Source organism: Litorivita sp. NS0012-18 (assembly GCF_040371945.1).
In the GTDB taxonomy this organism is placed as follows: domain Bacteria; phylum Pseudomonadota; class Alphaproteobacteria; order Rhodobacterales; family Rhodobacteraceae; genus Litorivita.
The window spans coordinates 276,699-501,693 of the sequence record NZ_BAABWS010000002.1 but is presented as its reverse complement, the minus strand read 5'-3'; the positions used below and the strand labels follow the sequence as shown (position 1 = coordinate 501,693).

The following is a 224,995-nucleotide window of genomic DNA, read 5'->3' as shown; positions in this document are numbered from 1 at the left end:
CGCCGTTTCAAAAGGCGATTGCGGCGGGCGGGGCGCAATGCGCCGCCTCGCAATATATCAACTACCTGCGCCGCCCCGATGCCGAGGCGCGGCTCTCGAAGGATGATTTCAAAGGGCTGGCGGGGCTGTTTGCCGAACATATGGATATGTCGTGGATGACGCCCGAGCGCGCCGCGCTATACCGGCGCGAATGGGCGCGCGAGGGTCGCTTGACGGGGATGCTGAACTGGTATCGCGCCTCGAAAATCCATGTGGGACCGGTGGGCGAGGTTTGGGCCGATCTGCCCGATATGCCGCCCGACCGTTTGCGCGTGCGCATGGCGCATTTGCTCATCTGGGGCGCGGGGGATACGGCGCTCTTGCCCGAGGCGACCGAGGGTCTGGAGGCCTATTGCGATGATCTGACCCGCGTCGAGATCGCGGGGGCGGATCATTGGATCGCCCATCAAAAGCCCGATGAAGTGGCGGGCGCCATCCGCGACTGGTTGGCCTGAGCGCGCAGGGAGCAAATAGATATGACGAGACGGTATATTGACCTTTCGGTGCCTTTGGAGACGGGCATCGCCTCGGACCCGCCGCAGATGTTGCCCAAGATCGACTATGTCGATCACGCGGCGAGCGTTGATCTGATCTGCGCCTATTTTCCGGGGCTGACGGGGGATGATTTACCCGGCGGCGAAGGATGGGCGGTCGAGAAGCTGGAACTGTCGAGCCATAACGGCACCCATGTGGATGCGCCCTATCACTACCATTCGACGATGGATGGCGGGCAGCGCGCGATCACCATCGACGAGGTGCCTTTGGAGTGGTGTTTCGGGCGCGGCGTGCGGCTTGATTTTCGCGCCCTGCCCGACGGGCATGTGGTGAGCGCCGCGGAGATCGAGGCGGAATTGGCGCGGATCGGGCATCAACTCGCGCCGCTTGATATCGTCGTGGTCAATACGGCGGCGGGCGGGCATTACGGGCGCGAGGATTACCTGCTCAAAGGCTGCGGCATGGGGCGCGAGGCGACCAATTACCTCACCGCGCGCGGTGTGCGCATGGTGGGCACCGATGCGTGGAGTTGGGACGCGCCCTTTGCCTATACCGCCCAGACCTATGCGCGCGAGAGAGATGCCAGCATCATATGGGAAGGCCACCGCGCGGGGATGGAGCGCGGCTATTGCCAGATCGAGAAAATGGCCAATCTGGACCTGCTGCCAAGCAGCGGCTTTATGGTGTCGGCCTTTCCGTTCAAGATCAAAGGCGGCTCGGCGGGGTTCACGCGGGCGGTGGCGATATTGGAGGAGTAAGGCGCCTCGGGCGCGTCCCCGCCCGCGGGATCGCAGGTTGAAACATGCGCCTCCGGCGGGGATATTTGTCGAACCTGCAAAGCGGCGAACATGCAAACGCCCCGCGCGGCATGGACCGTGCGGGGCGCGTTTTTTATGCGGGCGCAATCAGACCAGTGACGGCAGATAGAGCACGATTTGCGGGAAGGCGATCAGCAGGCCGATGGTAGCGGCATCGGCGAAGAAGAAGGGCATCACGCCGCGGAACACGTCTTGGACCGTGAGATCGTCGCGCACGCCCGCCACCACAAAGCAATTGAGCCCGATGGGCGGCGTGATCAAACAGAACTCGGCCATTTTGACCACCAAGATGCCGAACCAGATGGCGCACATCGGGCCGGACATGCCAAAGGCGCTGTCGGCGGCAGAGACCATTTCGCCGCCGTTGAGCGCCATGACCGCTGGATAGACCACCGGAAGCGTCAAGAGCAACATGCCGATGGCATCCATGAACATGCCCAGCACCGCATAGGCCAGCAGGATGAAGATCAGCGTCAGCATCGGCGATTGTTCTAGCCCCGAAATCCAGTCGGCGAAAGCCGAGGGCAATTCGGCAAAGCCCAAGAAGCGCACATAGATCAGCACGCCCCAGATGATTGTGAAGATCATCGCCGAGAGTTTTGCGGTCTCAAGCAGCGCGTCTTTGAGCTGGCTCCAGCGCATGCCTTGGAACACCGCCATAAGGAAGACCACAAAGGCGCCAAGCGCTCCGCCTTCGGTGGGCGTGCCCCAAGGATCGCCGCCGAAGGGGTTGTAGATAAAGAAGATGATGATGCCGACCACGAAGAAAATCGGGAAGGCCGGCGGCAGGGAGGCGAATTTCTCGCGCCATGTGTAGCCGGTGATTTTCGGGCCGTAAGAGGGCCAGATCATCGCCATGCCGACGATCAAGCTTACATAGACGATGGCCGAAAAGGCACCGGGGATGAAGCCTGCGAGCAGCAGTTTTCCAACGTCTTGCTCGACGATGATCGCATAGATCACGAGGATCGCCGAGGGCGGGATCAAGGAGGCCAACGTGCCTGCGGCGGCGACGACCCCTGCGGCAAAGCGTTTGTTATACCCCATCGCCTGCATTTCGGGGATGGCGATACGGGCAAAGACCGCCGAGGTGGCGACCGATGCGCCCGAAACCGCCGAGAAGCCCGCCGTGGCGAAAACCGTGGCGACCGCCATGCCGCCCGGCAGCCAGCCGGCCCAGCGTTTGGCCGCCTCGAACAGCGCTTTGGTCAGCCCCGCATAATAGGCCAGATAGCCGATCAAGATGAAGGTCGGGATCAAGGAGAGCGCTTGCGATGAGACTTTGGCATGGGGCACCTGCCCCGCCGTTTTCACCGAAATGGTGAGCGCTTTCATGAACTTATCGGGGTTGTATCCGAATTTGGCCCAAAAAATCCAGGTCAGGCCGATAAAGCCTGCCAAGGCGGCGGCAAAGGCCACGCGCATGCCGAGGATGACAAAGAGCAGCAAGCCGCCCGAGACGATAATGCCGATATCGATGGGTTCCATTTAGGCGGTCCCTCCGTTGTCGAGGGCGCTGACGTGGCTGGCTTCTTCCGCGGCCTGTTCGGCGGCGGTGAGCGGCAAGGGCACGGCAATCGGGTTTTGCGCGCCGCTCACAAAGGCGCGCCCGTAGGCCCAGATTTGCAAGGCAAGGCGCAGGGCCAGAATGGAGAAGGCAAAGGGCACCAAGAGCTTGGCGGGCCAGACCGGCAGGCGGATATCGATGGTGCTGTCACGGCTCCACAGGGGGGCGGCGAAATCGAAGCTGCGATCAAAATGCGCCCATGAGCCCCAGATCAGGAACAGAACGAGGATCAACATGATCAGGACCGAAAACAATTCGACCGCCCACATGGCGCGGCCTTTGAGTTTGCCGATCAGGATGTCCATGCGGATATGGCCGCCGTTGCGCTGGGTATAGCTGATGCCCATGAAGGCGATGAGCGGCATGGTGATCTCGATCCAGTCCACATAACCGGGCACCGGAAAGTTCAACAGGTTGCGCCCCGTGACGGAGACCACCGCCAAAAGCATCAAGCCAAAGACCGCGAGGCCGCTGACCAGAGCCAGCCTGATTTCTATGGCCTCAAGGGCCTGATCTATCCGGCTGAGCCGTGATCCGTCCCTGAGCACCGATGCGTTGCCTGCCATTTGGCCTGTCCCCCTGTGGATGTCATTGGCTGTTTTGGATGCTGCGCAACATCCGTGCCCCCGATGTCTTTGCACGGGTTTGGCGCGGCGGCGGGCAAAACCGCCCGCCCCTTGGCACATGCAAAGGGCGGGCGGCAAAGGTCTTAAGCGGCTTAGCGCGTGCCGGCCAGCGTGGTGTCGACCAGATCAACCAATTCTTGCGCCGGAATGCCCTGCGCTGTCATTTTCTCGATCCAAGCTGCGCGCGCGGGGCCTGCGGCGGCCTCACGGAATTTGCCAAGCTCTTCGTCCGACAGCATGACTTTAGTCACGTTCTTTTCAGCCAGAACGCCGTCCCATTTCTTCAAGATCTCGCCATATTGCGCCAGATAGGTGGTCAAGGCTTCCTCGACCGAGCTGTCCAATGCGGCGCGCTCGTCGTCCGACAGGGCATCATAGGCGTCGGTGTTGACCACAACGGGGCAATTCACCGTGCCGGGGTTGAGGTTGGCGGTCCACCAATCGGCCTGATCAATGGTGCGATAGGCGAAATGCGCGTGCTGGGCAAAGGCAACCGTGTCGACCACGCCGCTTTCCATTGCATTATAGGCCTCGGTCGCGGTCACCGATGTCGGCACGGCGCCGACGGTTTTGAACGCCTCGCCCAAACCGCCCGTCGCGCGCACGCGCAGACCGTTCATTTTCGCAACCGTATCGCGCGGCTCGCCGGTGCCGACGAGGTTATACTGCGGCATCGGCGAAGGCATCAACAGACGCGCATTCCAACGGCCAAGGTCCTTGGCCACGGCGGGGTGCGCATAGACCGCCATCGACACGGCGACCTCTTCGGCCAATGTGTTCACGCCGATGAAGGGCAATTCGAGAACCGTCAGCGTCGGGTTCTTGTCCTCGTGGTAACCGGCACAGAATTGCGCCATCTCGAAGGCACCGATGGAAATGCCATCAAGGTTTTCCTTGTTCGAGGACAGACCGCCATAGCTGATGTTGAGTTTGAACTCGCCATTGGTTTTCGCTTGGATCAGCTCGTTGAGCTTTTCGATATGCGAGGTAAAGACCCGCGGCTTGCCCCAGACCGAGACATTCCATTCGGTCGCCATTGCGCCCGATGCCATAGCGGTAACCAGAGCCGCCACAGCGGCTGTATTTGCGAATTTTTTCATGTGTATCTCCCTATTGGCCACCCTCTCCCAAAGGCGGCATGCGGGGGAAGGCTACTCTGCGAGGCGGCGGCTTGCCAAGGACCAAACCGCGCCGGAATGCGTTTTTGCACTGCAGAAATAGCGCTATCAGCGCCAGATATACCCAGTCCTACGGAGCCGCTTCGCCGCAAATCTCGACATGGGTGCCCCATTCGGCGCAGCGCTGCGCCAGATCGCCGGGCAGAGGGCGGTCGGTGAAGAAACTGTCGATTTCCGACAGCGACGCGATTCGCGCCGGTGCGCTGCGTTGGAACTTTGACGCGTCGGACACCAGACAGGTTTTGCGCGCTTGGCGGATGATCGTCTGGCTCACCCCGACCTCTTGGATATCGAAATCGAGCAGGTCGCCCTCGCCGTCCAAAGCCGAACAGCCGATCACCGCGAAATCAAATTTGAACTGTTCGATGGCGCGGGTGGTCAAGGCCCCCACAAGCCCCCCGTCCGAGCGGCGAAGCGCGCCCCCCGCGACGATGATCTCGCAATCACGATTGGCGACCAAGATATTGGCGACATTCATATTATTGGTGATCACCAACAGGTTGCGGTGGTGCAAAAGCGCGCGGGCGACGGCCTCGGTCGAGGTGCCGATATTGAGGAAGACCGAGGCGCTTTCGGGGATGTGGCGCGCGCAGGCCCGCGCCATCGCCGCCTTGGCCGCCTCATTGAGGCCGCGCCGGTCCTCATAGCCGATGTTGGAGACGCCCGAGGGCAAGACCGCCCCGCCGTGCACCCGTTCCAACCGGCCCGCATCGGCCAGTTCGGCCAGATCGCGGCGGATGGTTTGCACCGTGACGCCAAAGCGTTCGGCCAAGCCGTCCACGGTGACCTTGCCCTCGCTGCGCGCGATCTCAAGGATATCCGGCAAGCGGAAATTCTGCGACATGCCCTCTCCTCACGGCCCGTTTTCGAATTTGTTCGCGTGACAGTGCTGCGCTTTCGCTTTTAATTCAAGTCTGCGCTGCGGCTCTGCGTCAAAACAGCCGTTTTGGGGGCGAATCCCCCGCGCATGGGGCCTTGCGAGCGGGTATCGATTCGACCAAACCGTGAAAAAACGAAAATGATTCGCCGCCGATTCGCCAAAACCGCGCCGATACCGTGCGTGACGCAAGGTCCAATTGCCTGTTTTTCAACGGTATTCCGCATAAGCGAACAGAAACGAAAATATCCGCGTTGACGGACCGCCGCAAATCGTGTGTGTTTGCGCAATCATCAACGCTTTGGGAGGGGCGCGTGGACCAATCCGCATCACAGCCACAGACCTATGATCTGCTCGTCATCGGCGGCGGGATCAACGGCTGCGGCATCGCGCGCGATGCGGCGGGGCGCGGGCTTTCGGTCGCCTTGGCGGAAATGAACGATCTGGCCTCGGCCACCTCCTCGGCTTCGACAAAACTCTTCCACGGCGGGCTGCGCTATCTGGAGTATTTCGAGGTGCGGCTGGTGCGCGAGGCGCTGATCGAGCGCGAAATCCTGCTCTCGGCGATGCCGCATATCTCTTGGCCGATGCGCTTTGTACTGCCCTATCACCGCGACATGCGCTTTGAAGGCGGCACGCCGACCTCGACGCTTTTGTCGGCGGTGATGCCATGGATGAAGGGGCGGCGTCCGGCATGGTTGATCCGGCTTGGGCTGTTTCTTTACGACCATCTGGGCGGGCGCAAGATCCTGCCCGCGACGGCGACGCTGGACTTGAAGAACGCCCCCGAAGGCGCGCCGCTCAAAGAGAAATTCGTCAAAGCCTATGAATATTCCGACTGCTGGATCGAAGATTCGCGGCTGGTGGTTCTCAATGCCCGCGACGCCGAAGCGCGCGGTGCGCAAATCTGGACCAATCACAAGGTCACCTCCGCCGCGCGGGTCGGCGATATCTGGGAGGTGCAGATCGAGGACCGCGCCAATGGCACCGAGCGCAGCGTCAAGGCGCGGATGTTGATCAATGCGGCGGGGCCATGGGTCGGCGATGTGATCCAAAGCAAGGTGCGGATCAATTCGACCGAAGGCGTGCGATTGGTGCGCGGCAGCCATATCGTCACCAAAAAGCTTTATGATCACGACAAATGCTATTTCTTCCAAGGCACCGACGGGCGGATCATTTTCGCCATTCCCTATGAGAATGATTTCACCTTGATCGGCACCACGGACGCCGAACACGACAAGCCCGACCAACGCCCGATCTGCACCGACGCCGAGCGCGATTACCTGTGCGCCTTTGCCTCGGAGTATTTCAAAACGCCGGTGACCCAAGAGGATATCGTTTGGACCTATTCCGGCGTGCGTCCGCTTTACGATGACAGGGCAAGCTCGGCCACCGCCGCCACGCGCGACTATACGCTCAAGGTCGATGATACGGGCGGCGCTCCGGTGCTCAATGTCTTTGGCGGCAAGATCACCACCTACCGCCGCCTTGCAGAAAGCGCGATGGAGATGATCGCGCCTTATTTTCAATCGGTTGGCGGCAAATGGACGGCTGGCGTGCCCCTGCCTGGCGGGGATTTTGCGGTGCGCGATTTCGACCGGATTTGCACCGATCTGGCGCGTGACTACGGGTTTTTGCCCCCTGCCCTCGCGCGCCGTTTGTGCCGCGCTTACGGGCTTGAGGCGCGCGAGATTCTAGGCACGGCGACGCGGATCGAGGATTTGGGCCACAGCTTTGGCGCGGGGCTTTACAGCGCCGAGGTGCGCTGGCTGATGGAACACGAATATGCGCGCACCGCCGAGGATGTGATCTGGCGCCGCTCCAAGCTTGGCCTGCGCCTGAGCGCCGCGGAAATCGCCGGATTGGACGTCTGGATGGAAGCGCGGCGCGCCGAAATGCCTCAGGCCGCAGAATGACACAAGGATCACCCCACCGCATGAAGACAGGAACCGCGCAATGACGTTGAAACTCGAAGGCGTCTCAAAGACCGTTCAAGGGCAGATGCATATCCAGCCCACGGATTTGACGCTCGAAAATGGCACGATGAATGTGCTGCTGGGGCCGACCTCGGCGGGCAAGACCTCCTTGATGCGTTTGATGGCGGGATTGGACGCGCCGAGCAGCGGGCGCATCTATTGGAACGGCGCCGATGTGACCGGAATGCGCGTGCAGGACCGCAAGGTGGCGATGGTCTATCAACAATTCATAAATTACCCCTCCATGTCGGTTTATGACAATATTGCCTCGCCGATGCGGCTTTTGGGGAAATCCAAGGTTGAGATAGATCAATCGGTGCAAAAGGCCGCCGCGCTGATGAAGCTCGATGGAATGCTCGATCGCAAGCCTTTGGAACTGTCGGGCGGGCAACAACAGCGCTGCGCGCTGGCGCGGGCGTTGGTCAAGGATGCGGGGCTGGTGTTGCTCGACGAGCCGCTGGCCAATCTGGACTATAAGCTGCGCGAGGAATTGCGCATCGAGATCCCGAAAATCTTTGAAGAGGCGGGCAGCATTTTCGTCTATGCCACCACCGAGCCGGAGGAGGCGCTTTTGCTGGGCGGCAATACGGCGACGCTATGGGAAGGGCGCGTGACGCAATTCGGCCCCACGCCCGAGGTCTACCGTCGCCCGATTGATGCGACCACGGCGCGGGTGTTTTCCGACCCGCCGATGAACTTCTTGGAGATATCCAAAACCGGCAAAAAGCTGATGTTCGGCGAGGGGCAAACCGCCCCTGCGCGCGGCACATTGGCCGATTTGCCCGACGGGCGATATACCGCAGGGTTTCGCCCTAACCATCTGGAAATAAATGAACATGTCAGCAATGCCATGCGTTTCGAGGCGCGGCTTCGGGTGACCGAACTGACCGGATCGGAGACCTTTGTGCATCTCGATCACGCGGGCGCGCGCTGGGTCGGGTTGATCCACGGGGTGCACCGTTTGGCGATTGGCGAGACGCTCTCGGTCTATCTTGACCCTGCGCATGTTTACATCTTTGGCCCCGATGGCGCGATGGTCGCGCCTGCGGGCTATGCGGCGGCGGCTTGAGGGAGGCGGATCATGGCGAAAATTACTCTGGATAATCTGGCGCATAGCTATCTTGCCAACCCGCAAAGCGAGGCGGATTTCGCGCTCAAGGAACTCAACCACGATTGGGTGGATGGCGAGGCCTATGCCCTTTTGGGCGCCTCGGGCTGCGGGAAATCCACGCTTCTCAACATCATTTCCGGCCTGCTCCAGCCCAGCCAGGGGCGGATTTTGTTCAACGATGTGGATGTCACCCACGCCCCCACCGCCGAGCGCAACATCGCACAGGTGTTCCAGTTTCCAGTCGTTTACGACACGATGACGGTGCGCGACAACCTTGCCTTTCCGCTGAAAAACCGTGGCGCGGACGCCTCTTACGTGGCCAGCCGCGTGCAGCAGATCGCGCAGATGATCGGCATGGAGGACGTGTTGAACCGCAAGGCGCGCGGGCTGACGGCGGATGCAAAGCAGAAAATCTCGCTCGGGCGCGGCATGGTGCGCGAGGACGTCAATGCCTTGCTCTTTGACGAGCCTTTGACGGTGATCGACCCGCATATGAAATGGGAATTGCGCACGCAGCTCAAGAGCCTGCACCACGAGTTCGGCCATACGATGATCTATGTCACCCATGACCAGACCGAGGCGCTGACCTTCGCCGATAAGGTGGTGGTGATGTATGACGGGCGGGTGGTGCAGATCGGCACGCCCGAAGAGCTTTTCGCACGGCCCGAGCATACATTTGTGGGCTATTTCATCGGCTCGCCGGGGATGAACCTGTTGCCCGCGCAGGTCAGCGGCACAGTGGCCAATGTCGGCGGCGCCGAGGTGGCTTTGGGCGGGTCCTACGGGGCGGCGGATGGCAAGATCGAAATCGGCGTGCGCCCCGAATTTGTCCGCCTGTCAGCCGATGAGGGCCTGCCCGTCAACATCCGCCGCGTCGAGGATGTGGGCCGCCACAAGATCGTGCGCGCCGATCTTTTTGGAAATGAAATCAATATTATCGCGGGCGAAGGTGATGCGATTGGCGCGGATATGACCCGCGTCACATTCGACCCCGCCGCGATCAATGTCTACCGCAACGATTGGCGCGTCGCGCCGCAAGGAGAGGCCGCCTGATGGAAAAGACAGTCAATCAAAAGGCGTGGTTTCTGGTTCTGCCGGTCCTGATCCTTGTGGCGTTTTCGGCGGTCATCCCGCTGATGACCGTGGTCAATTACGCCTTTCAGGACACTTTCGGGAACAATCAGTTCTTCTGGGCCGGTCTGGAATGGTTCGACGAATTGCTCCACAGCGAACGCATGTGGGGCGCTTTGGGGCGGCAGTTGACCTTCTCGGCGATCATTCTGGCCATCGAGGTGCCGCTTGGCATTTTCGTCGCGCTCCACATGCCGAAAAAGGGATTTTGGGCCAGCTTTTGCCTCGTGCTGATGTCTTTGCCGCTGCTGATCCCGTGGAATGTGGTCGGCACGATTTGGCAGATTTTCGGCCGTGTCGATATTGGTCTTTTGGGATATGTGCTTGATAAAATTGGCATATCCTACAATTACACCCAAGATTTCTATGCCGCTTGGGCGACGGTGATCGTGATGGATGTGTGGCATTGGACCTCGCTTGTGGCGCTTTTGGCCTATGCCGGTTTGCAATCCATTCCCGACGCTTATTACCAAGCCGCCAAGATCGACCAAGCCAGCCGCTGGAAGGTGTTTCGCTACATCGAGTTGCCCAAGATGCAGGGCGTTTTGATGATCGCGATTTTGCTGCGGTTCATGGACAGCTTCATGATCTACACCGAGCCGTTTGTGGTCACTGGCGGCGGCCCCGGCAATTCGACGACCTTCCTGTCGATCGACCTTGTGAAAATGGCGCTGGGGCAGTTTGACCTTGGTCCTGCGGCGGCCTTCTCGCTGATGTATTTTCTGGTGATCTTGTTGATTTCATGGGTGTTTTACACCGTGATGACGAACCTCGACAAAAGGGATGGTGTCTGATGGCTGATCTGGCTGCAAACCCGCCAAAGACCCGCAAGGCCGCGCGGCTGCGGGTCAATTCCTCGGCTGTTGTGATGGGGCTGTATTTGCTCTTTTTGCTCTTGCCGATCTATTGGCTGCTCAACATGAGCCTGAAGACCAATTCGGAGATTCTGGGCGCCTTCTCGCTATGGCCGCGTGATCTGACCTTTCGCAATTATGCGGTGATCCTCACCGATGCGAGCTGGTATATGGGCTACGTCAACTCCTTGATCTATGTGGTTATAAATACGGTGATTTCCATCGCCGTGGCCCTGCCCGCCGCCTATGCGTTCTCGCGCTATAGCTTCATGGGCGACAAGCATCTGTTCTTTTGGCTGCTGACCAACCGCATGGCCCCGCCCGCGGTCTTTGCCCTGCCGTTTTTCCAGCTCTATTCCTCGGTCGGATTGTTCGACACGCATATCGCCGTGGCCCTCGCGCATTGCCTCTTTAACGTGCCGCTTGCCGTTTGGATTTTGGAAGGCTTCATGCGCGGCGTGCCCAAGGAGATCGACGAGACCGCCTATATCGACGGCTACGGGTTCGGGCGGTTTTTCACGCGGATTTTCATGCCCCTGATCGCCAGCGGCATCGGCGTTGCAGCCTTCTTTTGCTTTATGTTCTCGTGGGTTGAACTGCTGCTCTCGCGCACCCTGACCTCGGTCGAGGCCAAACCGATTGCCGCCACCATGACCCGCACGGTCAGCGCCTCGGGCATGGATTGGGGCGTCTTGGCGGCGGCGGGGATCCTGACCATCGTTCCGGGCGCTTTGGTGATCTATTTCGTGCGCAATTATATCGCGAAGGGCTTTGCCCTCGGGCGGGTGTGATGACCATGGCCCGCGCAACATATCCCCAAGACAAAGGAGCCGCATGATGGCTTGGATGGCATGGACATGGCCGACGGCGGCGTTTTTCGCGGTGATTGCCACGCTGTTGATCACCTTTACGGTGCTGGCGATCCGCTTTCCCGAAACCCCGCGCAAGGGGATTTTGCAAATCGAAACCACCCGCGGCGACCGGCTGTTTATCACGCTGCTCGGCTCGGCTTTTCTCAATCTCGCATGGCTTGGCCTCGGTTTCGGACCGCAGCCCTATGCGTTGATTGTCTGCTTTATCTACGCTTTGGCGGTGTTTCGCTGGGTGTAGATGAGACCACCGCAGTGAGCGAGGCGGGAGACCTCGCGCTGCACGACGTTAACGGTTCTAAAGGGAGGAAAACCAATGAACCTTAATTACAAGTCCACAACAGCGCTCGGCATGGCGCTGGCCCTCATGGCCAGCCCCGCTTTTGCCGACATGGAGGCCGCAAAAGGCTTCCTCGACAACGAGATCGGCGGGCTGTCGGTTCTGAGCCGCGCCGATCAGGAAGCCGAGATGCAATGGTTCGTTGATGCCGCCAAACCCTTGGCCGGTATGGAAATCAAAGTCGTCTCCGAAACCATTACCACCCATGAGTATGAGGCCAAGGTTCTGGCCCCCGCTTTCACCGCCATCACCGGCATCAAGGTCTCCCATGACCTGATCGGCGAGGGTGATGTGGTCGAGAAACTGCAAACGCAAATGCAGTCGGGCGAGAACATCTATGACGGCTACATCAACGACAGCGATCTGATCGGCACGCACTGGCGCTACCAACAGGTGCGCAACCTGACCGACTGGATGGCGGGCGAAGGCAAGGATGTGACCAACCCCGGTCTTGATCTGGCGGATTTCATCGGCACGCAGTTCACCACCGCGCCTGATGGCAAGCTCTACCAATTGCCCGACCAGCAGTTCGCGAACCTCTACTGGTTCCGCTATGATTGGTTCAACGACGAACAGAACAAAGCCGACTTCAAAGCCAAATACGGCTATGATCTGGGCGTGCCTGTGAACTGGTCCGCCTATGAGGACATCGCCGAATTCTTCACCGGCCGCGATTTGTCGCGTTTGGGCGTCGAGGGCGAAGTCTTTGGCAACATGGACTACGGCAAGAAAGACCCCTCCTTGGGTTGGCGCTACACCGATGCGTGGCTGTCGATGGCAGGCGTGGGATCGAAGGGCGAGCCGAACGGCCTGCCGGTCGATGAATGGGGCATTCGTGTGAACGAAAACTCCCAACCCGTCGGCTCTTGCGTGTCCCGCGGCGGCGCGACCAATGGCCCCGCAGCAGTTTACGCTGTGACCAAGGCGATTGACTGGCTGCAAAAATACTCGCCGCCCGCAGCGGCAGGGATGACCTTCGGCGAAGCCGGACCGATCCCCGCCCAAGGCAATGTCGCCCAGCAGATGTTCTGGTATACCGCCTTCACCGCCGATACGGTCAAACCCGACCTGCCGGTGATGAACGAGGACGGCACGCCGAAATGGCGCATGGCCCCCTCGCCGCACGGCGTTTACTGGGAAGAAGGCACGAAGATCGGTTATCAGGATGTGGGGTCGTGGACCTTGATGAAATCCACACCTGTGGACCGTGCAAAGGCCGCGTGGCTCTATGCGCAATTCGTCACCTCCAAGACTGTCGATCTGAAGAAAGCCGATGTCGGCCTGACCTTCATTCGCCAATCGACCATCAACTCGCAGCACTTCACCGACCGCGCCAATAAACTTGGCGGTCTGGTGGAATTCTACCGCTCGCCTGCCCGTGTGGCTTGGTCGCCCACCGGCACCAATGTTCCGGATTATCCGAAGCTGGCGCAATTGTGGTGGCAGAACATCGGTGATGCGATGTCGGGTGCGAAAACCCCGCAAGAGGCTTTGGATAGCCTTTGCGCCGACCAAGAAAAGGTCATGGCCCGTCTGGAGCGCGCTGGCGTTCAAGGCGAGATCGGTCCCAAGCTGAACGAGGAGAAAGACGCCGACTACTGGCTCTCCCAGCCTGGATCGCCCAAAGCCAAATTGGCCAATGAGGATGAAGAGCCCAAGACCGTCGCTTATGACGAGCTGATCAAGTCCTGGCAGTAACCTCCCTGTGGTCGGGGCCGCGTGGAGCAATCTGCGCGGCCCCGATCCGTTTTTTCCGCTGATCCGGCCGCTTGTGCCGCCGCATCTTGCGCCCGCGCCTGCGGCCCGCCACACTCTGACCGCCACACTCCCGAAAATCACGACCGGAGCGCCCTTCCCATGAGCCATATCCTCGCCATCGACCAAGGCACCACATCGAGCCGCGCCATCTTGTTTGACGCCCAGATGCAGCATGTCGCCACGGCGCAAGAGGAATTCGCCCAGCATTACCCCGCCTCGGGCTGGGTCGAACATGACCCGTCGGACCTGTGGTCCACCACGGCGGGCACCTGCCGCGCGGTGATCGAGCGTGCGGGGCTGAGCGCCGCCGATATCACCGCCATCGGCATCACCAACCAACGCGAAACCACCATCGTGTGGGACAAGGCGACCGGAAAACCCGTCCATAACGCCATCGTCTGGCAGGACCGGCGCACGGCGGACACCTGCGCCGCGCTGCGCGAGGCGGGGCATGAGGCGATGGTCACCGACCGCACGGGGCTTTTGCTCGATCCGTATTTTTCAGGCACCAAGCTGAAATGGATTTTGGACCATAATGAGGGCGCGCGGGCGCGCGCCGAGGCGGGCGAATTGCTGTTCGGGACGGTCGATTGCTTCTTGATCTGGAAGCTGACGGGCGGCGCGGTCCATGCGACCGATGCGACCAATGCGGCGCGCACGCTGCTCTATGACATCCGCAAGGGCCGCTGGAGCCGGACGATCTGTGATCTGTTGGGCATCCCGATGCAGATGCTGCCGCAGGTGCGCGATTGCGCCGCCGATTATGGCACCACCCGCGCCGATCTGTTCGGCCGCGAGATCCCGATTTGCGGCGTTGCGGGCGACCAACAGGCCGCCACCGTCGGGCAGGCCTGTTTCAAACCGGGGATGATGAAATCCACCTATGGCACGGGGTGTTTTGCGCTGCTCAATACCGGCGATGCGCCGGTGGTCTCGCATAACCGCCTGCTGACCACGATTGCCTATCAACTCGGAGGCAAGCCGACCTATGCGCTTGAAGGCTCGATCTTTATCGCGGGCGCGGTGGTGCAATGGCTGCGCGACGGGCTCAAAATCATCCGCGAGGCCAAGGAAACCCAACCTCTGGCCGAGGCCTCCGATGCGGGGCAGGATTTGATCCTCGTGCCCGCCTTTACCGGCCTTGGCGCGCCCTATTGGAACGCCGATTGCCGCGGCGCGATTTACGGGCTGTCGCGCAACTCCGGCCCTGCCGAATTTGCCCGCGCCGCTTTGGAAAGCGTGGGGTTTCAAACGCTTGACCTCTTGGATGCGATGCATGCCGATTGGGCCGCCAGCGCCCAAGGCCGCACCGAGGCAGGGGTTTTGCGCGTTGACGGCGGGATGAGCGCCTCCGATTGGGCGATGCAGTTCCTGAGCGACATCATCGGCGCGCCGGTGGACCGGCCCGAGGTTTTGGAAACCACCGCTTTGGGGGCGGCATGGCTGGCCGGAATGCATGCGGGGCTTTACCCCGATATGGAGGGATTTGCCGCGCAATGGGCGCTCGAGCGCCGCTTTACCCCCGCGATGGAGGACGGCGCGCGCCGCGCCAAGGTGAAACGCTGGAAATCGGCCGTGCAGGCGACGATGTCGGTATGAGCGCGGCTTTCGGTTTTGTCGCCCCGCCGATCCGTTTCGGGCGCGGCGCCGCGCAAGAGGCCGTGCCCGCAGCCTTGGCCTATGGCGGGCCGGTGCTAGTGGTGCATGGCGCGCGCGCCGAGCGGGCCGCGTGGCTCATAGATGCGCTGCGCGCGGCGGGGGCGTCAGTGCTGTGCGCGCCCTGCCCGCGCGAGCCGGACCTGCAGATGCTGGAGGCCGCGCTGGCGGCGCATCGCGGCGCGGCGCCGGCCGTGGTGGCGGCGCTTGGCGGCGGGGCGGTGATCGATTTTGGCAAGGCTCTGGCGGCGCTTTTGCCCGCGCCGCGCCCGCCGATGGACCATCTCGAAGTCGTCGGCAAGGGCCTGCCGCTCGAGGCCGCGCCGCTGCCCTTTATCGCCATTCCCACCACCGCAGGCACCGGCGCGGAGGCGACGAAAAACGCCGTGATCGGCGTGCCCGAACACGGGCGCAAAGTCTCGTTGCGCGACGGGCGGATGCTGGCCGATCTGGCCCTGATCGATCCGGCGCTGACCGACGGATGCCCCAAGGCGGTGACGCTGGCCTCGGGGCTTGATGCGGTTACCCAAGTGATCGAGCCGTATTTATCGAGCCGCGCCAATGGGATAACCGATGCGCTATGCCTTGAGGCCTTGCCGCGCGGGCTCGCCGCTCTGGCGCGGCTGATGCGCGATGAGGACGCAGGCGCGCGCGATGATCTGGCCTTTTGCGCGCTTGCGGGCGGGATGGCCTTGGCCAATGCGGGGCTGGGCGCGGTGCATGGATTGGCCGGTCCCATCGGCGGCGTGGCGCCCGATGCGCCCCATGGCGCGGTGTGCGGCGCGCTTTTGCCCCATGTGATGCGCGCCAATCGCTCCGCCATGGCGGGCCGTGATCTGGCGCGGTTTGATCGGGTCGAGGCGATGGTTTGCAGCGCGCTGGATTTGCCCGATATCGCCGCACTGGCGCGGTGGAGCGCCGCGCATGGATTGCCAAGCCTGACGCAGATGGGCCTTGCGGCCTCGGATCATGGCGCGGTGGCCGAGGCGGCGCTGGCCTCCTCGTCGATGAAGGCCAACCCAGCGCCGCTGGACGCCGCCGCCCTCATGGCGATCTTGCGCGCGGCCAGCGCCTAGGCGGGTCGCCCTTCGCGGGCGGCGCGTCGCAAACCGCCCTCGCAATCGCGGCGCGGGGCGTTAGGCTGATGGCAGATCACACCGCGAGGCGCCCCATGTTCTTGAGCCTGTTTGATATCTTCAAGGTCGGCATCGGCCCCTCCTCGTCGCATACGATGGGCCCGATGAGCGCGGCGGCGCGGTTTTTGGAGGCGCTGCGCGGCGGGGCCGAACGCATCCCCGGTGCGGGCGATCTGGCCTCGCTGCGCGCCTCGCTGCACGGCTCGCTGGCCTTCACCGGCAAGGGCCATGCCAGCGACCGCGCGGTGATTTTGGGCCTGTGCGGATTTGATCCGGCCAGCTTGGACCCCGATGCCGCCGAGGCCGCATTGGCGCAGGTCCGTGCATCAAAAACCGTCACGCCCCAAGGCTTGCCGCCCATGGGTTTCGATCCTGAAAATGATCTGGTGTTCGACTATGGCCCGCCCCTAGGCGGCCATGCCAACGGATTGATTTTGCGCGCTTTTGACAGCCGCGGCGCGCCCTATCTGACGCAGACCTATTACTCCATCGGCGGCGGTTTCGTGGTGACCGAGGCCGAGCTTGCCCGCAGCGCGCAGGGCGAGGAGGCGCTGCATGCGCAAAAGGCGGCGCTTGGCTATCCTTTCCCCTTTGGCTCGGCGCAAGAGATGCTGCGCATGGGCCGCGACAGCGGGCTCAGCATTGCCGATATGAAGCGGCGCAACGAGGCCGCACAGATGCGCCACAACGGCGAAGATCCCGCCGATCTTGACGCGCGGCTCGACCGGCTATTGGAGACGATGGATGCGGTGGTCACCCGCGGTCTGGCGCAAGAGGGCATTTTGCCAGGCGGTTTGAACGTGCGCCGCCGCGCCCGCGCGATCCACGCGCAATTGCTGGCCGAGGCGGGGCAAAACCGCAGCCAGCCCCATGCGGTCAACGACTATCTGTCGGTCTATGCGATGGCGGTGAACGAGGAAAACGCCGCCGGTGCGCGGGTGGTGACGGCGCCGACCAATGGCGCGGCGGGGGTGATCCCCTCGGTGCTGCGCTATTACCGCACGCAATGTATCGGCGCGAGCGCGGCGGGAGCGCGCGACTTCGTGCTCGCGGCGGCGGCGGTGGGCGGGTTGATCAAACATAACGCCTCGATTTCGGGGGCCGAAGTGGGATGTCAGGGCGAGGTCGGATCGGCGGCGGCCATGGCGGCGGCGGGCCTGTGCGCCGCGCTTGGCGGCAGCAATGAACAGGTTGAAAACGCAGCCGAAATCGCGCTGGAACATCATCTTGGCATGACCTGCGATCCGGCGGGCGGATTGGTGCAGGTGCCCTGTATCGAGCGCAACGGATTGGGCGCGATCAAGGCGGTTTCGGCGGCCTCTCTGGCGCTGCGCGGGGATGGGGTGCATTTCATGCCGCTGGACAATTGCATCGAGGCGATGCGCCAGACGGGGCGCGACATGAGCGCGAAATATAAAGAGACCTCGCAGGGCGGTTTGGCGGTGAATCTGCCTGAATGCTGAGCAAATGGGCGAAAACCTGCCGTTTCGCGGCGGCAGGAGTCGCAATTGACCTAAAGTCAGCGTAGAGTGGTCCTTGGATGCCCAGCGGCCGATTTGGCTATGCTGCGCGGCGCGGAGCGGCGAATTTTACGCCGCCCCATAGCGCCGCTGGCAAAGACGGCGCATCCGTTTCAAACGCCCTTTCTTGCGGTCTGCTTCGCGGCGGGGGTCTGTGTCTGATGTCTATGTAATGGTGCTGCTATGACTATGTTTTCTATGAAAATTATCGCAAGCGCGAGTTCGATCGCGCTGCTCTCGCTTTTGGTCGGCACATTCAGCTGACCGGTTTGACAATGTTTTGAAGATCCCATCGCGCGCGCCCATTGCGGGTGCGGGCCTTGGCTGTGCATTCCATCCAAGGGATCTACCCAGAACCCCGCAGCGGTTTTGCAAAACGCCTGCGCCTCATCGGCATGTTTTGGGGGCGTTTCACTTTCCTTTGGGAGAGGGATGCTGCGCGCCGCGCCCCTATTGCGAGTATTTTCAAATCCGCGATTATTTTCAAATCGAGAATCTGGTGCTGCGCAATAGGCGCGGGAAATGGCCGCTATCAACGCGTTGTGGCCGACACCCACGCGCAAAATACTGAACGCAGGCTGAATTTCTCGAGCTGATGATCGAGGCTAGGGTTTTGATTGATCACCGCGTTGCCTTAGAATCCCCTGAATTTGCGCCGTGAGTAGTCGCGCTTCGTCAGGCCGTAGAAGATCAACTAGGCTGCTCAGACTTCCGACAGAGCCACCCTCATCGCAACTCATAAATTGCTCAAGCGTTTTGCCGAAATATGCCGATATTCGCAGCGCATTTTCTACGGCTGTGCTGGAGTTCTCTCGCGCCAAAAGCTTATTGAGCACATCGCGCGAAATGCCGGTTGCACGCACGATCTTCGAGACGGAAGAGTCGTGTTTGTTCATGTGCCATATAAATGCGGTTCGAAAATTATTTGCCAAGTGCCAGCCATTTCCGCAATGCGTAATTCTTGCGTCATTGGTTGTCTGAATTCGACAGTCCGGCAAGGCGTCCAGAACGTGAACGCGCCCATAAACCGGCATTTCGTCCATATTTCGCGGGATTTTCTTGCCAACTGTTGGCAAGTGATGGTGCGGTCGAGAAGACTCGAACTTCCACGGGTGTTACCCCACAGCGACCTCAACGCTGCGCGTCTACCAATTCCGCCACGACCGCACTGTCTGACTTGGTGAGGCGCTATCTAACGAAGGCGGCGGGCGATGCCAAGAGGCAAAAGGCGGCGGCGGGAAAATAATTTGCGCGCGGCGCGGGGCGGGTCGGGACCTCTTGCCCAAGGCCCAAGCGCCGCCCCATATCGAGGCGGCGCTTGGGGTGTTTTGCAAGGCTTGCCGGTTCCACTGGCCGGATCAAGCGGCGCGGCGTCCGATCAGCCCGTCCGATCGACCGGTGCGATCAATCGGCGACCTTGAAGGTCGGCAGGCTGGCCGCTGTGGGCGCGGGCAAGGCCGAGGCATCGCCACCGCCAAAGACCGCCGCGCGGATCAAAGTGTTGCGCTCGGGCTGACCGGGGGCGAAAACGGCGGGGCTGCCCGCGTCCAGAGCGTCAAGCGCCGAAGCATACCAGACCTCGGCCAGATCGCTGCGGGTGCTGGCGCCAAAGCCCTGCGACAGGTGGTGACCCATCAATTCGCCGTAGACCGTTTCGCCCAAAGCATAAAGCAAGAGCGCCGAGCCGACCGCCACATCCATATCATCGGTGCGATAGCCCGAGGACAGGCAGATCGTCGCCGTGCCAGCCAGATGTTCGGGCGCCATGCCGGTGGTCAGGATATAGCCCGACACGCCTTGCACCACTTCGGCTTGGGATTTGAGCGAGAGCGCGGCGACATGGGGTTTCATGATCGGGCCAAAGGCTTTGCACTGCGCCTCGATTTGCGCGGGCGTTGCGCCTTGGACCTTGGCGGTCAATTCCTCGCCGCGCGAGATCGCATAGGTGCGTGCGAGGCAGAACTGCTCGCTCAGCGCGACATTGGGATCGGTGATGGCGCCGACTTTGACAAAGCCGCCGTTGGAATTGGTCAAAAGCGAGACCTTGTTGCAATGGGAGGCCAGCGAGCGCGCCGAAGCCTCGCCCATGAAATTGGGCAAGGCGGGCGCTTCGGCGGCGGCCATCACGGTGGGCGCAGCGGGCGCGGCCGGTTCGGGCGCGGCGGGCGCGGCGGGCTGTTGGTTGACGACGACCGTGGTCATGCCCGGCGCGGCGGTCACCACCTGCCCCGGCGCGGCGGCCATGGTGCCCCCTGCCATTTCGCTGCGCCATGTTTTGAGCAGGCCGCGCGTGCCGTCGGGATTGGCGGCGACCATTTGCATCACGCTCGATCCGCCCGCCATGGCGCGGTTGTAGGAGTTGGTCAACAGCTGTTGCTCGAAGGGCGTCAAATGTCCGGTCATGGGATAGCCCATATAGGCTTGATATTGCGTCACGGCGCGGCGCGATTGACCGCCCAGCTGCCCGTCGACGCGGCCCGCGTTAAACCCGAAGTAATTGAGCGAGGCCTGAATTTCGCGGCCCTCTTGGGTCGAGGGCAGGCGCGGCGCGGCCTTGCGATAGGTTTTCTTGGGCTGGCTTTTCTTGGCTTGGCTATTGGCGGCGGCGCCGACGATGCCGCCGATGATGGCGCCTGCGATGAAATCGCCATTGCCGGCGGTGGCGCGGCTGACGGGGGCGGTGATCATTGAGGCGGCAAGCGCGGCGCAAATGAGATGACGTGAATACATGGGATATCCTCCGAAAAAACCAATTCCTATACCTAAGGCTAGCACGATTCCCTGACGCAGGGGCAGCGTTTTTGCGCAAAACCCCCTTCAAATTGGCCAAACCGGAGGGTAGAGCAAGGCAAGCAGGCGGCTTCACGGGCCGCCGAGTGCAGGAGCCGCGCCTATGGTCGAATGGATCACCGCCCCCGATTTGACGCCCTACCCCGAGGCTTTGGCCTTTATGGAGGAGCGCGCCGAGGCCATCGCGGCGGGGCAGGCCGAAGAGCTGGTCTGGCTGGTCGAGCATCCGCCGCTTTATACATCGGGCACCTCGGCGCGGATCGAGGATTTGACCGATCCCGAACGCTTCCCCGTCTATGAGGCGCGGCGCGGCGGGCAATATACCTACCACGGTCCGGGCCAAAGGGTGGCCTATGTGATGCTTGATCTGGGACGGCGCGGCCGCGATGTGCGCGCCTTTGTGCAGCAACTGGAGCATTGGGTGATCGCGGCTTTGGCCGAATTCAACGTGACGGGTCATATCCGCGAGGGGCGTGTGGGGGTTTGGGTCGAGCGGCCCGAAAAGCCGCGCGCGCCGGACGGGGCGATTTGCGAGGAGAAGATCGCCGCCATCGGCATCCGTTTGCGCAAATGGGTGTCTTTCCACGGGATTTCGGTGAATGTGGAGCCGGATCTGGAGCATTTTACCGGCATCGTGCCTTGCGGCATCCGCGCGCATGGGGTGACGTCTTTGGTCGATCTGGGGTTGCCGGTGACGATGGAGGATCTTGATCTGGCGCTGCGGCGCAGTTTTGATCAGGTCATAGGCGCCCCGTCCTGAGGCCCCGCCTCTGGGCGCGCCGCACATATGGCGGCCTGCGGCGTAGATAAGCGCGCCCGACCAAGGCCGCGCGGCGGGGCTTTGCCCACGCGCCCCTGCGACAATTGTCTCACATTGCTTTTGCCCGCTGCCATGTTAGGTATCTGGCATATCGAGGGCATAAGTGATGCCCGCGCGAGACAAACATGAGGATGACCTATGAAAACTCTTTTGACTGCTGCTGCCGCGATGCTGGCCTTGAGTGTTCCTGCTTTTGCCGATGGCCATAGCGCAGCGGGCGATGTGGAAGCCGGTGAAAAGGCGATGAAGAAATGCAAGGCCTGCCATGAGGTCTCCTCCGAGAGCGAAGTCTTCTTGAAAGGCGGCAAGACGGGCCCGAACCTTTACGGCGTGATCGGCCGCGTGGCCGGATCGGTCGAGGGCTTTGCCTATGGCAATTCGCTCAAGGAGGCCGGTGAAAAAGGTCTGGTTTGGGACAACGCGTCCTTGGCCGAATATATCGCCGACCCCAAGGCCTTCTTGTCGGCCTATCTCGATGATGGCGCGGCGAAATCGAAAATGAGCTTCAAGCTGCGCAAGGGCGGCGAGGATGTTGCCGCCTATCTGGCCAGCGTCGCTCCGGCCCCCGAGGCCAAAACCGAATAACCGCCCGACAGCGGATCCATAAGAATGCAAACGCCGCGCGCCTGTCTGGTCGCGCGGCGTTTTGCCTTTGCGCGCCATGGCAGGCCGAGTCGCCCCAGCGGCAAAACGCGCCGCTGTGGCCCAAAACGCGGCAAAACCGGCCCAAGCCATTAACAAAACCCTAAAAAACGCAGGCTTTGGCGGGGGGTGCGACAAAATTCTTTGATCTGCGTCAAAGTCGGACATTGCCGCCCGCCCCGTTGCACACTAAAACGGCTCAGGAGAGACATCGGGCGTGCAATATATCTTGCGCGCCCATCAACATACCAGCAGGAGGCATCCAATGGCAGACGCAGCCATTCACGGCCACGATCATGAAGACAACCGGGGTTTCTTTACCCGTTGGTTCATGTCGACCAACCACAAAGACATCGGCCTACTCTACCTGATCGTATCGGCGTTTGCCGGTCTGATCTCGGTGACATTCACGGTCTATATGCGCTTGGAGCTCATGGAGCCGGGCGTGCAATACATGTGCCTTGAAGGCGCGCGTTTCATCGCCACGGCGGCGGAATGTACCCCCAACGGCCACCTGTGGAACGTGATGATCACCTATCATGGTGTTTTGATGATGTTCTTCGTTGTTATTCCGGCGCTCTTCGGCGGATTTGGCAACTATTTCATGCCGCTGCAGATCGGCGCGCCGGACATGGCCTTCCCGCGGATGAACAACCTGTCGTTCTGGCTTTATGTGGCGGGCACCTCCTTGGGTGTCGCCTCCTTGCTCAGCCCTGGTGGCAACGGGCAATTGGGCTCTGGCGTGGGCTGGGTTCTCTATCCGCCTTTGTCGACCTCCGAAGGCGGCTATTCGATGGATCTGGCGATCTTTGCCGTGCACGTGTCGGGCGCCAGCTCGATCTTGGGCGCGATCAACATGATCACCACCTTCCTCAACATGCGCGCCCCTGGCATGACCTTGTTCAAGGTTCCGCTGTTCTCTTGGTCGATCTTTGTGACCTCGTGGTTGATCTTGTTGTCCTTGCCGGTTCTGGCGGGCGCCATCACCATGCTGCTCACCGACCGTAACTTCGGCACGACCTTCTTCCAACCAGGTGGCGGTGGGGATCCTATCCTTTACCAGCACATCTTGTGGTTCTTCGGTCACCCCGAGGTCTACATCATCATCTTGCCGGGCTTTGGCATCATCTCCCACGTCATCGCGACCTTCTCGCGCAAACCGGTCTTCGGCTATCTGCCGATGGTTTGGGCGATCATCGCGATCGGTGTTCTGGGCTTTGTCGTCTGGGCGCACCACATGTATACCGTGGGTCTGTCGCTGACGCAGCAAAGCTACTTCATGTTGGCGACGATGGTGATTGCGGTCCCGACAGGGGTTAAGGTCTTCTCGTGGATTGCCACCATGTGGGGCGGGTCGATCGAATTCAAAGCGCCGATGATCTGGGCCTTTGGTTTCCTTTTCCTCTTCACCGTCGGCGGCGTGACGGGCATCGTGCTCAGCCAGCCGGGCGTGGACCGTGCCTATCACGACACCTATTACGTCGTGGCGCACTTCCACTATGTGATGAGCCTCGGAGCGGTCTTTGCGATCTTTGCCGGTATCTACTTCTACTTTGGCAAAATGACCGGTCGTCATTATCCCGAATGGGCGGCAAAGCTGCACTTCTGGATGATGTTCATCGGTGCAAACCTGACCTTCTTCCCGCAGCACTTCTTGGGCCGTCAGGGCATGCCGCGCCGCTACATCGACTATCCCGAGCAATTCGCGCTTTGGAACTACTGGTCGTCGATCGGTGCCTTCATCTCCTTCGCCTCGTTCATCCTGTTCTTCGGCATCGTGTTCTACTCGCTGTTCAAAGGCAAACGCGTGACCGAGAACAACTATTGGAATGAATATGCCGATACGTTGGAATGGACCCTGCCCTGCCCGCCGCCCGAACACACGTTCGAGCAGCTTCCCAAGCAGGAAGACTGGGACAAAGCTCCCGCCCACTAAGGCGTAGCTTTCCAAAGATCAAAGCGGGGCCGCAGGTGATACATCTGCGGCTCCGTTTTCATTTGCAAAGCCGCGGCTTCGCCGTGCCCTTTGCTGCGCCGCTGCGTGGCTTGGGCACGCGCGCACGCCATATGCCCCGCCGCCGCTCTTGATCCGCTCTTGATCCGCGCCTGTTTCACTTGCTGTCCTCAATCAGCGCGCTACCTTTGGCACCATCACCCGCCCTCACGCCGCCGCCCCAAGCACAAAAAACCGCCGAGCCGCCCCATGCCCTATGAATGGACCACCGCCCCCTCCGGCCCCGACGGCCAACCGCGCCGGATGCTCTCGGCTTGGCCGCATCGCTCCTTGCCCAAGGCGGGATTTGCGGCGGTGGTTTTGGGGGCCTTTGTGTTTATCACCATCCCGCTGTTCGGGATGCTGGGGACCAAGGTGCTTTGGGGGCTCTTGCCCTTCGCCATGCTCGCCATCGGGGCGCTGTGGTGGGGGATTGCGCGCTCCTATAAGGATGGCGAGATTTTGGAGGAATTGGTGATCGATGCGCAGATGACCCATCTGAGCCGCCGCTCGGCCCGCGCTGCGCCGCAAGATTGGGAGTGCAACACCTATTGGCTGCGCCCCCAAATGCACCCCAAGGGCGGGCCGGTGCCTGCCTATATCACCCTCTCGGGCAAGGGGCGCGTGGTCGAACTTGGGGCGTTTTTGACCGAAGGCGAGCGCAAGACGCTGTTCGGCGAATTGTTGGACCTGCTCAAAGACATCAAAGCCGCCCCGCCCGCGTGATGGCGCGGCGCGCGCGGGCGCTAAGGCCACCGACGCAATACCGACGTTTTACCGACGCGATACAGCCCCCCGTTTTTGGCGGCCCTTCGTGGAGCGCGCCACGACGCAAAACGCGCCCCGAAGGGCGCGCGCTTTGATCATCTTTTGGCGACAGATTTGCGGGGGGCCAGCGGCCTCAGGCTTGCGCTGCGAGCTGGTCCTTGACCAAGGCCCCTGCGGCGCCAAAATCGATCTGTCCGGTATAATCGGCCTTGAGAGCGCCCATCACCTTGCCCATGTCGCGGATCGATGTGGCCCCCGTTGCGGTGATCGCTGCGGCAATCGCCGCCTTGACCTCTTCCTCGCTCAATTGCTTGGGCAGGAATTCGGCCAACACGCCGGTTTCCGCGATCTCGCGCTCGGCCAGATCAAGCCGCCCGCCCTCTTCATAGACGCGGGCGCTCTCTTGGCGCTGCTTGACCATTTTGCCAAGAATACCAAGCACTTCATCCTCGCTGATGCCCTCTTCGCCGCCTTGGCCGCGCAGCGCAATGTCGCGATCCTTGATCGCCGCATTGATCAAGCGCAGCGTCGACAGCCGCGTGACATCCTTGTCTTTCATTGCCTGTTTGAGGGCCGCGTTGACCCGATCTCGAAGTTCCATATACGTCCCATCCCCATGGTGCCGAAACAAGCCACGACCTTTAGCCAAAACCAAGCCCTATTGCAAGCCTTGCAGGCGCGAGGTCATCCCTTGTTTTCATGGCGCATTCGCGGCGGCACCTATGGCGGCGAATGCGCCGATCTGGGGGTTGACCCTCGCGGCGCGCGCCCTTACCTATGCGCAAATTCACCGCACCGGAGTTTGATCATGGCCCAACAGCCTAGCCCCCGCCCGACCGCCTGCCTAGCACTCGCGGACGGAACGCTTTTCTACGGCCACGGGTTTGGCGCAACGGGCGAGACCACCGCCGAATTGTGCTTCAACACGGCGATGACGGGCTATCAGGAAATCATGACCGACCCTTCCTATGCGGGGCAGATCGTGACCTTCACCTTCCCCCATATCGGCAATACCGGCGTGAACCCCGAAGACGACGAAACCGCCGATCCCGTCGCGGCGGGCATGGTGGTGAAATGGGACCCGACGGTCTCGTCAAACTGGCGCGCGACCCAAGAGTTGGGCGATTGGCTGGCGGCGCGCGGACGCATCGCCATCGGCGGCGTTGACACCCGCCGCCTGACCCGTGCGATCCGCCAATCCGGCGCGCCTCATGTCGCCTTGTCCTTTGATCCTGAAGGAAATTTTGACGCCGAGGCCCTCGTCGCCAAGGCCCGCGGTTTTGCAGGGCTGGAGGGGATGGATCTGGCCAAAGACGTGACCTGCGCGCAAAGCTATCAGTGGAATGAAATGCGGTGGGCATGGCCCGATGGTTACGCGCCGCAAACCGCGCCCAAGCACAAAGTCGTGGCGATTGATTACGGCGCCAAACGCAATATTTTGCGCTGCCTTGCTTCGGCGGGCTGCGACGTGACGGTCTTGCCCGCCAGCGCCACCGCCGAAGAGGTTCTGGCCCATAATCCGGACGGTGTGTTTTTGTCCAACGGCCCCGGCGATCCGGCGGCAACGGGCAAATATGCGGTGCCGATGATCCAGAAAATCCTCGACACGACTGACCTGCCGATGTTCGGAATTTGCCTTGGGCATCAAATGCTTGCCCTTGCTTTGGGCGGGCGCACCATCAAGATGAACCACGGTCACCACGGCGCCAACCACCCCGTGCAGGACCGCGAGACCGGCAAGGTCGAAATCACCTCGATGAACCACGGCTTTGCGGTGGACAGCCAAAGCCTGCCCGAGGGGGTGGTCGAGACGCATGTGTCGCTGTTTGACGGGTCCAATTGCGGCATCCGCATGAAGGACCGTCCGGTGTTTTCGGTGCAGCATCATCCCGAAGCCAGCCCCGGCCCGCAGGACAGCTTCTACCTCTTCGAGCGATTCGCCGAACATATGGCCGCGCGCGGGTAATCGCGCGTGGCGGCTCTCTTGCCGTCGGGGAAGTGGTTAACATCCGGTTACCAAATCGCCCCGCAGCGCGAGAACAGAGCCGCAACATCGCCCCGCCTCGCTATTTATGGCGAGTTGTCATAGGCGATTCCCCGCCGTAACCTGACAAAGACAGTAGATCGTGCGCCCCGATAGGCAGATATTAATGTCGTCTTAACTTCCTGCATGGAAACTCCTCGCTAACCATAAGTGAGGCGTACGGAATGCAATTTCCTGATTTGCGAGAGTTTGACGGCAACGCCGATGCCGCCGTCAGACCCGCATCCCTAGGTTCGGAACTGGTGCGCACGGGCGCCATAACGTCCGAACAATTGATGGCTGCACTCTCTGTGCAGGCACAATGCGATGCCACGCTTGATAAAATCCTCACCGCCGAAGGGATCATGCGCCCCGCCGACATGCGCGCGGCGCTGGCGCAGTTTCATGACACTTTCGTTGTCGACCTCGACGAAACCCCTGCCGACGGCACCCTCTTGCACCTGCTTGATCCGCAATATTGCATTAAAAACAGCGTTCTAGCATGGCAAAAAATGGACGGGGTCACGCATATCGCGACCTCGCGACCGCATCTGTTCCAACAGATCGTCGCCGCTCTGCCCGACGAACTTTTGCCCGCGCGAATGGTGATCGCCAGCCAAGAGCAAATTCAAAAGACCGTGGCGCAGATGAACCGTCCGGCGCTGGTCCTGGCCGCCCAAACCCGCGTGCCAGAGGCCGAAAGCTGCCGCACATGGGGCAAGACGCGCACGCTGCGCATCACCTTGTGCTTGCTGGGTTTGATCGGCATTGCCGCGCTGACCTTCTCCTTCCCCAAAGTGGTCTTTGCGGCGCTGGTCGGTTGGGCGATCTTTACCTTGATGATTTCTTCCATCATGAAAACCGCCGCTTTCGTCGCCCGCGTCTCGCGCCCGCCCGAAGACTTCCTCACGCCCGAAATGCCGACCGGCGCGCGCCTTCCCAAAGTGTCGGTTCTGGTGCCCCTGTTCAAAGAGAAAGAGATCGCCACGCATCTGGTGCAGCGGCTCAAAAAACTCAATTATCCTAAATCCTTGCTCGATGTGGTCTTGGTTCTCGAAGAGGTGGATACCCTCACCCAAGAGACCGTGGCGCGCACCTCTTTGCCGCCTTGGATCAGGGTCGTCGTCGTGCCAAAAGGGACCCCGCAAACCAAACCGCGGGCGATGAATTATGCGCTGGATTTTTGCGAAGGAGAGATCATCGGGATCTTCGACGCAGAGGATGCGCCTGACGCCGATCAGATCACCCGCGTGGCCCATCACTTCCTCAACGCGCCGCCGGATCTGGTCTGTTTGCAGGGGATTCTCGACTATTATAACCCGCGACAAAACTGGATCGCGCGCTGTTTCACCATCGAATATGCCGCATGGTTCCGGCTCATCTTGCCTGGCATGGCGCAGCTCGGCTTCGGCATTCCTTTGGGCGGCACGACGCTCTATTTCCGCCGCGATGCTTTGGAGGAACTGGGCGGTTGGGACGCGCATAATGTGACCGAAGATGCCGATCTGGGATTCCGTTTGGCACGCCATGGCTATCGCACCGATGTCATCCAGACCGTGACCGGAGAAGAGGCCAATTGCCGCGCGCTGCCATGGGTCCGCCAACGCTCGCGATGGCTCAAAGGCTATATGACCACCTATCTGGTCCATATGCGCAAGCCATTGAAACTGTTCAAACAATTGGGCGCTTGGCGGTTTATCGGGTTTCAGGCGCATTTCGTCACCGCGATGTCGCAGTTCTTTCTCGCCCCGCTTTTGTGGTCCTTCTGGTTGGTGATCTTGGGCATCCACCATCCGCTTGACGGGATCGTGCCGCATGAGATGCTGATCACCATGGGCTCGCTGTTTCTGACCGTGGAGATGATCAACGTGGTGGCCAATTTGACCGCCATCGCCAATCCCGGGCACCGCCATCTTTTGCCTTGGGTCGCGACGATGCATGTCTATTACCCGCTGGGGGTCTTTGCGGCCTATAAGGCGCTCTACGAGTTGATTGTCATTCCCTTTTATTGGGACAAAACCCAGCACGGGCTCTCGATCGATCATCCCAAGGGCGCCGATCAACCGCCGAAAGCGCGGCGCACCCGCTAGGCTGGCAGGCTTGGGCGCAGGCCATCACCTGAGGATCAGCCGTTGCTTCGGGCGCGCCGGTCCGGCCACCCGCGCACCGTCAGGTCAAAGCGTCGTGATTGCGCGCATCGGATTTGAGCCGCGTCATGAAGGCCTTGGAAATATGGTCTTTTAGCGCCGCTTCGGCGCGGCGCTCGTCGCGCGTTTCAATCGCGGCAACGATTTCGTCATGCTCTGCCAATGCGTTTTTGTCGCGCCCTTCGGCGGCCAATGTCGTGGTCGCCATCAAGGCCATGGTGCGATGCACGAGGTCCAATTGCTGCACCAGATAGCGGTTGTGAGAGGCCAGATGGATCATCTTGTGAAACCTGCGGTTGGCGCGCGCCATGGCGGCGGGTTGGCCCAAAAGAGCGCGGTCCTCTTCGACCATATCGCGCAGCACCCGCACCTCTTCGCCGGTCGCGTGACGCGCGGCCAAACGTGCCGCCAGCCCTTCCAACTCGGCGCGCACGACGTAGAGCTCGGACAGCTGGTTGTGATCCAAAGAGGCAACAATCAGGCTGCGCCCGTCGCGCGCCAAAAGCGATTGGGTCTCAAGCCGTTGCAACGCTTCGCGGATCGGGGTGCGCGAGACGCCGAACCGTTCGGCCAGATCGCTTTCCACCAATCGGTCGCCGGGTTTGTAGAGCCCCGTGTCGATCGCTTCCAAGATCAACATATAGGCGTCTTTTTGGGCCGGCTTCATGGGCAATATCCATATCTTGTCACAGGTCGGCAAACCTTATCCGCCTCCGGCCCTCGCAATCAACCCATTGCGGGTGCAACTGGGCGATTGCGCCTTCGGGCCGCGCGCCCTAACCTCGCCCCATGCCCAAAGCCGATTTCTCTCATGTCACCACTTGGGTCTTTGACCTCGACAATACGCTTTACCCGCCGCATATGCGCCTCTTTGACCAGATCGAAGTGCGGATGACCGATTATGTCATGCAGGCCCTTGGCGTGGACCGCGCCCGCGCCGACGCGTTGCGGCTGCATTATTGGCATAGCTACGGCACCACATTGGCGGGGTTGATGCGCGAACATGATGTCGATCCGGCCCCCTATTTGACGCAGGTGCATGAGATTGATTTTTCGCGGCTTTCGCCCGATCCCGATCTGGCCGAGCGCATCCGCGCCTTGCCGGGGCGCAAGATCATCTACACCAATGGCACCGCGCCCTATGCGGAAAAAGTCAGCTATGCGCGCGGGCTTGGCGGGCTGTTTGATGCCATTTACGGCGTCGAACATGCCGGTTTCGCGCCCAAGCCTGAACGCGCGGCCTTTGAAACGGTCTTTGCCAAGGACGGGTTGGCGCCGGAACGCGCGGCGATGTTCGAAGATGATCTGCGCAACCTCGAAGTGCCTCACGCGATGGGCCTGCGCACGGTGCATGTCGCCCCCGAACGCGACGAAAAGCCCCATGTTCACCATCACACCGATGATTTGAGCGCATTCCTTGCGCGGCTGCTCTAGCATATCATAAGTCATTGTTATAAATGGTTTATACTTCAACAACACGCCCCGCGCTTCGCGGATAGGCCGCGCCGCCCTGTGCCGCCGCGCGCGCAGCGAAGGCCATGGCGGCCCCGCGCATGCTCTCGCGGCGTCAGGCGCGGCGGATCGCGCATGGAACTGCCCTGCGTTTCGCACTAGGTTACGCCTCAGGAGGCTTTTTGATGCAAAAATCCGATGTTGATATCCTGATTTCTGGCGGCGGGATTGCCGGTTTGGCGGCGACCTGCGTCTTCGGGCAGGCGGGGTTTTCCGTGCTCTGCGTCGATCCGGCGCCGCCCGTCACCACACGCGACGGGGCCGGATCGGATTTGCGCACCACGGCTTTTTTACAGCCCGCGCAGGCGCTTTTGGATCGTGCGGGCGTTTGGACCCGCCTTGCCCCCCATGCCGCCGACTTGCAGATCATGCGCATTGTCGATGCGGGCGGCGTGGACCCCGAACCGCGCCTGACGCGCGAGTTTGACGCGTCCGATCTCTCCGATCTGCCTTTCGGGTGGAACCTGCCCAATTGGCTTTTGCGGCGCGAGTTTCTGGCCCGCATCGATGAGTTGCCGAATGCCGAATTTCGCGCCGGCACATCCGCCACGGCGCTGTTCACCCGCACATCCGAGGCCCGCGTCACGCTCAGCGATGGCGAAATCGTCAGTGCGAAGCTGGCCATCGCCGCCGACGGGCGCGGATCGCGCCTGCGCGAAGCCGCAGGTATTGATGTAAAAACAACGCGTTACGGACAAAAGGCGCTGGCCTTTGCGGTCACGCACCCCATCCCCCACAACAATGTATCGACCGAGATTCACCGCTCGGGCGGACCGTTTACATTGGTGCCGCTGCCCGATCATGAGGGGCGCCCCTGCTCTGCCGTGGTGTGGATGGAGGACGGGCCGGAGGCGATGCGCCTTGCCGCTCTACCGGAGGCGGATTTCGAGGCGGATATGAACCGCCGTTCGTGCTTGTTACTTGGCCCTTTGAGCCTCGCCTCGCGCCGCACCACTTGGCCGATCATCAGCCAAGTGGCCGAGCGGATGAGCGCCGAGCGTTTGGCACTGATCGCCGAGGCAGCCCATGTGGTGCCGCCCATCGGGGCGCAGGGGCTGAATATGAGCCTTGGCGATCTGCGGGTCTTGCTCGACCTCGCGACGGCCGCACCCGAAACGCTCGGCAGCCGCGAGATGCTCGACAAGTTCCACAAGGCCCGCCACGGCGAGGTGCGCGCGCGGGTGGCGGGGATCGATTTGCTCAACCGCGCCTCGCAAATCCATGCGCAGCCCCTGCGCGATCTGCGCGCGGCGGGGCTGTCGGCGATCTACGGCATGGCGCCGGTGCGCAAAATGATGATGCAAATGGGCTTGAGCACGCGCGGATAACCCCGCACGACCAAAGGTTTAGCCCGCCAGAACCTGATCGAGCGCCGCCTCCAGACGGCCAAGCGCGCTTGGCACGTCATAGAGTTTGTCCAAACCGAAAAGGCCGATGCGGAAGGTCATAAACCCGTCCGGCTCGTCGCAGGCCAGAGGCACCCCCGCCGCAATTTGCAGCCCCTGCGCGGCAAATTTGCTGCCGTTCTGGATCATCGGATCGTCGGTGTAGCTGACCACAACACCCGGCGCGCCAAAGCCGTCAGCCGCGACCGAAGTAAAACCGCGCGCGGCCAGCATCGCGCGCACCCCATCGCCAAGCGCCCATTGCGCCTCGCGCAGGCGTTCAAAGCCGTAGTCCTTGGTCTCGACCATCGTGTCGCGAAAGGCGCGCAAAGCATCGGTGGGCATGGTCGCATGATAGGCGTGGCCGCCGTTTTCATAGGCCGCCATGATCGAGCGCCATTTTTTCAGGTCGAGCGCGAAGCTGTCCGATGTGGTCTCTTCGAGCCGCGCGGCGGCGCGGTCCGACATCATCACCAATCCCGCTGAGGGCGAAGCCGACCAGCCTTTTTGCGGCGCAGAGATCAACACATCGACGCCGCTTTTTTCCATATCGACCCATGCGCAGCCCGAGGCAATGCAATCCAGAACGAACAGCGCGCCGACCTCATGGGCCGCCTCGGCGAGCGCCTTGATATAGTCGTCGGGCAAAATCAAACCCGCCGAGGTTTCCACATGGGGGGCGAAAACCACCTGCGGCTTGGCCTCGCGGATCGCCGCCGTCACCTCGGAAATCGGCGCCGGAGCAAAGGGCGATTGCACGCCATTACCGGTTTGACGGGCCTTGAAAACGGTGGTTTCGGCGGCGAAATTTCCCGCCTCGAAAATCTGGCTCCAGCGGTAAGAGAACCAACCGTTGCGAACGATCATCGCGTGCTGGCCTGCGCCGAACTGGCGCGCGACCGCCTCCATCGCGTAGCTGCCGCCGCCAGGGACAAGGGCAATGCTCTGGGCGCGGTAAACCTCTTTGAGCAAGCTTGAGATGTCGCGCATAACCCTTTGGAATTCTTGCGACATATGATTGAGACTGCGGTCGGTGAAAACCACGGAATATTCGAGCAATCCATCGGGATCGACGGTATCAAGCAAGGCGGTCATGGCGGTGTTCCTCCGGTTTGTTGCGGTGAGGCTATCGCGCGGCGGGTCCGTGCAAAAGCGCTAAATCGCCGTGCCCTAGCCCAATGGCCCCGCAAGGCGCTCTTCGGACAAGAGCACATTGGCCTCGACGTCGCCCACCCCGGGCAGCGTCATGATCCGCCGCCGCAAGACCCGCTCGAAATCGGCGATGTCGCGGGCCACAACGCGCAGGCGGTAATCATACATGCCCAAGACGTGTTCGACGGTTTGCACCTCGGGAATGGCGCAGACCGCGCGTTCGAAATCGTCCAAGCTGACGCGGCCCTTGGTGGCCAGTTTGACCCCCAAAAACACCGCAACGCCAAAGCCCAGCTTTTCGCGGTCCAGATCAAGCCGTTGCCCCGCCAGAACGCCGATGGATTTCAACCGCTCGATCCGCCGCCATGTCGCCGGTTGCGACAGGCCGATCTTGCGCCCCAAGGCCCCCGCCGTTTGCCCCGCATCGCGCGCCAGCTCGCGCAAAAGCGTCCGGTCCATTTCATCCAACTCGATCATAGCGGCAGTGCCTCGTCGCTTTTGATCCGCGCGACATGCATCAAGGCTTCGATGTCATTGATATGCGGCAGCGACAGGATGCGGCTACGATAGATGTCTTGGTAATGCGCCATATCACGGGCAATCACCGACAATCGCACATCCACACGGCCAAGAAAGGTTTGGATTTCAATGACATCCGGCACGGTGCGTGCCTCGGCGATAAACTCGTCAAAGGCACGCGGATTGGTTTTGTCGAGGCTCACGCGCAGGCTGACCTCGACCTCATAGCCCATCGCGCGCCAATCGATCACGGCGCGGTTGGCGCGGATCACCCCGCTCTCGATCATCTTCTCGACCCGCCGCCAGCAGGTCGCCGTGGCAATGCCCGCCCGCGCCGCCAGATCCGCCGCCGAGAGCATCGGTTCGGCTTGATAGAGCCGCAGTATCCGTCGATCCGTATCATCAAGCATGAATCACCACGCGCAGCCGCATTCTGAGAATAGATTTTTCACCAATATGCGAAAATCATGTCGATTGGCAAATCATATCGTGCAAAACACGCCTATTGTGCCCGCAGAATCCCGACGCGTCGGCATGGCGCCCCGCGTTGCAACCAAAGAGGACATATCATGCGCGTATATTATGACCGCGATTGCGACATCAACCTGATCAAAGACAAGAAAGTGGCCATCCTCGGCTATGGCAGCCAAGGCCACGCCCATGCGCTGAACCTGCGCGACAGCGGCGCGAAGAACCTTGTCGTCGCCCTGCGCGAAGGCTCGGCCTCGGCCAAGAAAGCCGAAGGCGAAGGCCTCACCGTGATGGGCATCGCGGAAGCCGCCGCATGGTGCGATGTCATCATGTTCACCATGCCCGACGAATTGCAGGCCGAAACCTACAAAAAATACGTGCATGACAATATCAAACCCGGTGCGGCGATCGCATTTGCCCACGGTTTGAACGTGCATTTCGGCCTGATCGAGCCCAAAGAAGGCGTCGACGTCATCATGATGGCCCCCAAAGGCCCCGGCCACACCGTGCGCGGCGAATACACCAAAGGCGGCGGCGTGCCTTGCCTTGTGGCGGTGGACCGCGACGCATCGGGCAAAGCGCTCGAAATCGGTCTGTCTTATTGCTCGGCCATCGGTGGCGGCCGTTCGGGCATCATCGAAACCAACTTCCGCGAAGAATGCGAAACCGACCTCTTCGGCGAACAGGCCGTTTTGTGCGGCGGTATCGTCGAGTTGATCCGCATGGGTTTCGAGACATTGGTCGAAGCGGGTTATGCGCCCGAAATGGCCTATTTCGAATGCCTGCACGAAACCAAACTGATCGTCGATCTGATCTATGAAGGCGGCATCGCCAACATGAACTATTCGATCTCGAACACTGCCGAATACGGCGAATATGTTTCGGGCCCGCGCGTGTTGCCCTATGAGGAAACCAAAGCGGCGATGAAAGGTGTTCTCACCGACATCCAGAACGGCAAATTCGTGCGTGACTTCATGCAGGAAAACTCGGTCGGTCAGCCCTTCTTCAAAGCGACCCGCCGTCTGCACGACGAGCACCAGATCGAAGTTGTCGGCAAGAAACTGCGCGACATGATGCCGTGGATTTCCGCGGGCAAAATGGTCGACAAAGAAAAGAACTAAGTCCCGAAGGATTTGGAACTGTCTTTAAGGCGCGCTTTCGGGCGCGCCTTTTTTGTTGCGCTCAAGAGGCGGTTGCTTGCTCCACAGCGGCGACAACGTGGTCGACAGCGGCGGTCAGAATGGCTTCGTCCTCACTTTCCGCCATCACGCGGATCAAGGGTTCGGTGCCCGATTTGCGAATGAGCAAACGGCCATTGCCCGCCAGATCGGCCTCGGCTTCTTGGATCGCGGCCTGCACTTTGGCCTCTTCAAGCGGCACCTGCCCCGCCGAAAACCGCACGTTTTTCAACAGCTGCGGCACGGTTTCAAACTGTTTGGCCAGCGTCGAGGCGCGTTGCCCCGAGCGCACCATTTCGGCCAGAAATTGCAGCCCCGCCATCAACCCGTCGCCGGTGGTTGCATAATCGGTCATGACGATATGGCCCGATTGCTCGCCGCCAAGGTTAAACCCGCCCGCGCGCATCCGCTCGACGACATACCGATCCCCGACGCCGGTGCGCTCAAGGCGCAGCCCCTTGCCGTCCAAAAACCGCTCAAGCCCCAGATTGGACATCACCGTCGCCACCAATGCGCCGCTCTTCAATCGCCCTTCCTCGGCCCAGCGGCTCGCCAGCAGCGCCATCAATTGGTCACCGTCGGCCACGGCGCCGGTCTCGTCGATCAAGATGATCCGGTCCGCATCGCCGTCAAGGCATATGCCCAAATCCGCCCCATGGGCGACCACGGCCTCGGCGGCGGTGCGCGGCGCGGTTGATCCACATTTTTCGTTGATATTCAAACCATTGGGCGAGACGCCGATTTTGATCACCTCGGCGCCAAGCTCCCAAAGAACCTCGGGCGCGGCGCGATAGGCAGCGCCGTTGGCGCAATCGACCACGACCTTGATCCCGTCCAATCGGCGGCCTTCGGGGAAGGTGGATTTCACCCGCTCCACATAGCGGAACAGCCCGTCATCGATCCGCTGCGCGCGGCCGATGTTGCGCGCCTGCGCCGGCTCCACTCCGGCCTCGACCAAGGCTTCGATCTCCATCTCGGCCTCATCCGACAATTTGAACCCGTCGGGGCCGAAAAACTTGATGCCGTTGTCATGGGCGGGGTTATGGCTGGCCGAGATCATCACGCCCAGATCGGCGCGCATCGAGGGCGTCAACAGACCCACGGCGGGCGTCGGCACCGGCCCGAGCAGCAGCACATTCATCCCCGTCGAGGTCAGCCCCGCCGTGAGCGCGTTTTCAAACATATAGCCGGACAATCGCGTGTCCTTGCCGATCACCACGCGGTGCACATTCGATCCGTCGCGGCGAAAATACCGACCCACCGCCGCCCCGAGGCGCAGCGCCATTTCGGCGGTCATCGGATAGGTGTTTGCGGTGCCGCGCACCCCGTCGGTGCCGAAAAATTTGCGGGTCATACTGGGGATCCTCGACTGATATTCTGGAGCGTCTTGCGCCTTTGAATAGGGTTTATGCGCGATTGGCCCGCAGGTCAAAGCCCGCGCGCGGCGCGCCACAGCGCCAGCGCCGAAGCGGTTTCGCGCACGTCATGCACACGCAGCATCTGCACCCCCTGCGCCAGCCCCGCAAGTGCAACGGCGATGGAGCCTGCGGCGCGGTCTTTGGGGTCGGGCGCCTTGCCGATGCGGCCGATGAACCCCTTGCGCGACACGCCCAGAAGCATCGGACATCCGATCCCGTGGAACAGCGAAATATGCCGCAAAAGCCGCAAGTTATGCGCCTCTGACTTGCCAAACCCGATGCCTGGATCGACGAGGATACGCGCGCGGGCAATACCGGCGGCCTCGGCGCGCGCAACCGCCGCCTCCAGCGCGTCATAAACGTCGAGCAGCACGTCGCCATACTGCGGATCATGCTGCATCGTCGCCGGATCGCCTTGGGCATGCATCAAACAGACCGGCGCGCCCAGATCGGCGCAAACCTGCTGCATCTTCGGATCAAAGCCGAATGCCGAAACGTCATTGACCAAATCCGCGCCCGCGCCCATGGCCGCGCGGGCCACGGCGGATTTGCGCGTGTCGATCGAGATCGGCACATCGCTTTGCGCGCGGATGGCCTCGATCACGGGGCGGGTGCGGGCGATCTCTTCGTCCACCGGCACTTCCACCGCTCCGGGGCGGGTGGATTCGCCGCCCACGTCAATGATATCGGCCCCCGCTGCGACCATCGCGAGGGCGGCCTCGCGGGCCGCTGCGACATCATTGTGGTCGCCGCCATCCGAAAAGCTGTCCGGTGTGGTGTTCAATATCCCCATCAAGGTGGTGCGCCCCATATCCAACCCTGCCAGCGGTGCACGCGGCGCGCTCAGCCGCTCCAGATTTGCGGCCGGAATCGCTGCCGCTGGAACGACCTCGCCCTCCGAAGTGCCCCCGCCTTCACGGCCAAAACGGATGGCATGGGTGAACCACAAAGGCCCACCCGCCAACGACACGGCTTCGGCAGGGCGCGCCATGCTAGATTGCGGCAAGGGGCAAAAATATCCGCTCATCGGGTGCTCAAATCTGTGCGCTGGTGGCGGCAATCTGGCGCAGGGGCAAGACCGTTTCGGCCCCTTTCGGCATTTGCGCGCCGATCAGCAACAGATCGCTCGCCGTCATTTGCCCGCCAAGCCAAAGCGCCAGCGACAGCGGCGCGCGCGTGCCCAGATCGGCCAGAGGGTTTTGCGGCGCATCAAGCAACATTTTCGACGGGGCCCAGACGCAAATCTGCCCGTGCTTCATCGCCCAATCAAGCTCGGTACGCGTCGCGGTCACCACGCAGCGTTTGTCGCGCGCGGCCAAGGTCCATGCGTTTTGCTCCATCGCCAAAAGATCAATGCGGCGCTGTGCCAAAGGGTTTTGCGCCTTCGGAACCGGTCCGTCATGCGGGCCGACGCAAAGGATCACCGGCTCGGCGCGCGCTTCCAACTGGTCCAGCCAAGCGCCCAGATGCGGGCTGGCGATGGCCTCATTTCCCAAAAAGACCAGATGCGGGCGCGGGGCCGATTGCAGGACGGCGGCGGCGCTGCGCTCATCGGCGGAGCGCACAATCTCGACCCCCAAGGCGCCAGGGCCACGGTCGAGTTTCTCGATCCGCACGAACACCCGCTCGGCTTGCGGTTCGAGCAATATCCGGTCGGCAATCCGCGCAGCAAGCGTTTCGAGCAGATTGAGCCGCTCGGCGGCCAATTCAAAGGCAATCGCCTCGGTCACCTTGTCATAGGACAAAATGCGATCCACATCGTCGTCCAAGGGCGCGGCGACGGGGCGGACCTCGACCACCACATTGAAACATATGCGCTGCGTGGTGCCGCGCTCGGCTTGGAAAGCGCCGATCTCCACCTCGACCACATGATCGCGCAGGGAAATCCGGTCGAGCGGGCCATTTTGATCTTGGCGCTCGGTGGCGCGGGCACGGGCGATGGGATGCTCGAAGGCGAGGCGGATGTCTTGGCTCATGGCGTGTCTTTCGCGGCTGTGGTGAGGCCGGTATACCAGCCGCTCCGGCCCCCGACCAGCGCTGCGCGACGCAACGGGCGGCGGCGGCGACGCGGCGCGCAGCTGCTCCAAGACGACTTGCGCCGCTCCGGCTTTGGAACGGCGCGCCCTTCTCTCATCGCGCGTTGCGCGATCAGTTTTGCGACAGGCGCGTGGGCTGTTTATAGAAATGATGCACGCCGATGGTGGTGGTGCGCGGAAACTTGCGCGACCACTTCGGGCTGACGGCTTTGGTATGGTAATGGGTTGCCCCCGAGGTCAAATCGCGCGGCGCGCCATTGACCATGAGTTTGGCGATCTTGCCCACACGTTCAAAGGCGCGCGGCTCTGCGATGATCTCTTTCTTGCCATCACATGTATAGGTGAACTGGCAGGCATATTTGCGGCCAGTGCCTTGGTTGATCACAGCGCAAATCGTATCGGGGTAACGGGTGCTTTCGACGCGGTTGAGGATCACTTCGGCAACCGCGAACTGGCCTTTGACGCTTTCGCCGCGCGCTTCGAAATACAGCGCCTCGGCAAGGCAGCGCCACTGCGCGCCGCCCTTGGCGCGCGGCTGACTGGCGAGCCATTCGCGCGAATAATCGATCTGCAGCCCCGGACGTTCGAGCAGACCTTGAATGGCATCTTCGGTCAGCGCGCCAAGGCCGCGGCGCTCTTGGTCAAGGATTTTGTCCACGGGGGTGTCTGCTTGTGCGGGCGCACCTGTCAGGGCCGCCGCGAAAATTGCGGCAAGAGCGGCAGGAACGAAGACGGTCTTCAAAATGGAGCGGGCGGCCAAGCGGGCCGATGTAAATACGATCATGGATCAAACACTTTCTCTTCTTTGGCTCGACCTCGGATCGTCACCTGTCTCTTCTGGCCCCAAACGATTAGGTTTAGTTAACAAACGGACAATTGCGCCTCTCCTAGCAGAAAAAGGCACAAAAGGTCCAGCCATGGGGCTTGGGCAGGGTTTTACCTGCTAAATTGCAAACAGCACCTTGCGCCGTTTACGAATAATATTGCGCTGGAACCGCAGCATATGGGCGGCTGGAGCCTGCCACCCACCCGATCTTGTCTGCCACCGCCAACTGCGCCGCCGCCAGCCGTGCGACGGGAACGCGGAAGGGCGAACAGGACACATAGTCAAATCCGGCGGCGCGGCAAAAGGCGATTGATTCGGGGCTGCCGCCATGTTCGCCACAGATCGAAACGGTCAAATCCGAACGCACCGCGCGCCCGCGCTCGGCCCCGATGGTGAGCAATTCGCCCACCCCGTCTTGGTCGAGCGTGTGGAACGGATCTTCGGGGTAGACGCCCAAATTGACGTATTGCGACATGAAGCGGCCCGCGTCGTCGCGGCTCAGCCCATAGGTCATTTGGGTCAGATCATTGGTGCCAAAGCTCAAGAAGGCGGCGTGCTGCACGATCTCGCCCGCCCGCAGCGCCGCGCGCGGCGTTTCGACCATCACGCCGAGGCGATAGGTGAAATTGCTGCCGGTTTCGGTGCGCACGGCGGCGGCCACGGCATCGACGCGGGTTTTGACCAATTCGACCTCGCGTTTGGCCGAGACCAGCGGGATCATGATCTCGGGCACCACGGCGGCGCCGTCGCGGCTGGCCTCGACGGTGGCCTCGAAAATCGCGCGCGCCTGCATGTCATAGATTTCCGGCACGGTGATCCCGAGGCGCACGCCGCGCATGCCCAGCATCGGGTTATATTCCGACAAGGCCTCGACGCGGCGCGTCACATCCGACAGCGGCAGATCCAACGCCTCGGCCAATTCGCGGTGCCCCGCGCGGTCATGGGGCAAGAATTCATGCAAGGGAGGATCAAACAGGCGGATACAAACCGGTTGGCCTTGCATGATGCGGAACAATTCGGCGAAATCGGCGCGCTGCATCGGCAACAGCCGGTCAATCGCGGCGCGGCGGTCTTTTGGCTCGTCGGCAAAAATCATCTCGCGCATCACGGTCAGCCGGTCGGCCTCGAAGAACATATGTTCGGTGCGGCAAAGCCCGATGCCTTGGGCGGCAAAATTGCGCGCGGTTTGCGCATCCGCAGGCGTGTCGGCATTGGCGCGGATGCCGATATCGCACAGGGTATCGGCCCATCCCATCAGCGTTTGAAAGGCCTCGTCCAAAGAGGCCTCCATCAGGTCGGGCGCACCGGCCAGAACCTCGCCATTGGTGCCGTCGATGGTCAGGATATCGCCTTCGCGAAACACCCGCCCGTCGGCGGCGGTGATGGATCTTTGCCGCGTCTGGAAGCGCAGGTTCGACACCCCCACAACGCAGGGCAACCCGATGCCGCGCCCGATGACGGCGGCGTGCGAGGTCATCCCGCCGCGTTCGGTCAAGACGCCAACCGCGGCATGCATCCCGCGGATATCCTCGGGCGAGGTCTCGCGGCGCACCAAGATACACGGCTCGGAGCGCGCGGCGGCGGCTTGGGCTTCGGCGGCGGAGAACACCAAAATACCCGTCGCCGCGCCAGGGCTGGCGGCAATGCCTTTGGCGATGCGATCGCGCGGTGCCTCCGGATCGACCTGCCGGTGCAAAAGCTCGTTCAAGGCGCGCGGCTCGATGCGCAAAAGCGCCTCTTCACGCGGAATGATCCCGTCTTCGGCAAGGCTGACGGCGATGCGCACAGCGGCGCGGCCCGACCGTGCGACCCGCACCCCGTCAAGAATATGCACCTGCCCGTTGACCAGCGTAAATTCGGCCTGCATTTCGGCGCGCAGCCGTTTGCGCATCAATTGCGTATGGGCGATCAATTCGTCAAAAGCCTCGGGCGCAAGCTCTTGCAAGGAGGGACCGCGCGGATCGCGCTCAAGGAAGATCGCCTCGGCGCCTTGCTGAAGCGCTTCGCGGCCTTGGCTTTGGCGCAGGTAGCGGCCGGTGATTTGTGGATGGCCGGTTTGCGAATTGACCAATTGGATCACGCCCGACCCGCATTCCCCCTGCCCCAGACCCAGCGCAAGCTCTTGCACCACAAGCCCCAATCCGGCGTCCACCGGCGCGCCTTTGGCCTCGCGCAAAATCCGCGCTGTGGTGCCTTCCCACGCCCGCGCCATAGAGCGCAACACCCCCGCCAATTGCACCGCAGGGTCTTGCGGAAACGGCTCTTCCATCTCGTCTTCATAGGCGCGCAGCATGGCGTGAAGCCCCGCCTCGCCCGGCTCGGTGATGTCGTCGAAATCATCGGGATCAAGCCGCGCCACATCCACCGCATAGGATTGCACAAACCGGCGGTAAAGCTCGCAGGCCGCCTCTTTGCCGATCTGCTCGCTCAGCTCTGTGTAGCGCGCATCGTTGAGGCCGATGTTCAAAATTGCCCCCGGCCCGCCCCAATCGGCCCCTTCGGAAGACGGGCGCACACACAAAAGCGGGCCATCGCCAAAGGGTTCGAGCAGCTTTTTCATCTTGGGCATTTTGCCCGCCGCGATCCGGTGCACCTCGGCAAAGGACAGCGCCACGGTGCGCGGCACCGGCATGTCGAGCCGGATCAGCCGCTGCAGACATTTCGCCCGCCCGCCGTGGGTTTGCGGCGACATTGGCGCGGTGGGGGTGATCAAAGTGACATCGGGGTTTTGCGCCAATGGATGCGCCTCAAGCGCCGCGATCTGCGCCAAAGGCGCGCGGGTGCTATCGCCTGCTTGGGCGGCGTCAGGAGATGAAGTCGGGGCTTTGGGGTCTTGCTGCACTGCGGCACCTTTCATATTGCCGTCACACTACGCCCCAAGGGGCGCGGCGCGCAAGCGGCAAGAGGCGCGATGCTATGGCCACGTGTTTGAGGCGCGCGCTTGGATGCGCGGGCCGTGCGCGGCGCATTAGCCTTCGATACGTGTCAGGTCCGCCGCCGACAGGCAGATGGTGCGAATGCGCGACAAGAGATTGAGCCGGTTGCGGCGCACGATCTGATTGTCGGAATTGACCTGCACGGCCTCGAAAAACGCATCAATCGGGGCGCGCAGCGAGGCCATGCCTTGCATGGCGGAGGCGAAATCTTCGGCTTCGATGGCCGAAGAGATCGCAGCCCCCGCCGTATCGAGCGCCGCAAAGAGATCGCGTTCGGCATCGGTTTCGGCAAATTTCACGTCCGCGCCGTATTCATAGCTGACGCCGTCGTTTTCCTCGGCTTGGGTGAGGATATTATTGGCCCGCTTGAAGCCTTGCAGCAGGTTCGCGCCATCATCGGTGGCCAGAACATCCGACAAAGCGCGCGCGCGTTTGACCAAGAGCGTCAGATCGTCGCTGCCCGCCATCGCCACGCAGGCATCGATCACATCATGGCGCAGGCCCTGATCGCGCAGGTAAACCTTGAGCCGGTCGTGGAAAAACGCCAGCAAATCCGCCGAAAGGTCCGGCACGCGGGTTTCCAGATCGCCCAAGAGCGAGCCTTCGCCGGTCTCGGGCGCATCGTCATGGCCGTCGAATTTCTCGATCACGGTGCGGAAGGCCGCACCGAAAACGCCGTGGTCGGCAATCTCGTCGAGAACATCCTCAAGCGCCTTGATTTCGGCGTCCTTGGCCCCGTCGCGGCTCAGGTTGATCTTATGCTTGAGAAGCTGGCTGTCGATGAATTGATCAAGGCTCAGGCGCAGATCACCGGCCAAAATGATGCGAATGACCCCGAGCGCCGCGCGGCGCAAGGCATAGGGGTCTTTGGAGCCCGTGGGCTTTTCGTCAATCGCCCAGAACCCTGTCAACGTGTCGAGCTTATCGGCCAAGGCGACGCTGCGCGCCACCGCGCCTTCGGGCACGTCATCGGAGGGACCAAGGGGCGAGTAATGCTGCTCGCAGGCCTCGGCCACGGCGTCCGGAAAACCGGCGGCCTGTGCGTAGTAGCGGCCCATAAGCCCTTGAAGTTCGGGAAATTCATAGACCATTTCAGAGCTAAGATCGGCCTTGGCGACCTCGGCGGCCTGCATGGCCAGCGCCGGATCGGCGCCCACGCCCGCCGCCATCTCGCCCGCCAGCGCACGGATCCGCGCGATGCGGTCGGCTTGGCTGCCCAACTGGTTTTGGAAGGTGACGTTGGCGAGTTGCTCGGTCCAAGCTGTCATGCCCGAACGGGCCACGCGCAGGTCGTTTTCCCAAAAGAATTTCGCATCCGACAGGCGCGCGAACAAAACCTTCTGGTTGCCCGCCAGAACCGTCGCGCCATTGTCGGCGGTTTCGCGGTTGGCAACGGTGATGAAGCGTTCAATACGTCCGGTTTTGGGGTTTTTCACCGAAAAGAATTTCTGGTGCTCTTTCATCGAGGTTTGCAGCACCTCGGGCGGCAGGCCAAGGAAATCATTGGCGATCTCGCCCATCAAGACCACCGGCCATTCGACCAATCCGGCGACTTCGGCCAAAAGGCCCTTGTCCTCGACAACCTCCAGCCCGCTTGCGAAGGCCTGATTGGTGGCCTCGTGCCAGATATGTTCGGCCCGCTCGGCGGGGTCGAGGATCACATGGGCGCGTTTGAGCCGCGCGGCGTAATCGTCAAAGGAGGTCACGGTAAAGCGCCCCTTGGACATAAAGCGGTGGCCTTCGGTGGTGTTGGAGGCGGTGATGCCGTCAATCTCGAAGGGCACGACCTCGGCCCCTGTCTCGTCGGTCAAGATGCACAGGATCGAATGCAGCGGACGCACCCATTTGAGGCTGCCCGCGCCCCAGCGCATGGATTTCGGCCATGGGAAATTACGGATCGTATCGCCTAGAACCTCGGCGATGATCTCGGCGGCGGGGCGGCCTTTTTTGGCGATCACCGCATAGAAGACCTTGCCCTTTTTCTCCTCGCGCTCTTCGAGATCCTCGCGCGTGACACCTGCGCCGCGCAAGAAACCCTCGATCGCCTTTTCGGGCGCATCGACGCGCGGGCCTTTGCGCTCTTCGCGCGTGTCGGGGCTTTTGGCCAAGAGGCCCTCGACGGCCAAAGTCAGGCGGCGCGGCGTGGAAAACGCGCCCGCATGGGCATAGGTCAGCCCCGCCTCGACCAAACCGTCGGTGACTTTCTTGCGCAGGTCCTCGGCGGCGCGGGCCTGCATGCGCGCGGGAATTTCTTCACTGAAGAGTTCAATCAGAAGATCGGGCATTATTGGTAACTTTCAGGTGCAGGGGGGCAATCTGTGGGTGCGGCTTTGCCGTTGAACACCGCCTCGCCGCAATGGTTGATCTGGTGCCACGCGAAACCGCGGCCATCGGGCAGAACCGCGATCACGCGGTCGACGCCGTAATGGATATTGGCGGTGCCCAAAAAGGCAATCGCTTCGCCATCCTCGATCGATTTGCCGATTTCCTTGGCGTCGAAACATGTGAACCACGGCGGGCCGATATTGGGTTCGGCGCTCTCATAGACTTCATAGGTCTCGGTGAGCATGGCTTGGCTGAGCGGGGTCGAGAAACAGGCGCGGTAGCGGATCGGCGAGCTGTCGCTGTCGATGGCTTCGAAACCGTCATAGAGGATCGGTTCGGGCGCGCCGGAGGTCAGCGAGGTCATCACCACATCCTCGGTGCCGCTGGCCGTGACCTCGTCGTAATAGGCGTAGACTTGAAGGTAATAGACGGCGGCGCCTGCGGCGAGTGCTGTAATCACGATGAGACCTGCTAGAAACTTGCCCATGGGTTATGCGTCCTGCTGCGCGGCAAAGCCGCCCGCTTCGGTTTGCACAAAGGCATCAGCGCAGGCTTTGGCCAATGTGCGCACGCGTCCGATATAGCCTTGGCGCTCGGTCACCGAGATCACGCCGCGCGCGTCGAGCAGGTTGAAAATATGGCTGGCCTTGATGCATTGATCATAGGCGGGATGGGCCATGATGATGCGTTTGCCGGTTTTGGGGTCCTCGGCGGGCTGCTCCAAAATCGCGCGGCATTCGGCCTCGGCCTCTTCGAAGTGGCGCAAGAGAACTTCGGTATTGGCGACGTCGAAGTTCCAGCGGCTGTATTCGGCTTCGGTCTGGCGAAACACATCGCCATAGGTCAAAGGCGTGGGCGATTGCGGGTCGTTATAGGGCATGTCCATAACGTGATCGACGCCCAAAACATACATCGCCAGACGCTCGAGACCGTAGGTCAATTCGCCCGAGACCGGATGGCAATCATGGCCGCCGACCTGTTGGAAGTAGGTGAATTGCGACACTTCCATGCCGTCGCACCAGACCTCCCAGCCAAGCCCCCATGCGCCCAAGGTCGGGCTTTCCCAATCGTCCTCGACAAAGCGGATGTCGTGCAGATCCATATCGATGCCGATGGCTTCGAGGCTGCCCAGATAGAGCGCCTGCAAATCGGGCGGGCTGGGTTTGATCACCACTTGGTATTGGTAATAATGCTGCATCCGGTTCGGGTTCTCGCCATAGCGCCCGTCGGTGGGACGGCGCGAGGGTTGCACATAGGCGGCGGCCCAAGGGCGCGACCCGAGGCTGCGCAATGTGGTGGCCGGATGGAAGGTGCCCGCCCCGACTTCCATGTCATAAGGTTGCATCACGGCGCATCCGCGCGCGGCCCAATAGGCTTGAAGGCGCAGGATAATTTCCTGAAAGCTGCGGGGTTTATCACTGCTGGCTGCCATATCTTCGGTCCCTGATCATCTGGTCCGCGCGTTGCCGTGCGGGGGCGTCTTGCGGGGGCAAAGGCGCGGGCGGGGCCGCAACTTTGCGGGCGGCGCGCTTTGCCGGTTGTCGGATGCGTATGGCGCGCGGTTTATGCCGCGCTCTGCCTTAAATCGCGCGTCCTAACTACGGCCCCCAGCGGGCGGGGTCAATTGCGTGCTCACGCATTATTTGGATGCGCTCTGCGTCAGATTTGTTATGAAACCCGAAGCAAGACCAAAAACACGTTTAACAAGGGCGACAGGGCAAGATGATCCGGCAATTTTTCAGTAATTCCTTTAAACCTGCGGCTGTGGTGCTCACGCTGCTGATGACGGGCCCATTTGCGCCCATGACCGCCACCGCGCAAAGCGCGCAATCGCAAAGCGACGATATCGCATGGGTGCAAATCGAAGCGCAGCCCAGCCTCAACGACGCCCAAGAAGCGATCCGCGGCTATGCGGGCCGTTTGGCCGATGTGAACGGGTTTTCCTTGGGCCAAGGGTGGTATGCCATCGTGCTCGGGCCCTACACGCGCGATGATGCGGCGCAGGTGTTGCGCGTGTATCGCCGCGAGGGGCAGATCCCGCGCGACAGTTTTATCACCTTTACCAATTCCTTCCGCCAACAGTTCTGGCCCGTGGGCACGGATTTCCTGAGCAATCCGCCGCGCAACGATTCGGCTCCCGCCGATGAAACGGCCGATCAAACGGCCCAGGCCGCCGCCGTGACCGAGCCGGCCGCACAAGCCGCCACGGCCAACGCATCCACCGAGCAACCGGCCGCCGCGCCCCAGCCCCCCGCCCCCGACGAGACCAAAGCCGAAGCCCTGCGCGGCGAGCGCGATCTGGACCGCGCGGCGCGAATGGACCTGCAATCCATGCTCAAATGGGCGGGCTATTATGACAGCGGCATCGACGGCGCCTTTGGCCGCGGCACCCGCGCCTCTATGGCTGCATGGCAAGAGGCCAACGGGTTCGAGGTCACCGGCGTGATGACCACGCTGCAACGCGCGACATTGCTCAAACAATATAACGCCATCCTTGATGGCATGGGCCTGCGCATGGTGCGCGACGAGGGCGCGGGCATCGAAATGGCCCTGCCGATGGGCGTGGTGGATTTCGACCGCTACGAGCCGCCCTTTGGCCATTACACTGCCAAGGGCGATCTGGATGTGCAGGTTCTGACCATCTCGCAAGAGGGCGATCAGGCCACGCTGTGGGGGCTTTACGATATCATGCAAACGCTCGAGATCGTGCCGCCTTCGGGGCCGCGCGAGCGCAAGAACGACAGCTTTGTGCTGATCGGCGAGGACGGGCATATCGTCTCGCATACCGAAGCCTATTTGCGCGCGGGTCAGGTCAAGGGCTTCACGCTGGTCTGGCCTGCGGGCGACGAGGAACGCCGCCGCCGCGTGCTGAGCGAGATGCAGGCGAGCTTTTCCACCTTTGGCGCGGCGCTTGATCCGGCGGCGGGCGATAATGGCGCGCAGAGCATTGATTTGCTCTCCGGTCTGGAAATCCGCAAACCCAAACTGGCCCGCTCGGGGTTTTATATCGATGCAAAAGGCACGGTGGTCACCACCGCCGAGGCGGTCGCGCAATGCGGGCGGATCACGCTTGATGACGATATCGACGCGACGGTGATCGCATCCGACGCCGAAAACGGTATCGCGATCTTGCGCCCGCAAGAGCCTTTGGCACCGATGTCCACCGCCCGTTTCCAACGCGCCGTGCCGCGGCTGCAATCGGATGTGGCAGTTTCGGGCTACAGCTTTGAGGGGGTGCTCAACGGGCCGACCCTGACCTATGGCACCTTGGCCGATATCCGCGGTTTGCGCGGCGAAACGGGCCTCAAACGCCTTGCGCTCAACGCCATGCCTGGGGATGCGGGCGGTCCGGTGTTCGACGCGGGCGGCGCGGTGCTGGGGATGCTTTTGCCCGCCACAAACGGCGCGCAAAAGCTGCCCGACGGGGTGAGCTTTGTCGCCGATGGCAGCGCGGTTCTGGCTTTGCTGCAACGCGAGGGGATCAATGCCGAGACGACCGATGCTTTGGGCACGCTCGACCCTGTGGACCTGACCGCCAGCGCCAGTTCCATGACCGTTCTGGTCAGCTGCTGGGAGTGAGCACCGTCTCGTAAAACCTCTGGGGGAGGTTTTAAGGTGCGAACGGGCGGAGCCCCAAGCCGTCTCGTAAAACCTCTGGCAAAGACCTAGAGGCCCGCCCCAACAGGCTACATACACCAAAGGCCCCCGCTTTTTCGGGGGCCTTTTGCGTTGGATCAGCCGTTAAATCACCGCGCCGCGCCGCGCGCGCTCAGCCATGCCAGAACGCCCGCAGGCGCGAGCAAGATCCATTGCGGCACCACCATCAGGCCGGACAGGCCGCCCTGCCATAGCCCGACGCCGAAAAACACCACCGCAAAACCGATCCATAGCGCCGCCAGATCGCGCGTGCTGGCGCGGCGCCGCCAGAACGCATAGGCCGAGAACAGCAAGAACAGGCTGATGAAATGCCAACAGGCATGAAACGTGCCGCGCAGCGCTGGATCAAGATCGGCCTCCAGCAAGGGAAGCAAGGTGTCATAGGTCCCCACGAGGCTGTGCAACAACGCGGTGAAGGCGGCAAAAGCAGTGGCGGCATAGCGGATCATGGGGCACCTATGGGCAGGGGGCGGAGGGCACTGCCACTCAAACACAGCTTGGCGCATTGACCTAAGGGCACATTGCCGCGCCTAGGCGCGCCAGAAATTCACCGTCAAGATCGCATAAACCGCCATCAGCTCCAGCCGCCCGATCAACATCCCCGCCGCCAAGAGCCATTTCGCCGTGTCATTGAGACCCGCGAAATTGCCCGCGGGACCGATCTTATCGCCCAAACCCGGCCCGATATTGGCCAGCGCCGTCGCCGCGCCCGACACGGAAGTGGTGAAATCCAATCCGGTCAGCCCCAAGGCCACGGCCAAAACCCCGACCGACACGACGAAAAATACGAAAAACGACATCACCGAATTGAGCACATCCTCGTCGATCACCCGCCCGTCATAGCGCGGCGTAAACACCCCGTGGGGCGAATGGATACGGCGGATTTGCGATTTCACCGAGGCGATCAAAATCTGGTAGCGAAAGATTTTCACCGAGCAGGCCGTCGACCCCGCACAGCCGCCGACAAGGCCGATGAAGAAGAAGATCGCGATTAAAAAACCGCCCCAATTCATATAGTCCACACTGGCATATCCGGTGCCCGAAATGATCGAGGTGATATTGAACAGCGCCTCGCGAAAGCTTTGCTCCCAATGATGCGGAAAGATCGTGGTCAACACGGCGGTGGTTATGACAACAAGCACGCCGATCACCATCAAGAACCCGCGCACCTGCGCATCGCCAAAGAGCGCCGTGCTATGGCCGTTGAGCATTTGCACATAGCGCACAAAGGGCAGCGCGGCGAGGATCATGAAGAAAGAGGCGACATATTCGGCGGGGCCGGAAAACGTGCCAAAAGAGGCGTCGTAATTGGAAAACCCGCCGGTGGACACGGTGGTGAGCGCATGCACCGTGGCGTCAAAGGCATTCATCCCCAAAACGATATAGGAGGCCGCGCAGGCCAAGGTCAGTCCGACATAGATCACCGAGATCTGCGAGGCGATGGCCGAGGCGCGCGGCAAAATTTTGCCCATGGTGTCAAAGGCTTCGGAGCGAAAAATTTGCATCCCGCCGACGCGCAACTCGGGCAGGAACACCATGGCGACCACAATGATCCCGACCCCGCCCAGCCATTGCAATATCCCGCGCCACAGCAATATGCCCTTGGGCATATCATCAAGGCCGGAAAACACCGTCGATCCGGTGGTCGTCATCCCCGACATGGCCTCGAAAAACGCATCGACCCAGCGCGCATCGGTCTCGCCCAAAATGAACGGCAGCGCGCCAAAAATCGGCAACATCAACCACACGCCGGTGGTGAGCAAAAAGGTTTGCTGGATCGACAGCCCCTCGCGCAGCCCGTTGCGGCACGACAGGGCGACCAAACCGCCCACCGTCATGCTCAGCAGAGCAGAGGCCGCAAAAGCGGGCCAATGGCCGCGCCCTTCGGCAATATCGACCAGCATCGGCAAGAACATGGTAAGCCCGAGGGCTGCCACCAAAAGGCCGATTACATATCCAACGGGGCGCAGATCAAACATGGGGGCGAGGGTTGGCGCGGCGCGCGCAAACTGTCAAGCGCTCACGCTTCGATTGCCGCAGGATCGGGTGCAATCTCCAAGCCGCCGATCTGGGCGATCAGCGCCAGAACCTGCGTCAGTCCCGCGCCGGTTTTGAGGTTGGTAAAGACGAAGGGCCGCGGGCCGCGTTGCGCTTTTGCGTCGCGCTCCATCACCGCCAGATCGGCCCCCACATAGGGCGCAAGATCGGTTTTGTTGATCACCAGAATGTCGGATTTGGTGATCGCGGGCCCGCCCTTGCGCGGGATTTCCTCGCCTGCGGCCACGTCGATCACATAGATGGTCAGATCGACCAGTTCGGGCGAAAACGTCGCGGAAAGGTTGTCACCGCCCGATTCCACCAGCACCAGATCGAGATCGCCAAACCGCTCGTTGAGCCGCGCAATGGCCGCAAGATTGATCGAGGCATCCTCGCGGATCGCCGTATGCGGACAGCCGCCGGTTTCCACCCCCATGATGCGCTCGGAGGGCAGGACCTGCATGCGCACCAAAGCATCGGCATCCTCGCGGGTGTAGATATCATTGGTCACCACCGCCATCGACAGCTTGCCCGACAAAGCGCGGCACAGCGCGGCGGTCAGCGTGGTTTTGCCTGCGCCCACAGGGCCGCCAAGGCCCACGCGCAGCGGGCCATTCGGGGATTTACTGGACGTATCGCTCATGGGGCCACCTTTGGTCTGGATCGTGGGGGAAGGGTCATCCGGGCAAAGCCGTCTCGAAACGGATCGGGGCGCATCACGGCGCCCCCGACAAGAGCACCGCCGCCGTGCCCGCGGCCAGCGCGAGGCACAGCGGGGCGTAATAGCGCCGGTCGAGCGTGGCAAAGGGCTCTTCGGGGCCAAGGCGGCGCAGGGCAGGCACATAGGCCGCAACCCCGCGCGCCAAAAACGCCAGCGTCATCACGCCAAGCCCCGCAGGCACCAAAGCCCCGCGCAGCCCGCCCGCATCTCGCGGCAATTGCAACCAAAGCGCGCCCGCCAGCAGCACCAGAACCACCGCCCAACAGGCCGCAGGGCTTGGCATTTTGGTGATGTCGCGGGTGCCCACGGCGGCGCGCGCCAAATCTGTCTCGTCGCGCAGCGGCCACCAGATGCGCAGCGCCCAAGCCCCGTGCAGCGCGGCAATCGCGACCAAGATCACGCTGATCACATCGGCCAGAGCGCTCATGAGCGAAACAACCTCACGCTTTGCACCTCATGGCGCATCGAGGCGATGTCACCGGCCAGAGCGATGCTGCCAACCTCGTCGAGATCGGCGGTTTCGGCCTCCGTCGCAAGGCGCGCACAGAGCGGCAAAAGCGCGGTGAGGGCCTCCTGCCCTTCGGTTTGGCCCAATGGCACCAAACGCGCCGCCGCCGAGACCAGATTGGCGGCAAAGCCCTGCAGCGCCAATTGCAAAAGCGGCGCCAAAGGCAGCCCGATCAGGCGCGCGGCGCGGCCCAAGGCCACCGGATAGGGCATGGCGGGCAGATCCAACCCGTAAAGCGCCGACACCGTGCGGGCAAAAGCCTCGCCCTGCGCCTCTGTCTCCAAACGCCGCTCGGCCGAGGGGCAAAGCGCCGAGGCCAGATCGGCCAGCGCCGCCGTCTGCTGCGCATCCGCGCGCCACGCATGGGCCATCAGCACCGCATCCATCCGCCCTGCCCCATGCGCGAGAAGTCCGTCAAGCCAGAGGCGCAAATCTTGCGCCGAGGCGATCTGCCCCTGCGCTATCGCGGTCTCCAGCCCGTGCGAATAGGCAAAACCGCCGACCGGAAAGGCGGGCGAGAACCATTGGTGCAAAACCTGCGCCGCCTCGGCATCGGTTTTGATCGGCGCGGGGTCAGTCATGGCTGTGGTCATGTGGGTGGTCGTGGGAATGGTCATGGGGGTGGGGGTGCGCGTGGCTGTGGTCGTGGGACTGCGCATGCGCGTGACCGTGCGTGTGGCTATGCCCATGCGCGTGCTCATGCGCTGCGCCCTCCGGAACGGCCAAATCCTTATGCGCGGTGCCGCCTTGGGGCGTGCCATCGGCGCCAAAATGCGTATGGCCGTGGGCATGGGCATGGGTGCGCCCCATCCCGTAGGCGCCGCCTTCGGGCGTGAACGGCGCGGTGACAGCCGCAAGCCTCGCCCCCAGCCCGCGCAGCATGTCCGCCAAGACTTTATCCTCTTGAATATAAAGGCAATCGCCCTCGATCTGGCAAGGCGTATGGCGGTTACCGATATGCCATGCCATGCGCAAAACATCACCGCGCACCGCGATCAAGGCTTCGGGTTCGGCCTCGATCAAGATGCGCCGCCCGTCGGCCAGAACAAAGGCGTCGCCCGCGTCCAGACTTTCGGCCTTGGGCAGATCGACCAAGAACCCGATGCCGCCTTGCGCGACCAGCCGCTTGCGCCGCAAAAAACGCGCCTCATAGCTCAGCGCAATCCGGTCCGCGAAAACCGCATCCGGCGCAGCCTCTGCACCCTGTGCACTCTGTGCGGCGCGTTCGATCTGTGTGGCGCGCGGCTCGCTCATAGGCGCGGCTTCCCTCTTGCATGGCCAAGGGCATGGCCCTCATTGCCGCCATATTGGCCGCAGCCACACCAAGGTACCAGAGGGCAAGCCCCCAAACGGCGCAAAATCGCGCAAAGCGCCTGAAATTCAGGCAAAAAAATAGGGCGCGCCCCAAAGGGCCGCCCTGATCGTCATGGATCGCGGCCTGCGGCCAGCCTCGACGATGCGCCAAAATATGCGCACCATCGAGGGATCACCGAGGGACCGGATTAGATTTAGATATAGTAGAGATCGCGAAACACATGCAGCGCGATCTGCTCGCGTTTCAAACCCATCGCGGCCAATTCCGCATCGGATTTTGCTTCGAGCTGCTGGATTTGCCCTGCGCGGGACTTACGCTCGATATAGCGCTCCATGCCGCGCCCCAATGCGGCGAAGAACGCATTTGCGCGCGCGCTCAGGCTGCGGGTGGGATAGGCGATGTTCGTGCTGTGAGTGGCCATTTGGAAACCTCTTTCGGTTTGGAGTTCATGTCTCCCTTGCCCCTCAAGATAGGTCAGCAATGACGACCTTACCACTGCCCGTTCGGAATTGCCGCCATGCAGTTTCTGCATCGCAGCAAAACCGTCACAAAGGCCGCAGCCCGAGAACACAAAGCCGGAAACCCAAAGGAAACCCCTTATTTTACTGGACTCTGCCATCAACAACCGCGTAGATTACCTTGGGGAAGGCTGCCAATTCATACTTTCCCTATCTGGCTTACCAAGAACTCATTTTTTAAAACCACAAATCAGGGGGATACTGATTATGACACTTAAATATACTTTGGCCGCAGGGCTGATCGCATTGGCGGGCGCCTCTTCGGCGGCAACCATGACGGTGACCGAAACCTTCGAAGGCTTTAGCTCCGGCGATACAATCACCACGCAATTGGACGGTTTGACCGTCAGCGCCGAAGGCAGTGGCGAGGCGATGATCGCCAGCGCATCCGGCCCCGTCGTGGCGGGCGAGCCTTTGGGCATCTACAACACCTCGGCCGGCCCGCTCGGAACTGGCTTCGAGCTTTCGCTGACCTTCGATTTCATCGGCGTTGCGTCGCAGATCGGCGCGCTGGTCGACTTCGGCAGCCTTGGTGACGGCCTCATGCTGGAGATTTTCGACGGCGTCGGCGGCACCGGCACCTTGCTTGGCACGGCCAGTGTGACCGGCGAAACCTTCCTCGGGCTCAGCGCGACAGGCATCAAAAGCGCCGTGTTCTCGCAAGCGGGAACAGGGGCGACATGGATGCTCGACAATCTGACCTATACCTATGACGATATGGCCCCTGCGGTGCCGCTGCCTGCGGGCGGGTTGCTATTGCTCAGCGGCTTGATCGGCGGCGGGGCATTGGCGCGCAAACGCAAAGCGCGCGCCGCGTAATCCTTTGACAAAAAAGACTAAAGGCCCGGAAAACACCGGGCCTTTTGCCTATCTGCCGCCATATCAAGGCGGGCGCGTTAGAACATGAAATACCGCTGCGCCATGGGCAGGGTTTGCGCCGGCTCGCAGGTGAGCAATTCGCCATCGGCGCGCACCTCATAGGTCTCGGGGTTCACCTCGATCTGCGGCAAGGCGTCGTTGAGCTTGAGGTCGGCTTTGCCGATGTTTCGGGTGCCTTTCACCGCCATGACCTGCTTGGCCAATCCGTATTTTTCGCGCACCCCGTCGGCGACCGCGGCCTCGGACACAAACAGCACCGCCGAGCGTTCGACCGCCCGCCCCATCGTGCCGAACATCGGGCGCGAATAGACCGGCTGCGGCGTCGGGATAGAGGCGTTCGGATCGCCCATCTGCGCGCAGGCGATCATACCGCCGACCAGCACCATATCCGGTTTGACCCCGAAAAACGCGGGCGACCACAGCACCAGATCGGCGCGTTTGCCCACGTCGATCGAGCCAATATCATGGCTCAGCCCATGAGCGATGGCCGGATTGATGGTATATTTGGCGATGTAGCGGCGCACGCGGAAATTGTCGTTCTCGCCACTTTCTTCGGGCAAACGGCCGCGTTGTTTGCGCATTTTATCGGCGGTTTGCCATGTGCGGATCAACACCTCGCCGACGCGGCCCATGGCTTGGCTGTCCGAGGCGATGATCGAAAACGCACCCATATCGTGCAGGATATCCTCCGCGGCGATGGTCTCGCGGCGGATGCGGCTTTCGGCAAAAGCGACGTCTTCGGGGATGGATTTGTCGAGGTGGTGACAGACCATCAACATGTCCAGATGCTCATCCACCGTGTTCACCGTAAAGGGCCGCGTGGGGTTGGTGGATGAGGGTAACACATTGGCATCACCGCATATTTTGATGATGTCGGGGGCATGCCCGCCGCCCGCGCCTTCGGTGTGGAAGGCGTGGATGGTGCGGCCCTTGATCGCCGCCACGGTGTTCTCGACAAAGCCGCTTTCATTGAGCGTATCGGTGTGGATCATCACCTGCACATCCATGTCATCCGCGACCGAGAGGCAGCAATCAATCGCGCCTGGCGTGGTGCCCCAATCCTCGTGCAGCTTGAGCGAGGAGGCCCCCGCTTTGACCATCTCGACAAGGGCGGCGGGCTGGCTGGCGTTGCCCTTGCCCGACAGGCCGATATTGACAGGAACCGCGTCCATGGCCTGCAGCATCCGCTCGATATGCCACGGACCGGGGGTGCAGGTGGTGGCCAAGGTGCCGTGGGCCGGTCCGGTGCCGCCGCCAAGCATTGTCGTCACCCCAGAATGTAGTGCGTCTTCGATCTGCTGGGGGCAGATAAAGTGGATATGGCTGTCAAACCCGCCTGCGGTAAGGATCTTGCCCTCGCCTGCAATCGCCTCGGTCGAGGGGCCGACAATGATATCGACGCCGTCTTGCGTATCGGGATTACCCGCCTTGCCGATGGCGCAAATCCGCCCGTCGCGCAGCCCGATGTCGGCCTTGAAAATCCCTTTATAATCAACGACCAACGCATTGGTAATCACGGTATCGACGGCCCCTTCGGCGCGGGTGGCTTGCGATTGACCCATGCCGTCGCGGATCACCTTGCCGCCGCCGAATTTCACCTCTTCGCCATAGGTGGTCAGGTCCGCCTCCACCTCGATGATCAGGTCCGTATCGGCCAGCCGCAGCCGGTCGCCCACGGTGGGGCCATACATGGCGGCATAGTCGGGGCGAGAGATTTTTACGGGCATCGGGCGGGCTCCTTGGGGTCGGTCATATCGGTCGTCTGTCTGTCATCTATCGGGCGTCATCTGGGTCAAAAACGCGGGTCGGTATCACGTCGGTATTGCGTCGGTATTGCGTCGGTGCGGCGCGCGGCCCGCACCCCGCGGCCCGAAAGCGCAGGGTTTCACGGCAACTTCGGTCCGCGTTTGGTCAATCTTTTGACGTTGGATTTGGTTTTGCGGCGCAGGGGTTGGATCCCCGCATCAACGATCTGGTCGGCGCGCGCCCCGCGCATCGCCGCATGGGCAACGGCAAATCCGGCCTCGGTAAAGGCGTCGGTTTTCTCGTTCATCATGCGGGTTTTCTCATGCGGGGTGACGGACCAAAATCCGGCCATCCCCATCATGCGCATGGCGATCACGCTTTGCGCCTCGGCGGCCAGAGCGGTGGCCTGCATCGACAGGCGCAACACATCCATCATCGGCGCGGGAGAGAAGATCGGGAGGGGTTTCATGATATTTGGTCCTAACTGGGGCACTGGCATCGGGGGGTCTGGGTCTGAGGGTCGAGGGCGGCGTGAAGGAGTCGGGGACTGCGGCAGGGACTGCGACGGGGCGCTAAAGCGGGCCCATCACGGCTTGGTTAAATCCGTAAATCCGGCGCAGCCCGCCAACGGGGATCAATTGCACCTCGCGCCGCTGTCCGGGTTCAAAGCGCACGGCGGTGCCCGCCGCAATATCAAGCCGCATGCCGCGCGCGCCGTCGCGGTCGAAATCGAGCGCGCTATTGGCCTCGGCGAAATGGTAATGGCTGCCGATCTGCACGGGGCGATCGCCGGTATTGGCGACCATCATGGTGATCGCCTCGGCCTGCGCATTGAGGGTGATCTCGCCCTGCGCGGGCATCACTTCTCCTGGGATCATTTTTTGGCCTTTCCGCGCCTTGCGGCGTCTCGTTTACAGCAGGTCTCCAAATAGATCGGAGCGCGGTGGTGCGACGGATGCAGATGCATTGCGCCGCGCAGGGATGTTAGGAGTTTCTTCATGATTTCAGCCACTTTCAATCTCCTCTTCAGGTGTCACATTAACGGATCGGATTATGCACCGTCACCAATTTGGTGCCGTCGGGAAAGGTCGCTTCGACTTGGACTTCGTGGATCATCTCGGCGATGCCCTCCATGCAATCGGCGGCCTTGATGACCTGCGCGCCCGCCTGCATCAAATCCCCCACCGAGCGGCCGTCGCGCGCGCCCTCGACGACGAAATCGGTGATGATGGCGATGGCCTCGGGGTGGTTGAGCTTGACGCCGCGCGCAAGGCGGCCACGGGCCACAATCGCGGCCATGGAAATCAGCAGTTTGTCTTTTTCGCGGGGGGTCAATTGCATCGGGTCACAGCATCCATGTTCGGGGCAGGTCAGTGCCGCAAAGCCCGCGCAGGGCGGGCAAAAGCGGTCGGCGAAGGTCAAAGGCATCGGGGGCGAGAAGCCGCGCGAAAAGCACGTTCTCGCGCAGCATCGAGGCGCCGCCAAGCGGGCCAAGCGCGTCGCGCAGGGGGGCGAGGTGCCCCTCGGCATCGGGGCCGACATAGAGCAGCGCCGCCGTGGCCAGATGGCCCGCCAAAAGCGCCGGATGGGCGCAATGCGCGGCGATATCACCCTCAAGGCACAGGTTGTCGGCAAAGATCAACCGCCCCTCTTGGCGCAGCCGCCAGCGGTCATGCAAGAGGCCGGTTTTGACGCGCTCGCCCATGGCCAGACGGCCCAAGGCCAAAGGCTCCACTGCCAAGAACCGCGCGTCAGGGGCCAGATCGACCTCGAAATGGCGGCGGGTGCGGGCGGCGTCGAACATGATGGTTTCTTGCGGCAACCAATCAAGCCGCGCGCCCTGCTCCACGCGCAGATGCACATCGAGCGTGCCGGTCTCGCCCTCTTGGGCGCGGTAGAGCCGCTCGGCGGCCTGCGAGGTCAATTGCAGATGGCTGCCCGCGCCTGCCGCGGCCTCGATGCACAGCCGGTCGCCCCCCGTCACCCCGCCCGCCGTGTTGAGAAACACCGCTTGCAGCATCTGCGAGCTTCGGCTCCGCGGGAACAGCAGTTTGAGCGCGCCCGAGGTGCGCAGATCGTCGATACGCGCTGCGCCGCGCGCCAGTTTGCTGCGCAAAATCGCGTGCCCCACGGCGCGCGGCTGGCGCGGCGGCTTTGGCCCCGTCACCGGACGGGCCTGTGATATCTGCGAATGCGCGGTTATGGCACGATCCCCCGTTGCCCCCTGTTTTATGTCGGGGTGCGTTGGGGGTAGTTTGCGGTGCAGGGCGCGCCAATGAAAGGGCGAAGGCCCCCTAGGGGGCCTTGGGGTTGCGAGATGTTTTTCAATTGCCTAAAATTTTCGCAATATGCCCGATTTTGCGCCTTATCCGGTGTGATAAAGGCTGGAAAAAAGCCGTGGATCGTGGCTTGAGGCGGCAAAGGTCGGCCCCTCGCACAGGATCGAAACCGCATCATGGGAGTGCAGCGATTCTTGGTGGCTGGCGATGACGCGAAAATCGCCGATGCGCGGGTCGGCCTGTAGCTGCTCGCAAAACAGCCGCACCGCATCCTCGACAAAGATCGGATTGGCGGCGTTCAGCTCGGCAAAGGCCTGCTCGTCCTCGCGTTTGACCATGACTTGGGTCTCGGTCGGCACGGCGGCGCGGGCGCGGTCGATCAGGTCTTCGAACCACAGGCATTCGCCCTGCTCCACCTCGACCGAAATCCGCGCGACCGAGCGCTGCGAATGGGGCGTGGCCAATTGACCGCGCGTGGCGCGCGCATGTTCGGACAGCTCCAAAGAGCAGGGGCAGGTCGAGCTATAGACATAATCAAGATGGATGAATTTGCGCCGCTGCCCTGCGGCCTCGACCAATTCGAGCGCGATGTCGTAATATTGGTAGCCCTCAAGGCCGGAGCGCAGCGAGGGCACTTTGACCGGATAGGACAGGCGCATCATGATCCGCGCATCAAAGCTGTCCAGATCGGTTTTGTAATCATCCAAGGCCGCCTCTATCACCTCGAAACTAAAGGTTTTTTCGGCGTGCTTGTAAAACGAGCGGATGATCCGGGACATGTTGATGCCCTTTTTCTCGGCTTCGAGGCTGACGGTGCCGGTGACCGAGGTCTCCAGCCGCTGCTCGCCGCCGTCGCGCATCCGAAAGGCAATCGGCAGGCGGAAATTGGAGATGCCCACATGCTGGATTTGCCGCGCTGCGCCACGGATCAAACTGGAGGGGCCGTTTTGCAAATCGGGCAAGGTGGCGCGATAGGCCGCATCGGCGGTGAAATCTTGCGGGTAGTCGCGCGAAAACGCCGGATAGGCGCCTTGCTGCTGCGGTAGGGCCGCCGCCAGTTCGGCCAAAAGCGCAGCGCGCTCTTCGGCGGGCGCCTCTTCGGCAATCTCGCGCAGGTTTTGCACCAAGGCACGCGCGGCGGCTTGGCGCGCGTCGCGGCGCTCCTCGGCCTGCGCAGATGGGTTCGGCACGTAGATATTCATCACTCAGGCCCCCTCTTGGTCCCGTCGCTGTGCCCTATATGTAAGGGGTCGCGCCGGAAATTTCCATTCACTTGCGACAAATACGGGGGGAAATCGCGGTTGGATCACTCGTTTTTGCGCTCTAACCGGTCAAACCTCATGCAAAACGCCCGCAGACCCCATCAGGGCTGCGGGCGTTTGCCATGTTTTATCAGCACCTTAGCGGATCAAGCCTGATCAAGCGCCTGCACCAGATCGGCGATCAGATCATCCACATCCTCAAGCCCGATCGACAGGCGCACCAGCCCGTCGGTGATGCCCAGCGTGTCTTTTTGCTCTTGCGGCAGACGCTGGTGCGTGGTCGTCGCCGGATGGGTGGCGATGGATTTCGCATCGGCGAAATTGTTGGAAATAATGATGATTTTCAACGCATCGAGGAAGCGGAAACAGGCCTCTTTGCCTCCCTTGACCTCCATGGTCATCACCGTGCCGCCCGCCTCGCCCTGCGCCAAGGCCAGCGCCTGTTGCGGGTGGTCCTTATGGGTCGGGTAGCGCACGGCGGTCAATTTGGGATGGCCCGACAGCGCCTCGGCGACGGCAAGCGTCGCATTGGCCTGTGCACGCACGCGCAATTCCAGCGTCTCAAGCGCCTTGAGGTGCGTCCATGCGGTGAACGGGTTCATCGCCCCGCCGGTATGTTTCATATAGGCCTCGATGGGGCCGCGAATGATCTCGCGCGGGCCGCAAATCACCCCGCCCAGCATCCGCCCCTGCCCGTCCACATGTTTGGTGGTCGAGACGATCGAGATATCGGCGCCGCAGGCGCGCGCATAGGAAAACACCGGCGTGGCCATGGCATCATCGACCAGAACCAAGGCGCCATGCGCATGGGCGACATCGCAAACATGTTTCAAATCAATGACTTCCAGTGTCGGGTTGGAGATCGCCTCAAGGAAGACCAATGTCGTATCATCGGTGATTGCCGCGCTCCATGCGGCATTATCGGTGCCATCGACCAAAACAATGGTGACCCCGAAACGGGCCAGAATCTCTTCGAGCACATAGAGGCAGGAGCCAAAAAGCGCGCGCGAGGCGACGACCCGATCCCCCGCCTTGAGCAGCGCCATCAGCGTGCCATTGACCGCCGCCATGCCCGAGGCACAGGCAAAACCGTCCGCAAAGCCCAGATAGCCGCTGATCCGTTCTTCGAACATGCGCATGGTCGGGTTGCCATAGCGGGCATAGATGAATTCATCCTCGCCGATCTCGACAAAGCGCGCCTCGGCGGCGGCGGCGGTCTCGTAGACAAAGCCTTGGGTGAGGAAAACGCTTTCGCTGACCTCGTTATATTGCGAGCGGCGGGTGCCGCCATGCACCAATTTGGTGCGGTTTTTCCATGTGTTCTGCTGTGTCTTGTCGACCATGACGCTCTCCGTTCCGGCGGGCCCTTGTTTTTGGGGGCGGCCCACAAAAAAACCCCTCACGCGGGTCAGGCGAAAGGGGTGTCCTCTGGCTGACCTCTTTAGCGGCGTTTTGAAGGGTCGATGCCCTCCCGCGGCCCGCAATCCGGTAACAAATCGCCGCGATGTGCCTCTCATAGGAGGGTTTTGGCGCTGCGTCAATCTGCACCGAGCGCCTGCGGCGCTTCTGCCCGTGCCGCCATCCGTGCCGCCGCCCGTGCCGCCGCTCCCGCCGCGCCCCGAGCGGTTAACAATCTGCGCAGTGGGGCGTCACGGTTCTGTAACCGCGGTTTCATTTTGGCGTCATATGCATGTGAGACAGAACAGCCACAAGATATGGTGGGAGCATGGCATGAGCCTGTTGCGTATCAACAGCCTTGGCGGCGGGGTCGGCCTGCACGGCAGCGCCCAAAGCGCGCCTGCCGCCCTGAGCCGAATGGCAGCGGCGGGGGTGGCCTCGGGGGCGGTCGCGGGCGAAGCGGCGCACAGGCCGCGCCCCGCGCCGGTGATCTTCATGGTGCATGGCTATAAATTCGACCCCGACGCGCCGCGCCATTGCCCGCATGATCATATTTTCGGCACCCGCACCGATCACCCCTGTTGGAAGGCGCAAAGCTGGCCGCGCCAACTGGGTGCGCTGGAGACGGGGGCCGCGCCGCTTTGCGTGGCCTTTGGTTGGTCCGCGCGCGGGCGGCTGCGCGATGTTTACGGGCGGGCGGCCACGGCGGGGCGTGATCTGGCCGAGGCGGTGCGCATCGTGCGCCGCGCGGCGCCGCGCCGGCCCGTGCATATCGTGACCCATTCGTTGGGCGCGCGGGTGGCCTTTGCGGCGATGGAGGATCTTGAGGCGCATGATCTGACCCGTGTTCTGGCCCTCTCGGCGGCGGAGTTTACCGGCGCGGCGCGGCGCGCGGCGGGCACGGCTTGCGGGCGCAGGGCGGAGATTTTGCATATCACCAGCGCCGAGAACGGCGTGTTCGACCATCTTTTGCGCTGGGGCCTGCCCGCGCCCGAGCCGCGCGATGTGCCGATGGGGTTGGGTCTGCGCGAGGCGGCGCAGCTTGCGCCCAATATGGTGCATCTGTGCCTCGGGCGGGCGGATGTTCTGGCGCAACTGGCGCAGATGGGATTTGCCATTACCGCGCCGCAGCGGCGGATATGCCATTGGTCGATCTATCTGCGCGAGGGGGTTTGGCCGCTCTATCGCGCCTTAATCGAGCGGCCCGAAGCCTTGCCCATCGCGGTGTTGCGGGCCTTGGGATCAGATGGCGCGCCCGCATCGCGCAGCCCGATGCCCGCGCATGGCACGGCGGGCACGGCGGGCGCGCGGCGGGCGCTTGCCTAAGGCGCGGCGCGCGTGTCATTGCACAGGCTACCCCGCGTGGGACCGATCCGCGTGGGACTGATCCAGACAGGCCAATCCGCCTAGGTCACTCCGCATCGGCCGATCTGCACAGGTCACTCTGCACGGGCGCAGGGCGCGGGTGTTTGACATCTGCGCCGCGCGGCGCATGGTAGGGGCGAAACAGGGAGACGCGCCATGAGCGATATTGATCTATATTACTGGCCCACGCCGAACGGGTGGAAAATCTCGATTGCCTTGGAGGAGATGGGGCTGCCCTATAAGCTGCACCTGATCAACATCGGTGCGGGCGAACAATTTGCCCCCGATTTCCTCAAGATCGCGCCCAACAACCGCATGCCTGCGATCATTGATCCGGACGGGCCGGACGGGGCGCCGATCTCGATTTTTGAAAGCGGGGCGATCTTGCAATATCTGGCGCGCAAGACGGGGCGTTTTGGCGGCAGCAACGAGCGCGAGCGCGTGGCGGTCGAGGAATGGTTGATGTGGCAGATGGGCGGGCTTGGCCCGATGGCCGGTCAGGCGCATCACTTCCTCAAATATGCGCCCTCGATGGAGCCGCCCAACGACCTGCCCTATGCCAAGGACCGCTATCGCAACGAGGTGGGCCGTTTGCACAAGGTGCTCGATACGCGTCTGGCGCAAAACGAATTTGTAGCGGGGGATTTTTACTCCATCGCCGATATGGCGATCTGGCCTTGGGCCTGCCTTTGGGAAGGCCAGCAACAAGATATTTCCGACAAGCCGCATCTGCAACGCTGGCTCGATACGGTCGGCGCGCGCGAGGCGGTGATCAAGGGCAAAGCCGTGGCGGCGGATCGGCGCGCGAACCTGCAAGAGAACAAGGACGCGCAAAAGGTTCTGTTCGGTCAAAAGGGATAGGCGCGCGCTTAGGCGACATCTTCGGAGACACCAAAGGCCGCCCCCGCGAGAGGGCGGCCTTTTAGTTTGGCGCGGCGCGCTTGCGTGCTTAGCTTTGGTCGCCCTCGTCCTCGCCATCGATGCCATAGCGGCGCATCAACCCGCTTTGGAACATGAAAAATGCGAACATCGCCACCGGCAGGCCGAAGGTTTTGAACGAGACCCAGACCTCGTCGGAGAAATTGCGCCAGATCACCTCATTGGCGACGGCAAGGCCAAAGAAAAACGCGGTGAAGCGGCGCGTCAAGATCATCCAGCCCTCATGTTCGAGCGGCATCACCTCTTCGAGCACCATGCGCAGATAACTTTGCCCGCGCAGCAGGCCGAATCCGAGCAAGATGCCAAAGAGCAGATAGATCATCGTCGGCTTCATCTTGAAAAACCGGTCGTCATTGAGCCACACCGTCAGCCCGCCCATCACGGTGACCAGAACGGCGGTAAACACCTGCATCTTCGACAGTTTTCCGGTCAGTTTCCACAAGATCGCCGTGGTCACAAGGATCACCGGAATGAAGATCGCCGTGGCGATGATAAAGCCCTCGTATTCGGTGCCCGCGATGGTAAAGCTGCGCTCCTTGAGCCGCAAAAAGGCGATAAAGAACAAGGCCACCGGCCCGATTTCCAGCACCATTTTGAGCATCGGGTTGATCGGGCGCGGATCTGTCATCTGTGGCTTCCTTGTTTTTGGCCGTATGGCCTTGGCCTGCGTATTTTGGCCTGCGTGTCTTGGCCTGCGTGTCTTGGCGCGCAAATTTCTGGTCACTCGCGGGCGGGTCGCTTACCCGCCCATCTCAACTATCACAGCCCCCGCTGCGATCAATGCCATAAGGGCAACACGGCGCGGGCCGACGGTTTCCTTGAGCACCAGCCAGCCGATCAGCGCCGCAAAGACCGCCGAGGTTTCGCGCAAAACGGCGGCCTCGCCGACATTGTCGAGCCGCGTCGCCAGCATGATCGAGCCAAAGGAGAAAAACGCCACCACCGCCCCCAAAATACCGCGCGACAGCAGCGGGCCAAGCGCGGGGCGCGCCGTTGCGGGCATGGCGCGGTAGCGCCGGTAGGCCAAGGGCGGCATGGCCAGAGAATCGACCACAAAGAACCACGCCAGAAAGGTGAAAGGGTCCGGCGTGCTGCGGATGCCGTAGGCGTCATAGGTGGTATAAAGGGCGACGAAAAACCCCGTCACCACCGCCAGCATCAGCGCCGAGACAAGCGTGTCGCGCGCCACCTGAAGATGGCGGTAATTATAGGCGGCAAGGCCGAAAATCCCCGTCACAAGCACCGCCACACCAAACCATTGCAAAGCGTTGAAATGCTCGCCGAAAATCCACCCCGCGCCGATGACCGTGAACAGCGGTCCGGTGCCGCGCACCACCGGATAGACCACGGTAAAGGCGCCCTTGGTATAGGCCTGCGCTTGCAGGGTTTTATAGGCCAGATGGATGGCAAATGCGCCGCCAAGGATCGGCCAAAGCTGCGGCGCGGGCCATGGCACGACAAAGAGCGCGAAGGGCAAGGCCATCAACCCGTAGGAAAAATCAATCGCGCCGCGGCTGAGCCACGGATCATGCCGCCCCTTTTGCAGCGCCCCGAAAAGCGCATGCAAAAACGCCGCCGAGAGCGCGAGGAGCAGCGCAAGGTCATGACCCGCCTCGGTCCCTTCGAGCGAGATCAGCCATGCGCTCATCGCCTAGACGCACAATCGCGGAGCAGAGGGATCGCGCAGCCGCGCCGCAACCGGCGAGATATCGATCCGCTTGCCCTCATAGGTCAGGATTTCCTCGCCCGCTTCGGCCAGATAGGCATATTGCTCGATCAGCTCGGCCTGTATCGCATCGATGATGAAGCGCGAGCGATAGGCGCGCCGCACCGCCAGATCGAAAATCCGCGGCAAGGCGCCGTCGATATCGGGGTCCCACACCAGACGGCCGAAGCCCACCAGTTCATCGCCATCCATCAAGGCGCATTCGGAAAACAGGCAACGCTCTTCGGTCCATGTTTCCTCGGCCTCCGACGGGCGCAGCCGCGCCTCCTCGATCAGGTCATGCACCGCATCATACATCGCAGCGCCATCCATCCCGACAGGGCCAGCGCCCTGCAGGTTCATCGTATCACACAGTTCAAGCATCGAGACCGGTCAGCGCCTTTGCAAAATCTTCAGGGTCAAAGGGCGACAGATCGTCAATCTGCTCGCCCACGCCGATCGCATGGATCGGCAGGCCGAATTTATCGGCCAAAGCCACCAGAACCCCGCCCTTGGCGGTGCCGTCCAGCTTGGTCATCACAAGCCCCGTCACATCGGCCAGCTTTTGGAAGGTCTCCACCTGGCTGAGCGCGTTCTGGCCGGTTGTGGCGTCCAGAACCAAGAGGGTGTTATGGGGGGCGGAGGGGTCTTTTTTGCGGATCACGCGGACGATCTTGGCCAATTCCTCCATCAGATCGCTGCGGTTTTGAAGCCGCCCCGCGGTGTCGATCATCAACAAATCGGCGCCCTCCGCCTCGGCGCGGGTCATCGCATCAAAGGCAAGGCTCGCGGGGTCCGACCCTTCGGGCGCGGTCAGAACCGGCACGCCCGCGCGCTCGCCCCAGACCTGCAATTGCCCGACGGCGGCGGCGCGAAACGTATCGCCCGCCGCGATCACAACGGATTTACCGGCGGCTTTGAACTGGCTGGCCAGCTTGCCGATGGTGGTGGTTTTGCCCGAGCCGTTGACCCCGACGACCAAGACCACCTGCGGACGTTTGGGATAGATCGGCATCGGGCGCGCGACCGGCTCCATGATGCGGGTGACCTCGGCGGCCAGAAGCCGTTTGATCTCGTCTGCCGAGAGCTTCTTGCCAAAGCGCCCTTCGGCCATATTGGCGGTGACGCGCAGCGCCGTATCGACGCCCATATCGGCAGAGATCAGCAGCTCTTCGAGCTGTTCGAGCATATCGTCGTCGAGCACGCGGCGCTTGGTGACCAGCGGCAGGGCTGGCAAGGATTTGGCTTTGGCGGCGGGGGTTTGGGGGGGCTGCTGGGATGCCTCTTGCGGCGCGGCGGCGGCTTTGCCGCGGCCCAGCATCCGCCCGATCAACCCCGCGCGCGGGGCCTCGGCGGCGGCGCTTTGGGCGCTGTGCGTGCTGGGCGCGGGCGCTTCTTGCGGGGCCTCTTGCAGAGCTTTGGCAGGCGGCGCGGCGGGCACCTCTACGGGAGCGGGCTGCGGCTCTACGGGAGCGGGCTGCGGCGCCTCAACGGGCATTTCTACGGGCTCTTCGACGGGCGGCTCGGCGGGCACTTGCTCGGACGGCTGGGCGGGCCGCACGACCTCTTTGGGCGCGGCAGGCACCTCGGCGGGCGGCGCGGCGGGGGCCTCTTCAGGAGCCTCGCTTGGGGCCTCACTCGGATCCGAGGCAGGCAGTTCTTGCGGCGCGGGCGCGGGCTGCGCCTCGGCGACAGGGGCGGGATCGGCTTCGCGGGCAGGTTCGGGGCCGGACGCGGGTTCGGGTGCGGGTTCGGGCGCGGGGGCCGTTTCCGGCGCGGTTTGCGGCGCGGGCTGTGCCGCGACCTCGGGGGCCGCCTTGGGCGCAACCACCTCTTCCTCGCCGCCATCCTCGACAATCGCATCCAGCCCCTGCTCCAGTTTGGACGAGGATTTGAACAGGCGATCTTTGAGTTTCGAGAAAAAGGCCATTACGCGCTCCGCTTTGATCGCCCCTCACCTAATGCCCTGCGCGCCAAGATGGAAGAGCCTGCATCGCCCGCGCGCCCCGCGCCGCGCCGATTCGAGGCCGATAATCCGCCGCCACCGCGCCGCGCGCGCGCCCTGCGGCGCATCAATGATGCAAAGTCGCCACGCCCGCCCCCTATATTTTGCGGCGCATCGGCGCGCGACCACCATGCCTTGAAATCACCATAGGGCCGCCTGAAATCTTAACATTGTCTGCGCTATTACAGGTCCGATCGGTTAAAAATGGCCCGTCAAAGGAGCACGACCCTATGCTTGGCTTTAGCCTCATCACCCTCGCGCCGGTGCTTTTGCTGGCGCTGTCGGCCGTTTACGGCGGGCCGGTGATTTGGGCCGCCCTCGCCTATATGTCGGTCTTTGCCTTTCTGTGCGACCGGCTCAGTGTCGGCGCGGCGCGCGCCGCCGATCCAGGTGCGGAGTTTCCCGCCGGAAAAGGGCTGTCGGCGGTCTTGGGCCTTGCGCATCTGCCGCTGCTGGCGCTGGCGCTTTGGGCGGTGGCGGGGCCATCGGGGCTGGACCTTTTGCACCGCATCGGCGCCTTTGCCGCCTTCGGGCTGTTTTTCGGCCAGATCAGCCATCCCAACGCCCATGAATTGATCCACCGCGCCGCCCGCTGGCCGCGCGTTTTGGGCAAATGGGTCTACTGTTCCTTGCTGATCGGCCATCATGCCTCGGCCCATCCCAAGGTGCATCACGTTTGGGCCGCCTCCGAACGCGATCCCGCTTCTGCCCCTCTGGGCATGGGGTTTTATCGTTATTTTCCAACCGCTTTCATCGGCAGCTTCACCGCAGGCCTGCGCGCCGAAAACGAGATGCGGGCGCGCAAATCGACGCCGGCGCGCGCGCTCGGCCACCCTTATGTGTTCTATATCGCCGCCTCGGCGCTTGTGGTCGGGCTCAGCGCGCTGGCCTTTGGCGCGGCGGGGGTGCTGGCCTTGATCGGGCTGGGGTTTTATGCGCAGCTTCAGCTTTTCCTGAGCGATTATGTGCAGCATTACGGATTGCGGCGCGGGCGCCTGCCCAATGGCAAGCTCGAACCCGTCGGCCCGCAACATTCGTGGAATGCGCCGCAATGGTTCACCTCGGCGATGATGCTCAATGCGCCGCGCCATTCGGACCATCATCTCAACCCGCAGCGCCCCTATCCCGGATTGCGGCTTGATGCCAATACCATGCCGATCCTGCCCTATTCCTTGCCGGTGATGGTGTTAATGGCGCTGTGGCCCGCGCGGTTTCGCGCCCTGATGGACCCGCTCGCCGCGCCGTGGCAGCCCCATTGGGAAGGGCAAAGCCGCACAGGTGCCGCCGCCGCCAGCGATTTTTCGCAAGCGGGCGCGCAGGGGGCAAAATCGGGTGGCACAGCGGCGCAAGATGGGCGTAAGCTAAGCCATGATGTGCCCGTTTTCGACCGCCGAGACACCCCCAGCTAACCGCCCCCGCGCGCCCCTGCGCCCCGCGCCGCGCGCGCCTTGGGGCGCGGCCTGCGCTTTATGCGCGCTCACGCTTGGCGCGTGGCTCGCGCCCGTGGGCGCCGCCGCACAGCAGGCCCCCACCGCCCCCGGATCAGGCTCTGTGACAGGCGCCATGACGGGCGCCGAATTCGACGCCTATTCACGCGGCAAAACCTTCTATTTCGCCGAAGGCGGCACGCCCTATGGCGCCGAGGAATACCTCGATAACCGCCGCGTGCGCTGGTCGTTTCTGGACGGGCAATGCAAGGAGGGCTGGTGGTATGAAGAGGGCGAGATGATCTGTTTCGTCTATGAGGACCGCCCCGATCCGCAATGCTGGAGCTTTGTGCGAAGCGCCGCTGGGCTGATCGCGACCTACCAAAGCGACCCGACGCTGACCGAATTATACGAGGTGCAAAAAAGCCCCGAGCCTTTGCTCTGCCTCGGCCCGCAGCTCGGGGTGTAGGGGCGCCAAGGCGCAATTGACCGCCAGCGCGGCCTTATAATAGTGTGGGCCAAGGTAGGCGGCCTTGGATTGGACCATCTGACCGCACCGTGATCCGAATGAGTATGAGTAAGGAGCGATAACGATGCCCCCTGAGCAAAAGCACCCCGACCGACGCCGCTCGAAGCGCGCTGCATGGATCAAATTTTGGATCATTTTCACGCCGGTTTTGATATTGATTATCTTGTTGCTGGAATGGTTTGACCCGAAAATCGTCCTGCCTAGCCTCTGGGCGATCGCGGTCCTGGCGATACTCCACCAACGCTACATCAAGAAGCGGACGTGGAACTCCATCCTGTGGGGGGATCGCGGGTAACCGCTCGGCGGCGCGCACCGATGAATACGCCGTTGGATGCGCCGCGATTGGGCGGTGCAACGGGGCGCGCTAGGACTTGCGACTAAAACAGACTGCCCTGCTCGGGCGGAGTGGTTTTAGGCGCAGGTTTGGCGGCGGATTTGGCGGGTTTGGGCTTTTGCGCCTTTTCCGCTTGCGCCTTGTCCGCTGGCCCTTTGGACGGTTGCCCCGTGGATGACCCAGCAGCAAAGGCCTGCCCTGCCCCGCCGCCCTCACCGCCCGCCGTCATGCGGCCATCGGCGAATTCGATCTCCAATACCCCTGCCGCGCGGGCGGCCGCTTTGGTGGTGACCACGCCATCGGCGCCGCGCACCACGGCATAGCCGCGCGCCAGCGTGGCCTTATAGCTCAAGGTCTCGCGCATCCGCTCGGCGGTCTCGATGCGGCCGCGCCATCCATCGACTTGCCGCGCCCCCGCCCCCGCAAGCCGCATTTGCAGCGCAGCAAAATCGGCGCGTTTGCGGGCGATGTCGCGGCTGATCGCGTTGATGTTCAACTTGTCGCTGCGCCGCCCCAAGGCCTCGCGCTTGCGCTCCACCGCGCTGCGCAGCACCGACGGGCGCAGGCTCGCCCCCGCATCGGCCAGTTTGACGCGCCGCCCCTGCACGGCACGCAACAGCGCGGCGGGCAGGCGCTCGCCCCATGTGTCCATGCGTTGGCGCGGCCCGTCGAGTAAGGAGTCCTTGCGCAGCAAGGCGCGGCTCAGATCGCGCAGGCGCTGGCCGCGCTGCGTCAATCGATCCGACAGGGCGCGGCCCATGCGCGCCTCCTGATCGCCGAGCCATGCCAAAAGCTCGTGGCGCACCGGCACGGCCATTTCCGCCGCCGCCGTGGGCGTGGGCGCGCGCCGGTCGGAGGTGAAATCAATCAATGTGGTATCGGTCTCGTGCCCCACGGCCGAGATCAGCGGAATGTTTGACGCCGCCGCCGCCCGCGCCACGCCTTCGTCGTTAAAGCCCCACAGATCCTCAAGCGAGCCGCCGCCGCGCGCGACGATGAGCAGGTCGGGGCGCGGCAATGCGCCGCCCGCGCTCATCGCGTTGAACCCCTCGATGGCGCGGATCACCTCGGCGGGGCATTTCTCGCCCTGCACCGCCACGGGCCAGATCAGCACCTTGCGCGGAAAACGGTCGCGCAAACGGTGCAAAATATCGCGGATCACCGCGCCCGAGGGCGAGGTCACCACGCCGATCACCTCGGGCAGATAAGGCAGCGGTTTCTTGCGCGCGGGGTCAAACAGCCCCTCGCCCGCCAGCTTTTCCTTGCGCCGCTCCAGCATCGCCATCAGCGCGCCGACCCCTGCGGGTTTCAGATCCTCGATCACCAGTTGGTATTTCGATTGCCCGCCGAATGTGGTGATGCGGCCCGTCGCGACGACCTCCATCCCCTCTTCGGGGCGGGTCGTGATGCGGGCGGCCACGCCTTTCCACATCACCGCCGAGATCACCGATTTGTCGTCCTTGAGGTCCAGATAGACATGCCCCGAGCGCGGAAAGCTGCAGCGGCCGATTTCGGCGCGGATGCGCACATGGGAAAACTCGCCCTCGATCACCCGTTTGATCGCGCCGGAAATTTCAGTGACGCTGAATTCGGGGGCGTTTTGCCCCTCAAGGGGATCGTCGATCAGGTCGGACATGGGTGGGCCTTCGGGTTTTGCATCTGTTTTGCCGCAGCGGCGGGCGCGCGGCTTGCGGGTCGCGCGCGCTCAGTCTAGAACGCCGCCAAGCAAAGGCCAAGCAGGAGTGCGCCCGATGAACATCCTTATCCTTGGCGGCGGTGGCCGCGAACATGCGCTGGCTTGGGCCGTGATGCAAAACCCCAAATGCGACAAATTGATCGTCGCGCCGGGCAATGCGGGGATCGCGGCGATTGCGGAATGCGCCTCGATCGACATCAATGACGGCGCGGCGGTGGTCGGTTTTGCCGAAGAAAACGCGGTAGAATTTGTGATCATCGGGCCGGAGGCGCCCTTGGCTGCGGGCGTGGCCGACCGGCTGCGCGATGCGGGGATTTTGGTCTTTGGCCCTTCCGGCGCGGCGTCGCGGTTGGAAAGCTCGAAAAGCTTTACCAAAGAGATTTGCGATGCGGCGGGCGCCCCCACGGCGGGATACGGCCATTTCAAGGAGGCCGAAGCCGCCAAGGCCCATATCCGCAAAAACGGCGCGCCCATCGTGGTCAAGGCCGACGGTTTGGCCGCAGGCAAGGGCGTGATCGTCGCGATGGACGAGCAAACCGCATTGGAAGCGATTGACGATATGTTCGGCGGGGCGTTCGGCGGCGCGGGCGCCGAGGTGGTGATCGAGGAATTCATGGAGGGCGAAGAGGCCTCCTATTTCATCTTGTGCGACGGCGAGGACGCCTTGCCCATCGGCACGGCGCAGGACCACAAACGCGCCTATGACGGCGACGAAGGGCCGAATACTGGCGGCATGGGCGCCTATAGCCCCGCGCCGGTTCTGAGCGATGCGATTGCGCAAAAGGCGATGGATGAAATCGTGCGCCCGACCCTGCGCGAGATGGTGGCGCGCGGCACGCCCTATCAAGGGGTGCTTTATGTGGGATTGATGATCAAGGACGGGCAACCGCGCCTTGTCGAATATAACGTGCGCTTTGGCGATCCCGAATGTCAGGTTTTAATGATGCGCCTTGGCGCGCAGGTTCTCGATCTGCTGCAGGCGGCCGCCGAGGGGCGTTTGGCGCAGGCGCAGGTCAATTGGGCCAATGATCATGCCCTGACCGTTGTCATGGCCGCCAAAGGCTATCCGGGTGACTATGCCAAAGGCACGGTGATCAATGGGCTGGACGCCCTGCCCGCGACCAGCACGCAGATGTGTTTTCACGCAGGCACCGCCGAGAAAGACGGCGCAATCCTCAGCGCAGGCGGGCGGGTTTTGAACGTCACCGCGCGCGGGGCCTCCTTGGCCGAGGCGCAAAAGGCCGCCTATGCGATGGTGGATGCGATTGATTGGCCCGAAGGCTTTTGCCGCCGCGACATCGGCTGGCGCGCGCTTTAGCGCCGCCCTGCCGCCGCCCTGCCGCCGCGCGCGCGCCCCGCATCGCCCCGCAGATCGCGTCCCCAGCTCGCAGCGTCGCAGAGCGCAGCCTAGCAGATGGGCCTGCGCAGATCGCAGCGCCCTTTGCCATGTGGCCATGGGCCTCGCCTCCCCCCGCGCGCGGCGCATCACACCCGTCACCGCGCTTGAATGCCTGCGCCGATCCGTGATAGGTCATAGTTACTGATCTACCTGCGAGATGCGTGATGCTGGACCCACATAGCTTTTATTTGTTCCTCGGCACCGCCGTGGTGCTTGTCCTGACGCCTGGGCCGGACACGGTGCTGATCTTGTCGCGCACGCTGGCCTCGGGAACATTGGCGGGCCTCATGACCTTGCTGGGAACGCAGGCGGGCAATGTGATCCACGCCCTTCTTGCCGGTGTCGGCGTTTCGGCCATCGTTCTTCTGGTCCCCTCGGCCTATGCGGTGCTCAAGGCGGCGGGGGTCGTCTATTTGCTCTACCTTGCGATACAGGCGTGGCGGGCCTCGACGCGGCTTGATCTCGATATGCCCTTGTCGGCGCAGGGCGGCCCGCGCCGCTATTTCGTGCAGGGGCTGGTCAACAACCTTGCCAACCCCAAAATGATCGCATTCTTCATCGCGCTCTTTCCCCAGTTCATCCGCCCCGAGCAAGGCGCGGTGGCGACGCAAAGCCTCGTTCTCGGCGTGACCCTCGCGGCGATGGCGGTGATGTGGATCGGCTTCGTCGTGCTGGCGGTCGGGCGGATGCGCGCCCGCATCGCCACCAGCCCCGCCGTCTTGTGCATGGCCAACAGGCTTGCCGCCGTGACCTTTGCGGCGCTGGCCCTGCGGCTGGCCGCCCAGCGCAGCCCCTGAGGCGCGCAGGACGGCGATAGCGGCGGTGCGCGGACAAGAGCGCTCCTGCAGGAGCGGCGCGAACGGGATGCGCTTGCGCAGACTGGCGCAAACTCAACGGCCCCACCCGCGCGCTTGCGGCGACGACCAAGGGCGGCAAGGGCGACAAGAGCGGCGCACGGCTCCAAAAACCACACCGAGGTCACAAGGCGCCCTGCCTTAGAAAATGCGCAATCTTGCGCGTCCCACCCTTCGATACCCGTTCCTATTTGGCCTGCGCAGGCGCGCCGTATCGCGCGGGCAAATGAAAACCGGCGGTGAGGTGCCTCGCCGCCGGTTTGAGATATAGGGCCTTCCCCGATCAGGGGGAGCGCCCGATTTTGCCCGCTTGCAGCGCGGGTTAATTGCCCGCGTTGGCATCCTTGAGGTAGTTGAAGAACTCGCTGTCGGGGTTCATCACCATCGAGGAATTGCCGCTTTGCAAGGCTGTGCGGTAGGCTTGCAAGGAGCGGTAGAAGTTGAAGAACTCCGGATCGGCCCCGTAAGCGGCGGCGAAGATGGCGTTGCGTTTCGCGTCGGCCTCACCGCGGATGATCTCGGATTGGCGTTTGGCGTCCGAGACGATCTCGACCTGCGTGCGGTCGGCTTGGGCGCGGATACGCTGCGCGGCCTCGTTCCCGCGGGCGATCTCGTCGGCGGCTTCGCGTTCACGCTCGGCCTCCATCCGCGCAAAGGTCGCGGCGAGGTTGGCCTCGGGCAGGTCGGTGCGTTTGAGGCGCACGTCGATGACCTCAAGGCCCAGCGCGCGCGCCTCGGCAATCGCCGCATTGCGGATGCGCAGCATCAAAGTCGCCCGATCCGAAGACAGGATTTCATTGGACGAGACCGAGCCGAGCACCTCGCGCGTTTCGGCGCGCAGGATCGAATCGAGACGGCTCTCGGCAGAGCGGATACCGCCCGCACCGACCGCTTGGCGGAACTGTTCGACATCGGCGATGCGGTAGCGCGCAAAGGCGTCCACCTCAAGGCGGCGGTCGTCCGAAGGCGTGATTTGCAAGGTCTCGACATCGCGGCTCAGGATGCGGTCATCATAGCGCACCACCTCTTGGATGAGCGGCAATTTGACCGCCAAACCGGGGTCTTCCTTGACGGCGACCACGCGGCCGAATTGCAAGACCAGCGCCTTTTCGCGCTCGTCCACGATAAACACCGAGGACAAAACCCCCGCGATCAAGATCACTGCTACGGGTAGGAGAAAGGTTGATTTGCGCATCTTAGTTGCCTCCGCCGGTGGTGGTATTGGGTTTGCGCAGCTCGCCAAGCGGCAGGTAAGGCACGACGCCTTGGCCGCTGTCGCCGTCGATGATGACCTTATCGACGTTGCCCAGAACCTCTTCCATGGTTTCCAGATAGAGCCGCTTGCGCGTCACTTCGGGGGCCTTTTCGTATTCGGCGAGAACGGCGGTAAAGCGGCTGGCCTCACCTTCGGCCTCGTTGACCACACGGGCGCGATAGCCTTCTGCCTCTTCAAGCACCTGCGCGGCTTCACCGCGGGCGCCTGCGAGCACCTTGTTGGAATAGGCGTCGGCCTGTTTTTCAAGCCGGTCGCGGTCCTGCTCGGCCGATTGCACGGCAAAGAAGGCCTGTTTGACCTTTTCGGGCGGATCGGCCTTGTCAAAGTTCACGCGCACCACATTCACGCCGCTGTCATAGCTGTCGAGCGTGCTCTGGATCAGCTCTTTGAGGCGGTCGGCAATGATGCCGCGATCACGGTTGAGGATCGGAGCCAGTTCGGATTGCGCGATGATCTCGCGCATCGCCGATTCCGACACGGCGCGAATGGTCATCTGCGGATCGCGCAGGTTGAACAACAGCTTTTCGGCGTCGTTGATGTTCCACACCACCTGAAAATCGATATCGACGATGTTCTCGTCGCCGGTCAGCATCAGCCCCGCTTCGGAGCCGCGCGCGCCCACGCCGATGTCTTCGATGCGCTCGCTGGTGACCGAGATGACTTCGGCGGTGACCAAGGGCCAAGGGGCAAAGTTCAAACCCGGATAACCGATGCAGGGGCTGTTGCATTCGCCAAGGAACAGCTCGACCGACTGCTCTTCGGGCTTCACGGTGTAGAAGCTGGCGAAGGCCCAAAGGCCGATGGCGGCCAGAATGCCGATGCCGATGGTGCCGCGGGTGATGGCGGGGCCGCCTTGGGGGCCGCCCGCACCGCCGGTGCCGCGTCCGCCGCCGTTGCCGCCGCGCCCGCCCATCAGCACGCGCAGCTGCTCTTGGCCTTTTTTCATCAGCTCCTCGATTTCGGGGATCTGCGGTCCGTCTTCGGGGGGGCGTTTGGGGCCGCGATTGTTATTGTCGCCGCCGCCTCCGCCGCCCGAATTGCCGCCGCCGCCGCCCCAAGGGCCGCCTGAATTTCCAGCCATAAGCCTCTTCCCTTCGTTAACCTGTCTCGCCCGCGCTTGTCGGATTGCTGCCAACATGTGCGCGCGGGCGCTAATATTCAACCGTTTAGCGGTCATTGGCGCGCCGCTTTTGCGCCGCGCCTTGGATTATTTGTGGCTGCGCGTCGGATTGCGCATGGTGACGATCTCTTCGGCCATGGTCGGATGCACGGCGCAGGTGCGGTCGAAATCCTCTTTCGTCGCTCCCATCTTTACGGCGATGCCCGCCAATTGGATCATCTCGCCGGCCGCTGGCGCAACGATATGGCACCCCAGAACGCGCCGCGTATCGGCGCAGACCACCAATTTCATCAACACGCGGTCGGCGCGTCCGGCAAAGCTTTGCTGCATCGGTTTGAAGGACGAGCAATAGACCTCGATAGGACCGGCGGCGCGGGCCTCTTCCTCGCTCAGTCCCACGGTGCCCATTTCGGGCTGGGTAAAGATCGCGGTGGGGATCAGATCGTGATCGGGCTTGGTCGGGTTGCCTTTGAACACCGTCTCGACAAAGGCCATGCCCTCGCGGATAGCCACGGGCGTGAGGTTGGCGCGGTCGGTGATATCGCCCACCGCATAGATCGACGGCACGGCGGTCTGGCTATAGGCATCGACCTCGACCTCGCCCTTGCGGCCCAAGGCAACGCCGACCTCGGTCAGCCCCATATTATCGGTGTTGGGCACGCGGCCGGTGGCAAAGAACACCTGATCAAAGGCCTCTTCGGTGCCATTGGTGGCCTTGGCGATGATGTTTTCGCCGTCTTTTTTCAGGCTCAAGACATCGGTGCCCAGATGCAAGTCGATGCCGCTTTGGATCATCTCTTCGCTGACCAATCCGCGCGCCTCGTCGTCAAAGCCGCGCAAGATTTGCGCGCCGCGGTAATATTGCGTCACCTTGCTGCCCAGCCCGTTGAGGATACCGGCAAATTCGCAGGCGATATAGCCGCCACCGATGATCAAGACACGCTTGGGCAATTGGTCGAGGTGGAAAATATCATTCGAGGTGATGCCCAATTCGGCCCCCTCGATCTCGGGTTTGACGGGGCGTCCGCCCATGGCCAAAAGGATATGTTTGGCGCTCTTTTGCGTGCCATCGGCCAAACGCACCGTATGGGCATCGACCACCGAGGCGCGTTGATCGAAGGTTTCGACGCCGGAGCCTTTCAACAGGTTGCGATAGATGCCTTCGAGGCGGTCCAATTCGCCCTCCAGCTTGGCGCGAAAGGCGCGCCAGTCGAAGCCGTCATTGGTCAGCTTCCACCCGTAGGCCGCCGCATCCTCGCAGACCCCCGCATATTCGGAGGCAAAGACCATCAGCTTTTTGGGCACGCAGCCACGGATCACGCAGGTGCCGCCATAGCGATCCTCTTCGGCCAGCGCGACTTTGGCCCCCGCCTCGCCCGCCGCCACACGCGCCGCGCGCACACCGCCCGAGCCGCCGCCGATTACAAAAAGATCATAGTCGAATGTCATGGGATGCGCCTTCCAAAGTGGGTCAGTATCAGAGCGCCCTACCAATAATCTATCGCGCGCCGCTGTCCACCCCATCGCGGCAATTTGAACGGTCTTGGCGAGCGGTTCGGCGCGAGGCTTCGGGGCGGCTCAAGACGAGGGGGCGGGGCGCGGGACAAAGCGCCGGACTTCGCGCGGACAAGTGCACGATAAACCGGCGTTGTCACGCGGCGCGGCGACGGGCCAAGATCGCCTCATAGCGGCGCATCTCGGTCCGCGCGGCGGCAAGGCCCGTCGGGGCCCATCGGGGCCGGATCGCGCAGCGGCGAGGGCGCGGCGTTCCCCTTTCCCGCGCCCGTGCCCTGCGCCGCCCGAGCGCCTTAATCGAGCAGATCGGTGAACAGGTTGTCGCTTTCGAGGAAATCGAGCTTGTCAGTCGAAACCGTGCCCTCATTGATATCGCGCACTTCGACGCGCCCGTCGCCATAGCCGATGATCACCGCATCACAGATATCGATAAACAAACCATTTTCCACCACGCCTGGCATCTGGTTGAGCACCATCGCCAATTGGCGCGCATTGCCGATGCGGTTCAGATGCAGATCGAGGATATGGTTGCCCTCATCAGTGAAAAACGGCACTTCGCCATTCATCCGCAAGGTCACATCGCGGCCCAGAACATCCATGGAAATCAGCGTCTCTTCGACCAAGGCGCGGGTGGTTTGCCAGCCAAAGGGGATCACCTCGATGGGCAGGGGAAAGGCGCCAAGCTGCCCGACTTCCTTGCCCACATCGGCGATCACGACCATCTGGTCGGAGGCGGTGGCGACGATCTTCTCTTGCAGCAATGCCCCGCCGCCGCCTTTGATCAGGTTGAGATCGCCGTCAAACTCATCGGCCCCGTCGATGGTCACGTCGAGCCATTTCGCCTCGTCGAGCGAGATCACCTCGATGCCGACCTCGCGGGCCAGTTCGGCGGTGCGTGTGGATGTGGGCACGCCGCGGATTTTGAGGCCCTCCTCGCGCACCATCTCGCCAAGGCAGCGCACCAGCCACGCGGCGGTCGATCCGGTGCCAAGCCCGACTCGCATGCCGTCCTCGACATAATCGCAGGCGCGTTTGGCCGCGACGAATTTGGCTTTATCGATGGGGGACAGTTCTCCGGGCATGGCGCATCTCCGTTATTGCACGGATCTTATAGGCAATCACGGCGCGGGGGGCGAGAGGCTTTGCGGCGGAAAATCGCAGCGGCGCGTTTTTTCGGCGCGCGGCGCGTCAATATGCGGCATGGGCGGCGGCGCAGGCTCGGGGTCGCGGGCGCGCCGCCATGACCGTGCCCTGCGCAGCGCGCTCGGTGGTGCCTGCTTCGGCGCCCTCGTTGGCAGCCGCGTCGGCACCCGCTTCGGGCGCGCCTTGGGCGCCCTGCTGCGCCTCCTCTTGCATGCGTTTCCAACGCGACGGGCCGATCAGGGGCCGCGCGGGGGACCATTGCGCAGCGCGCGCGGCGCGGCGCTCGGAATTGCTGCGCGCGGGGCGCACCAAAACCTCCAGATCGGGGCAAAGCGCCAAAAGCTGCGCACGGCTGGCCGGTGTCAGGGCGCGCAAGGCCACCGGACCGGGCAGCATGCTTTCGACCGGCGCGCCTTCGGCGAAGATCACCTCATGGCGCGCCAAAAGCAGATGGTAATAGACCACCTCCTTGCACGGCGCGGGGCCGATCCCGGCCGCGCCGCTGAGCGATTTGACCGGCGTCAGGCATTCGCCCGCGCGGCCTTTTTGCACGCGGCTGCCCGCCATGCGGCGCAGCACCCGATGTTGCGGCGACAAGAGCAGATCGCGCGTATTGCCCAAGGCCAAGGCGGGCACGCGCACCGGCGCCGTCGCCCCCTGCCCCGAGGCGCGCTGCGCCCCGACCCAAATCAGCGGCTGCGCGCCGTGATCCATGGTCAGCACCCGATCGCCCGCGCGCAGATCCTCGACCAAGGCCGGACCGCGCGCCGTGGCAATGCGCGTGCCTGCGGTGAAACAGACCGCAAGATTGCTATAGGAGACCACCGGATCATTGCTGTCGATGGCGATGATTTCATAGGTGATGCCTTCGTGCAGCGGCCCGTCGGTGGCAATCGCCTCGCCCGAGGTGCCAAACTCGACGATATAGATGGTGACTTCTTCGGAGGGGTCAGTGCTGCCCACGGGGCGCACGACATAGGAGTATTCGGTTTCGACGTTTTGTCCGGCAGAAAAGGTCTTCCCGTTGACGGTGATACCGGAGGCCAGATCCTGCCCGCTGTCGGCATCTTCGAAGAAGGCCTCGTTGTCATTGAGCGTCGCCTGCACCCAGGTCGCGCCAGGGGCGAGTGTGAAGGTCGTCGCGCCGACAGAGCTGCCATTCCCAGTTGTGCCGGACCCGAAGGGATCAGGCCCGGACACCACGAGATCATCATAGCCGATAAGTCCGAATGTATATGGCATGGTTCGCCGCCCTCTCTTCTTAGCCCCAAGGCATTACCTGAGGGAAATTTACGACAGGTGAATGCGCAATTTTGAGAAAAATTGAATGGAATCTATAATTTACCCATTTGGTTCATTTGACTGACGGGCGTTTGCTGCCATGCCCCCGCTTGCGGCACAGGCACGGCTCTTACCCCGTGGCTCAACCCTCACGCGTGAGCGAAAAATGGCGCACACGCATAAATGAAGTGTTGCGCGATGCAAATCACACGCATAGGGTGAGTGAAAGATCACACGCTAAAGGTGAATCACATGACGCAAGACAAACCCATGTTCGGCATTTTCCTGATGCTCCTGTTTTGCATCATGGCGCCCTTTGGCGATGCGGTGGTAAAACTCATCGGCGAGCGGGTCGCTTTGGGCGAAATGCTGGTGGTGCGTTTTGCTGTTCAAGCGGTGATCTTGATCCCGATTGTCGCGATGACGGGCCGCAAATGGCGCATGAGCGGGCGGGTTTTCTGGCTGACCTTGCTGCGCACGATTTTGCATATCGTGGCCATCGGCTTCATGTTCACCGGCTTGCAATATCTGCCCTTGGCTGATGCGGTGGCGATTACCTTTGTCATGCCCTTCATTATGATGCTCTTGGGCCATCACTTTTTGGGCGAAGAGGTCGGGCACCGCCGTCTGGTCGCCTGTCTATTCGGCTTTGCCGGCACGCTTTTGGTGATCCAACCGAGCTTTGTGCAATTCGGTTGGGCGGCCTTACTGCCGCTGGGTGTTGCGCTGACCTTCTCGGCCTTTGTTCTGGTCACCCGCCAGATCGCCAAAGAAACCGACCCGATCGGCTTGCAAGCGGTCTCTGGCCTGATGGCCACGGTGATGATCTTGCCGGTGCTGTTGATCGGCGCGGCCAATGAGGTCACCTTGTTCAACATCGCGGTGTTCGAGCTGAGCGCACCTGATGCAATGACTTGGGCGCTGCTGATCGGCGCGGGTCTGCTGGGCTCCTTCGCCCATCTGATGATGACCTGGGCCCTGCGCTATGCGCCCTCGGCCACGCTGGCGCCGATGCAATATCTGGAAATTCCCTTTGCCACGTTCTTCGGCTTTGCGATGTTCGGCCAATGGCCCAACCAATTGGCCACCGTCGGCATTGCCATGACCATGACTGCCGGTCTGTTCATTGTCCTGCGCGAGCAGTCCAGCGCCCGCAAGCAGAGCCGAGAAGAGATGATGGAAGCAGAGGCAGCGCAGCACGCGGCAGAATAAGCAACATGCAAGGCGCGTCGACCTCGATCTCGACGCGGCACAGGGTGCCCTGCCCGCCTGCCTGATCTTGGCCCCCCTGCGCGGCCCCCGCCGCGCGCACCACTTCATTCGATGTGCCGATCCGCCCCTGCGGCGAAAACGCGATCCCCTCGATGGGCCAGCGCAGCCCGCTGGAGCGTCCGCGCACCTGCCCCATCGGATAAAGCGACAGCCGCATCCCCTCGGGCAGGTCCAGCGCCATATGCGGCGGCGCCAGCATCACCAGATCGCTTTGCCCCAACACGATGCACAGCCGCTCTGCCCGCGCCATCAAGCCGCTATAGACCGCCAGTTGATGATCGATGCGCGGGCCGGAAAACCCCGCCGCAAGGATCAAGGACGCATCGACATTGCGCAGGGCCTTGTCAAAATCGGTGCTGTCTTGTTCGGCAATAGGGTGCAAGCGCGCGGCCGGCACATGAACGCGGTCCGCGCCGATGCTGTCCAGATCGCCAATCACCGCCTCGGGCATGTCCCCCTTTGCCAGCACATGACGCAGCCCGCCATCGACCGCCACCACATGCGGCGCGATGGCCCGCGCCTCATCCCATAGCCCTTCGGGCAAGGCTCCGGCCCCGACCAGCAGGATTGGTTCCAATTTGTGGACAATCACGTCAAACTTCCGCTTCTATTGGCCTCGTTAACGACAACGCCACATTCTTGCCATGAAATGATACGGTAAATATCGCAGATTCGATCAGAAATCGACTTGGCCTTCATGGTAAACCAATTCCTAGCAGGCAACCGCAAAGCGAGCTAGATAATGATTAATACGAGCAAAATTCTCACGGTCTCCTACGGCACATTCTCGTGCACCTTGGAGGGCTTTGACGATTCTTTTAATACAATGAAGGCCATCGCGGAATATTTCCGCGATCTGGCATCCGATGACCGCTATTTCGGTGCAGAGCCCCCCACCCCCGATGCCGAGATGCTGGCGCGTATCGCCGAGCGCGAAATCGAGCGCCGCGTTGAGGCCTATATGGATAAGGGCAACATCGTGCTGCGCACCGGTGCCGATAAGGCCGCCGTTGCCGCGCCTGGGCCTGAGCCTGTGCCCGCCGAAGCGCAAGAGGCCGCCGCGCCGCAAGCCGAAGAGGTGCAAACGCCCGAGGCCGCACCCGTGGAAGCCACCCCCGAGATCGCCCCCGAGATTGCCGAGGAAGCGATTGCCGAGGAAGAGGTTGCCGAAGAGGCCGTCGAAGAGGTCCGTGCCGCTGAGGTCGAGACCGCCGAGATCGAGGCCGCCGCCGCGCCTGAAGCCGAGGCTGAGGCCCAAACCGAAGCTGAGGTTCAAGCCGAAGCTGCGGTCGAAACTGAGGTCGAGGTCGAAGCCCCTGCCGAGACGGTTGCCGAGGAACACGCCGAGGAGGCCGCCCGCGACGAAGACACAGCCGCGGAGCAAATCACCGGTGAGGACATCGCTGCCGAGGCTGACATCACCGAGGCCGAAGCCGAGGCGCCTGCCGTGGCCGCAGAGCAAACGGAAGCCCCCGTAGAAGCGCCAGTGGACGCACATGCGAAAGAGCCGCAGGCCGAAGCCGAGCTGCCCCGCGAGGACACCGCCAAGACCCCCGAAGCGGACCAAAATGATGCGCAAGAAGACGAGGCCCTGACCCTCGCGTCGATCGCCGCCCGCGTGGCCAAACCCGCGCCTGCGGACACCGCCGCCACGGCCGAAGCCCCCGCGCCGCACACCCCCGTCTCGCACCCCGACCAAAACAGCGTCGCCGCCAAGCTCCAGCGCATCCGCGCCGTGGTCTCCAAGACCGAAGCCGAGGCCGAGGGCGAGGCCGCCTATATCGAGGACCAGCACGCCGAGGCCGAGATCGCGCAAAGCGCCGAGGAGGACGCCCCCGCCGCCACGGAAAAAGCCGATGACGTCTCGTCGATCCTTGCGCGTTTGAGCCGCGAGCGTCAGGCCGAGGCCGAAGCCGCGCAAGAGGCGCCCGCCGCCGACGCACAGGCACAGGCACAGGCACAGGCACAGATCGAAGACGAGGAGCTTGAGCAAGCGGACCGCGCCGAAGAGCCCGCGCCCGCCGCTGGCACATTTGCCGATCTGGCCGATGCCTTGATCGCCGAGGACGACGCAGAGCGCGAAGACGAGCGCGCCGCCCTCGCGGACGATGACAACGAGGATGACGACGACGAAGCCTATATCGAGGTCGAGGAAATCGACCTGCCGGAGGGCGAGAGCGCCGAGGGCGACGGGCCGCAAACCCAGCCCCTGCGCGCCCGCGTGATCCGCATGAAGCGCAGCGAGTTTGATGCCGCTTTGGCCGCAGGTCAGATCGAAGAAGCCTTCGACGACGAGGATGATACGGATTTCGAAACGGCTGCCGAATTGGACCTGCCCGCCGAGGCCGCCGTGGCAGATGAGGGAGCCGATGACGAGGCCTCCAGCCTCAGCGCCGCCGAAGAGGCCGAGTTGCAACGCGAGTTGGCCGCTGTCGAAGCCGATCTCGATGACGCATGGGAGACCGAAGAGGCGCAAATCGTCGATGAGGATCCCCAAGCGCACGCCGAAGACGAGGCTGCACAGGCTGAGGCGAGCCCGGATCAGCCGTCTGGCGCGCTGCGTTTGCGCGAAAGCGAGCCGGACCTGAACCGGATGCTGGAGAAGGCCGAAACCCAAATGGACGAGCCGGACGGATCGCGCCGCCGCAATGCCATCGCGCATCTGCGCGCCGCTGTCGCCGCCACCAAAGCCGAGCAACGCGCAGGCACCTCGCTCAAGGAAGAGCGCAAGGATGATGCCTATCGCGGTGATCTGGCCGATGTGGTGCGCCCGCGCCGTCCGCAAGCCGCGACAAGCACAGAGCGCCCCGCGCGTCCCAGCGAGGCGCGCCCTGCGCCGCTCAAACTGGTGGCCGAGCAGCGCGTCGATATCGCCTCCGAACCGGTGCGCCCGCGCCGCATTTCGGTCGCCGAAATCGCCGCCGAGCAACCCGCCCCCACCGCCGAAATCGCGCAAGCGCTTGAAAAAGCGGGAAGCTTTGCCGAATACGCCGAAAACGTCGGCGCGACGAAACTGCCCGATCTGCTCGAAGCGGCGGCGGCCTATCTGTCGTTCGTCGAGGGCATGGAGCAATTCTCGCGCCCGCAACTGATGACCAAAGTGCGTCAGGCCGACCCAGAAGAATTCAGCCGCGAAGACGGGCTGCGCTCCTTTGGCCAACTGCTGCGCGCGGGCAAAATCCGCAAGATCAAAGGCGGGCGGTTCGAAGTATCCGACGAGATCGGCTACCGCCCCGGCGAGCGCGAAGCGGGCTAAACCCCGCGCGCCAGCGCCCTGCAATAAAGCAAAAGGCCGGCCCCTCGGGACCGGCCTTTTTCATTTGTTTTCGCTTAGATCACGCCTCGGGGTCGGTGTCGGGTTTGGCGTCCGGATCGGCTTGGCCGATGCCTTTGAAGATGAATTTGAACGGCAGCGCCCAAAGCACGCCCAGCCCGACATAGATCATCAGTTCGACCAAAATGCTTGGCCGCTCCAGCGCGTTCACCGCGCTGACCGCCGCCACCACATAGAGCGGCAGGCCGATCAACAAGATCACCAAGGCCCAGCGGCGGCGGGCTTTGTAGCTCAGCGCCATCAGATCAATCCGCGAAGGGATCGGTGACGAGGATGGTGTCGTCGCGCTCTGGCGAGGTCGAGAGCAATGCCACGGGGCAATCGATCAATTCCTCGATATGGCGCACATATTTGATCGCATTGGCGGGCAATTCATTCCACGTGCGCGCGCCTTCGGTGCTTTCGGACCAACCGTCCATTTCCTCATAGATCGGGGTGCAGCGCGCCTGCGCGTCCGCCGCTGTGGGCAGATAATCGAGCCGCTCGCCGTCCAACTCGTAGCCGACGCAGATTTTCAGCGTCTCGAAGCCGTCGAGCACGTCGAGCTTGGTCAGGCAGATCCCCTTGACGCCCGATGTGGCGCAGGTCTGGCGCACCAAGGCCGCATCGAACCAGCCGCAGCGGCGTTTGCGCCCCGTGGTGGTGCCGAATTCGTGACCGCGCTCGCCAAGGCGCTGGCCATCGGCGTCATCCAGTTCGGTCGGGAACGGGCCTTCGCCGACGCGGGTGGTATAGGCTTTGACAATGCCAAGCACGTAATCGATCGATCCTGGCCCGATGCCGACGCCGGTGGCCGCTTGGCCCGCGATCACGTTGGAGGAGGTCACAAAAGGATAGGTGCCGAAATCGATGTCGAGCAAGGCCCCCTGCGCGCCTTCGAACAAGATGCGTTTGCCGGCTTTGCGTTTCTCGTTCATCACCTTCCAGACCGGAGCAGCATAGGCGAGGATTTGCGGCGCGATCTCACCGATTTTCGCCAGCAATGCGGCGCGGTCAATCGGGTCGATCCCCATGCCCTTGCGCAGCGCATTGTGATGTTCCAGCGCGCGATCCACACGCGCCTCCAGCGTCGCCGCATCGGCCAGATCGGCCACGCGGATGGCGCGGCGGCCGACCTTGTCCTCATAGCACGGGCCGATGCCGCGGCCCGTCGTGCCGATCTTGGTGCCTTTGGAGGCGGCCTCTTCGCGGGCGCGGTCCAATTCCCCGTGATAGGGCAGGATCAGCGGCGCGTTTTCCGCGATCATCAAGGTTTCGGGCGTGATTTCAACGCCTTGCTTGCGGATGGTTTCGATCTCGGAAAGCAGGTGCCACGGATCGAGCACCACGCCATTGCCGATCACCGACAATTTGCCGCCGCGCACCACGCCCGAAGGCAGCGCGTGCAGCTTGAACACCTCGCCGTCAATGACCAGAGTGTGACCGGCGTTATGGCCGCCCTGAAAGCGCGCGATCACATCCGCACGCTCGGAGAGCCAATCCACGATCTTGCCTTTTCCCTCATCGCCCCATTGGGCGCCGACGACGACGACGTTTGCCATGATGATCCTTTATATATGGAATCTGTTTCAAACCCGCGTCGGTATAACCACAGGTCCGGCGCGATGAAACCTCTATTTGCATTCGCTGCGCGATTGACGGGCCGGTTTGGCGCGCGGGATTGACAGGCGGGATCGGCTGGCGGGATTGCCGGGGCGCATATGCGCCGAGCGTGCGGCGCGCTTATGACGCGCGTCCGGCAAGCTGCGCCAAATCGCGCCATCCATAGGCGGTTTCATGAAGGTCGCCATGGGCGCCGCTGCGTGTGGCGCAGGCCAGACCGCCGGTCTGGGTGAAAAACCGATCGGCTTTCGGATTGCCGCCCAGCACCCAAAAGGCGGCCGACATATGTCCCGTGCGGAGCAAGTCCGCCGCCATAAAGCGCAGCAGGCCAGAGCCGAGCCCCGCGCCTTGATGCTCGGCGGCGATGTAGAGCGCCGAGATTTCGCCCGAGAAGCCTTGATCGAGCAACGCGTCGTCGCGCTGCGGCCCGCAGGTGCCAAATCCGACCACGCCGCTGTCGTCCTCAACCGCGACAAAGCTCTGCCCCAGACCGCTTTCCTCGAAGCTTTCGAAAATCGTTTGCCACGCTTTGGTGCGCTCGGCGACATCCTCCATCCGTTCGATCAAGGCATTGGGCACGCGGCCCTGATAGGCTTTGCGCCAAACGCCCGCCTGCACCTGCGCAATCGCGGGGGCGTCTTGCGCGTCAGCGTGGCGGATGGAATAGGTGTATTTCATATATTCTGTATCGCATATTTGGCTAAGACTTTGCAATTGCGACGAAAGGCGGGCAAGCATCCGCCCTGCGCGCGCCTGCCCTCGCGCTCCCGCGCGCCCTTCGCTCAAAGGCCGCGCGGCGCGCGTCTTGATCCCGCATCGGCCCGCATTGCCCCCCCGCAGTGCCCCCCGCTTTGACCCTGCATTGACCCCGCGCGACAACCGCGCATGATGAAAGGGCCGTGCGCGCACCAAAAGGAGACGCAGATGACAGGATTTTTGCTACGCTGGATTGCGGCCTTTGCCTTGCTCAGCGCGACCTATAATCCGACGCGGTGGAATTACCTGCGGTGGGCCGAAAGCCACTGGACCTCGGCGATGGCCCTGATCGTTCTGGCCGGTCTGCTCTTGCTTGTCGGCTATATCATCTACCTGCGCGCCACCTTGCGCTCGATCGGGGTGCTGGGCATGGCTTTGGTTCTGGCCATTGTCGCCGCGCTCTTGTGGGTGCTTTACGATTTCGGCCTGATCCGGCTCGACAATCCGGGGGCGAATACGTGGATCGCGCTCTTGGCTTTGGCGACGGTTCTGGGCACGGGACTGAGCTGGAGCCATGTGCGCCGCCGTCTCAGCGGGCAGGCCGATATGGATGATGTGGACGAATAGCGCGCCAAGGCGCCCATTGGCGCGATTGACGGGTTGCGGCGCGGCGCGGTTTTGCCTACATAGCGCTCTGTTATCTTATTCAGGCAGGCCCCCATGGAAAACGTCGTCCTTACCGTCCATCTCCTTCTGGCTCTCGCGTTGATCGGCGTGGTGCTTTTGCAGCGCTCCGAAGGCGGCGGGCTTGGCATGGGCGGCGGTGGCGGCGGCGGTGCGGTCTCGGGCCGTGCGGCAGCGACTGCGCTTAGCAAGCTCACATGGCTCCTTGCCATCGGCTTTATCTGCACCTCCATCGGTTTGACCGTGCTTGCGGCGCAAAAATCGGCTGGCACCTCGATCCTCGACCGGATGGGCGATGCGCCCGCCGCGGCCGAGCAAGGCGTGCCCGCTGCGCCCACCGGCGCCGATCTGTTGCCGCCCTCGGCCACCGAGAATGCGCCCTTGGTGCCGCGTGCCGACTAAGCCTTTCGGGCTAAACACTATCGCTTGTTAATCATTTACCTGCCGCAACAGCATCTTGCGGTCGGCTTGCGCTTGGCTTGCGAATCCTTTATGTCTTGAGTCCCGTGGTGCTGTGGCTTTTTTGGCCGCTCAGGGCTCGCTTTTTTGCTCACTATCCGCGGCGTTTCCGGCCTTTGGCAGACGATCTGTTTTGACGGAAAACGCGCGACTTACACGGGGGAATGCCAATCTATGGCACGGTTCATCTTTATCACGGGCGGCGTTGTCTCCTCCTTGGGCAAGGGTCTTGCCTCTGCCGCGCTTGGCTCGCTATTGCAGGCGCGCGGGTTTTCGGTGCGCTTGCGCAAGCTCGACCCCTATCTCAACGTCGATCCGGGCACGATGTCGCCCTTCGAGCATGGCGAGGTTTTCGTCACCGATGACGGCGCCGAAACCGACCTCGACCTTGGCCACTACGAGCGGTTCACCGGCGTTGCGGCGCGGATGACGGATTCGGTCTCGTCGGGGCGGATCTATTCCAACGTTCTCGAAAAAGAACGCCGCGGTGATTACCTTGGCAAAACCATTCAGGTCATCCCGCATGTGACCAATGAAATCAAAGACTTCATCTCGATCGGCGAGGATGAGGTGGACTTCATGCTCTGCGAGATCGGCGGCACGGTCGGCGATATCGAAGGTCTGCCCTTCTTTGAGGCGATCCGCCAGTTCGCCCATGACAAACCGCGCGGGCAGTGCATTTTCATGCATCTGACCTTGCTGCCCTATCTGGCCGCTTCGGGCGAGTTGAAAACCAAACCGACGCAGCACTCGGTCAAGGAACTGCGCTCCATCGGCTTGCAGCCCGACGTGTTGGTCTGCCGCTCCGAACATCCGATCCCCGAGAAAGAGCGCGAGAAAATCGGCCTGTTTTGCAATGTGCGCAAAGAGAATGTGATCGCGGCCTATGATCTCAAATCCATCTATGAGGCACCTCTGGCCTATCACCACGAAGGGTTGGATCAGGCGGTGCTTGATGCGTTTGACATCTCGCCCGCGCCCAAGCCCGATCTGACCGTCTGGCAGGACGTGGCCGACCGCATCCACAAGACCGACGGCGAGGTCAATATCGCCATCGTCGGCAAATATGTGCAGCTTGAGGACGCCTATAAGTCGATCAAGGAGGCGCTGACCCATGGCGGCATGGCCAACCGCGTGAAGGTCAACGTCGATTGGGTCGATGCGGAGATTTTCGACGATGAGGACGCCGCCCCGCATCTCGAAGGCTATCACGCCATCCTCGTGCCGGGCGGTTTTGGCGAACGCGGCACCGAGGGCAAAATCCGCGCCGCGCAATTCGCCCGCGAGCGCAAGGTGCCCTATCTGGGCATCTGTTTGGGCATGCAGATGGCGGTCATCGAGGCCGCGCGCAACGTCGCAAAAATGACCGATGCGGGGTCCGAGGAATTTGACCATGAGGCGGGCGAAAAGCGTTTCACCCCCGTGGTTTACCACCTCAAGGAATGGGTGCAGGGCAACCATACCGTGCGCCGCAAAGTCGGCGATGACAAGGGCGGCACCATGCGGCTTGGCGCTTATGACGCGTCGCTCAAGGACGGCTCCAACGTGGCGCGCATTTACGGCAGCACCGCGATCGAAGAACGCCACCGCCACCGCTATGAGGTCGATACCGACTATAAGGACCAACTCGAAGCCTGCGGGTTGAGCTTCTCGGGCATGTCGCCTGACGGGCGTTTGCCAGAGATTGTCGAATGGACGGATCATCCGTGGTTTATCGGCGTGCAATTCCACCCTGAACTCAAATCCAAACCCTTCGCGCCGCATCCTTTGTTCAAGGATTTCGTGCGCGCGGCGGTGGAAAACTCGCGGCTGGTCTAAGCCATTTGAAAACTTGAAAAATGTGAAGCGCGCTGCCCCGAGGGGCGGCGCGTTTTGCATCAGGCGGGGCTGCGCGTGTCGTCCCACAAGGGCCGCAAATAGGCGCGGATCGGCGCGTTTTGGAACATCGCCTTGAGCGCGGCGCGCAGCAAGGCCTTGGGGTGCATCGAGGGTTTGGGCGCCGCCGGTTTTGGCGCGCGCACCTCCAACAGATGGTGCAACAGCTCCTCGTCAAAGACCCAGCGCCCGCATTTGCCCTCGCTTTGGTCCTCCAATTGATACCGCAGCCAGATGCGCACCACCTGCGGCTCTTGCAATTGCAATTCAGGCCAAGGCAAATAGAACCCCGAATTGATCCGCAAACAGATCGTATCCAGCAGATTGCAGGTGGCCCGATGCGCGGCAGGCACATCGCGTTTGCCCACATAGTTATAGCGTTTGGGGTCGCCGTTCAAAAACACCCGCATCGCCGTGGCCAGATCAATGCCCTTTTGCGCCATGATCCATCCCAGAACCGTCTGCGGATATTTCGACCAATCATAAGAGACCGCAAGCGCGCGCAATTCTTCGGTGGTGCCTTGGCGCACCATCTGCAATTGCTCTTTTTCCGATCCGTTGTCCCAATCGAATTCGCTAAAGGCGCTCATTGTCTTCTCCCGCTGGCGGCTGTCATCACCAAATGTCTTTCTCTTGGGACAAAGGTATCGCGCAGGGGTTTGAAAAATCTAAGGAGCAAATGTGGCGCGCAGGCGGCTTTAAGCGCCAAGCCCCGTGGACAATGCCGGTTTATCGCGCGAGTTTGGGGAAAATTTTACCAAGGAGGATGAGAGATGCCCAAAGCCTATTGGGTGGCCCATGTCGAGGTCAGCGACCCGCAAGCCTATGACCGATACCGCGCCGCCAATGCCGCGCCCTTTGCCGAATATGGCGCGCGTTTTGTCGTGCGCGGCGGCGCGCAAGAGATCCGCGAGGGCACATCCAAGGCCCGCACTGTGGTGATCGAATTTCCCTCACTGGAGGCGGCGGTGGCCTGCTACGAGAGCGAGGGCTACCAAGCGGCCAAAGCGCTGCGCGATGCGCCGGTCTCGGTTGGCGATCTGGTGATTGTCGAGGGCTATGACGCTTAGGCCCGCCGCGCCGTGACTGCGCGCGCCAAAGCGCGCAGGCCAAGGCCAAACGGCGGCCCAAAATCGCGCGCGCGGTGTTTCACCGCGATGATCACTGGTCCTCGCGCCCGCGCGCGCCTATATCTCTTTTCATGTTTGCTGATTTTCTCAAACGGCTGATCCAGCCGGAGCCCGCCCAATTGCCCGATGCCGACGCCCGCCTTGCGCTTTGCGCGCTTTTGGTGCGGCTCGCGCGCACCGATGGCCATTATGCCGCGTCAGAAATCGAATGGATCGATGCGATCATCGCCGCGCGTTACGGGCTGGATGCGCAGGAGGCGCATGATCTGCGCCGTCATGCCGAGGTCTTGGAGAGCGAGGCGCCCGATACGGTGCGCTTCACCCGCGCGATCAAGGATGCCGTCCCCTATGAGGACCGCCTGTCGGTGATCGAGGCCTTGTGGCAAATCGCTCTGGCCGATGGCAGCCGCGACGCCGAAGAGGATGCGATGCTGCGCATGGTGAGCAATCTTTTGGGCGTCAGCGATACCGATAGCGCCCTTGCCCGCCAAAAGATCAGCGCCCAAAGCTGACCGGCGCGCGCCTGTTTGCCCGCCAATAATCACCCCCGGTTTTGCCGCCTGTATTTCACCCAACTTTCACCCAAAGCCGCGCCTCCTCTGGCGCGGCTTTCGCTTGCGCGCGCAAGGGTTTGGGATAGAGTGGAGGAAATATGATCAAATTTTGAACATACCCTCCCCCCTGCCGGACGCGCGCCCTCTGCGGCGGCCTGATCTGGGCGCGGATCACAACAACGGACGCCCGCAATGCGAGACGCAAATATGAAAAACTGGCTTAGAAAACATCCGCTTGTGCGCACGATCCGTGTCGCGGCGGCGGATTTGAACGGGCAGGCGCGCGGCAAACGCGTGCCAACCCGTTTCGCCGATAAGGTCGTCGAGGACGGCACCCGCTTCCCGCTTTCCGTGCTCAATCTCGACATCTGGGGCGAGGATATCGACGACAGCCCGCTGGTGTTTGACAGCGGCGATGCCGACGGGGTTCTCAAACCGACAGAGCGCGGTTTTATGCCGATGCCTTGGCTCAAAGCGCCGACCGCGCTGTTGCCGATCTGGATGTTTCGCGAGAACGGCGCGCCCTATGAGGGTGATCCGCGCCATGCGCTGCGCGCCGTGGTGGACCGCTATAAGGCGCGCGGGCTGACCCCCGTTTGCGCGATGGAGCTTGAGTTTTTCCTGATCGACGATTCCGGCAAGAAGCCGCAAATCCCGATCTCGCCGCGCTCGGGCATTCGCCGCAAGGGGGCCGAAACCCTGTCGATCCGCGCGCTGGATGCTTTCGATGATTTCTTCACCGATCTTTATGACGCCTGCGAGGAAATGGACATTCCCGCCGATACGGCGATTTCCGAAGCGGGGCTGGGCCAGTTCGAGGTCAACCTGATGCATTGCGACGATGCGCTGCGCGCCGCCGATGATGCGTGGCTGTTCAAGATGCTGGTCAAGGGACTGGCGCGCAGCCACGGGTTTGCCGCCTCATTCATGGCCAAACCCTATGAGGATTACGCCGGATCGGGGCTGCATACACATTTTTCGGTGCTCGATGCGCAGGGCGACAATATCTTTGACGATGGCGGACCAAAGGGCACGCCGATCCTGCGCCATGCGGTGAACGGGTGCCTTGATGCCATGTCCGGCAGCACGCTTTTGTTTGCGCCCCACGCCAACAGCTATGACCGCATGGTTCCGGGGGCCCATGCGCCGACGGGGATTTGTTGGGCCTATGAGAACCGCACCTCGGCCATTCGCATTCCTTCGGGCGCGCCCGCCGCGCGGCGGATCGAGCACCGCGTTGCGGGGGGCGATGTGAACCCCTATCTGCTTTTGGCGGCCATTTTGGGCGCGGCGCTCAACGGGATTGAGGATGGCACAGAGCCGCCCGAACCGATCACCGGCAATGCCTATGCCGCCGATCTGCCCCAGATGCCCACGCAATGGAACGCGGCCATCGATGCCTTCGAGGCCAGTCCGCAGATCGCGCGGATTTTCGCCCCCGAGCTGATCCGCAACCTTGTGCTCACCAAGCGCCAGGAATTGCATTTCATGAGCGAGCTTGACGCCAAGGAGCAGGTGGAGATTTACCTCGATACCGTATGATGCGCGCAGATGATGACGCCCCTTGCCGCGCCGCGCGCCAAGGCATAGCTTTGATGAAACCCCAATCTTTGGTGCCCCATGAAAATCGGCATATTGCAAACCGGCCATGCGCCCGACACGCTTGTCGGTGAAACCGGCGACTACCCGCAGATGTTCGAGAGGCTCTTGGCGGGCCATGATTTCGACTTTGCCACCTATGATGTCGAAGGCGGCGACATGCCCGCCGATATCCATGACTGCGACGGCTGGCTGATCACCGGCTCGCGGCACGGCGCTTACGAATCCCATCCGTGGATCGCGCCGTTGGAGGATTTGATCCGCCAAATCTGGGCGGCGAGGCTGCCCTTGGTGGGCATCTGTTTCGGCCATCAGATCATCGCGCAGGCGCTTGGCGGTCGGGTCGAGAAATTCGGCGGCGGCTGGGCCGTGGGGCCGACAGAATACGAGATCGAGGGCGAGAAGATCATCCTCAACGCGTGGCACCAAGATCAGGTGACCGCCCTGCCCCCCGAGGCGCGCGCCGTCGGATCGTGCGAGAGCGGCCATTGCAGCAGCGCCGCGCTGGTGTATGGCGACAGCATTTTCACCGTGCAGCCCCACCCCGAATTTGCCGCCCCCTTTGTCGCCGGATTGATCGAGACCCGCGCCAAAGGCGTGGTGCCCGATGACCTGCTTGGCGCCGCCAGCGCGCGTCTTGGCGACACACCGACGGATGGTGCGCGGATGGGCGCGCGCATCGCCACATTTTTCCTGAACGGAGGCCGAAATGGCTGACTGGCTGACCACAATCCCCGAAGCGGCGCAGGCCTATTTGGAGGGCAAGCGATTGGACGAGGTGGAATGTATCATCTCCGACCTGCCCGGCATTGCGCGCGGCAAGGCCGTGCCCGCCAGCAAATTCGCCCGCCAAGAGTATTTCCACCTGCCCGACAGCATCTTTTTTCAAACCATCACCGGCGATTGGGGCGAGGCCGCAGGGGCCGAGGGCTTTATCGAGCGCGATATGATCTTGCGCCCCGATATGGAGACCTGCACCGCCGCGCCTTGGACCGGCGATTACACGCTGCAGGTGATCCATGACGCCTATGACCGCAAGGGCAAGGCGATCCCCTATGCGCCGCGCAATGTGCTCAAACGGGTGGTCGAACTTTATCGCGCCAAAGGCTGGGAGCCGGTCGTTGCGCCGGAGATGGAATTCTATCTGGTGGCGCGCAACATCGATCCGGCCAAATCCATCGAGCCGATGATGGGCCGCTCGGGCCGCCCCGCTGCCGCGCGCCAAGCCTATTCGATGACGGCGGTCGATGAATTCGGCCCCGTGATCGACGACATCTATGATTTTGCCGAAGCGCAGGGATTTGAGATCGACGGCATCACCCAAGAGGGCGGCGCGGGGCAATTGGAGATCAACCTGCGCCACGGCGATCCGGTCAAATTGGCCGATGAGGTGTTTTACTTCAAACGGCTGATCCGCGAGGCGGCTTTGCGCCACGATTGCTTTGCCACCTTCATGGCCAAACCCATTGCCGACGAGCCAGGCAGCGCGATGCACATCCACCATTCGGTGATTGATATCGAAACGGGGCAGAACCTGTTTTCCGGCCCGCAGGGCGGCGAGACCGATGCGTTTTTCCACTTTATCGCCGGTCTGCAAAACCACCTGCCCTCGGCCATCGCGGTCCAAGCGCCCTATGTGAACAGCTACCGGCGCTACGTCAAAGACCACGCCGCGCCAATCAACCTTGAATGGGGGCGCGACAACCGCACGACGGGCATTCGCGTGCCGCTGTCCGGTCCGGCCTCGCGGCGGGTGGAAAACCGCATCGCAGGGATGGATTGCAACCCCTATCTGGGCATCGCCGCCTCGCTGGCCTGCGGCTATCTGGGGCTGATCGAGGAAGAGCGTCCCGACAAGCAATTCAAGGGCGATGCCTATGAGGGCGAGGGCGATATTCCCTCGGTCATGGGGGATGCGCTTGATCTGTTCGAGGATGCGCCGAAACTGCACGAGGTCTTGGGACCGGAGTTTGCCCGCGTCTATTCCATCGTCAAACGCGCCGAATATACCGAGTTCTTGCAAGTGATCTCGCCGTGGGAGCGCGAGCACCTGCTGCTGAACGTCTAGCCCGCCAAGCCGACCGGAGCGCCCTATATGAACCTGCTCTATGCCAATGACCGGCGCGGGGAATATCCCGACAGCTGGTATGCCGCCACGGTTGACGCGCCCGTGCCTCATGCGCCGCTCAAGGGCGAGGCGCGCGCCGATGTTTGCGTGATCGGCGGCGGATATACGGGGCTGTCGGCGGCGCTGCATCTGGCCGAGGCGGGGTTTTCCGTGCGGCTGTTGGAGGCGCAGCGCATCGGCTTCGGCGCATCGGGGCGCAACGGCGGGCAGCTTGGCTCGGGCCAGCGCATGTATCAAGACGATCTCGAAACGCTCATGGGCAAAGGGCAGGCCAAGACCCTGTGGCAAATGGGCGAAGAGGCAAAAAATCTCGTTAAATCTCTGATCCAGAAACATAATATCGAATGCCACTATAAGGACGGCGTGGCGTGGACCGCCATGAACGGGCGCGACATGCGCCATATGCATGACTACGCGGGCCTGCTGAAGGATCGCTACGGCTACGGACAGATCACCACGATGGATGCCGATCAGATGCGCGCCCTATGCCCCTCGCCTGCCTATCACGGCGGGATGCTCGATATGGGCGCAGGGCATTTGCATCCGCTGGCCTATGCGCTTGGCCTTGCCCGCGCGGCCACGGCGGCGGGGGCGGCACTTCATGAGGGCGCCGAGGTCCATGCGATTGATCGCGGCGCGCAGGCGGGCGGCCCCGTCACGGTGCGCAGCGGCCAAGGCCGCGTGGTGGCCGATCACGTCATCTTTGCCTGCAACGGCTATCTTGGCACGCTAGAGCAAAAGGTCGCCGCGCGCGTCATGCCGATCAACAATTTCATCGCAGCGACCGAGCCTTTGGGCGATGAGGCGGCGCGCGTGCTGACCCGCGATGTCGCCGTCGCCGACAGCAAATTCGTGGTCAATTACTTTCGCCTGAGCCATGACAAACGCCTGCTCTTTGGCGGCGGCGAAAGCTATGGCTACCGCTTCCCCGCCGATATTGCTGGCGTCGTGCGCAAACCGATGGCGCAGATTTTCCCCCATCTTCGGGATGTGAAAATCGATTACGCATGGGGCGGCACCTTGGCGATCACCCGCAAACGCATGCCCTATCTGGCGCGGCTGGCGCCCAATATCCTGACCGCCTCGGGCTATTCGGGTCACGGGGTCGGCACTGCCACCCATGCGGGCAAATTGATGGCCGAGGCCGTCGCGGGCCGCGCCGCAGGCTTCGATGCGTTGGCCGCCGTGCCTGCTCCGGCCTTTCCGGGCGCGGGGGGGATGCGCACGCCGCTCTTGGCGCTGGCGATGACGTGGTTTGCCATGCGCGACCGGATCGGACTTTAGGCGCGCAGGCCGCGCCCTCTCCCAAGATTTTGTAGCCTTCGCCGCAGCGACCCATATTTATGGGGCGACGGGCGGCGATTTATCGCCGGACATATCGCGAAATTCGCTTGGGTGTTCGGGCAAAGTCGTTTAGAAAATACGAAAGAGTATTTCAGGAAAGCCGAAAGTCGCCATGACCCTACCGCCGAATGTCTATGACGCCGAACCCATTCCCGAAGCCGCCCGCGCCGAAATCGAGCGCCTTTTGCAATCGGGCGATCTGTTCCGCTATACCGCGCCCGAAGACGCGCCCGTGGCGCTTTTGGAGCGCGAGTTTGCCGATATGCTGGGCGCGAAATATGCTTTGGCGGTCTCCTCTTGCTCGGCGGCGCTGTTCTTGTCGCTCAAGGCGCTGGCCCTGCCGCGCGGGGCGCGGGTCCTGATCCCCGCCTTTACCTTTGCCGCCGTGCCCTCGGCGGTGGTCCATGCCGATTGCCATCCGGTGCTATGCGACGTCGGCGACAATTACCGCATTGATATCGCCGCCTTCGAGGCCGCGTTGGACGATCACGCGGCGGGCGGTATCCAAGCAGTGATCATCAGCCATATGCGCGGGCATACCTCGGATATGGATGCGATCATGGCGCTCTGCGGCGCGCGGGCTATTCCGGTGATCGAGGATGCGGCGCATTCTCTGGGCACCACATGGCACGGGCAAAACATTGGCACGATTGGAAAAATCGGCTGCTTCTCGTTTCAATCCTATAAATTGCTGAACTCCGGCGAGGGCGGCATCATGATCACCGATGATCCCGATGTCTTGGCCCGCGCGGTGATCATGTCGGGCGCCTATGAGCATAACTGGCGCAAGCATAAAGGTTCGCACGGCGAGAATACCAATGATCTCGAAGAGGCCTTTGCGCGCCATCAAAACCAGTTGCCGCTTTATAACCTGCGCCTTGGCAATATGTCGGCGGCGATTGTGCGCCCGCAGTTGGGCGAGGTGCCGCGCCGCGTGCGCGACGGGCGGCGCAACCATGATTATGTCGCCGCTTTGCTCAATGCCTCGCCATGGCTGGAGGTGCCCGAAAAGCTCGGCCCCGAAGAGCGCGCGCCCGACAGCATCCAATTCAACCTTGTCGGCCTGAGCGAGAGCGAGACCCGCGCCTATGCCGAAGCCGCAGCCGCGCGCGGCGTCAAGGTGCAGGTCTTCGGGCTGAGCGAAGACAACGCGCGCGCCTTTTGGAACTGGCAATTCATCGAGGGCGATTTGCCCAGATTGCCGCAAACCCGCGCGATGTTGATGAAAGCCTGTGACACGCGCCTGCCCGCGCGGTTGACGCAAAGCGAGTTGGACCTGATCGCCGGAGCCTTGATCGCGGCAGCGGTGGATGTGATGGGCGAAGCGCGCGCCTACGGCACCTGAGCGGTCTGAAATTTTCATGTAAAATCAAACACAAAGCCCCGCCTCGCGCGGGGTTTTGTCATGCTTCGGGGGCGCCCAGAACCTCCAATGCGCCGCGCAAGAACGGATAGGCCGACAGCGCGGGCGCGACCACGGCTTCGCTCAGCAGCGGGCGCAATGTAGCGGCGATCTCGCGCGGCATATCGCCCAAAACCCCGCGCCGCGCGGTTAGGGAAATCGTGCGCGACAAAGGCGCGACGGGCAATTCAAGCACATCAACCAATGGCGCGAAACGGCGCGCCCGCATCAGCGCCATAGGCGTCAGGATCGTCCAGCCCGCGCCCTGCCCCACCAGCGCGAGGATCGCGTGATAGCTGTCCAACTCGAACCGATGCGCCAGCGTCAGGTTTTGCCGCGCGAGGTGCTCCTCGATCAGGCGGCCCATATGGTGGCGCGTGGTGTAATGCACCAAGGGCAATGTCTGTAGCTGCGCCAGAACATTGCCCGCGCCGTCCACCATGCCCTTGGGCGCGGCGACAACAAAGCCTTCGCGCAGCAGCGGGTGGACCTCGGTCCATTCGGCGCTGGCGCCCATTTCTGCGGTGACAATCACATCGAGCGCGCGGGCGTCCAATTGCCCGTAAAGCGTATGGCTCGCGCCGGTTTCGAGCAAGAACTGGCATCCGGTCATGGTCTCGGCCATGGCGGTCAACAGGCGCGGGGTGACATCGGCCTCAAAGTCTTCGACCACGCCAAGGCGCAGCCGCGTCAGCGAGCCAAGATCGGCCACGGCCAATTCGGCGCGGGCTTGCTCGGCCTCGTTGAGGATCAAATGCGCGCGGCGCAGGAATTTCTCGCCCGCAGGCGTCAATGTGGCGGGCCGCGCCGTGCGGTTCATCAGCGCCGTACCAATGGCGTTTTCCAGATTGCTGAGCTGTTGCGAGACGGCGGAGGCGCTGGCCCCCAGCCGCCGCGCGGCAGCCGAAATCGAGCGTTCCTCGGCAGCCGCGACAAAGACTTCAATGCCCCAAAGCGTGATCCGGCCCGCCGAAGTGACCATCAGGCGTTACTTGCCCAGTTTCGACAGCTGCTCTTGCAGCGCCGCCAGTTGTTGCTTGATCTGGTCGAGATCCTCGCCGCCCTTACCGGCGCTCGGTGCGGGGTCTGCCGCATCGCTTTTGGCGGCTTTGGCCTCCTGCTCGGGGCCGGACGGCCATGGCATCCCGCCGGTCATCGCCTTCATGAAGGCCTTTTGCTGCGCCTGCAGCGCCTCAAACCCAGGCAATTTGGCCATCGGGTTCATCGAACTCATGTTTTCCATCAGCTTCGATTGCCCGCCATTGAGCATCTCGAAGGAGGCTTGCAAGAAGTCGGGCACGATAGAACCGGCCTGCGTTGTGTAGCTGCGCACCAGATCGTTGAGCACGCCCAAGGGCAGAACGCTTTCACCGCGGCTTTCGTGTTCGGCGATGATTTGCAACAGATATTGCCGCGTCAGGTCATCGCCCGACTTCAGATCGACGATCTGCACATCGCGCCCTGCGCGAATGAAACCTGCGATATCTTCGAGCGTCACATAATCGCTGGTCTCGGTGTTATACAAACGACGGCTGGCGTAGCGTTTGATTAGCAGGTGATTTTTATCGTCGGACATGGGCATCCCTCCCCCAATGAGCATTGCTGCATTGCAGCTTAGGCCACAGTTTTACAAAAAGAAAGAGCGAGCCGTGCGGGGCTCGCTCTTGGGGACATACGCCGGTTAGGGAGGAGGAGGAGGAGACCGGCGCAGATCTCAACCGATAGGCTTATTTCGCTGTCGCTTTTTTCGCGGCGGCGGTGGCTTCTTTGGTGGCTTTTTGAACAGCGGCCGATGCTTCGTCGGTCATGTCTTTGCCAGCAGCCATCATGAGTTCCATTGTGTCCACTTGGACTTTCTTGGCGATCTCGGCGAAAGCAGCGATGTTTTCAGCAGCCGCTTCGGCAGTGGCCGATGCGAAATCGGTCATGGATTTGGCGTAGTCGGCAGGCTCGGCCTTGGCTTTGGTCATGTCTTGCAATTTCGCCAAGTAATCTTGGGTCCATTTGGTCGACAGAGCGGTCGATTTATCCGCTGCTTCCAGAGCAACAGCCGAGAGCTTCTCGCTCAAACCGGCTTGGGTTTTGAACGCTTCGTCCATCGAGGACATGTCCACAGGGAACGCGCCCATCATGTCTTTGAACATCGCGGTGAAATCTTGTGTCTTAGCCATTGTGCAAATCCTTTGCTTCGCTTGGTGCGTCCAGCGGGCCAGCCCCGTTTTCTGCGCTTGCAAACAATATACATGCCGCAGCGCAGCATATCAAGGGTTTTTGCTGCACTGCGGCAAACAATGCGGAAAGGTATGGAAAATCAAACCTTTGGTATGGCCGACACATTCTCTCCAGGGGCATCGCAGAGCACAGGATGGGACGAATCACCTGGGTGACGTGCGGGAACCATCTTGCCCGAACGCTTGGTCAACCAGCGCTCCCAACGCGGCCACCACGAGCCTTTTTTGAGCTTTGCCGCCGCCTGCCACTCGTCGGCGGTGCTGCTCAGGTCGTCATTGGTGTAATGGCCGTATTTGTCTTTGGTCGGCGGATTGATGATCCCCGCGACATGGCCCGCCTCCGAGACGATAAAGGTTTTGTTCTTGGCCCCCATCTGCTGCACGCCGCGATAGCAATCCTTCCATGCGGCGATATGGTCATTCTCGCAGGTCACGGCAAAAACCGGCAGATCGACATCGCGCACATGCAGCCGCTCGCCCAGCAATTCGAACCCGGCTTCGGCGAACTCGTTGCGTTGGCAAAGCCCGCGCAAATATTGTTTGGCCATTTTCGCAGGCAGGTTCGCCCCGTCGCCGTTCCAATACAAAAGATCAAAGGCGGGCGGGCTTTCGCCCATCATGTAGCTGCGGATCGCGGGCGTATAGATCAGGTCATTGGAGCGAAGAAAGCTAAAAGTGCGCGCCATGATAAAACTGCGCAGCACCCCGACCTTATCCACCTCTTCCTCGATCCCGTCGATGAAATCATTTTGCAAGAAGGGGGTAAATTCGCCTTGGTCGGAAAAATCGGTCAGCGCGGTAAACAGCGTCATCGATTTGATCGAGGTGTCGCCGCGCGCCTTGAGCAGCGCCGCAGTCAGGCTCAGCGTCGTGCCCGCGATACAATAGCCGACCACATTTACCTGTTTCTGGCCGGTGATCTGTTTCACCTCGCGAAGAGCGGCGAGGTAGCCGTCTTCGACATAATCCTCCATCCCCACGTCGCGATAGGCGGCATCGGGGTTGACCCAAGAGACCACGAACAACGTATAGCCCTGATCGACGATCCATTTGATCAAGCTGTTTTGCGCCTTGAGGTCAAGGATATAGAATTTGTTGATCCAGGGCGGGAAGATGATCAAAGGCGTGGCGTGCACCTCATCCGTGGTGGGCGTATATTGGATCAGCTCCAGCATCCGGTTGCGGTAAATCACTTTGCCTGGCGTGGCGGCGATGTTTTTGCCGAGCTCGAAAGCGGTGCTGTCAGAGAGCTGCACTAAAAACTCGCCGCCGTTCTTTTCCAGATCGGCCACGAGGTTTTCCAGCCCGTCGATCAAGGATTGCCCCTCGGTCTCGACCGCCTTTTGCAAGGCATCGGGATTGGTCGCCAGAAAATTGGTCGGGGCCATCATATCGGTGATCTGGCGCGCGAAATAGCGCAGCTTACGCCGCTGCCCTTCGTTCAAACCTTCGGTGTCTTCGACGGCCTGCTCGATCGCCGTCTTGTTGAGCATGAACTGTTGTTTGATATAGTTGAAATAGGGATGCGTATCCCACATCGGGTTGGAAAAACGTTTGTCCGAGGGGCCGGTATCGGCGGGCGGCTCCAGCTTGCCGCGCGCCAAAGCCTGCTGCGCATCGAGGTAATGTTTGACCGATTTGCCCCAATATTCGAGTTGGTGCTCGAAGATTTTTGACGGTTCGTGAACGAGCTGTTGCCAATAAGCGCCCATTGCCGAGGCAAAAATTTCCGGATCGGGGGCGTTGAGCGCCTCATGGGCCGGTTTTCTTTGGGAAAAAGCGTTGATCAATCGCTGAGATAATTCTTCGATCCGTGTCAGATTCGCCTCCATCGCCGCGGAAACACCCTCTTCGACCTTCTCTGTAGTTGTCATCTTAACGAATCCCCCCTAAATTGCTGCTATGCAGCATTGCGCATGTCCGCACCCTCCCGTGCGCGCGGCGCCTTTGCGATAAGGGGCCAGTCCCCGCGAACAGGAGAAAAACATGCGCTATATGGCATCATACGACCTGATGGAGACGGTTCGCAACACCCAGCAATGGCTTGGTGCCTCCGCAAAGGCCATGGCTTCCTATCCTGCAATGTCCATCGTGCCCAATCCGGCACTGCAATGGATGGCCGCTTGGGGCGAAGTCGCAGAGCGCAGTTTCGCGCGTATGGTCGTCAAACCCGACTGGGGCATCCCGCATTTCACCTGCGAAGACGGCAAGGACCATCTGGTTTCCGTCGACACGGCGGTCGAGCGCCCCTTTGGCGATCTGATCCATTTCGACGTGCAAGGCCGCGAAACCAAAGAGCGCAAAATCCTTTTGGTCGCGCCGATGTCGGGGCACTATGCCACACTTCTGCGCTCGACCGTGCAATCGCTGTTGCCCGATTGCGAGCTTTACGTCACCGATTGGCACAATGCGCGCGACATACCCGTGTCCGAAGGCAAATTCGACGTCGAGGATTACACCCTCTACCTTGTGGATTTCCTGCGCCATCTCGGCCCCGACACCCATGTCATCGCCGTGTGCCAGCCGGTGCCTTTGGCCTTGGCCGCGACGGCCTATCTTGCGGGCGAGGACCCCGAAGCGCAGCCGCGCTCTCTGACCTTGATCGGCGGGCCGGTCGATCCCGATGCCAATGCCACCGAGGTCACCGATTTCGGCAACCGCGTCACCATGGGCCAGCTTGAAGAATTCATGATCCAGCGCGTCGGCTTCAAATACAAAGGCGTCGGCCGTCAGGTCTACCCCGGTTTGCTCCAGCTCAATTCGTTCATCTCGATGAATATGGACAACCATTCCAAAGCCTTCAAAGACCAGATCGCCCGCGTCATGCGCGGCGAATCCTCCGATCACGACATGCACAACAAATTCTATGACGAATATCTGGCCGTCATGGATATGACCGCCGAGTTTTACCTCTCGACCGTCGAGCGGATTTTCAAGAACGGCGAAATCGCCAAGAACGAATTCGTCGTGGACGGCAAATTGGTCGATATCGGCAAGATCACCGATGTGGCAGTGAAAACCGTCGAGGGTGCGAATGACGATATCTCGGCCCCCGGTCAATGCGTTGCCGCGCTTGATCTATGCACCGGCCTGCCCGACAGCATGAAGGCCAGCCACCTTGAACCTGGCGCGGGTCACTACGGTATTTTCGCCGGCTCCAGCTGGCGCAACAATATCCGCCCGCTGGTGTTGGAATTCATCGATGCCAATTCCAAGCCGCGCAAAGGCAAAGGCAAGGCCGAGCTCAAAGCCGTCTGAGCCAAGAGGGGCCTGCCCCGCTAAAGACCAAAGCCGCAGCCTCGCCGCTGCGGCTTTTTCTATGGGCTTGTCAGTTCTATGCGCCTGACGGGTTCTTTGGGTCAGTCAGGCGCGGGCAGATCTATTGCAAAACAAACGGCTGTTTCATCCATGCGCGCAAGGCATCGGTGGTCTCGTCGGGGCGCTCCAGCGTCGGCAAATGCCCCGCGCGGTCCACCACATGCAATTTGGCATAGGGGATAAGTTCGGCCATGAAGCTGTGGCGTTTGACCGGCGTCAGCGTGTCATATTCCCCGCATAGCACCAAGGCCGGCACTTTGCAGCGGCGCAAAACCGGCTGTTGGTCGCGACGGCGTTGCAAGGCGCGCACCTGGCGCACGAAAACCTCCGGCCCCAGATCGCGCGCCATTTGATGCGCCAGCGCCAGAACCTCTTCGCGGTGCTGCCCGTCGGCGAGGTATTCGGGGCGCATGACTTGGGTGATCACCTCTTCGAACCGCCCCGCGCGGGCCGAAATGATCATCGGCTCGTATCCGGTTGCCGATTGCGGGGTTTCGGCCAAAGGGTTGGTGTCCATCAAGGCAATGCGCGTGATCCGGTCAGGCGCACGGCGCAGCAATTCCATCGCCACAATCCCGCCCATCGACAATCCCGCCAGCGCGAATTTGAGCGGCAATTGGTCAAGCAGCCCCGAGGCAATTTCCTCGATCCGCTCGCCGCGGGTGATCGGCGCGACCATGACCGCGAATTCGGAACTCAGCTCGGCGATCTGCGGGCCATAAAGCCGCGCATCGCTTAGCATTCCTGGAATAAATACAAGAGGTTCGCCCATGCGGTTACTGTCTTCCCTGTCGGCGCTGTCCCGCGCCTGTTTGCGATGATCGGTGCAAAGAACGCGCGTCCGAAACTCCTCACGCGGGGCGCCAGTCGCAAAACGCCCCGCCCCAAATTGACACAGACGCGCCCAACGTCAACCGCGTTTGTGTGTGCGCGCGCGCCTAAGGATAGGCAATCGCACGCAGCGGCGGAAAATCGCCATAGCGCGCGGCGCGGCGCGCTGCATCTTCTTGCGGCGTCTCGCCCGCGCGCAGCAACATTCCGCGCGGCGCAAGATAGGATTGGATCGCGCGGCGCGGTGTGGGCCGCCAGATCAGGTTGAACGCCGCCAGTTTGGGGAAAAACTGCATCTCGGAATAGGGCAGATGGTCATGCACCCACCACGCCAGATCGCGCCAGTCGCGCCCCTGCGCATAGCGGTCGGCAAACCACGGAATGACGATGGACGCGCCGCCAATACGCGCCTCGCCGCGCCCGCGATCCCAGATATGGCACTCCATCGGATAGTCATTGCGCGCGCAAGACAGGCCGTTTTCATTGCCAAAAGCATTGAGCGCGGGCGCGCGATAGCCCGAGCGGATGGCAATGCGGCCAAAGGTCTCCTCAAGCGGGTCGAGAAGCGTTTGGCAAAACTGCTCGCCCACCTCGATGGTCAGGTCGGGATCCTCGGGGATATTGGGGATACCGTAAAAGCTGCCGATCTCGGAATGCAGAAAATCGCGCAGATAGAAATATTTTGACAAGCGCACGCGGCCAAGGGCTTCGAGGCCGCGCATGCTCGCCGGTTTGCGTCTCATGGCGCGGGCGGCTCGGCATCGCCATAGCCGTTCCACCGAAAGGCGCCGTCGGGAGACAGGGGCGAAAACGGATTATGCGCCACCTCCCAGATATGGCCTTCGGGATCGGCGAAATATCCGATATGCCCGCCCCAAAACACGTCATGCGCGGGTTTGAGGATTTTGGCGCCTGCCGCTTCGGCGGCGGCCAGAACGGGGGCGACCTCTTGCTTGGTGCGCACATTATAGCCGTAGGTGGCCGCGCCATGCCCGAGGCTCTCGACCGGCACGCCCATATCGCGCGCCAGCATCTCGAGGGGGTAGAGCCCCATGCATTGCCCGATCAGATCATAGGCGACCACCCCGTCTTGCGAGGGCACGCGCGCCCAGCCCAGCGCGTCATAAAACCGCGCCTGCGCCTCGACGTCGCGCACCCCGAGGGTGATCAGCGAGACCCGTTGTTCCATGACTTTGCTCATATCTCACTCCAATAATTGATCGCTGGTGTTTGAATGCTTTTGCTGAATGCTTTTACTGAATGCTGCGCCCGTCACAGGGCGGCGCGCGCCGTGACTTTATTGACCGAGGCCTCGATCAGGGCGAGGCAATCGGGATCGGAAAAGCGGTGATCGGCGCCTTTGACGAGGGTCAGGCGGATATCGCTGCCCTCGACATGCTCCAAAAGCCGCAGGGCGACGGATTGATCGACATCGGCATCCGCCGTGCCTTGCAACATGCGCACCGGAAACGGCAGCGCCAAAGGCGCGCGCAGGACCAATTGCCCGCGCCCCTCCTCGATCAACCGTTTGGTGATGATATAGGGATCGCCATAATCGGAAGGCAAAGCCACACGGCCCTCGCGCTCCAAGGCCGCGCGCTGCTCGGCGTCAAACCCCGCCCACATGCTGTCTTCGGTGAAATCGGGGGCGGCGGCGATGGTGACCAGACCGGCAATGCGGTCCGTCATCCGTTTGCACAAGAGCAAGGAAATCCACCCGCCCATCGACGAGCCGACGAGGATTTGCGGGCCGCGGGTGACGCCTTCGATGATGGCTTGGGCGTCCTCGGCCCAATCGCCGATGGCCCCGTCCTCGAAGGCTTCGGAGCTTTCGCCGTGGCCCGAATAATCAAAGCGCAAAAAATCGCGCCCCATGCGTTCGGCCCATGCCTGCAGGTGCACGGCTTTGGTCCCGCCCATGTCGGATTTGAACCCGCCCAAAAACACCACACCGGGCGCGGGCGGCGCATCCGCGCGGCCTTTGGTGAGATGATAGGCAAGGCGGCGGCCCTTGGGGCCGTCGAAAAATTGCGGGGCGGTGTCGGTCATCGGCGCTCTCCTGCGGGCGGATCGTTTCGGACGAACAGGGTTTGGCCCGATCATCGCGGATCGGATCATCGCGGGCAACCTGCCGCATCCACGCGCCCGAGAAAAGCGCGATTTCGCCCTAGGCGCCGCCCTGCGCCGCCGCCTCCGGCAAGCCCGCCGCCAAAATCCCGCCCGCCAAGGCCATCGCGGCAAATAGCGCAATCACCGCTTCGGGGCCCATCAGGGAGGCACCGCCGCCCAAGGCCCCCGCGAGCAGCAAAATCGTGCCGATGGCGGTATTGGCCACCGCGCCGTAGCGCCCGCGCTTGCCCTCTGGGGTCATGTCGACAAGGTAGATCGAGCGCCCCTGCCGCACCCCGTGATAGGCGATCATCAAGACAAAAAGCGCGGCGGGCATGGCCCACCACGCCCCTGCCAGCCCCGCAGCCCCCAGCGCCAAAGCCGCCGCCATAGCCGCGAGGGCCAAAAGCCCCGAGGTCATCAAAACACGGCGGCTGGAGTCATCGGCCATACGGCCCCAGATGTAGGAGGACAAAAACGACGCCAAAGCCGAGGCCAGCACCATCCCCCCCAAACGCGACAGCCCCTCGGCTCCCGCCTGCTGCGCCATGACCACCAGATAGGGCGGAGCCAGCGCTGTCGAAACCAACAGGCCGCGCACGATGATATAGCGGCGCAGCGGCGCGCTTTGACGCAGCACGCTCCAAAAGGCGAGGCCTTGCGGCCCCTGCGGCGTGCCCTCGGCCTCTTCGAGGCGGGCAAAGACCCATGCCGCCGCCGCCCAAAGCGCGCCCGCCAAGCCAATCGCGCCGATGATCGCCCCTGCGCCCGAGGCCGCGCCCGAGATCAGCAGCAGCGCGAAACCGAATACCGCCAGCGAGGCGATGGAGCCGGCCATGCCGGTCACCGCGCCGCGCCGCGCTTGATGCACGGTTTTGCCCAGCACCTCCTTGTAGCTCACCGATGCGGCGGCGCGCGCCACCGCCAAAACCGCCAAGGCCGCGCAAATCGCCGCCCCCGCTGCCGCCCCTTTGAGCACCAGCGCCGCCAAGGCAATCGCCCCCGCCGCCAAGCCCTGCACCAATGATCCGGCGACCCACATCCATTTGCGCCGCGCCATACGCTCCAACCGGTCCGCGAGCAAAAGCTGCGGCAAGAGCGCCCCCGCCTCGCGGATCGGCACCAAGGCCCCCGCATAAAGCGCAGGCGCGCCGAGGTGGGTCAAAAGCCAGCTGAGCACCAGTTTGGGGTCGATCAACCCGTCGCTCAGCTTGGTCATCACCAGAGCCGCGATATGGCGCAGCCCGTTGCGCGCCTCCACCGCGTCCTTTTGCGATTGGGGCTGTCCGGTGATCCGCTCGAAGGCGGCGATCTGGCGGGCGTCTTGCATATGGTCTGTCCTTGAGGTGCGGGGCCGTGCAGCAGGATTTAAGGCATTTGCCCCGCGCGACCAGTCGGCTTTGCAAGGCGATCAACTGCACGCGGGTTGCGCGCGCGACGCGCGATGAAATCTCCATCCTGCGCGGCATCTGACGCGCAACATCTGACGCACAACATCTCACGCACTATAAGTTACCCTATTGTCACGTGACTGTAGAATCACATATACTCCCCCCATGGACAGTATTTTCAAAGCCCTCAACGACCCCGCCCGCCGCACCTTGCTGGATGCTTTGCGCATGCGCGACGGGCAATCGCTTTCCGATCTGGAGGCGCATCTGCAAATGAGCCGTTTCGGGGTCATGAAGCACCTGAAGGTGTTGGAAGAGGCTGGCCTGATCCTCACGCGAAAATCCGGACGGTTCAAATATCACTACCTCAACCCCCTCCCCTTGCAGGAACTGATGGACCGCTGGGTCGCGCCGTTCTTGCAACCACAGGCCCGCGCCTTGAGCGCCCTGAAGGCCAAATTGGAAAGAGATACCAAGATGAGCAAACCCGATTTCATGATGCAGACCTTTATCCGCTGCACCCAAGATGCGCTGTGGTCGGCGCTGACCGAGGCCGATGAAATGGCCCGCTATCATTTCGCCTGCAACGTGGTGCAGGGCAATGCCGCCGTGGGCGCGGCCACGGCGTTTATCTTACCCGACGGGGCGGCGATGCTGCGCCAAGTCACTACCGAAATGGACCCCAAATCGCGCATTGCCATGACCTTCGAGCCGCTGTTCATGGGCCCCGATGCGCCCGCCAGCCATATGGTCTACCTCATCGAGCCGCAGGGCGAGAGCTGCAAGTTGACCATCGAGCATTACGACATCGCCGCCGGTCAGGAAGGATTTGCCGAAGGCTGGGCGCGTCTGGCCGCCTCGCTCAAAAGCTATCTGGAAACCGGCAGCGGCCTCAAATCCGCAATGCAAGCCTAGGAGACGCACAGATGGATTTCCCTACCGAACTTGGTGTTTTGACCTGTTTGATGCTGCTTGCGGCCTCGCTGTGGATCCCTTTTATCGTCGGCTCCTCCTCGGATCCTGCGGCCACGGACGGTTTCGCCCGCCCGCATGATGTGAGCCGTTTGAAACCTTGGGTGCACCGCGCCTTTCGCGCCCATCTCAACCTTCTGGAACAGGCGATGCCTTTCGCGGTTCTGGTCTTGATTGTGGACCGGATGGACGGGTTCACCGCGCTGACCACATGGACGGCGATTGCGTTTTTCTGGCTGCGCGTGGCCCATGCGGTCGGCATGATCAGCGGCATCGCGAAAATGCCGCTGCGCCCGCTGATCTTTCTGGGCGGCTGGGTTTGCTGTCTGATCATGGGATACGCGGTGTTTGCGGCGGGTTTTGCCGCGTCATAAGCGCATAAAATCGCCCCAAAAAAGCGGGCGGCGTTGACAGGCGCGGCCCGCTTTGCCATTGAGGCCGCATCATAACCCGCAACCGGGCGTTCAGTGGGCGCCAAACCGACGAGGAGAGCCGACATGGCCCCTATTTTCCTTACCTTTCCCGATGGCAATGCACGCGAATATGCGGCAGGCGTGACCGCCGCCGAGGTGGCCGAGAGCATTTCCAAGAGCCTGTCGAAAAAGGCCATTTCCGCCACCGTGAACGGCGCGCATTACGATTTGCAATGGCCGATCGAGGCGGATGCCTCCATCGCCATCAACACCATGAGCGACGAGGCCCCTGCGCTGGAACTGATCCGCCACGATCTGGCCCATATCATGGCCCGCGCGGTGCAAACGCTTTGGCCCGATGTCAAAGTCACCATCGGCCCCGTGATCGAGAACGGCTGGTATTACGATTTCGACCGCAAAGAGCCCTTTACCCCCGAGGACCTTGGCGCCATCGAGGCCAAGATGCGCGAGATCATCAATGCCCGCGATCCGGTGCGCACCGAGGTGTGGAGCCGCGAAGAGGCCATCGCCCATTACGAGAAGAGCGGCGAGCCTTATAAGGTCGAACTGGTCAATATGATCCCCGATGACGGCCAACCCATCCGCATGTATTGGCATGGCGAATGGCAAGATCTGTGCCGCGGCCCGCATTTGCAGCACACCGGCCAAGTGCCCGCCGACGGGTTCAAATTGATGTCGGTCGCCGGTGCCTATTGGCGCGGCGACAGCGACCGCGCGATGTTGCAACGCATCTATGGCGTGGGCTTCAAGGACCGCAAGGACCTCAAGGCGCATCTGACCATGCTGGAGGAGGCCGCCAAACGCGACCACCGCAAATTGGGCCGCGAGATGGACCTGTTCCATATGCAAGAAGAGGCGCCGGGGCAGATTTTCTGGCACCCGAACGGCTGGCGCATCTATACCACGCTGCAAGACTATATGCGCCGCAAGCAGGACGCCGACGGCTATGTCGAGGTGAACACGCCGCAGGTGGTGAACCGCAAGCTGTGGGAAGCCTCGGGCCATTGGGACAACTACCAAGAAAACATGTTCATCGTCGAAGTGGACGAGGAGCACGCGCGCGAGAAGACCATCAATGCGCTCAAGCCGATGAACTGCCCCTGCCATGTGCAGGTGTTCAACCAAGGCCTCAAATCCTACCGCGATCTGCCGCTGCGTATGGCCGAATTCGGATCGTGCAACCGTTATGAGCCTTCGGGCGCTTTGCACGGCATCATGCGGGTGCGCGGCTTTACGCAGGACGATGCGCATATCTTCTGCACCGAGGCGCAGGTCGAGGAGGAGACCAAGAAATTCGTCACCTTCCTCGCGGATATCTATGCCGATCTGGGCTTTGAGCAATGGTCGGTGAAGCTGTCCACCCGCCCCGAAAAACGCGTCGGGACCGAGGAAAGCTGGGATCAGGCCGAGGAAGCTTTGGCCAACGGCATCAAGGCCGCGGGATATGATTACGAGATCCAAGAAGGCGAAGGTGCCTTCTACGGCCCCAAGCTCGAATTCGTTCTGACCGATGCCATCGGGCGTGACTGGCAATGCGGCACCTTGCAGATCGACCCGAACCTGCCCGACCGTCTGGACGCGAGCTATATCGGGCAGGACGGCGCGAAACATCGCCCCGTGATGCTGCACCGCGCCGTGCTTGGCTCCTTCGAGCGGTTCATCGGCATTTTGATCGAAAGCCACGCGGGCCGTTTGCCCTTCTGGCTGTCGCCGCGTCAGGTGGTGGTCGCCTCGATCATTTCCGAGGCCGATGACTATGTGAACGAGGTCGTCGCGGCCCTGCGCGCCAAAGGCGTGCGCGCCGAGGCCGACATTCGCAACGAGAAGATCAACTATAAGGTCCGCGAGCACAGCCTTGGCAAAGTGCCGGTGATCTTGGCCGTGGGCGCGCGCGAAGTCGAAGAGCGCAGCGTGACCGTGAGGCGTTTGGGCGAGAAGCAAACCTCGGTCGTCTCCTTGGACGAAATCCTTGCCGCATTGGGCCAAGATGCCATCGCGCCGGATCTCAAGAGCGCCTGACTATCCCGATCATGCTGTGGCGCCGCCCTGTATTTTGGGGCTCGCCGCAGCGCATTACCCCCCCAAATCGGCACAATCCAATGGCCGCGCGGAGGATTGTCCGCGCCGCGTGGACAGTCCTGCGCTTTCCCTCAAAATTCATCTCGACACATTCCCGATTTCGCCCGATAATTGACATAATTGTAAATCCTTTTTTCAGGCTGCCAAAATGAAACAGACCCTTCTCTACACCATTGCCGCGCTTGCCCTTGGCACCGCCGCACAGGGCACAACCATCGAGACCTTCGGCACAGCGTCGATCTATGGCACCGGCTTTTACGGAAGCACGGCGGCACAAACCTTCGCCTTGGGCAGCTATAGCGCTGGCTCGGCAGTTGTCTTGTCGGACGTCTTTGGCTCTGTGGATTGCTGCCGTTTCGACAGCTATTTCGTCGGCGCAGATGGTGGAGATTTCGATCTCATGACCGCCCCGCTTGCCTCGTGGGGCGGCAATACCGACGTCAATGGGGCCAACGGATTGTCCGGCATCTCGGTCGAAACAAGCCAGCTGTTCCTCGCGGGGGCCTTTATCGACAGCGCCACCTATTCGGCCACAGGCATCCCCGCCCCCGATAGCATGTATGGCGCGGGCGATCTGGGCCTTGCCTCCTACGCGCCGCTGCTGAACCAAGTGTTCTTTCTTGGCGACGGGTTGACCGGCACCGGCACGGGCGCGCAGCAATTGTTCTACATCCCCGAATGGGCGGATACATTGCTCATCGGTTTTGTCGATGCGCCTGAGTTTGAGGGCGACCCCTACTACTACGCCGACAACTCCGGCTCGATCACCGCGACATTTGATGTGATTGCCCCTGCGGTGCCGCTGCCTGCTGGTCTGCCGTTGATGCTTTCGGCCTTCGGTCTGGCTGGCTTTGTTGCCCGCCGCCGCAAAAGCTAACCACAGATTTACGATACGGCTGACGGCGTCTCTCATTTTGGGACGCCGTTTGTCCATGCGCCGTGTTATGTTCCGAGTGCTGTTTTTCCGCCAAGATTAGCGCCATTGGCTTTGGTTCTTTTCCGGTGACCTGTTTTCACAACAACTCTTTGACAAGGCACGACTCTATGACTTCCATTCTCAAACCCGCCCTTTTGAGCGCCGCGCTCGCCATGACAGCCATCAGCGCCGAGGCCGCCACGACGGGGCTGACCACCGGCACCGCCACCGTCGGCCCGCATAACAACGGCTATTTCGGCGTATGGCTCACCGCCCCGCAAGATATGGTTTACGGCTTTGCCATCGGTGCAGGCGAGACCGCCGAAATCACCGCAAGCGGCACGCTGTTTATCGGCGAAGGCACCACCGTCGGTCCCGACGGCGCGTTCTTCAGCGCCACAACAGGCGGCGTTTTCGGTTTTGAATACACGCCCCTGCAAGAAGCCGAAGTTGATGCCATCGGCGGCGATGGCGGCCCCGACATGCCCAACCTTGGCGCGCTGATCGGGGCCTTTGTGCCGCAAGCGCTGTTCGACAGCCCCTCTTTTGCGGCGCGCAATACCGATTGGGGCGGCTCGCTCGCCTCCTCCAGCCTGTTTTTGGTCGGATCGGCGCTGAGCTATACCGCAGCAGAGGACGGCGTGATCTTCTTTGGTCTCAACGAAGGCTACACTTTGAACAACTCGGGCGGATTTTCTGTTACATATGAGGTCGGCGCGGCGCCTGTTCCGCTGCCTGCGGGCTTGCCGCTTTTGGCCTCCGCCTTCGCCGTCGCGGGTTTTGCAACGCGGCGCCGCAAGGCCGAGTGAGAGATAAAATCACTTTATAACAACACCTTAAAGCGGCCCTACCGAGGGCCGCTTTTTCATTTCCACCATGCCGCAGCTGCGAAATGTTACAAACAACTCAAACTTGCGTATGTTACAAACTCTGACAGAGCCGTGCCACACGCGCCTGTGAGTGGTCCGTGAGCGCCCTTACCCGCTACCCCTGTCGTCAGGCGCAATCCCTCGCGCCCCATGTAAACCGACAGGAGATAACACATGTCCAACACCGTTTTGAAATCCGCCGCCCTCGCGGGCGCCGTTGCCACCGCCCTGACCGCCTATGCCGCGCCCGCCTCTGCGGCTGGCAAAGAAAAATGCTATGGTGTGTCCATGGCCGGTAAGAACGATTGCGCCGCCGGTCCTGGCACCACTTGCGCCGGCACATCGAAAGTCGACTACCAAGGCGATGCATGGACGCTTGTGGATGCGGGCACCTGCATGACCATCGAACTGCCTGCAATGGCCGATGGCACGATGCGCAAAGGCTCGCTCGAGCCGCTCAAGCGCGACATGGCGGGCTAAACCCTGTCCCCTGCCCCTTCGGCCCGATCCGCGCGGCCGAAGGGGCGATTTGCCCGATCCGGAGACCCATCACATGACCGCCTCCCTGCCTGACCTGCCCCTCTCGCCCGATGCCGCGCCGCTGCCGCTTGCGGCGGGGATCGGATATAAACCGCAACATTTCGAGGCACTTATGAAGGATGCAGGCGCGGTGAGCTGGCTTGAGATCCACGCGGAAAACTATATGGGCGATGGCGGGCGGCCTTTGGCGCAACTGCGCGCCCTCGCGGAGCGTTTTGCCATCTCGGTCCATGGCGTTGGTCTCTCGATTGGCGGGCAGACCCCGCTCGACACCGCGCATCTGGCGCGGCTTGCGCGGCTTTGTGATCACATAAAGCCCGCCTCTTTCTCCGAACATCTCGCATGGTCCACCCATGGCGCGGAATTCATGAATGATCTGCTGCCTCTGCCCTATACGGCGCAAACGCTTGCCCATGTTTGTGATCACATTGATCAGGTGCAAAACGCATTGGGGCGGCAGATGCTGCTCGAAAACCCCTCCTCCTATCTCGCTTTCGCGCAGAGCACCTATGCCGAGCCGGAGTTCTTGTGCGAAGTGGTGCGGCGCAGCGGCTGTGCGATGCTGCTTGATGTGAACAACGTCTTTGTCTCGGCGCAAAATCTCGACCTCGATCCGATCGCCTATCTTGATGCCTACCCGATTGAAAATGTGCAAGAAATCCACCTTGGCGGCCATGATGAGGACTTCGGCGAAGGCGGCAAACCGCTGCTGATCGACAGCCACGGCGCGCCGGTGGCCGATCCGGTTTGGGCGCTTCTGGACGAGGCCCTGCAGCGCAGCGGCCCGCGCCCGACCTTGGTGGAATGGGACAATGACGTGCCCGAATTCAAGGTGCTGGAGGCCGAAGCGCAGCGCGCAGCCGCGGCCCTGCGCGCGGCAAGTCACATCGAGGCGCGGCGCGCATGACGACGCAAGAGCGCTTTCGCGCGGCGCTTCTCGATCCCGCCGCGCCGCTGCCCGAGGGGCTGGTCGACGCCCAAGGCCGCCCCGCCGCGCGCCGTTATGACATCTACCGCAACAATATCGCCACCTCCTTGGGCGAGGCGCTCGGCGCAGGCTTCCCGACCCTCGCGGCGCTTCTGGGCGAGGCAAATTTCAAAGCTGTGGCAAGCGCTTACCTGCGCGCGCATCCGCCGCGCTCGCCGCTGATGATGCATTACGGCGCGGATATGCCCGACTTCATCGCCGCCGTGCCGCCCTTGGCGCATATGGGCTATCTGCGCGATGTGGCGCGGCTCGATCTGGCGCTGCGCGAGAGCTACCACGCCGCCGATCACATCCCGTTGGCGCCGCAGGTTCTGGGCGGTTTGGACGAGCCTGCCCTGATGGGCGCGCGGTTGACGCTTGCGCCCTCCTTGCGCGTGCTCGCCTCGGCCTTCCCGCTGCATGCGATCTGGCAACGTGCAACGGGCGGTGCGGGCGAGATGCCCGAGGCAGCGCAGGGCATTTTGATCACCCGCGTGGACTATACCCCTGTGCTGGATGTGCTCAGCGATGCCGAGACGCATTTCACCGCCGCCCTTGCCGAAAACACCCCGCTCGGAGCGGCCTATGAGGCGGCAAACGGCATTGATGCGGGCTTTGATCCCGCCCGCGTGCTTGCCATATTGGTCCAAAACGGCGCGATTTATACACTGAAAGAGGCCCCCTGATGTTCCAAACCATACAAAACCGCGCTCAAGCGCTCGGCGCGGGGCTAACCGCTGTGGATGATCGTTTGGGCCTTCTGCCCCTCGCCTCGCGCGCCGTATTTGCGGCGGTTTTGCTGGTCTATTTCTGGGCCTCGGCGCTGACCAAATTGGGCGACGGGGTTTTGGGAGTCTTGCGCCCCTCAACCGGCGCCTATGCGCAGATTTTCCCCAAAGCCATCGAGGCCGCCGGATATGACGCCAGCCAGCTTTCGCTCTTTCATCACGCCGTGGTGCTCGCGGGGACTTGGGCGGAATTTATCCTGCCTGCCTTGGTGGTTTTGGGGCTTTTGACCCGTCTGGCGAGCCTCGGGATGATCGGTTTCATCGCGGTGCAAAGCCTGACCGACCTTTTTGGCCACGGTGGCATCGCACATGCCGAGACATTGGGCGCATGGTTTGACCGCGCGCCCGATGCGGTGATTTTGGATCAACGGGCCTTGTGGCTGCTGCCGCTTTTGGTGCTGGTCTTGCGCGGGGGCGGCGCGGTGTCATTGGACCGGCTGCTGTTTTCGCGGAAAGAAAACTGATTTATACCAGCGCCTTACGTCAGCGCCGCCTGCACGTCCGGACCCCAACCCAAGTAAAGCTGCCCCTCATCCTCGATCAAGGGGCGCTTCATCAAGGCGGGATGATCGGCCAGCAGTTCAAGCGGCGCGCGCGCGCGCTCTGCCTCGCTCAAACCGCGCCATGTGGTCGAGCGGGTGTTGAGCAGTTTTTCGCCGAAAACCTCGAAGGCGCGCGCCAGAAGTTCTTGCGGCACCCCTTGCGCACGCACATCAATCATCTCGGCACCCTCCAATGATTTCAATGCTTTACGGCAGGTATCGCAGTTTTTCAGCCCGTAAACTCTCATCACATCCTCCCCGATAGTTTGCGCCTATTTACTAGGCATCTCGCGCGGCTGCACCCCTGTTTTGCTTGCATTTTACAATGAAAATGCAAACATCGAAGTTGCCGATACGTCAACTTGAGCGGGCAGGTCAGCTTGCGACGGGGCGCGGTTTTCGGCGAAAATCGGGCCGCGAGGCCTACCGGATTTAAGGCAGAAGGAGACACGGACATGCCCAGCGGCACCGTGAAATGGTTCAATACTACAAAGGGTTACGGGTTCATCGAGCCCGAAACAGGCGGCAGCGATGTATTCGTGCATATCTCGGCGGTCGAGCGGTCGGGTTTGACGGGCCTGAGCGACAATCAAAAGGTCGAGTTCGAATTGACCGAAGGGCGCGACGGGCGCAAAATGGCAGGCGATCTCAAACTCGTCTAGGCCCCTGCGATCCGCATCACGCGCAAAAAAGGGCGCGGATCACACCACGCCCTTTTTGACATTTCAAAACCGGATCAAAGGCTTACTGCGTGTAGCAGCCTTTTTCGCCCACGGGGCATACCGTGCGCGACACATGGCGTTTGACCGATTTGACACGGTGCACTTTGCGCGCGGGCTGGCTCATCATTGATTGATAGCTGACATTCTGGTTCGGCTGCCCGCAGCAGATCACACCATCGATGCGCACCGGCTGGTATCCGGCGGGGCAATAGTTGCCATAGCGCGTTTCAGGATAGATTTTCGCATCGGCAAGCGCGGCGCCCGCGCCAAAAACTGTCAAGGCGATTGCGCCATAAAGGGCTGTTTTAATTGTCATAAATTCGGTCCCCCGAGTTACACCACTGTTATTATTGCACCAATTAGACAGCGGTTGCGCCATCGGGTCCAGCTTTTTTCGCGCCAAAGCGGCGGTTTCTGCGCCCTGTTGTAATCGAGAATCAGGTGACCGCGCGGGTGACCCACAGGCCGAGCGCCGCGGAGGAGCCGGTCAGCACCGTGCCCCAAGCCAGATCGACCACCACCAGACGCCAGTCCCAAGCTTTGAGCGTGGCGAAATTGGTGAATTCATAGGTGCCGTAGGCCATGGCGCCAAGGATCGCCGCCGAGACGAAGACCGCGCCCAATGCGCCGCCCTCGCGCAGCGCGGGGGCCGAAACGAAATACAAGATCCCGCCCACATAGGCGAGGTAGAAGAGCGCCGCAGGGCCAAGGCGCAGGTCTTCGAGAAGCTGGTCGCCAAGGCGGGTTTCAAACAGCGGGCGCAGCACGTTCTTGAGCATCACGGCGTCGATGCCCAAAAAGATAATCGCGGTGGAAAAATACAAAATGATCAGGTGCATGTGTCGGTCCTTTTGGTCACGATACGGCGCGCACGCCCGATTGGATCACAACAGCCCCAAACCCCGCGGTTTTGCCCGAGCAAAAGGGCCGCGCCCGAACCGAGGGGTGGGCGTAAAGCGCCCGCCCCGTGGGGGCGGTTCGGGCGCGGACCGTGCGGGCAAGGACGGGTTTGATGCATGGGAAACGCCCGAATTTTCACTGAAAACTCAATGGCGTCAGCGCTTAGCTTCACCCCTCAATCACCCCCATAAACTCGCGCCATTCCCTCGCGCTCATGCCGGAATTTTCCTGTGTGACCTCTTCGCCTTTGAGCATCCGGCGCAGGCTGTCCATCATTTGCACCGACATCGACACGGCGCCCATGCGGTAGTCTTCGAAGGCCTTGAAGGCGAAGGGCACCCAATCGGCGACCACGTTGCAAATCGCATCGGCATAGACGCGGATTTCGTATTGGGCGTGGGCATCGGCGCGCAGGCGCAAGAAATGCAGCAGGTTGTGCAGGTCCACCTTCCAATACCATTGGGTATAGATATTGGCGGGCAGGTTCATGCGGGCCAGTTCGCGCGCCAATCCGACGCTGCCCTCCTCGTCCGAGATCATCTGCGCGTAATGGTCATAGGCGCGGCTGCTGTCCGCCTTGAGGATTTCCAGAACCCGCGCGGCATCCTCGCCCGACAGGGTCTCGCCGCGGCCTTGGTTGTTGACCACCGATTGCGCGGCAAGATGTTCGGGCGCGGGGATGTAGAATTCGCGATCAAGGATCGAATAGCGGGCCGAGTATTCATTGACGTTGGCGGTGCGGTGGCGAATCCACTGGCGGGCGACGAAAACCGGCAATTTGACGTGCAGCTTGATTTCGCACATCTCGAAAGGCGTCGAATGCCAATGGCGCATCAGATAGCGGATCAGACCTTCGTCGTTTTGCACCGATTTGGTGCCTTTGCCATAGCTGACGCGGGCGGCCTGACAAATCGCGGCGTCATCGCCCATATAATCGATCACCCGCACAAACCCATGATCCAAAACCGGAATCGCCGTATAGAGGTGCTTTTCCATACCCTCGGAGGTCGCGCGCAGGGTTTGGCGCGTCTGGGCGCGCTCTTCATCGATTTGGGCTTGTTGCTCTGGCGTCACGGGCATTTTGGTCAATCCTTTGTCGGAAATTGCGAGTCGGAGACCACATTATATTGTTTGCGCCGAGTTTTGCACCACAATATGATGCTGGGACGCGGCAAAATAGAATGGTGCAACAGATTGGCAAAAACCGCCGCAATGGCGCAGAGCGGCGTTGACTTTTCACCCCGTCACGGGGATTTTGAGCGCGAGCAGCGTGTAAGGGGCAGGTATCATGATGAAATTCGCAGGAACGCTTGTGGCCGCATTGGCCCTGTCCGGTTGCGCCGCAGGCAGCGGCACCAACCCGTTTTCGACTGAATCCACCGAGGAAATCGCCGAAAAAGCCGCCAATAGCACCATCCCCGAAGAGCTGGCCAACAATCTCGAGGCGGCCTCCTATTCGGAGGCAGGCGGCACCCCGACCTTGCAAATCTATACCACTCTTGATGGCGCGGCCCTGATCGACACCTATACCCGCACGCCGAGCCTTGATGTCGGCCCCTATATCGCCTTCACCAAACAGCAATCGAACCTGCAGCGTCACTTCACCGGCTTTGGCAAAATCTCCGATGATCCCGACAATACGGTACGCGCCATGGTCGTCGGTGACGGCGGGCAATTCGGCACATTCTACGCTGGCGGCGCCTATGAGCGCAGCGGCGATTACGTGCGGCCCGAGGGCGCCGGTCTTGTCTCCTACACCGGCCGCTATGTGGCGGTGACCAATCTCAACGGCAACAGCGTTGTGTTCAGCGGCGCGGTGCCCGATGAATTGCGCGCCGATCAAACCGCCCGCCTCGAAGGCACGATCCTGATCAACGCCGATTTCAACGCGGGCGTCGTCAATGGCGGCATCTCGGACCGCGTCTTCACCGATTATCCGACCTATACCGGCCTTCCGCGGCTCGATCTGGACGCGGCTCCGATTGACGCCAATGGCGAGTTTTTCGGCACCACCTCGGTGGACACGCAGGTCAAAGGCAATTGGGGCGGCATCTTTGGCGGCGACGGGGCCACGGCGGTTGCGGGCGTGGTGCAGGCCAAGGAATGGGGCGGATCGACCACGCTCACCAATGAAGAAGAATACGGCATCTTTGTCCTGTCGCGCTGCGGCGTCTCGGGCGAAGGCGCGCTTTGCGCCGAAGAATAATGGCGCGCGGCCCCGCGATCGGGCGCGCTGCGGCCCAAACGGCGGCCTGCGCGGCGGCGCTGCTCCTTTGGCCTTTGGGCGCGGCGGCGCAAACCGCCCTGCCCGCCCCCGCCACATCCCTTGCAGCATCCCCCCCCGCATCCCCATCGGGCACCCCGGCTCAATCTGTCACGCTTGATCTGGCGCAGGCCCGCGCCATCGGGGTTGCCGCGCTCAATGACGGGCGGCCCGAGGTGGCCCGCGATATCGCACGCGCCCTGATTGCGCGCGATGCCAAGGACGGGTTTGCGCGCTATCTGCTGGGCGAGGCGCTCTCGCGTCTGGGCCAACCGGCCGAGGGCCGCGCCTCTGCGGCGCAGGCCTTTCGCCTTGCCCCGCAAAAGCACGACAGGTTCCGCGCTGCCCAGCTTGCGGCGAAACTGTCCTTCGATGCGGGCCAACCGACGCGGGCGCAATATTGGCTGCGCCGTTCCTTGCCCTTTGCCCCGCATGATCAGGCCCGCGGCCAAGTGGCGCGCGATTACGCGCAGGTGCGCGCGATCAACCCGTTGAGTTTCAACATCAATTTAAACGCCTCGCCCTCCTCCAACGTCAATGGCGGCGCCGATACCGAATTTCACCAGATCGACGGAACCACATTGGTCGGCACCATCGGCGCGCATGATCAGGCGCTCAAGGGCGTGGTGATCAGCGCCGATTTGCAGGCCGCCTACCGATTGCGCGAAAGCGCCAAAAGCGAGACGCGGCTGATCGCATCGCTGGGGGTGAGCCGCGTGATCCTGTCGCAAGAGGCCTATGATCTGGCCGCCGCGACGCCGACGCCTTTGGACGACGATATCAAGAACTCCGATTTCGGATCGACCACCGCGCGCATCGGGCTGCGCCACGGGTTTGCGCTGCCGCTGGGCACGGGCCATAGCGGCGCGCTCTCGGCCTCGGTCGGGCAAACATGGTATGCGGGCGCGGCCTATCAGGACCTGATGCGCATCGGGGCCGAGAGCCATTGGCGGCTGGCCGAGCGCACGGGGCTGAGCCTTGATCTGGCCGCCGAAGAACGCCGCTATAAATCGCGCACCCTTGGCGTCACGCGCAGCAAAAGCGCCACCGCGCGCCTGTCGCACCGGCTGGGCAATGATGATAGGGCGGCCCTGTCGCTGAGCTATACCGACACCGACGGGACGGGACGCAACAGCAGCTATGCGCGCCTGACCGCCTATGCCAATTACGCCTTTGCCGAACCGATCGGCCCCGCGAAAATCAGCCTCGGGCTGGGGGTGAGCAAGCTTGACGGCCTCTACCAAGCCTTCATCACCACCGCGCGCGAGGACCATTCGGTCTTTGGCACGGTGGATTTTGTGTTTCACGACTTTGACTATGCCGGTTTTGCCCCTAGCTTGACGCTCAGGGCGCGCAAGAACCGCTCGAACGTCTCGCGCTATGACACAACAGAGGTCTCGCTGGGGCTGGGGATCAAATCCAGCTTCTAGGCGGACATGAGGGAAAGACAATGAAAGTCAGATATTTACACACGATGGTGCGGGTCAAGGACCTTGAGGCGACGATGGCGTTTTTTGCGCTTTTGGGGCTTAAGGAAACCCGCCGCGTCGACAGCGAAAAGGGCCGGTTTTCGCTGATCTTCATGGCGCCGGAGGGGCAAGAGGACTGCCCCGTCGAGCTGACGTATAACTGGGACGGCGACGAGGGGCTGCCTTCGGACAGCCGTCATTTCGGCCATCTGGCCTACCGCGTCGGCAATATCTACGAGATGTGCCAAAAATTGATGGACGCGGGGGTGACGATCAACCGCCCGCCGCGCGACGGCCATATGGCCTTTGTGCGCTCGCCCGACAATATCTCGATCGAGCTGTTGCAAGAGGGCGAGGCGCTGGCCCCGCGCGAGCCTTGGGCGAGTATGGAAAACACCGGCCATTGGTAAGCGCGCCCGCGCCCCGCGCGGCGGGGCGCGCCGCTATTGCGAGACGGCGCGGTAGAGTTGCGGATCGCCGATCACCCCCTCGACATTTGGCAAATTATCCGCCGCCTGCATGGCGGCAATCGCGGCCTGAAAGGCCGTGAGGCTTTCCCATTGGGCTACGTTGATCATCGCATATCTGGCATCGGGCGACAGGGCGCGGTGCAGCGTGGTTGAAATATAACCGGGCTGCGCGGCCATGAAATCGCGGGCGCGTTGCCACATGGCGAGCGCCTCGTCTTCCTTGCCTGCGGGCACGATGAAGGGGTTGATCAAGGTGACGGGCTCGGGGGCCGATTGTGCGGTCATGCTTTGTGCGGTCATGGGCTGCGCTCCGGTGAGGGTGATGAGGGCGAAAACGGCGGCGATGATCGGGTGTCTCATGGCAAGGCGTCCCCTTGCGGCGCAGAAGGGCGCGACCGGCCCAAGGGTGGCCACATCCGTGCAAGCAGCCCGTCCTTGAGGATGAAATGATGATAGAGCGCCGCGCCGATATGCAGCAGCGCCAGCGCGATCAAGAGCCGCGCCCCGATGCCATGCGCGGCGCGCGGCGCGAGCCTGTCAAAGTCCGGCAATGGCCCCTCGGCGCCGTCAAACAGGATCGGCCCCATCCCCGAGAGGATAAACATCGCCAGCCCAGATCCCGCCGCCATGAGCAAGACCGGATAGAGCCCCAAATGCACCGCCCGCGCCGCGCCGCGCTGCCAGCGCGCACCGCCCTTGTGGGCGGCGGGTTTGCGGTCAAAGAGGATGCGCCACAAGATGCGCAACACCAACAAGAGCAGAAGGTTCAAGCCCAAAGGCGCATGGAGCATCAGCCACGCCGCCTTGGTGCTTTCATCCGCTGCGCTGGCCGCCAAAAAACCGGTGACGATGAGCGCTGCAAGCAGCACGGCCATGAGCCAGTGCAAGAGGATGGCGATAGAGCCGTATCGCGACGCGGTGCTTTTGATCGGCATGGGTCTCTCCCTATCGTGTGATGCGGCGCTTTAGCTGCCTTGCAACCGGTCCGCGATGGCCGCGGTGAGGTCCGCCGCGGCGGTGATCTGCCCCTCGGCAAGCCCCTGCACCAGCGCCTCGGCCCAGATGACTTGGCGCTGCGCCGCTTGGTCCAGCACCTGCGCGCCCGTCTCGGTCAGCGCCACCAGCTTGGCGCGGGCATGATGCGGGTTGGGCCGCAATTCGACCAATCCCGCCTTTTGCAAATCATTGACGATGCGCTGCACCGCTTGGCGGCTCAGCCCCATGTCATCGGCGATCCACGCGACGGGGCGCGGGTCGGGTTTGAGCGCGATGCCGCCCATGACCTGCCACCGCGCGCTGGTCAGGCCGATATCGGCGACAAGCGCATCGCTCGCCGCCAAAAGCGCCCCGTTGAGGCGAAAGACTTCCAAGATGAGCCGTGTCATCGCGGCGGCTTGCGTCGATTCTGTGGGTGTTTGCGTTGTCATGGTAGCATATCACCATATTGACAACATGTTGTCAATATGGTGACCACAAGGAGTCAAACCCCCACCTTGCCGTGATTTGATGCACTACAATACACAATAAAATCAATAGGCTGCCGCATTTCCGAGCCATCGACGCGCCAGATACGAAAACGGGGCGCCCGCGATTGGGACGCCCCGTTGCCTGTGTTTATCGCCATACCCCGGCGATCTGCTCAATCACTGCTCGAAACCGTCGTGTTCGAAACCGGTCCGGCGCGGCGGCCTGCGCCTAGTAGATGTAGCGGATCTGATCGCTCCAATAGCGTTCAACGCGGCGCAAGGAGGTGGTGATCTCATCCAAGCCCGTCGGGCCAAGAACGCCCTCGGCCTCCAGCCCCTCGGCGTGGCGCGCGAAGAGTTCGGAGACGACGGTGCGGATATGGCGGCCCTTTTCGGTCAGGCGCACACGCACCGAGCGGCGGTCGATCTCGCAGCGCTGGTGATGCATAAAGCCCATTTCCACCAGTTTCTTGAGGTTATAGCTGACGTTGGAGCCTTGGTAATAGCCGCGGCTTTTCAATTCGCCCGCCGTCACCTCGTTGTCGCCGATGTTAAACAGCAAAAGCGCCTGCACCGCGTTGATCTCCAGAACGCCGACCCGTTCGAATTCATCCTTGATCACATCAAGAAGCAGGCGGTGCAGCCGTTCGACCAACGCAAGCGCGTCGAGATAGGCCGCCATGAAACCCTGTTCCTCGGCAATTCCGAGAGGCTTGTTCATACTCATACTTGTCTCCGTAGGTTGGCCGCGTCGGCGCATTTCGCAAGGGTCATCGCCCGTATCCCGAAGGACCCTGAGGCAAAACATCCAACATTCCGTTAAACGGAGGCAAAGACGCCTAAAATGCGAGCCATTTCGTGGATAAGGCGCGCGCGCGCCGCCCCGCGCGCCACGGCAGGGGCGCGGCAAAGACAGGGTAAGGCATGTAAAAGATTGGAAAAATCCGGCACCGCGTCAGGCGCCGCTGGCGCCCGCATGGGCGGCGACGCGGCGCAACATGGCGTCATGGGCGGCAGGCGGGGCCACTTGGCCGGTCACCCATTGGTAAAGATCTTGGTCATTTTCGCTCAAGAGCAGGTCATAGGCCTCCAGCTCCTCGGCGTCCATCTGGTCGAGATGGGCCTTGGCGAAACCCTCGAGGATGATATCCATTTCCTTGATTCCGCGCCGCATGGAGCGCAGTTTGAGCCGCCGCACGCGGGTGTCGCGGTCCTCGTTTCGGGCGCGGTAGGCCCCTTCGTGCAAGGCATGGGCATGGGCGGCGTCTTGCACCGCTTTGGCGGCGTCGGGTTTCATCGGCGTGTCGCTCATCGGGCTTCGTCCTTCAACGTGCTGCGCAAGGATTTCTCGAGCCGCCCGAGCCGGTCAACGGCTTTGGACAGCTGCCCCTTTAGATCGCGGATTTCGGTCAAAATGCCAAGCACATCGTGGCTCAGTTCGGGATCATTCTCCTCCGGTCCGCCCGCGCCTTCGCCGGTGATCAGCCAGATCAAAGGCACGTTCAACAGCCCCGCGATCATTTGCAACCGGTTGGCGCGCGGCTCGGACAGATCGTTTTCCCATGCGCGCAATGTCTTGAGCTTGACGCCGAGCCGTTTGGCCATCTCTTGCTGGCTCATCTGGCTGATCTCGCGCGCACCGGCGAGGCGGTCGCCAAAGGTCGTGGTTTCAGGGTCGAACCAATCGGCGTCCGCGGCCCTCTCCGCCCCTTCGAGTGCGGGCGCGTCATGATCGGCGGCCTCCGGATCGGCACCGTCAAGGACCGGATCAGAAGCGGGATGGGTGGGTGTTTGGCTCATATTATCCTCATCGGGGTGCGGTTCAGGGCGCTTTGGCGCATAATCTGGGCGCAGCGGCGCAGATTTGGCGCGCGCCATTCTCTTCGCGCTTGAACGCCCGTTGCGCCAAGCCTAAGACATGACGCGATGGAACACAAACCAAGGCCTGATGTGATGAGCTTCCTTTCCAAATCCCTCGAGCGCGTAAAACCCTCTCCGACCATCGCCGTGACGACCATGGCGGCAGAGCTCAAAGCGGCGGGGCGTGATGTGATCGGCCTTGGCGCGGGCGAGCCGGATTTCGACACGCCGCAAAACATCAAGGACGCAGGGATCGCCGCGATCACGGCGGGCAAAACCAAATACACCGCCCCCGACGGTATTCCCGAACTCAAGCAGGCGATTTGCGACAAGCTCAAGCGCGACAACGGGCTTGAGTATGTGCCTGCGCAGGTCTCGGTCGGCACGGGCGGCAAGCAGATCCTTTATAATGCGCTGATGGCGACGCTGAATGCGGGCGACGAGGTGGTGATCCCCGCGCCTTATTGGGTCTCCTACCCCGATATGGTTTTGCTGGCGGGCGGCGAGCCTGTTGCCGTCGAGGCCAGCCTCGAGACCAATTTCAAGATCACCCCCCAGCAGCTTGAGGCGGCGATCACGCCCAAAACCAAATGGTTCATCTTCAATTCGCCCTCGAACCCGACTGGCGCGGGCTATACGCGCGATGAGCTCAAAGGGCTGACCGATGTGCTGTTGCGCCATCCGCATGTCTGGGTGATGACCGATGATATGTATGAGCATCTGGTCTATGACGATTACGAATTTTGCACCCCCGCGCAGGTCGAACCCAAACTCTATGACCGCACGCTGACCTGTAACGGCGTGTCCAAAGCCTATGCGATGACCGGCTGGCGGATCGGCTATGCGGCGGGGCCGAAAGAATTGATCGGCGCGATGCGCAAGATCCAGTCGCAATCGACCTCCAACCCCTGCACCATCAGCCAATGGGCGGCCATCGAGGCGCTCAATGGTCCGCAAGATTTCATCGCCACCAATAACGAGATGTTCAAACGCCGCCGCGATCTGGTGGTCTCGATGCTCTCGGCGATCGACGGCGTGACCTGCCCCGTGCCCGAGGGGGCCTTTTACGTCTACCCGTCGATTGCGGGGCTGATCGGCAAGACCTCCAAAGGCGGCACGGTGATTGCCGATGACGAGGCCTTTGCCAAGGCGCTGCTCGAAGAGACCGGCGTGGCGGTGGTCTTTGGCGCGGCCTTCGGCCTGTCGCCCTGCTTTCGGGTCAGCTATGCCACATCCGATGCAAACCTGACCGAAGCCTGCACCCGCATTCAGGACTTCTGCGCCGCGCTGACCTAAGCGCGCAGCGCCGCCCCGCGCCGCCTTCGTCTTTTTGGGGGCGGCGCGCTAAAGTGCGCTAAAGGTTGAAAAACCCCGCGCGGCGCGGCACAGTCGACGCAACAAGACCAAAACGACAGGCGAGCGCCCCCCATGTCCGATCTTCCCGACTATTATTTTCGCGTCCGCGACAACGGCGCTTTTGTCTTTCGCGTAGATACGGAAAACCGCCAGCGGCGCATCGATATGGACCAGATCGCGGTGGTCAATATCCGCAATGGCGAGATCAAACCCCATGGCGACCGCAGCCTGTCGCAAGGCGATGTCGAGGCGATCAAGACTTGGATGGAAGAGCGGATGTCGGTTCTGGCGGCGCGCGATATCGACGATATCTACCGTGCGGTCGACTACCTCAACACCACCACCCATTGGGCACAAAGCAAGGCCACCGATGCGCAGCTTGACGCCGTGACCGATGCGCTTTTGCTGGCGATGCATGACCTGCGCACGGTGCTCGTGCGCAAAAAAGCCGACCGGATTTTGAAGCCGCAATAGGCGCCGCGCCTTACGCGGGCGCGCCGACCTTGGGCGCGGCCACGCGCCAGAACCGCCACATCATCGCCACCCCCGCAAAGGCCAATCCGACCGCAAGCCCGAGCCACAGCCCGACCCCGCCAAGGCCAAAGACAAAGCCCAACAAATAGCTGGCCGGAACGCCGATGAGCCAATAGCTCACCGCCGCGATCACCATCGGCACCCGCGTGTCATGCAGGCCGCGCAGCAATCCGATGCCCATGACCTGCGCCGCATCGACCAATTGGAACACCGCCGCCGCCGCCAAAAGCACCGCGCCGATGCGCACCACCTGCGCGCGGTCCGGATCATCGGCCGATAAAAACAGCCCCACCAGATCGGCGCCGAAAATCACAAATCCCAAGGCCGTGAGGATCGCCACGCAAAGCGACATGGCGATCACCACCCGCGCGCCGCGTTTGAGCCCCGCGCCATCGCCGCGCCCCATGGCGCGCCCCGCGCGCACCGTCGCCGCATTGGACAATCCCAAATGCACCATGAAGGTCAGCGAGGTGATCTGTAGCGCGATCCCGTGCCCCGCCAGAACCAAAGTGCCCAGCCATCCGGCCATCACCGAGGCGGCGGCAAACAGCCCCACTTCGGCCAGATTGGAAATCCCGATCGGCCAGCCAAGGCGAAACACCGCGCCGAAAGCCTCCCAATCGGGGCGCCAGATGCGCGAGAAAATCGCATGTTGCGGCACTTTGATCCAGATATAGGCGATCAGCGCCAGCATCGAGAAAAGCGTCGCCAGAAGGCTGCCGATGGCTGCGCCCAAGACCCCCAATTCGGGCAGGCCCCAAGCCCCGAAGATCAGCGGATAATTGAGCAGCGCATTGAGCGGCAGCGCGATCAGCGTGATCCAGAGCACCACCTGCGTGCGCTCCAAGGCCGCGAGGTAGTTTTTGAGCACCATCACCACCAGCGCGGGCAGGATCGTAAAGCCCAGCACCGACAGGTATTCCCCCGCCAGCGCCGAGGTCTGCGCCTCCTGCCCGATGGCGAGAAAGAAATGCTCGGACAACAAGAACAGCGGCAAGGTCGCCAGCCCGAAAAGCAGCGATATCCAAAGCCCCATGCGCGCGGCGCGGCGCACTTCGCTTTCGGCGCCGCGGCCCATGGCCTCGGCCACCATCGGCATGACGCCAAAGGCAAATCCCGATCCCATGATGAAGAGCACGAAAAACAAGGTGCCGCCCAGAACCTCGGCGGCCAAGGCCTCGACATCATAGCGGCCCAGCATCACCGCATCGATCAGGTTGATCGCATATTGCGCCACATGGCTGCCGATCAGCGGCAAACCCAATGCACCGACCGCGCGGATATGTGCGCGCGTGCTCAAGGCAGGCGCGCCGAGATCGGCATCGGGCGCGGGAGGCGCGGGCATTGTATGCGGGGGCTGGCTCATGGCGCTGGCTTACACAAGCCCCGCAGGTGCGGCAAGCCGGACAAATACCGTAGCGGCGCGGGGCCGATGGGGCCCGCGCCGAATTCTCACCCCGCGCGCCTCAAATCAGCCGCAGCACCATTTGCCCCGCGATGACGGCGATCATCGCGCCTGCGAGCAGCTCGGCCAAGGCAATCGCCCGCGCCGCCGCCCCGCCCGCCAAACGTGCCAGCGCGCCTTCGCGCATCAGCGCCGCCGCCACGGCCACGGCGATGGTGACGCTGGCCGTGCCCAGCCCCATGATAAAGGCCCCCGCCACACCGGCGGCAAAGAGGTCCATCTTCCACGTCAGGATGAGCAAAAACACCGCCCCCGTGCAGGGCCGCACCGCCACCGCAGCGACCAGCGCCGCAGCATCGCGCAGCGAGCGCAGGGCCATGACCTCTTCGATATCGGGGCCGTGCTTATGGCCGCAATCGCAGCTGCCCCCGTCCGCATGCCTATGGGTATGCGGATGGGAATGCGTATGGCTATGCGCGTGAAGGTGGTCCTGAGCGTCATGCCCCTCATGACCGTCCTGACCGTCATGCCCCTTCGCCGACACTCCGCCGCGCCTCGCGTCCTGCGCACGCCGCGCCGCCCAGAGCCGCGCGATTTTGCGCGCGCCGCGCGTCATCAACCACAGGCCGATCGCGGCAATCGCCCCATAGCTGACCGGTTCGAGATAGCGGTCGGCGGCCTCGGTCAACTGGCTGCGCCCCCAGCCGAGGATCGCAATGCCGCCCGCGACCAAAACCACCGCTGTCGCCGCCTGTGCCAGCGACGAGACCAGCGCCAAAGCCGCCAGCCGCCGCATCGGCACGCGCCGCGCCATGCCGTAGCCGCCGATCACCAATTTGCCATGACCTGGCCCTGCGGCATGGAAAAACCCGTAGGCAAAGGCCATGCTCCACAGGCCGATCAGCGCCCCCGCCTCGCCCGCCTTGAGGCTGCGCAGCGCCTGCGCCATGGTGGTTTGCACCTCGCGCTGCCACGCGGCGGCCCAGCGCGCCACGCCCTCCATACCGCCCAAACCCCACAGCCAATAGGCCAGACCGAGCGCCGCGCAGAGCATCACCGCCGCCCAAAGACCGGGCAGTTTCAAGAGGCCGGATCGCATGAGATCACAACCGTATCGGCAAAAAATTCGCCCACCTCGGGATAGTCATCGGCCGAGGCCGAGCGCCCGCCCAGACGCGATTCCACCTCGGCATAGGCGCGCTCCAGATCGGGTTTGCGCAAGACCCCGCGGCACGGCGCGGGCGCCTCGATGCGGCCGGAGATTTCATAGGCGGTATAATATGTCGGATCATAGGCGCGCAGCATGACGCCGCCCGCAGGCTGCGCCGCGAGGGGGCGAAAATGCACCGTGGTGATCTTGCCGTCCTTGAACCGCGCGCCGCGCCCTTGCGGCGCGCCCAGCGCCAGTTCGCGCGTTTCGACCTCGGCGCCTGCCCCATCGGCCGTTTCGGCCCCACCGGCCGCTTCGGCCTCATCCGCCGTTTCGGTCCCTGACGGCCCCTGCGCTTGGCCCGCCTCCAAGGCGCGCAGCGCGTAGAGATCACCGGCAAATCCCGCATCCCATTGCAAATCGAACCCGTCCAGCCTTTCGATCTCGTCAGGGCGCAAGACCCCGTCGTAATCATCGTCAAGCTCCATGTCTTCGAGCACCAAGAGCGAGTAAAGCTCGTCATAGGTCCATGTGACCTCGACCCCGATCAGGCGACCCTCGCCGTCCAGTTCCAGCTTGAGACCGGTTTCGACGAAAATATGCGGATGGGCGGCGGCGGGCGCGGCGGTAAAGCCGCCCGCACAAAGCGCCGCCGCAACGCTCAAGGCGGCGGCGGACATCCGGCGCGGCGCGCGCGGCGCAAGAAAGAGACGAGAAAACCCCATGGGCAAATCTCTACCGCAGAGACGCCCGCCCGCAAGGGGGAAATCGCGCCGCCCGCGCAATCGGCGCGCGGCGCGGCGGCATTTCGCCGTTATCTGCGCCGCTGGTCGGGATGCAGCGCCGCGCCAAGGATATGGCCCGAATTATGGATCACATGCTGCGCCGAATGGACGATCTTGGGGTCAGGCGCATGGGCGATATGCAAATCCTTATCCGGATAATCGAGGGTCGACAGAAAATGCAGCATGCAATTGAGCCGCGCGCGTTTCTTGTCGTCGGATTTGACCACGGTCCAAGGTGCATCGGCGGTGTCCGTATAGAAAAACATCGCCTCTTTGGCCTCGGTGTAATCGTCCCATTTGCCAAGGCTGGCCTTGTCGATCGGGCTGAGCTTCCAGCGTTTGAGCGGATCGGTCTCGCGGCTGGCAAAACGGGCGCGCTGCTCGTCTTGGGTCACCGAGAACCAGTATTTATAAAGCCGGATGCCCGAACGGGTGAGCATCTGTTCGAGCTGCGGCGTCTGGCGCATGAATTCGAGATATTCGGTCGGCTCGCAAAACCCCATGACGCGCTCGACCCCCGCGCGGTTATACCAGCTTCGGTCATAAAGCACCATTTCGCCCGAGGTGGGCAGATGTTCGAGATAGCGCTGGAAATACCATTGGCCGCGCTCTTCATCGGTGGGTTTGTTGAGCGCGACAACGCGGGCCGCGCGCGGGTTGAGATGTTCGGTAAAGCGTTTGATCGTGCCGCCCTTGCCCGCCGCATCGCGCCCCTCGAAGAGCAGCACGAATTTCTGCCCCGTCTGATGCGCCCAATGTTGCACCTTCAAAAGCTCGGCCTGCAATTTGGCCTTTTGCCCCTCATAGGCGCGGCGCGACAGGCGTTTGTCATAGGGGTAATCGCCCGCCTCGAAGGCGCGGCGCAGGCTGCTGACCTCTTCGGCCGCAGGCGCGGCGGCGGGCGCAGCGGGCGTAGCGGCAGGCTGATCGGCCTTTGGCGTGGCGGGTTTGGGGCCGTCTTTGGGGGCGGTTTTGCTTTGGGCTTGGCTCATGAACTCTTCCTTTTTGCACGGGCTTTTTGCGCGGGATTGCGCGCGCAGACGCAGCATCGGGCCGCAAGGGGCCTTGCCAAACCTGCCTTCGCCGCGCCGCTTTGCGGGACCGGTGATGATTGGGTGCATTCTAGCGCAAGAGCGCCGCGCCCCGCCTTGATGCGGATCAAAGGCAAAGCCGCGCACCTCCCCCGCGCGCCCCGCCCGAGCGCCCCGCCTGCGCAGAGGGCAAAACCGCGCAAAAGGCGCGGCAATTGTCTTTCCCCCGCGCGGCCAAGCTGCCATAATACCCGCCAATCAAGCATAATGAGCAGCAGACATGTCAGACGATCTTCTCGCCGGAACCGAAAGCTCCACCTATGACGCCTCCTCGATCGAGATTCTCGAAGGTTTGGAGCCGGTGCGCAAACGGCCCGGCATGTATATCGGCGGCACCGACGAGCGCGCGCTGCACCATCTGGTGGCCGAGGTGCTCGACAATTCGATGGACGAGGCCGTAGCGGGCCATGCCAACCGCATCGAGGTCGAGCTTTTGGAGGATTACTCCATCGTGATCCGCGACAACGGGCGCGGCATTCCGATTGATCCGCACCCCAAGTTTCCCGACAAATCCGCGCTCGAAGTGATCCTTTGCACCCTGCACGCGGGCGGCAAATTCGGCGGCGATGCCTATCAGACCTCGGGCGGTTTGCACGGGGTCGGCGCCTCGGTGGTCAATGCCTTGTCCGACAGTATGGTCGTGCAGGTGGCGCGCAACAAAGAGCTGTTCGAGCAGCGTTTCTCGCGCGGCATCCCGCTTGGCCCCGTCGAGAAAATCGGCGCCGCCCCCAACCGGCGCGGCACCACCGTGACCTTTCACGCCGACGAGCAGATTTTCGGCGCCCACCGGTTCAAACCTGCGCGTTTGTTCAAATCCATCCGCTCCAAAGCCTATCTGTTTTCGGGCGTGGAAATCCGGTGGAAAACGGCGATCAATGACGGCGAAACCCCGCTGGAGGCGACCTTTCACTTCCCCGGCGGTTTGGCCGATTACCTCAACGAGACGCTGGGCAAATCCTCGACCTATGCCGATGCGCCCTTTGCCGGCACCGTCGATTTCAGCGAACGGTTCAACACGCCGGGCAAGGTGGAATGGGCGATCAACTGGACCCCTGCGCGCGACGGTTTCATCCAGTCCTATTGCAACACCGTGCCGACCCCCGAAGGCGGCACCCATGTGGCGGGGTTTTGGGCGGCGGTTCTCAAGGGCATCCGCGCCTACGGCGAGCTGTCCAACAACAAAAAAGCCGCGCAGATCACCCGCGAGGATCTGGTCGCGGGGGGCTGTGCGCTTGTGTCATGCTTCATCCGCGAGCCGGAATTCGTCGGCCAGACCAAGGACCGCCTTGCCACGGTCGAGGCGCAGCGTTTGGTGGAAAACGCCGTGCGCGACCATTTCGACAACTGGCTGGCCGCCGATACCAAAGCCGCCGGTGCGATCCTCGATTTTCTGGTGCTGCGCGCCGAAGAGCGGCTGCGCCGCCGTCAGGAGAAAGAGACCCAGCGTAAGACCGCGACCAAAAAACTGCGCCTGCCGGGTAAGCTGACCGATTGCGCCACCAATTCGCGCGAGGGCACCGAATTGTTCATCGTCGAGGGCGACAGCGCGGGCGGCAGCGCCAAAATGGCGCGCGACCGCAAGACCCAAGCGCTCTTGCCCCTGCGCGGCAAAATCCTCAACGTGCTGGGCGCGGCCAGTTCCAAAATCGGCACCAACCAAGAGATCAACGATCTGTGCCAAGCCATGGGCGTGGGGCTGGGCACGAAATTCAACATCGACGATCTGCGCTATGACAAGATCATCATCATGACCGACGCCGATGTCGACGGGGCGCATATCGCCGCGCTGCTGATGACGTTTTTCTTTACGCAAATGCGCCCGATGATCGACGCGGGGCATCTCTATCTGGCCTGCCCGCCGCTCTTCCGGCTGACCCAAGGGGCCAAACGGGTCTATTGCATCGACGAGGCCGAGCGCGACGCGTGGCTTGAAAAAGGGCTGGGCGGCAAGGGCAAGATCGACGTCTCGCGCTTCAAAGGTTTGGGCGAAATGGACGCCAAGGACCTCAAGGACACCACGATGAACCCCGAAACGCGCCAATTGATCCGCGTGACCATCGACGAGGACGAACCAGGAGAGACCGGCGATCTGGTCGAGCGGTTGATGGGCAAAAAGCCCGAACTGCGGTTCGAATACATCCAGCAAAACGCGCAGTTTGTCGAGGAGTTGGATGTTTGAGGCACGGCCTCAGGTCTTGCGATAGAGCGTATATTCCTCAAAGACCGTGCGGAAGTAATTCACGATCGGGCGGTCGCGGAACAGACAGACCTTGTAGTTGAAGGATTTCTCCTCCCCCACGGCCCAACCGACCAAGGCCTCCGAACTGCCGTCGGAAAACTCGATGATGATCATCTGCTGCACCGGCGCCAAAGCGTAATCCACTGCGTATAGCTCGAAGGTTCCGGCCCCGTCGGTTTCCAGAACACGGGCCGCCGCTTTCATAAAATCATCGGCCTGATTGGTGCTGGCCAGTGTCTCATGGATGATCCGAACGTCCCCGCCGCGCTGCAGCACGCCCAAAATCTGTTTGTCATGCTCGTCGACCATGGTCTTGAAGGTGCGCGACGAGGGGCTGTCGAGCGTGCCAAGCCGCGTATTCCAAACCGACACCGCATTTTGCAAGACCGAATTCACATAGCGCGTCGCATCCTTTTCCGAGCTATAGATCGTATAGCCCGCCTCGAAAGGCGCCCCGACGCGCAGGGTTTCGATGATCTCTTTCTTGGTGGCATCAAGCTTGCGCCGGTAGGCGACGCGATCAAAAATCAAATGGGTGCCAAGTCCGGCCACAACCCCCAACGCGACGCTCTCGGCATTGGCGGTTCCGAGGCTGGCGGTGATGACGAAAACCGCGGCGCCCAAAAGGATCGAGACGAAAAACGCAATCGCGTGGTCTTTAAGTTCTTGGCCCATTGCGCGCTAAAATCGCCTTGTGAAATCCGGTTGCGAAAACCTTAAGTCCCGCCTTGGCAAATTGCAAATAAAGCGTGGCGCCGCCTGTGTCTGTGGCTGTGGCTGTGGCTGTGGCGATGCCTGTGGACTTACCTGCGCCGCGCACCCACGCCGCGTTTTGCCCACCGCCGCGCCCACCGACGCGATACCGACAAAATACCGACGTGTTACAGACAGCGGTTTTCGCCTCTTCTTGCAAGGCTTCGAGACTGGCCAAAAGCGCCGCCAAGGGGCGCGGTGTGGGGGGGGCGAAACCCCGTCGCCCACATCCGCCGGAACCGCGCCTTTGGCCAAGAGCAAAGCGAACGGCTGCATCTGCTTTACGGGCTGTGCGCCGCGCGCATATCCGCCAATCCCAAAGACACTTTGACCCGCTCAGATACGCTCCACACGCTGCGTCCTCATGCCCGCGCCCCAAGGCCCATCGCCGCGCCGAGGCAGGCCCACATACGATGGTCCGCGCGCGGCGCGCCTTGCCTTGACCCGCGTTACCCGCCGACGAGCCGCCCGCCGTCAAGCCGCAGAATGCGGTCCATTTTTCCAGCCAATTCAAGGTTATGCGTGGCAATCAAGGCCGACATTTTGGTGCCGCGCACCAGATCGAGCAGCGCTCCGAAGACCTGATCCGATGTGGCCGGATCGAGGTTTCCGGTCGGCTCGTCCGCCAGCAAAAGCCGCGGCTCATTGGCCAGCGCACGGCAAAAGGCGACGCGCTGTTGCTCGCCGCCCGACATGGTCGAGGGACGGTGCGCGGCGCGCCCTTCCACGCCCACACGCGCCATCAGATCATAGGCGCGCAATTCGGCCTCGCGGCGCGGGGTGCCATTGGCCAGCTGCGGCAAGGTGATGTTTTCTAGCGCGGTAAATTCGGGCAGCAAATGGTGGAACTGATAGACAAAGCCCACCGCCTCGCGGCGCATCGCCGTGCGCTTGCGATCAGAGCGCGCGCTCATGTCCTCGCCCGCGATCTCGACCGTGCCGCGATCGGCCACATCAAGCAGACCCGCAATATGCAAAAGCGTCGATTTGCCCGCCCCCGAGGGCGCCACCAATGCGACCACCTCGCCCGCCGCGATGGTCACATCGACACCGGACAAGACCTTTACCTCATTGGGTTTTCCCGCGTTATAGCATTTCTCGATCCCCGAGAGGCGCAAGACCGGATCACTCATAGCGCAGCGCCTCCACAGGGTTCATCCGCGCCGCGCGGCGGGCGGGAAAATAGGTCACAACAAAGCTCAGCCCGAGCGACAGGCTGACCGCAGAGATCACATCCTGTAGCTGCAATTTCGCCGGCAATTGGTAGATCCCGCGCACCGCAGGGTCCCAGACCCCGCCGCCCGACAGGTAGTTCACCATGGAGAAAATCGGGTCGATATAGAGCGCGAAGAGGCAGCCGAAGATCACCCCGAGCGCCGTGCCGATCAGGCCGGTAAAGGCGCCGCAGATGAAAAACACCCGCAAGACCGACGCTTCGGTCAATCCCATCGTGCGCAGGATGCCGATGTCGCGGCCTTTGTTTTTCACCAACATAATAAGGCCCGAGACGATGTTCATCGCGGCGATCAGCACGAGGATCGACAAGATCACGAACATCACATTGTCCTCGATATCGAGGGCGCGCAAAAACCCGCCCGAGGCGTCGCGCCATGTCCAGACCTGCGCGCGCTCCCCGCCTGCTGCCAATAGCGCCAGCGCCATGGCGTCGGCTTGCTCGGGCTCGGCCAGCATGACCTCGATCTCGTCGGCGGCCTCTTCGCGGTTGAAGTAGGATTGCGCCTCGGCGAAGGGCATATAAACGCGGGTGCGGTCGATGTCGTAGCGCCCCGCCGTGAAGACATAGACCACCTCATAGGCCTTGACCCGCGGCGAGGTGCCAAAGGCGGTTTTGACGCCGTTGGGCGAGATCAGCTTGATCTTTTCGCCGACGGTCACGCCCAATTCGCGCGCCACGCCGGAGCCGATGGCGACCCCTTCGGCCAAACGGTTGATATCGCCGTAGGCATTGTCCGATCCGGCCACGCGGGGCACGGATTTGAGGTCCTCCAAGGCGATCCCGAACACCTCAACACCGGCGTTGCGGCTGCGCGAATTGGCCATGACCTGCCCTTTGATCAGCGGCGCGGCGCGGGTCACGCCGGGCACGGCGCGCAGGGCGGCGGCCATGGCGGTATAGTCCTTGATGCTCTGGTCGATCTGGCCGGTGGGGCTGACCTGCCCTGATTGATAGACGGTCACATGGGCATTGGCGCCAAGGATCGTATCGACGAATTCGGCGCGAAATCCGGCGCGCACGGCCAGCGTGGCGATCAAGGCAAAAACCGCCAAGGTGATGCCGATCAGGGAAATCCATGTCATCACCGACACGCCGCCTTCGGCACGTTTGGCGCGCAGGTAGCGCCATGCGATCATCCATTCGAAGGGGGCAAAGGGCGCGGGCGTGCCTGCCATATCTGTCGTCCTGTCCGGCCCTTTTCGGGCGCATCTCTATGCGGTCAACTGCTGGGCGCAGACCTTAGGCCATGGCGCGCGCGCGTCAAGCTCCCGCAGGGCCGCTGCGCGGATTGCGGCGCGGCAAAACGCGGCGCAACAGCCCCGCCAGCGCGCGCAGCCCGCCCCATCCGGCGACAAAACCAAGCGCGGCAAAAATCGCCCCTGCCATATTGAGCGGCACGGCGGGGGCGAAATCCCCCCATGTGCGCGCGGCGATATCTCGGTCGGACAGGCTGGCCGAGCGGTAGGCGCGCATGAAAGGCCCGTGCCCGCGCAGCGCCGCCAGATCGGCCTCGAGCCGCTCGAGCCGCGCAAAGCTGCGCTCCATATCGGCGCGGCGGCGGGTGACGAAATCCGTGCCCTGCATTTGCGCCAAAGCGGCCGCGCGGTCCAAGCCCTCGGCGCGGGCGGAGGCGTCGAAATCCTCCGCGATGCGGGTCAATTCATCGACCGCCCCGCCCAAGCGTTGCACATATTGTTGCGAGAATTCGGGGAATTGCGACAAGCTTGCCGCCCCGCCAAGCCCTGCGGCCAATGCCAATGTTTTGACGATCATTGTGCTGCCTCATCTTGTTGCCCTGCTCTTTGCGGCAAGATCGCACCCAGCCTATCACAGGCGGTGGGCGCTGCGAAGAGCGATGGCGCCGCGCGCTCAGGGGCCTTCGAAAATCGCCGCGACAATCGCCGCGTCCAGCGCAAGCATCTGCTCCATTGACGGGCAGGTTCCATAGACCGCCGCGACGGTCCATCCGTTGGCAAAGCGCACGGCATAGCTGCCAGTCATCAGGCGATCGGGAAAGCAAAGGGCGCCAAAGTGCCACAGATTGGTGCCGCCGCCGCGCGCGGCGGGCATGTCGCGCTGCATCATCCCCATGCCGTAATGCACCGGCCCGTCGATCTTGACCCTTGGCCAGTCGGCAATCCGCGCAAGCGGGCCGCCCGCGCCATAGCCGTGATCGATCAGCGCCGCGAAATCCCCCGCCGTCATCATCCAGCCGCCCCATGGCAAAAACGCCCCCGTGCGCGGCGAGGCGCGCCCCGTCACCCCCGCAGGGGCCAACACACGGGCGCGGCATGTCTCCTCGTAGGGTTTGCCGCTTGCGGCCTCGATCACGCGGCCCAAAATCGCGTAGTTTTCATTGCTGTAGTGGAATTTTTCGCGCGCGCCATTGGCGCCGCGATCCAGCGCATGATCGGTCACATTGGCCCAGCGCGGGCGCGTATCATCCAACCATTCGGGCATCTTGCGCTGTGTGCGATCCGCGGTGATCCCCGCCGCATGGGCCGCCAGATCACCAAGGCGCATCTCTCCGCCGCCCTGCAGATAGGCCGAGACGGGGGCGGTCATCTCGACCCGCCCTTCGCGGACCAGCTCGGCCAGACAGAGCGCGGTGATGGATTTGGAAAGCGAGGCCAGTTCGGCGGGTGTCTGCCCCCTGCTGCCTTGGGCCACAATCGTGACCTGCTTGCCATCTCGGCGCAGCGCCAAAGTGCCGCCCGGGTGGCTGTTTTGCGCCAGCCAATCGGTAAACGCCGCCGCCACGCGGGGGGTGACGGTCTGTGTGGTCGGTGTGGTCGGGGCGGCGCGCGGCGCGCTCTGTGCGCGCGCGACATCCGCCGCCCCGAAGCCCCACAGCAGCGCCGCGCAGGACGCCGCCGCCAAGGCGATGTTGAAAGGCTTAAAGATGGCCTTCATAAAGCTGCACCAGCTTTTCAATCGCGGCCTCGGGCGGCAATTCCTCGCTCTCGCCGGTGCGGCGCGAGGTGAGTTCAACCACCCCGTTTTTCAAACCGCGCGGCCCCACGGTGATGCGCCACGGCAGGCCGATCAGGTCCATCGAGGCGAATTTGCCCCCTGCCCGCTCGTCGCGATCATCATAGAGCGGCTCCAGCCCGCGCGCCTCCATCGCCGCATATAGCGCCTCACATGCGGCATCGGCGTCTGCGTCGCCTTGTTTGAGGTTGACGATACCGGCGTGGAAGGGCGTGACGCCTTCGGGCCAGATGATGCCCTTGTCGTCATGGCTGGCCTCGATGATCGCGCCCAAAAGGCGGCTGACGCCGATGCCGTGGCTGCCCATATGCAGCGGCACGCGCTCGCCGCCCTCGTTTTGCACCACGGCGCCCATTTTCTCGGAATATTCCGTGCCGAAATAGAAAATCTGCCCCACTTCGATGCCGCGCGCGGTGCGGCGGCGTTCTTCGGGGATATCATTAAACGCCGCCTCGTCGTGGGTCTCGTCGGTGCGGGCATAGCGCGAGGTGAACTCTTCGAGAACCGCCGCGCATTGCGCCTTGTCGTCATAGTCAATCGCGCGGTCCCCGAAGGACAGATCGGTCACCTCGCTGTCATAGAAGACTTCGCTTTCGCCTGTTTCGGCCAGCACGAGGAATTCATGGGTGTAGTCGCCACCAATCGGGCCGCTGTCGGCGCGCATCGGGATGGCTTGCAGGCCCATGCGCTCATAGGTGCGCAGGTAGCTGACCAGATGGCGATTGTAGGCATGCAGCGCGTCCTCGCGGGTCAGGTCGAAATTATACCCGTCCTTCATCAAGAATTCGCGCCCGCGCATCACGCCGAAACGGGGGCGGACCTCGTCGCGGAATTTCCATTGCACATGGTAAAGCGTCAACGGCAGCGCCTTGTAGGAGGTCACGTAATTGGCGACGATATCGGTGATCATCTCCTCATTGGTGGGACCATAAAGCATCTCGCGCTCGTGCCGGTCGGTGATGCGCAGCATCTCGGGGCCGTAGGCGTCATAACGCCCCGATTTGCGCCACAAATCCGCCGATTGCAGCGTCGGCATGAGCATCGGGATATGCCCCGCGCGCTGTTGCTCTTCGTGCACGATATTCTCGATCTTGCGCAGGACTTTGAAGCCCAAGGGCAACCACGAGTAAATCCCCGCCGAGGCCTGTTTGATCATACCGGCGCGCAGCATGAGACGGTGGCTGACAATTTGCGCCTCGGCAGGGGTTTCTTTGAGAACGGGCAGGAAATAACGGGACAGGCGCATGGGCGCTCCTTGACGTGAAGTTGGGTTGCTCACGGGTTTAGGCGAGTGCGCCCGCGCGGGCAAGAGCGCGCGCGCTTCCCCTGCCCGCCGCGCTGCGCTAGGCTGAGGCCCAACCGTATCATTGACGAGTGCGCGGTGAACCGATGGCTAGACCGCCGAGGGCCTTTTGCGCTCCGACGTTTTGGGCTTCCCACGGTCCGGTTGCCCATCCTCATATATCCACGCCCGATCCCAATACCGCAGCACCTGATGATGAACTTTCGCATCAAAAAGCGCCTTTACGTCTTCTGCCGAGCAAAGGTTCATATCCTTCATGGCCGTGCTTAAACGGTAAGTGATCCTTGGCGGGAGGTGGCCGCCGACCCTGAATGCCAGATATCCGTCCTCGTCAATGTTGAAAGATTGAAGTGACGCTGGATTCGAGGATTCGCTGTCTATTCGGGACACATGGTCGCGCACACGCTGCGCAATCGAGCACAAATTATCATAGCTTTCGGAGGACCAGATGCGCGAGGTTTGTGCGTTCGCTGCTTCTGTATACGATCCGTCGTCGGGGACAGCAATGGGATAGCGAGCATCAACAAGAACCAAGTCTTCCAGCTCTACAAAGTGTTCTGCGTCACCGCTTCGATGCGGAAACGCAAGTTCGTCCGCCATATCTTTCAGCTTGTGCCCGAACCGGTATTTCACGTCGCGAACGAACATCTCGTTTGCACATCCGCGGTAGGCTTTCGCAATGCCGGCTTTGAGATACATTTCTACTGCATACCCGAGCAACAGCATCGAAGTGCGCGGCAGTCCTTTCAGAAGTATCCAATCCTCAGCGGTGGGCCGCTGACCGCTGACACGCTGCTTCACGGCTTTGGAAAACGCTTGCCGATGCTCTTCCCAAATTGTCCTGACCTTCTTGGATGATGCCAACAGTCCATCGCCTTCAGCGACCCAATTATTCGGATCAAGCTGGCCGCAGCTTCGATGAGTAAGACGGCTTTGATTTGACATTTATACGACCACATAACGTGTAATTCACAGCGCACCGCAGATACTCTAACTCAGTATGGACATAATTGCGGCCATCCTAGGATGCCACTGTGTAAAGCCCGTATCAATAATTTTGGCCAGAACTGCGGAATGATTATCAATAACCGATGTTACGGGAGATGGTCCCCGCCCGCCGCCCAAACCCGAAGAGTGACCCACAAGCCCTTGAAATTCCATGCTGCACGCGCAACATTGCAAGGAGCGGCGTGAAAGGACGAGTGGATGGCTTTGCCCGTAAAGGAACAATTGAAATACTGGGGCATCGCTGCGGCGGTGTTTTTTGTGTTGATGTGGTTTTTGGGCGATGTGATCTTGCCCTTTGTTTTGGGCGGGGCGGTGGCCTATTTCCTTGATCCGGTGGCCGACCGGTTGGAGCGCGCGGGCGCGTCGCGGGCGGTGGCGACGGCGATTATCACATTGGTGGCGCTGCTGATTTTCGTGCTGATGGCGCTTTTGGTGATCCCGACATTGATCGAGCAGACCTTGTCGCTCATCGACACGGCGCCGCAGCTTTTCAACGATCTGCGCGCCTTTTTGACCGCGCGCTTCCCCGATCTGTTGGACCAAGGCTCGACCCTGCATCAATCGCTCAAGGCGATCGGCGATACGATCCAGTCCAAGGGCGGCGAAGTCTTCAATACGGTGCTGTCCTCGGCCATGTCGATCATCAATGTGGTGATGCTGTTGGTGATCGTGCCGGTGGTGGCGTTCTATTTGCTCTATGATTGGGACAATATGATCGCCAAGATCGACGATCTTTTGCCGCGCGACCATGCGCCGGTGATCCGCCGTCTGGCCGCCGATATCGACCAGACGCTGGCCAGCTTCATTCGCGGGATGGGCACGGTTTGCCTGATCTTGGGGACGTATTATGCCGTGGCGCTGATGCTGGTGGGGCTGCAATTCGGGCTTGTGGTCGGGTTCATCGCGGGGCTGATCACCTTTATTCCCTATGTTGGCGCGCTGATTGGCGGGGCTTTGGCGATCGGGCTGGGCCTGTTCCAATTCTGGGGGGACTGGCTGTCGCTGGGGCTGGTCGCGGGGATTTTCGCGCTTGGCCAAGTGATCGAAGGCAATGTGCTCACGCCCAAACTGGTGGGCAATTCGGTCGGGCTGCACCCTGTGTGGCTGATCTTTGCGCTGTCGGTCTTTGGCACGCTGTTCGGATTTGTCGGCATGCTCGTCGCCGTGCCCGTGGCCGCCGCGCTTGGCGTGATCGCGCGGTTCGGGGCCGAGCAATACCGCGACAGCCTGCTCTACCAAGGCACCAGCAACCGCGCCGCACAGGCGCAAAAGGGCGAGGACGGGGGCGCGCAATGAGCCGTCAACTCGGATTTGATCTGCCCAGTGTCGCTGCATTGGGGCGGGAGGATTTTTTCGTCTCCCCCGCCAATGCGATGGCGGTGGCGATGATCGACGCGTGGCAAACTTGGAGCGGGCACAAGCTGGCGCTGATCGGGCCGGAAGGGTCGGGCAAAACCCATCTGGTGCATGTCTGGGCCGAAGCGGCGCAGGCACTGATCGTGGAGGCCGAAGATCTCGCCGCCTCCGATATTCCCGCCTTGGCGCGCCACAATATCGCGGTCGAGAATGTGCCCGATATCAGCGGCGATGCGCAGGCCGAAGAGGCGCTGTTCCACCTGCATAATCTCGTGCTGGCCGAGGGGCACAGCCTGTTGATCACCGCCGAACGTCCGGCGCAGCAATGGGGGCTGACGCTGCCCGATCTGGCCAGCCGGATGCAAGGCACGCCTGCCGCCATTCTCGAGCGCCCCGACGACAGGCTTCTGGCGGCTTTGGTGATGAAACTGTTTGCCGACCGGCAACTGTCGCCCTCTCCCAATACGATCTCTTATCTGGCGACCCATATGGACCGCAGCTTTGCCGAGGCGCGCCGCGTTGTGGCGGCGATTGATGCGGCGGCGCTGGCCGAGGGGCGTTCGATCACCCGCTCTTTGGCGGCGAAAATTCTGGGCCAAACGGGACCGGACGGGCCGCAAACGGACGGCGATCAAGGCCGGAGCGGATCATAACGCGCAATGCGGCGCCGATACGACGCCAGCCAAGGCCGCGCGCACTGGACAACGGGGGCAAACGGGCGCAAAATCAACGCGTTGACGCCGCGCGCCTCGGCCATAGAGGCGCCGCCAAGCAGGTGCCATGCGCCGCCGCGTTCTCCGTCATAAATACGTTACCCATCCAAGCCATAAGGCCGATATGATACAAGCCGATTTTCTCAACGCGCCCTTTCCCGCACCGACCGCCTTGCCCGATCTTGACCCGACCGGCGCGGGGCGGTTCTACAACCGCGAGCTCAGTTGGCTCGGCTTTAACTGGCGGGTGCTTGAAGAGGCCGAAAATACCCGTGTGCCTTTGCTTGAGCGGCTGCGGTTCTTGTCGATCTCGGCGACCAATCTGGACGAATTTTATACCGTGCGCGTGGCGGGCCTGCGCGAATTGGCCCGCGCGGGCAATACAACGCCCGCCTCTGACGGGCTATCTCCGGCCGAGCAACTGGTGCTGATCAACGAGGACGCGCGCGCCTTGATGGAGGCGCAGCAAAGGATTTTCACCGCCCTGCGCGCCGAGATGGAAGAGGCAGGGATCAGCATCCTGAGCCAAAAGGATATCGGCGAGGAAGACCGCGCCTATCTGACCGATTTCTTCTTGGGCAAGGTGTTTCCGGTGCTCTCGCCGCTGGCGATTGATCCGGCGCATCCGTTTCCCTTCATTCCCAACACCGGCTATTCCTTGGCGCTGCAACTGGAGCGGGCCAAGGACAAACGCGCCCTGCGCGCGCTCTTGCCGATCCCGCAACAAATCGCCCGTTTTGTCCCCCTGCCCTCGGCGGATGGCACGCAGCGCTTCTTGCCGCTCGAAGAGCTTTTGCTGCTGCATCTGAGCAGCCTGTTTCCGGGGTATAAGGCCAAGGGCCATTGCACCTTTCGGGTGCTGCGCGACAGCGATCTGGAGGTCGAGGACGAGGCCGAAGACCTTGTGCGCGAATTTGAAGTCGCGCTCAAACGGCGGCGGCGGGGCGAAGTGGTGCGGATGAAAGTGTCGGCCGATGCGCCCAAGGGGCTGAGCCGTGTGATCATGGAAGAGCTGCATGTCACCGACGACGAGGTGGTCGAGGTCAACGGTTTGATTGGCATTTCGGACCTTGGCGAATTGGTGCTCGACAGCCGTCCCGACCTGTTGTGGCCCAGCTTCACCCCGCGGGTGCCCGAACGGGTGCAGGACCACGACGGCGATATGTTCTCGGCAATCCGGCAAAAGGATATGCTGCTCCACCACCCCTATGAGACCTTCGATATGGTGGTGCGGTTCTTGCAACAAGCCGCGCGCGACCCCGATGTCGTGGCGATCAAGCAAACGCTTTACCGCACCTCGAAACATTCGCCCATCGTCGATGCGCTGTGCGAAGCGGCCGAGGATGGCAAATCGGTCACCGCCTTGGTGGAGCTCAAGGCACGGTTCGACGAGGCCGCCAATATCCGTCAGTCGCGGCGGCTCGAACGCGCGGGCGCCCATGTGGTTTACGGATTTCTGGACCTCAAGACCCATGCGAAAATCTCGACCGTTGTGCGGCGCGAGGGCGACAACCTTGTGACCTACACCCATTACGGCACGGGCAATTACCACCCGATCACGGCGCGTATCTATACCGACCTGTCGCTGTTCACCTGCAATGCCGAACTGGGGCGCGACGCGACCAAAGTGTTCAATTACCTGTCCGGCTATGTGCAGCCCGAAGGCTTGGAAAACCTTGCCATCTCGCCGATCTCGCTCAAACCGCGCCTGCTTGAGATGATCGCCGCCGAGGCCGATTACGCGCGCGCCGGCAAGCCTGCGGAAATCTGGGCCAAGATGAACTCTTTGGTCGATCCGGAGGTGATTGACGCGCTCTATGCCGCCTCGCAGGCAGGCGTCAAAATCAGCCTCGTCATTCGCGGGATTTGCGGGCTACGGCCAGGGATCGAGGGATTGTCGGAAAACATCCGCGTCAAATCGATCATCGGCCGCTATCTGGAGCATTCGCGCATCGTCTGTTTCGGCAATGGCCACGGTTTGCCGCATAAAAAAGCGCGGGTCTATATTTCCTCCGCCGACTGGATGGGCCGCAATTTGAACCGCCGCGTCGAAACCTTGGTCGAGATCAAGAACGACACCGTCAAGGCACAGATCATGGATCAGGTCATGGCCGCCAATCTGGCCGATGTGGCGCAAAGCTGGGTGATGAAACCGGACGGGCATTTTGCCCGCGCCGAGGTCACCGAGGGCGAATTTGCCTTTAACTGCCACCGCTTCTTTATGGAAAACCCCTCGCTTTCGGGGCGCGGATCGGCGGGGGCGGCGGATGTGCCGCAACTCACCCACGCGCATGATTGACCGGGCGTCAGGCGCGCGGGCCTCAGGGCGCGCCCGCGATTGACGCCCCCGCAGCACGGGGACATAAAGGGGCGAAGGGCGATCCAAGCCAAACCGATGAGGTGTGTCGTTGACCGCAGATAGCATCCCCGCAGCGCAGCAATCAGAAGCCCGTTTCGGACGGCCGATTTTCAATGATCCGTCGGCGCGGGCGCTGCGCCGTGTCGGGGTTTTGGATGTCGGCTCGAACTCGGTGCGCTTGGTGGTGTTTGACGGGGCGGCGCGCTCGCCTGCCTATTTTTACAACGAAAAAATCATGTGCGCGCTTGGCAAGGGCCTGTCGGAAACCGGACGGCTCAACCCCGAAGGGCGCGCCCGCGCCCTCAAGGCCATCGCACGTTTCCAGCTTTTGGCGCAAAGCATGGGCACCGGCCCTTTGACCACCGCCGCCACCGCCGCCGTGCGCGAGGCCGAGGACGGATTGGACTTTCGCGATGAGGTCGCGCGCGAGACCGGCGTGAAAATCTGGGTTATCGACGGCGAGGAAGAGGCGCGGCTTTCGGCGCAGGGGGTTTTGCTCGGCTGGCCTGGCTCGTACGGGCTGGTGTGCGATATCGGCGGCTCGTCGATGGAATTGGCCGAGATTGCCAATGGCCGCGTCGGCAAACGCGTCACCTCGCCCTTGGGGCCGCTCAAACTGTCGGATGTGAAGGGCGGCAAGAAGGGCCGCAAAGCCCATATCAAAAGCATTCTGGCCGATCTGTCGGCGCGCCTTGGCCCGCAAGAGGACCGCTTGTTTCTGGTCGGTGGATCATGGCGGGCGATTGCGCGCATCGATATGGAGCGGCGCGGCTATCCTTTGCATGTGCTGCACGAATACCGGATGACGACGCGTTCGGTGCGCGCCACGGCGGAGTATATCGCGCAAAACGACGGCGAGGAATTGCGCCAGCGCTGCGGCGTCTCCTCGGCGCGGATGGCTCTGGTGCCCTTGGCCATCGAGGTGCTCAAGGAGGTGGTCAAAACCTTCCGCCCGCGCGACATAGCGATTTCCTCTTACGGTATCCGCGAGGGGATGCTTTACGAGCAAATGCCGCAAAAGCTGCGTGATCGCGATCCGTTGATCGAGGCCTGCCGCTTTGCCGAGGCCAAGGACGCGCGCCTGCCCGGTTTTGGTAAGACCTTGTTTCAATTCCTTTATCCTCTGTTCAAAGGGGCCAATGACGACCGCAAAAGGTTGATCAAGGCGGCCTGTCTTTTGCACGATGTGTCATGGCGCGCCCATCCCGATTACCGCGCCGAGACCTGTTTCGATCTGGCCACGCGGGCGAATTTGGGCGGGATCAGCCATCAAGAGCGGGTGTTTCTGGGCCTCGCCTTGCTGCACCGCTATCGCAACAGCCGCGAAGGCACGCGGTTCGAAGAAATGTATGGGCTGCTGCCGGAAAAGGCGCAAAACGAGGCCGAAGTCGTGGGCAAGGCGCTGCGCTTTGCTGCGATGCTCTGGCTCGAAAAGGACCATGAAATCGGCGAGTTGCGCTATTTCCCCAAGAAGAAAAAGCTCGAGCTCTTCCTGACCGAAGAGGCGCGCCCGCTGTTTGGCGAAGTGGCCGAAGCGCGGCTCAATTCCTTGGCGCTGGCGCTTGGGGCCGAGGTCGAAGTGCGCATCAAAAAGGACCGCGCGCCCTAGGGTTATAGATCGACACTGCCCTCGGGCGCGGGCTGCGCGGGCACGGCCGGATCGCGCGGCGCCGGTTTGCGGCGCAGCAAGATATCCCCGTTCGGCAAGACCTCGGGCGGCTCGAACGCGCTCAGATCACCGACCTTGTCCAGCAAATCGTGCAGCGCCGGCCCCATGTTTTGCACCAGATCGCGCAGGACCGGCTCCAACTCTTGCGCCCCCTCGCGCAGATCATCGAGCGCAGGCCCCATCTCTTGGGCCAGCCCGCGCAAAAGCATCCGCGCGCCCTGCTCCAAAAGCGATAGACCCTCATCCGTCTCGGACATCTGCGGCGGCGCGTCCTGCGCATGGGCGCGCGGCGCGGGCAGCGCCAGAAACAGCGCAAGAGCAATCGCAAAAAGGGGCGTTCGGACCTGTGTCATAGCGCCAATATAGGCCACCTTCGCCGCGATGATAAGCGCCGCCTAAAGATCGATGTCGAGCGTCACGGGAAAATGATCGGAGGCCATGATCAGCGCATCGCGCAATTCCGGCACGGCCCAGCATCTGGGATCGTCAAACGGGTGCCAGATGCGCCAGACCGGCGCGCGCGCCGCCAGATCGGGCGAGACCATGATGTAATCGAGCATCGCCTGAAGATAGGATTTGGTTTGATCGATGTAGAACCGCGCGCTGGTGGGCGCCGCGCCGGTGCGGCTCGCCAAGGCCAGCCGCGCATGGGGGTCAAAAAGCGCAGGCCCGTCGCCGTCGCCCATCACGATCTCGATCGAGGAGCGGCCAAAGAGGTTTTCATATTCATCCAACCCCGGACCGTCATTGAGATCGCCCAGAACGATCACCGGCTCGCCCGCCTGCAGATGCCCGACCACGCGGCGGCGCAGCCAGATCGCCTGCGCCAGTTGCTTGCGCCGGTTGGCAATCGAGATTTGCATCACCTCGTCGTCATTGCGCGCGCCATGAGGGGCCTTGGATTTGAGATGCGCGCCGATCATGCGCAATTGCACGCCCGATGTGGTGTCGATGGCAAGTTCCAAGGGCGGTTTGGAAAATGCCACCACATCCTCGGTCGCATCGATATCGAGGTCGATGTGAAAGGCCCCGTCGAAACGCGGCGCAACATCGGGCACTTCGGCCCCGCGCAGGCCCGTCGGGGCGCTGACCGGATCATGGCGCGCGCGCATCGCATCGGGATCATAGAGCAGCGCGATTTCCTGCTGCGTATCGTTTTCAAACCCCATCACGGCGCGGCGCGCGCGCAGGCCAAAGCGTTTGGCGAAATTTTCCAAAGCGGGCACCGTCGCGCGGCGGCCGTTTTGGTCGGGTGCCTCGATCACCATGATCGCATCGGCGTCCAGCGCGGTAAAAACGATGCCAAGCGCGGTGATCTGGTCATTGCGGGTGACGTTATAGCGGCTCGACCATTTGCCATCTTCGAGCAGCGCGCCCTTGTCGTCGAAGAGCGAATTGAACCATTCGACATTATAGGTGGCAATCCGCATCAGCTGCTCACAAGGCTGCCTTGCGCGGCAGAGATTTCCGCCCATGCGCGGTTGATATCCACCAGCCGTTTTTCGGCCATACGCACCGCTTCGGGCGGCACGCCGCGCGCTTGCAGCCGGTCGGGATGGCTTTCGCGCACGCTGCGCCGCCACGCGGCGCGCACCTCTTCCATCGGGGCGTCGGGGGCGACCCCCAAAACCGCATAGGGATCGGGCGGCGCATCTTTGACAAAACGCGCGCGCAGGCTTCGGAAACTGGCCTCTGGCAGGCCGAAAATCTCCGCCACGCGGGCCAAAAAGGCATCTTCGCCTGGATGATAGTTGCCGTCCGCCATAGCGATATGGAACAGCCCCTCCATCACATCGCACAGGGTGCCGTCTTGCTGCGAGAACAGCGATTTGATCCGGCGCGCATAGTCTTCGAAGCCCGCCACGTCTTGGCGGGCAAGGTTGAACACGCGGGCCGCGCCCGCCTCGTCCTCGGCGGCAATCTGGAACACCTCGCGAAAGGCGGTGACCTCGTCGCGAGTCACCTGCCCGTCGGCCTTGGCCATTTTCGCGCCCAAGGCGATCACCGCAATGGTAAAGCCGACCGAGCGCTCGGGCGGCGTGCGCAGGCGGTCAAAAACGGCAGACAGGCCTTCGCCGCCGCGCAAGGCGGAGAGGGCGTCACTTATGCGGGTCCAAATCGACATGGCCCCACCCTACCGCGCGCGGCGCGGGCCGTCAGCCGATAATCTTCTGCATCAACACCAAATCGAGCCAGCGGTCGAATTTGCGCCCTGACTGGGGCAAACGGCCAACGTGCTCAAAGCCGATGGCGGCGTGAAAGGCTTGTGCATTGGTGTTGTCGCCGTCGATGGCCGCGACCATCGTATGCGCCCCTGCCGCCGAGGCATGATCATTCACCGCCGCCATCAAGGCGCGCCCTGCCCCCATGCCGCGCGCGTCGGGGGCAAGGATGATGGTATGCTCCATGGCGTGCAGATAGCCATTGCCGCCGCGAAACTGGTCATAGCTGGCAAAACCGCCGATCCGCGGCGCGCCGCCCTGCTGCGCAATATCGGCGACGAAAAATTCCCGCCCTGCGGCGCGGCGCATCTCGATCATATCCGCGACCATTTCGGGCGTGCGAATCTGCGACGAGAAGGTGATCGTCGTGTCGCGGATGACCGGCGTCCAGATTTCGACAATTGCGGGCAAATCGGCGGCGGTGGCGGGGCGTATCAGCATGGCAAAGGGGTCCGTTGGGGCGCAAGCGCGGCAAAACTGTCATACCTGAGAAAAACGCTTCTAAAATACAGATTTGCAGCTTGAAGCGCGCGGGGCAGGCCCCATCTTGTGCACAGATTAGATTTGCAAAACAGGGAATGACAATGCTGATACGCGCCATCGACCGTTTTTTTCGCCATGACGCGGCGGGAGGCATCTTGTTGATGCTCTCTGCAGTGGCCGCTTTGATCGTGGCCAATTCGATGCTGCGCGGAACATATGAAAGCGCCTTGGGCAGCTACCTCGCCCTCACGCTCAATGGCGAAGGCATTGAAAAACCTTTGCTTTTGTGGATCAACGACGGGTTGATGGCGATCTTTTTCTTCCTGATCGGGCTTGAGCTTAAACGCGAGATGCTTGAAGGCAAGCTCAAGAACCCTGCCGATGTCGTGCTTCCGGGCATGGCCGCCGTGGGCGGGATGATCGTGCCTGCGGTGATCTATGTGATGATCAACTGGGGCAATGCGGCCACGATGGACGGATGGGCCATTCCGGCGGCGACCGATATTGCCTTTGCCTTGGGCATTCTGGCCTTGGTCGGCAAGGGCGTGCCAAGCTCGCTCAAGGTGTTCTTGCTCACATTGGCGATCTTGGACGATTTGGGCGCGATCATCATCATCGCGCTGTTCTACACGGCCGAGCTGAAAATCGATTATCTCTACCTCGCGCTCTTCCCGCTGGCGGGGCTTGTCTGGCTCAATTTCAAGGGCGCGCACCGCGTGGCGCCTGCGATCTTGCTGGGCGCGATCATGTGGGCCTTTGTGTTGAAATCGGGCGTGCATGCGACGCTGGCCGGCGTGATCACCGCCTTCCTTATTCCGCTCAAGGACAAATGGGGCAAATCGCCGTTGCATGCGCTTGAACACGCGCTCGAACCCTATGTGCTCTACATCATCGTGCCAGTATTTGCCTTTGCCAACGCGGGTGTGGTCTTGGCGGGTCTGTCCTTTGCCGACCTCTTGGCGCCCTTGCCGCTTGGCATTGCTTTGGGCCTGATCGTGGGCAAGCAATTGGGGGTCTTTGGCATCACCTTTGCCATGGTCAAACTGGGGCTGGCGCGGATGCCGAGCGGGGCGAACTGGCTGCACATCTACGGCATCGCCTGCCTTGCGGGGATCGGCTTTACCATGTCGCTGTTCATCGGATCGCTAAGCTTCTCCTCGCCCGAATTGATGAATGATGTGCGGCTGGGGGTTCTGGCTGGCTCGATTGTATCGGGGGTGTTGGGCTTTGTGGTGCTCAAGATCGCCTCCAAGGTGGACGAGCCCGAGGAATTGGCCGCGCCTGCGGTAAACACCTAAGATCGCGGCAACGCCCCCTCTTGAACGGGCCCCCGAGCAGCGCCTTACGACGCAAAAGGCCCGCAGCTCTCGCTGCGGGCCTTTCTCATGTCTGATGCGGCTTGTGGTTAGGCGCGCGCCTCGCGGATCAGACGCAAGATATCCTGCGCCGCCTCGGGGATATTGGTGCCGGGACCAAAGATCGCTTTCACGCCTGCTTTTTTCAAGAAATCATAGTCCTGCTGCGGGATCACCCCGCCGCAGATGACCAAGATATCGCCCGCGTCCTTGGCCTTCAAAGCCTCGATGAGTTGCGGTGCCAATGTCTTGTGGCCCGCCGCCTGAGACGAGATGCCGATGACATGCACGTCATTGTCCACCGCATCCTGCGCCGCCTCTTCGGGGGTCTGGAACAGGGGGCCGACGTCGACGTCAAAACCGATATCGGCAAAGGCCGTGGCGATGACCTTGGCGCCGCGGTCGTGCCCGTCCTGCCCCATTTTCACCACCAGCATCCGCGGGCGGCGGCCTTCGGCCTCGGCAAACTCCTCGACCGATTTCTGGATCGTGGCAAAGCCTTCGTCGCCCTCATAGGCCGCGCCGTAAACGCCCGCCAAGGTTTTCACTTCGGCGCGGTGACGCCCGAATGTCTTCTCCATTGCCATGCTGATTTCCCCCACGGATGCACGTGCGCGCGCGGCTTCCACAGCCGCCTCCAGAAGATTGCCGCCCTCGGTGGTGCGGCGGGTCAATTCGTCCAAGGCGGCTTGGCACGCGGCTTCATCGCGGGTGCTGCGCATGTTTTCCAGACGCGCCACTTGGCTGACCCGCACGGCGGCGTTGTCGATGTCCAAGATGTCGATCGGGTCTTCCTTGTCCAAACGGTATTTGTTCACCCCGACGATCACCTCGTCGCCGCGGTCGATCATGGCTTGGCGCATGGCCGCGGATTCCTCGATCCGCAATTTGGGCATGCCGGAGGCCACGGCCTTGGTCATGCCGCCCATTTCCTCGACCTCCTCGATCAAGGCCCAAGCTTTTTCGGCCAGTTCCGCCGTCAGGCTTTCGACGTAATAGGAGCCCGCCAGAGGATCGACCACATTGGTCACGCCGGTCTCTTCTTGCAAGATCAACTGCGTGTTGCGGGCGATGCGCGCCGAGAATTCGGTCGGCAAGGCGATGGCTTCGTCCAAGGCATTGGTGTGCAAGGACTGCGTGCCGCCCAAAGCCGCCGACATCGCCTCATAGGCGGTGCGCACGACGTTGTTATAGGGGTCTTGCTCTTGCAAGCTGACGCCCGAGGTCTGGCAATGGGTGCGCAGCATTTTGCTGCGGTCGGATTTGGCGCCGAACTCGGTCATGATCCGGTGCCACAGCATCCGCGCCGCGCGCAGCTTTGCTGCTTCCATGAAGAAATTCATGCCGATGGCAAAGAAGAACGACAGGCGGCCCGCGAATTTATCCACGTCCATGCCCGCCTCAATCGCCGCGCGCACATATTCGCGCCCGTCGGCCAAAGTATAGGCCAATTCCTGCACGAGGTTCGCGCCCGCCTCTTGCATGTGATAGCCCGAGATCGAGATCGAGTTGAATTTCGGCATCTCGTTCGAAGTATATTCGATGATGTCCGAGATGATCCGCATCGATGGTTCGGGCGGATAGATATAGGTGTTGCGCACCATGAATTCTTTGAGAATGTCGTTCTGGATCGTGCCTGCAAGCAGCGCCTTGTCATGGCCCTGCTCTTGGCCCGTGACGATGAAATTGGCGAGGATCGGGATCACCGCGCCGTTCATGGTCATCGAGACCGACACTTTGTCGAGTGGAATGCCGTCAAAGAGGATTTTCATATCCTCGACGCTGTCGATGGCCACGCCCGCCTTGCCGACATCGCCGACCACGCGCGGGTGGTCGCTGTCGTAACCGCGGTGGGTGGCCAGATCAAAGGCGACCGACACGCCCTGCTGCCCTGCGGCCAAGGCCTTGCGGTAAAAGGCGTTGCTTTCTTCGGCGGTGGAGAAACCGGCGTATTGGCGGATCGTCCAAGGGCGGCCCGCATACATCGTCGCCTTGACCCCGCGCGTGAAGGGCGCCGCGCCAGGGATCGTGCCCAGATGGGCCAGATCCTTGGTGTCCTCTTCGGTGTAGAGCGGTTTGACCTCGATCCCCTCAAGGGTGTTCCAAGTCAGGTCTTCTACGGTTTTGCCGCGCAGTTCTTTTTCAGCGATTTCCCGCCATGCGTCGTTCTTCGATACCATCGGTTTGTCCTCTTATCGGCAGACCGTCTGGCGATGTCATTCCCGCCATGTCCGGTCCGGTTTCCTCGGTCAGTGTCGCCAGACCATCCGCACCGGCGCGCAGCCAGTAAAGATCGTCCGCATAGGTTTCACGCAAAGCCGCTGTCTGGCTTGCGTCAAAGGGGTTCCAGCGGCCCGTGCCCTCGGGCAGGATCGACGGATCATCGCCGCGCTCTTCGAGAGCCGCGCGCAGGGCGGGCAGATCGGGGCGGCGGTTGAGCCATTCGCGCGAATGCAGCAGCGGCGGTTTGATGGCGTGATGCACCATATGGCCCAGCTTGCGCTCGGGGCGCCCGCCAAAGCTTTCATATGGCATGACCAGAATTTCGACATCGGGCGCGGCATCGCGCATATCGGTGATCACATCGCGCCATGCGCGCGGCTGTGTGACCAAACGGTCCAGCGCCTCGGCATCGGGCACGCGGTAACCGCGCTCGACCGAAAAGGCGATTTGCGAGGCCCAAAAGCTTTCGAGGCTGCGGATTGACAGGGCAATGCGCGACACGCGCCCGTCAAACCCTTCGAGATAACGCGCCAAACGCTCTCCCACATCCGGATAGAGACGCGATTTTTGCAAGTTGCGGCGCGAGGAGCCGATCATATTCTCGTCCGATACGATCAGCGTCTCGCATCCGGCCTTTTGCGCAATACTGGCCTGCGTGAGAATACGGCCGCGTGCGAGGCGGAACTGACGTGCGGGGGGCACCGAACTTGGCACCGGCATGATACCGGAGAAAACGCCGCCGCTGCGGGTGCGGCGCGGCCCCCAAAACCCGATGCCATCGCGGGACAGACGCTGCGCATTCTCGCGCAGATAGGTCTGGAAACTGGTCGACGCCGTTCTGTGCGCCCCGATATGCAAAATCACGTCCATAGCCGTTCGAGCCTTTATCATAAGGGCCGCCCAAGGCGACCAAGAGAGAACTTGTGTGTTCATCTTCTGTCCGACCTCCTATGAAGCGCTTAATGTTAAAATTTTCGGCTCTTGCCGCGTTAAGGCCTTAGAATGGGGCCGAAGACGCCCTATATGCATGGGGCAAGGAGCACCGATGAAATACCTCTTATCCTTTGTTTTCATACTCTTTACCGGCTCACTCGGGGCGGCCCAAAGCGGCGCACAAGAGGGCGTGTTTGCCCCTGTGCCAGCGGAAAATGTCGACAATTTGAACGAATTCAAATGGATAAAACGCCCGCTTTTGGTGTTTTCCGACAGCCCCCTGAACCCCGACTTCCTGCGCCAGATGGCGCTTTTGGAGGAAGGGGCGGCGCAGCTTGCCGAGCGCGACGTGGTGGTGATCATCGACACGGACCCCGAGACGCGCAGCGCCCTGCGCGAAGAGTTGCGCCCGCGCGGATTTGCCTTGGTGCTGATCGGCAAGGACGGCGGCGTCAAGCTGCGCAAACCCTTGCCGTGGAATGTGCGTGAACTCAGCCGCAGCATCGACAAGATGCCGATGCGCCAAGAGGAAATGAAGCGGTAACGGCGCATCTCTAGCGGCTCCCGCTGGCGAAAATCACCAGCCGTGTGCGCGGATCGAGCAAGGCCAAACCGCCCAGATCGCCGTCATAGACAATCACCCCTTCGGGGTTGGACAGCGCATAGTGAAAGGCGCTGGTGACCGTTTCGTCCATGCAGCTTTTGCCCTCAAGCCCTGCCGCTTGGATCAATATCCCCAGCTTGCGGTCGGCATTCATCGTGTCGATAAAGGCCTGATCGGGGCTGATGCGCGCGCGGTAAAGCGCGAATGTGCCGCTTTGCTTGTAGCCGTAGATCGCGCCTTCGACGCTGTTTTCGGTGCGCAGCGCCGATTTCACATCATAGGTGCGCGCCTTATACATCGCCGCCGTGCAATTGGCGCTGGAGGCGAAATAGGCCGGATCGCCAAGATAGAACCAGCGCTCCAAGGCCGCGCGCAAATCCGCCTCGTCGTGACGGTCACATCCGGCCAGTAAGAGCGCCCCCCCCAAGGCCATGCACGACAACGCTGCAAAGCGCTGCACGCGGCGGCCGATATGGGAGGGGCACAGGGTCATCGGATCATTCGAACTCCATGATCACTTCGTCTACCGCGAGGCTGTCGCCCGCCGCCGCGTTGATTTTGGTGACGATGGATTTCTTCTCGGCGCGCAGGATGTTTTCCATCTTCATCGCCTCGATGGTGCACAGGGCTTGCCCCTCTTGGACCTCGTCGCCGACTTCAACATCGAGCTTCACCACCAAACCAGGCATCGGGCAAAGCAGCAGTTTGGACGTGTCCGGCGCGACCTTTTCAGGCATCAAGGCGGCCAATTCGGCCTGACGCGGGGTGCGCACATGCACCTTGAGATCGGCGCCGCGGCTGCGGATACGGAACCCGCCCGAGATTTTTCCGACCTTGAGCACAAGGCTGCCCTCATCGACATGGATCACGGCCAATTGATCGCCCGGTGTCCACTGCGACGCGATGCGATGCGCGGTGCCATCCTCGAAGGTGACGGTCGATCCGTCGTGATCGGCGGCGATGGTCACCGGATAGCTTTGCCCTTGCAGGCTCACGACCCAGTTCTCGCCCACGTGGCGTTCGTGGTTGTCCATCCGGCCCGACACGCGGGTGCGGCGGATTTCGGCAAGGCGGTGCATCGCGGCGCAGGAGGCGGCGATCTTGCGCAACGCCTCTTCGGCAAGCTCAACCCCTTCGAAGCCTTCGGGATATTGCTCCTCGATGAAGGCGGTGGTCATCTCGCCCTTGATGAAAATCTCATGGTCCATCACCGCCGACAGGAAGGGCAGGTTGTGGCCGATGCCTTCGACCTCGAAACCGTCCAGCGCGTTGCGCATGGCTTCGATCGCCGCCTCGCGGGTCGGTGCCCATGTGCAAAGCTTGGCGATCATCGGATCGTAATACATCGAGATTTCGCCGCCCTCATAGACGCCGGTATCGTTGCGCACGGCCACGGCGCCCGCAGGGGCATCGCCTTGCCATTTGTCATTGTCCAGTAGCGGGCCGGAGGCTTGCTCGGCGGGCGGACGATAGCGCGACAGACGGCCGATCGAGGGCAGGAAGCCGCGATAAGGATCTTCGGCATAAAGGCGGTTTTCAATCGCCCAGCCGGTCAGCTTCACATCGTCTTGCGTCATCGCCAGCTTCTCGCCGTAGGCCACGCGGATCATCTGCTCCACAAGGTCGACGCCGGTGATCAATTCGGTGACGGGATGTTCCACCTGCAAACGGGTATTCATCTCCAAAAAGTAGAAGTTGCGTTCGCCATCGACGATGAATTCCACCGTGCCCGCCGAGGAATAATCCACCGCTTGGGCCAATGCCACGGCCTGCTCGCCCATGGCTTTGCGGGTCGCCTCGTCGAGGAAGGGGCTGGGCGCTTCTTCGACGACCTTCTGGTTGCGCCGCTGGATCGAGCATTCGCGCTCGCCCAGATAGATGCCATTGCCATGGCTGTCGCAGAGCACCTGAATTTCGATGTGGCGGGGCTGTGTGACGAATTTCTCGATGAAAATCCGGTCATCGCCGAAAGAGTTGGCCGCCTCGTTTTTCGACGACTGGAAGCCTTCGCGGGCCTCCTCGTCGTTCCACGCGATGCGCATGCCCTTGCCGCCGCCGCCCGCAGAGGCCTTGATCATCACCGGATAGCCGATCTCGTTCGAGATTTTCACCGCATGATCCGCATCATCGATCAAACCCATGAAACCGGGAACGGTGCTGACCTTGGCCTCTTGGGCCAGTTTTTTCGAGGTGATCTTGTCGCCCATGGCTTCGATGGCGCCCACGGGCGGCCCGATAAAGGCAACGCCAGCGGCGGCGAGCGCTTCGGCGAATTTGCTGTTTTCCGACAAAAAGCCGTAACCGGGATGGACGGCTTCGGCGCCCGTGGCCTTGATCGCTTCCATGATCTTGTCGATCACGATGTAGGATTGGTTCGCGGGGGGCGGGCCGATGTGATAGGCCTCATCGGCCATCGACACATGCAACGCATTTTTATCCGCGTCGGAATAGACCGCCACGGTCTGGATGCCCATTTTGCGCGCGGTCTTGATGACGCGGCAGGCGATCTCGCCTCGGTTGGCAATCAGGATCTTTTTGAACATCTGTCGTCCCTTCAGGTTCTTGGCCGGCGCGAGCCGCCGGCATTATTGGCAACAAAAAGACCACCGGCGCCGCGGGCACCGATGGTCGCATAAGGATCGCACAGCGCGAGGCCGTGCGTATGAATGAGCGCCGCGCGCTTAGCAGCGCGAGGGGTATTTGCGGCAATAGGCGACGTTGGCCGCAGCGCCGATAACCGCGCCGGTCGTAATGTCGCCGCCCGTGGCAACCGCCGTGCCTGCGCCCGCGCCCGCACCAAGAACGGCCTGTTCGCCGAAGGTGTCGCCGCATGCGCTGAGCGAGAGGGCCGCAGCCCCTGCGAGAATCCATTTGTGAAGTTGCATGTGCCTGCTCCTTGAAAAAATCCTCCCGCCCCAGCGGGAGATGTTGTCAAGGTAACCAATGAACATCCAAAAGGTTCCGTAAAGCCTTTGTTTGCAGCGATATTTTTTTCGGCAAGGCTCTGCCATTTGCGGCGCGGCGCGGCGGAAAGGCGCCGATCCGGCGCGCGTCCGGCCGCATGTTTGCGCATGTTTGGCAAGCCAGAGGACGGCAGGGAAAAAAGGCGGGGCGGTTGGCATGGGGACATACCAAACCGCCCCCCAAGGGAAGGGTAACGGTTTTGACAAACAGTCAAAGCGCCAAACACTGGCGCAACAGTCACGAAGGCCAACCTGCCGCGCAGGCCTGCGCGCGCCAAGCCCTGCGCCGCGCGCGGGCCGAAACAGGCGCTAAGCCGCTGATCGGGCTGGATATGTGGCGAAATCCCGCGCATCAATCTTCCATGACATCGGGAAAGGAGATGGCAACCGCCTGCGGGTCGATGCGCAGCAAGGCCTCATAGCTTTCATGATCGAAGGGGTCTTCGGCGGGGATGACCTCGCGCCCGAACAGCCAGCTCAGCCGCCCCGCATCAAGATTGCCGCGCTCAAAGGGCTCGGTGCCAAAATGATCCCACAGGGCTTGCATGAAACCCGCATCCGCGCGCCGGTCGGCAGGGCGCCGGTCCGGACGACGTTCGAGCCGTTTGAGCGGCGTGACCCCGCGCGGGTTGCCGCGGCGTATAACAAATTGAAAATCAGTGCCCGGAAGCCGTCCGGGGAAGCCGCGATGTTTGATCATGCCGCGCCCTCCAAAATGGGGCGCATGAGGCGCGGTTGCGACGAGGCCGCGAGGCTGACCCGCACCATGGCGGTGGTCAAGGCGGCGGTCGGGACCGGCGCTGGCGCCGATCCCCTGCTTAGCCGTGCAAGCTTATTTGAGCTTGCCCGTGTAGGTCGGTTCCATGGAGATCGGCTCGGGATCAACCATGACATATTCTTCTTCGGCTTGCTTGGCGCAGGCTGCCACAAAGGCAACGAGGCTGAGGGCCAGCAAGGCTTTGACGCTCTTGGACATATGAAACTCCTGTCTCTATCTACTGCTTTGCGCGTGCGTTTCGCGCACGGCATCTTCCCCATTTCGGGTTTGGGCCCCACCACGGGACCTGCGTCGATCATAGACGAGAATGGCATTTTTGGATATGCGGGCACCAACAAGCCCGCGCCCTGTGATGCGAAAGCCGCATCACGGCGGCCAGCCCGCGCTAGAGCTGCTAGATATTGTGGCAGCATCAAAACATCTCCCAGATACAGCCGCCGTTTTCGACGCGGTAAGCCTCGAAATACTGAACCGCGTCGGCATCGGTGACGCCGAATTCAACCGGACGATCGGCCAAGGAGATGATGATCTGGCGCGGCTGCGGGCCGGTATTGGCCACACGCGGCAGCGCAAATTCGCGGCACAGATATTCCATATCGGCCGCCGACTGCTCGAACCCCATGCCCGCGCTGATCTGCGGCGCAAGAAAGCGGAAGCGATAGACAAGCCCGCCGCCCGGACGGTCCCAGAGCATTTCGACAAATTCTACCGGCTGTCCTGAAGGCACGGCGAGAGGCTCCTCCTGCCCCGTCGCCGTGGCCGCCGCGCCCGTCAGGACGCTCAGGATGGCGGCGAATGAAATGGCTTTGAACGCGCGGCTATGCATGGGCGGCGCGCCTTGTTGCATGGGCGATCCAGCGGGCGCGCAGATCGGCGCGCTCCAACAGCGTGGCAAGCGCCGCCTCTGCGCCCCCTGCCCCGACTTTGGCCGCCAAACGCCCGCCCGCCGTCACGCGCAAGACATCGCCCTCGCGCGCCACGCGCACCACGGGGGAGAACCCGCGCAAGTCTTGCAAGGCGCGCCACATGTCTTGGCGGATTTGATGCGCCACGCGGCCCCGCGACACGGGTTGCGACGCGGGCAATGGCACACAGGCCTCGACCGCCAGATCAAGCCGCACCGGCAAATGCCGAGCCACTGTCACCGACGCATCGTCGCGCAGGATATGCCATCTGTGCCGCGCCATGCGCTGTGCCCCTTATCGATCCAAAACCACGTCGATACCCCGCCTTACAGCGGGATATTGTCGTGTTTCTTCCACGGGTTTTCCAGTTTTTTGCCGCGCAGGGAGGCGAAGGCGCGGCTGACCCGTTTGCGGGTGCTGCGCGGTTGGATCACCTCGTCGATGAAGCCTTTTTCCGCCGCCACGAAGGGGTTGGCGAAACGGTCTTCATAGTCCTTGGTATGGGCCGCGATTTTCTCAGCATCACCCAAATCGCCGCGATGGATGATCTCGGTCGCGCCCTTGGCGCCCATCACCGCGATTTCGGCGGTGGGCCAAGCATAGTTGAAATCACCGCGCAGGTGTTTGGAGGCCATCACGTCGTAGGCCCCGCCATAGGCTTTGCGGGTGATGACGGTCACCTTCGGCACGGTCGCCTCGCCATAAGCAAAGAGCAATTTCGCGCCGTGTTTGATGACGCCGCCGTATTCTTGGCTGGTGCCGGGCAAGAATCCGGGCACGTCGACAAGCGTCAGGATCGGAATTTCAAAGGCATCACAGAAGCGCACAAAACGCGCCGCCTTGCGCGAGCTGTCGATATCGAGGCAGCCCGCGAGCACCATCGGCTGGTTGGCGACAACGCCAACCGTCTGGCCTTCGAGGCGCATGAAGCCGGTGATGATATTTTTGGCGAAATCCTCTTGGATCTCGTAAAAATCCGCCTCATCCGCGACCTTGAGGATCAATTCCTTCATGTCATAGGGCGCATTGGCGTTTTCAGGGATCAATGTATCGAGGCTTTGCTCCACACGGCCCGGCTCGTCAAAGAAGGGGCGCACGGGGGGCTTTTCGCGGTTGTTGAGCGGCAAGAAATCGACCAAGCGGCGCACTTCGGCGAGCGCTTCGACGTCGTTTTCAAAGGCCCCGTCGGCGACCGAGGACTTCTTGGTATGGGTCGAGGCCCCGCCCAATTCTTCGGCCGTCACTTGCTCGTTGGTCACGGTTTTGACCACGTCAGGGCCGGTGACGAACATGTAGGAGCTGTCTTTGACCATGAAGATAAAGTCGGTCATCGCGGGGGAATACACCGCGCCGCCCGCGCATGGCCCCATGATCACCGAGATTTGCGGCACCACGCCCGAGGCCATGATGTTGCGCTGGAACACTTCGGCATAACCTGCAAGCGAGGCCACGCCCTCTTGGATGCGCGCGCCGCCCGAGTCGTTCAAGCCAATCACCGGCGCGCCATTCTGGATCGCCATGTCTTGGATTTTGCAGATTTTTTGCGCGTGTGTTTCGGAGAGCGATCCGCCGAAAACGGTGAAATCCTGAGAGAAGACATAAACGAGACGGCCATTGATGGTGCCCCATCCGGTGATCACGCCATCGCCAGCATGCTTTTGTTTTTCCATGCCAAAATCGGTGCAGCGATGGGTGACGAACATGTCGAACTCTTCAAAGCTGTCCTCGTCGAGCAACAATTCGATACGCTCGCGCGCGGTCAATTTGCCCTTGGAATGCTGCGCATCAATACGCTTTTGTCCGCCGCCCAAACGCGCGACTTCGCGCCGTTCGTTCAATTCTTGCAGGATATCTTTCATGGAATTCCCCTCTTGTTTGCGCGGACCATACACATGGCGCGGCGCGCGCTAAAGCGGAATTGCGCAAATTTGCAAATTCAAGAATATCATATTGCTGCAAATTGCAAATTTGCTAATTTTCTTGACGCGAAGCCGCGGCTTTTGGCGTGATCGGTGGCCCTGTGTGCCCGCCCCCTCGGCGCTCCTGCGCGCAGACCGAAACGTGACGCGAAGGAACTGTGCACAAGGCGCGGCATGGCTGTGCAAATGCGCTCCCCGTAGAAACCGCACAGCGATGGACAAGGCCCCATGCACAGGCATAATCACACCCAATGGACAATTCATTACCCGCCGCGCAATTTTTGCGCCGCTCGACCCCGCCACATATCCTGACGCTGGTTTTGCTGGCCAGCATCTCGGCCCTCGCGATCAACGTGTATCTGCCTTCGCTCCCGTCGATGGCGGCGCATTTTGGCACCTCGACGGGGGTTATGGGCCTGTCGGTTGGCATCTATCTGGGCTTCTCGGCAATCTTGCAGATTATGATCGGCCCCGTCGGCGATATGATCGGGCGCAGGCCGGTGATCATCTGGGGCACGGTGATTTTCTGCCTTGCCAGTTTAGGCTGCATCTATGCGCCCAGCGTCGGCTGGTTCTTGTTTTTCCGGATGCTGCAAGCCACCACCGCCGCCGCCATGGTTTTGTCGCGGGCAGTGATCCGCGATATGGTCTCGGACCCCGAAAAGGCCAGCTCGCAGATCGCCTATGTCACTATGGGCATGGCGGTCGTGCCGATGGCCGCACCTGCGATCGGCGGGCTTTTGGACGGCACTTTGGGATGGGAGTCGAATTTCTGGCTGCTCTTCTGGGTCGGCCTTGTGGTTCTGGCGCTCTCCTATTTCGATCTGGGCGAAACCGGCGGCCGTTCAGGCAACACATTGGGCCAGCAATTCGCCCAATACCCCGAGCTTTTGACCTCGCGGCGGTTTTGGGGCTATTGCCTCGCCTCCGCCCTCGGATCGGGCACGTTTTTTGCCTATCTGGGCGGGGCGCCCTTTGTGGGCAGCATGGTTTACGGCCTCAATCCACAGATGCTCGGGCTGTTTTTCGGCGCGCCCTCGGTGGGGTATTTCGTCGGCAATTTCCTCTCGGCGCGCTATTCCACGCGCTTCGGGATCAATGCAATGGTGATTGTCGGGCTATTGTTCACGATCTTCGGCGTGGGGCTGTCGCTGATCATCGACAGCACCGGCCATGACACGGTCTATACCTTCTTTGGGCTGATGTGTTTCGTCGGGCTGGGCAACGGTATGACCATCCCCAATGCTACGGCGGGGATGCTTTCGGTGCGCCCGCATCTGGCGGGCACGGCCTCGGGGCTGGGCGCGTCGATCATGATCGGCGGCGGGGCGGCGCTCTCGGCCATCGCGGGCGTGCTGCTGCATCCGGGCACGGGGGCGACACCTCTGCTGATACTTATGGTGCTGTCGGGTTTTGCCGGTCTGGCGTCGATCCTCTACGTCATGCGGCGCGAAAAACAAATCATGCCCTAGCGCATTTTTTGCCGCGTCACCGGCCGGAGTTAGCAGCTTGTTAACCGTGTTTTGCAAAGTTAACCTTGATGAAGGTTTTCCAAGGCAAGGGCAGGCAGAAGCGGCACCATGACAACGCAAAAACTCTACGCAGGCACCAAGCTGCGCGAAACGCGCTCGCGGCTGGGGCTGACCCAAAAAGCCTTTGCCGGAAAACTTGGCGTGTCCTTGCCCTATCTGAACCAGATGGAGAACAACAACAGGCCGGTGTCGACCACTGTGGTGCTCTCGCTGGCGCAGGAATTCGGCTTTGATGTCACAGAGTTATCGACCGGTGATGCGGAACGCCTCGTCTCTGACATGCGCGAGGCGCTGGCCGATCCGGTCTTTGCCGAGATCGCGCCGCCCTTGGCCGATCTGCGCCTGACCGCCTCCAATGCGCCGACGCTGGCGCGCGCCTTTTTGGAGCTACACCGCGCTTACCGCCAGACCCATGAACGCCTTGCCTCGCTGGATGAGGCTTTGGGCCGCGAAGATGCCCGCACACAGCCCAGCCCGTGGGACGAGGTGCGCGATTTCTTCCATTATTGCGACAATTACATCGATGCGGTGGATGTTGCCGCAGAGCATTTCGCCGCCCCTGGCGGTGCGCCGACCAACATCCGCCTCGCCGCGATCAAGGCCTTGGGCCATGCGGGTGTGCGGGTCGAATTTGCCGATATGGACAAGCTGCGCCAATTTGATCCCGAGGCGAAATTGCTGCGCATTTCCTCCTCTGCCGCGCCGCAAACCCAGACCTTTCAAATGCTGTTGCAGGTGGCGCTTCTGGAGCAAGAACAGCTCATCGAGGCGACGCTCGATCTGGCGCGGTTCCAATCAAGCGAGGCGCGCGACATCGCCAAAATCGGGCTGGCCAATTATTTTGCGGGGGCGGCTTTGATGCCCTACACCGCCTTTCTGACCGCCGCCAACGAGATGCGCCATGATCTGGAGCGTCTGGCAGTGCGGTTCGGCGCCTCGATCGAACAGGTCGCGCATCGGCTGTCGACCCTGCAACGCCCTGGAAACAAAGGTATTCCGTTCTTTTTCGTCCGCGTTGATCAGGCCGGCACCATCACCAAACGCCATTCGGCCACACGGTTGCAATTTGCCCGTTTCGGCGGCGCCTGCCCCTTGTGGAATGTGCACCGCGCCTTTGAAACGCCGGGGCGGTTTTTGCGCCAACTGGCCGAAACCCCTGACGGCGTTCGCTACATCAGCCTCGCGCGCGATGTGTCGAAATCGGGCGGCTCCTTTGGCGCGCCGGTGCGGCGCTATGCGATTGCTCTGGGCTGCGAGGTGCGCCATGCCGATGCTTTGGTCTATGCCGACGGGTTGAATTTGCAGATGCCTCAAGCCTTTGAACCGATTGGCATTTCCTGCCGCATCTGCGAACGCGCGACCTGCCATCAACGCTCGGTCCCGCCGCTGGAGCGCCGCCTCAAGGTCGAGGCAGGCACGCGCGGCATTCTGCCCTATGAGGTCGCCTGACGCGGGCGGCGATGCAAAAAAGGGCGCCCAATGATGGAGCGCCCTTTTGGGGTTCAAACAAGGCCGGTTTATACAGACAAAATCTGATAAATCTCGTCCTTCAAAGCCGCGCGCTTTTTGCGCATTTCGGTCTGCGTCAGATCGGAGGTCGGCTCGATGTCCGTTTCGGCGCGGTGCACGGCGCGGTTGATCTCGTGGTACTCATCCGCCAGCTTGGAAAAATGCGCGTCGGCGGCCTTCAACTCGGTCATTTTATCCGCAAACTGGGGGAATTCCTCGTGCAACTCATGGGGGGTATGGCTCATCTCGCTGTCTCCTTCTTATCGCGTTTGACCAAAGCCTAACCCGATCCCTGCGCCCCCACTTTGATCCCGATCAAGCGCTCAGGTGATCTCGTCGCCATATTCCAGAACGATCGGCACGATGACCTCTTCCTCGTCGCATAGATGGCGATTGAGGAAGCGTTCAAACCCGCCTTGCACCTCGCACAAATGCCCCGCCGCCGTGATCACATCGCCGCCCGATTGCGCCGCGCCGATCACCGCATTGGAGGCCTCGGCCAAGGCATTCATCTGCCCGTCCAGCGCATGGTGATCCGCATCCAGCAAGTCGAAGGCCGCATCAAGACGGGCGTCGAAGGGCTTGAATTTGGGGAAATAATGGTGGTCCTCGATATTGTGATGGCCGTGCAATTGCTCAAGCAAGAACCCCGTGTAGCGCGCCATTTCGGGCACATAGCGCGGCGCGCGCCCGTCCAGAAACTCGGCGCTGCCCTCTTGCAGCTTGCCCAAGACCTGCCGGAACATCAAATGGCGCTCCAACCAAAAGCTGGTCAGCTCGTTGAAGTTGGGATGTCCCTGCCAGATCTCGCGCGGATATTTATCCGCCAAGACCCGCAGATGCTCGGGCAGACCCGCGCGGGTCTCGATGTTGTTGTCTTCGCTCATAGGCGCAATCTAACCGCGCGCGCCGCCGCGCCCAAGGGCGCAAATGCACATCACATGTGCGCCGAGCGCTGCGTCTCGCGCCAGTCTTGCGCCATCACCGGCGCGTGGGTGTCGCGCGGCAATTGCCGCCCCAAAACCGCATCGGCGATTTTCTCGCCCACCATGATGCTCGGCCCGTTGAGGTTGCCGTTGGTGATGCGCGGGAAAATGCTGCTGTCGGCGACGCGCAGCCCCTGCACGCCCACAACGCGGCCTTGCGGATCGACCACGGTATCGGGGGCCGCGGGGTCGCCCATCTTGCAGGTGCCGCATGGATGATAGGCGCTTTCGGCATGCTCGCGGATGAAATCATCAATCGCCGCATCCGATTGCACCTCTGCACCCGGTTGGATTTCATGTTTGACGAAGGGCGCCAGCGCTTCTTGGCCGAAAATCTCGCGCGTCAGCCGGATACAGGCGCGAAAATCGCGCCAATCGCTGTCTTCGGACATATAGTTGAACGCGATCTGCGGCGCGGTTTTGGGATCACCGGAGGCCAGCGTGACCGCCCCGCGCGAGGCGCTGCGCATCGGGCCGACATGGGCTTGAAACCCGTGCCCCTCGGCGGCGGCCTTGCCGTCATAGCGCACCGCAAGCGGCAGGAAGTGGAACTGGATATCGGGATAATCGACACCGGCGGCGGAGCGGATGAACCCTGCGGTTTCAAACTGGTTCGACGCGCCAAGCCCGCGGCGCGTGAACAGCCATTGCGCCCCGATCAGCCCCTTCCAAACCAGCTTCCAATATTTGAACAAGGTCACCGGCTGGCTCGCCGCCATCTGGAAATACACCTCCAAGTGGTCTTGCAAATTCTGCCCCACCCCTTGGCGATCCGCGATCACTTCGATGCCATGCGCGCGCAGATGCGCGGCGGGGCCGATCCCCGAAAGCATCAACAATTTCGGGGAGTTGATCGACGAGGCCGCGATAATCACCTCGGCGCCGGCGCGCAAAATATCGCGTGCGCCCTTGCGCTCGACCTCGACGCCGACGGCGCGTTTGCCGTCAAAGACGATGCGCAGGGCCAGCGCGCGGATCACCTCGACATTGCCGGTCTTTTGCGCGGGGCGCAGATAGGCATTGGCCGCCGACCAACGTTGGCCTTTGTAGATCGTCTGCTCCATCGGGCCAAAGCCCTCTTGCGCGGCGCCGTTATAGTCGGAGGTCAGCGCATAGCCCGCTTGGCGCGCCGAGGTGGCGAAAGCCTCGTGCAGCGGGTTGCTGCGCGGTCCGCGCGAGATATGCAAAGGGCCGTTTGTGCCGCGATAGGCCGGATCCTGACCGTCATGCACGCTTTCCATCCGTTTGAAATAGGGCAGCACATCGGCATAGGACCAGCCCGCCGCGCCGCTTTGCTCCCAATGGTCGAAATCGCGCGCATGGCCGCGCACATAGACCATTCCATTGATCGAGGAGGAGCCGCCGATCACCTTGCCGCGCGGGCAAACAAGACGGCGCCCGCCCAGATGCGGTTCGGGCTGCGATTGGAACCCCCAATCGTAAAGCCCCATATTCATTGGATAACTTAGCGCCGCAGGCATCTGGATGAAGGGGCCTGCGTCGCTGCCGCCGTGTTCGATCACGGTGACCGTCTTGCCTGCCTCGGCCAAGCGGTAGGCCATGGCGCAGCCCGCGCTGCCCGCGCCGACGATGATGTAATCTGCTGTCATGGATCAGGACCCTTATGCGGTATCAGAACGGCGCATCGACGGGGCCCATGGCCACATAGACGGATTTAAGCTGGCTGTAATGTTCGATCGCCGCCTTGGAGTTCTCGCGCCCGACACCGGAGGATTTCACCCCCCCGAAAGGGACCTCGACGGGGGCGAGATTATAGGTGTTGATGAAACAGGTGCCCGCCTCCAGCGCGCCGACGACGCGGTGCGCGCGGGTCAGATCCGCGGTGAAAACCCCCGCTGCGAGGCCGTAATCACTGGCATTGGCGCGGGCGATGACCTCGGCCTCTTCCTCGAAGGTAAGCACGCACATGACGGGGCCGAAAATCTCTTCGCGGGCGATGGTCATCTCGTCGGTGACATCGGTAAAGACCGTGGGCTCGATAAAAAACCCTTTGCCATCAACGGCTTTGCCGCCGTGAAACAGGGTCGCGCCTTCGGCTTGGCCCTTGGCGATATAGGAGAGGGTGATGTCGCGCTGCGCTGCCGAGACCATGGGGCCGAAGTTGACCGCCTCGTCTTGCGGATCGCCCATCACCACCGCGCCGAGCCGCTCCTTGAGCCGTTTGAGGAATACGTCGCGGATCGAGGCGTGGACGTAAACCCTTGTTCCGTTTGAACAAACTTGGCCTGTGGAATAGAAATTTCCCAAGATCGCGCCGCCCACGGCATCGTCGATATTGGCGTCCTCAAAGACCACCATCGGGCTTTTTCCGCCCAATTCCATCGTCACATGTTTCATCTGTGCGGCGGCGGCGGCGTAGACTTTTTTCCCCGTCGGAACAGATCCGGTGAGCGAGACCTTGTCCACGCGCGGGTCGGTGACAAGCGGCGCGCCGACCTCTCCAGCGCCTTGTAATACTTGGAAAATTCCGTCCGGCAGGCCCGCCTCCGAGAGGATTTCGGCGACCTTCAAGGCGCACAGCGGGGTCACCTCGGAGGGTTTGAAGATCATCGCATTGCCGCAGGCCAAGGCGGGGGCGGCTTTCCAACAGGCGATCTGGGTGGGGTAGTTCCATGCGCCGATGCCGACGCACAGGCCCAAAGCCTCGCGGATGGTATAGACCCAATCGCCGCCAAGGGGGATGTATTCGCCGGTTAAGCTACTGGAAAGGCTACCGAAATACTCCAGCGCATCGGCGCCGGAGGTGGCGTCGGCGACGAGGGTTTCTTGCAAGGGTTTGCCAGTGTCATAGGTTTCGAGCACCGACAATTCGTGATTGCGCGCGCGGAAAATATCGGCGGCGCGGCGCAGGATGCGGCCACGTTCGGTGCCAGACAGAGCGGCCCATGCGGGCTGTGCCGCCTTGGCGGATTCTATCGCTTTTTCAATCAGTTGCGGGGTCGCCGCATGGAGGGTTGCGATGGTCTCTCCGGTGGCGGGATAGAGCACGGGCATCGGCGTGCCGCGCGTATCCTCGACATAGGCTCCGTTGATAAAATGGCTGGCGGCGGGTTGGATCACGGTCATATCGGGCGGCTTTCTCAAAGGGGCAAAGAGCGGGCGTTTGGCCCTGTCGGTATTGCGTCGGTAAAACGTCGGTATTGCGTCGGTGCGGTTTCGGTCTGGTATCGGCGCGGTTTCGGGCGGGTATCGCGCGCTCGGGTGCGGGGTTTGGCGCCTCTAGCGAGCGGCGCGGGGGCGCCTGCCGCCCCGCCCTGCCCCGCCGCGCCTTGGTTATTCGCCGCGCGGGAACCTTTGGTTCTCTTCGAGCACGTTCAAATCCATATGGTTGCGCATGTAGCGTTCGGAGGCTTTTTGCAGCGGCTGGTAATCCCACGGGAAATAGCCGCCCTGCCGCAAGGCCTCATAGACCACCCAGCGGCGCGCTTGGCTTTGGCGCACATCGGCGTCGAAGGCCTCCAGATCCCACCGCTGCGCCGCCATGTGTTTGAGCCGCGCATAGGTCTCGGCATGGGCCGGATCGCCGGCCAGATTGGTCAGCTCATGCGGATCGGCGGCAAGGTCGAACAATTGGTCCGGATCAAGCGCGCAGGCGGTGAATTTATACCGCCCCTCGACCAAGGCGACCATCGGCGCATAGGAAGCCTCGGCGGCATATTCCATCGCCACGGGCGAGCGGCGCGTGCCGCCTTCTTGACCCAAGGGTTTGAGGCTCTCGCCGCTGGTCCATGGCATGACCTCTTGCATGCTCACCCCCGCCAGATCGCAAACCGTCGGGCAGATGTCGATGTTGGACACCGGCGCGGTGACCAATCCGGCCTCCATCTCGGGGGCGCTGATCATCACGGGCACGCGGGCCGAGCCTTCGAGAAAGCTCATCTTGAACCATAGCCCGCGTTCGCCCAGCATATCGCCGTGATCGGAGACAAAGAGGATGATCGCCTCTTGGCGGGTGGTCTCCAGCGCCTCCATCACCTCGCCGATCTTATCGTCGAGATAGGAGATATTGGCGAAATAGGCGCGGCGCGAGCGGCGGATATCGTCTTCGGAAATGTCGAAATTGCGCCAGTCATTGGCGTCGAAAATCCGCTGCGCATGGGGGTCGTGATCGGCGTAATCCATCGCGGGCACCTGCGGCAACAGATGCGCGCAATCCTCATAGAGGTCCCAGTATTTTTTGCGCGCCACATAGGGGTCATGCGGATGGGTGAAGCTGACGGTCAGGCACCACGGGCGCGCATCCAGCCCGCGGCCCAGATCATAGACCTTGCGCGTGGCGTGATAGGCGACCTCGTCGTCATATTCCATCTGGTTGGTGATCTCGGCGACGCCCGATCCGGTGACCGACCCCATATTGTGATACCACCAATCGATCCGCTCGCCAGGCTTGCGGTAATCGGGGGTCCATCCGAAATCGGGCGGGTAGATGTCGGTGGTCAGGCGCTCTTCGAAACCGTGCAACTGGTCGGGGCCGACGAAATGCATCTTGCCCGACAGGCAGGTTTGATAGCCCGCGCGGCGCAGGTGATGCGCGTAGGTCGGGATCGAGGATGCAAATTCGGCGGCATTGTCGTAAACGCCGGTCTGGCTGGGCAATTGGCCGGACATGAACGACGCGCGCCCCGGGGCGCAAAGCGGCGAGGCAGTATAGGCGTTTTTGAACCGCGTGGAGCGGGCGGCGAGCTTTTTGAGGTTGGGCGCATGGAGCCAGTCCGCAGGCCCGTCGGGAAAGAGCGTGCCGTTGAGTTGGTCGACCATAAAGATCAAGATATTCGGGCGGCTCATGGGCGCGGGTCCTTTCGGGGGGCGGTTAGGGGGGCGGTTTGGCTGGCATCTTGGGCGTTTTGGGCGGCGTCTTGGGACCACTCGGGCGCGGCGATTTTGATCGGCGCGAGCATATCCTCGGCCGCCCCGCGCAGCATCGCCACCGCCGCCGCCCCGCCCATCGCATCGCTGCGCAGGGCTTGGCGCAGGTAAACCCCGTCAATGAGCGCGCCGATCAGGTCGGCCTTTTGCGCGGCGGCTTCGCCCGCCAAGGGGCGCAAGGCGTGGGTGAGATTGGATTGCAAGCGGCGCCGATAGACCGTCAACAGGCGCAGCGCTTCCTCGCTCGATTGCGCCAGAACGTAGAAATTGAGCCAAGCGGCGATGACGTCCTCGCTGAAATTCGACGGCGCGAAAGAGGCGCAGATGATCGCATCGAGCCGCGCGGCGGGGGTCTTGGCCGCCGCGATCCGCCCGCGCGCCTCATCGGCGAACATCACAAGGATATGGCGCATGGCGGCCAGAAGGATTTGGTCCTTTCCACCGAAATAATGATGCGCCAAAGCGGTGGACATGCCCGCGCGGCGCGCGATCTTGCCGACCGTCACGTCGAGCGTTCCGGCGGCGCCGATCTCTGCAATCGTCGCCTTTACAAGCGCCGCGCGCCTGATAGGTTCCATCCCGAGCTTAGGCATCGTTGTCACCTCTATTAGACCCTTGCTTTCTTCTCGATATTGTTCATTGATTGACTCGTCAATCAATAAAAATCGCCAACTCAGGGAGCGACCCATGACACTCAAATCCACTCTTTCCGCTCTGGCCCTTGTGGCCGCCAGCCCCGCCCTTGCCGATTGCGGCTCGGTGACTTTCTCTGATGTCGGCTGGACCGATATCACCACCACGACCTCGGCCACGAAACATGTGCTGGAGGCCTTGGGCTACGACGTCGAGGTGAAAATCCTCTCGGTGCCAGTGACCTTTGCGGCGCTGGAATCCGATGATGTCGATGTGTTCTTGGGCAACTGGATGCCCGCGCAGGCCGGTGCCATCACCCCCTATATCGAAAGCGGCGAGATCGAATCCGTCGGCGTCAATTTGACGGGGACGAAATACACCCTCGCCGTGCCCGCCTATACCTATGACAAGGGCCTGCAATCCTACGCCGATATCGCCAAATTCCGCGAGAGCCTTGATGGCAAAATCTACGGCATCGAACCGGGCAATGAGGGCAACGGCTACCTCGTCTCGCTGGCCGAGGCCGACACCCACGGGCTCAAGGGCTTCGAGGTGATCGAAAGCTCCGAGCAAGGCATGCTGGCACAGGTCAAACGCGCCTATAAAAAGGGCGATGACGTGGTGTTCCTTGGCTGGGAGCCGCATCCGATGAACGCCAATTTCGAATTGAAATACCTGCCAGGCGGCGAGGATTTCTTTGGCGGTGAGGGCGTGGTCGAAACCGTGACGCGCAAGGGCTATGCCGCCGAATGCCCCAATGTGGGCAAATTCCTTGCCAACCTCAAATTCTCGCTGCCGATGGAAAACTCGATCATGGGCCAGATCCTCGACGAAGGTATGGACCCCGACGCCGCGACAATGGCGTGGCTCAAGGCGAACGGCGATGTGCTGGACGCGTGGCTCGACGGGGTGAGCACCAAAGACGGCGCCGAGGGGTTGCCAGCGGTCAAAGCGGCCCTCGGCCTTTAAGCCCGATCAGGGCGCGCCTCCTTCGGGACGCGCGCCCTTTTCATATCTAAGCCTCTAAAAACAAAAACCAAAACAGGGACGCGCGCATGGATTCCATCTTGGACTGGATCACCTCCAGCAAAATCCCCGTCGGCAAAGTCGCCGAAGGATTTTTCGACATTTTGCAAGACAACGGAGCCGTGGTCTTTGACGGGCTGGCCGCCGCATTGGAGGCGATGATCGACGCGTTTTTATGGGTGCTGCAAACCCCGCATCCCTTGATCGTGATCGCGGTTTTTGTGGCGCTGACCTATGTGTTGCAACGCTCGTGGAAGACGGCACTTTTCGTGCTGCTCGGATTTTTGTTCATCCTCAACCAAGGCTATTGGAAGGAAACCACGCAAAGCTTGACGCTGGTCCTGTCGGCCTGTGTCGTGTGCATGGGGGTGGGCGTTCCGATCGGGATTGCGGCGGCGCACCGGCCCAAATTATACCGCACATTGCGCCCTGTTCTGGACCTGATGCAAACCCTGCCGACCTTTGTCTATCTCATTCCTGCGATTGTGTTTTTCGGCATCGGCATGGTGCCTGGATTGATCGCATCGGTGATCTTTGTGCTGCCCGCGCCGATCCGTTTGACGCAGCTTGGCATTGCCTCGACCCCGACGCCGCTTTTGGAGGCCGCCGAAGCCTTTGGCGCGACGCCTCGGCAAAAGCTGTGGAAGGTGGAATTGCCCTATGCCTTGCCGCAAATCATGGCCGGTTTGAACCAGACGATCATGCTGTCGCTGTCGATGGTGGTGATCGCGGCCTTGGTGGGGGCGAACGGGCTGGGCGTGCCGGTGATGCGCGCGCTCGGACAGGTCAACACCGCGCTCGGCTTCGAGAGCGGATTGATCATCGTGGTGGTGGCGATCATGCTTGACCGCATGTTGCGGGTGGAGCGTTGATCATGAGCACAGCAGTAGAATTCGACAAGGTTTCCATCGTCTTTGGCGAGGCGCCCGAACGCGCCCTGCCCTTGATGGACGAGATGCAAAGCCGCGCCGATATCCAAGAGGCGACGGGGCAGGTTCTGGGCGTGCATGATTGCTCGCTCAGCGTCAAAGAGGGCGAGATTTTGGTGCTCATGGGCCTGTCGGGCTCGGGCAAATCCACGCTGCTGCGCGCGGTCAACGGGCTCAACCCCGTGGCGCGCGGCGCGGTGCGCGTGAACGATGGCGATCACATGATCGAGGTCGGCAGCAGCGATGCCAAGACCCTGCGCCACCTGCGCCAGCGCCGCGTGGCGATGGTGTTCCAACAATTCGGCCTTCTGCCGTGGCGCAGCGTCGAAGAGAACGTCGGGCTGGGGTTGGAACTGTCTGGGATGGGGCGCGCCGAACGCGCAGAGGCGGTCAAGAAACAGCTCGACCTCGTCTCGCTGTCCGATTGGGCGGATCGCAAGGTGGGCGAATTGTCCGGCGGCATGCAGCAACGCGTCGGATTGGCCCGCGCCTTTGCCACCGAAGCGCCGATCTTGCTGATGGACGAGCCGTTTTCGGCGCTCGATCCCTTGATCCGCACCCATTTGCAAGACGAGCTTTTGAGCCTGCAAAAGCAATTGCAGCGCACGATTATTTTCGTCAGCCATGACCTTGATGAGGCCTTCAAGATCGGCAATCGCATCGCCATTATGGAGGGCGGACGGATCATCCAATGCGGCACCCCGCAAGAGATTTTCACCGCGCCGGCCAATGACTATGTCGCCGAATTTGTCGCCCATATGAACCCGCTCGGCGTGCTGCGCGCGCGCGATGTCATGGCACCTGCGGGCGATGCACGCCCCGAGATCACAGTGGCCGCCGACCTGCCGATCCGCGAGGTGATGGCGGCGACGGATGATGCGCAGAAACATATCGGCGTCGAAGAGGGCGGCGCCTTGATCGGGGTGATCACGCGCGGGCAGATTTTGGCCAAACTGCTCGACCCGCGCGGATAGGGCGCGGGCCTAGACCTTGGTCGCCGTGGCGGTCGGGGTGACGCGGCGGTTGATCTGCGCCTCGCGCCACGTCATGAAGCTGATCGCGCCAAGGATCACCGCGCCGCCGACCAGCACCCACAGATCGAAGGCCTCGCCGAAAAACGTGGTGCCAAGGGCGACCGCCCAGATCAGTTGCAAAAACGTGACCGGCTGTGTCACCGTCAGGGGCGCGGCGGCAAAGGCCAAGGTCATGGTGTAATGGCCCAAGGTGGCGACAAAGGCCGTGAGGGTCAAAAGCCCCAAGGTCGTCCATGTGGGCGTGACCCAATTGAGCGCCGCCAAAGGCGCCAGCCCGATGGCCACGGTGACCGACAACATCGCCACCACCAGCGCCGGATCGCTTTCGTCCGAGACCATTTTGCCGGTCAGGAAGGAGCCCGCAAAGGCCATGGTCGCGATCAGCATCGCCAGATGCCCGTCGCCGACCTCGCGCACACCAGGGCGCAAGATGATCATCACCCCGACCAAAGCCACCGCAATCGCCAATATCCGACGCAACGCGAGCTTCTCGCCCAAAAACAGCGCCGCGCCCAAGGTCACATAGACCGGCGAGAGGTAATTCATCGCCGTCACATCCTGTAGCGGGATGTGCACCATGGCGTAAAACCACAGCGCCACGCCGACGGTGTGAAAGGCGCCGCGCAGGGCGAAAACCTTGATCTGCCGCACAGTGGGGCGGGCCCGCATCAAGGGGCGCATGAGCGGCAGCAAAAACACCAAACCGATGGAATAGCGCAAGAACGCCGCCTCGGCTGCGGGGACTTGGGGACCGGTGATACGAACAATCGCGGTGACGCCAACAAAGAGCAGACCCGTCAAAACCATCCAAAGAATGCCCTTGATGGGCTGCGGATTATTATTTTGCATAGCGGATTTCTAGCAGAGGCGCGGCGGGTGGAAAAGCCGCAAAATGCCGAGCGCGGGCGGCGCAAGAGGCGCGCGCCCTAGCCGCCCAGCGCCAGTTTGACCGCGATCGCCCACATCACCGCGCCGATACCGGCCTCGAAAATGCGCCACGTCAGGGGGCGGGCAAAGAGCGGTGCCAAAAGCCGCGCCCCGTAGCCCAGCGCGAAAAAGAACACGAAGCTGGCCGTCATCGCGCCCGCAGCAAAGCCCGCCCGCGGGGTGTAATTGGACGAGACCGCGCCCAGCAAGACCACCGTATCGAGATAGACATGCGGATTGGCCCATGTGAGCAGCAAGCAGGTCGCCAGCGCCTTGCCCAGCGAGGCCCGCGCGCCCGATGCGGCCTCAAGCCCGCCCTGCCCCCCGCGCCATGCGGCGGCAAAGCTGCGCAGCCCGTAGACCAACAAAAACGCCGCGCCGCCGTAGCGCATCAGCGGCTCGATCCACGGGGCGGCTTTGCTCAGCGCGCCAAATCCGGCCACCCCCGCCGCGATCAAAATCGCATCCGACAGCGCACAGGTCAGGCAGACCGCAAAGACATGGGAGCGCGCCAATCCCTGCCGCAAGACAAAGGCATTTTGCGCGCCGATGGCGAGGATCAAGGACAGCCCGAGCCAGAACCCCGCCGCAGCCGATGCCGTCAGCCCCGCCGTCACCCCCGCCGTCACAAGGCCCGCCTTGCCGCCGCAACGCGCAAAGCGCGCCGCGCCCCCGCGCGGGCGGCAAAATGCAAACAGGGCGCCCCGCGAAGAAGCGCCCTGCCGTAAGGGATTGCGCGGCGGATCACAGCTGCGCCATGACCTCGTCGGAGGCTTCGAAATTGGCGGTGACGCGCTGCACGTCATCGTCATCTTCAAGCGCATCAATCAGCTTCATCAGCTTTTCCATGCCCTCAAGGTCCAACTCGGTGCTGATATTGGGCACCCAAACCAGTTTGGTGCTCTCGCTCTCGCCCAGATCGGCCTCCAGCGCGGTGGCGACCTCGTTGAGATCGGTATCGGCGCAATAGATCACATGGCCCTCGTCGGAGCTTTGCACATCCTCGGCGCCCGCCTCAATGGCGGCCATCATCACCGTGTCGGCGTCGCCCACGGAGGCGGGGTAGGTCACCTCGCCCTTGCGGTCGAACATAAAGCCGACAGAGCCGGTTTCGCCCAGATTGCCGCCCGCTTTGGTAAAGGTCGAGCGCACCGAGGAGGCGGTGCGGTTGCGGTTGTCGGTCATCGCCTCGACGATCACCGCCACGCCGCCCGGGCCATAGCCCTCATAGCGGATTTCTTCGTAATCCTCGCCCTCGCCCGCCATGGATTTCTTGATCGCGCGTTCGATCACATCCTTGGGCACCGAGGAGGATTTCGCCTCTTTGACGGCCAGACGCAGGCGCGGGTTTTTATCGGGATCGGGGTCGCCCATTTTTGCCGCGACGGTGATCTCTTTGGACAGTTTCGAGAAAAGCTTGGCGCGCAGCTTGTCCTGACGCCCTTTGCGGTGCTGGATGTTTGCCCATTTGGAATGGCCGGCCATAAGTGGACCCCTTGGATATGCTACTGTTTGGCCATCCTATATGCCATGGGGCGCGTCTCGTGCAACCCCGCGCCAGCGCATATCGGGGCATATGGAACAGGGCGCGCCGGCACGGGCGCGCCCTGAGCAACCATGCCGCGCACCATGGGGATGGGTGGCAAGCGGGGCATGGGTATGGCGCGCGCTATTGCGGGGCCAATTCAATGTCGAACCGCGCCAAGGGGGGCTCGCCCTCTTCCCATGCGCGGCGCAGCTCCAGCGCCAGCCGCGCAGGCGCGCCGCCCATGAAGCGAAAGCTCAGCACCCGCACGGATGCGGCTCCGGCTGCTGCTGCCGCCTCACGACCCGCCCGATCACGGCCCGTCTCTTCTCGGCCCGTCTCTTCCCGGCCTGTCTCTTCCCGGCCGTCCTCGCCCGACTGCGGCTCATTGCGGTCCTCGACCATCTCGCAGCAGGTCTCGGGCGGCAGGGTCCATCGGTATCCGGTGGTGGGGTTTTCATCGAGACGCAATTCGATCACTGCGCCCGCAGGGACGCGGACAGTTTTGCCCGCGTCCTCCATGGAAAGGCGGATATCACCGCTCATCGCCGTGCCCTCCGCAGCTTCGCATGGTCACCATCCATAATGGTTACCACACATAGATCTCTTGGATCTCGTTCGAGGAGGAGATCTTGAGATTGACCGTGGCGTTCATTTGCTCGGCATGGGCGCCCATCATCACCATGGCCAGAAAGGCGCTGTCATTGGCATTGGACAGGCGGCGCCATCCCATGCCTTGCACCGAAACAAAGGCGTTGCGGTTCGAGCTGTTGCACCATGTGGCGGTGATCTTCTTGCCGTTGTGCCATGCGGTGACCCCGTCGGCGGCCACGGCTTCGGCGGTCTCGTCACCGGGGGGCGACATGGCGGGCACGTCGCTGGCGCTCAGCTTGGCCTCCGAGATCATCGCATTGATATCAAGGCTCGGTGCGCCGCCATCAGAGGCAGCCGCCGCGCGCAGGGTTTCGGGGGTTTCAGCGGGGGATTTTTTGTCTTTTACATCAGCCATTTGAATAGTCCTTTGGTATAAATGAATAAGGGTTTCGGCACGCCGCCGCGCGGCGGCGCACCATGGGGAAACGGGGCTTAGATCACATAGATCTCTTTGACTTTGCTGCCGTCGATCAGCGCGCGCACCGTGCGGTTGCCGCCTTTGGCGCCGATCAGATCGGCGAGCATGGCATGTTGCTGCACCGCGCTGGTGGTGGTCAGCTTTTTCCACCCCAATCCGGTGAAATGCACATAGGCGTTGCGGTCGCTTTCATTGGTCCACAGCCCGTTGACTTTGAGGTTGTTGTTCCAAGTTTTCACCGTCACGCCATTGGAGCCGTAAGGCCCGAGCCATGTTTCGATCTGGGCCTGACCATAGGCGATTTTGAAATAACCGCCCTCGCCCCAATTGGTGCCCCAGCTGTTTTTGCAAATCCAGCAGCCCAGCGCATCGTCATAGCCGACGATCTCGACGCAATGCCCGCCCGCCGCATCGCCCGACACATGGCGATAGACGCCCGAGCGGTAGGAGAAGAAATCCTGATAGACGATGAAACAGCCGGTGACAGAGCCGCGCGTGGCGATCCATTCCTTGATCTTGGTGCGGCTGGTCAATTTGGTTTTGCCCAAGGATTTGGCGACATTGGCCTCCCATCCGGTCGGCACGGCGCAGGCCTGCTGGTTGCCGGTATAGGGATAGACGCTTTCAAGGGTGACGCCCTTGTCCTTGCATTTGTCCAAGGCCTGATCGGGGAACCAGCCATTGGCACAGGTGCGCCCCTCTTCGCCGCCGTGGCAATAGAACAGATGCGCCTCCGACAGGTCGAGGTTGTAGCTGTCCGATGCGATGGAGCGGCGGTAGGTCGTCTCCATCACCGCGACGACGCCATGCGCCACGCAAGAGCCGCAGCCGCCTTGGTTTTTCGGCGGGGTGGTGTAGTTCTTGCCGCCCACATCACGGTGGTCGAATTTGGTCGGCAGGCCAGCGGCGGTTTCAGAGGCGATGACATCTGCGGTCACCATCGGCGCGGCTTTATCCGCGGCGACCGCTTGCTCAAAGCTCATGGCACCGGCGGGGGGGATCACGCCGAGGCGCATGCGCCGTTCGTCCTCTGTCAACATTGCCATTTCGGTGCTCTCGTCCATCTCCCACGGCGCGCCGGCCGCTTTGAGATCCTTGGCGAGGGCCTTCAGGCTAAGTGCTTCAGTCATTGAAAATCTCCTGTAATCGGTTGAATTTACGTCTCATTCCCGATCCTTCCCCACACCGCAGCCCGTCGGCGAAGCCGCAGGCCGCGAGGCAAAGCTTCCCCATCCTGCGGCGCACTCACACGGGCCGCAGGGTGGGAAAAGACATAGCTTGAGCGTGCGCCGGACAGGGGGTCCGCCGATGCCAAGGCATGTCAAAACATCAGGTCTTTGTCGTCGGTCTTTAAAGTTGGTCTGTGATCACGGGTCGCCCCGCGAGCGGTTTAAAAATTAAGGGTCGTCAAAAAATTGGTCTTCAAATTTCCCCTCCAAAACGGTGTGAAAGACCCGTTTCGGAAGCGATGACCTAAGGTAACATAGATGCGCGATTGCGCCAACCGCAGTAATTTCGTTGCGGCTCAAGGTCTTGCCAAAAGGTTAACGAAATCGCGGCGCGAATCGCACGAATCATCAATGAAATAAGGGTTTTAGACGCATGTTTTTGCGCTCACAGGGGGCACACAGGCAGCTCACCACCGGCTCACAGCCCGCTCACGGCCCGCGTGCATGGCAAGGCGCGCGCGCTCAGGGCGGGCGCTCTGGGCGGGTGCATCGGGCGCTGCGCGATAGGGATTTGCCGCGCGCAAGGTGGCGGGCTATGTCTGCGCTATGACATTTGACCAGATCACGCTTTTCGCGCTTTTCGCCGCCGTCTTCGCCCTGCTGCTTTGGGGGCGCTACCGCTATGACCTTGTGGCCTTCAGCGCGCTCATGGTCGGGGTGGTCTTGGGCGTGGTGCCCAAGGAGGAGGCCTTTAGCGGGTTCGGCCATCCGGCGACCTTGATCGTGGCGCTGGTATTGGTGGTTTCGGCGGGGCTGGTGCGCTCGGGCGCGGTGTTCTTGATCACCCGCACCTTGGTGGACAGCTCGCGCAGCCTTGGCGGGCATATCACCTTGATGGGCGGGATCGGCGCGGTGCTGTCGGCCTTTATGAACAATGTTGCGGCGCTTGCGCTGCTTATGCCCGTGGACATCCAGACCGCGCGCAAGGCGGGGCGCGCGCCGGCGCTGTCGCTGATGCCGCTGAGCTTTGCGACGATCCTTGGCGGCATGGCGACCTTGATCGGCACGCCGCCCAATATCATCATCGCCGCCTTTCGCGAAGAGGCCGTCGGCACCCCCTATCATATGTTCGATTTCGCCCCCGTGGGCGGGATCACGGCGATTGCGGGGCTGGTGTTTGTGGCGCTGATCGGCTGGCGGCTGATCCCTCAGCGCGGCGAGGCCGGATTTGCGGCGAAGGATTTTTCGCCCTATGTGGCCGAATTGACCGTACCCGAAGACAGCAAGCTGATCGGCAAGCGCCTGTCCGAACTCGACCCCGACGCCGAAAAGGCCGATGTGGCGCTGATCGGGGTGATCCGCGATGGCAAGCGCCGCTATGGCCCCGCGCGCAACACGGTTTTGCGCGCCGGTGATGCTTTGGTCATCGAGGCCAGCCCCAATGCGTTGGACGAATTTCGCACCGCTTTGGGATTGGCCTTTTCGGACCAGACCCGCGAGGACCTGCTGCGCGCCGATGGCGCGGGGCTGGACCTGATCGAGGTGGTGGTGCAAACGGATGCGCGCATCGAAGGGCGCACGGCGCAGGGCATCGGCCTTGCATGGCGGCGCCGCGCGGTGCTTTTGGGCATTGCGCGCCAAGGCAAGCGCATCTCCAGCCAAGTGCGCAAAACCGAAGTGCGCGCCGGTGACATCTTGCTCATTCTCGTGCCCAAGGACCAAGGGCCCGAGATCACCGACTGGCTCGGCTGTCTGGCCTTGGCCGAACGCGGATTGGCGGTCACCGAAGACAGCAAGACATGGCTCGCTATCGGGCTGTTTGCGGGGGCCGTGGCGGCGGCCAGTTTCGGTTTGGTCTATCTGCCCGTGGCTTTGGGATTGGTGGTCGTGGCCTATGTTTTGGCGAAAATCGTGCCGATCAAGGAGCTATACACCCATATCGAATGGCCGGTGGTGGTCTTGCTCGGCTCGATGATCCCGCTGGGCGCGGCGCTGGAAAGCTCGGGCGGGACCGAGCTTTTGGCAGGCTCCTTGGTGGGGGTGACAGAGGGATTGCCCGCTTGGGCGATTTTGACGGTGCTGATGGTGGTGACCATGACCCTGTCGGATGTGCTCAATAATACGGCGACGACCATCGTGGCCGCCCCCGTGTCGATCCAGATGGCCAGCGCCTTGGGCGTCTCGCCCGATCCGTTTTTGATGGCGGTGGCGGTGGCGGCGTCTTCGGCCTATCTGACGCCGATCGGGCATAAGAACAACACGCTGATCCTCGGGCCAGGGGGCTATCGGTTTGGCGATTACTGGCGCATGGGGCTGCCGCTTGAGGTTTTGGTCGTGGCGGTCTCGATCCCGACGATCCTTGTGTTCTGGCCGATGTAGCGCCACTGTGAGCGAAGCCGCAAAGCCCGAACGCGGGCGGGGCGCAGGCGGGCGCGGCGCATAGCGCGGCGCAGCAAAGGACACAACGATGAGCGAGCCGGACAAGGGAAGCGATAAGGGCAACGCAAGGGGCCAAGGCAACGGCGCCGAACATGGCACCGCAAGGGCCATCGCCAAGGCCGACGCCACCATCGCAAGGATCGCCAAACGCGGGGCCTTGCGCCTGTCGGAGGCCGAGATCGCCGCCCTGCGCGCCGCGCCGCCGACCCATGAGTTGGCGCAAAAGATGCTCGGCGCCCATGCCTTCAACGCGGGCGATTATGCGGGCGCCTTGCACCATTGCCAAAACGCCTATCACGTGAGCCGCTCGCCCGAGAACGAGGCCAATCTGTTGTCGGCCCTGCAACGGCGCGGCAAGCTGCGCGAGGCGATGGCGCTGATCGCGGCCTCGCCCCATCTGGAGGCGCAGACCCGCGAGGGGCGGCTGGCCGAATTGCATCTGCGCGCCGGTGATCCGCAGGCCGCGCGCACCCATGGCAGCCGCGCCTTGGCACTCAAGGATGCGGGTGCCCCGCCCAGCCCCGATCCGCGCCCCGATCCGGTGCTGCGCGCCTTTGATCCGCAAGCGCGCGGGCGCAATATCATCGCCTATTCGCTGTTCGGCCATAACGCGCGCTATCATCAGGGGGCGCTGCGCAATGCGATGGTGGTCAAATACCTCTATCCCTCATGGACGCCGCGATTTTATATCGACGCCTCCGTGCCCAAAACCACCCGCGCCGGATTGGCCGCGCAGGGCGCGCAATTGCGCGAGGTGCCCAAGCTGGAGGCGGGGCGCTACGGGCTGTTCTGGCGGTTCTTGGTCGAGGATGACGAGAGCGTGGATTTCTATCTGGTGCGCGATGCCGATGCGGTGCCCAATGCCAAAGAGGCCGCCGCCGTGGCCGCATGGCTGCGCGCGGGCCAGCCCTTTCATCTGATGCGCGATTTTCCCTCGCACGCAGAGTTGATCCTTGCGGGGATGTGGGGGGCGCAGCGCGGCAATCTGTCCGGTATGGGCCGCGCCATCATGGCCCATGTCAAATCCCGCGCCAGCACGCTCAATGCGCGCGCCGATGACCAGATGTTCTTGCGCGACTGGGTCTGGCCGCAGATGCGCGGGCGGGTCTTGCAACACGACAGCCAATTCGAGTTTGAGGGCGCGCGCCCCTTTCCGGCGGGGTTTGATTTGCCCGACGGCATGCATATCGGCCAAGACGACAGCGCCGCGCCTGCGCGCGCCATGGCGGGGGGCACGGCGGGCAAGCGCGCGGATAGAGACACCGGAAAAGACAGGGGAAAAGGCGCGGGCAAAGACAGGGGCAAGGATCAGGGCTAGGAGCAAGGCAAGGCCTGACCCCGCCCCGTTCACAGCCCGCCTGCGGCGCCCCTTCCCTGCGCCGCCGTCCTACGCGCCGCCTGATTCACAGCCGCCCCGCGCGTGCCCGCTAGAGCGGCCAGATCATCGGAATAACCGCCGAGGCCAAAAGCCCCATGCTCAGGTTCAGCGGAATGCCGACCCGCATGAAATCGGTAAATTTATACCCGCCCGGACCATAGACCAGCATGTTGGTCTGATAGCCGATGGGGGTGGCAAAGCTGGCCGAGGCGGCGATCATGACAGCAATCACCAAGGGCCGCGCATCCAGCCCCAAAGCATCGGCCAGACCGATGGCAATCGGCGTGACCACCACGGCCACGGCATTGTTAGACACCAATTCGGTCAGGACCGAGGTGAGCAGATAGATCGCCCAGATCACCACCGGACCAGGCAAATTGCCCATCAGCGGCGCCACCGCCTCGACGATAAGCCGCACCGCGCCCGTATGTTCGAGCGCCGCGCCCACCGCGAGCATCGCGAAAATCAGCGCCAAGAGCCGCCCGTCGACAAAGGAAAACGCCTCGTCCGCGTCGATACAGCGGGTCAAGAATACCGCCGTCACCGCAAGGATCGACAACAAGAAGATCGGCGCAACGCCCATCGCCGCGAGAACCACAATCGCCACCAAGGACAAGATCGCAATCGGCGCATGGCCGCGCCGGAAGGCCCGCGCCGTGGGGGTGGTCACATCGACCATATCCATTTCCGAGGCCAGCCGTTTGATGTCTTCGGGCGCGCCTTCGAGCAAAAGCGTATCGCCGACGCGCACCACGAGGTCTTCGAGTTGGCGGCCGATGTTCTGGTTGCGCCGGTGCACGGCCAAGGGATAGACCCCGAACCGGCGGCGCAGACGCATAGAGCCAAGCGAGCGCCCGACCATCTTGCACCCCGGAGTGATCAGAACCTCGACCGTATGGGTTTCGACCGCCGACACCTGATCGACGCGCTTGAGGCTTTTGTTGCGCTGCAGGCTCAATAGCTCGGTCATCTGGGTGCGCAAAACCACGCGGTCACCGGTTTGCAAGGTCACGTCTTTGAGGTTGTGGCGCAGCGAGGTATCGCCGCGCACCACGTCGATCAATCGCACGCCTTCGCGTTTGAACAATTGCACGCCGCTGACCTCGCGCCCGATCAGGTTGCTGTCCGGCGGGATCACCGCTTCGGTGAAAAACTTCATCCGGCTGCGGTCCGAAAGCATCGAGGCCATGCTGTCGCGCTCGGGCAAAAGCCGCGGGCTGATGAAGCGCAAATAGATCATGCCCCATGTCACGAGGATGATGCCCAATGGGGTGACCTCGAAGATGGTAAAGGCCTCCATCCCGCGGGCACGGGCCACACCATCGACCAGCAGGTTGGTCGAGGTGCCGATCAAGGTCAGCGTGCCGCCAAGGATCGCCGCATAGCTCAGCGGGATCAAAAACTTGCTCGCCGAGGCGCCAAGGGTGCGCGAAAGCTGCACAAAGACGGGGATCATCACGACCACCACCGGCGTGTTGGACACAAAGGCCGAGGCCAGCACCACAAAGCCGAGCAGCATGGCAATGGCCAGTTTCGGGTTCACCTGCGCCTGTTTGTCGGCCAGCGAGGTAAAGGCATCCAAAGCCCCCGTGCGCACCAAAGCCCCCATGACGATAAACATCGCCGCAATGGTCCAAGGCGCAGGGTTGGAGAGCACCTCCAAAGCCGCGTCATAGGGCAAAAGCCCCAGCCCCAACATCAACGCCGCGCCGGTGATCGCCACGACCTCGGTCGGATAGTATTCCTTTACGAAAAGAATGAACATGATCACCACAACGAGAAGCGTCATAACCGCCTGTCCCGTTTGGGAAAATTCCAAAAATTGCATGGATGCAAATGCCCCTGTTATCGCCTGCGCGCTAGTTTGCCATTATCGGACAGGCAGGAGCAAGAGAATGTCGCGCAGACCCGCCGCATCGGCACAAATTCCGCGCGAACGGACCTGTGCGGCTTCGGCATAAGGCAGATGGCGGGGGGGGGGGGACGGACGTTGGCTCAAAGTCCGTACTAGAGGCCGGCCAGCACACAAAGAAAGGTCGATTTTCCAGCGGGTTTATGACCCTATGGGCTGTACAGAGCTATTCGAACTTGATTGAAAATGAACTTCCGAGCACTCTTCGAAAAGAAATGGGTTACTACTGTAAAACAGATCAACTAACATTAATTTTATTTGCGTCACTCGCAGCACAGGCCTCTAGAACTAACATGGTTTCTGACGCAGAACACATAACTAAAGTCTTGAAGGTGGTGGCGAACGACGCTCGTATTTGTCATGAAAACTTAGAACTACTCAAACAAATCGAGGGCGGTAGAGCGGCAGCTGGCGTTACTGGTACACATTATCACGCACATATCTTTGAACGGCTTGCGCAAAATGCTCAACAGGCGGCGATGCTAAATTTAGCCAAGATTTTTGACGAGACGAAAGATGCCCTAGGCATTAGGAAGCTTGACAAAAAAAATAAGGGCCTCCCCGAAGAACTTTCAGAACCGGAGCTGATAAAACAACATATAGAGCGTCTGAAGATGTGGCGTAACGCGCTACTCGCTCATTCCGGCGCGCAACAGTTAAAGAAGGACATTCCAAGTAGTTATCCATTATCTCAAAATGATCTGGCGGAGATACTCAACTACGCGTTTAGAGTAATTGAACACTATCGGTTGGCTCATTGCCCTGAGTGCAATTTTGGTATCCCACCTCAACTCACCGATGTGCTTGACCATCGTTGGCAGGGCATGAAAGACGCTGTTGAAGTTCTGTTGGGGAGTAAAGTCGCTGTCCCAAATGACGATCCGCGTATTCAAAGAAAGCCCAAAATGGGTTTCGAGTAGGAATACGGTCGTTCGTTGCCATGCAGAAAATGGTAGATATGGGCTCACCGCCGCCCCTCGCTGCTCCGCTGCGCCTTTGGACACAGGCCAATACGTCAATCTGATGTTTCCTATGCGCCCCCCTCGGGCGAGACACTTCACGCGCGCGGGGCCGAGCGGGCGGGGGTGGTTCTATCCTGCGCGGATGATCGCCGCAGCCTCAGCATAAGGCCGATGGCGGGAGTGCGGGACGCTAGATGCGGGTCACCTTGGCTTTGATGTCGGACGCCGATGAACTATTCGGGACCTCAGCGCAGGGCCTAGACCCATCGCAAAGCAAGCGGACATCTGACAACGCCTTGTGTATCGGTCGCGTTTGGAAATAATTGAAGTCGGCAAGCCGCCAATCGGGGCACGGATCTTTCTCGGTCGGCGGCTCATGACGACCGAGGACCGGCGAAGGGAATAAGGCATGTATATCGGGGAACTTGCCCGACGGACGGGTGTGACACGCAAAGCGATACGCCACTATGAGGCCCTTGGGATTTTGCCTGAGCCGCAGCGCAAGGGCAGCTATCGCGTGTATGAACAAGACGATGAGACGCTGCTTTGCATCATCACGCAGGCACAGAAGCTTGGGTTCAGCTTGCGGGAAATCCGTGAGATTTCGACGCAGCAACACAGGAAGGGCGTGCTGCCGGTCGAGACGGTAATGCAGATGATCGCGCGCAAACGCGCCGAGCTACGAGAGAGGATCGCAGATGCAAAGCGTCTCGACCGCGAACTCACCGAAACCTGCGACCGCTTGGCATCCGTGCATACCTAGGATCGGAGCGGACGAAACCTCCTTGACTTGTCCCCTAGGGGGAAGGCTTATCGTTGCGCCTCCAACTTGACCACGGAGGCAACATGCTCAAATTTCTGGACACTCTAAGCCAGCACCTATCCCACAAACGCAATCCCGCCGCCCTTTTAGCAGGCGGTGCTGCCACGATTGCAGGGCTGTGGCTTTTCAACCTGTCACCGGCCCCCTTCTCGCAAACCGTGCTGTTGGCAAAGACCGGCTCCGGATTGCTCGACCTGTTGCCCTTCTACACCTCCGGTGAGGCCTATCGAAATCTGTCAAACTTGGGCGAGGACGGGCGCAGCGCTTACGGTCTCTTTCTCGCAGTCGATTACCTGTTTATCGCCATTTATTCGATGACATCGGCATGGATCATCTCGGCACTTGTGCGCCGCACGCCCGAGGCGGGCAGCAAGCTGATGCGGCTCAACCTTGTGCCATTGGCGCTTGGCCTATGCGATTTCGTCGAGAATAGCTGCAATCTCGCACAGCTCCTTGCTTTTCCCGCAGCGCTTCACTCTGTCGGCACGCTCGCAGGGATCGCCACCCTGTCCAAGCATTGCCTGACGATCTTGGTTTTTGGTCTCATGGCCTATCTGGCCCTGCGGGCATTTCGCCCCGCGGCAAAAGCCAACTGATGGGACGGCTTGGGGTCAGGGCCTCGCTGGCGCGCCATCCCCAATCGGGGGGCTGCCGGTCGGCGCTGTAGCATGCGCCGCTTCGGGCCCCTTGCGGGCCGTCGCTGAACCGCAGAGGGGTGGCGGGATTGGGCGGCGAAGCGGACAGCCATTGGAATGGTCTGAGTGTGTGCGCGCCTAGCCCGAGGGCCCTATACTTTGCGGTGCATCGTCGCAAATCTCGTACCAAGAGGGCTTTTCACCAACGCATTCGTGGGATTGGTTCACAAGGCCCAGATCACTATCCAAAGTGTTCGCCGATATGGGAAAGCGATCTTCTGTCGATAAAATCTCGCCCAAAGAAGTCCCGCAGATTTTGCAAAAACAGCGTGGATAGATGTAGGGCGCAACCGGCTCGAAAATCTTCACGCAGTCTTTGCCTTGGATCCATTTCACATCTGCGCGTTTCACAAACACAATCGTGCTTGCACCAACTTTTCGGCACCGCGAGCAGTGGCAGGTTCCCATAAAAGACGGTGGGTTTGCCAACTCAAATTGAACGGCTTGGCAGCAGCAGCTTCCTTTGGTCATGATCGCCTCGCTTTGTGTTACAAACACCGTCCTGTCATATGTTCGAAGCGCGATAAATATGGCATGCTGACAGCATAGTGGCAGCATCAAATGAAAAGGTGGACCCATGCGCAAGGCAGAGCGTCTGTTTGAGATTGTTCAATTTCTGCGCCGCGTGGGCGGTCCGGTCTCTGCTGAACGCATTGCGCAGGAATTGGGATCGTCGAAGCGCTCGGTCTATCGCGATGTCGCGGCCTTGAAGGCCCAAGACATCCCGATCCGAGGTGAGGCTGGTATCGGATATGTCCTTGAAAAAGGCTTTGACATGCCGCCGTTGATGCTCACCTCGGACGAGTTGGATGCCGCTGTTTTGGGCGCACATTGGGTCGCAAGTAGAGGCGAGCCGGATTTGGCAAAAGCCGCCCTAAACTTGCTTGCAAAGATAGAAGTGGTCGTTCCCGAGCGCTTGCGCAGACAGGTGTTGGAGCCTGCGACAAGTATCGCGCCTGTCGTTCCGGCATCCGAAGCGGTCAACTCCTCAATGCTTAGGAATGCCATCCGCGCCCACCGAAAGATAAGCTTGGTATATGAAGGCGGGAATGGAAGACGCAGTGAACGCGTGGTCTGGCCAATTCTTCTGGGCTATCGGGACGCGGGCCGCATTCTTGCTGCTTGGTGTGAACTTCGAAGCGACTTTCGCTATTTTCGAACGGATCGCATGGTTTCAGCGGACACTCTTGAGCAACGGATACCAGAAAATGCACTGGCTTTACGTGCGCGCTGGCGAACTGCGATGGATCAAGAGCGCGCGCGCTACGCAAGCCAGCCCCAAGAGCGCGGGTGATGCCTAGATTGCGTTCGGGTGCACCAAAGCCGACCTAGGCGCCTTGCAACGGCCCCCAGCAGCTAAGTTCCATTTAGCAAATAGGTTTTTCATCTTGATCCAGACAGAGTGTTCTCCAGAAAGCGGATTGCATGTCCAATCTGATCTGCCCGCTCTTTTAGCTCTGCAATTTTGCGCTGGACCACGGCGCGCGCGAGATCGCGGTCGCAACTCTGTGCGGTGGCCTCCACAATCGAGCGCAGGTCAGCGACGGACATGCCTGCGTCTCGCGCACCTGCGAAAAATTTGAGCCAGACGAGGCAGTCGTCTTTGTAGTTGCGGTAACTGTTGGTCTCGCTGTCCTCAACGGTCGAGGTGATGAGACCGTTGCGTTCGTAGAACCGGATGGTGTCCCGACTGACGCCGGATTTCTGTGCAAGTTCGCCAATACGCATGTCAAATCCAAAACCATGGACAATGGTCTATTGTTTTCATTCCCACTTCGTTTATATGCACTCCATGACATGAATTGCAACTGCCTCGGGCATTAGGATATCGAACATGATGAAACGTATTATTCTCGTCGGTGGGGGCTATGTTGGCGTGCAACTGGCCAAAGCATTGGACGACAAGGCCGATGTCACGCTGATTGAACCTCGAAGCCATCTTGTCCATGCCCCTGCGATGATCCGCGCGGTTGTCGACCCGCACGTTCTGGATCAAGGTCTGATCCCCTATGATAATTTACTCAAGAACGGTCAGGTCCTGCGCGCGCGCGCCACAAGCATAAGTGCCGCAGGTGTCACGCTTGAGGACGGAAGCCAAGTGCTTGGCGATTACATCGTTGTCGCGACAGGCTCTGACAATGCGATGCCCTTCAAGCCTGCAACAGACAGCATCGAAGCCTTTCGCGCGGGCAACGCGCGTATTCACACGATGCTGAAAGCCGCGCAAAGCGTGGCCATTGTCGGCGCGGGTGCGGTCGGGACAGAATTGGCCGGTGAGATCGCGCATTTCATGCCCGATAAGAAGGTCACGTTGATTTCTTCTGAGGCGTCGCTGTTCCCGACTATGCCATCAAAACTCGGGTCCGCCCTACAAGGCAAACTCAATGACGCTGGTGTGACGACGATCTTTGGTGCGCGCGCCGAAAACCTTCAAAGCATGACCGAGCCTTATGCTGGGGAGCTTCAATTGAGTAACGGTGATAAAATCGCCGCCGATTTGATCTTCCCCGTCATCGGGTCCCGCGCCACGTCGACCATTTTTGACGCGCTGCCTGGCATTACCAAGGGCGGCGCCAATAGGGTCAAGACAGACCCGTGGCTGCGCCCGTCCGACCTGCCGAATGTCTTTGCCGCCGGAGATGTGGCTGAGGCAGGAGATGCAATGACAATCGTCGCTGTAAGCCGCCAAACGCCTTGGCTGGAAAAGATGCTGACGGCGCTGATCAATGGCAAGAAGGTCGAGGAAACGGCCAAATACAAACCGTGGAGCAAAGCTCCTTTCTTGGTCCCCTTGGGGCCGCAGAAAGGGAGTTCCTATCTCGTGCTGTTCACCGCCGGAGATGCGATAACACGTCTGATGAAAGGCAAGGACCTGTTTGTGTCCAAATATCGAAAGATGCTGAACCGGACCTGAGGCGAGCCATGCCCGAGAAGGGGAACGCACCCTCGGAACCAATCGTTTTTGCATTCACCTCAGTCATCGCGCCAAACACAAACTGCATGGCAGAAAGCTCGCGAAATCGGCACATTGCCGAGCTTCGCGGCGGCGCGGCACCTTTGCAAACAGGCAAATGCGCAACTGTGATCTTTCGCATGCAGCCCCGCGGGCTGGGCACCTAACGCGCGCTGCTGGGGCTGGGGATTTATGCCCGCCCTAGCCCATCTGCGGTCCCGAGGCTTGCAATTTGCCGCCCTGCCGCACGGGGATGATCTCTTTGGGCAATCCGGTGCGGTCGTCGGTTTCGATGAACACGCCCGACAGCGTCGCCTCGCCGTTTGCGGGGGTAAAGCGCGATTTGACCATGCCGGTGATGAAACGGCGCATCGGTTCGGCCTTGTCCATGCCGATGACCGAATTGTAATCGCCGCTCATGCCCGCATCGGTCAGATAGCCGCTGCCCGAGGGCAAAAGCATCGCATCGCCCGTGGGCACATGGGTATGGGTGCCGACGATGAGCGAGGCGCGCCCGTCGCAATAATGCCCCATCGCCATTTTCTCGGATGTGGCCTCGCAATGCATATCGACGATGATCGCTTGGGCCTGCCCGCCCAAAGGATGCGCCTTGAGGATCGGCTCGACGGCGGAAAACGGATCGTCATAGGCGCGTTTCATGAACACCTGCCCGAGAACTTGCACCACCAGCACCTTGCGCCCGCGCGCATCGGTAAACATGCGGTGCCCGCGCCCCGGTGCGCCTTTGGCGAAATTGACGGGGCGGATGATGCGGCTTTCGCCCTCGATGAATTGCAACATGTCCTTTTGGTCAAAGGCATGATCGCCAAGGGTCAGACAATCGGCCCCCGCCTCCAGCAGACCCTTGGCATGATCACCCGACAGGCCCATGCCGTTGGAGGCATTCTCGCCATTGACCACGACAAAATCCAGCCGCCACTCCTTGCGCAGGCGCGGCAGATGCTCGGCAACGGCACCGCGCCCCGCGCGGCCCATCACATCCCCTAAAAACAAAATTCTCATGGGAAACGGGGTTACGCGCCCAATCGGGCAAGCGCAAGGCAGAGCGCCGCGCAATTCGGGCAAACTTGCGGCAGATCAGCCGCGCGCGACCTCGATCACCCGCGTCTGGGTGACGATCATATCGAGCGGCTGGTCGGTCGGCTCTTGCGGCAGGCTTGGCAATTCTTGCGCGTCATAGGCAAAGCCGATGGCCAGCGCCGCGCCGCGCGCGCGCAAAGCCTCAAGCGTGCGATCATAAAAGCCGCCGCCATAGCCGAGCCTGCGCCCATGGCTGTCAAAGGCGACCAAGGGCACGATCAAAATCTCGGGGGTGATCCAGTGTTTGACGCTTGGAACCATGGCGCCGAAGAGGCCTTTTTCCATGGCGCAGCCCTCGTCCCAGCGGGCAAAACCGAGCGGCTGGTCCTTGGCCGTGATCACCGGCACGCAAACGGGGCCATGGGCGGCGGCTTCGGCCATGGCAGGGCGCGGGTCGATCTCGGAATGGATGGGCATATATCCGGCCAGCGCCGCGCCGCGATATCCGGCCAGAACCTGCGACAGCATACCGGCGCGTCCTGCCCCGCCCGCCGCATGGGCCTGCGCGCGCGCCGCAAGGGCGGTTTTGCGCGCGGCAGCTTTTTCGGCGGCCAAATCGCCAGCCAAGGCCGCAGCCGCCCCAGCGGCGGCGCCACCGTTTGGATCGGGCGCGCCGCTCATATCAACAAGGCGCTGGCCAGACCGAGGAAGGCGAAAAAGCCCACGACATCGGTCACCGTGGTCACAAAGGCCCCCGAGGCCAGCGCCGGATCAACGCCCATTTTCTCAAGCAAGACAGGGATCACCGTCCCCGCCAGCCCCGCGATCACAAGGTTGATCACCATCGCCGCCGCGATCACCACGCCCAGCATCCCCGAGCCGAACCACGCAAGCCCGACCAGCCCCATCACCACGGCGAAAATCACCCCGTTGACCAGACCGACCAAAACCTCGCGCCGGATCACCCGCCAGACGTTGGCACCGGTCAAATCGCGCGTGGCAATCGAGCGCACCGCAACGGTCAGGGACTGCGTGCCCGCATTGCCGCCCATCGAAGCCACAATCGGCATGAGAACCGCCAGCGCCACCATTTGTGCGATGGTCGCTTCGAATTGCGCGATGACCAGAGAGGCAAGGATCGCGGTCACAAGGTTTACCGCCAGCCACGGGAAACGGCCCTTGGTGGTTTCGATCACGCGGTCGGTCAGCGAGGTCTCGCCCACACCGGCGAGGCGCAGGATGTCTTCTTCGTGCTCCTCATCAAGAACCGCCATCGCGTCATCAATGGTGATCACCCCGACAAGCCGCTCGTCCTCGTCCACCACGGGGGCGGAAATCAGGTGGTATTGGTTGAACGCATAGGCGACATCGCCCTCGGGCTGCATCACCGGAATGGTGCGAAAGCTGCTTTCGGTGATCTCGCTGAGCGGCATATGGCGCGGGCTGGACATGATTTTGCCAAGGGTGACATTGCCCACCGGATGCATCCGCGGATTGACCAGAACCACATGGTAGAATTGATCGGGCAAATTATGCGAGCCGCGCAAGAAATCGATCGCCTGCCCGACGTTCCAATGCTCCGGCGCGGCGACGACCTCGCGCTGCATCAAACGGCCTGCGGAATATTCCGGATAGGACATCGCCTGCTCGACGGCGGCGCGGTCCACATCTTCGAGCGCGTCGAGGATCACCTCTTGCTGGCTGTCGTCAAGATCCTCGATCAGATCGACAACATCGTCGCTGTCCAGTTCGCGCACCGCATCTGCGAGCACTTCGGGATTGAGCAAAGAGATGACCTCTTCGCGCACGGATTCGTCAAGTTCGGACAGGATTTCACCGTCGAACTCGCGCCCGTAAAGCTGGATGAAGCGGCGCCGGTCAAAGGCGTTGATCTGTTCGAGAAGGTCGGCGATGTCGGCCGCGTGCAGCGGCTCCATCGCTTCGACCAAAGCCTCGCGGTTGTTGGTATCGACCGCAAAGAAAATCGCCGCAACGGCCTTTTTGCCAAGGCGGTAATCCTCGTCGACATCGGTCTCGACCTCGTCCTCGACCTCTTCCTCGACCGTGTCCTCGACCTCGGCGGCGGCATCGGCGGCGGGCTCGATCATGGCCTGCGGATCGCGGTTAATCTCGGCGCCCTCTTCGGTCTGCGCGGCCTGTTGCGCGGCATGATCATCGGGCTGTTTGGCGGGCGCTTTGCTCGGGTCCGTGCCGTCGTCTTTGGTGTCGAAATCGCTCATTGCATGCCCCTTTGCCGTTGCACTGATCCTAGTGCAAATCGGGGGGGGCGCACAATGGGGCCGCGCGCAATTTACCTCGCGCTTGCGCGCCGTTAAGCTGGGCCTCGGGCGCGCGCGCTGCTTGCCCCGCATGCCCCCGAACATCAGGACCTTCATGAGCCAAAACGCCCCCGCCTCCCGACCAACCGGCCCCGCCCGCGCGCAGCTATTGCTTGGCCGCTGCTTGCGGTTTAGCGCCTCGCCCTTCGACATGGCCCCGACCGAAGCCGCACAGATCGACAGCGGCGGCGCGGTATTGATCGAGGGCGGGCGAATCGCCGCCATCGGCGATGGCGCCGCCCTGCGCGCCGCCCATCCGCAGGCCGAGGTGCATGAGTACGGGCGCGCCGTGATCATGGCCGGATTTGTCGATGCCCATGTGCATTTCGCACAGACCGCGATCATCGCCAGTTGGGGTAAACGGCTGATCGACTGGCTCAACACCTATACGTTTCCCGAAGAGATGCGCTTTGCCGATCCGGCCTATGGCGCGCAGATCGCGGCGCGCTATCTGGACCTGACGGCGGCCCATGGGACCACCACGGTGGCCAGCTTTTGCACCTCGCATCCCGCCTCCGCCGAGGCGCTGTTTGCCGAGGCCGAGGCGCGCGGGCAGGCCGTGGTCGCGGGCAAGGTGGCGATGGACCGCAATGCCCCCGATGCGCTTTGCGACACGGCGCAGCGCGCCTATGACGAGAGCAAGGCGCTTATCGAAAAATGGCACGGGCGCGGGCGGGCCACCTATGCGATCACGCCGCGGTTCTCGCCGACCTCGACGCCCGAGCAGCTAGACGCCATGGGCGCGCTTTGGGCCGAGCATCCCACATGCCTGATGCAAACCCATCTGAGCGAGCAGCTTGATGAAATTGCTTGGGTCAAAGGGCTTTATCCGCAGGCGCGCGATTATCTGGACACCTATGAGGCGCATGGGCTTTTGGGGGCGCGGGGGCTTTATGGTCATGCGATCCATCTGGAGCCCCGCGAGCGGGCAAGGTTGCGCGAGACCGGCGGCGCCGTGGTGCATTGCCCGACCTCCAACAGCTTTATCGGGTCGGGATTGTTCGACATGAACGGGTTGATGGCCGAGGGGCAGATGGTCGGATTGGCCACGGACACGGGCGGCGGCTCGTCCTTTTCGATGCTGCGCACCATGGCGGCGGCCTATGAGATCGGGCAATTGCGCGGCGCCCCCCTGCATGCGGCGCAGCTTTTGTGGCTGGCCACCTGCGGCTCGGCGCGGGCGCTGCATCTGGAGGATGAGATCGGGCATCTCGAGGTCGGCCATGCGGCGGATCTGGTGGTGCTCGATCTGGCCTCGACCCCCGCAATCGCGCAGCGCGCGGCGCGCGCCCACGATCATTGGGATGAGATCTTCCCCACCATCATGATGGGCGATGATCGGGCGATTGCGGATGTCTGGATCGGCGGACGGCGGGTTCGCCGAACACCCTAAGGCGCGCGCGGCGATGCGCGGGAGCCTCCGGCGGGGATATTTGAAGAACCTGCAAAGCGCCGGCGTCAGCAGCCGGAGCGGCCGAGCATCATGACCCAGATGTTGCCGTTGCTGCGCGAGAGGGCGAATTCGCGCGCCTCGGCGCTTGACATATTGCGCGCATGGGGCGGCGAATTGGCCCAGCCTTGCATGACCTGGTCCAAGGATTTTTGCCCTTTGGCAATGTTTTCCGCGATGTAGCAATAATGGTATCCGGCGCGGCGGGCGCGTTTGGCAGGGGTGCTGCCATTGGGGCTGTTGTGGGCGAAATAGCCGCGCTTGGCCATGTCGCTGCCGTGGGATTGGGCGGCTTTTTGCAGCTTGGCCGAGAGGGTGACGGGCGGCAATCCGCGCGCGGCGCGATAGGCGTTGAGCGCCTCGGCGGCGCCCGCGACCGGATCGGCCTGCGCGCGATTGGCAGGTGCGGCGACGGCGGCGGCAATCACAAACAGGGCCAGAGGCGCAAAGCGTGTCATGTCAAAGGCTTTCGGCAAGGGCGCGCGCAAGGCGGTTTTGCTGCGCGATCAGATCGGGCAAATCATAGCTCGCCAGATGGCCGCCCGCAACGATGCGGCGCCCTTCAACAAACAGATCGCGCACGCGGGTCGGACCGGCCAGCAACAGCGCCGCCGCATCCCAGCTTCCGGCGCTTTCGATGCAGCCCGTGTCCCAGATGGCGATATCGGCGCGTTTGCCCGCCGCGATCCGGCCGCAATCGGGGCGGCCCAAAACATCGGCCCCGCCGCGCGTGGCAATCTCGAGCGCCTCGCGCGCGCTCATCGCATCGGCGCCATTTGCAACCCGTTGCAAGAGCATCGATTGGCGCGCCTCAAGGATCAGATTGCCCGCATCATTGGAGGCCGAACCGTCCACGCCAAGCCCGACCTTGACCCCCGCATCACGCATCGCCCGCACCGGCGCGATGCCCGATCCGAGGCGGCAGTTGGAACAGGGGCAATGGGCCACGCCGGTGCCAGATTTGGCAAACAGATCAATCTCTTGCCCGTCAAGCTTGACGCAATGGGCGTGCCAGACGTCGTCGCCGGTCCAGCCCAGATCTTCGGCATATTGCCCTGGACGGCAGCCGAATTTTTCAAGCGAATAGGCGATGTCTTCGTCGTTTTCGGCCAGATGGGTGTGCAGCATCACGCCTTTGTCGCGCGCCAGAAGAGCCGCATCGCGCATCAGATCGCGGCTGACCGAAAAGGGCGAGCAAGGCGCGATGCCGACGCGGCACATCGAGCCTTCGCGCGGGTCGTGAAAGGCGTCGATCACGCGGATGCAATCGTTCAGAATATCCGCCTCGCGCTCGACCAAAGCATCGGGCGGCAGGCCGCCATCGCTTTGCCCGATGCTCATCGCGCCGCGCGTGGGGTGAAAGCGCAGGCCGATGGCGCGGGCGGCCTCGATCGTGTCGTCAAGCCGCGCGCCGTTGGGATAAAGGTAGAGGTGATCGGAGGTCAGCGTGCAGCCCGACAGCGCCAGTTCCGCCAGCCCCGTCATCGCCGAGACGCGCATTTCCTCGGGGCCAAAGCGCGACCAGATCGGATAGAGCGTTTGCAGCCAGCCGAAGAGCAGCGCGTTTTGCCCCTGCGGCACGGCGCGGGTCAGGCTTTGGTAGAGGTGGTGATGGGTGTTCACCAAACCGGGGGTGACGACGCATCCCTTGGCCGATACCACATCGCCGGATGTGCGAAGCCCCTGCCCCACGTCGACAATCTCGCCGCCGCGGATCAAGATATCGGCGCCGTGCAATTCGCGGCGCGCGTCATCCATGGTCACGATCGTGTCGGCGCCTTGGATCAGGGTTTCGGTCATGGCGGCCTCCGGCGGTTGGGGTCAGAGATGGCGCGCCAGAATGGCAAGCGCTTCGGCGTGGATTTGCGGGTTGGCGGCGGCGATCACCTGCCCGCCGTCATGCACGGGGCCGCCGCGCCAATCAGTGACCATGCCGCCCGCCGCTTCGATCACCGCAATGGGGGCGCAAATGTCATAGGCGTTCAGCCCTGCTTCGATCACAAGGTCGATCTGCCCCGCCGCGAGCAACGCATAGGCATAGCAGTCAAGGCCAAAGCGGGTGAGTTGCGCCTTGGCGGCGACATCGGCAAAAGCCGCGCCTTCGGCGGGGGTGCCGACCTCGGGGAAAGTGGTGTAAAGGATCGCCTCGGACAAAGGGCGCGCGGGGCGCGATTGAAGCGCGCATTTGCCCATGGGGCCGGTCACTTGCGCGCGGCCAAAACCGCCCTCGAAACGCTCGCCGATATAGGGTTGGTCGATGATCCCGAAAAGCGGGCCGTTTGCGTCATTGAGCGCGATCAGAACGCCCCATGTGGGGCTGCCTGACAAGAACCCGCGCGTGCCGTCGATGGGGTCAAGCACCCAAGTCAGCCCGCTGCGGCCGGCGGTGTGGCCGTATTCTTCGCCGAAAATACCGTCCTCGGGGCGGCGGGCGGCGAGGATCTCGCGCATGGCGCGTTCGGCGGCGCGGTCGGCCTCTGTCACCGGATCGAAGCCGGCGTCGAGCTTGTTATCGGCGCTCAATCCTGCGGCGCGGAAATAGGGTAGAATCGCAACACGCGCGGCCTCGGCCAGCGCGTGTGCGGTTGTCATAATATCGCTTTTCTCGCCGTCGGTCACATCCGCGCTCCCCTAACCATAGGGTTAGCAGTAACGCGGCGCGGCCTCGGGCTCAAGCCGTCGATCAGGCTACGTCGCTCAGGACGCGGGCCAGTTCGAACAGGCGGCGACGCTGGTTTTCGGGGATCGCATAGTAAGAGCGAACCAGATCCAGCGCTTCCTTGTCGCCCATCAAATCGGCAGGCACCGACGAGGGCACAGCCGCTTCGGCGACTTCGGTCTCGGCCACTTCGGCCTCCGCTTCCATGCCTTCGAAGAAAAAGCTGACCGGAACGTCGAGCGCATCGGCGATATCCCAAAGACGGGAGGCCGAAATACGGTTCGCACCGGTTTCGTATTTCTGAATCTGCTGGAACTTGATTCCAACCTGCTCAGCAAGCTGTTGCTGCGTCATACCCACCAACCAACGACGGTGGCGAACGCGTTTTCCGACATGCACATCTACATGGTGTGTCATAGCCTTGCTCCTTCACTAACAGTTGCGCTTTGTGTTCACGCGAATGCCCCCCAGACCACCCAGCCCAAAAGCACAATCAACAACACAAACCGATTTCTGAAACCCACTTTACTCGCCACTGACGCGAATGAACACCCTAAAAACGTGTCCCTATACCTTTGAGATGCAATCTATGCGGTATTAACCTAAATCACGTTCCACTCCGCGAGCCTTGCTCCGGTGGCAAATTTGGGACAAATACCTGATAGCAAAAGAAAACGAGGAAGACATGCGCGCATATCAGGTTCTCTCGCCGAAAACTCAGGCTGTCATGGCGGAACTTCGCCCGCCACGGCCACAAGCAGGTCAGATCGGCGTGCGAATCGGTGCTTGTGGTCTCAACTTTGCTGATCTTCTGATGCAGCGGGGCGAATATCAAGACACTCCCCAGGCGCCTTTCACATTGGGCATGGAGATCGCGGGCACCGTCGAAGAGATCGGCGAAGGGGTAAGCGGCATTGCCATTGGCGATCGCGTGGCGGTGTTTGGCGGCAGCGGCGGTTTGGCGGACTATGGCGTGTTCGATGCGGCGCGCGCCGTGAAGGTGCCCGATGTCATGAGCGACATCGATGCGGCGGCGATGCAGATTGCTTATGGCACCTCGCATGTGGCGCTTGAACATAAGGCGCGTTTGCAGGCGGGCGAGACGCTTTTGGTGCTTGGCGCGGCGGGGGGCGTGGGCCTGACGGCGGTGGAGATCGGCAAATTGATGGGCGCGACGGTGATCGCCTGTGCGCGCGGCGCGGACAAGCTGGAGGCGGCCAAAGCCGCAGGGGCGGATCATTTGATCGACGCGAAAACCCAAGACATCCGCGAGGCGGTCAAGGCGCTTGGCGGGGCGGATGTGGTCTATGATCCGGTGGGCGGGGACCAGTTCGAGGCCGCCTTTCGCGCCTGCAACCCCGAGGCGCGGATATTGATCATCGGCTTTGCCTCGGGCGATGTGCCACGCGTCAAACCCAACCATATGTTGGTGAAAAACATCGATCTGCTGGGCTTTTACTGGGGCGGCTATCTCAAATTCCGCCCCGAGGTGATCACGCGCAGCCTTGCAACGCTGTTCGCGTGGTATGAGGCGGGCAAGATCAAACCCCATGTCAGCCATGTGCTGCCGCTGGAGCAGGCGGGCGAAGGGCTTGAGCTTTTGCGCAGCCGCGCCTCGACCGGCAAGGTGGTGATCACCCCCTGACGGATCGGCGGGGCAGCGCGCGCGGCGCCTAGCCCGACACCGCCGCCAGATGCGAGGCGCCGACCGGCACGCTGGCCGGTCCGTGGCGGTAAACCTGCCCGATCACATCGGCCAAAGCGTCGCGCATGTCATTTTGCGCGCCGCCCTTATAGATATTGACCTGCTGCACACCCAGATCGGGCAGCGCATTGCCGCAATTGATCGCCTCCTGATGCGGCGGGATCGAGGTTTCGAGCAAAGCCCCGACCGCCAGATCGGAGCTGATCATCGCTTCGATGGCGCGGTCATCATCCGATTCGACCGCCATTTCCCAATCGATCCCCGCCGCGTCCAGCTTGTCCAAAACGATGGGGCGGAAAATGCAAAAGGCGCAAAAGGCCAAGCGCAGCGGACGCCAGCGCCACGCCTGCCCGTCCAATGCCCCCGTCCAGCGCAGCGGCATCTCGGTGAGCAATTGCCCCCCCGGTTTGGCGTGGCTCTCGGTGGTCAGGATGATATCGGCCTCGCCGCGCGCCATCGCCTCGTGCAGCTTGACGGTGGAGGAGGATTTAAGATGCACTTTGACCCGCGGATAGGCGGCGTTAAAGCGTTTCAAGACCTGCGGAATTTGCGGATAAACGATGTCATGGGGCACCCCGAGGACCAATTCACCCTCATAGGAGGTCTCCATCAACCGGCCGACCACCTCGTCATTGAGCGCCACCATCCGGCGCGCATAGGTGAGCAGCAATTCGCCCTCGCCGGTGAGCGAGACCTTGCGCCCCGTGCGGTCGATCAGAGCCGCATCCAAGCTCTCTTCGAGCCGCTTGAGCTGCATCGAGACCGCCGATTGCGTCAGGTTCAAATAGCCCGCCGCGCGGGTGACCCCGCCTTGATCGGCCACGGCCATAAAGCTGCGTAGGGTCGTGATATCGAGATTTCGCATATCATCACTATCCTTGATGTTAATCCGCACATTTATTCGTTTTCAATATTAGCCATAGTTCCGTAGACATATCAACAGAACAAATCATTGAACGCCAACACATCACGATATCGAAAGGATAAGATCATGGCATTCTCCCTGTCCCTGCCCCGTTCCTCCGCCTCGGCCCGTGCCGAAGCCAAACCCGCAATCGTGTCGCGCATTGCCCGCGCCATGGCCTTGCACCGCCAGCGCCGCCAATTGGCCGCTCTTGATAGCGCCGCGCTGCGCGACATGGGGCTGACCCCTGCGGATGTCGCCCGCGAAGCGCGCCGCTCGGTGTGGAACGCGCCCGAAGGTTGGCGCGGATAACGCCTGATCTTATACGGCGGGCCTTGTTTTCTTGGCCCGCCCGCCCCCAAAAGCCCCGTTTGGCGCTCCGGTCCCATCCCCCGAACCGGCCGCCTTGCGGGGCTTGTTTTTTCTGCGCCGCGCCATGATATCAAGAGACGCGCGCGCCCGCGCCGCCCCCGCGCTGCCTATGCCTCGGGCGCGTTAAATTTCTTGCAGAAATTCTCTTGAAAATACCCTATGCTGCCCCGATATTGGACGAGAAAGGTGCATTTCGCACCCGAGTTTTAACTTTTCGGAGGCTTTGATGGCTGAACTGAACACGATCCGGACAGCGGCAGGCACACGCGCCGCAGCGATCGACGAGGGGCTTCGCGCCCATATGAACAAGGTCTACGGGACCATGTCCGTAGGTCTGCTGATCACCGCACTGGCATCTTGGGCCGTCGGCACGAATGAAGCGATGCTCAGCGCGCTCTTCACCGGTTTCACGCGCTACATCATCATGTTCGCGCCGCTGATCATGGTGTTTGCCTTTGGCGCGATGATCAACAAACTCTCCGCCGCTGGCGCGCAGTTGTTCTTCTACGCCTTCTCGGCGGTGATGGGCATTTCGATCAGCTATATCTTCGCAGTCTACACCGATTTCTCGATTGTGCAGACCTTCCTCGTGACCTCGATTGCCTTCGCGGGCCTGTCGCTTTGGGGCTATACCACCAAAAAAGACATCTCCGGTTGGGGCAGCTTTTTGATCATGGGTCTGATCGGCCTGATCGTGGCGTCGATTGTGAACATGTTCCTTGGCTCGGGTGCGATTGCCTTTGCCATCTCGGTGATCGGCGTGCTGATTTTTGCAGGTCTGACCGCCTATGACACGCAAAACATCAAGAACACTTACCTCGCCCACGCCATGCATGGCGACAGCGAGTGGCTCGGCAAATCCGCCATCATGGGCGCGCTGAACCTCTACTTGAACTTCATCAACATGTTCATGATGCTCTTGAACCTTCTGGGCAACCGCGAATAATCCGCAGGCCCTAACGCGCGACCCCCGAGGCCGGTGGCAGAAATGCCGCCGGCCTTTTGCCTGGCAAGGCGCGTGCATGGCAAGGCGCGCGCCACATATGGGCGCAGCCAAGCCCGAAGCGATTGCGGGGACAGCCGTTGCGGGGCCTCCTGCGATGACTGCGGCGCGGCTTGTCCGCGCCGGACCTGTCGCCGCCCCCGCCCCGCTCAGACAGGCACGTTTGCCTAAGTCTCATCACAGGCGCAGGGCGCGGCGCGGCTTGCGCGCGCCTCGCCCCGTGCCTCGACCCCGTGCTGGTGCCGGTCGAGAACAGGGCGCAGCCACGCCGATCCAATGTTGAGCAAGGATGAGACCGCACGCGCCCGCGCCCAGAGGCTCGCGCCAAAAGGCCCGCGCCAAAGGGCGTTAGGAGGCGCTTTTCTCGTTTGAAACAATGGCCAAGGGCGCACCCTCGCCTTCGCTGCCGTCCCGCTCGACCCAAGCGGCGATCACCGCGCGGGCCATCGCATCGTCGCGGGCCTCGATGGCGCGGCGCAACTCGGCCAAAGCTGTCGCCATGCCAAGCTGGCTCGGGCATTGCTCTTGCGCGCGCAGGATCTTCGGATGCGGCGTGGTCAACATATCCGACCCGATCAGCAGTTCTTCATGCATCTTTTCACCCGGGCGCAGGCCGGTGATCACCAATTCGATATCGCCATGGGGCGTCTGCGCATCACGCACGCGGTGGCCCGTCGCCTCGATCATCTGCCGCGCGATTTTCAGGATTGAAACCTGCTCGCCCATATCGAGCACAAAGACATCGCCGCCGCGCGCAAAAGCGCCGGTCAAAAGCACCAGACGCACCGCCTCGGCGATGGTCATGAAATAGCGCGTCACATCCTCATGGGTCACCGTCACGGGGCCGCCGCGGGCGATCTGCTCTTCGAACAAGGGGATGACCGAGCCGGAAGAGCCGAGCACATTGCCAAAACGCACGATGGAATAGCGGGTCTTTTCGGCGCGGGTTGCAAGGTCTTGGACCAGCATTTCAGCCAGCCGTTTGGACGACCCCATGATCGAGGTCGGGCGCACCGCCTTATCGGTGGAGATCAGGATAAATTGCTCTGCCCCAGCCTCGCGCGCGGCCTCGGCCACGATCCGCGTGCCCATCACATTGTTGCGCAGTCCCTCGACGGGGTTATGTTCGACCATCGGCACATGTTTATAGGCCGCCGCATGCAGCACGATGTCGATCTTTTGCGTCATCATCACCCCGCGCACCAACATCGCGTCGGTGACCGAGCCGAGCATCGGCACCACCTCGGGCGCAGGCCCCGCGCCGTGGTCCATTTGCGCCAAAAGCTCGCGCATTTCGCGTTCGATCGTATAGAGCGCCAGTTCGCTATGGTCGAAAATCACAAGGCGGCGCGGCGCGCTGGAAAGCAACTGTCGGCACAGCTCCGAACCGATAGAGCCGCCTGCACCGGTCACCAGCACCGATTTGCCGCTATAGGTTTCGGTCACCGCAGGCAGGTCCGCCGACAAGGAGGCGCGACCCAAAAGCTCGGCCGAATTGACCGGCACGGTGCGGCGGCGCAATTCGGTGTCCTCCATCATATCGGCAAAGGCGGGCACGGCGTAAACCTCGCAGCCGAGGTCGCGCAATTCGCGGGCCAATTTGGCCTGCACCGGCGCGCTGACCGAGGGCATGGCCAGCACCACGCGGTCAAAGCTGCCCGCTTGGAACAGATCGCGGATGCGGCTGGGCGCATAGACGCGCAGCCCGTTGAACGTCAGGCTTTGCAGCGTCGGATTGGCGTCGATAAAGCCGACGGGCAAAATGGCGTCATCGGTGCTCAGCGCGGCGGCAAGCTGCCTGCCGGTTTGGCCCGCGCCATAAATCAACACCCGTTTGCGATGTCCGGCGCTGCGGTAAAGCGCCAAAACCACCTCGCGCATGATCACCCGCGAGGTGCCCAAAAGGATCATCAGAACCATGAAGAATACGGCCATCACCTCTTCGTGCAAGCCGCCCGACCAGACCGCGCTGAGCGCCACACCGCATAGGGCGGTCACGCTGGCGACGATGGCCGAGAGCTTCGCGGCGCGCAGCTCGTAGGCGTTCAATTTGATCCGGTCCAGCCCCATCAGCACCGTCAAGCTCACGCCCACGGGCACCAGAACCGACAGATAGGCGATCATGCCGCCCAAGCCGAACCCCTCGGGCACACGCCCGACCAATTTGAGTGCGACGAAAAACGCGGTCAGCACCCAAAGCGCGTCCAAGCTGAGGAAGATCAGCCGTTTGTGCGAGGGGCGCAGTGCAACCAGCCATTGATAGCCCCAGCGCAACACCGCCGGACCCGAAAGTGAATTGGCCTGTCTGTGATCCAATACTATCCCCTAAAGCCGCATAAAATCGGCATAATTCTCCGTCGAACGAGGCGCATGGTCGACGGCCACCCAAGCAATAACCACAAGCGCCGGCGACGGTCATAGGCGCCGCAGCGCCCGAACATCACCCGTTTCCGGTGGTCATATGCATCAACATATATCCTTAAAAGATAGTTAACGGGTGGTGGAATCAAGCCTGACTTAGCGTCTTTGAGCGGAAAATTGCTGCAATGCGGCGATTATGGACGCTGGCGTATAGGAATTCGGCAAAATCACGCACGGCGAGCGCATGCGGCCCCCCGAATTTGCTCAGCGCGCGCGCGGGCCGCGCAGGGGCAGACGGCGCAAAACCGTGGCGAGAATCAGCCAGTGATCCCAACAATTCGAGCGCCGCGCCTGATAGATCAGATCAAGCCGCGCCTTGGCGGGGATACAGCGGCGGGTATAGACCTCTTCGGTCTCTTGGGCGGTTTTGCACGGCGCCAGCAAAGCCTCTTCGCGCGCGTGGAAGGCCAGCGTGGCCAATCCGGTCACACCCGGGCGCGCGCGCAGCACCTGCGCATATAGGGCGGGGAATTGCTCGACATAGCGCCGCAGCGGCGGGCGCGGGCCGACAAAGCTGATATCGCCGCGTGCGATGTTCCACAGCTGGGGCAATTCATCCAGACGGTAGCGGCGCAAGAACGCCCCGCTGCGGGTGATCCGGTGGCTTTTGTCGCCGCCCGATACGCCGCTGTCGGCGGGATCGGCGCGCATGGTGCGAAATTTCCACAGGCCGAATTCGTGATCCAGCGTGCGCATGCGCGGCGCGATATAGAGCACCGGCCGCCCGTCGAGCAGCAAGACCGCCAGCGCCACCGCGAGGATCAAGGGGCCAAGCAACACCGCCAGCACCAATGCCCAAAACAGATCCATCGCGCGTTTGGAGGCGGGCATCGGCGGGGCGAGAGCGCGGGCCGGTTCACGGGCCGGATCACGCTCCGGTTCAGGCGTCGGATCACTGGCCGGATCGGGGCGCGGTTCGGCGGCGGGTCTTGCGGCTGCACGGGGCGGCGGCGCGGCGCGCGCGCGATCGGCTTCGACCTGCGCGGCGATATCGGCGCCGCTGCGCGCGGCGGCCAGATCGGGCGCGTATTGCGCCAGTTGCCTCACGTCCAGCGCCACGCATTGCGCCGCGCCTTCGGGGGCGGGCCGCCAAGCAACATCAACCCCTGCGGCGCGGGCGATGTCTTCCATCGAGATGGCCCCGCCAGCGGCGCAATTGATCACCAATGGCGCGCCCGCCTGCATGCCCGCCTGCGCGCCCTCAAGCGGCGCGGTGCTCAACACCTCCAGCGCGCGGGCCAGATCATGCGGGGCGATATAGCTGCGGCGCGGGCCTTGGCCATCGGCGAAACGGTCAAGGGTGATCTGCGCCTTGCCGCCTGTTCGGCCCGCGCCGCCCGCGCGGGCGGCGGCCTTGGCGCGCTCCATCGCGGCAAAGAGGCTGTCGCCGCCCGCCAGATTGGCAAAGCGCAAGATCACCTGTTGCGGCCCGTCCGGATCGGCCTGCGCCACCTGCCCGATGGCGGCCTCCATCGCCAGTTTCGCCGCCCCGTAGGCGCCCAAGGGCGCGCAGGGCGCGGTCTCGGTCAATAGCTGCGGCGCAGGGGCATAGACCGCCGAGGAAGAGGCATGAAACACCCGCCGCGCCCCCACCATACGGGCAATCTCCACCGCGCGCAGGGCCAGATCGGTATTGGCCGCCAGCGCCTCCGCCGCCCCCGATGTCACGCCCCACAGGGCGATCACCACATCGAAGCGCGGCGCATCTGCGGCGGCGATTTGCGCCTCCAGATCCTCCAAGGAGATCACATCGGGCGCGGGCGCTGACAGGGGCGCGGGCCTGTGCCCATCGCGCCCCGTCCCGTCATGTCCTGCGCCCTCATGTCCTGCGCCCTCATGCCCTGCGCCGTCTTGTCCTGCGCCATCGCCCCCTGCGCCAACATGCCCAGCTCCAGCAGCCAGCGCCGCCGCCCGCGCGGCAAAGACCGCTCGGAACCCGCGCGGCGGAGCGGCGCGCCATGCGCGCATCACCATGCCGCCCATCTTGCCCGAAGCGCCCAGCACCAAAACAGCGGGCACGCCGACGTCGCGCGGCGCTTGCGCTGCGCCTTTGCGCTGCCTTGCCTGTTGCCCTCTCACCTTGCGCCGCTCCTTTGCTGGCCTCGCACCGCCTATCTTGCGCTGCGCCCGCCCGACATACCATATGTGGCGTTTTATGCTATCTATCAGCGCGGCGGGAGGCTAGAAAGACCCCCAATGACACGCCTTGCGTCTTGCTGCCCGAGAAGAGGAACTGCCGTTGACCACCCGCGCCCTTTTGACCGCCGCTTTCTTCGCCACCACCGCGTTGAGCGGATGCGATTTGCCGCGCGGCGCGGCCATCAGCAGCGAAGTGCTGCGCGAGCAGAACGCCGAAAACCCCAGCTTTGAGGTCATCCCCGTCAGCCGCGCCAATGTCGCGCAACTGGCCCAATGGCCCGCCACGGGACGCGCGCCGGTCACGCGGTGGATCGATGCGACGCGCGGGCCCTCCTCGCCGTTGATTCGCACCGGTGACAGCCTCGACATCACCCTTTGGGACAGCGAGGAAAACTCGCTCCTGACCCCGCCGCAGCAGCAAACCGTGCAAATGCCGCGCGTGACCGTTTCGTCCAACGGCACGGTGTTTTTGCCCTATGCGGGCGAGGTGGTGATCCGCGGGCTGACGCCCGAGCGCGCGCGCGAGGCGCTGCAATCGGCGATGGAGCAGATATCGCCCTCGGCCCAGGTGCAGGTCAGCCATACCGCAGGGCGCCAGAACGCCGCCGATCTGGTGTCCGGCGTGCGCAATCCGGGCAGTTTTCCGCTCGCCGATCGCAACACCACGATTTTGAGCCTGATCGCCCAAGGCGGCGGGATTTCCGCCGATCTGGCCAATCCGGTGGTGCGGCTGATCCGCGAAGGCAAAACCTACCAGATTTCCGCCGAAAAGCTCTTTGCCGATGCATCGCGCAACACGCTTTTGCGCGGCGGCGACAAGGTCTTGGTCGAAGCGGACCGGCGCCGCTTTACCGCGCTTGGCGCCACGGGCACCGAGCAATTGGTCGCCTTTGCGCAAGAGCGCCTGACCGCGATCGAGGCGCTGTCCTTGATCGGCGGGCTGCAAGACAGCCGCGCCAATCCCAAAGGCGTTCTGGTGCTGCGCGAATACCCCTCCAAGGCGCTGCGCAGCGATGGCAGCGGGCCGTTGATGGAGGATGTGGTCTTCAGCTTCGATCTGACCCGCGCCGACGGGCTGTTTGCGGCGCGCAATTTCTATATCAACCCCGATGATACATTTCTGGCCACCGAAAGCCCCGTCACCTCGGCGCGCACGATCTTGGGCCTTTTGGGCACGACTTTGGGCGTGGCAAACACCCTGTCGCAATAGGCGCGGCGGGATCGGGCGGGATGTATCGGCGCATATAAGGCCGCCGCGCAGGACGGCGGCGCTCGGCCTCCTGTGCCGGAGCGGAGCGCGCCGCGCGCCTTGGGGATCGGCGCGACCCACTCAACTTGGGGATCGGCGCGACCCGCTGTCTTGGGGATCGGAGCGACCCGCTGTCTTGGGGGTCGGCGCGACCCCTTGCGCCTTAAGGGTCGGTCTGCCCGTCTTCGGCTTCAACCGGCGGACAGGTCAAATCGAGCATCACCGCAAGCACGTAATGCAGCGCCATGGGCAAGAGCGCCAGCACCACCACACGGTGGCCCAAGGGCATTTGCGCTGCCACTGTTGCCTCATTGACCACCACCACCATCAGAGCGCAAAGCGCATAAAGCTTGCAAACATGTTGCCGGACCGCGTCGCGCAGAGGATAGCGGCGCGATTGCGGGCAATAGGGATCAAGCTCTTCGCCGCGGCGCAAGGAGGCGCGCAGCATCACAAAGGCGTAGACGCCAGCGTAGAAGGAGACCGTGCCCTGCACGAAACGCGGGCTTTGCATCACAACTTCGAGCGTGAAAAACGCCAAGACAAGCGCAAGCGAGCGCAGGCTCAGCGAAGACAATTGCGCCCCTGCCCCTGTGCGCGAACGCGCGCCGCCGCCATAGACGGGCGCGAGGATTTTGAACAAATGTAGCCCCTGTGCCAGAACCGCCGCGATGACAAAGGCTTGCGGCGCGGGCAGCGCGGCGCTGCTCAGCACCGTCCATGCGCATAGAAACACCGCAGGCGCCAAAAGCTTGTCCGCGGTGATGGGCGGCAGGCTTTTGAGCAGATACCAAAGCGAAAGCGAGAGGCGTGTGATCGGGTCCATGACGCCGTGCTATCGCGGCTTAGGGGCGAAATTACGGCCATGGCGGGGCATCCGCGCACAATTGCGGGGGGGATGGCGCGAGGTCGCGCGGCGCCAAGCGTAGCCCCCCGCCCCATCCTCAAAGCGGCGCGATTTCCATACGCATGTCCTCGGCCGCAAAGCGCACTTCGGGGGTCATGCGCATCGCCACCTCTCCGTAGGACTGCATCCCTTGGGCGCGGAAAAATCCTTTGGCGGTGCGGGTGGCCAGCGCGTTGAGCCGCGCAATCCCCGCCAGCCGCGCCGACAAAAGCACCTGTGCGAAAATCGCCGATCCGATGCCGCGCCCGATCTGGTCGGGGTCTGCGGCGATGTGGTGGATATGGCCAAGCCCTGCGCTGCTGCGGGCGCGGTAGGGGCTATAATCGGACCAGCCGCCACAGCCCAAGATGCGCCCACAGGGACCTTCGGCAATGAAACAGGTGGGGCTGGACAAAAACGCCGGATGGGCGGCGCTCAGCTCGGGCAAGGCGGCGGCGAGATCCTCGGCGCTGTAATCGGGCGCCAAGAGCCGCCCGTAGGCGCGCATCAGCAAAGAACGGATTTGCGCCGCGTCCTCGGGCTCGGCCGCGCGCACACTATAGGGCAAGGCATAGCGCGCGGGAACGATTTCGGGTGCGGTTTCGGATGCGGGCGGCCGACAGAGCGGCTCTTCGGGCGGGGCGGGCGGATCGCCCAGATCATGTGAGGGGGCCATATGCGTATCTCCTTGCGTGCGGGCCTTCGGGGCGGGAGGCGGGGCAAGGGGCGGTCTGGTCCTAAGGTCTTTTCAGAGCAAAGAAAAAGCCGCGTCCTTGCGGCGCGGCTTTTGCTGTCTGGTCATATAAAGGGCGATCTTATTTGATCTTGCCTTCCTTATATTCGACATGCTTGCGCACCACCGGATCATACTTACGTACGACCATCTTTTCGGTCATTGTTCGCGCGTTTTTCTTGGTCACATAGAAGTGGCCCGTGCCTGCGGTCGAGTTCAGGCGGATTTTGATTGTGGTCGGCTTCGCCATGATCGTTCTCCTGGGGCGGGCGCAGTGAGCGGCCCGTGAAATCTCTTGAAGCCTGCCTTTTAAGGAACGCGCTGGCGGAGTCAACATAGATTGTGAAGATAATATGCGCGGAGGGCCTATAAGCCGGATTTTGTCCAGAAGGTTGCCCTTCTTGGATGATCATTCATCTCGGCGCGCTGTTGCCAACGCGCCTCTAGCTGCCAACCCGGACCGCTGGGTCAAAACATACCTGCGGGCGGTATCGGCCTGCGCCGACGCATCCCCGCGCGCGGTCCCTATTTGGCATTGCTCCTGGTGGGGCTTGCCGTGCCGGTCCTGTTGCCAGTCCCGCGGTGGTCTCTTACTCCACCGTTTCACCCTTACCCTTGCGTGGGTCCCCGAAGGGCGCAAAGGCGGTCTGTTCTCTGTGGCGCTTTCCCTTGGGTTGCCCCAGCCGGGCGTTACCCGGCACCATCGTTTTGTGGAGTCCGGACTTTCCTCGAACGGGTCAGGCCCGCCCGCGACCATCCAGCCCTCCGCGCGAGATCGCAGTTAGGCGCTCGGCGCGCTTGGGTCAATGGGAAACGGGCGGCAAAGCCGCAAGGCGCAGGGGCAAAAGGCGGCGAAGGGCGGCGATGGGCGCGCATCACAGCCCATAACGCGCGGCCAGATCGGCCATGGCGGCGCAATCGGCCCCATCAAGCGGCGCGCCCTGCCCCGCCGCCCAAGGGCGAAAGCGTTGGCGAAAGGCGTCGAGCAGCAGCGCCTCGGCGGAAGGCGCGGCACCGTTGCCCGTATCATTGCCCCCATCGCTGCCCGTATCGCTGCCGCTTTGGGCCGCATCCGCGCCGCCAACAACATCAGGGCGCCGATATCCGAACCGCGCCGCATCACGCAAAAACGCCTCCCATGCGGATTTGGGCAGGGGCTTGGGCTGGGGCGCGCCTTGGGGGGCGGGCCAGACCGACAGGCCCCGCCGCGCCAGCCTGCGCCAATCAAACCGCACACCAGGATCGATTTTGCGCGCGGGGGCCATGTCGGAATGGCCGATGATGCGGTGCGGGGCGATCTCCCAACGAGTCATAATAGCGCGCAAAAGCGCCTCCAGCGCCGCCATCTGCGGCTCGGCAAAGGGGTGATCGCCCGCATTGGACAATTCGATCCCGATCGAGCGCGAATTGACATCGGTCACATCGCCCCATGCCCCCGCGCCCGCATGCCATGCGCGCATCTCTTCGGCGACCATGCGCCAGACGCGGCCCTTGGGACAGATCAGATAATGCGCCGAGACCTCGCAGACCGGATCACACAGCCGCGTCAGCGCCGCTTCGGCGCTTTGCATCGCAGTGTAATGCAGCACCACCATATCGGGCCGCGCGCCGCCGCGGCGCGGGCCGAAATTGGGCGAAGGCTCATAGGTGATCGCCAGATCGGACAGGGGCGGTGCGGGTCGGTCCATCACCGCGCCGGATCAGCCGCCCGTGGCCAATTGGAACGGACGCGGGTCCCATTGGCAGGCATAACCGTCGCCGTCAGGGTCCAATCCCATGCGGTCCCGATGCGGCCCGCCCGCGGCAAGGAAATCCTCCTGCGCCAGATCGGGCGAGGGGTATTTGGCGCAATTGCGCACGAATTTGCTTTGCCCGTTGAGCAGCGAGCGCGAATAAAGTTCCTTGCCGATCGGGTGGCGGTTTTTGAGCGCATAGTCGACGATATTGGGACCGGTGCCGACGCGGCTGGGCAAGGCGGTGGGTTGCACTTGTTGATATTGCGCGCGGTTGGCGGCGATGCGGTTGGCGTCATCTTGGATCGAACGCACCTCGCCGACGGCCTCGAAATTATTCTCGTTGGAGATACCCGCCGCATTGACCACGGGCGGGGCGGGATTGGACGGCGAGGCCTCCAAGGGCGCAACGCCGGAATTGGCATTGGAGGCGGCCAGAGCGGCGCGGGTCTCGGCGGCGACATCGGCGGCGCTGCCGCCTGCGCTGGCCACCTGCCCTGCGGGGGGCAGGGTCGAATTGGTCATCACCGGCGCGGCGGGCAGACCCGTCGTCTCGTCGGAGATCGCGCCACTGGGCACCAGACCGGCATTTTGCGCCTGACGCTGCTGATACTCGGTATAGCTGCTGAAGCCGACGCCCGCGCCGCTGTCGGGCACCTGCGGATCGCATGCGGCCAAAGCCGTCACAGCGCCCAGCGCTGCCAAAGCACGCACCGTGCGTTTTGCCAAAAAATACTGCATCTTACGTCCTGCCATCATAGGGTGCGGCGGGGCTTATCTTGCCCCGCGCCGCATGTTTACAGGTTGTTTACCACCATTTCGCGGGCTTGGAAACAAATCCTGCCGCCTGCTCCAGCGCATAGGCGGTGTTCAGCAGATCGCCCTCTTCCCACGGGCGCCCGATCAGTTGCAGCCCCAAGGGCAGCCCCGCATTGTCCAGCCCCGCAGGCACCGAAATCCCTGGCAATCCGGCAAGGTTGACCGTCACGGTGAAGACGTCATTGAGATACATTTGCACCGGATCGGCGTCTTTCATCTCGCCCAGCCCAAAGGCCGAGGACGGCGTCGCGGGGGTCAGGATCGCATCGATCCCCGCCGCAAAGGCGTCGTCGAAGTCTTTCTTGATCAAGGCGCGCACACGGCGGGCGCGGTTGTAATAGGCGTCATAAAACCCTGCCGACAGAACATAGGTGCCGACCATCACGCGGCGCTGCACCTCATGACCAAAGCCTTCGGCGCGGGTCTTTTCATACATCTCGGTGATGCCGTCTCCGGCCTCCAGCGCGGCGCGGTGGCCATAGCGCACCCCGTCATAGCGCGCCAGATTGGACGAGGCCTCGGCGGGCGCAATCACGTAATAGGCGGGCAGCGCATATTTGGTGTGCGGCAGCGAGATATCGACCATCTGCGCGCCCGCATCTTCGAGCATCTTGCGCCCGCCGGCCCAAAGCGCCTCGATCTCTGCGGGCATGCCATCCATATGATATTCCTTGGGAATACCGACTTTCTTGCCGCGAATATCGCCCGTGAGCATGGCCTCGAAATCGGGCACGGCGAGATCGGCGCTGGTGCTGTCCTTGGGATCGAAACCCGCCATCGCCTCCAACATGATCGCCGCATCGCGCACGGTTTTGGTCATCGGTCCCGCCTGATCGAGCGAGGAGGCAAAGGCCACCACGCCCCAGCGCGAGCAGCGCCCGTAGGTCGGTTTGATCCCCACCGTGCCGGTAAAGGCCGCAGGCTGGCGGATCGACCCGCCCGTATCGGTGCCCGTCGCGGCAAGGCACAGGTCCGCCGCCACCGCCGCCGCCGATCCGCCCGACGAGCCGCCCGGGGTCAACTGGCGCTCGTCCACTTTCCACGGGTTGACGGCATTGCCGTAGACGGAGGTTTCATTCGACGAGCCCATGGCGAATTCATCCATGTTCAGCTTGCCGAGCATCACGCTGCCCGCGTCGAACAATTTGGCCGTGATGGTGCTCTCGTATTGCGGCAAAAATCCTTCCAAAATCCGGCTGCCCGCCTGCGAGGGCACGTCTTTGGTGCAAAACAGGTCTTTCACCCCGATCGGCAATCCGCACATCGTGGGCGCATCGCCGCTTGCGAGGCGCGCATCGGCGGCTTTGGCCTGCGCCATCGCCACATCGGGGGTGTGATGGACAAAAGCATTGAGCGCGCCGGAGGCCTCGGCGGCCGTGAGGCAGGCGCCGGTCAACTCTTCGGATGTGATCTCTTTGGCGCGCAGCTTGTCGCGGGCCTCGGCGAGGGTCAAAGCATTGAGATCGGTCATTATTCCACCACCTTCGGCACGGCAAAAAAGCCTTCGCGCGCATCGGGCGCATTTTCGAGAATCTTGTCTTGCTGATCGCCATCGGTGACCACATCGGCGCGGCGGCGCAGGGCCATGGGCGTGACGGAGGTCATCGGCTCGACGCCTTCGACATCCACCTCTTCGAGTTGCTCGATAAAGCCCAAAATGGTGTTGAATTCGGCGGCCAAGGCAGGCAGCGCCTCCTCTTCGACGCGGATGCGGGCCAATTTGGCAACGCGCGCGGCGGTCTCTAGATCGATGGACATCGTCAGGCATTCCTCGGGCTATCGGGTGATACACTATGTTGCCCCCGCATTTAACGCCCCCGCGCACAACCCGCAAGCCCGCCCCGCCTGCCCGCCGCCCCAAGCCGCACCCTTCCCAATCGCGCGCGCCGTGCTAGTCTTCGCCAAACATCATCTTGCGGAGGACATCATGAATATCATCTGGCTCGGCCACGGCAGCTGGCGCATCGAAATCGAGGATCAGGTCCTGCTGATCGACCCATGGGTGAACGGCAACCCGATGCTGCCCGAAGACAAGGTCGAAGAAGCGCTCAAGAGCGCGACCCATATCCTCGTCACCCACGGCCATTTCGACCACACCCAAGACGTGGTGGAGATCTCCAAATCGCGCGACCTGCCGGTCTCGGCGATCTACGAATTGGCCGCGCATCTGCAAAGCCTCGGGGCCAAACAAGGCCACGGCTGGAACAAGGGCGGCACGATCAAACTGGGCGGCGCTTCGGCCACATTGGTCCCCGCCTCCCATAGCTCATCGATGCAAACCGATGGGCAAGCGGCCTATATGGGCGCGGAATGCGGCATCATCCTCAAAGGCGACGGCCACACGATCTACCTGTCGGGCGACACCACGATCATGGCCGATATGGACTGGATCGCCGATTACCACAAACCCGACATCGGCATCCTGTCGGCGGGCGGCTATTACACGATGGATATGGAGGGCGCGGCCTATGCGGCCAAACGCTACTTCAACTTCAAAACCGTGATCCCCGGACATTACCGCACCTTCCCCGCGCTGGAGCAATCGGCCGAAAAACTCGCCGCCGCCCTGCCGGGTGTGCAGGTGATCGAACCCGAGGTGCTGCGCCCCATCTCCTTCTGACCTGCCTTTCGAACACCCGCAGGCCTCGCGCGGCGCGCTCTCAAATCACAAGCGCGCCGCCCCCCTTGCAGGTTCCAAAAATATCCGCGCCGCAGGCATCCGCGCGCGCCGCAATCGCTGCCGCCTCGGCCCGATCCCGCGCCTGCCGCCTCGGGGCAACCGTCCGCCCCGAACGCGCGGCGCTTACGGCCTGCGCATCTTCGCGAAAAACCCCTTGAGCAAATCTGCCGAGGCCGCCGCGTCGATGCCTTCGAAAACCTCGGGCACATGGTGGCATTGGGCATGGGAAAACACCCGCGCGCCCTGCTCGACGCCGCCACTTTTGAGGTCCGAGGCGCCATAATAAAGCCGCGCAATGCGGGCGGCAGAAATCGCTTGGGCACACATGGCGCAAGGCTCCAGCGTGACATAGAGCGCATAGCCCGACAACCTCTCGGACCCCAAAGCCGCACAGCCCGCGCGGATCGCCAGAACCTCGGCATGGGCGGTGGGATCGTGCAATTCGCGCGTCCGGTTGCCCGCCCGCGCCACTACGGCCCCATCGGGCGCGACCAAAACCGCGCCCACCGGCACCTCGCCGCGCGCCCCCGCCGCGCGCGCCTCTTGCAAAGCCGCCTGCATATGCGAATTCATCTTCATATCTCTTCTTGGCAAGCCATCACCGCTTTCGCAATGGCGCATTTTGCGTTAGGGCAAGGCAAAACGGCGCCCTCCCGCCTCCTCCTGCCTGTGAAAGCTGCCCCATGGCCGATACCCCCGACACACCCGACACCCCCAAAGGCGAACGCATCGCCAAAGTCATCGCCCGCGCGGGCGTTGCCTCGCGCCGCGAGGCCGAGCGGATGATCGAAATCGGGCAGGTGCGCGTCAATGGCGCGGTGATCGACAGCCCCGCCCTCAATGTCACACCGCGCGACCGCATCGAGGTGGACGGCGCCCCGCTCGCCCCGCCCGAACCCGCGCGGCTGTGGCTTTTTCATAAACCCACCGGCCTTGTGACCACGGATAGCGACGAGTTGGACCGCCCGACGATCTATCAATCCCTACCCGAGGATATGCCGCGGGTGATGAGCGTCGGGCGGCTCGATCTCAATTCCGAAGGGCTTTTGCTGCTCACCAATGACGGCGGGATCAAACGCCAGCTCGAGCTGCCCTCGACGGGATGGCTGCGCCGCTACCGCGTGCGCGTCAATGGCCGCCCGACCGAAGACACGTTTCGCCCCCTGCGCGCGGGGATCACGGCGGATGGCGAGCATTTCCAACCGATGAGCGTCAGCCTCGACCGCCAGCAAGGCGCGAATGCATGGCTCACGGTGGGGCTGCGCGAGGGCAAGAACCGCGAGATCCGCCGCGCCATGGAGGCGATCGGCCTGTCGGTGAACCGGCTGATCCGCATCTCTTACGGGCCGTTCCAATTGGGGGATCTCAAACCGGGGGCGGTCGAGGAAGTGCGCCGCAAGACCATGCGCGACCAACTGGGGCTGAGTATCGAAGAGATCGCCCCGCTTGAGGGCAAACCGCCCGCCCGCGCGGTGCGCCGAGGCGGCGCCAAAGGCGCGGGCAAACCGTCGGGGAAACCAGCGGGTAAATCCCCAAGCGCGGCGCAGGCCGGAGCGGCCGGATCGGGCGGCAAATCCGCAGGAGGCCGCTTTGCCAAAGCGGCGGGCCGCGGGCGCGCCGCGCGCGATGACGGGGACGCACCGTGGAGCACCGGACCTGCGGGCAAATCCGGCAAATCCGGCGGGCGCGGACCGCAAGGAAAATCCGCCCCTTCCAAGGGAAATGGGCCTAAAGAGGGCGGCTATAAAGGCGCGGGCGACAGGTCAGCGGGCGGAAAAGGACCGAGCGGCAAGGGACAGGCCGGCAAGGGACAGGCTGGCAAAACTCAGGCCGGCAAAGCACAGGGCGGCAAAACACAGGGCGGCGGCAGGTCCCAAGGCGGCCCGCGCGGCGCAAGCAGCGGGCGAGGTGCCCCCAAAGGGCGCGGCTGACGCGGTGGCGCGGCCTCGGATAGGGGCGCCGCTATGCCCCCACCCGTTTGACATGCCCGCGCTCTGCGCTATCCCTTTGCGGGTAACAACGACTTGATCCAAAAACAAAACCGATGACGGGGGACCTAATTGTGGCCGATCTTTTAACCATCGAAAACCTTGGCAATCTGGTGATGCTTTGCTTTTTGCAAGCGGTGCTGGGCTTTGACAACCTGCTCTATATTTCCATCGAATCGCAGCGCGCCCCCGTGGCGCAGCAGCGCGCGGTGCGGTTTTGGGGCATCATGCTCGCCGTCGCGCTTCGGGTGGTTTTGCTCTTTGTGATGATCCGGCTGATCGACACGATGGCCGAGCCCTTCTTTATCATGAACTGGACCGGCGTGTTGGAGGGCGGGGTCAATTTCGCCACCTGTGTCTTCTTGCTTGGCGGGGCTTTCATCATCTACACCGCCGTCAAGGAAATCTCGCATATGCTTTCGGTCGAACATCTTGATACGGATGTGAGCCACAAAAGCGGCAAATCGGCGGCCAAAGTGGTGGCGATGATCGTCCTCATGAACCTGATTTTCTCTTTTGACTCAGTGCTTTCGGCGCTGGCGATCACCAATGTCTTCCCGATCTTGGCGACTGCGATCCTTTTGTCGGGGCTGGCGATGATCCTGCTCGCCGACGGGGTGACAGCGTTTTTGCAAAAGAACCGCATGTATGAGGTTTTGGGCCTGTTTATCTTGCTCATCGTCGGCGTGGTGCTTTTGGGCGAATCCGGTCAGGCGGCGGCCCATGCGATGCATGACGAAAGCCTTGCGCTGCATTTCTTCGGCTATGAGGTGATCCCGATGTCGAAAACCACCTTCTATTTCTCGGTGGTGGTGTTGTTCGCGGTGGAGATCATCCAATCGGGCTATTCGCGCAAACTGGCGCGCGAACGTGCGTCCCATACGCATAGTCAAAGCCACTAACAGCCGTTTGGCATGCAAGGGGAAGAGGCGCGGATGTGGCGGATTTACGCGCATCTTCCCCCTAGCAAACCGCCCCCGCATCGCTTACCTTTTGGTTGAATTTCAACGGGTCGGGGGATCCTATGTCCGGAACGGGCCTGCAAAAACTCAGCTATATCCTGCTCATCGTGATGATCTTCTTCATCGCCATCACAGGGGGCGTGTAGCCCATGGCAGAGCGTTACGGCGGCAAATACAGCCCGGGCAACGGCGGTGATCCGGCCGCGCCCCAGCCGCCCGAGGCGGGCGGCTATCGCGGTGCCAAGCGCAGCCGCATCGGCGCGCGGATCAAGATGTTGTTTATCGCGCCCTTGCCCTTGATCGGATCGGCATTTGGCGACGGGCCGCAGGCCTTGGCGATGAACCTTGGCGCGCTGGGATTGCTTCTATTGGCCGCCTGGCTGACCCGCGAGGGGCTCAAGGCGCAAGAGGCCTATGAGGCGCGCCGCATCGCCCGCCGCCCCGCCTTTCCGCGCAAAATCGCCGGATCGCTTTTGACGGGGCTTGGGCTGGGGCTGGCCGGATATGCGGCGGGCGAAGGCATCGCGGGGCCGCTGATCTATGTCGTGATCGGCTCGGTACTGCATCTCATGGCTTTCGGGCCAGACCCTTTGAAAAACAAGGGGATGGAGGGCGTGGATGCCTTTCAATCAGACCGTGTGGCGCGCGCCGTGGGCGAGGCCGAAACCCATCTGCGCGCCATGCAGACCGCAATCTCCGATGTGCACGACCGCCAGTTGGAGACGCGCGTCGAGCGGTTTACCGCCACCGCCCGCACGATGTTTCGCACCCTTGAAAACGATCCCAGCGATCTGACCCAAGCGCGCAAATACCTGTCGGTCTATTTGCGCGGGGCGCGCGATGCGACGGTGAAATTTGCCGCGCTTTACGCCCATCGCCGCGATGCGGGGGCGCGCGCCGATTATGAGGCGCTGCTCGGCGATCTGGAGGCGAATTTCGCCGCACGCACCGATAAGATGCGCCAAGGCGACCGCGCCGATCTGACCGTTGAAATCGACGTTTTGCGCGACCGTCTGGCGCGCGAGGGGCTGCGCGTGCCGCTGCCGGACGCCGAGGCCGATACCACCGCGCGCTGAGCCGCGCTTGTAACCTGTCTTTGGACCTTGCAGGGGCCAAAGCATTGATCAAACTGGGGACGATTATGACCGAAACAACACGCGCCAAAGCCGAGGCCACATTGAAACAAGTCGAAGAGATCACCGCCGTGGTATTGCCCGAACCCAAAGATGCCAATGCCATCGTGCCGCTGGAGCAGGCCGATGCGCCCGTGAGCGGCGAAATCACCCGCCGCATGGCCGAGTTGGACATGAGCGACACCAATTCCATCGTTGCCTTCGGCTCTGCCGCGCAGGCCGAATTGCAAGAGATCAGCCAAGCCATGCTCGCCGATGTGCGCAACAAGGATGTCGGCCCTGCGGGCGACAGCTTGCGCAATATCGTCACCACCATTCGCGGGTTTTCGATTTCCGAACTGGACGTGCGGCGCGAACGCTCGTGGTGGGAAAAGCTGTTGGGCCGCGCCGCGCCTTTTGCCAAATTCACCGCGCGTTTCGAAGAGGTGCAAAGCCAGATCGACCGCGTGACCGACGATCTGCTCGGCCATGAGCACACGCTGCTCAAGGATATCAAATCGCTCGATCTGCTCTACGAGAAAACCCTCAATTTCTATGACGAACTGGCGCTTTATATCGCCGCGGGCGAGGCGAAATTGCGCGCCCTCGACGAGGTGGATATTCCCGCCAAAGAGGCCGCCGTTGCCGCCGCCCCCGAGGCCGATCAGGTCATGGCCGCGCAAGAGTTGCGTGATCTGCGCGCCGCGCGCGACGATCTGGAGCGCCGCGTGCATGATCTCAAACTGACGCGGCAGGTGACGATGCAATCGCTGCCCTCGATCCGTCTGGTGCAGGAAAACGACAAATCCTTGGTGACGAAAATCAACTCGACCCTCGTCAACACCGTGCCGCTTTGGGAGACGCAACTGGCCCAGGCCGTCACCATCCAGCGCAGCGCCGAAGCCGCCGCAGCGGTGCGCGACGCCAATGATCTGACCAACGAGCTGCTCACCGCCAATGCCAAGAACCTGCGCGAGAGCAACAAGATCGTGCGCGAGGAGATGGAGCGCGGCGTGTTCGATATCGAAGCGGTCAAGGCGGCCAATGCCGATCTGGTCGCGACCATCGAGGAAAGCCTCGCCATCGCCGACGAGGGCAAGGCGCGCCGCAAGGCCGCCGAGGTCGAGCTCAAGACCATGGAGGCGAATTTGCGCGACACGCTGGCCGCTGCCAAGGCCCGCAAGAGCGGCACCGGCGAGACCATCGCCACCGCCGTTCCCAAGACCTGAGCAGAAGGCGGCACGCGGCAGGTGACATATATCGGGACATCCACTATCGGGGCATCCACAGGCTTTGGCCGGCGCGCACGTTTGGGCGCGGCGGTTTTGGCCTGTCTGGCTCTGGGGGCTTGCGATCTGTTTGCCGCCAAACCCTCGGATATGGCGCCGCGCGCGCGTCCGGCCGGATTGGTCAAACCGCGCCCCGATCCGGCCCCCGAACCGCCAAGCGCCGCCTCGCGCGATCTGGCGCAATATTACGCCCGCGTGCAGGCCGACCTTGTGGCGCAGGGCTTGCTGCGCACCGATGGGGGCGGGCCGGATACGCCCTATACCTCCGATATGTTGATCCGCAATTTCGAGCGCATCGCCTTTTACGACGAATATGCCCCCGAGGCGGGGCTGAAGGCCTCGACAGGGGCGGCCAAGGCGCTGCGCCGGTGGAACGGGCCGGTGCGCATCAGCACCGAATTCGGCGCCTCGGTCGGCCCCGAAATGCGCAAAGAGGCCAGCGGCGAGGTTGCCGCCTATGCGGCGCGTCTGGCGCGGCTGACCGGTCATGCGATCGAAGCAAACGCGCGCAAGCCGAATTTTCAGGTCTTTTTCCTCAGCGAGGACGACCGCGCCGCCGCCTTGCCGAAAATCCGCGCGCTGGTGCCCTCGATCTCGCCCGCCTCGATGCAGGTTCTGCGCGATCTGGAGCGGCCGATCCATTGCCTTGTCATCGCCTTTTCCGATGATCAATCCGCCGACAGCTATAACCACGCCATCGCGATCATCCGCGCCGAACATCCCGACATCCTGCGCCGCGCCTGTATCCACGAGGAGCTGGCCCAAGGGCTGGGCCTTGGCAATGACAGCCCCGCCGCGCGCCCGTCGATTTTCAATGATGACGACGAATTTGCCTATCTGACCAGCCATGACGAAAAGCTGCTCCAACTGCTCTATGATCCGCGGCTCAAAACCGGCATGCGTGTCGAAGAGGCGCGCCCGATCCTGCGTATTTTGGGCCGCGAAGTGATGGGGGACGCGTTATGAGCGCGCCAACGCCCAGCAACGGCGCGCGCGACAGCGCCGCCAAAACACCCGATAGAACAGCGGATAAAACACCGCCCAAAGAGCCCGATGAGACGCCCGCACAGACCTTGGCGCAGCCGGTGACCCTGCCCTGCGGCGCGGTGATCGCCAACCGCATCGCCAAATCGGCCACCTCCGAAGGATTGGCCGCCGGATCGAACCACGCCAATGGCTATCACGCGGCGCTTTACGCACGCTGGGGCGCGAGCGGCGCGGGGATGATCATCACCGGCAATGTCATGGTGGACCGCGCGCATCTGGAGCGCGGCGGCAATATCGCCATCGAGGGCGCGCAGGAGGACGCGGCGCAGGCCGCTTTGGCGCAGATGGCCGAGGCCGCCAATAGCGGCGGTGCCCATGTGATCATGCAACTCAACCACGCGGGCCGACAGACCCCCGCCGCCATCAACCCCGCGCCCAAATCCGCCTCACCCGTGCCCTTGGCCGTCGGCGGCAAGATGTTTGCCCGCCCCGAGGCCATGGAGGCCGAAGAGATCGAGGATGTGATCGAAGCGTTTGTCCACGCCGCTTTGGTGGCGCGCGGCGCGGGGTTTGACGGGGTGCAAATCCATGCCGCCCACGGCTATCTGGTCTCGCAATTTCTCTCGCCGCTGTCGAACCGGCGCTCGGACGCATGGGGCGGCGGGTTGATGGGGCGCGCGCGGCTGCTGATGGAGCTGGTCCGGCGGGTGCGCTCGGCCTGCGGGGTGCGGTTCATCGTCGGGGTGAAACTCAACTCGGCCGATTTCCAGCGCGGCGGGTTTTCCGAAGACGACAGCGCGCAGGTCGGCGCATGGCTCGAAGGCGCAGGAGCCGATTTCATCGAACTGTCGGGCGGCAATTACGAACAGCCGCGGATGATGGATATCGACCGGATCGACCCTCTGGCCGCCACGCCCAAACGCGAAAGCACCAAGGCGCGCGAGGCCTATTTCCTCGATTTCGTCCCGCGCCTGCGCAAGGTCACGCATTTGCCGATCATGGTCACCGGAGGGTTTGAAACCGCCGCCGCGATGCAGGCCGCCGTCAAGGAAGAAGACATTGATTTCATCGGTCTGGCGCGGCCCATGCTCACCGATCCCGATGCGCCTTTGGGCCTGCTCAGCGGCGAGACCGCGGCCCTGCCGCCGCGCCCCAAGCTGCAACTGGGCCGCGGGTTTTTCGGGCCGCTCTCGGCCTATAGCCCGATCCGCGATGCCAATGCCGCCGCCGCCCAAGCGTGGTATTTCGAACAGATTTACGCGCTGGCCTCGGGCGAGCCGCCGCGGCGCGATCTCAAGCCTTGGAAGGCGCTTCTGGCCTACCTGAAAACCGAAAAAAAATCCGTGCAGGCGCTTGCTGCGCGTCCGCGCGATTTGTAACCGAAAGGAGCCATTCTTATGGGCATTCTCGATTTTCTCACCGGCGAATTCATCGACGTCATCCATTGGACCGACGACAGCCGCGATACGATGGTCTGGCGGTTCGAGCGCGAGGACCACGAGATCAAATATGGCGCCAAGCTGACGGTGCGCGAAGGACAGGCGGCGGTCTTTGTCCATGAGGGGCAATTGGCCGATGTCTTCACGCCGGGGCTCTATATGCTCGAGACCAACAATATGCCGGTTCTCACGACGTTGAACCACTGGGATCACGGTTTTAAATCTCCTTTTAAATCAGAGATTTACTATATCAACACGACGCGGTTTAACGACCTTAAATGGGGCACAAAAAACCCGATCATCTGCCGCGATCCGGAATTCGGCCCCGTGCGGCTGCGCGCCTTTGGCACCTATTCGATCCGCGTCAGCGATCCGGCGCGTTTCCTGACCGAGATTGTCGGCACCGACGGCGAGTTTACCATGGATGAAATCTCGTTCCAGATCCGCAATGTGATCGTGCAGGAATTCAGCCGCGTGATCGCCTCCTCGGGGATTCCGGTTCTGGATATGGCGGCCAATACCGCCGATCTGGGCAAGCTGGTGGCGGCACAGATTTCCGAAACCATCGCCGCCTACGGATTGTCGATGCCCGAGCTTTACATCGAAAATATCTCGCTGCCCGAAGCGGTCGAAGCGGCGCTGGACAAGCGCACCTCGATGGGGTTGGCCGGTGATCTGGGCCGCTTCACCCAATATAGCGCCGCCGAGGCGATGACCGCAGCGGCCGCCAATCCCAATGGCGGCGGCGGGATGGGTGCGGGGCTTGGCATGGGGATGGGCATGGCGATGGCCACGCAGATGGGCAATGCGGGGCCTTGGGGTCCGCGCCCCGCCGCCGCGCCCGCCCCCGCGCCGCAAGCCGCAGCGCCCGCCGCGCCCCCGCCGCCGCCCGCCGAACATGTGTGGCATATCGCCGAAGCGGGCGTCACCAAAGGCCCCTATTCCAAAGCCGCCATGGGCCGGATGGCCGCCGATGGCAGTTTGAGCCGCGAGACCTATGTGTGGACCGCCGGTCAGGACGGGTGGAAACATGCGGGCGATGTGATGGAACTGGCGCAGCTTTTCACCGTTCTGCCCCCGCCCCCGCCGCCCGCCGCCTGAGCGCGCCGCTGCCGCCCGTTTTTCTAAGGCCCGATTTTGGACCGTTTGTGATGCCTGACATGCCCGAAATACAGCGCGGCCATGATGTGCCGCCCGCCCCCGACGCGGCCGAGACCCGCGCCGAGGCGCTGGCGCTGGCCTTGATGGGCGCGGGCGCGATGGCGCAAGAGATGCTTTCGCCCGATGCCACGTGGCAATGCGGCGATGCGCCCGTCATGGTCGGGCGCGGCGCAATTCTGGCGGCGCTCGGCGCGCTGCGCCCGCCGCGCAAAATCTACATCGAACAGGTGGTGACCCAAGGCAAGGCGGGCACGGTTTCGGGGCGGCTGGTCACCGATACGGGGGGCGCGCGGCTGTTTTGCCATGTGATCCGCTACACCAGCGCCGCCGCGCAGCAGATCGCGCAGATCGTCAGCTTTGACCATGGCGTAAAGGCGGGCTGATCCATGAGCACCTCCCGCAAGGCAGGCCAGAGCAGCGGCCAGAACGACGGCGGGCATAGCCCGCAAGAGCACCGTTTTCCCTGCCCGCAATGCGGCGCCGATTACCGCTTCGATCCGGCGGCGGCGCAGCTTGTGTGCGATTTTTGCGGCCATCACGAGCCGATGGACATTGCCCAAGCCCCCGCCCGCGCCGCCGCCATCACCGAGATGGATTTTCGCGCCGCGCTCGATGGCGCCCTGCCCGAGGCCGAAGCCCAAGACATCCGCACGCTGCACTGCCCCAATTGCGCCGCGCAGATCGAGCTTGGCGCGGGCGAGCATGCCACCGAATGCCCGTTTTGCGCCACCCCCGTGGTCACCGACACCGGCGCGCAGCGGCAAATCAAACCGCGCGCGGTTTTGCCCTTTGCGCTTGACGAGCGCGCCGCGCGCAGCGCGATGGGTGATTGGCTCGGGCGGCTATGGTTCGCGCCCTCGGGCTTGAAAAAATACGCCCGTAAGGGGCGCAAGATGCAAGGCATCTATGTGCCCTATTGGACCTTTGACGCCGATACGGCCTCGCGCTATCGCGGCGAGCGCGGCACCGTCTATTACGAGACCCATAGCGTCATGCGCGACGGCAAGCGCCAGAAGGTGCAGGTGGCCAAGGTCCGCTGGACCCCCAAATCAGGACGCGTGGCGCGGTTTTTCGATGATGTTCTGGTGCTGGCCGCGACCGCCCTGCCCAAACGGTTCACCGATGCGCTCGAGCCGTGGGATTTGAGCGCGCTGGTGCCCTATGCGCCCGAATATCTCGCCGGATTTCGCGCCCAAGCCTATAGCGTGCCGCTCGAGGAGGGATATGCCGAGGCGCGCGCCATCATGGACCGCGCCATCGCCCGCGACGTGCGGTTCGACATCGGCGGCGACCGCCAGCGCATCCATGACATCGACACAAGCGTGCGTGACGTAACGTTCAAACATATTCTGCTGCCTGTCTGGATGGCGGCCTATAAATATCGGGGCAAGACCTATCGTTTCGTGGTCAACGGCCGCACCGGCAAGGTGCAAGGCGCGCGGCCCTATAGCGCGTGGAAAATCGCCGTTGCGGTGGTTGCGGGGCTGATCCTCGCGGCGGCCATCGGCTATGTCGCCGCGATACAGCAGTAACCAAGACAAGGAAAAGACCCGCCCATGATGAGTGATATCCCCGAGGCCTCCATCGTTTTGCGCGGGCTTTTGCATGATCGCTACAGTTGCCGCGCCTTTCGCCCCGATCCGGTACCGCGCGCGGTGATCGAGGATCTGCTGCGCATGGCGGGGCGCGCGCCCTCGTGGTGCAACGCCCAACCGTGGGAGGTGATCGTCACCGCCGCCCCCGCCACCGAGGCCTTTCGCGCGCGGATGATGAAAGCGGTGCTCGAAGAAAGCGGCAGTTCCGATTTCGAATTTCCCTCGGGCTATTCGGGCGCGCGCCAAGAGCGGCGGCGCACCTGCGGCTGGCAGCTATACGAGGCGGTCGGCGTCAAAAAGGGCGACCGCGCCGGATCGGCGATGCAGATGCTCGAAAACTTCCGCCTGTTCGGCGCGCCCCATGTGGCGATCGTCACCTCGGCGCGCGAGCTTGGCCCTTACGGCGCGATGGATTGCGGCGGCTTTGTCACCGCCTTTACCTTGGCCGCTGCCGCCGCCGGATTGGGCAGCATCGCACAGGCCGCCATCGCCGGTTATTCCGATCAGGTGCGCGCCCATTTCGACATTCCCGATGACCGCGTCATCGCCTGTGCCATCTCGTTCGGCTATGCCGATGAGGACCACCCC

Annotated in this window: 217 protein-coding genes, 1 tRNA gene, 1 other RNA gene and 1 pseudogene (2 of these 220 only partly in view); 93 read left to right on the top strand and 127 right to left on the bottom strand. The window is 62.3% G+C overall.

Annotation, left to right across the window (positions count from 1 at the left end; translation table 11 throughout):
* Together ABWV64_RS12080 and ABWV64_RS12075 are read left to right on the top strand one after the other, a co-directional pair.
* Positions 1–494 carry the 3' portion of an alpha/beta fold hydrolase gene (locus ABWV64_RS12080; protein ID WP_353345532.1) on the top strand. It extends 382 nt beyond the left edge of the window, so the window shows 494 of its 876 coding nt (coding positions 383–876); its start codon lies beyond the left edge, outside the window; the stop codon is at positions 492–494.
* 21 nt (positions 495–515) lie between these two features.
* The gene (locus tag ABWV64_RS12075) at positions 516–1,292 is read left to right on the top strand and encodes a cyclase family protein (RefSeq protein WP_353345530.1); all 777 of its coding nucleotides are present in this window, start codon (positions 516–518) and stop codon (positions 1,290–1,292) included.
* A gap of 147 nt (positions 1,293–1,439) precedes the next feature.
* On the opposite strand, the gene ABWV64_RS12070 is transcribed toward ABWV64_RS12075, so the two are convergent.
* The 4 genes from ABWV64_RS12070 to ABWV64_RS12055 form a co-directional block, all read right to left on the bottom strand.
* Positions 1,440–2,840, bottom strand: coding sequence for a TRAP transporter large permease (locus tag ABWV64_RS12070; RefSeq protein WP_353345528.1), 1,401 nt, complete (start codon positions 2,838–2,840; stop codon positions 1,440–1,442).
* Entirely contained in the window at positions 2,841–3,485 is a 645-nt protein-coding gene (locus ABWV64_RS12065; protein ID WP_353345526.1) for a TRAP transporter small permease subunit, read from the bottom strand.
* Positions 3,486–3,637: 152 nt separating this feature from the next.
* Positions 3,638–4,645 carry a TRAP transporter substrate-binding protein DctP gene (gene dctP, locus ABWV64_RS12060; protein ID WP_353345524.1) on the bottom strand — a complete coding sequence of 336 codons (1,008 nt, stop codon included), beginning with the start codon at positions 4,643–4,645 and terminating at the stop codon, positions 3,638–3,640.
* Between the two features lie 148 nt (positions 4,646–4,793).
* Complete coding sequence (locus ABWV64_RS12055; RefSeq protein ID WP_353345522.1) at positions 4,794–5,567, bottom strand: DeoR/GlpR family DNA-binding transcription regulator; 774 nt, start codon at positions 5,565–5,567, stop codon at positions 4,794–4,796.
* A gap of 347 nt (positions 5,568–5,914) precedes the next feature.
* On the opposite strand from ABWV64_RS12055, the gene glpD reads away from it, so the two are divergent.
* The 10 genes from glpD to ABWV64_RS12005 all read left to right on the top strand — a co-directional run bounded on the left by glpD (position 5,915) and on the right by ABWV64_RS12005 (position 17,894).
* Positions 5,915–7,516, top strand: coding sequence for a glycerol-3-phosphate dehydrogenase (gene glpD / locus ABWV64_RS12050; protein WP_353345520.1), 1,602 nt, complete (start codon positions 5,915–5,917; stop codon positions 7,514–7,516).
* Between the two features lie 40 nt (positions 7,517–7,556).
* Positions 7,557–8,645, top strand: coding sequence for an ABC transporter ATP-binding protein (locus tag ABWV64_RS12045; RefSeq protein WP_353345518.1), 1,089 nt, complete (start codon positions 7,557–7,559; stop codon positions 8,643–8,645).
* Between the two features lie 12 nt (positions 8,646–8,657).
* Positions 8,658–9,740, top strand: coding sequence for an ABC transporter ATP-binding protein (locus ABWV64_RS12040; RefSeq protein ID WP_353345516.1), 1,083 nt, complete (start codon positions 8,658–8,660; stop codon positions 9,738–9,740).
* Positions 9,740–10,612, top strand: coding sequence for a carbohydrate ABC transporter permease (locus ABWV64_RS12035; protein ID WP_353345514.1), 873 nt, complete (start codon positions 9,740–9,742; stop codon positions 10,610–10,612). Before ABWV64_RS12040 ends, ABWV64_RS12035 begins: the two co-directional genes overlap by 1 nt.
* Positions 10,612–11,463 (top strand): carbohydrate ABC transporter permease, encoded by an 852-nt coding sequence (locus ABWV64_RS12030; RefSeq protein ID WP_353345512.1) that lies wholly within the window; start codon positions 10,612–10,614, stop codon positions 11,461–11,463. The genes ABWV64_RS12035 and ABWV64_RS12030 overlap by 1 nt, the downstream gene beginning before the upstream one ends.
* A 46-nt stretch (positions 11,464–11,509) precedes the next feature.
* Positions 11,510–11,782 (top strand): DUF2160 domain-containing protein, encoded by a 273-nt coding sequence (locus ABWV64_RS12025; protein ID WP_353345955.1) that lies wholly within the window; start codon positions 11,510–11,512, stop codon positions 11,780–11,782.
* 75 nt (positions 11,783–11,857) lie between these two features.
* Complete coding sequence (locus tag ABWV64_RS12020; RefSeq protein WP_353345510.1) at positions 11,858–13,579, top strand: ABC transporter substrate-binding protein; 1,722 nt, start codon at positions 11,858–11,860, stop codon at positions 13,577–13,579.
* 159 nt (positions 13,580–13,738) lie between these two features.
* Positions 13,739–15,238, top strand: a complete 1,500-nt coding sequence (gene glpK, locus ABWV64_RS12015) for a glycerol kinase GlpK (protein ID WP_353345508.1) — start codon at positions 13,739–13,741, stop codon at positions 15,236–15,238.
* Positions 15,235–16,371, top strand: a complete 1,137-nt coding sequence (locus ABWV64_RS12010; protein ID WP_353345506.1) for an iron-containing alcohol dehydrogenase — start codon at positions 15,235–15,237, stop codon at positions 16,369–16,371. The genes glpK and ABWV64_RS12010 overlap by 4 nt, the downstream gene beginning before the upstream one ends.
* A gap of 95 nt (positions 16,372–16,466) precedes the next feature.
* Positions 16,467–17,894 (top strand): L-serine ammonia-lyase, encoded by a 1,428-nt coding sequence (locus ABWV64_RS12005; protein ID WP_353345953.1) that lies wholly within the window; start codon positions 16,467–16,469, stop codon positions 17,892–17,894.
* A gap of 662 nt (positions 17,895–18,556) precedes the next feature.
* On the opposite strand, the gene ABWV64_RS12000 is transcribed toward ABWV64_RS12005, so the two are convergent.
* From ABWV64_RS12000 to ABWV64_RS11990, 3 genes are all read right to left on the bottom strand, one after another.
* Positions 18,557–18,994 (bottom strand): helix-turn-helix domain-containing protein, encoded by a 438-nt coding sequence (locus ABWV64_RS12000; RefSeq protein ID WP_353345504.1) that lies wholly within the window; start codon positions 18,992–18,994, stop codon positions 18,557–18,559.
* A 37-nt stretch (positions 18,995–19,031) separates the two neighbouring features.
* Positions 19,032–19,118, bottom strand: a tRNA-Leu gene (locus ABWV64_RS11995).
* Between the two features lie 237 nt (positions 19,119–19,355).
* Positions 19,356–20,681: a peptidoglycan-binding domain-containing protein gene (locus ABWV64_RS11990; protein WP_353345502.1), complete on the bottom strand. Its 1,326-nt coding sequence runs from the start codon at positions 20,679–20,681 to the stop codon at positions 19,356–19,358.
* Between the two features lie 163 nt (positions 20,682–20,844).
* On the opposite strand from ABWV64_RS11990, the gene lipB reads away from it, so the two are divergent.
* The 4 genes from lipB (at position 20,845) to ABWV64_RS11970 (ending at position 24,922) form a co-directional block, all read left to right on the top strand.
* Positions 20,845–21,501, top strand: coding sequence for a lipoyl(octanoyl) transferase LipB (lipB, locus tag ABWV64_RS11985; protein ID WP_353345500.1), 657 nt, complete (start codon positions 20,845–20,847; stop codon positions 21,499–21,501).
* 198 nt (positions 21,502–21,699) lie between these two features.
* Positions 21,700–22,146 (top strand): c-type cytochrome, encoded by a 447-nt coding sequence (locus tag ABWV64_RS11980; protein ID WP_353345498.1) that lies wholly within the window; start codon positions 21,700–21,702, stop codon positions 22,144–22,146.
* A 322-nt stretch (positions 22,147–22,468) separates the two neighbouring features.
* Positions 22,469–24,139, top strand: a complete 1,671-nt coding sequence (locus tag ABWV64_RS11975; protein ID WP_353345496.1) for a cytochrome c oxidase subunit I — start codon at positions 22,469–22,471, stop codon at positions 24,137–24,139.
* 267 nt (positions 24,140–24,406) lie between these two features.
* Positions 24,407–24,922 carry a DUF2244 domain-containing protein gene (locus ABWV64_RS11970; protein ID WP_353345494.1) on the top strand — a complete coding sequence of 172 codons (516 nt, stop codon included), beginning with the start codon at positions 24,407–24,409 and terminating at the stop codon, positions 24,920–24,922.
* Between the two features lie 175 nt (positions 24,923–25,097).
* Here ABWV64_RS11970 and ABWV64_RS11965 read toward each other — a convergent pair whose 3' ends face one another.
* Positions 25,098–25,565, bottom strand: coding sequence for a GatB/YqeY domain-containing protein (locus ABWV64_RS11965; protein WP_353345492.1), 468 nt, complete (start codon positions 25,563–25,565; stop codon positions 25,098–25,100).
* 207 nt (positions 25,566–25,772) lie between these two features.
* Between ABWV64_RS11965 and carA the strand changes: the two genes are divergently transcribed.
* Both carA and ABWV64_RS11955 read left to right on the top strand, forming a co-directional pair.
* The gene (carA, locus tag ABWV64_RS11960; RefSeq protein WP_353345490.1) at positions 25,773–26,930 is read left to right on the top strand and encodes a glutamine-hydrolyzing carbamoyl-phosphate synthase small subunit; all 1,158 of its coding nucleotides are present in this window, start codon (positions 25,773–25,775) and stop codon (positions 26,928–26,930) included.
* Between the two features lie 242 nt (positions 26,931–27,172).
* Entirely contained in the window at positions 27,173–29,077 is a 1,905-nt protein-coding gene (locus ABWV64_RS11955) for a glycosyltransferase family 2 protein (RefSeq protein ID WP_353345488.1), read from the top strand.
* A 79-nt stretch (positions 29,078–29,156) separates the two neighbouring features.
* Here ABWV64_RS11955 and ABWV64_RS11950 read toward each other — a convergent pair whose 3' ends face one another.
* On the bottom strand, positions 29,157–29,801 hold the full coding sequence (locus ABWV64_RS11950; RefSeq protein WP_353345486.1) for a GntR family transcriptional regulator: 645 nt from the start codon (positions 29,799–29,801) through the stop codon (positions 29,157–29,159).
* Between the two features lie 122 nt (positions 29,802–29,923).
* Between ABWV64_RS11950 and ABWV64_RS11945 the strand changes: the two genes are divergently transcribed.
* Both ABWV64_RS11945 and ABWV64_RS11940 read left to right on the top strand, forming a co-directional pair.
* On the top strand, positions 29,924–30,568 hold the full coding sequence (locus ABWV64_RS11945; protein WP_353345484.1) for a pyrimidine 5'-nucleotidase: 645 nt from the start codon (positions 29,924–29,926) through the stop codon (positions 30,566–30,568).
* Between the two features lie 203 nt (positions 30,569–30,771).
* On the top strand, positions 30,772–31,974 hold the full coding sequence (locus tag ABWV64_RS11940) for a UbiH/UbiF family hydroxylase (protein WP_353345482.1): 1,203 nt from the start codon (positions 30,772–30,774) through the stop codon (positions 31,972–31,974).
* A gap of 18 nt (positions 31,975–31,992) precedes the next feature.
* Here the strand turns inward: ABWV64_RS11940 and ABWV64_RS11935 are convergent, their stop codons facing one another.
* From ABWV64_RS11935 to ABWV64_RS11925, 3 genes are all read right to left on the bottom strand, one after another.
* A complete protein-coding gene (locus ABWV64_RS11935; RefSeq protein ID WP_353345480.1) occupies positions 31,993–33,126 on the bottom strand; it encodes an aminotransferase class V-fold PLP-dependent enzyme in 1,134 nt (377 codons plus the stop codon).
* Between the two features lie 75 nt (positions 33,127–33,201).
* Entirely contained in the window at positions 33,202–33,660 is a 459-nt protein-coding gene (locus ABWV64_RS11930) for an Lrp/AsnC family transcriptional regulator (RefSeq protein ID WP_353345478.1), read from the bottom strand.
* Positions 33,657–34,112 (bottom strand): Lrp/AsnC family transcriptional regulator, encoded by a 456-nt coding sequence (locus ABWV64_RS11925; protein WP_353345476.1) that lies wholly within the window; start codon positions 34,110–34,112, stop codon positions 33,657–33,659. Before ABWV64_RS11925 ends, ABWV64_RS11930 begins: the two co-directional genes overlap by 4 nt.
* Positions 34,113–34,271: 159 nt before the next feature.
* On the opposite strand from ABWV64_RS11925, the gene ilvC reads away from it, so the two are divergent.
* Positions 34,272–35,294, top strand: coding sequence for a ketol-acid reductoisomerase (ilvC, locus tag ABWV64_RS11920; protein ID WP_353345474.1), 1,023 nt, complete (start codon positions 34,272–34,274; stop codon positions 35,292–35,294).
* A 61-nt stretch (positions 35,295–35,355) separates the two neighbouring features.
* Here ilvC and glmM read toward each other — a convergent pair whose 3' ends face one another.
* The 8 genes from glmM to ABWV64_RS11880 form a co-directional block, all read right to left on the bottom strand.
* Positions 35,356–36,705, bottom strand: coding sequence for a phosphoglucosamine mutase (gene glmM / locus ABWV64_RS11915; RefSeq protein WP_353345472.1), 1,350 nt, complete (start codon positions 36,703–36,705; stop codon positions 35,356–35,358).
* 74 nt (positions 36,706–36,779) lie between these two features.
* A complete protein-coding gene (gene folP, locus ABWV64_RS11910; protein WP_353345470.1) occupies positions 36,780–37,796 on the bottom strand; it encodes a dihydropteroate synthase in 1,017 nt (338 codons plus the stop codon).
* Positions 37,797–37,803: 7 nt separating this feature from the next.
* On the bottom strand, positions 37,804–38,745 hold the full coding sequence (locus tag ABWV64_RS11905) for a dihydroneopterin aldolase (RefSeq protein WP_353345468.1): 942 nt from the start codon (positions 38,743–38,745) through the stop codon (positions 37,804–37,806).
* A gap of 172 nt (positions 38,746–38,917) precedes the next feature.
* Positions 38,918–39,589 (bottom strand): cell wall hydrolase, encoded by a 672-nt coding sequence (locus ABWV64_RS11900; RefSeq protein WP_353345466.1) that lies wholly within the window; start codon positions 39,587–39,589, stop codon positions 38,918–38,920.
* A 187-nt stretch (positions 39,590–39,776) separates the two neighbouring features.
* Entirely contained in the window at positions 39,777–42,323 is a 2,547-nt protein-coding gene (locus ABWV64_RS11895; RefSeq protein WP_353345951.1) for a putative PEP-binding protein, read from the bottom strand.
* A gap of 276 nt (positions 42,324–42,599) precedes the next feature.
* Positions 42,600–44,852 carry a glycine--tRNA ligase subunit beta gene (glyS, locus tag ABWV64_RS11890; RefSeq protein WP_353345464.1) on the bottom strand — a complete coding sequence of 751 codons (2,253 nt, stop codon included), beginning with the start codon at positions 44,850–44,852 and terminating at the stop codon, positions 42,600–42,602.
* A complete protein-coding gene (locus ABWV64_RS11885) occupies positions 44,852–45,379 on the bottom strand; it encodes a DUF6446 family protein (protein ID WP_353345462.1) in 528 nt (175 codons plus the stop codon). Before ABWV64_RS11885 ends, glyS begins: the two co-directional genes overlap by 1 nt.
* Before the next feature lie 3 nt (positions 45,380–45,382).
* Complete coding sequence (locus ABWV64_RS11880; protein ID WP_353345460.1) at positions 45,383–46,324, bottom strand: glycine--tRNA ligase subunit alpha; 942 nt, start codon at positions 46,322–46,324, stop codon at positions 45,383–45,385.
* Between the two features lie 371 nt (positions 46,325–46,695).
* On the opposite strand from ABWV64_RS11880, the gene ABWV64_RS11875 reads away from it, so the two are divergent.
* Positions 46,696–48,471 (top strand): trypsin-like peptidase domain-containing protein, encoded by a 1,776-nt coding sequence (locus ABWV64_RS11875; RefSeq protein ID WP_353345458.1) that lies wholly within the window; start codon positions 46,696–46,698, stop codon positions 48,469–48,471.
* A gap of 167 nt (positions 48,472–48,638) precedes the next feature.
* On the opposite strand, the gene ABWV64_RS11870 is transcribed toward ABWV64_RS11875, so the two are convergent.
* From ABWV64_RS11870 to ABWV64_RS11840, 7 genes are all read right to left on the bottom strand, one after another.
* Positions 48,639–48,998 (bottom strand): hypothetical protein, encoded by a 360-nt coding sequence (locus tag ABWV64_RS11870; RefSeq protein ID WP_353345456.1) that lies wholly within the window; start codon positions 48,996–48,998, stop codon positions 48,639–48,641.
* Positions 48,999–49,079: 81 nt separating this feature from the next.
* A complete protein-coding gene (locus ABWV64_RS11865; RefSeq protein WP_353345454.1) occupies positions 49,080–50,528 on the bottom strand; it encodes a TrkH family potassium uptake protein in 1,449 nt (482 codons plus the stop codon).
* 41 nt (positions 50,529–50,569) lie between these two features.
* Complete coding sequence (ureG, locus tag ABWV64_RS11860; protein ID WP_353345452.1) at positions 50,570–51,229, bottom strand: urease accessory protein UreG; 660 nt, start codon at positions 51,227–51,229, stop codon at positions 50,570–50,572.
* Positions 51,230–51,302: 73 nt separating this feature from the next.
* Positions 51,303–51,734 (bottom strand): DUF3995 domain-containing protein, encoded by a 432-nt coding sequence (locus ABWV64_RS11855; protein WP_353345450.1) that lies wholly within the window; start codon positions 51,732–51,734, stop codon positions 51,303–51,305.
* The gene (locus ABWV64_RS11850) at positions 51,731–52,396 is read right to left on the bottom strand and encodes an urease accessory protein UreF (protein ID WP_353345448.1); all 666 of its coding nucleotides are present in this window, start codon (positions 52,394–52,396) and stop codon (positions 51,731–51,733) included. Before ABWV64_RS11850 ends, ABWV64_RS11855 begins: the two co-directional genes overlap by 4 nt.
* Positions 52,389–53,069, bottom strand: a complete 681-nt coding sequence (locus ABWV64_RS11845; RefSeq protein WP_353345446.1) for an urease accessory protein UreE — start codon at positions 53,067–53,069, stop codon at positions 52,389–52,391. Before ABWV64_RS11845 ends, ABWV64_RS11850 begins: the two co-directional genes overlap by 8 nt.
* A 254-nt stretch (positions 53,070–53,323) precedes the next feature.
* Entirely contained in the window at positions 53,324–53,551 is a 228-nt protein-coding gene (locus ABWV64_RS11840; protein ID WP_353345444.1) for a hypothetical protein, read from the bottom strand.
* A gap of 304 nt (positions 53,552–53,855) precedes the next feature.
* On the opposite strand from ABWV64_RS11840, the gene ABWV64_RS11835 reads away from it, so the two are divergent.
* Positions 53,856–54,467, top strand: coding sequence for a VPLPA-CTERM sorting domain-containing protein (locus tag ABWV64_RS11835; protein ID WP_353345442.1), 612 nt, complete (start codon positions 53,856–53,858; stop codon positions 54,465–54,467).
* Positions 54,468–54,544: 77 nt separating this feature from the next.
* On the opposite strand, the gene ureC is transcribed toward ABWV64_RS11835, so the two are convergent.
* The 7 genes from ureC to ABWV64_RS11800 all read right to left on the bottom strand — a co-directional run bounded on the left by ureC (position 54,545) and on the right by ABWV64_RS11800 (position 61,157).
* Complete coding sequence (gene ureC / locus ABWV64_RS11830; RefSeq protein WP_353345440.1) at positions 54,545–56,254, bottom strand: urease subunit alpha; 1,710 nt, start codon at positions 56,252–56,254, stop codon at positions 54,545–54,547.
* A gap of 158 nt (positions 56,255–56,412) precedes the next feature.
* The gene (locus ABWV64_RS11825; RefSeq protein WP_353345438.1) at positions 56,413–56,742 is read right to left on the bottom strand and encodes an antifreeze protein; all 330 of its coding nucleotides are present in this window, start codon (positions 56,740–56,742) and stop codon (positions 56,413–56,415) included.
* A gap of 103 nt (positions 56,743–56,845) precedes the next feature.
* Entirely contained in the window at positions 56,846–57,151 is a 306-nt protein-coding gene (locus ABWV64_RS11820) for an urease subunit beta (RefSeq protein ID WP_353345436.1), read from the bottom strand.
* Between the two features lie 160 nt (positions 57,152–57,311).
* Complete coding sequence (locus tag ABWV64_RS11815) at positions 57,312–57,614, bottom strand: urease subunit gamma (RefSeq protein WP_353345434.1); 303 nt, start codon at positions 57,612–57,614, stop codon at positions 57,312–57,314.
* A 4-nt stretch (positions 57,615–57,618) separates the two neighbouring features.
* A complete protein-coding gene (locus ABWV64_RS11810) occupies positions 57,619–58,440 on the bottom strand; it encodes an urease accessory protein UreD (RefSeq protein WP_353345432.1) in 822 nt (273 codons plus the stop codon).
* 198 nt (positions 58,441–58,638) lie between these two features.
* Entirely contained in the window at positions 58,639–59,754 is a 1,116-nt protein-coding gene (gene folE2, locus ABWV64_RS11805; RefSeq protein ID WP_353345949.1) for a GTP cyclohydrolase FolE2, read from the bottom strand.
* 206 nt (positions 59,755–59,960) lie between these two features.
* Positions 59,961–61,157 carry a trans-sulfuration enzyme family protein gene (locus ABWV64_RS11800; RefSeq protein WP_353345430.1) on the bottom strand — a complete coding sequence of 399 codons (1,197 nt, stop codon included), beginning with the start codon at positions 61,155–61,157 and terminating at the stop codon, positions 59,961–59,963.
* Positions 61,158–61,545: 388 nt separating this feature from the next.
* Between ABWV64_RS11800 and ABWV64_RS11795 the strand changes: the two genes are divergently transcribed.
* Both ABWV64_RS11795 and ABWV64_RS11790 read left to right on the top strand, forming a co-directional pair.
* Positions 61,546–62,538: a DUF726 domain-containing protein gene (locus ABWV64_RS11795; protein WP_353345428.1), complete on the top strand. Its 993-nt coding sequence runs from the start codon at positions 61,546–61,548 to the stop codon at positions 62,536–62,538.
* Between the two features lie 195 nt (positions 62,539–62,733).
* Positions 62,734–63,438: a glutathione S-transferase N-terminal domain-containing protein gene (locus ABWV64_RS11790; RefSeq protein WP_353345426.1), complete on the top strand. Its 705-nt coding sequence runs from the start codon at positions 62,734–62,736 to the stop codon at positions 63,436–63,438.
* Positions 63,439–63,526: 88 nt separating this feature from the next.
* Here the strand turns inward: ABWV64_RS11790 and ABWV64_RS11785 are convergent, their stop codons facing one another.
* The 4 genes from ABWV64_RS11785 to ftsY all read right to left on the bottom strand — a co-directional run bounded on the left by ABWV64_RS11785 (position 63,527) and on the right by ftsY (position 67,151).
* On the bottom strand, positions 63,527–64,144 hold the full coding sequence (locus tag ABWV64_RS11785) for an inner membrane-spanning protein YciB (protein ID WP_353345424.1): 618 nt from the start codon (positions 64,142–64,144) through the stop codon (positions 63,527–63,529).
* A gap of 111 nt (positions 64,145–64,255) precedes the next feature.
* Entirely contained in the window at positions 64,256–65,164 is a 909-nt protein-coding gene (locus ABWV64_RS11780; protein WP_353345422.1) for an EamA family transporter, read from the bottom strand.
* A gap of 3 nt (positions 65,165–65,167) precedes the next feature.
* Entirely contained in the window at positions 65,168–65,605 is a 438-nt protein-coding gene (locus ABWV64_RS11775) for a GNAT family N-acetyltransferase (protein WP_353345420.1), read from the bottom strand.
* On the bottom strand, positions 65,598–67,151 hold the full coding sequence (gene ftsY, locus ABWV64_RS11770) for a signal recognition particle-docking protein FtsY (protein WP_353345418.1): 1,554 nt from the start codon (positions 67,149–67,151) through the stop codon (positions 65,598–65,600). The genes ABWV64_RS11775 and ftsY overlap by 8 nt, the downstream gene beginning before the upstream one ends.
* A 305-nt stretch (positions 67,152–67,456) precedes the next feature.
* Here ftsY and ABWV64_RS11765 point away from each other — a divergent pair, with 305 nt between their 5' ends.
* From ABWV64_RS11765 to ABWV64_RS11755, 3 genes are all read left to right on the top strand, one after another.
* Positions 67,457–68,635, top strand: coding sequence for an alkane 1-monooxygenase (locus ABWV64_RS11765; RefSeq protein ID WP_353345416.1), 1,179 nt, complete (start codon positions 67,457–67,459; stop codon positions 68,633–68,635).
* Positions 68,636–68,789: 154 nt separating this feature from the next.
* On the top strand, positions 68,790–69,122 hold the full coding sequence (locus ABWV64_RS11760; protein ID WP_353345414.1) for a hypothetical protein: 333 nt from the start codon (positions 68,790–68,792) through the stop codon (positions 69,120–69,122).
* Positions 69,123–69,246: 124 nt separating this feature from the next.
* Entirely contained in the window at positions 69,247–69,477 is a 231-nt protein-coding gene (locus tag ABWV64_RS11755; RefSeq protein ID WP_353345412.1) for a hypothetical protein, read from the top strand.
* Between the two features lie 82 nt (positions 69,478–69,559).
* Here ABWV64_RS11755 and xseA read toward each other — a convergent pair whose 3' ends face one another.
* Complete coding sequence (gene xseA, locus ABWV64_RS11750; protein ID WP_353345410.1) at positions 69,560–71,152, bottom strand: exodeoxyribonuclease VII large subunit; 1,593 nt, start codon at positions 71,150–71,152, stop codon at positions 69,560–69,562.
* A gap of 115 nt (positions 71,153–71,267) precedes the next feature.
* On the opposite strand from xseA, the gene purD reads away from it, so the two are divergent.
* Both purD and ABWV64_RS11740 read left to right on the top strand, forming a co-directional pair.
* Positions 71,268–72,530, top strand: a complete 1,263-nt coding sequence (gene purD / locus ABWV64_RS11745) for a phosphoribosylamine--glycine ligase (protein WP_353345408.1) — start codon at positions 71,268–71,270, stop codon at positions 72,528–72,530.
* 245 nt (positions 72,531–72,775) lie between these two features.
* The gene (locus ABWV64_RS11740; protein WP_353345406.1) at positions 72,776–73,408 is read left to right on the top strand and encodes a LysE family translocator; all 633 of its coding nucleotides are present in this window, start codon (positions 72,776–72,778) and stop codon (positions 73,406–73,408) included.
* 379 nt (positions 73,409–73,787) lie between these two features.
* On the opposite strand, the gene hflC is transcribed toward ABWV64_RS11740, so the two are convergent.
* The 5 genes from hflC to ABWV64_RS11715 all read right to left on the bottom strand — a co-directional run bounded on the left by hflC (position 73,788) and on the right by ABWV64_RS11715 (position 79,761).
* Positions 73,788–74,660 (bottom strand): protease modulator HflC, encoded by an 873-nt coding sequence (hflC, locus tag ABWV64_RS11735; RefSeq protein WP_353345404.1) that lies wholly within the window; start codon positions 74,658–74,660, stop codon positions 73,788–73,790.
* 1 nt (position 74,661) lies between these two features.
* Positions 74,662–75,822, bottom strand: a complete 1,161-nt coding sequence (gene hflK / locus ABWV64_RS11730; RefSeq protein ID WP_353345402.1) for an FtsH protease activity modulator HflK — start codon at positions 75,820–75,822, stop codon at positions 74,662–74,664.
* Between the two features lie 126 nt (positions 75,823–75,948).
* Positions 75,949–77,310, bottom strand: a complete 1,362-nt coding sequence (gor, locus tag ABWV64_RS11725) for a glutathione-disulfide reductase (RefSeq protein WP_353345400.1) — start codon at positions 77,308–77,310, stop codon at positions 75,949–75,951.
* A gap of 359 nt (positions 77,311–77,669) precedes the next feature.
* Positions 77,670–78,458: a ribose-5-phosphate isomerase RpiA gene (gene rpiA / locus ABWV64_RS11720; protein WP_353345398.1), complete on the bottom strand. Its 789-nt coding sequence runs from the start codon at positions 78,456–78,458 to the stop codon at positions 77,670–77,672.
* A 106-nt stretch (positions 78,459–78,564) separates the two neighbouring features.
* The gene (locus tag ABWV64_RS11715; protein WP_353345396.1) at positions 78,565–79,761 is read right to left on the bottom strand and encodes a Hint domain-containing protein; all 1,197 of its coding nucleotides are present in this window, start codon (positions 79,759–79,761) and stop codon (positions 78,565–78,567) included.
* Between the two features lie 291 nt (positions 79,762–80,052).
* Between ABWV64_RS11715 and ABWV64_RS11710 the strand changes: the two genes are divergently transcribed.
* The gene (locus tag ABWV64_RS11710; protein ID WP_353345394.1) at positions 80,053–81,012 is read left to right on the top strand and encodes a DMT family transporter; all 960 of its coding nucleotides are present in this window, start codon (positions 80,053–80,055) and stop codon (positions 81,010–81,012) included.
* On the opposite strand, the gene ABWV64_RS11705 is transcribed toward ABWV64_RS11710, so the two are convergent.
* On the bottom strand, positions 80,924–81,664 hold the full coding sequence (locus ABWV64_RS11705; protein ID WP_353345392.1) for a thiamine pyrophosphokinase: 741 nt from the start codon (positions 81,662–81,664) through the stop codon (positions 80,924–80,926). The genes ABWV64_RS11710 and ABWV64_RS11705 overlap by 89 nt on opposite strands.
* A 150-nt stretch (positions 81,665–81,814) precedes the next feature.
* Here ABWV64_RS11705 and ABWV64_RS11700 point away from each other — a divergent pair, with 150 nt between their 5' ends.
* The gene (locus ABWV64_RS11700) at positions 81,815–84,328 is read left to right on the top strand and encodes a hypothetical protein (protein ID WP_353345390.1); all 2,514 of its coding nucleotides are present in this window, start codon (positions 81,815–81,817) and stop codon (positions 84,326–84,328) included.
* 79 nt (positions 84,329–84,407) lie between these two features.
* On the opposite strand, the gene ABWV64_RS11695 is transcribed toward ABWV64_RS11700, so the two are convergent.
* The 3 genes from ABWV64_RS11695 to ABWV64_RS11685 form a co-directional block, all read right to left on the bottom strand.
* The gene (locus ABWV64_RS11695) at positions 84,408–84,647 is read right to left on the bottom strand and encodes a DUF2842 domain-containing protein (RefSeq protein WP_353345388.1); all 240 of its coding nucleotides are present in this window, start codon (positions 84,645–84,647) and stop codon (positions 84,408–84,410) included.
* Positions 84,648–84,651: 4 nt separating this feature from the next.
* Entirely contained in the window at positions 84,652–85,947 is a 1,296-nt protein-coding gene (locus tag ABWV64_RS11690) for an adenylosuccinate synthase (RefSeq protein WP_353345387.1), read from the bottom strand.
* Positions 85,948–86,128: 181 nt separating this feature from the next.
* Positions 86,129–86,686: a GNAT family N-acetyltransferase gene (locus ABWV64_RS11685; protein WP_353345385.1), complete on the bottom strand. Its 558-nt coding sequence runs from the start codon at positions 86,684–86,686 to the stop codon at positions 86,129–86,131.
* A gap of 246 nt (positions 86,687–86,932) precedes the next feature.
* Here ABWV64_RS11685 and ABWV64_RS11680 point away from each other — a divergent pair, with 246 nt between their 5' ends.
* The 3 genes from ABWV64_RS11680 (at position 86,933) to pyrG (ending at position 89,665) form a co-directional block, all read left to right on the top strand.
* Entirely contained in the window at positions 86,933–87,331 is a 399-nt protein-coding gene (locus ABWV64_RS11680) for a DUF6524 family protein (RefSeq protein ID WP_353345383.1), read from the top strand.
* Between the two features lie 93 nt (positions 87,332–87,424).
* A complete protein-coding gene (secG, locus tag ABWV64_RS11675) occupies positions 87,425–87,790 on the top strand; it encodes a preprotein translocase subunit SecG (protein ID WP_353345381.1) in 366 nt (121 codons plus the stop codon).
* Between the two features lie 231 nt (positions 87,791–88,021).
* Positions 88,022–89,665: a CTP synthase gene (gene pyrG, locus ABWV64_RS11670; protein ID WP_353345379.1), complete on the top strand. Its 1,644-nt coding sequence runs from the start codon at positions 88,022–88,024 to the stop codon at positions 89,663–89,665.
* A 59-nt stretch (positions 89,666–89,724) separates the two neighbouring features.
* Here pyrG and ABWV64_RS11665 read toward each other — a convergent pair whose 3' ends face one another.
* A complete protein-coding gene (locus tag ABWV64_RS11665; RefSeq protein WP_353345377.1) occupies positions 89,725–90,312 on the bottom strand; it encodes a hypothetical protein in 588 nt (195 codons plus the stop codon).
* Positions 90,313–90,495: 183 nt separating this feature from the next.
* Here ABWV64_RS11665 and ABWV64_RS11660 point away from each other — a divergent pair, with 183 nt between their 5' ends.
* The 7 genes from ABWV64_RS11660 to ABWV64_RS11630 all read left to right on the top strand — a co-directional run bounded on the left by ABWV64_RS11660 (position 90,496) and on the right by ABWV64_RS11630 (position 97,822).
* Positions 90,496–90,792 (top strand): DUF1330 domain-containing protein, encoded by a 297-nt coding sequence (locus tag ABWV64_RS11660; RefSeq protein ID WP_353345375.1) that lies wholly within the window; start codon positions 90,496–90,498, stop codon positions 90,790–90,792.
* 131 nt (positions 90,793–90,923) lie between these two features.
* On the top strand, positions 90,924–91,364 hold the full coding sequence (locus ABWV64_RS11655; RefSeq protein WP_353345373.1) for a tellurite resistance TerB family protein: 441 nt from the start codon (positions 90,924–90,926) through the stop codon (positions 91,362–91,364).
* Positions 91,365–91,613: 249 nt separating this feature from the next.
* A complete protein-coding gene (locus ABWV64_RS11650) occupies positions 91,614–92,948 on the top strand; it encodes a glutamine synthetase family protein (RefSeq protein WP_353345947.1) in 1,335 nt (444 codons plus the stop codon).
* Positions 92,949–93,026: 78 nt separating this feature from the next.
* Positions 93,027–93,722 (top strand): type 1 glutamine amidotransferase, encoded by a 696-nt coding sequence (locus ABWV64_RS11645; protein ID WP_353345371.1) that lies wholly within the window; start codon positions 93,027–93,029, stop codon positions 93,720–93,722.
* The gene (locus ABWV64_RS11640; RefSeq protein ID WP_353345369.1) at positions 93,715–95,073 is read left to right on the top strand and encodes a glutamine synthetase family protein; all 1,359 of its coding nucleotides are present in this window, start codon (positions 93,715–93,717) and stop codon (positions 95,071–95,073) included. Before ABWV64_RS11645 ends, ABWV64_RS11640 begins: the two co-directional genes overlap by 8 nt.
* A gap of 27 nt (positions 95,074–95,100) precedes the next feature.
* A complete protein-coding gene (locus ABWV64_RS11635) occupies positions 95,101–96,417 on the top strand; it encodes an NAD(P)/FAD-dependent oxidoreductase (protein ID WP_353345367.1) in 1,317 nt (438 codons plus the stop codon).
* A gap of 172 nt (positions 96,418–96,589) precedes the next feature.
* Positions 96,590–97,822, top strand: coding sequence for a DegT/DnrJ/EryC1/StrS family aminotransferase (locus tag ABWV64_RS11630; protein ID WP_353345365.1), 1,233 nt, complete (start codon positions 96,590–96,592; stop codon positions 97,820–97,822).
* A 58-nt stretch (positions 97,823–97,880) separates the two neighbouring features.
* On the opposite strand, the gene ABWV64_RS11625 is transcribed toward ABWV64_RS11630, so the two are convergent.
* The 4 genes from ABWV64_RS11625 to ABWV64_RS11610 form a co-directional block, all read right to left on the bottom strand.
* The gene (locus ABWV64_RS11625; RefSeq protein ID WP_353345363.1) at positions 97,881–98,861 is read right to left on the bottom strand and encodes a LysR family transcriptional regulator; all 981 of its coding nucleotides are present in this window, start codon (positions 98,859–98,861) and stop codon (positions 97,881–97,883) included.
* A gap of 6 nt (positions 98,862–98,867) precedes the next feature.
* Positions 98,868–99,455: a polyhydroxyalkanoate synthesis repressor PhaR gene (phaR, locus tag ABWV64_RS11620; RefSeq protein WP_353345361.1), complete on the bottom strand. Its 588-nt coding sequence runs from the start codon at positions 99,453–99,455 to the stop codon at positions 98,868–98,870.
* A gap of 151 nt (positions 99,456–99,606) precedes the next feature.
* A complete protein-coding gene (locus tag ABWV64_RS11615) occupies positions 99,607–100,050 on the bottom strand; it encodes a phasin, PhaP (protein ID WP_353345359.1) in 444 nt (147 codons plus the stop codon).
* 140 nt (positions 100,051–100,190) lie between these two features.
* Positions 100,191–101,984, bottom strand: coding sequence for a PHA/PHB synthase family protein (locus tag ABWV64_RS11610; protein ID WP_353345357.1), 1,794 nt, complete (start codon positions 101,982–101,984; stop codon positions 100,191–100,193).
* A gap of 112 nt (positions 101,985–102,096) precedes the next feature.
* Between ABWV64_RS11610 and phaZ the strand changes: the two genes are divergently transcribed.
* On the top strand, positions 102,097–103,368 hold the full coding sequence (phaZ, locus tag ABWV64_RS11605; RefSeq protein WP_353345355.1) for a polyhydroxyalkanoate depolymerase: 1,272 nt from the start codon (positions 102,097–102,099) through the stop codon (positions 103,366–103,368).
* Between the two features lie 121 nt (positions 103,369–103,489).
* Here phaZ and ABWV64_RS11600 read toward each other — a convergent pair whose 3' ends face one another.
* The 5 genes from ABWV64_RS11600 to ABWV64_RS11580 form a co-directional block, all read right to left on the bottom strand.
* Positions 103,490–104,200: an alpha/beta fold hydrolase gene (locus ABWV64_RS11600; protein WP_353345353.1), complete on the bottom strand. Its 711-nt coding sequence runs from the start codon at positions 104,198–104,200 to the stop codon at positions 103,490–103,492.
* A 166-nt stretch (positions 104,201–104,366) separates the two neighbouring features.
* Positions 104,367–104,981, bottom strand: coding sequence for a hypothetical protein (locus ABWV64_RS11595; protein WP_353345945.1), 615 nt, complete (start codon positions 104,979–104,981; stop codon positions 104,367–104,369).
* Between the two features lie 17 nt (positions 104,982–104,998).
* Positions 104,999–105,448, bottom strand: a complete 450-nt coding sequence (locus ABWV64_RS11590; RefSeq protein ID WP_353345943.1) for a VOC family protein — start codon at positions 105,446–105,448, stop codon at positions 104,999–105,001.
* A gap of 83 nt (positions 105,449–105,531) precedes the next feature.
* Positions 105,532–106,308: an alpha/beta hydrolase gene (locus ABWV64_RS11585; RefSeq protein ID WP_353345351.1), complete on the bottom strand. Its 777-nt coding sequence runs from the start codon at positions 106,306–106,308 to the stop codon at positions 105,532–105,534.
* 118 nt (positions 106,309–106,426) lie between these two features.
* Positions 106,427–107,698, bottom strand: a complete 1,272-nt coding sequence (locus ABWV64_RS11580) for an MFS transporter (RefSeq protein WP_353345349.1) — start codon at positions 107,696–107,698, stop codon at positions 106,427–106,429.
* A 226-nt stretch (positions 107,699–107,924) separates the two neighbouring features.
* On the opposite strand from ABWV64_RS11580, the gene ABWV64_RS11575 reads away from it, so the two are divergent.
* From ABWV64_RS11575 to ABWV64_RS11535, 9 genes are all read left to right on the top strand, one after another.
* Positions 107,925–108,674 carry an ArsR/SmtB family transcription factor gene (locus tag ABWV64_RS11575; protein WP_353345347.1) on the top strand — a complete coding sequence of 250 codons (750 nt, stop codon included), beginning with the start codon at positions 107,925–107,927 and terminating at the stop codon, positions 108,672–108,674.
* A gap of 11 nt (positions 108,675–108,685) precedes the next feature.
* Positions 108,686–109,105 carry an MAPEG family protein gene (locus ABWV64_RS11570; RefSeq protein WP_353345345.1) on the top strand — a complete coding sequence of 140 codons (420 nt, stop codon included), beginning with the start codon at positions 108,686–108,688 and terminating at the stop codon, positions 109,103–109,105.
* 123 nt (positions 109,106–109,228) lie between these two features.
* Complete coding sequence (gene thrS / locus ABWV64_RS11565) at positions 109,229–111,184, top strand: threonine--tRNA ligase (RefSeq protein ID WP_353345343.1); 1,956 nt, start codon at positions 109,229–109,231, stop codon at positions 111,182–111,184.
* Between the two features lie 208 nt (positions 111,185–111,392).
* On the top strand, positions 111,393–112,121 hold the full coding sequence (locus ABWV64_RS11560) for a VPLPA-CTERM sorting domain-containing protein (RefSeq protein ID WP_353345341.1): 729 nt from the start codon (positions 111,393–111,395) through the stop codon (positions 112,119–112,121).
* A 167-nt stretch (positions 112,122–112,288) separates the two neighbouring features.
* On the top strand, positions 112,289–112,969 hold the full coding sequence (locus ABWV64_RS11555) for a hypothetical protein (RefSeq protein WP_353345339.1): 681 nt from the start codon (positions 112,289–112,291) through the stop codon (positions 112,967–112,969).
* Between the two features lie 234 nt (positions 112,970–113,203).
* Positions 113,204–113,509: a BufA1 family periplasmic bufferin-type metallophore gene (locus ABWV64_RS11550; RefSeq protein ID WP_353345337.1), complete on the top strand. Its 306-nt coding sequence runs from the start codon at positions 113,204–113,206 to the stop codon at positions 113,507–113,509.
* Positions 113,510–113,582: 73 nt separating this feature from the next.
* Complete coding sequence (bufB, locus tag ABWV64_RS11545) at positions 113,583–114,476, top strand: MNIO family bufferin maturase (protein WP_353345335.1); 894 nt, start codon at positions 113,583–113,585, stop codon at positions 114,474–114,476.
* The gene (locus ABWV64_RS11540) at positions 114,473–115,222 is read left to right on the top strand and encodes an HvfC/BufC family peptide modification chaperone (RefSeq protein ID WP_353345333.1); all 750 of its coding nucleotides are present in this window, start codon (positions 114,473–114,475) and stop codon (positions 115,220–115,222) included. Before bufB ends, ABWV64_RS11540 begins: the two co-directional genes overlap by 4 nt.
* Positions 115,222–115,788 carry a DoxX family membrane protein gene (locus ABWV64_RS11535; RefSeq protein ID WP_353345331.1) on the top strand — a complete coding sequence of 189 codons (567 nt, stop codon included), beginning with the start codon at positions 115,222–115,224 and terminating at the stop codon, positions 115,786–115,788. Before ABWV64_RS11540 ends, ABWV64_RS11535 begins: the two co-directional genes overlap by 1 nt.
* A 14-nt stretch (positions 115,789–115,802) precedes the next feature.
* Here the strand turns inward: ABWV64_RS11535 and ABWV64_RS11530 are convergent, their stop codons facing one another.
* Positions 115,803–116,114, bottom strand: coding sequence for an ArsC/Spx/MgsR family protein (locus ABWV64_RS11530; RefSeq protein ID WP_353345329.1), 312 nt, complete (start codon positions 116,112–116,114; stop codon positions 115,803–115,805).
* A gap of 207 nt (positions 116,115–116,321) precedes the next feature.
* Between ABWV64_RS11530 and ABWV64_RS11525 the strand changes: the two genes are divergently transcribed.
* Entirely contained in the window at positions 116,322–116,528 is a 207-nt protein-coding gene (locus tag ABWV64_RS11525; protein WP_353345327.1) for a cold-shock protein, read from the top strand.
* A gap of 82 nt (positions 116,529–116,610) precedes the next feature.
* Here the strand turns inward: ABWV64_RS11525 and ABWV64_RS11520 are convergent, their stop codons facing one another.
* From ABWV64_RS11520 to thyX, 3 genes are all read right to left on the bottom strand, one after another.
* A complete protein-coding gene (locus ABWV64_RS11520; protein WP_353345325.1) occupies positions 116,611–116,904 on the bottom strand; it encodes a hypothetical protein in 294 nt (97 codons plus the stop codon).
* Between the two features lie 121 nt (positions 116,905–117,025).
* Positions 117,026–117,427, bottom strand: coding sequence for a DUF2177 family protein (locus ABWV64_RS11515; protein ID WP_353345323.1), 402 nt, complete (start codon positions 117,425–117,427; stop codon positions 117,026–117,028).
* Between the two features lie 229 nt (positions 117,428–117,656).
* Complete coding sequence (thyX, locus tag ABWV64_RS11510) at positions 117,657–118,568, bottom strand: FAD-dependent thymidylate synthase (protein WP_353345321.1); 912 nt, start codon at positions 118,566–118,568, stop codon at positions 117,657–117,659.
* A gap of 208 nt (positions 118,569–118,776) precedes the next feature.
* On the opposite strand from thyX, the gene ABWV64_RS11505 reads away from it, so the two are divergent.
* From ABWV64_RS11505 to ABWV64_RS11495, 3 genes are read left to right on the top strand one after another with little or no spacing between them, the layout of a single operon-like run.
* The gene (locus ABWV64_RS11505; RefSeq protein ID WP_353345319.1) at positions 118,777–119,694 is read left to right on the top strand and encodes a hypothetical protein; all 918 of its coding nucleotides are present in this window, start codon (positions 118,777–118,779) and stop codon (positions 119,692–119,694) included.
* A complete protein-coding gene (locus tag ABWV64_RS11500) occupies positions 119,694–121,181 on the top strand; it encodes a surface lipoprotein assembly modifier (protein WP_353345317.1) in 1,488 nt (495 codons plus the stop codon). The genes ABWV64_RS11505 and ABWV64_RS11500 overlap by 1 nt, the downstream gene beginning before the upstream one ends.
* A gap of 20 nt (positions 121,182–121,201) precedes the next feature.
* Positions 121,202–121,630: a VOC family protein gene (locus ABWV64_RS11495; protein WP_353345315.1), complete on the top strand. Its 429-nt coding sequence runs from the start codon at positions 121,202–121,204 to the stop codon at positions 121,628–121,630.
* A 33-nt stretch (positions 121,631–121,663) separates the two neighbouring features.
* On the opposite strand, the gene ABWV64_RS11490 is transcribed toward ABWV64_RS11495, so the two are convergent.
* The 6 genes from ABWV64_RS11490 to ABWV64_RS11465 all read right to left on the bottom strand — a co-directional run bounded on the left by ABWV64_RS11490 (position 121,664) and on the right by ABWV64_RS11465 (position 124,956).
* Positions 121,664–122,050 (bottom strand): antibiotic biosynthesis monooxygenase family protein, encoded by a 387-nt coding sequence (locus tag ABWV64_RS11490; RefSeq protein ID WP_353345313.1) that lies wholly within the window; start codon positions 122,048–122,050, stop codon positions 121,664–121,666.
* On the bottom strand, positions 122,047–122,625 hold the full coding sequence (locus tag ABWV64_RS11485) for a cytochrome b (RefSeq protein ID WP_353345311.1): 579 nt from the start codon (positions 122,623–122,625) through the stop codon (positions 122,047–122,049). Before ABWV64_RS11485 ends, ABWV64_RS11490 begins: the two co-directional genes overlap by 4 nt.
* A 30-nt stretch (positions 122,626–122,655) precedes the next feature.
* On the bottom strand, positions 122,656–123,117 hold the full coding sequence (locus ABWV64_RS11480; protein ID WP_353345309.1) for a MarR family winged helix-turn-helix transcriptional regulator: 462 nt from the start codon (positions 123,115–123,117) through the stop codon (positions 122,656–122,658).
* Between the two features lie 268 nt (positions 123,118–123,385).
* Positions 123,386–123,883, bottom strand: a complete 498-nt coding sequence (locus tag ABWV64_RS11475; RefSeq protein ID WP_353345307.1) for a MarR family winged helix-turn-helix transcriptional regulator — start codon at positions 123,881–123,883, stop codon at positions 123,386–123,388.
* 228 nt (positions 123,884–124,111) lie between these two features.
* Positions 124,112–124,468, bottom strand: a complete 357-nt coding sequence (locus tag ABWV64_RS11470) for a succinate dehydrogenase assembly factor 2 (protein WP_353345305.1) — start codon at positions 124,466–124,468, stop codon at positions 124,112–124,114.
* Complete coding sequence (locus ABWV64_RS11465; protein WP_353345303.1) at positions 124,465–124,956, bottom strand: helix-turn-helix domain-containing protein; 492 nt, start codon at positions 124,954–124,956, stop codon at positions 124,465–124,467. The genes ABWV64_RS11470 and ABWV64_RS11465 overlap by 4 nt, the downstream gene beginning before the upstream one ends.
* Before the next feature lie 153 nt (positions 124,957–125,109).
* Here ABWV64_RS11465 and ABWV64_RS11460 point away from each other — a divergent pair, with 153 nt between their 5' ends.
* A complete protein-coding gene (locus ABWV64_RS11460; RefSeq protein WP_353345301.1) occupies positions 125,110–126,312 on the top strand; it encodes a pyridoxal phosphate-dependent aminotransferase in 1,203 nt (400 codons plus the stop codon).
* A 132-nt stretch (positions 126,313–126,444) separates the two neighbouring features.
* Complete coding sequence (locus tag ABWV64_RS11455; protein WP_353345299.1) at positions 126,445–126,846, top strand: hypothetical protein; 402 nt, start codon at positions 126,445–126,447, stop codon at positions 126,844–126,846.
* 10 nt (positions 126,847–126,856) lie between these two features.
* Here the strand turns inward: ABWV64_RS11455 and ABWV64_RS11450 are convergent, their stop codons facing one another.
* The 4 genes from ABWV64_RS11450 to ppk2 form a co-directional block, all read right to left on the bottom strand.
* Entirely contained in the window at positions 126,857–128,272 is a 1,416-nt protein-coding gene (locus ABWV64_RS11450) for an MATE family efflux transporter (protein WP_353345297.1), read from the bottom strand.
* Positions 128,273–128,372: 100 nt separating this feature from the next.
* Positions 128,373–129,410 (bottom strand): nickel/cobalt transporter, encoded by a 1,038-nt coding sequence (locus tag ABWV64_RS11445; RefSeq protein ID WP_353345295.1) that lies wholly within the window; start codon positions 129,408–129,410, stop codon positions 128,373–128,375.
* A complete protein-coding gene (locus ABWV64_RS11440; protein ID WP_353345293.1) occupies positions 129,392–130,186 on the bottom strand; it encodes a DUF1007 family protein in 795 nt (264 codons plus the stop codon). Before ABWV64_RS11440 ends, ABWV64_RS11445 begins: the two co-directional genes overlap by 19 nt.
* Positions 130,187–130,275: 89 nt before the next feature.
* A complete protein-coding gene (gene ppk2, locus ABWV64_RS11435; protein ID WP_353345291.1) occupies positions 130,276–131,238 on the bottom strand; it encodes a polyphosphate kinase 2 in 963 nt (320 codons plus the stop codon).
* A 319-nt stretch (positions 131,239–131,557) separates the two neighbouring features.
* On the opposite strand from ppk2, the gene parE reads away from it, so the two are divergent.
* Positions 131,558–133,516, top strand: a complete 1,959-nt coding sequence (gene parE, locus ABWV64_RS11430; RefSeq protein ID WP_353345289.1) for a DNA topoisomerase IV subunit B — start codon at positions 131,558–131,560, stop codon at positions 133,514–133,516.
* 9 nt (positions 133,517–133,525) lie between these two features.
* On the opposite strand, the gene ABWV64_RS11425 is transcribed toward parE, so the two are convergent.
* The 7 genes from ABWV64_RS11425 to ABWV64_RS11395 form a co-directional block, all read right to left on the bottom strand.
* Positions 133,526–134,251: a hypothetical protein gene (locus tag ABWV64_RS11425; protein ID WP_353345287.1), complete on the bottom strand. Its 726-nt coding sequence runs from the start codon at positions 134,249–134,251 to the stop codon at positions 133,526–133,528.
* 527 nt (positions 134,252–134,778) lie between these two features.
* Positions 134,779–135,462, bottom strand: a complete 684-nt coding sequence (locus tag ABWV64_RS11420) for an ABC transporter ATP-binding protein (protein WP_353345285.1) — start codon at positions 135,460–135,462, stop codon at positions 134,779–134,781.
* A complete protein-coding gene (locus ABWV64_RS11415; RefSeq protein WP_353345283.1) occupies positions 135,455–136,741 on the bottom strand; it encodes a lipoprotein-releasing ABC transporter permease subunit in 1,287 nt (428 codons plus the stop codon). Before ABWV64_RS11415 ends, ABWV64_RS11420 begins: the two co-directional genes overlap by 8 nt.
* 85 nt (positions 136,742–136,826) lie before the next feature.
* Entirely contained in the window at positions 136,827–137,339 is a 513-nt protein-coding gene (locus ABWV64_RS11410) for a DUF2937 family protein (protein WP_353345281.1), read from the bottom strand.
* A 96-nt stretch (positions 137,340–137,435) separates the two neighbouring features.
* Positions 137,436–138,479, bottom strand: a complete 1,044-nt coding sequence (locus ABWV64_RS11405) for a serine hydrolase domain-containing protein (RefSeq protein WP_353345279.1) — start codon at positions 138,477–138,479, stop codon at positions 137,436–137,438.
* Entirely contained in the window at positions 138,463–139,803 is a 1,341-nt protein-coding gene (proS, locus tag ABWV64_RS11400; protein ID WP_353345277.1) for a proline--tRNA ligase, read from the bottom strand. Before proS ends, ABWV64_RS11405 begins: the two co-directional genes overlap by 17 nt.
* A gap of 147 nt (positions 139,804–139,950) precedes the next feature.
* Positions 139,951–140,805: a hypothetical protein gene (locus ABWV64_RS11395; RefSeq protein WP_353345275.1), complete on the bottom strand. Its 855-nt coding sequence runs from the start codon at positions 140,803–140,805 to the stop codon at positions 139,951–139,953.
* A gap of 261 nt (positions 140,806–141,066) precedes the next feature.
* Between ABWV64_RS11395 and ABWV64_RS11390 the strand changes: the two genes are divergently transcribed.
* The 4 genes from ABWV64_RS11390 to ABWV64_RS11375 all read left to right on the top strand — a co-directional run bounded on the left by ABWV64_RS11390 (position 141,067) and on the right by ABWV64_RS11375 (position 146,905).
* On the top strand, positions 141,067–142,164 hold the full coding sequence (locus tag ABWV64_RS11390) for an AI-2E family transporter (RefSeq protein WP_353345273.1): 1,098 nt from the start codon (positions 141,067–141,069) through the stop codon (positions 142,162–142,164).
* Positions 142,161–142,877, top strand: a complete 717-nt coding sequence (locus ABWV64_RS11385) for a DnaA/Hda family protein (protein WP_353345271.1) — start codon at positions 142,161–142,163, stop codon at positions 142,875–142,877. The genes ABWV64_RS11390 and ABWV64_RS11385 overlap by 4 nt, the downstream gene beginning before the upstream one ends.
* Before the next feature lie 184 nt (positions 142,878–143,061).
* Entirely contained in the window at positions 143,062–145,236 is a 2,175-nt protein-coding gene (locus ABWV64_RS11380; RefSeq protein ID WP_353345269.1) for an RNA degradosome polyphosphate kinase, read from the top strand.
* Between the two features lie 109 nt (positions 145,237–145,345).
* Complete coding sequence (locus tag ABWV64_RS11375; protein WP_353345267.1) at positions 145,346–146,905, top strand: Ppx/GppA family phosphatase; 1,560 nt, start codon at positions 145,346–145,348, stop codon at positions 146,903–146,905.
* A 2-nt stretch (positions 146,906–146,907) separates the two neighbouring features.
* On the opposite strand, the gene ABWV64_RS11370 is transcribed toward ABWV64_RS11375, so the two are convergent.
* From ABWV64_RS11370 to ABWV64_RS11355, 4 genes are read right to left on the bottom strand one after another with little or no spacing between them, the layout of a single operon-like run.
* Positions 146,908–147,318, bottom strand: coding sequence for a hypothetical protein (locus tag ABWV64_RS11370; RefSeq protein WP_353345265.1), 411 nt, complete (start codon positions 147,316–147,318; stop codon positions 146,908–146,910).
* Between the two features lie 42 nt (positions 147,319–147,360).
* A complete protein-coding gene (locus ABWV64_RS11365; protein ID WP_353345264.1) occupies positions 147,361–148,395 on the bottom strand; it encodes an endonuclease/exonuclease/phosphatase family protein in 1,035 nt (344 codons plus the stop codon).
* Positions 148,395–149,090 (bottom strand): TerB family tellurite resistance protein, encoded by a 696-nt coding sequence (locus ABWV64_RS11360; protein ID WP_353345263.1) that lies wholly within the window; start codon positions 149,088–149,090, stop codon positions 148,395–148,397. The genes ABWV64_RS11365 and ABWV64_RS11360 overlap by 1 nt, the downstream gene beginning before the upstream one ends.
* Before the next feature lie 31 nt (positions 149,091–149,121).
* Positions 149,122–149,625 (bottom strand): GNAT family N-acetyltransferase, encoded by a 504-nt coding sequence (locus ABWV64_RS11355; protein WP_353345941.1) that lies wholly within the window; start codon positions 149,623–149,625, stop codon positions 149,122–149,124.
* Between the two features lie 146 nt (positions 149,626–149,771).
* On the opposite strand from ABWV64_RS11355, the gene nhaA reads away from it, so the two are divergent.
* Complete coding sequence (gene nhaA / locus ABWV64_RS11350; RefSeq protein WP_353345262.1) at positions 149,772–150,968, top strand: Na+/H+ antiporter NhaA; 1,197 nt, start codon at positions 149,772–149,774, stop codon at positions 150,966–150,968.
* A 107-nt stretch (positions 150,969–151,075) separates the two neighbouring features.
* On the opposite strand, the gene scpA is transcribed toward nhaA, so the two are convergent.
* Together scpA and ABWV64_RS11340 are read right to left on the bottom strand one after the other, a co-directional pair.
* Positions 151,076–153,205 carry a methylmalonyl-CoA mutase gene (gene scpA / locus ABWV64_RS11345; RefSeq protein ID WP_353345261.1) on the bottom strand — a complete coding sequence of 710 codons (2,130 nt, stop codon included), beginning with the start codon at positions 153,203–153,205 and terminating at the stop codon, positions 151,076–151,078.
* Positions 153,168–154,118, bottom strand: coding sequence for a hypothetical protein (locus ABWV64_RS11340; RefSeq protein WP_353345259.1), 951 nt, complete (start codon positions 154,116–154,118; stop codon positions 153,168–153,170). Before ABWV64_RS11340 ends, scpA begins: the two co-directional genes overlap by 38 nt.
* 175 nt (positions 154,119–154,293) lie before the next feature.
* Between ABWV64_RS11340 and ABWV64_RS11335 the strand changes: the two genes are divergently transcribed.
* Positions 154,294–154,725 carry a DUF4174 domain-containing protein gene (locus tag ABWV64_RS11335; protein ID WP_353345257.1) on the top strand — a complete coding sequence of 144 codons (432 nt, stop codon included), beginning with the start codon at positions 154,294–154,296 and terminating at the stop codon, positions 154,723–154,725.
* A 10-nt stretch (positions 154,726–154,735) separates the two neighbouring features.
* On the opposite strand, the gene ABWV64_RS11330 is transcribed toward ABWV64_RS11335, so the two are convergent.
* The 8 genes from ABWV64_RS11330 to ABWV64_RS11295 form a co-directional block, all read right to left on the bottom strand.
* Positions 154,736–155,278, bottom strand: a complete 543-nt coding sequence (locus tag ABWV64_RS11330) for a hypothetical protein (protein ID WP_353345255.1) — start codon at positions 155,276–155,278, stop codon at positions 154,736–154,738.
* A gap of 4 nt (positions 155,279–155,282) precedes the next feature.
* Positions 155,283–157,328, bottom strand: a complete 2,046-nt coding sequence (locus ABWV64_RS11325) for an acetyl-CoA carboxylase biotin carboxylase subunit (protein ID WP_353345253.1) — start codon at positions 157,326–157,328, stop codon at positions 155,283–155,285.
* A gap of 138 nt (positions 157,329–157,466) precedes the next feature.
* The gene (locus tag ABWV64_RS11320) at positions 157,467–157,670 is read right to left on the bottom strand and encodes a hypothetical protein (protein ID WP_353345251.1); all 204 of its coding nucleotides are present in this window, start codon (positions 157,668–157,670) and stop codon (positions 157,467–157,469) included.
* 430 nt (positions 157,671–158,100) lie between these two features.
* Complete coding sequence (locus tag ABWV64_RS11315) at positions 158,101–158,448, bottom strand: hypothetical protein (RefSeq protein ID WP_353345249.1); 348 nt, start codon at positions 158,446–158,448, stop codon at positions 158,101–158,103.
* A gap of 132 nt (positions 158,449–158,580) precedes the next feature.
* A complete protein-coding gene (locus ABWV64_RS11310) occupies positions 158,581–158,724 on the bottom strand; it encodes a hypothetical protein (protein WP_353345247.1) in 144 nt (47 codons plus the stop codon).
* A gap of 214 nt (positions 158,725–158,938) precedes the next feature.
* Entirely contained in the window at positions 158,939–159,352 is a 414-nt protein-coding gene (locus ABWV64_RS11305; protein WP_353345245.1) for a DUF6497 family protein, read from the bottom strand.
* Positions 159,345–159,713, bottom strand: a complete 369-nt coding sequence (locus tag ABWV64_RS11300) for a hypothetical protein (RefSeq protein ID WP_353345243.1) — start codon at positions 159,711–159,713, stop codon at positions 159,345–159,347. Before ABWV64_RS11300 ends, ABWV64_RS11305 begins: the two co-directional genes overlap by 8 nt.
* Positions 159,714–159,757: 44 nt before the next feature.
* Entirely contained in the window at positions 159,758–161,290 is a 1,533-nt protein-coding gene (locus ABWV64_RS11295) for an acyl-CoA carboxylase subunit beta (protein WP_353345241.1), read from the bottom strand.
* Between the two features lie 311 nt (positions 161,291–161,601).
* On the opposite strand from ABWV64_RS11295, the gene ABWV64_RS11290 reads away from it, so the two are divergent.
* Positions 161,602–162,822: a multidrug effflux MFS transporter gene (locus tag ABWV64_RS11290; RefSeq protein WP_353345239.1), complete on the top strand. Its 1,221-nt coding sequence runs from the start codon at positions 161,602–161,604 to the stop codon at positions 162,820–162,822.
* Between the two features lie 108 nt (positions 162,823–162,930).
* Positions 162,931–164,331, top strand: coding sequence for a helix-turn-helix domain-containing protein (locus ABWV64_RS11285; RefSeq protein ID WP_353345237.1), 1,401 nt, complete (start codon positions 162,931–162,933; stop codon positions 164,329–164,331).
* A 68-nt stretch (positions 164,332–164,399) separates the two neighbouring features.
* Here the strand turns inward: ABWV64_RS11285 and ABWV64_RS11280 are convergent, their stop codons facing one another.
* The 6 genes and pseudogenes from ABWV64_RS11280 to betI all read right to left on the bottom strand — a co-directional run.
* Positions 164,400–164,636: an HP1242/YdcH family protein gene (locus ABWV64_RS11280; RefSeq protein ID WP_353345235.1), complete on the bottom strand. Its 237-nt coding sequence runs from the start codon at positions 164,634–164,636 to the stop codon at positions 164,400–164,402.
* 78 nt (positions 164,637–164,714) lie between these two features.
* Positions 164,715–165,278 carry a hemerythrin domain-containing protein gene (locus ABWV64_RS11275; RefSeq protein ID WP_353345233.1) on the bottom strand — a complete coding sequence of 188 codons (564 nt, stop codon included), beginning with the start codon at positions 165,276–165,278 and terminating at the stop codon, positions 164,715–164,717.
* Positions 165,279–165,328: 50 nt separating this feature from the next.
* Positions 165,329–166,987: a choline dehydrogenase gene (gene betA, locus ABWV64_RS11270; protein WP_353345230.1), complete on the bottom strand. Its 1,659-nt coding sequence runs from the start codon at positions 166,985–166,987 to the stop codon at positions 165,329–165,331.
* A 22-nt stretch (positions 166,988–167,009) separates the two neighbouring features.
* On the bottom strand, positions 167,010–168,464 hold the full coding sequence (gene betB, locus ABWV64_RS11265; protein WP_353345228.1) for a betaine-aldehyde dehydrogenase: 1,455 nt from the start codon (positions 168,462–168,464) through the stop codon (positions 167,010–167,012).
* Positions 168,465–168,671: 207 nt separating this feature from the next.
* The gene (gene betC, locus ABWV64_RS11260) at positions 168,672–170,183 is read right to left on the bottom strand and encodes a choline-sulfatase (RefSeq protein ID WP_353345226.1); all 1,512 of its coding nucleotides are present in this window, start codon (positions 170,181–170,183) and stop codon (positions 168,672–168,674) included.
* Between the two features lie 116 nt (positions 170,184–170,299).
* Positions 170,300–170,857: pseudogene (gene betI / locus ABWV64_RS11255) on the bottom strand (choline-binding transcriptional repressor BetI); the annotation flags it as partial.
* A 94-nt stretch (positions 170,858–170,951) separates the two neighbouring features.
* On the opposite strand from betI, the gene choX reads away from it, so the two are divergent.
* The 3 genes from choX to choV all read left to right on the top strand — a co-directional run bounded on the left by choX (position 170,952) and on the right by choV (position 173,826).
* Positions 170,952–171,866, top strand: coding sequence for a choline ABC transporter substrate-binding protein (gene choX, locus ABWV64_RS11250; RefSeq protein ID WP_353345224.1), 915 nt, complete (start codon positions 170,952–170,954; stop codon positions 171,864–171,866).
* 86 nt (positions 171,867–171,952) lie between these two features.
* The gene (choW, locus tag ABWV64_RS11245; RefSeq protein WP_502902648.1) at positions 171,953–172,795 is read left to right on the top strand and encodes a choline ABC transporter permease subunit; all 843 of its coding nucleotides are present in this window, start codon (positions 171,953–171,955) and stop codon (positions 172,793–172,795) included.
* A gap of 2 nt (positions 172,796–172,797) precedes the next feature.
* Positions 172,798–173,826 carry a choline ABC transporter ATP-binding protein gene (gene choV, locus ABWV64_RS11240; RefSeq protein WP_353345222.1) on the top strand — a complete coding sequence of 343 codons (1,029 nt, stop codon included), beginning with the start codon at positions 172,798–172,800 and terminating at the stop codon, positions 173,824–173,826.
* 9 nt (positions 173,827–173,835) lie between these two features.
* Here choV and ABWV64_RS11235 read toward each other — a convergent pair whose 3' ends face one another.
* From ABWV64_RS11235 to ABWV64_RS11210, 6 genes are all read right to left on the bottom strand, one after another.
* Positions 173,836–174,735, bottom strand: coding sequence for a DMT family transporter (locus ABWV64_RS11235; RefSeq protein WP_353345220.1), 900 nt, complete (start codon positions 174,733–174,735; stop codon positions 173,836–173,838).
* 77 nt (positions 174,736–174,812) lie between these two features.
* On the bottom strand, positions 174,813–175,442 hold the full coding sequence (locus ABWV64_RS11230) for a LysE/ArgO family amino acid transporter (RefSeq protein ID WP_353345218.1): 630 nt from the start codon (positions 175,440–175,442) through the stop codon (positions 174,813–174,815).
* A 115-nt stretch (positions 175,443–175,557) separates the two neighbouring features.
* Positions 175,558–176,298, bottom strand: a complete 741-nt coding sequence (locus ABWV64_RS11225; RefSeq protein WP_353345216.1) for a YebC/PmpR family DNA-binding transcriptional regulator — start codon at positions 176,296–176,298, stop codon at positions 175,558–175,560.
* 184 nt (positions 176,299–176,482) lie between these two features.
* Positions 176,483–176,884 carry a protease inhibitor I42 family protein gene (locus ABWV64_RS11220; RefSeq protein WP_353345214.1) on the bottom strand — a complete coding sequence of 134 codons (402 nt, stop codon included), beginning with the start codon at positions 176,882–176,884 and terminating at the stop codon, positions 176,483–176,485.
* A 43-nt stretch (positions 176,885–176,927) separates the two neighbouring features.
* Positions 176,928–177,347 carry a hypothetical protein gene (locus tag ABWV64_RS11215; RefSeq protein ID WP_353345212.1) on the bottom strand — a complete coding sequence of 140 codons (420 nt, stop codon included), beginning with the start codon at positions 177,345–177,347 and terminating at the stop codon, positions 176,928–176,930.
* 77 nt (positions 177,348–177,424) lie between these two features.
* Positions 177,425–178,540 (bottom strand): C1 family peptidase, encoded by a 1,116-nt coding sequence (locus ABWV64_RS11210; protein WP_353345210.1) that lies wholly within the window; start codon positions 178,538–178,540, stop codon positions 177,425–177,427.
* A gap of 645 nt (positions 178,541–179,185) precedes the next feature.
* Between ABWV64_RS11210 and ABWV64_RS11205 the strand changes: the two genes are divergently transcribed.
* Both ABWV64_RS11205 and ABWV64_RS11200 read left to right on the top strand, forming a co-directional pair.
* The gene (locus ABWV64_RS11205) at positions 179,186–180,958 is read left to right on the top strand and encodes an SLC13 family permease (protein ID WP_353345208.1); all 1,773 of its coding nucleotides are present in this window, start codon (positions 179,186–179,188) and stop codon (positions 180,956–180,958) included.
* A gap of 88 nt (positions 180,959–181,046) precedes the next feature.
* Positions 181,047–182,336 carry a tetratricopeptide repeat protein gene (locus ABWV64_RS11200; protein ID WP_353345206.1) on the top strand — a complete coding sequence of 430 codons (1,290 nt, stop codon included), beginning with the start codon at positions 181,047–181,049 and terminating at the stop codon, positions 182,334–182,336.
* Positions 182,337–182,445: 109 nt separating this feature from the next.
* Here ABWV64_RS11200 and ABWV64_RS11195 read toward each other — a convergent pair whose 3' ends face one another.
* On the bottom strand, positions 182,446–184,224 hold the full coding sequence (locus tag ABWV64_RS11195; protein ID WP_353345204.1) for an SLC13 family permease: 1,779 nt from the start codon (positions 184,222–184,224) through the stop codon (positions 182,446–182,448).
* A 260-nt stretch (positions 184,225–184,484) separates the two neighbouring features.
* Here ABWV64_RS11195 and ABWV64_RS11190 point away from each other — a divergent pair, with 260 nt between their 5' ends.
* From ABWV64_RS11190 to ABWV64_RS11180, 3 genes are all read left to right on the top strand, one after another.
* A complete protein-coding gene (locus ABWV64_RS11190; protein ID WP_353345202.1) occupies positions 184,485–185,228 on the top strand; it encodes an AbiU2 domain-containing protein in 744 nt (247 codons plus the stop codon).
* 451 nt (positions 185,229–185,679) lie between these two features.
* On the top strand, positions 185,680–186,033 hold the full coding sequence (locus tag ABWV64_RS11185; protein ID WP_353345200.1) for a MerR family transcriptional regulator: 354 nt from the start codon (positions 185,680–185,682) through the stop codon (positions 186,031–186,033).
* Positions 186,034–186,116: 83 nt separating this feature from the next.
* Entirely contained in the window at positions 186,117–186,689 is a 573-nt protein-coding gene (locus ABWV64_RS11180) for a hypothetical protein (RefSeq protein WP_353345198.1), read from the top strand.
* A 177-nt stretch (positions 186,690–186,866) separates the two neighbouring features.
* Here ABWV64_RS11180 and ABWV64_RS11175 read toward each other — a convergent pair whose 3' ends face one another.
* Positions 186,867–187,259 carry a GFA family protein gene (locus ABWV64_RS11175; protein ID WP_353345196.1) on the bottom strand — a complete coding sequence of 131 codons (393 nt, stop codon included), beginning with the start codon at positions 187,257–187,259 and terminating at the stop codon, positions 186,867–186,869.
* 106 nt (positions 187,260–187,365) lie between these two features.
* On the opposite strand from ABWV64_RS11175, the gene ABWV64_RS11170 reads away from it, so the two are divergent.
* Positions 187,366–188,082, top strand: a complete 717-nt coding sequence (locus ABWV64_RS11170) for a helix-turn-helix transcriptional regulator (protein ID WP_353345194.1) — start codon at positions 187,366–187,368, stop codon at positions 188,080–188,082.
* A gap of 89 nt (positions 188,083–188,171) precedes the next feature.
* On the opposite strand, the gene ABWV64_RS11165 is transcribed toward ABWV64_RS11170, so the two are convergent.
* The gene (locus tag ABWV64_RS11165; protein WP_353345192.1) at positions 188,172–188,516 is read right to left on the bottom strand and encodes a MerR family transcriptional regulator; all 345 of its coding nucleotides are present in this window, start codon (positions 188,514–188,516) and stop codon (positions 188,172–188,174) included.
* Positions 188,517–188,589: 73 nt separating this feature from the next.
* Between ABWV64_RS11165 and ABWV64_RS11160 the strand changes: the two genes are divergently transcribed.
* Positions 188,590–189,702 (top strand): NAD(P)/FAD-dependent oxidoreductase, encoded by a 1,113-nt coding sequence (locus ABWV64_RS11160; protein WP_353345935.1) that lies wholly within the window; start codon positions 188,590–188,592, stop codon positions 189,700–189,702.
* 240 nt (positions 189,703–189,942) lie between these two features.
* Here the strand turns inward: ABWV64_RS11160 and ABWV64_RS11155 are convergent, their stop codons facing one another.
* From ABWV64_RS11155 to mgtE, 3 genes are all read right to left on the bottom strand, one after another.
* Positions 189,943–190,764 (bottom strand): TIGR00282 family metallophosphoesterase, encoded by an 822-nt coding sequence (locus ABWV64_RS11155; RefSeq protein ID WP_353345190.1) that lies wholly within the window; start codon positions 190,762–190,764, stop codon positions 189,943–189,945.
* A 75-nt stretch (positions 190,765–190,839) separates the two neighbouring features.
* Positions 190,840–191,409, bottom strand: a complete 570-nt coding sequence (locus ABWV64_RS11150; protein ID WP_353345188.1) for a 5-formyltetrahydrofolate cyclo-ligase — start codon at positions 191,407–191,409, stop codon at positions 190,840–190,842.
* Positions 191,410–191,459: 50 nt separating this feature from the next.
* The gene (gene mgtE, locus ABWV64_RS11145; RefSeq protein WP_353345933.1) at positions 191,460–192,890 is read right to left on the bottom strand and encodes a magnesium transporter; all 1,431 of its coding nucleotides are present in this window, start codon (positions 192,888–192,890) and stop codon (positions 191,460–191,462) included.
* A gap of 286 nt (positions 192,891–193,176) precedes the next feature.
* Between mgtE and guaD the strand changes: the two genes are divergently transcribed.
* A complete protein-coding gene (gene guaD, locus ABWV64_RS11140; protein WP_353345186.1) occupies positions 193,177–194,514 on the top strand; it encodes a guanine deaminase in 1,338 nt (445 codons plus the stop codon).
* A gap of 65 nt (positions 194,515–194,579) precedes the next feature.
* On the opposite strand, the gene ABWV64_RS11135 is transcribed toward guaD, so the two are convergent.
* The 4 genes from ABWV64_RS11135 to ABWV64_RS11120 form a co-directional block, all read right to left on the bottom strand.
* A complete protein-coding gene (locus ABWV64_RS11135) occupies positions 194,580–195,029 on the bottom strand; it encodes a CAP domain-containing protein (protein ID WP_353345184.1) in 450 nt (149 codons plus the stop codon).
* Between the two features lies 1 nt (position 195,030).
* Entirely contained in the window at positions 195,031–196,371 is a 1,341-nt protein-coding gene (locus ABWV64_RS11130) for an 8-oxoguanine deaminase (protein ID WP_353345182.1), read from the bottom strand.
* 21 nt (positions 196,372–196,392) lie between these two features.
* Positions 196,393–197,163: a histidinol-phosphatase gene (gene hisN / locus ABWV64_RS11125; protein WP_353345180.1), complete on the bottom strand. Its 771-nt coding sequence runs from the start codon at positions 197,161–197,163 to the stop codon at positions 196,393–196,395.
* A 91-nt stretch (positions 197,164–197,254) separates the two neighbouring features.
* Complete coding sequence (locus ABWV64_RS11120; protein ID WP_353345178.1) at positions 197,255–197,647, bottom strand: helix-turn-helix domain-containing protein; 393 nt, start codon at positions 197,645–197,647, stop codon at positions 197,255–197,257.
* 268 nt (positions 197,648–197,915) lie between these two features.
* Between ABWV64_RS11120 and ABWV64_RS11115 the strand changes: the two genes are divergently transcribed.
* The gene (locus ABWV64_RS11115) at positions 197,916–198,875 is read left to right on the top strand and encodes an NADPH:quinone oxidoreductase family protein (protein ID WP_353345176.1); all 960 of its coding nucleotides are present in this window, start codon (positions 197,916–197,918) and stop codon (positions 198,873–198,875) included.
* A 28-nt stretch (positions 198,876–198,903) separates the two neighbouring features.
* Here ABWV64_RS11115 and ABWV64_RS11110 read toward each other — a convergent pair whose 3' ends face one another.
* On the bottom strand, positions 198,904–199,800 hold the full coding sequence (locus tag ABWV64_RS11110) for a LysR family transcriptional regulator (protein WP_353345174.1): 897 nt from the start codon (positions 199,798–199,800) through the stop codon (positions 198,904–198,906).
* A 126-nt stretch (positions 199,801–199,926) separates the two neighbouring features.
* Between ABWV64_RS11110 and ABWV64_RS11105 the strand changes: the two genes are divergently transcribed.
* Positions 199,927–200,151, top strand: a complete 225-nt coding sequence (locus tag ABWV64_RS11105; RefSeq protein ID WP_353345172.1) for a DUF1127 domain-containing protein — start codon at positions 199,927–199,929, stop codon at positions 200,149–200,151.
* Positions 200,152–200,437: 286 nt separating this feature from the next.
* Complete coding sequence (locus ABWV64_RS11100) at positions 200,438–201,157, top strand: Bax inhibitor-1/YccA family protein (RefSeq protein WP_353345170.1); 720 nt, start codon at positions 200,438–200,440, stop codon at positions 201,155–201,157.
* Positions 201,158–201,562: 405 nt separating this feature from the next.
* Here ABWV64_RS11100 and ABWV64_RS11095 read toward each other — a convergent pair whose 3' ends face one another.
* Together ABWV64_RS11095 and ABWV64_RS11090 are read right to left on the bottom strand one after the other, a co-directional pair.
* Positions 201,563–203,530 carry a polysaccharide biosynthesis protein gene (locus ABWV64_RS11095; protein ID WP_353345168.1) on the bottom strand — a complete coding sequence of 656 codons (1,968 nt, stop codon included), beginning with the start codon at positions 203,528–203,530 and terminating at the stop codon, positions 201,563–201,565.
* 309 nt (positions 203,531–203,839) lie between these two features.
* Positions 203,840–205,714 (bottom strand): sugar transferase, encoded by a 1,875-nt coding sequence (locus tag ABWV64_RS11090; RefSeq protein WP_353345166.1) that lies wholly within the window; start codon positions 205,712–205,714, stop codon positions 203,840–203,842.
* Between the two features lie 160 nt (positions 205,715–205,874).
* Between ABWV64_RS11090 and ABWV64_RS11085 the strand changes: the two genes are divergently transcribed.
* Positions 205,875–206,984 (top strand): polysaccharide biosynthesis/export family protein, encoded by a 1,110-nt coding sequence (locus ABWV64_RS11085; protein WP_353345164.1) that lies wholly within the window; start codon positions 205,875–205,877, stop codon positions 206,982–206,984.
* A 202-nt stretch (positions 206,985–207,186) separates the two neighbouring features.
* On the opposite strand, the gene ABWV64_RS11080 is transcribed toward ABWV64_RS11085, so the two are convergent.
* The 8 genes from ABWV64_RS11080 to gatC all read right to left on the bottom strand — a co-directional run bounded on the left by ABWV64_RS11080 (position 207,187) and on the right by gatC (position 212,952).
* Positions 207,187–207,849 (bottom strand): hypothetical protein, encoded by a 663-nt coding sequence (locus ABWV64_RS11080; protein WP_353345162.1) that lies wholly within the window; start codon positions 207,847–207,849, stop codon positions 207,187–207,189.
* Between the two features lie 118 nt (positions 207,850–207,967).
* Positions 207,968–208,585 carry a GNAT family N-acetyltransferase gene (locus ABWV64_RS11075; RefSeq protein WP_353345160.1) on the bottom strand — a complete coding sequence of 206 codons (618 nt, stop codon included), beginning with the start codon at positions 208,583–208,585 and terminating at the stop codon, positions 207,968–207,970.
* A 139-nt stretch (positions 208,586–208,724) separates the two neighbouring features.
* On the bottom strand, positions 208,725–208,892 hold the full coding sequence (gene rpmG, locus ABWV64_RS11070) for a 50S ribosomal protein L33 (protein ID WP_007814563.1): 168 nt from the start codon (positions 208,890–208,892) through the stop codon (positions 208,725–208,727).
* A gap of 103 nt (positions 208,893–208,995) precedes the next feature.
* Positions 208,996–209,411: RNase P RNA component class A (gene rnpB, locus ABWV64_RS11065), an RNA gene on the bottom strand.
* A gap of 106 nt (positions 209,412–209,517) precedes the next feature.
* Positions 209,518–210,330 carry an N-acetylmuramoyl-L-alanine amidase gene (locus tag ABWV64_RS11060; RefSeq protein ID WP_353345158.1) on the bottom strand — a complete coding sequence of 271 codons (813 nt, stop codon included), beginning with the start codon at positions 210,328–210,330 and terminating at the stop codon, positions 209,518–209,520.
* 12 nt (positions 210,331–210,342) lie between these two features.
* The gene (locus tag ABWV64_RS11055) at positions 210,343–211,116 is read right to left on the bottom strand and encodes a hypothetical protein (protein ID WP_353345156.1); all 774 of its coding nucleotides are present in this window, start codon (positions 211,114–211,116) and stop codon (positions 210,343–210,345) included.
* 67 nt (positions 211,117–211,183) lie between these two features.
* Entirely contained in the window at positions 211,184–212,665 is a 1,482-nt protein-coding gene (gene gatA / locus ABWV64_RS11050) for an Asp-tRNA(Asn)/Glu-tRNA(Gln) amidotransferase subunit GatA (protein WP_353345154.1), read from the bottom strand.
* Positions 212,665–212,952 (bottom strand): Asp-tRNA(Asn)/Glu-tRNA(Gln) amidotransferase subunit GatC, encoded by a 288-nt coding sequence (gene gatC, locus ABWV64_RS11045; protein ID WP_353345152.1) that lies wholly within the window; start codon positions 212,950–212,952, stop codon positions 212,665–212,667. Before gatC ends, gatA begins: the two co-directional genes overlap by 1 nt.
* A gap of 169 nt (positions 212,953–213,121) precedes the next feature.
* Between gatC and ABWV64_RS11040 the strand changes: the two genes are divergently transcribed.
* A complete protein-coding gene (locus tag ABWV64_RS11040) occupies positions 213,122–213,814 on the top strand; it encodes a metal-dependent hydrolase (protein ID WP_353345150.1) in 693 nt (230 codons plus the stop codon).
* A gap of 183 nt (positions 213,815–213,997) precedes the next feature.
* Here the strand turns inward: ABWV64_RS11040 and ABWV64_RS11035 are convergent, their stop codons facing one another.
* Positions 213,998–214,453 carry a nucleoside deaminase gene (locus tag ABWV64_RS11035; protein ID WP_353345147.1) on the bottom strand — a complete coding sequence of 152 codons (456 nt, stop codon included), beginning with the start codon at positions 214,451–214,453 and terminating at the stop codon, positions 213,998–214,000.
* Positions 214,454–214,557: 104 nt separating this feature from the next.
* Between ABWV64_RS11035 and ABWV64_RS11030 the strand changes: the two genes are divergently transcribed.
* The 10 genes from ABWV64_RS11030 to ABWV64_RS10985 all read left to right on the top strand — a co-directional run.
* Positions 214,558–215,805 carry a pseudouridine synthase gene (locus ABWV64_RS11030; protein WP_353345145.1) on the top strand — a complete coding sequence of 416 codons (1,248 nt, stop codon included), beginning with the start codon at positions 214,558–214,560 and terminating at the stop codon, positions 215,803–215,805.
* Between the two features lie 131 nt (positions 215,806–215,936).
* A complete protein-coding gene (locus ABWV64_RS11025) occupies positions 215,937–216,764 on the top strand; it encodes a TerC family protein (RefSeq protein WP_353345143.1) in 828 nt (275 codons plus the stop codon).
* 209 nt (positions 216,765–216,973) lie between these two features.
* The gene (locus ABWV64_RS11020; RefSeq protein WP_353345141.1) at positions 216,974–217,900 is read left to right on the top strand and encodes a 5-bromo-4-chloroindolyl phosphate hydrolysis family protein; all 927 of its coding nucleotides are present in this window, start codon (positions 216,974–216,976) and stop codon (positions 217,898–217,900) included.
* Positions 217,901–217,965: 65 nt separating this feature from the next.
* Entirely contained in the window at positions 217,966–219,165 is a 1,200-nt protein-coding gene (locus ABWV64_RS11015) for a toxic anion resistance protein (protein ID WP_353345139.1), read from the top strand.
* Positions 219,166–219,186: 21 nt separating this feature from the next.
* The gene (locus ABWV64_RS11010; RefSeq protein ID WP_353345137.1) at positions 219,187–220,191 is read left to right on the top strand and encodes a DUF2927 domain-containing protein; all 1,005 of its coding nucleotides are present in this window, start codon (positions 219,187–219,189) and stop codon (positions 220,189–220,191) included.
* A complete protein-coding gene (locus ABWV64_RS11005) occupies positions 220,188–221,591 on the top strand; it encodes an NADH:flavin oxidoreductase/NADH oxidase family protein (RefSeq protein WP_353345135.1) in 1,404 nt (467 codons plus the stop codon). Before ABWV64_RS11010 ends, ABWV64_RS11005 begins: the two co-directional genes overlap by 4 nt.
* Positions 221,592–221,609: 18 nt before the next feature.
* The gene (locus tag ABWV64_RS11000; protein ID WP_353345134.1) at positions 221,610–222,752 is read left to right on the top strand and encodes an SPFH domain-containing protein; all 1,143 of its coding nucleotides are present in this window, start codon (positions 221,610–221,612) and stop codon (positions 222,750–222,752) included.
* A gap of 50 nt (positions 222,753–222,802) precedes the next feature.
* Complete coding sequence (locus ABWV64_RS10995; RefSeq protein WP_353345132.1) at positions 222,803–223,195, top strand: hypothetical protein; 393 nt, start codon at positions 222,803–222,805, stop codon at positions 223,193–223,195.
* Positions 223,196–223,198: 3 nt separating this feature from the next.
* The gene (locus ABWV64_RS10990) at positions 223,199–224,344 is read left to right on the top strand and encodes a TFIIB-type zinc ribbon-containing protein (protein ID WP_353345130.1); all 1,146 of its coding nucleotides are present in this window, start codon (positions 223,199–223,201) and stop codon (positions 224,342–224,344) included.
* Between the two features lie 27 nt (positions 224,345–224,371).
* Positions 224,372–224,995, top strand: the 5' portion of a protein-coding gene (locus ABWV64_RS10985; RefSeq protein ID WP_353345931.1) for a nitroreductase. 63 nt of this gene lie beyond the right edge of the window; the window shows 624 of its 687 coding nt (coding positions 1–624); its start codon is at positions 224,372–224,374; the stop codon falls past the right edge of the window.

Bases quoted from the DNA above. Each gene is read 5' to 3' on its own strand.
- ABWV64_RS11295 (WP_353345241.1), bottom strand. From the start codon at position 161,290: ATGAAAGATATCCTGCAAGAATTGAACGAACGGCGCGAAGTCGCGCGT.
- rpmG (WP_007814563.1), bottom strand. From the start codon at position 208,892: ATGGCGAAGCCGACCACAATCAAAATCCGCCTGAACTCGACCGCAGGC.
- ABWV64_RS11990 (WP_353345502.1), bottom strand. From the start codon at position 20,681: ATGTATTCACGTCATCTCATTTGCGCCGCGCTTGCCGCCTCAATGATC.
- ABWV64_RS11625 (WP_353345363.1), bottom strand. From the start codon at position 98,861: ATGGTCACTTCGGCGGGCCGGATCACGCTTTGGGGCATTGAAGTCTTT.
- ABWV64_RS11755 (WP_353345412.1), top strand. From the start codon at position 69,247: ATGCCCCCTGAGCAAAAGCACCCCGACCGACGCCGCTCGAAGCGCGCT.
- ABWV64_RS11110 (WP_353345174.1), bottom strand. From the start codon at position 199,800: ATGCGAAATCTCGATATCACGACCCTACGCAGCTTTATGGCCGTGGCC.
- ABWV64_RS11080 (WP_353345162.1), bottom strand. From the start codon at position 207,849: ATGGACCCGATCACACGCCTCTCGCTTTCGCTTTGGTATCTGCTCAAA.
- glmM (WP_353345472.1), bottom strand. From the start codon at position 36,705: ATGACCCGCAAATTTTTCGGCACCGACGGGGTGCGCGGCACCGCAAAC.
- ABWV64_RS11465 (WP_353345303.1), bottom strand. From the start codon at position 124,956: ATGAGCCAAACACCCACCCATCCCGCTTCTGATCCGGTCCTTGACGGT.
- ABWV64_RS11765 (WP_353345416.1), top strand. From the start codon at position 67,457: ATGCTTGGCTTTAGCCTCATCACCCTCGCGCCGGTGCTTTTGCTGGCG.
- hflK (WP_353345402.1), bottom strand. From the start codon at position 75,822: ATGGCTGGAAATTCAGGCGGCCCTTGGGGCGGCGGCGGCGGCAATTCG.
- ABWV64_RS11800 (WP_353345430.1), bottom strand. From the start codon at position 61,157: ATGGTCGACAAGACACAGCAGAACACATGGAAAAACCGCACCAAATTG.
- ABWV64_RS11370 (WP_353345265.1), bottom strand. From the start codon at position 147,318: ATGACACAGGTCCGAACGCCCCTTTTTGCGATTGCTCTTGCGCTGTTT.
- ABWV64_RS12035 (WP_353345514.1), top strand. From the start codon at position 9,740: ATGGAAAAGACAGTCAATCAAAAGGCGTGGTTTCTGGTTCTGCCGGTC.
- ABWV64_RS11715 (WP_353345396.1), bottom strand. From the start codon at position 79,761: ATGCCATATACATTCGGACTTATCGGCTATGATGATCTCGTGGTGTCC.
- ABWV64_RS11505 (WP_353345319.1), top strand. From the start codon at position 118,777: ATGATGAAATTCGCAGGAACGCTTGTGGCCGCATTGGCCCTGTCCGGT.
- ABWV64_RS11200 (WP_353345206.1), top strand. From the start codon at position 181,047: ATGAGCGAGCCGGACAAGGGAAGCGATAAGGGCAACGCAAGGGGCCAA.
- ABWV64_RS11215 (WP_353345212.1), bottom strand. From the start codon at position 177,347: ATGGCTGATGTAAAAGACAAAAAATCCCCCGCTGAAACCCCCGAAACC.
- ABWV64_RS11055 (WP_353345156.1), bottom strand. From the start codon at position 211,116: ATGCAGTATTTTTTGGCAAAACGCACGGTGCGTGCTTTGGCAGCGCTG.
- ilvC (WP_353345474.1), top strand. From the start codon at position 34,272: ATGCGCGTATATTATGACCGCGATTGCGACATCAACCTGATCAAAGAC.
- ABWV64_RS11695 (WP_353345388.1), bottom strand. From the start codon at position 84,647: ATGGCGCTGAGCTACAAAGCCCGCCGCCGCTGGGCCTTGGTGATCTTG.
- ABWV64_RS11550 (WP_353345337.1), top strand. From the start codon at position 113,204: ATGTCCAACACCGTTTTGAAATCCGCCGCCCTCGCGGGCGCCGTTGCC.
- glpK (WP_353345508.1), top strand. From the start codon at position 13,739: ATGAGCCATATCCTCGCCATCGACCAAGGCACCACATCGAGCCGCGCC.
- ABWV64_RS11775 (WP_353345420.1), bottom strand. From the start codon at position 65,605: ATGCTTGAACTGTGTGATACGATGAACCTGCAGGGCGCTGGCCCTGTC.
- hisN (WP_353345180.1), bottom strand. From the start codon at position 197,163: ATGACAACCGCACACGCGCTGGCCGAGGCCGCGCGTGTTGCGATTCTA.
- betC (WP_353345226.1), bottom strand. From the start codon at position 170,183: ATGAGCCGCCCGAATATCTTGATCTTTATGGTCGACCAACTCAACGGC.
- pyrG (WP_353345379.1), top strand. From the start codon at position 88,022: ATGGCACGGTTCATCTTTATCACGGGCGGCGTTGTCTCCTCCTTGGGC.
- ABWV64_RS11905 (WP_353345468.1), bottom strand. From the start codon at position 38,745: ATGAGCCAAGACATCCGCCTCGCCTTCGAGCATCCCATCGCCCGTGCC.
- ABWV64_RS11005 (WP_353345135.1), top strand. From the start codon at position 220,188: ATGAGCGCGCCAACGCCCAGCAACGGCGCGCGCGACAGCGCCGCCAAA.
- ABWV64_RS11155 (WP_353345190.1), bottom strand. From the start codon at position 190,764: ATGAGAATTTTGTTTTTAGGGGATGTGATGGGCCGCGCGGGGCGCGGT.
- ABWV64_RS11740 (WP_353345406.1), top strand. From the start codon at position 72,776: ATGCTGGACCCACATAGCTTTTATTTGTTCCTCGGCACCGCCGTGGTG.
- ABWV64_RS12005 (WP_353345953.1), top strand. From the start codon at position 16,467: ATGTTCTTGAGCCTGTTTGATATCTTCAAGGTCGGCATCGGCCCCTCC.
- ABWV64_RS11285 (WP_353345237.1), top strand. From the start codon at position 162,931: ATGACAACGCAAAAACTCTACGCAGGCACCAAGCTGCGCGAAACGCGC.
- ABWV64_RS11640 (WP_353345369.1), top strand. From the start codon at position 93,715: ATGGCTGACTGGCTGACCACAATCCCCGAAGCGGCGCAGGCCTATTTG.
- ABWV64_RS11870 (WP_353345456.1), bottom strand. From the start codon at position 48,998: ATGATCCGCTATGCCGCCACTGCTTTTGCCGCCTTCACCGCGTTGTTG.
- phaR (WP_353345361.1), bottom strand. From the start codon at position 99,455: ATGTCCGACGATAAAAATCACCTGCTAATCAAACGCTACGCCAGCCGT.
- ABWV64_RS11500 (WP_353345317.1), top strand. From the start codon at position 119,694: ATGGCGCGCGGCCCCGCGATCGGGCGCGCTGCGGCCCAAACGGCGGCC.
- ABWV64_RS11225 (WP_353345216.1), bottom strand. From the start codon at position 176,298: ATGGCCGGCCATTCCAAATGGGCAAACATCCAGCACCGCAAAGGGCGT.
- folE2 (WP_353345949.1), bottom strand. From the start codon at position 59,754: ATGAATATCTACGTGCCGAACCCATCTGCGCAGGCCGAGGAGCGCCGC.
- ABWV64_RS11945 (WP_353345484.1), top strand. From the start codon at position 29,924: ATGCCCAAAGCCGATTTCTCTCATGTCACCACTTGGGTCTTTGACCTC.
- ABWV64_RS11365 (WP_353345264.1), bottom strand. From the start codon at position 148,395: ATGCGGATTGCCACCTATAATGTCGAATGGTTCAATTCGCTCTTCGAC.
- ureG (WP_353345452.1), bottom strand. From the start codon at position 51,229: ATGAGCGATACGTCCAGTAAATCCCCGAATGGCCCGCTGCGCGTGGGC.
- ABWV64_RS11980 (WP_353345498.1), top strand. From the start codon at position 21,700: ATGAAAACTCTTTTGACTGCTGCTGCCGCGATGCTGGCCTTGAGTGTT.
- choW (WP_502902648.1), top strand. From the start codon at position 171,953: ATGGATTCCATCTTGGACTGGATCACCTCCAGCAAAATCCCCGTCGGC.
- nhaA (WP_353345262.1), top strand. From the start codon at position 149,772: ATGCTGATACGCGCCATCGACCGTTTTTTTCGCCATGACGCGGCGGGA.
- ABWV64_RS11280 (WP_353345235.1), bottom strand. From the start codon at position 164,636: ATGAGCCATACCCCCCATGAGTTGCACGAGGAATTCCCCCAGTTTGCG.
- ABWV64_RS11535 (WP_353345331.1), top strand. From the start codon at position 115,222: ATGTTCCAAACCATACAAAACCGCGCTCAAGCGCTCGGCGCGGGGCTA.
- ABWV64_RS11475 (WP_353345307.1), bottom strand. From the start codon at position 123,883: ATGAGTATGAACAAGCCTCTCGGAATTGCCGAGGAACAGGGTTTCATG.
- ABWV64_RS11330 (WP_353345255.1), bottom strand. From the start codon at position 155,278: ATGACCCTGTGCCCCTCCCATATCGGCCGCCGCGTGCAGCGCTTTGCA.
- ABWV64_RS11955 (WP_353345488.1), top strand. From the start codon at position 27,173: ATGCAATTTCCTGATTTGCGAGAGTTTGACGGCAACGCCGATGCCGCC.
- ABWV64_RS11385 (WP_353345271.1), top strand. From the start codon at position 142,161: ATGAGCCGTCAACTCGGATTTGATCTGCCCAGTGTCGCTGCATTGGGG.
- lipB (WP_353345500.1), top strand. From the start codon at position 20,845: ATGGTCGAATGGATCACCGCCCCCGATTTGACGCCCTACCCCGAGGCT.
- ABWV64_RS11440 (WP_353345293.1), bottom strand. From the start codon at position 130,186: ATGGGGTTTTCTCGTCTCTTTCTTGCGCCGCGCGCGCCGCGCCGGATG.
- ABWV64_RS11405 (WP_353345279.1), bottom strand. From the start codon at position 138,479: ATGAAGGCCATCTTTAAGCCTTTCAACATCGCCTTGGCGGCGGCGTCC.
- ABWV64_RS11015 (WP_353345139.1), top strand. From the start codon at position 217,966: ATGACCGAAACAACACGCGCCAAAGCCGAGGCCACATTGAAACAAGTC.
- ABWV64_RS11790 (WP_353345426.1), top strand. From the start codon at position 62,734: ATGAGCGATATTGATCTATATTACTGGCCCACGCCGAACGGGTGGAAA.
- ABWV64_RS11445 (WP_353345295.1), bottom strand. From the start codon at position 129,410: ATGCGATCCGGCCTCTTGAAACTGCCCGGTCTTTGGGCGGCGGTGATG.
- ABWV64_RS11575 (WP_353345347.1), top strand. From the start codon at position 107,925: ATGGACAGTATTTTCAAAGCCCTCAACGACCCCGCCCGCCGCACCTTG.
- ABWV64_RS11490 (WP_353345313.1), bottom strand. From the start codon at position 122,050: ATGAGACACCCGATCATCGCCGCCGTTTTCGCCCTCATCACCCTCACC.
- ABWV64_RS11825 (WP_353345438.1), bottom strand. From the start codon at position 56,742: ATGAAACCCCTCCCGATCTTCTCTCCCGCGCCGATGATGGATGTGTTG.
- betA (WP_353345230.1), bottom strand. From the start codon at position 166,987: ATGACAGCAGATTACATCATCGTCGGCGCGGGCAGCGCGGGCTGCGCC.
- ABWV64_RS11195 (WP_353345204.1), bottom strand. From the start codon at position 184,224: ATGCAATTTTTGGAATTTTCCCAAACGGGACAGGCGGTTATGACGCTT.
- ABWV64_RS11610 (WP_353345357.1), bottom strand. From the start codon at position 101,984: ATGACAACTACAGAGAAGGTCGAAGAGGGTGTTTCCGCGGCGATGGAG.
- ABWV64_RS11530 (WP_353345329.1), bottom strand. From the start codon at position 116,114: ATGAGAGTTTACGGGCTGAAAAACTGCGATACCTGCCGTAAAGCATTG.
- ABWV64_RS11420 (WP_353345285.1), bottom strand. From the start codon at position 135,462: ATGAGTGATCCGGTCTTGCGCCTCTCGGGGATCGAGAAATGCTATAAC.
- rpiA (WP_353345398.1), bottom strand. From the start codon at position 78,458: ATGCCCGGAGAACTGTCCCCCATCGATAAAGCCAAATTCGTCGCGGCC.
- ABWV64_RS11600 (WP_353345353.1), bottom strand. From the start codon at position 104,200: ATGGGCGAACCTCTTGTATTTATTCCAGGAATGCTAAGCGATGCGCGG.
- ABWV64_RS11820 (WP_353345436.1), bottom strand. From the start codon at position 57,151: ATGATCCCAGGAGAAGTGATGCCCGCGCAGGGCGAGATCACCCTCAAT.
- ABWV64_RS11410 (WP_353345281.1), bottom strand. From the start codon at position 137,339: ATGATCGTCAAAACATTGGCATTGGCCGCAGGGCTTGGCGGGGCGGCA.
- guaD (WP_353345186.1), top strand. From the start codon at position 193,177: ATGAGCCAAAACGCCCCCGCCTCCCGACCAACCGGCCCCGCCCGCGCG.
- ABWV64_RS11875 (WP_353345458.1), top strand. From the start codon at position 46,696: ATGACCGCCACCGCGCAAAGCGCGCAATCGCAAAGCGACGATATCGCA.
- ABWV64_RS11170 (WP_353345194.1), top strand. From the start codon at position 187,366: ATGCGCAAGGCAGAGCGTCTGTTTGAGATTGTTCAATTTCTGCGCCGC.
- ABWV64_RS11485 (WP_353345311.1), bottom strand. From the start codon at position 122,625: ATGCCGATCAAAAGCACCGCGTCGCGATACGGCTCTATCGCCATCCTC.
- ABWV64_RS11780 (WP_353345422.1), bottom strand. From the start codon at position 65,164: ATGAGCGCATGGCTGATCTCGCTCGAAGGGACCGAGGCGGGTCATGAC.
- gor (WP_353345400.1), bottom strand. From the start codon at position 77,310: ATGACATTCGACTATGATCTTTTTGTAATCGGCGGCGGCTCGGGCGGT.
- ABWV64_RS11040 (WP_353345150.1), top strand. From the start codon at position 213,122: ATGAATATCATCTGGCTCGGCCACGGCAGCTGGCGCATCGAAATCGAG.
- ABWV64_RS11630 (WP_353345365.1), top strand. From the start codon at position 96,590: ATGACCCTACCGCCGAATGTCTATGACGCCGAACCCATTCCCGAAGCC.
- ABWV64_RS11340 (WP_353345259.1), bottom strand. From the start codon at position 154,118: ATGGACGTGATTTTGCATATCGGGGCGCACAGAACGGCGTCGACCAGT.
- ABWV64_RS11560 (WP_353345341.1), top strand. From the start codon at position 111,393: ATGAAACAGACCCTTCTCTACACCATTGCCGCGCTTGCCCTTGGCACC.
- ABWV64_RS11930 (WP_353345478.1), bottom strand. From the start codon at position 33,660: ATGATCGAGTTGGATGAAATGGACCGGACGCTTTTGCGCGAGCTGGCG.
- ABWV64_RS11305 (WP_353345245.1), bottom strand. From the start codon at position 159,352: ATGCATAGCCGCGCGTTCAAAGCCATTTCATTCGCCGCCATCCTGAGC.
- ABWV64_RS11975 (WP_353345496.1), top strand. From the start codon at position 22,469: ATGGCAGACGCAGCCATTCACGGCCACGATCATGAAGACAACCGGGGT.
- ABWV64_RS11000 (WP_353345134.1), top strand. From the start codon at position 221,610: ATGGGCATTCTCGATTTTCTCACCGGCGAATTCATCGACGTCATCCAT.
- betB (WP_353345228.1), bottom strand. From the start codon at position 168,464: ATGACCGTGATCCAACCCGCCGCCAGCCATTTTATCAACGGAGCCTAT.
- proS (WP_353345277.1), bottom strand. From the start codon at position 139,803: ATGCGCCTGTCCCGTTATTTCCTGCCCGTTCTCAAAGAAACCCCTGCC.
- ABWV64_RS11450 (WP_353345297.1), bottom strand. From the start codon at position 128,272: ATGAGCCAGCCCCCGCATACAATGCCCGCGCCTCCCGCGCCCGATGCC.
- ABWV64_RS11970 (WP_353345494.1), top strand. From the start codon at position 24,407: ATGCCCTATGAATGGACCACCGCCCCCTCCGGCCCCGACGGCCAACCG.
- ABWV64_RS11845 (WP_353345446.1), bottom strand. From the start codon at position 53,069: ATGAGCGAGCCGCGCGCCACACAGATCGAACGCGCCGCACAGAGTGCA.
- ABWV64_RS11935 (WP_353345480.1), bottom strand. From the start codon at position 33,126: ATGACCGCCTTGCTTGATACCGTCGATCCCGATGGATTGCTCGAATAT.
- ABWV64_RS11835 (WP_353345442.1), top strand. From the start codon at position 53,856: ATGACACTTAAATATACTTTGGCCGCAGGGCTGATCGCATTGGCGGGC.
- ABWV64_RS12065 (WP_353345526.1), bottom strand. From the start codon at position 3,485: ATGGCAGGCAACGCATCGGTGCTCAGGGACGGATCACGGCTCAGCCGG.
- ABWV64_RS12020 (WP_353345510.1), top strand. From the start codon at position 11,858: ATGAACCTTAATTACAAGTCCACAACAGCGCTCGGCATGGCGCTGGCC.
- ABWV64_RS11325 (WP_353345253.1), bottom strand. From the start codon at position 157,328: ATGTTCAAAAAGATCCTGATTGCCAACCGAGGCGAGATCGCCTGCCGC.
- ABWV64_RS11515 (WP_353345323.1), bottom strand. From the start codon at position 117,427: ATGCACCTGATCATTTTGTATTTTTCCACCGCGATTATCTTTTTGGGC.
- ABWV64_RS11685 (WP_353345385.1), bottom strand. From the start codon at position 86,686: ATGAAATACACCTATTCCATCCGCCACGCTGACGCGCAAGACGCCCCC.
- ABWV64_RS11520 (WP_353345325.1), bottom strand. From the start codon at position 116,904: ATGACAATTAAAACAGCCCTTTATGGCGCAATCGCCTTGACAGTTTTT.
- ABWV64_RS11590 (WP_353345943.1), bottom strand. From the start codon at position 105,448: ATGGAACAACGGGTCTCGCTGATCACCCTCGGGGTGCGCGACGTCGAG.
- gatC (WP_353345152.1), bottom strand. From the start codon at position 212,952: ATGTCCATCGATCTAGAGACCGCCGCGCGCGTTGCCAAATTGGCCCGC.
- ABWV64_RS12000 (WP_353345504.1), bottom strand. From the start codon at position 18,994: ATGGACGAAATGCCGGTTTATGGGCGCGTTCACGTTCTGGACGCCTTG.
- ABWV64_RS11940 (WP_353345482.1), top strand. From the start codon at position 30,772: ATGCAAAAATCCGATGTTGATATCCTGATTTCTGGCGGCGGGATTGCC.
- ABWV64_RS11645 (WP_353345371.1), top strand. From the start codon at position 93,027: ATGAAAATCGGCATATTGCAAACCGGCCATGCGCCCGACACGCTTGTC.
- ABWV64_RS11710 (WP_353345394.1), top strand. From the start codon at position 80,053: ATGACGCAAGACAAACCCATGTTCGGCATTTTCCTGATGCTCCTGTTT.
- glyS (WP_353345464.1), bottom strand. From the start codon at position 44,852: ATGCCCGATCTTCTGATTGAACTCTTCAGTGAAGAAATTCCCGCGCGC.
- carA (WP_353345490.1), top strand. From the start codon at position 25,773: ATGGCCCAACAGCCTAGCCCCCGCCCGACCGCCTGCCTAGCACTCGCG.
- dctP (WP_353345524.1), bottom strand. From the start codon at position 4,645: ATGAAAAAATTCGCAAATACAGCCGCTGTGGCGGCTCTGGTTACCGCT.
- ABWV64_RS11220 (WP_353345214.1), bottom strand. From the start codon at position 176,884: ATGAGCGGTGATATCCGCCTTTCCATGGAGGACGCGGGCAAAACTGTC.
- ABWV64_RS11175 (WP_353345196.1), bottom strand. From the start codon at position 187,259: ATGACCAAAGGAAGCTGCTGCTGCCAAGCCGTTCAATTTGAGTTGGCA.
- ABWV64_RS11275 (WP_353345233.1), bottom strand. From the start codon at position 165,278: ATGAGCGAAGACAACAACATCGAGACCCGCGCGGGTCTGCCCGAGCAT.
- ABWV64_RS11795 (WP_353345428.1), top strand. From the start codon at position 61,546: ATGAGCCTGTTGCGTATCAACAGCCTTGGCGGCGGGGTCGGCCTGCAC.
- ABWV64_RS11360 (WP_353345263.1), bottom strand. From the start codon at position 149,090: ATGTCGATTTGGACCCGCATAAGTGACGCCCTCTCCGCCTTGCGCGGC.
- ABWV64_RS11900 (WP_353345466.1), bottom strand. From the start codon at position 39,589: ATGATCGTATTTACATCGGCCCGCTTGGCCGCCCGCTCCATTTTGAAG.
- ABWV64_RS11105 (WP_353345172.1), top strand. From the start codon at position 199,927: ATGGCATTCTCCCTGTCCCTGCCCCGTTCCTCCGCCTCGGCCCGTGCC.
- ABWV64_RS11585 (WP_353345351.1), bottom strand. From the start codon at position 106,308: ATGACCGACACCGCCCCGCAATTTTTCGACGGCCCCAAGGGCCGCCGC.
- parE (WP_353345289.1), top strand. From the start codon at position 131,558: ATGTCAGACGATCTTCTCGCCGGAACCGAAAGCTCCACCTATGACGCC.
- ABWV64_RS11060 (WP_353345158.1), bottom strand. From the start codon at position 210,330: ATGGACCGACCCGCACCGCCCCTGTCCGATCTGGCGATCACCTATGAG.
- purD (WP_353345408.1), top strand. From the start codon at position 71,268: ATGAACATCCTTATCCTTGGCGGCGGTGGCCGCGAACATGCGCTGGCT.
- ABWV64_RS11965 (WP_353345492.1), bottom strand. From the start codon at position 25,565: ATGGAACTTCGAGATCGGGTCAACGCGGCCCTCAAACAGGCAATGAAA.
- ABWV64_RS11925 (WP_353345476.1), bottom strand. From the start codon at position 34,112: ATGCTTGATGATACGGATCGACGGATACTGCGGCTCTATCAAGCCGAA.
- ABWV64_RS11395 (WP_353345275.1), bottom strand. From the start codon at position 140,805: ATGTCAAATCAAAGCCGTCTTACTCATCGAAGCTGCGGCCAGCTTGAT.
- ABWV64_RS12075 (WP_353345530.1), top strand. From the start codon at position 516: ATGACGAGACGGTATATTGACCTTTCGGTGCCTTTGGAGACGGGCATC.
- ABWV64_RS11880 (WP_353345460.1), bottom strand. From the start codon at position 46,324: ATGGCAGCCAGCAGTGATAAACCCCGCAGCTTTCAGGAAATTATCCTG.
- ABWV64_RS12030 (WP_353345512.1), top strand. From the start codon at position 10,612: ATGGCTGATCTGGCTGCAAACCCGCCAAAGACCCGCAAGGCCGCGCGG.
- ABWV64_RS12025 (WP_353345955.1), top strand. From the start codon at position 11,510: ATGGCTTGGATGGCATGGACATGGCCGACGGCGGCGTTTTTCGCGGTG.
- ABWV64_RS11310 (WP_353345247.1), bottom strand. From the start codon at position 158,724: ATGTCCAAGAGCGTCAAAGCCTTGCTGGCCCTCAGCCTCGTTGCCTTT.
- ABWV64_RS11680 (WP_353345383.1), top strand. From the start codon at position 86,933: ATGACAGGATTTTTGCTACGCTGGATTGCGGCCTTTGCCTTGCTCAGC.
- ABWV64_RS11300 (WP_353345243.1), bottom strand. From the start codon at position 159,713: ATGGCGCGGCACAGATGGCATATCCTGCGCGACGATGCGTCGGTGACA.
- ABWV64_RS11460 (WP_353345301.1), top strand. From the start codon at position 125,110: ATGAGCTTCCTTTCCAAATCCCTCGAGCGCGTAAAACCCTCTCCGACC.
- ABWV64_RS12010 (WP_353345506.1), top strand. From the start codon at position 15,235: ATGAGCGCGGCTTTCGGTTTTGTCGCCCCGCCGATCCGTTTCGGGCGC.
- ABWV64_RS11335 (WP_353345257.1), top strand. From the start codon at position 154,294: ATGAAATACCTCTTATCCTTTGTTTTCATACTCTTTACCGGCTCACTC.
- ABWV64_RS11380 (WP_353345269.1), top strand. From the start codon at position 143,062: ATGATACAAGCCGATTTTCTCAACGCGCCCTTTCCCGCACCGACCGCC.
- ABWV64_RS11665 (WP_353345377.1), bottom strand. From the start codon at position 90,312: ATGAGCGCCTTTAGCGAATTCGATTGGGACAACGGATCGGAAAAAGAG.
- ppk2 (WP_353345291.1), bottom strand. From the start codon at position 131,238: ATGAGCCAAGCCCAAAGCAAAACCGCCCCCAAAGACGGCCCCAAACCC.
- ABWV64_RS11950 (WP_353345486.1), bottom strand. From the start codon at position 29,801: ATGAAGCCGGCCCAAAAAGACGCCTATATGTTGATCTTGGAAGCGATC.
- ABWV64_RS11580 (WP_353345349.1), bottom strand. From the start codon at position 107,698: ATGCAAGACGCCCGCCAGATCGCCGCCTTCGAGCGGATCACCGGACAG.
- ABWV64_RS11390 (WP_353345273.1), top strand. From the start codon at position 141,067: ATGGCTTTGCCCGTAAAGGAACAATTGAAATACTGGGGCATCGCTGCG.
- choV (WP_353345222.1), top strand. From the start codon at position 172,798: ATGAGCACAGCAGTAGAATTCGACAAGGTTTCCATCGTCTTTGGCGAG.
- ABWV64_RS11290 (WP_353345239.1), top strand. From the start codon at position 161,602: ATGGACAATTCATTACCCGCCGCGCAATTTTTGCGCCGCTCGACCCCG.
- ABWV64_RS11180 (WP_353345198.1), top strand. From the start codon at position 186,117: ATGCTCAAATTTCTGGACACTCTAAGCCAGCACCTATCCCACAAACGC.
- gatA (WP_353345154.1), bottom strand. From the start codon at position 212,665: ATGACCGATCTCAATGCTTTGACCCTCGCCGAGGCCCGCGACAAGCTG.
- ABWV64_RS10990 (WP_353345130.1), top strand. From the start codon at position 223,199: ATGAGCACCTCCCGCAAGGCAGGCCAGAGCAGCGGCCAGAACGACGGC.
- ABWV64_RS11425 (WP_353345287.1), bottom strand. From the start codon at position 134,251: ATGGGCCAAGAACTTAAAGACCACGCGATTGCGTTTTTCGTCTCGATC.
- ABWV64_RS11235 (WP_353345220.1), bottom strand. From the start codon at position 174,735: ATGCAAAATAATAATCCGCAGCCCATCAAGGGCATTCTTTGGATGGTT.
- ABWV64_RS12040 (WP_353345516.1), top strand. From the start codon at position 8,658: ATGGCGAAAATTACTCTGGATAATCTGGCGCATAGCTATCTTGCCAAC.
- ABWV64_RS11455 (WP_353345299.1), top strand. From the start codon at position 126,445: ATGTCCGATCTTCCCGACTATTATTTTCGCGTCCGCGACAACGGCGCT.
- ABWV64_RS11885 (WP_353345462.1), bottom strand. From the start codon at position 45,379: ATGGGCAAGTTTCTAGCAGGTCTCATCGTGATTACAGCACTCGCCGCA.
- secG (WP_353345381.1), top strand. From the start codon at position 87,425: ATGGAAAACGTCGTCCTTACCGTCCATCTCCTTCTGGCTCTCGCGTTG.
- xseA (WP_353345410.1), bottom strand. From the start codon at position 71,152: ATGTCCGACCTGATCGACGATCCCCTTGAGGGGCAAAACGCCCCCGAA.
- ABWV64_RS11165 (WP_353345192.1), bottom strand. From the start codon at position 188,516: ATGCGTATTGGCGAACTTGCACAGAAATCCGGCGTCAGTCGGGACACC.
- ABWV64_RS11815 (WP_353345434.1), bottom strand. From the start codon at position 57,614: ATGCAATTGACCCCCCGCGAAAAAGACAAACTGCTGATTTCCATGGCC.
- ftsY (WP_353345418.1), bottom strand. From the start codon at position 67,151: ATGGCCTTTTTCTCGAAACTCAAAGATCGCCTGTTCAAATCCTCGTCC.
- ABWV64_RS11690 (WP_353345387.1), bottom strand. From the start codon at position 85,947: ATGGCAAACGTCGTCGTCGTCGGCGCCCAATGGGGCGATGAGGGAAAA.
- hflC (WP_353345404.1), bottom strand. From the start codon at position 74,660: ATGCGCAAATCAACCTTTCTCCTACCCGTAGCAGTGATCTTGATCGCG.
- ABWV64_RS11115 (WP_353345176.1), top strand. From the start codon at position 197,916: ATGCGCGCATATCAGGTTCTCTCGCCGAAAACTCAGGCTGTCATGGCG.
- ABWV64_RS11785 (WP_353345424.1), bottom strand. From the start codon at position 64,144: ATGACAGATCCGCGCCCGATCAACCCGATGCTCAAAATGGTGCTGGAA.
- ABWV64_RS11315 (WP_353345249.1), bottom strand. From the start codon at position 158,448: ATGATCAAACATCGCGGCTTCCCCGGACGGCTTCCGGGCACTGATTTT.
- ABWV64_RS11760 (WP_353345414.1), top strand. From the start codon at position 68,790: ATGACGGGCGCCGAATTCGACGCCTATTCACGCGGCAAAACCTTCTAT.
- folP (WP_353345470.1), bottom strand. From the start codon at position 37,796: ATGAGCGGATATTTTTGCCCCTTGCCGCAATCTAGCATGGCGCGCCCT.
- ABWV64_RS11120 (WP_353345178.1), bottom strand. From the start codon at position 197,647: ATGACACACCATGTAGATGTGCATGTCGGAAAACGCGTTCGCCACCGT.
- ABWV64_RS11850 (WP_353345448.1), bottom strand. From the start codon at position 52,396: ATGACTGACCCCGCGCCGATCAAAACCGATGCCGAGGCGGCGCAGGTT.
- ABWV64_RS11840 (WP_353345444.1), bottom strand. From the start codon at position 53,551: ATGGCCACTCACAGCACGAACATCGCCTATCCCACCCGCAGCCTGAGC.
- ABWV64_RS11030 (WP_353345145.1), top strand. From the start codon at position 214,558: ATGGCCGATACCCCCGACACACCCGACACCCCCAAAGGCGAACGCATC.
- ABWV64_RS11655 (WP_353345373.1), top strand. From the start codon at position 90,924: ATGTTTGCTGATTTTCTCAAACGGCTGATCCAGCCGGAGCCCGCCCAA.
- ABWV64_RS11865 (WP_353345454.1), bottom strand. From the start codon at position 50,528: ATGTTTGATCTGCGCCCCGTTGGATATGTAATCGGCCTTTTGGTGGCA.
- ABWV64_RS11525 (WP_353345327.1), top strand. From the start codon at position 116,322: ATGCCCAGCGGCACCGTGAAATGGTTCAATACTACAAAGGGTTACGGG.
- ABWV64_RS11660 (WP_353345375.1), top strand. From the start codon at position 90,496: ATGCCCAAAGCCTATTGGGTGGCCCATGTCGAGGTCAGCGACCCGCAA.
- thyX (WP_353345321.1), bottom strand. From the start codon at position 118,568: ATGCCCGTGACGCCAGAGCAACAAGCCCAAATCGATGAAGAGCGCGCC.
- choX (WP_353345224.1), top strand. From the start codon at position 170,952: ATGACACTCAAATCCACTCTTTCCGCTCTGGCCCTTGTGGCCGCCAGC.
- ABWV64_RS11855 (WP_353345450.1), bottom strand. From the start codon at position 51,734: ATGAGCGCTCTGGCCGATGTGATCAGCGTGATCTTGGTCGCGATTGCC.
- ABWV64_RS11415 (WP_353345283.1), bottom strand. From the start codon at position 136,741: ATGGCAGGCACGCCCGCGCCCTTTGCCCCCTTCGAATGGATGATCGCA.
- ABWV64_RS11700 (WP_353345390.1), top strand. From the start codon at position 81,815: ATGATTAATACGAGCAAAATTCTCACGGTCTCCTACGGCACATTCTCG.
- ABWV64_RS11130 (WP_353345182.1), bottom strand. From the start codon at position 196,371: ATGACCGAAACCCTGATCCAAGGCGCCGACACGATCGTGACCATGGAT.
- ABWV64_RS11635 (WP_353345367.1), top strand. From the start codon at position 95,101: ATGAACCTGCTCTATGCCAATGACCGGCGCGGGGAATATCCCGACAGC.
- ABWV64_RS11035 (WP_353345147.1), bottom strand. From the start codon at position 214,453: ATGAAGATGAATTCGCATATGCAGGCGGCTTTGCAAGAGGCGCGCGCG.
- ABWV64_RS11205 (WP_353345208.1), top strand. From the start codon at position 179,186: ATGACATTTGACCAGATCACGCTTTTCGCGCTTTTCGCCGCCGTCTTC.
- scpA (WP_353345261.1), bottom strand. From the start codon at position 153,205: ATGGTATCGAAGAACGACGCATGGCGGGAAATCGCTGAAAAAGAACTG.
- ureC (WP_353345440.1), bottom strand. From the start codon at position 56,254: ATGCCCGTAAAAATCTCTCGCCCCGACTATGCCGCCATGTATGGCCCC.
- ABWV64_RS11075 (WP_353345160.1), bottom strand. From the start codon at position 208,585: ATGGCCCCCTCACATGATCTGGGCGATCCGCCCGCCCCGCCCGAAGAG.
- ABWV64_RS11480 (WP_353345309.1), bottom strand. From the start codon at position 123,117: ATGACAACGCAAACACCCACAGAATCGACGCAAGCCGCCGCGATGACA.
- ABWV64_RS11495 (WP_353345315.1), top strand. From the start codon at position 121,202: ATGAAAGTCAGATATTTACACACGATGGTGCGGGTCAAGGACCTTGAG.
- ABWV64_RS11595 (WP_353345945.1), bottom strand. From the start codon at position 104,981: ATGCGCGGCCTCGAAGCCCTTGGCCGCGTGCGCTTGTCAAAATATTTC.
- mgtE (WP_353345933.1), bottom strand. From the start codon at position 192,890: ATGATCGAGCCCGCCGCCGATGCCGCCGCCGAGGTCGAGGACACGGTC.
- ABWV64_RS12070 (WP_353345528.1), bottom strand. From the start codon at position 2,840: ATGGAACCCATCGATATCGGCATTATCGTCTCGGGCGGCTTGCTGCTC.
- ABWV64_RS11615 (WP_353345359.1), bottom strand. From the start codon at position 100,050: ATGGCTAAGACACAAGATTTCACCGCGATGTTCAAAGACATGATGGGC.
- ABWV64_RS12045 (WP_353345518.1), top strand. From the start codon at position 7,557: ATGACGTTGAAACTCGAAGGCGTCTCAAAGACCGTTCAAGGGCAGATG.
- phaZ (WP_353345355.1), top strand. From the start codon at position 102,097: ATGCGCTATATGGCATCATACGACCTGATGGAGACGGTTCGCAACACC.
- ABWV64_RS11135 (WP_353345184.1), bottom strand. From the start codon at position 195,029: ATGACACGCTTTGCGCCTCTGGCCCTGTTTGTGATTGCCGCCGCCGTC.
- ABWV64_RS12055 (WP_353345522.1), bottom strand. From the start codon at position 5,567: ATGTCGCAGAATTTCCGCTTGCCGGATATCCTTGAGATCGCGCGCAGC.
- ABWV64_RS10995 (WP_353345132.1), top strand. From the start codon at position 222,803: ATGCCTGACATGCCCGAAATACAGCGCGGCCATGATGTGCCGCCCGCC.
- ABWV64_RS11185 (WP_353345200.1), top strand. From the start codon at position 185,680: ATGTATATCGGGGAACTTGCCCGACGGACGGGTGTGACACGCAAAGCG.
- thrS (WP_353345343.1), top strand. From the start codon at position 109,229: ATGGCCCCTATTTTCCTTACCTTTCCCGATGGCAATGCACGCGAATAT.
- ABWV64_RS11895 (WP_353345951.1), bottom strand. From the start codon at position 42,323: ATGTCGCCGCAAACCCACGGCGGGCGGGCGAAATGTCTGCAGCGGCTG.
- ABWV64_RS11210 (WP_353345210.1), bottom strand. From the start codon at position 178,540: ATGACTGAAGCACTTAGCCTGAAGGCCCTCGCCAAGGATCTCAAAGCG.
- ABWV64_RS11020 (WP_353345141.1), top strand. From the start codon at position 216,974: ATGGCAGAGCGTTACGGCGGCAAATACAGCCCGGGCAACGGCGGTGAT.
- ABWV64_RS11540 (WP_353345333.1), top strand. From the start codon at position 114,473: ATGACGACGCAAGAGCGCTTTCGCGCGGCGCTTCTCGATCCCGCCGCG.
- ABWV64_RS11555 (WP_353345339.1), top strand. From the start codon at position 112,289: ATGACTTCCATTCTCAAACCCGCCCTTTTGAGCGCCGCGCTCGCCATG.
- ABWV64_RS11100 (WP_353345170.1), top strand. From the start codon at position 200,438: ATGGCTGAACTGAACACGATCCGGACAGCGGCAGGCACACGCGCCGCA.
- ABWV64_RS11320 (WP_353345251.1), bottom strand. From the start codon at position 157,670: ATGCAACTTCACAAATGGATTCTCGCAGGGGCTGCGGCCCTCTCGCTC.
- ABWV64_RS11570 (WP_353345345.1), top strand. From the start codon at position 108,686: ATGGATTTCCCTACCGAACTTGGTGTTTTGACCTGTTTGATGCTGCTT.
- ABWV64_RS11650 (WP_353345947.1), top strand. From the start codon at position 91,614: ATGAAAAACTGGCTTAGAAAACATCCGCTTGTGCGCACGATCCGTGTC.
- bufB (WP_353345335.1), top strand. From the start codon at position 113,583: ATGACCGCCTCCCTGCCTGACCTGCCCCTCTCGCCCGATGCCGCGCCG.
- ABWV64_RS11470 (WP_353345305.1), bottom strand. From the start codon at position 124,468: ATGAGCGACACGCCGATGAAACCCGACGCCGCCAAAGCGGTGCAAGAC.